Here is a 230,686-nt window from a genome sequence, read left to right on the forward strand (position 1 = left end):
CTGCGGTCGACGTAGCTGTTGGTGCTGATACGTCGGCTACTGTTTTAATAGCTGTTGCGAGCTCAACTTCGGCGGGTGGAAGGCACGTACCATCTTTGTCGGAACAGGCCATGTATTCAGCCGTGGCCCTGAATGAAGGATTCGGCTTCAGGATTTTGACTTTCTGGATGAAGACGGCTTTGTTCGCAAATTGACGAACTTTAGCGCCCCACACCTGCACAAATACCTCTTCGACTCCGATGGGCTTGGCGCTACCTATTGTCTGCCAGGCATCTGACGTAGTGAATTTGAAACTAGTCGGAATTGGCCCGATGTTTGGATCTAGGTCGTTGGAGTAAATATGCCAGCCATTGTCAATTGCGGCCTGAATACGTATTTCTACTATCTCACCGACTTTGGCCGTGTTTTTTGGAGGGATAACCGACCAGCTTGTTGGATCTTTCTGTAACTGCGCTATTGCCACCGCGCTAAAAAATAGGCAGGTGACAAGCGTAAGAAGTAACTTCATGCCGCTTGAAGGAAGTGATGATTTGTTTCTACAACAGAAATACAGCAAAAATATTTCCATAAAAAGTCGATAGTCGTTAGTCGATGGTCTTCAACGAGTTAATTCTACCCCTATTGACCCTTAACGAACGACTATCGACTGACAACTGATGGCTTTTTACCGACTAAATAAAATCGGATTCATCTCGTCCTGCGGTTGGCTACCTATAGGCAGGCTGTTGAGCCAGGTCTCATGATCAGCGATCTGATACTGATTGCGAGGCTGAATAATTGTCTGATCTTTATCCATGTAAATCATGGTCATGACCTTCCGTGGTTTGTCTGATACGTTCGGGCCAGCGCGGTGGAACGTCCAGCCTGCGTGATAGCTGACTTCGCCCAGTTCAAAAGGCGTATCGTGGACGTTAAAATTCTGTTTCTGAAGCGCTTCGGCCAGGATTTTTTCGCTATCGTCACTGATTTCAATATCGCGGCCAATCTCTACGTGTTGGCTGCCTTCGGCAAAAGCCAATGGCCCCATTTCCATCGGTGTATGCTGCAACGGAATCCAGACCGTAACCGTTTTTGGCGATGATAGAGGCCAATAAAACTGGTCGGCGTGCCAGGGAGTAATGCCGCCCGACGGCTCTTTATATAGTGCCTGATCGTGGTAAATTCGAACACCATCGACGCCCATCAAATCAGCGGCAATTTTGGCCAGTCGTTTCGAGAAAACGAATTCTCTGGCTTCAGCATCTTCACGCCAAAGGTTCATGATTTGTAGAAAAGCCCGCTCATACGTAGTACGTTCCGCCATTGGTTTTATCAACGTATTGAGTCGAAATACCAAATCCGTAATAATATCGCCATAATAGTCCAGAACGGCGGGACTCAATACGTGCTTTAACTTAACGTAGCCATTTGTCTGGTAGAACGTAACAGCTTCTGAACTGACCTGATACGGTGCGTCCAACTCAGCCAGCAGGGATTTTTTATCAAGCGTAGCATTCATGATCACTCTCTTTTTTAGATGAGCCAATGTAAACGTAACAAAGTCGCAGAAATTTAATCTTTAACTATATGCTACGTTGCTAATTAATGAATGAGATTTTATTTCTTTGATTGTCATGCTGAGGTACGAAGCATCTTAAGACACCCAAATTCTAGTGTAATGATACGTTAAGATGCTTCGTACCTCAGCATGACAAAAATGCATCCATAAGATTTACTCATCCAAAGAATCCTATTGATATAACGTAATGAAACAAATTCTAGTTATTCAGCCACTTGTTTACGTAGCAATTCTGTTCATATTGATTCAGTCTTGCCGGCCTACAAAACAGGAAGTTACCCCAACCGATGACGTAAAGCTTTTGGGCATTTCAATTCCGGGCTTTCCAGCGGAAAATATCGCGATTGATCAGGAGAAAAAACAGGTTGTGCTGACAGTTCCTGCCAACGTAACGACTGCCAATTTTGAAGCAAAATCGTACCAGACATCAGCCAATAGCGCTATATGGAATGAGCAACCTTCTCCAATTAGTCTTTGCCGAATGCCGTCGCCCGACCAGCAGTTAGGTATTTATGTACTTAACGACGCCAATAAACTTTCTATTTACAAATTCGCGATAAAGCCTGCTGGTAATCTCCAGATTGGCTTTATCGATAACCAGACAACGGCTATTGTTGCGCAGCCACTAGGATTTCAGATCGAAAATTTTCTGGATGGCATCGGTGAAGGGCAGATCATTTTATCGAGAACCGACGCTTCAGAACGGGATACGTTACGTGTTGGCTGTTGTTTAGGATTAGGAAATTGCAGCACCAGCAATCAATATGCTGCGAATATTCCGGAACGGGTTCGGCCAGGTGAGTATACCGTTGAAATCAGAAAAGCGAATGGACGACAGGCCATTGCGAATCAAAAACTCACATTTCGGAAAGGAACACCATTGCTGGAGAAATTCCAGTTTCAAAAGCCAATTATAGCAAAGACGCGTAATCTGGTCATTAACGGCGAAAATCTGTTTGCCGATGATAGCCCCGAATTGCTGGTTCAGCGTGTAACAGGTGAGCGTTTCCGATTGAAGCCAACAGTTGTTTCCGCTTTTGGCCGGTCCGTAAATCTGGACTTACCAGCAGAAATGACTCCCGGCTACTACTACGCTCAACTCGTGATACGTGGTCAGGTAGTTAGCACAACGTATCGTCTAACCGTGCTACGTCAATCTGACCAACCCAGCGTACTCTCCATTGATACGTTGCTGGCGTCGCGGTCGGCTAACCCCCTGGTTCTTCAGCGGTCGCGTTACTATTCGGCCCATATTTTGCCCGAATACGGTCCATATCCAGATAAACTGGATGTTAAATTAACAGACGCCAACAGCCCTGATCAAACCGTCGTTTTCAGGTATAGAACCGGAAGATATAATAGTGATTATCCCGGCGGATTAGCAATTCCGAATACAATCATTCCTGGAAAATATACGCTTCGGATCGTTGCTACGTATTCAGATGGAACGGTTGTGGAAAGCGAACCGCTGGAACGATACGTCATTGTACAGTAAAGCTCCTAAAATGCCCTGACTGCTACGTTCAGAGTATTTTAGGAGCTTTCTCTTAGCGCTAACGGCCTTCAACCCAAACCCGCCCACGTCGGGTTTGTTCCCAGTGACCTGGCGTTCTTGCCGTGTATCGAGACGGAGCAACGCGGTAGTAGCCGTTTACCCAAACGTAATTCCGTCCCCGGCGAACGTAGTGGCCCGGAACCCATACGTGGCGCGCCGATGGTGCTCTTGGAATTACTTCAACACGATCTCGAGGTGGGCCTTGTGTTGTGGCGGTAGTCGTACAGGCTGTAAACAAAGCGGGGAGCAATAAGCCCGCGAGTGCAAAAACTTTCAGTTGCGTTTTCATAACAGCTATTCATTGAGTTTACCGAAAACTGACTTAAGCACGTACTGAAGTTAGTTTCTGATAATTGTTGTTTTTACGTATGATGGCTCGCCGACTAAAAAGTTTAAAGCAGGTTATAAAACAATCTTTATGGAAGATGAAAAAGTTGAGATGGGGGTCAGTGTTTGCACAAAAAAATGGCCTGAGTTCATCGCTCAGGCCATTTTTAATAACTGTTTAATAGCTCCAATACCCTTGAACCCAAACGCGTCCACCGGGTGTCCGGCGCCAATAACCAGGATTCCATGTTTTATACCGGGCTGGTTTTGAATACGTAACATACTGAACAGGCGTATTTCGATAATAACCGTTCATCCAAATGTAATCTCGCCCCCGACGAACGTAGTGACCCGGAACCCAGGTTTGACGTACTACAACCTGCCTGGAAGGCACTTGTGCTATCGCGGTTTCCGAACTGGCAGTAAAAAAGGCAGGGAGCAATAAGCTCGCTACTGCCAAAACTTTCATTTTCGTTTTCATAGCGTTTGCGGATTAAGTTCGGCAGATAATCGGCACTTAATGACCGTTTTCTGCTCTAATTATCTATACTATGAGATGGTCTATAAACCCAGGGGTTTAAAACCTGACTTTATATCAACGTATCATGAAGGAATATTGTTAGATAGTTTTGTCAGGTAATCTGGCTTATGCTACTATTTTCCGACGTACCTTTGTATTCGTAAATAGCTGGTTGTTCGTTAGTTCGGTACGTTCCTGTCTACCAATCGAATAGCCAGATTATCAACATAAAAAAACTGTTTGTTCTGATGACAACTGCCACTTCCACCGCCCGCGATACGCAGGTTTTTGACCTGATTGCTAAAGAAAAACATCGCCAGGAGTCGGGTATTGAGCTAATTGCTTCCGAAAACTTTGTGTCGCCCGCCGTGATGGAAGCGGCTGGCAGCGTATTGACCAATAAATATGCAGAAGGTCTGCCCGGCAAACGGTATTACGGTGGTTGCGAAGTTGTTGACCAGATTGAACAAATTGCCATCGACCGGGCGAAAGAACTATTCGGCGCTAGCTGGGTAAACGTTCAGCCCCACTCCGGCGCACAAGCCAATACGGCCGTTTTTCTGGCTTGCCTGCAACCCGGCGATACCATTTTAGGCTTCAATCTGTCGCACGGAGGCCACCTTACGCACGGCTCTCCTGTAAATATTTCCGGTAAATATTTCCGCCCTACGTTCTACGGAGTAGAACAGGAAACCGGTGTTATCAACTACGACGTAGTGGAAGAAACGGCTAAACGCGAACGCCCAAAAATGCTCATCTGTGGCGCTTCGGCCTATAGCCGCGACTGGGACTACGTTCGTCTTCGTGCCATTGCCGATGAAATTGGCGCATTGTTGCTGGCCGACGTATCGCACCCAGCTGGCCTGATTGCCAAAGGTTTACTGAACGATCCACTCGCTCATGCACACATCGTGACCACCACTACGCATAAAACGCTACGTGGTACGCGGGGAGGTATCATCATGATGCGCAATGATTTTGAGAATCCGTTCGGTATCAAAACTCCGAAGGGCGAAACACGAACGATGTCGTCACTGCTTGATTCGGGCGTTTTCCCCGGTACGCAGGGTGGCCCGCTGGAACACATCATTGCAGCCAAAGCGATTGGATTTGGCGAGGCACTAAGCGACGATTTCTACGACTACGCTGTTCAGGTGAAGGCGAACGCTCAGGCCATGGCAAAAGCGTTTCTGGGACTTGGCTATCAGATCATTTCGGGCGGTACCGACAATCACCTGATGTTGATCGATCTACGTTCGAAAGGGTTGACGGGTAAATTGGCCGAAAATACGCTTATCAGGGCAGATATTACGATCAACAAAAACATGGTGCCGTTCGATGATAAATCGCCGATGGTTACGTCGGGTATGCGGATCGGCACGGCGGCCATGACCACTCGTGGGCTGAAAGAATCGGACATGGAACAAATTGTCGTATATATCGACAAGGTGCTGATGAACCACGACAACGAATCGGTACTGTTAACCGTTAAAGAAGAAATTAATGAGTGGATGAAAGCATTTCCGCTCTACAAAAGTTAATAATTAAAGAGCGAAAGAGTGAAAGAGTGAGACCGGGCCGCCGGAGCGGAGCGTTTAATAAGCCACGACTAATTTCATCACACTTTCGCTCTTTTACGCTTTCACTCGTTGAAAACAATGCCACTCGACCAACTCACTGACGAAGAAATCGATACTGAAGGCAAGGAAATGTCCTTTCTGGACCATCTGGAAGAACTCCGATGGCACATTATCCGGGCCGTAGGTTCCATTTTTGTATTTGCGATTATTGCCTTTATTTTCATCCAGGAAATTTGGCAGACAGTCGTAATGGGTCCTAAAGATCCTAATTTCTGGACGTACCGGATGATGTGTAAACTGTCAGATATGACGGGTTACGCAGATTTGTGTGTCAAAAAACTCAACTTCGAACTACAGGCGCTGGGCGTATCCGACCAGTTTACAATGGCCCTTACATCATCGCTGATTATCGGTCTTTGTTTTGCGTTTCCCTACGCCTTCTGGGAGTTGTGGCGTTTTATTAAACCTGGTCTTCGGATTGCCGAAAAACAAGCAGCTCGTGGGGCTGTGTTCTACGTATCGACGTTGTTTTTACTTGGCTTGCTGTTCGGCTATTTTATCGTGTCGCCACTGGCTATCAACTTTCTGGCGAACTATCAGATTACGCCGGAAATTAAGAACCAGTTCGACATTACGTCTTACATCGGCATTCTGGTAACGCTGTCGCTGGGTTGCGCCCTTATGTTCCAGATGCCCATTGTTGCGTTTGTGCTTTCGAAAGTGGGTGTGTTGACGCCCGCTTTCATGAAGGAATATCGCAAACATGCCTGGATTGTTATTCTGATTATAGCTGGTATCATTACGCCATCCCCTGATATTTATAGCCAGGTATTAGTTGCCTTACCACTGGCGGGGCTTTACGAAGTCAGTATTCTGGTGTCTCGTTCGGTTCAACGGGCGCGGCTGAAAGAAGAACAGGCACTGATGAAATCGTAAGTTAAATTGAGTCATTTTGAAGCCCTTTCCTGCATGAGAGGGCTTTTTGCTTTATACGTAGTGATGTATCTTTACTGAAAAGACGTGGGTATATGCAGGCTTTAGAGAAAATACGGTTAAGTGCTGAGCAAGAAGTAGAGCTGGAGGCCGGTGAACTCATCACTATACCTGCATCCTGGGAGGAGTTTGAAGAGTTTCTGTCCGAGACAGATTACCGAGTTGAGTATCATAACGGACAGATTATTGTAATGGGTTTAGCAAAAATTATTCACGAAGTTCTAGTTGCGCGTTTTGTCTATTTTTTAACAGGTTTTTATCTGGGAAAGCCCTTTTATGTGGCAGGCAGTAATGCAGGAATTCGGAAGGATAATAAAAAAGGACACTATAATGGCGATGTGCTGGTGATCAAAGAAAACCCAGTTTACCAAGGTAAATCTCGCTCAATTATTACTAACCCTTACTTAATCGTCGAAGTACTCTCAAAGTCGACATTGAATTACGACCTAGGAGCAAAACGCCGAAAATATGAGCAAATGGAAACGCTTCAGGAGCTCGTCTTTGTTGACCCTTTCGATAAGGAAGTAATCGTTTGTCGACGTACTGAACAAGCCAACGTCTGGACAGAAACGGCCTATACCTTGCCTGAACAAGTCGTTGATATTGACGGTTTCCATATTCCTGTAAGCGAAATTTTTGCCAACCTGCCTGAAGAATAATTAACCAATGCCACAATACGATTTTCGCAAATTCCATTATCGGTCCATAAATGCCGCGAACGATGCTGAACGCGCAGCCATCAATCAGGAGCTGAAAGACCTCTACGCTTCATTACCTGAAGATGAGAAAGAAGAGTTCAACCAGCAGTTGCAGACGTTTCTGGCTAAAGAAATGGGCCGCCTAAAGTCTGATTACGAATCTGTTAAAGGAAACCTGGGCGATAATTAAATGAAGTCAAAAGTCATTAGTCGTCAGAAATTGTCGAGCTTTTCTTAACCACTTCTGATAACTGACGACGACTCTAACTCAAATCATCCCACGCGCTTTCAATTCGAGGTACTTATTGACCGTATTCGCCGTCAGGTTTTGCGGAGCTGTCAGGATGGTTTGGATACCGTATTGGCCTAATTCCTTCACAATCTGCTTCTTTTCGTAGGAGAACTTTTCGCCGATAGTTTTCATATAAATCTGCTCAGTATCGGCGGCAGGCTGGTTAAGCAATGATCGGAGTTCGGTGTTTTCGAAGAAAATAACGAGCAAAAGATGGTCTTTGGCGAGCCGACGCAGATAAGGTAGCTGCCGCTGCATACCACTTACTGTTTCAAAATTCGTAAAAAGCAGCAATAGACTTCGCTGGCGAATGTGCGTGCGAACACTGGCATAGAGGCTTTCGAAATCGGTTTCCAGAAAGCGGGTTTTCTGGCGATAAAGCAGTTCCAGAATTTTGAGCATTTGCCCGCTACGTCGGTCCGCGGGAAGAAGCTGGCCCACGTGATCTGAAAACGTTAGAATACCAGCGCGGTCCTGCTTGTATAAAGCGATATTGCTCAGTACGAGACTCGCATTGATCGCATAATCGAGCAACGTCAATCCCTCAAACGGCGACCGCATCACACGCCCCTTATCAATCAGACAATAAACGGGTTGCGACCGTTCGTCCTGATACGCATTGATCATTAACGTAGTACTTCGTGTACCCTGGTCGGTCATAACGGTACGACGGGACGTAGCTTTCCAGTTGATGGTACGTACATCATCACCAATCGTATAGGGTCGAACCTGTTCGAATTCCATACTATGACCGATACGTCGAATACGCTTTACGCCAATTTCATTCAGTCGATTCGTGGCCGCCAGAAGTTCATATTGCCGCATTTGCAGATATGATGGATAAACCGCAACCATCCTTCCCTGCTCGAACTGATATCGACGTTTCAACAACCCCAGCGGTGTAAGTACAAATACGTTGACAGCACCAAAGCTGTATTCGCCCCGTTTTGTCGGGCGGAGTTCATAACGTATCGCCTGCGTTTCGCGGGGATTTAGATGCGCCTTAAACAGTACGTCGCGACGTTGAAACTGAAACGGAATTTCATCGATAACTTCTACGTCAGCCTGGAAACCGTAGCGATTTTCCAGATAAATGGTCAGTGGATTTTCGTCGCCATTCGACAGGCGGTCAGGTAATTCGCGCCGGGCAAAAAAGGCTTCCTTTTGCCGAAATAAAAGCCAACCGTCCAGCAAAATCATTAGTATGAAAACTGCAAACGCAATTTTCATCAATGGAAACAGAATAGGAAATGCGTAGGCTGCGACGAATAGCAAGACAATCGCAATTAGGGCAAACCACAGCCGAATGGCCACGAAAAGCGAACGAAATAGTCTCAAGGGCGTTGGTTTTTTAAATTGGCAAGAGCCTCATCAATTTCAGGTTCATAAACCGGATTGTAATCATCTTCCTGGTAATCAGCACTACGTTCGGCACGTAGCGCTTTGAAAAAAAACGACGCATCCTGAAATGCAGTTCGAGCTTCGGCAGTTTGTCCTAGCTGGAGCAATGCGCGACCTCGATGATAGTGTATAAGAGCCGAGCGATTGAAATTTTTAGCCGCTTTTTCCAGATCGATCAACGCTTTTTCGGCTTGCTGAGTGGCAATATAACTGACGGCCCGACTGACAAAATGCTTGTAATTAACCCATTCGGTACCATGTTTTTTGGTTAATGAGTCGATCCCAACCGAAAATTGCTCGATGGCTTTCTGATGATTCCCCGTTGCCCGGTGCACTAGCCCACGCATATAACTTACCGGATTGTAGCCAACGATGTCATCGAAATTAGGCGTCAGCGCGTCATAAGCGTCGAAGTGTGCAAGGGCTCTGGGGTAATCGCGTAGATGAAGGTACTGTTCGCCCACAAAACCGTGCTCTCTGGGGTATAATGTTGTCGTCTTCTCCAGCCATATTTCGGCCTGCTCGTACTGCTGATGCCACAAGTAATTCAAAGCTCGATACCGGTAATTTTCCCCCGAAGCCGACAACGTATCAAGCCGTTTCTGCTCACGGGTTTCAGCGTAATAAAATCGTTTTTGTATCGAACGATTATTGGCCAACATCGACGCTGAGGAGCGCAAATACTGCTCACCATCCTGACAAAATCCTAAAACAGGCATCAGCCACAAGAGAATAAACAGGCGCTTCATGGTAGTATGTCGGCTATGCGGCCATCTTTAAGCCGAAAAACTAATGAAACAGCGACATCCAGCATTCGTCCATCCGGACGATTCGATTGACGTAACGTAACGTCGGTGGCTATGTGATTGCGGCAAATGTCCTGTAGTTGACTGGTGATAGACTCAGTGAATGTTTTCGGGCAATAATCTTCTCCGAAACCCTTCAGTTCGAACGTACCGATTTTGCCTTCGCAGTTCATCCCAAAGCGGATACGTAGCAACCCCGATTCGCCCGCCTGACGTATCGGCTGGTAGTATTTCGCAAAAACCTGAAGAACATCGTATCGCCTGGGATTTTGCCCCGGTAAGGTTTCGTACCATTCCCGTCGGTAGCAGTTGCTACAGGTCTGAAAACCAGACGGGCGACACGTATCGGTAGGGTTAAGATTCCGAACAAATCGAAAGTTCTGTGTCACTGCGTTATGGCTACTACTTCCAATGACCTGAAGCTGTTTAGAAGAAATACTACGTAGCTGCCAAAGTGGTTTATAGCCGCCATACTGGTTATACGGATTGCCCCGAATGACCAGAAAAACCGATTGTCCAAATTGAGCCAATTGCCAGAAATGGGCTGTACGTTGTTTGGTGATGGGATTTTCTAAAGCCACCTGACCATTCGCATAAAGGTAAATCGTCAGGCTATCCGATTGCCACACACGACCAGCAAGCGCTTTACGAACAAGCGATGAATCAAACGGAATATCGGTAAACCGACGAAAAACCATCGGGTAGTTTTTGCCGATACGTAGCAAATTCTCCTGCACTGTGATTAGACCAGGAGCGTAGCGAATTGTATCCAGTCGAATAGAATCGTGCTGTACAGCCCACGTAGCAACTAATTCCTGCGCCGATCCATCTACCATGCCGAAATGATACGTACCATTAGCATCTAACGTAAGATAAGTGGGCAATGCACAGGAAAAATCTGTATCCCATTCCGTGTGTACACCTATCCAGACGCCGGAAAGCTGCTCTTGCGTTGGCGATTGGGCGAAGGTTAATGAATAATGGAGGATGAATAACGCACAATGGGATAGGAAGGATGTAACGTACCAGCCACTACGTTCCACATTATTCATTATGCATTTTCCATTATTCATTATCAACGGGGTACTTCAATTTTCTTGACTAATTGTGTTACTACGTCGTCGGCAGTACCGCCTTCCATTTCGCGTTCGGGCGTCAGTAGAATCCGGTGACGTAGCACAGGAGCGGCTAGTTCCTGTACGTCCTCCGGTGTAATGAAATCGCGGCCACGTAACGTAGCGAGTGCTTTCGCACTATTGAGCAGGGCTACCGAAGCACGTGGGGAAGCGCCCAGATAAAGCGATTTGTCTTTGCGTGTAGCCTGCACAACCTGAGCGATATAATCGAAGAGTTTGTCTTCTACGTGTACCTGCTGTACCTGCGCCCGCAACGTAGCGAGTTGCCCGGCAGTAAGTATGGCATCGATGGCCGCAAGTGCGTCGTTCAGATTCCGGCGTTGGTGATGACCGCGCAGAATATCCACTTCTTCCGTAGCGTTTGGATACCCCACCACGATTTTAAACAGAAAGCGGTCGAGTTGTGCTTCGGGGAGTCGATACGTTCCTTCCTGCTCAATCGGGTTTTGGGTAGCCAATACCATAAATGGTTCGGCTAGGTGATACGTAGTGCCGTCATTCGTCACCTGCCGTTCTTCCATCACTTCAAACAGAGCCGCCTGTGTTTTGGCGGGTGCCCGGTTGATTTCGTCGATCAAGACGAGATTTGAAAAAATAGGCCCTTGCCGGAACACGAAATCACCCGTTTTTGGCTGAAAAACGGACGTGCCCAGTACGTCAGACGGCATTAGGTCGGGTGTGAATTGTATACGGCTGAAGCCCACCGACATTGTTTTTGCCAGCAGCTTGGCTGTGAGCGTTTTCGCCACGCCGGGCACGCCTTCAATCAATACGTGGCCGTCGGCGAGCAGGGCTGTGAGCAGCAAATCAACAACCTGATGTTGCCCAATAATCACCTTACCTACTTCGGCCCGAATGGCATCGATGGTTGTTTTAAGCGGAGTCAGATCTAAGCGAGAATCAAATGTTTCCATAATTGTCTGAACCGGGATTTAGCTGATTGATGGATTTTCAGGATTTTGTAGATAACTGCTTCGAAGAAGCAAAAAACAAAATCTGTTTTTAATCCCTAAATCAGCTAAATCCCGGTTCTGAAAGTTTAAATTTTTCAATAGCTTTATTCAGCGTCAATAAATCAAATTCTGAAAGTGAAATACTCTTTTGGGCACTACGTAGCAGACGGACTAATTCCGATGCTTCGTCCAGCGAAACGCCACTTTTTTGGGCCAGCGTTTCGATAAATTCTTTGTCCAACAAATTTGTATTCAGGGCATATCGTTCGCGGAGGTCGGCCAGGAAAAACTGAATTTTCTTGCGAGCCATATTGTCGTGATCGCCCTGGTGAAAGTACATCCGACCCACCGTTTTTACAAAATCGAGCGACGTATTGGTTGGTGGTTCAACGACTGGAATGATACGTTGCGTACGTTTCCCGGCAAAAATGGCGTATAAAACCAGCCCGAAAATGACCAGATAATACGCCCAGTTCAGCGCGGGCTGCGAGCGAATATACCGGAAAATCGACTGCTGATCTTCATCGAAACGGCCCTGTTTCTGATACTCATCCCAATACGTCGGCAGGGCGGGCAAATAAGAAAGTGCCTTAAATGAGTAATCGGAGGTTTTTTTATCGAGAACGTAGTAATTGGTGAACGCTATTGGCAGATTATGAATGAAAAACTGACCCTTTCCATACTGAACTCGTATAAAAACTGGCTCCCTGCGGGCGTTTCGTCCAAGTATCGTGATACGTTCCGGCTTTTTGATAACCAGATAGTTACGTCCATCGTCGTGAACAAAATTGTACCCAGCCGCTTTTCGCAGACCAGGGTTTACAAAATTCTGACGTAACGTACTGTCGGCTTTGGTCGGGTCCTGCAAATCGGCCTTGAATCCCAGCACCTTACCCAACGTATCAGGCAGATCATAAGTCGAGATGAACACGTTATTTCCGCGTTGAACGTAAGGTAAAAGCTTTTTCAGGTCGGTTGCTCCAGCCTCGAAATCATGACAGATAAATACATAATTACTGGGAGTCGATAGTTGAGTTTCGGTCAGAAAATTGTAGATGGGCAGTCGGGTCGTTGGAATGGACGACTGCTTCATTATACCCGGCATTAACTCGTACAGCGCCTGCGTACCGAACGGAATTTTGTCGTCGTTCTGATACGTTGGTTTCCAGTCGATTGGCTTTGGACGGTAGTACTCAACCAGTACGTAGGCCGTAATCGTAGTAAGCAGAATCAGGATATATTTATTGGGCTTGGGCAACGTAGCAGGTCAGTTTACAGCGTGGATTTTACAAATTTCGATTTCGACGACAGATTAAACTGTCCGAATTGCGCCTGAATAGCGTTGAACCGGATTTCATCGACCGGAAAATCGCCATACCAGACAAATTCAAATTGCCGGGTAAGCTGTTCAAAATCAGCCTGTAATGGTACGTTAGCTAATTCCGCAACGTATTGCCGATTGGTTTTGTCAGGTTTGTAGATGATTGCGCCAGCGTCGGTCAATCGTTTGAGCGTTTGCAGATAAAGCAAACGTATCGCCAGACGAAAATTTTTGGCCGAAACGGCTTCTTCGATGGCCGTCTTGAAATCGATTTCGTGAATATTTTCGGACAGATTTTCGTAATCTAAATCGCCCGATTGCGCCTTTTTGGGGAATAAAAAACCTAGAACTTCTGCTTTCATCAGTAAGTAAATGGCCAGACCTGCAATAGCCGCCAGAAACACGTACTGCCAGAAATTCTGGTAAGCCTTACTATTCAGAAACTCATAGATTTTACGAACAATCCAGGTAAAGAAACGAGCCAGTGGGTTTTCGGGCGGTGGCGCGTCAGTTCCGTACTGATAGTCGCGATCAGTTTGCAGATCGCGGAGTTGTTCGGAATCGGGGTAGCGCACACGTAACAGCGCACGGTCGTCACGAGCGGAGTTGATTGAGGAAGACGTCGGCTTCTGCTGACCGACTGCTTCCGGAACTCCTGAAAGGGTGAGTGCAAGCCAGAACAGCCAGAAAAACAGGCATATACGCAACTGTTTAAACGGTCGAAATGGCATTCGTAACGTACTATGTATCAAAGTCGAAACATTCAATCGTAAATCAATATTCACCTTCATCCGTTGCGCGGGGTTGGGATGGCGTAGTGCCAATGCTATCAATGGACGAAATCAGGCCACGACCTTCCTGCCGCTCGACAAGGTTTGTGTACTGAAAACCAAGGGCAACATAAATCAGAACACGCAGTAACGTACTGCCTACCGTGCTGACTACGCTACCCAGTATCAGAAAAATACTCCCACCTGCGGGCAGCAGTTTCATTCCAATGAGGAAGCCAATGATGCCCGCGGGCATGGTAAACAGTAGACCAATAACGCCCGAAATAATGCCCATTACGAAGAGCAGCCCGAAAGTCGACCACCATTTATCCCGAATCAACGCAAAACAGCGATTCCAGGTTTGACCAAAATCGGTGCCTTCAAACGACGTAACAACCAATGCCAGCGATAGCACAATAGCGACATAAATTCCCGGAATGATCAAAAACAACGTAGCGACCCCCGCAATAATTGAACTCAGGATACCGATAACGATGGCCCGGCCAATAACCGGCTGCACTTCCTCCCATACTTCCGCCACCGAAATATCAACGGTTCCGCCAAGTGGCTGTGGGGCTTCAGGACTAGTTTTTCGCGCGTAGATTTTCATGTGCGCGTAAGTAACCAGGCTCACGGCCAGTATAGCCAGCGCACTGAATAGGATGGTTAAGCCAAAGGCAGGTGAGAAAATAGTCTGAAAAGCACGAAAAACGTTCGTCGGATCGTCAGAATCTCCATCCTGCGTCATTTTACCCAACGAGAAAATATTCGACTGCATCACGCCCGAGGCAATACCGGCGATGAGCGCTACAGGCCCAACAATGTAGAGCAGACAAAGGGCCAGACTCTTGAAATTCTGGGAGACGTACTGAAACGTTACGTTGATTTTGTCACCAAAATCACGCTGCTGAAATAATTGAATCATGAGGTTAGTTTACGGTTTAGTTGAATGGGGTAGAAAATAAAATACCAGCCAATAAAAGCGGCTGAAATCAGGATAATGCTGGCACTGACAACGGGCGGCAACGTCAGTCGGGTAATGAAACTTTCCAGAAAACCAGCTGTAATAAAAATTGGCACCAGCCCAATTGAAATCTTAAGACCTTGCTTGACACCCCGTTTGAACGATTCCAATCGTGAAAACGTCCCCGGAAACAGCAGACTATTGCCTACCGTAAGGCCCGCGCAGCCTGCAATCACAATGGCCGAAATCTCGAGCGTGCCGTGAATCCAGATTTTCAGGATGGATTCGAGCAGTAAGCCACGTTCGTAAAAAAAGTACTGAAAGGAGCCCAACATCACGCCATTGTAAAAGAGCATGGCGATGGTACCAATGGAAGCAAGCAGGCCAAAAACAAACGTTCGAAACGCCACAAAAATATTGTTGAGGGTTATCTGGACAAACATCGACGACTGATCACGGCTGTTGTAGACGCCCAGCGGATCACCTTTTTTGATGTTTTCGAGCGTCATATTTACGTATTCATCGCCCAGAATCAGGCGAACGAACGTAGCATCGTGTGCAGCCGATAAAGCCCCTAACAGGCAGGCAACCACGAAGATAATAAACGACAGGGCCAGTAACGGATGCGATTTTTTGAACAAAAGCGGCAGTTCGTATTTCCAGAACGTAACAAAACGACCCCGTTCTTCTCGTTGGTTCTGCATTAGGCCCCGGTGCGCCTGTGCGGTCAGGCCGTTGAGGTAGCGTGTTACGTTCGACTCCGGGTAGAATGTTCGGGCATAGGAAAGATCGTCGGTAAGGTCGACAAAACGGTCGGTCAGGTCGTCGGGATCGGGTTTGTCTCCCCGATTAGCCAGTACGTCCTCAATGGCTTTCCATTTATCGGTATTCCGTTTGACGAAAAGAGCTTCGCGCATAAGTAATTGGTAAATGTAGCGAAGTGTCAAATTAGCGAAGTTCAGCCATGCGACCAAGTTGCCCGACATTTTTACGAAAAGTTTTGCCAAAACAGCCATTTTTGTCATTCTGACGAAGAAGCTGTTTAAACTTTCGAGAAAACATCATAAATGAGTGCTTTTGTCATGCTGAGGAACGAAGCAACTTGAGGCATCCAGACTTGGAAGTGATGATACGTTAAGATGCCGCTTCGGCGGTCCGATTCGTGCCTCAGCATGACAAAAACGTTCATTGTTAGATTTTTCCGTGAGATAACCTGCTCCACCAGAAACAACGTAACACGTACTGAACACGCCAACTATTTTTTGACTTACGAATTTCATGGCTATTGCTATCCGCACATCGCAGAACGTACTACTCGAATACGAACCGGCCAGTATTGGCGAACGTATTCTGGCGATGATGATTGATTATCTGGTGTTTTTTGGCTGGTTTATATTGACCATTGCCTTACCGTCGGCGTTTAGTATCAATCCGGGTACGTTCTACATCGTTTTGATTTTTTTGCCCATTCTTTTCTACCACCTGCTTTGTGAGTGGATGCTCAACGGGCGAAGTTTAGGTAAACTGGCGATAGGCATTCGCGTCGTGATGCTCGATGGTTCTCCGCCTACACTAGGTGCTTATCTGATTCGATGGATGTTACGTCTTATTGAGTCTGTAAGTTTTGTGGGCGGCCTGGTTCCAATTATTACGGTAGCCATCAATGGAAAAGGCCAGCGGTTGGGTGATATTGCCGCTGGAACAACGGTTGTACGGCTCAAACCTGCCGTTTCGCTCAACGACGTACTGATGCCCGCAATGCCCGACAACTACGTAGTACAGTTTCCTGATGTCCGGCTATTGAGTGACCGCGACATTAGCATCATACGTAGCGTGCTACGTCAGGGTGACGAGAACGTACTGATGCGAACAACCACAAAAATTAAAGAAGTAACCGGCATCCACAGTACCCTGTCGAATCGCGCGTTTCTGGAAACGGTTATCAGTGATTATCAGTTTATATCGTTACAGTAAAGGCTGGACCAAGCTCTGTTTGGTCCATTTAATTGATTATTAAGTGCCAAACAGAGCTTGGCCCAGCCTTATCATGCTTGATTCCATTAAATCGCTTGCCCGCCAGTATGCAGCAGATCTCGTTCAGACGCGCCGACACCTGCACATGCATCCTGAATTGTCGTTTCAGGAACGTAACACGGCCCGCTACGTTGCCGACCAGCTCAAAGCCATCGGCATTACGCCCCAGGAAGGCGTGGCCGATACAGGACTGGTTGCCATCATCGAAGGACGTACTGGCAATGCTACGTCGACTCCTTCACGGGTCGTGGCTCTTCGGGCAGATATGGACGCGCTGCCCATCCACGAAGCTAACGACGTATCATACAAATCGACCGTCGATGGAGTCATGCATGCTTGTGGGCACGACGTACATACCGCCAGCCTGTTGGGCGTAGCGCGCATCCTGCACGTATTACGCGACCAATTCGATGGAACCGTGAAACTGGTGTTTCAGCCGGGCGAAGAGAAAGCGCCGGGCGGGGCTTCGCTCATGATTAAAGAAGGCGTTCTGGAGAATCCGGCTCCGGTGAGTATGATTGGTCAGCACGTAGCACCGAATATTCCAGTCGGTAAAATCGGTTTTCGCGAAGGGATGTACATGGCTAGTACTGATGAGTTGTACCTCACGGTACGTGGTAAAGGTGGTCATGCTGCCATGCCCGACAACCTGGTTGACCCGGTTCTGATTGCTTCGCACATCATCGTAGCGCTGCAACAGGTAATCAGCCGAAATCGCCCACCTGCTAGCCCGTCGGTGCTATCGTTTGGGCGGTTTATTGCCGATGGTGTTACGAACGTAATACCGAACGAAGTTACCATTCAGGGTACGTTCCGGTGTATGAATGAAGAGTGGCGGGCCGAAGGCAAACGACGTATGGTGAAACTGGCCGAAGGCATTGCCGAAGCGATGGGCGGCTCCTGCGAATTCGAGATTGTGCACGGCTACCCCTACCTCAAAAATCACCCCGAACTGACCCGCCGGGTACGTTCCCAAGCCGTGGAATATATGGGCGCTGAGAACGTAGTGGATCTCGATCTCTGGATGGCGGGCGAAGATTTTGCATTTTACTCGCAGGTAGTCGATTCCTGCTTTTACCGGCTTGGCACACGTAACGAAGAACGCGGTATCATTTCTGGCGTTCACACCCCTACTTTCGACATCGATGAATCGGCGCTGGAAACCGGTGCGGGTTTAATGAGCTGGCTGGCGGTGCAGGAGCTTAATGTATAGAGATTAGTCGCTAGTTGTCAGCCGTTAGTTATAGTCAGGAGTGGTCAGGAACCGTTTCTCAAATCTTGAACGCATCGGGTTCTACTCCTGATAACTAACGACTGACGCCTAGCGACTATACTTGACATAGTTCTAAATAGAGCCATTTCGCGAAACTGTATCCTCAAATAGCACAATCCATTCCTTGATTTTTATACATTTGTAATTACTTACATCGTTCTATTAGAAAGCTTATTTTCTCGAAAACCTATGAATAGAAGAGACGCCCTCATGCGGGTGGCTGCACTAGCTGGCGCAACCATTACGTTGCCCGCATTAGCCGATACGCTCGAGGCCTCGGCCACCCGACGCGCCCTCACCGGCAAACCGGTTTTTTTAACGCCCGACCAGGATGCAACCGTTGCTGAACTGGCCGAAACCATTATCCCGACAACCAAAACACCGGGAGCCAAAGCCGCCAAGGTGAATGAAATTATCGACGTTATTCTGAAAGACTGCTATAAACCCGACGATCAGCAACGGTTCGTTGAAGGACTGGCGCAAACCAATAAGTGGAGTCAGGATGCCTACGGGAAAGCGTTTGTCCAGCTCGATCCGACGCAACGTATCGAAATCGTGAAGAAGCTCGAAGCGGAGGATAAGGAGCTAAAAGCGAAGATGAAATCGGCCAAAGACGTAGCTAAAGTGTCGAATTCACAAGCTGACTTACAAATGCCCGACGCTAAAAAGGTCTACACGCCGTTTTATTCCATCCTGAAAGACCTGACGCTCACAGGCTACTTTACGTCTGAAATCGGAGCCACGCAGGCACTCGAATACGTAGCAGTTCCGGGCCGATACGATGGCTGTGTGCCGCTCAAACCCGGCCAGAAAGCGTGGGCAATTTAAAAAACAGTTGTTAGTTGCCAGTCAATAGCTGCCAGTGTATGGTATTAAGCTACTGACTATTGACTAACTACTATCGACTCTCTACTAACAGAATGAATCTCAATATAGACGCACAAAAAGAAATGACCTACGACGCGATTGTCGTCGGGTCAGGCATTTCGGGTGGCTGGGCCGCTAAAGAATTAACCCGGCTGGGCCTAAAAGTAATTATGCTGGAGCGTGGTCGTGATGTAAAACACATCGAAGGCTACCCAACAGCCACAAACAACCCCTGGGATTTCCCGCATCGGGGCCGGATTACGACCATGGCCGCCGAAGAATACTGGGCCAACATGCGTACCGGATACACGGCCAATGAAGAATGGCGGCACTTTTTCGAGAACGATAAAGAAAATCCTTACCTCGAAAAACCAAATCGTAAAGTAGACTGGATTCGGGGATACCACGTTGGTGGACGTTCGCTGATGTGGGGCCGTCAGAGCTACCGTTGGAATAAGGAAGATTTCATGGCCAATGGTAAAGAAGGTATTGGCGTCGACTGGCCGATACGTTACGAAGACCTGGCTCCGTGGTATACACACGTAGAGACGTTTGTGGGCGTTTCGGGAAACAAAGACGGTATCGACGTATTGCCCGATGGTAACTTCTTACCACCGATGCAGCTTAACTGCCTGGAGCGGGAAGCCAAGAAACGTATCGAAAAGGCATTTCCAAAACGGCTCGTCACCATCGGACGTACCGCACACCTGACGCAGCCGAAACAACTCCACTACGACCTCGGACGGGCGGCCTGTCAGTTCCGGAATCAGTGTATGCGGGGTTGCCCATACGGCGCTTATTTTAGTACGCAATCTGCTACGTTGCCTGCCGCCATGAAAACGGGCCGCCTGACGCTACGTCCTGACTCGATTGTGTCGGAAGTGATTTACGATGAGAAAAAAGGTAAAGCAACGGGCGTTCGGGTTATTGATCAGAATACGAAAGAAGTTCGCGAGTATTTTGCCCGGCTTATCTTCCTGAATGCGTCGGCTTTTGCCAGTACGTCGATTCTGATGAACTCGAAGTCGCACCGTTTCCCGAATGGAATGGGTAATGATTCGGACCAATTGGGACGTAACATCATGGACCACCATTTGGCGGCTGGTGCTGCCGGATCGTTCGAAGGCATGGAAGACCAGTATTACTACGGCCGTCGGGCCAATGGCGTTTACATTCCTCGCTACCGCAACTGGAATGGCGATAAGCGCGACTACGTTCGCGGCTTTGGGTATCAGGGGGGCGCTGGTCGTGGCGGCTGGAACCGAGGTAACGGTATGGCTGGTTTCGGTGCTGAGTTTAAAGAGAGTCTCACTACACCCGGCCCGTGGACGATGAGTCTGGGTGGTTTTGGTGAAATGATTGCCGACCCGAACAATCGCATGACGCTTTCGCCCGATCAGAAAGACAAATGGGGCTTACCCGTGATTGTATTCGACGCGGCTTACGGCGAAAACGAGAAGAAAATGCGTATGGATATGATGAACGATGCCGCTGAAATGCTCGAAGCCGCTGGTTTCAAGAACGTAACGGCCTATAACGATACGAGCAAGAATCCGGGTATCGGTATTCACGAAATGGGAACTGCCCGCATGGGCCGCGATCCTAAAACGTCGGTGCTGAACTCACATAACCAGCTTCATACAGTGAAGAACGTATTCAATACGGACGGCGCTTGTATGGCATCGGCTTCCTGCGTGAATCCGTCGCTGACGTACATGGCTCTCACGGCGCGCGCTGCCGATTTTGCTGTGAAAGAAATGAAAAAAGGAAATTTGTAATTGTTCCTGCTACGTCTTCAAAAAGCCCGTAAACGCGTGTTTACGGGCTTTTTGTTTATTTATTAGTCAATGTACGTTCAACAAAGTGCAGTATAAAAGATCAAAATTTTTAATTTCTTTTAAACAACTTTCAATTAGTCGAGTTCTACTATAGAATATCAAGCAATTGAAACATAATAATTTGCTCAACTAAAAATGAAAAAAGTAATAGTATTAGGTAGTATGCTAGTAGCTGGCATCGCCTTAAACGCAACTGCTCAAAACACGAACTCGACAAACCGAGGAACAACCGGTACGACTCAAACCCAGCCCACAAGCACGAATTCGAGTACGAACCAGACCTCTCCAACGACTTCGCCTACTACGGCACCCGTCAATACTGGTATCAATCAGCCACCAACGGGTGTAAACACGACGCAGCCGCCAACCACAAATTCTACTACGTACCCTACAACCGGTACGACGCAGCCGACGACTTCGCCGACCAATACAGGTACGACACAACCGACGACTTCGCCAACGACATCGTATCCAACTACGCCAACAACGGGTACTACACGGCCAACGACAACCGGCACGACGCAACCGCCTACGACAACAACCAGCGGTTCGACGTATAACACCGGGACAAATTCAATGTCGACGACCGGAAATAAAACATCAACAACCGGATCGACGACTGGTACGGCTACCCGCCCAGACCCAAATCCGCCAACGGACCGGTCAAACATGGGTACAACGACGAATACTGGTACTAAAACAACTAGTCCGACGACACCTCCAACAACGGCTAATCCACCGAGAGAGTAGGCAACAGTTTATACTGGATAAATTGAATGAGGGCTATACCTTTGCGAAGGTATGGCCCTCATTTTTATGCCCAATCCATTAATTGACGTACACGAATTGACGGTTCGACGTAGTGGCCGGATCGTCCTGAATACTATCACCTTCCAACTCAATTCTGGTGAATGCTGGGCGATTACTGGCCCGACCGGTAGCGGGAAAACCACCTTTTTACAGACGCTTGCCGGGCAGTTTCATGCTCCTCCAACGGCATTGATACGTAGTGGAAGTACAGAATTTGTTTCATTTAAGGAAGAGTCAACGCAGTTCTCGTACGGGAGCTATTTTTATCAGCAACGGTATCAGGCTACCATGAGTGATAACCCAGACAAGGGCGATGCTGGCTACAAATCCATTCCAAAACTCCGCGATTTCCTGGGATTCAATGAGACGTCAGAAGCAAAAGCGCTCGTCGATAGGTTGGGACTAACCCCTATTTTAGATCGCTCTTTTCTCAAGCTGTCGAACGGACAGACACGCAAGGCACGTATCGGTAAAGCGCTGCTACGTCATCCATCGATTTTATTACTGGATAATCCATTTGTGGGGTTAGATGCTGGTTTTCGGGCAGAGCTGACTCAATGGCTGGCCGAACTGGTCGATCATGGGCTCACACTTGTATTCGTTACGGAGGCCGTTCATATTCCCGATTTCGTAACCAATGTTGCTACGTTGGAGGAAGGCCAGATTCAATGGGCTGGTCTCCGTCAGGAATACATAGCATCCGACGTAGTAGAAACCGCAAACGAGTTGCCCATTCTGGAAACCAAACCCGTTAGGCCAGATTTTGACGAAGCGTTTTGTTTACGGAACGTAACGGTACGTTATGGAGACGTTGTTATTTTGAATCAAATCAACTGGACGGTTCGGACCGGGGAGCGATGGGCATTGATTGGCCCTAACGGAGCCGGTAAATCGGTGTTGCTCAGTTTACTTTACGGCGACCATCCGCAAGCTTATGCCAATGACGTAAACGTGTTTGGCTACCGACGGGGTAAATCGGGTGAGAGTATCTGGGACGTAAAACGACGTATTGGCTTCGTTTCTCCGGAGTTACATCTTTATTTTCCACAGGGGTTATCCGCTCGGCAGGTAGCCTTAACCGGTCTGACTGATACGTTAACGCCACCCAGACGAGTTTCAGAAGAAACTGAAACCGATCTGCTGAATTTGCTGACTTACTTCGACATCGTTCCTATACTTGACCGTATGTTTGGTACGTTGTCGTCGGGCGAGCAGCGGCTCGTTTTGTTGATACGAGCTTTTTTGAAAAACGCTCCAGTGTTACTGCTGGACGAACCATTTCAGGTAATAGATGCACAACGTATCGAATTGGCGCGTCGGCTGATCGACAGTTTTCGTGATAAAACGATTCTATTCATCACGCACGACCGACGCGAACTTCCGGGTAGCATTACACAAATTTTTTCGCTTTAAGCGACGTAGTATTTTTCGTAGTCTGGACGTCCACCTCCGGGTGTAAATAGCGTTATCTCGCCCGGAGGTAAACGTCCAGGCTGCGAAAACCATACGCACTACCCACGCTCATACGCTCGAATAATCAACTTGTCCTGGAACATTGGCATAATTTGTGAGGCTGGTAACGTACTTTTTATTCCGGATAATCAGCCGACCGTTTAGTTACTATATATCCTTTTTTTAGAGTTACATACCTCCAGAGAATCATAATAAAACGCTTGGCACGAAATTCGTCTTATGGGTAGTGATCAACTTTCCGTATGACGAAACGACTACTAAATAAATTTATTTGGGGTTTTGGATCGGTATTGCTGTGGCTGCTGGTTAGTCCGGAAGTCATTGCGGGTATCTATCCGTTGGCCGATACGTGCCAGAACCCGGAACCGCCTGTAATCACGGGTTCGGCGAAGGCTATATGCCGGAGCGAATCGGTGCAACTGGTGGCGACGGGCTGTGCCGGAACGGTGGTTTGGTCGAATGGGGAGATTGGAGATAATATTACGGTCAAGCCCCAACAGACTACAAAATACACGGCAATCTGCCGGGCTCGTCCGGGATGCATCAGCTGCTTTGCCGAAGTCTGGAAAGTGACAGTCAATACGCCTGACGCGCCCATTGTCAAACCAGCGTCGGCACTGATTTGTGCAAATGACATTGTTACGTTAACAGCTTCAAATTGTGCGGGCACGGTCCATTGGCAAAATCAAAATGGAGATTTGTCTACTTCCGGTACGTCCTGGACAGGCAACGTAGCGAAAACGACCGTTTTTCAGGCTACCTGTGAACAGAATAACTGTGTCAGCAATCCTTCGAAACCTGTATCCATCCAGGCTGCTTTACCAACAATACCTACAATTATCGCCAGCCAGCGTGAGATTTGCGCCGGACAAAACGTAACACTTACTGCTTCGGGCTGTTCAGGTTCAGTACGTTGGTCAGATGGCGCAACAGGTCTGGTCCGCAACGTAACACCTTATCAGGCTACTACGTATCGCACTGTTTGTCAGTTAGGTTCCTGTCAGAGCGACAGTTCATCAATAACCACTATAACTGTACGTTCGGCAGCACAGAAATTGGACGTAGTACCAACCCTTTCCAATGCCTGTCCATACCAGACGGCCGATTTATCGAAAGCCATTCTGGCCACAAATGCAGTAAACGGCATAACAACGTATCGATTCTTAACCAGCCCAAACCTCAGTGCAACGCAGGTTCAATCGCCGGGGGCCGTGCTGGCTGGTACGTATTATCTGGCTGGACGTAACGCTCAGGGCTGTTTTACAGAGCCGACAGCAGTAAAGGTTGCTATCGGAAACTGTCTGCAAGCTATTGCGCCTTGTCTGAGTAATCCGCCAACAGTTGCCATTCGGCTTGATTCAGTTAACTGGGAAAAAGGTGTTATTCAGTTGCAGGCTCAATTGGGTGGTTCCGCCACAACGGTTAGCTGGCAAAGTGACGGCGGTGGCTTATTTACCAATTCCGACGCAACGGCTCGGTATTTACTTTCAGAAACTGATCGGCAGCGGGGCACTACATTGTTCACCGTCGCTACGTCCGATCCCGATGGCAATGGTCCCTGTGTGGCGGCTGTGGCGAAACAGGTTGTAGCCGCTCCGTTACGTAATTTGATTGGCCTCAGCAAAAAAATAAGTGAGCCTGTCTGGGTTACGGAAAGCGGAACTCGTTTTGTCGAATTAACGTATCAGTTTACCACCCACAATTTTGGGAATAACACCCAAACGAACGTACAGATTTCGGATGATCTGGAATCCGCTTTTACAAGTGTGGGGGCACAGATTCACTCGGTGAACGTCCGAACTGATGACAATCTGACTGCTAATGCTACGTATTCCGGCCGCGGAAACGATACGTTGCTGGTGCAGAATGGTACTTTAGAGGCTGGCGCACAGGCTCATGCGTGGCTGACGATACGTCTGGATGTGAGTCAGGCCAGTACGTTGACATTTGCCAATACGGGAATAGTTAAGGCGCTGGACGCGAATGGTGCTACGTATCAGGATTACTCGACTAACGGAACCGAAGCCGATCCTGACCGGAACGGTAATCCCGCCGATAACGCAGAACCCACGCTGGTAACGCTTCATTCGATACGTTCGGAGGAAACCGAAACCGTATTCATTCCCGAAGGGTTTTCACCAAACGACGATGGTATTAACGATCGATTTGTGATTCAACGGCTCCCGCAGGGTAGTACAGTTCAACTGGAAGTGTACAATCGCTGGGGGCAACTTGTTTACCAGAGCAATGATTATAAGAATGACTGGGATGGGACGGCGAATCGGGGCTTAAAAACTTCTGATGCAAAACAAGCCCTTCCCGACGGTACTTATTACTACCAAATACGTCTAAATGATGGACGCGAATATGTCCGGTTCCTGACGTTGGTACGATAAGTTTTAGAAACTGTTTGAGTTAGCGTTTGTGACCGTCCTTACGGGCCAGAGCGATTACTCAAATAATTTCTCAGCAATGAATTCAGGGCAAATTCGTTTGCCGAATGAGCGTAGATGAGTTGCCGCAAGCAAGGTAAGCCACATACCGATGAGTAAGATTTTGACAAGGTTGTTTTTACTGGGATTCCTATGGCTAAGCTGCACGTCGGCTTGGGCACAGGCCGATTCGTTGTTGCAGCAGGCTGAACGTATGCTTAACTACAAAGCATATGGCCGCGCCATTGAAGCCTATTCGCAACTGCTGACTGAACAGGCCGATCAACTGACGAAAGCCCAGAAAGCAGCCGCTCAGGTTAAACTCTCGTATGCGTTCCAGCAGGTTGGTGACGGAACAAAAGCTGAGCGCTATTACCGCGAAGCCCTTGCCAGCGACCTGAGCGAAACAACCCAACAAGTGCTTCAGTTTGCTCAGATTTTAGCTACAAACGGTAAGTTTCAGGAAGCGCAGAAACAGTATGACCGATACAGCCAGCTAAAGGAAAAAGAACCTGGACCACGGCTGCCATTAGCTCCGCTCAACAACGTAGGAGGCAGGAAAGAACCCGTGCGGTATCGACTGGAATATCTTGGCCTAAATACGTCTAATGAAGAATTTAGTCCGGCTTATTATCGGGATGGCCTGGTCTACGTAGCAGGTAAAAAAGGTGGTTCGGCCATTGAAACAACGGGCGGTGGGGGTGGCTCCGGCTACCTGGATTTGTTCTACATTCCAAACCGGAACGAGCTAAAAGTCAAGAATATCATCAATGCCGATGGCAGTGTAATTCCTGGCCCGGATAACAATGCTCGCTCCGGACGGCGCATGGGCAGCGACGCCTACAGCCGGCCGACAGCCAACGATTCGCGAACGGTTCCCAACTTTGCCGTGGGTATCAACGTATCGGAGGGATTAGGGTATGAAGATCGGCCGATAAATCCGGTAGCTAGGTTCAGTAAAACACTCAATACTAAATATCACGAAGGTCCTGCTACGTTCACGGAAGACGGTTCGCAGATTATTTTCACCCGGAATAACTATAACGGCGGGAAGGCCGGTTCCAGCAGCGAAGGTATCAATAAACTTAAACTCTACACGGCTCGCCAGCAGAATGGCTCCTGGACTGATATTGTTGAATTACCCTTTAACAGCGACGAATATTCGGTAGGACACCCAACGTTAAGCCGGGATGAGCAGCTTCTTTATTTTGCCTCTGATATGCCCGGCGGATTTGGTGGAACCGACCTGTACGTAACCCGTTTCCAGAACGGAAAATGGAGTCGGCCAACTAATTTGGGTGATGGTATTAACACAAAAGGTAACGAACTGTTTCCCTATATTGACGATAATGGCAATCTATACTTCTCGTCGGATGGCCGGAAGGGTTTGGGTGCTTTGGATGTCTATTTCGCTACGTTGCAGAATGGCGTAACGGTCGGTACAGTCGATCATTTGGATGCGCCAATCAACTCTCCGCAGGACGATTTTGGGTTTATCACCGATGCTAATCGGGGGGGCGGTTATTTCAGTAGCAACCGGAAAGATGGCAACGATGATATTTACCGATTCGTACGAGAAAGCTCGCTTTTTGGCTGTCGGGATTTAACCGTCCGGCTTTACGATACCAATACCGATATGGCTCTCGATAGTGTTACGGTTGTGATAAAATCGAAGGAGGAAGGGCGAGCTGACCGAACATTGACCAGCGATGCCAATGGATATCTGCGACTCTGCCTACAGGGCGACAATTCCTTTACGTTCCAGGCTAGCCGGGATGGCTATATTAACAGCACCGTCGGGTTTACGACGCGAGCTGTAACGGATGATCAACCCAGCCGACTTGAGATTGGTCTTCTCAAACCTACCGTTGTGATGGATACGATTTCGGCTGATAGTCTGCCAGATCGGTCCGCAGCCGCGTCAGAACTCACGCGCTCACGTATCAGTGGCGTTGTTGTCAGCGAACGTGACCGTAAGCCGATTGAAGGTGTAACGGTACGTCTACGCAACGAATGCGACCGTACCCAACGCGAATTCGTGACGGGTGCCGATGGCCGGTATAGTTTCGACATTATAGAAGGCTGCGATTATACGCTCGTTGCGTCGAAGCCGACTTTCGGAACGAACACGAACAAGATAAAACGTATTGCCAAAAAGGCGAAACCGAAAGAAGTTGCTGCTGATTTGCGGATGCTCAGTGTGGGCGACGTAGTAACTATCGATAATATTTACTACGACCTCGACCGCTCCAGCCTCCGACCCGATGCCGCCCGTGAACTGGATAGAGTGGTGGCAACGATGCAGAAATATCCATCGCTGGTAGTCGAAGTCAGATCGCATACGGATAGCCGGGGCGAGGCAGAGCACAATCGGATTTTATCGACCCAGCGAGCTAAAGCCGTGGCAAATTACCTGGTTTCGAAAGGAATTAGCCGTCGGCGAGTGACAGCTAAAGGCATGGGCGAATCTCAACTGGTGAATAACTGCACAGACGGCGTCATTTGCACCGAAGCCGAACACCAACGCAACCGACGTACTGAATTTAGAGTTGTGGAGATAAAGTGATGATGAATGATGAATGATATTGCCTTTCATCGCGTTTACCCGTAAGAGTTGACGTAGTGCTGCACAGGGCAGAGCTACGTCATCATTCATCATTCATCATTCATCATTCATCATTCTTTGCTCTCCTTCCCTACCTGCAAAATCAACCTCGGACTACGTATCACCGAAAAGCGTACCGATGGTTTTCACAATCTGCAATCTTGCTTTTATCCCGTTGGCTGGGGCGACGTACTGGACATAGTGCCGAGTGATACGTTTGACTTTAGTAATAGTGGCTTGCCGATTCCGGGTAATGCCACTGACAATCTTTGTGCTAGGGCTTACGAACTGCTTCGGCGTGATTTCGACGTACCGCCCGTACAGATTCATCTCCACAAAATTATTCCGATTGGTGCGGGGTTAGGCGGTGGCTCGGCGGACGCAGCGTTTACACTTAAAGCGCTGAACGAACGCTTTTCGCTCGGATTGAGTATTGCGCAACTGGAAGATTACGCGCGTCTATTAGGTAGCGACTGCGCCTTCTTTATTCAAAATCGGCCCCTTTATTGTACTGAAAAGGGCGATGTGTTTTCAGAAATTGCGGTTGATCTGACTGGCTATTATATCCTGCTGGTGTACCCAAATCTGGCTATTTCAACGGCTGAAGCATATGCGGGCGTAAAGCCACATCAACCAGAGCAAGCACTGCTTGACCAATTGCAAGCTCCCATTACGTCCTGGCGTAATACCATCCATAATGATTTTGAAGATAGTCTGTTTCCTAAATATCCGATCTTGCGGCAGATAAAGGATCAACTGTATAAAATTGGGGCCGTCTATACCAGCATGAGCGGTTCCGGCTCGACAGTATATGGCATTTTTAACGCGCCAATTGTCACGCCAAACCAATTTCAGAACTACAACGTTTGGCAGGGAAAGTTAATGTGAGTCGAAAGGCCCCGACAGGCTCCGGCTGTCGGAGTCGCAACAGCGACTAATTAAATAGCTACAACTGACAGTCGGAGCCTGTCGGGGCCTTTCGACTTACCATGAGTAACTTCATCACGAAACGACGGGAACCGTTCCGGTTTATGGTCTGGCTGGGTATTGCCAGCAGCGTGATGCTGTTTACTATGTTACTGGTGGCCTATGTAATTCGTCGGGCCGGTTCGGGGTGGGCCGATATAAAACTACCGAACGTTTTTCTGGCCAGTACCTTCGTTATTCTCTTAAGCAGTTTTACGTTGCACACGGCTCATCAGGCGTTTCGTCACGAGCGGTTTGGCTCATATCGTACCAACATGGTCACTACGTTTGTGCTTGGTACGTTGTTTATCCTGCTACAGGGGTGGGGTTGGTATCAGATGATTCAGGCGGGTATAGGCCTGGAGGGTAATCCGGCGGGTGGATTCGTTTATATTATTTCCGGAATCCATCTGTTACATATTCTGATCGGTCTGATTTTTCTGGCGATTGTCCTGGCCGAAGCACTACGTCGCCGACCTTATATCGACTCGTTTGTATATAGTGTAAATCCGCCGAATCGGTTGAAAATAAAGATGATTGTACTCTATTGGCACTTTGTCGATGTGCTCTGGATTGGCTTGTTTGCCTTTTTGGTTGTTCATCATGGTGTCGATTGGCAATTGCATCTGTAAGTATTATCCAGTTTCGCTCCTTTCTAGCGTTATTTGTAATAGTTTAATTAGTACGTATCATTCTGCCTTTTACGAGGTTATATAGCCATCGTAACGTATCACCTGTTTATTTTTCATGAAAAAACACATCCTCTGGCCGGGCTTATTTCTGCTTTGTTTTACGGCCTTTGCACAAACTAATTCAGTTCCTGCCAATTCTAAATACGACCCACTCGCGTTATTTCACCCGTTGTTTAACATGCAACCGGGCAATGATTATCGGACGGGTAGTGGAGCACCGGGCCCTCGCTACTGGCAAAACCGTTCTGATTACCAAATTGCCGTTACGTTAGATGAGCAGCAGAAAACGGTTGCCGGTGAGGTGACCATTACGTATAAAAATAACTCACCCGAAACACTGCCTTACTTATGGCTCCAGCTCGACCAGAATGCCTTTAGTGATACGTCGCGGGCCGCCAAAACGACGCCTACAACGGGCGGACGGTTTGGTAATCTGGGTTTCGCAGGTGGTTTGACCATCTCGAACGTCCAGGTTGATCAGGGGAAGGGTGGTTTTGCGAAAACCAGCTATGAAATCACCGACACCCGTATGCAGGTGCGTCTGAGCACGCCCGTGAAGGCTAATGGCGACGTAGTGAAAGTGAAAATGGAATTCTCCTTTAAAATTCCAGAATACGGCTCCGACCGGATGGGCCAGCTTCGACGCAAAGACGGTATTATTTACGAAATCGCCCAATGGTATCCGCGTATGTGTGTATACGATGATATTGAAGGCTGGAACGTATTACCGTATCTGGGCGCCGGCGAGTTTTACCTGGATTATGGCGATTATGAATACAGCATCACCGCTCCCTGGGATCACATTGTGGTTGGCTCCGGCGAGTTACTAAATCCAAACGACGTACTGACGGCTGAGCAGGTAAAACGATTGGCACAGGCCCGTCAGAGCAATAGTACCGTTATTATTCGTGGGAAAGATGAAGTGACGAATCCAGATTCGCGCCCGAAAAAATCGGGTACGTTGACCTGGAAATTCCGGTGCCAGAACAGCCGCGACGTAGCGTGGGCGTCGTCGCGCAGTTTTGTCTGGGATGCCGCCAAAATTAATTTGCCAAGTGGTCAAACGTCGCTCGCCCAATCCGTTTACCCGGTAGAAAGTGCCACCAACGATTCATGGGGCCGTTCGACGGAGTATGTTAAAGGCTGTATCGAATTCTATTCGAAATACCTGTACGAGTACAGCTACCCAGTTGCTACGAACGTAGCGGGCATTGTGGGGGGCATGGAATATCCGGGTATTATTTTTTGCGATCACCGTGATAAAAAAGATGCACTTTGGGGCGTAACCGACCACGAATTCGGGCACAACTGGTTCCCAATGATTGTGGGGAATAACGAACGAAAATTCCCCTGGATGGACGAGGGATTCAATACGTTCATCAACGGCTTATCGACGGCAAATTTCAATAAAGGTGAGTACAATCGGGAAAAAGGCACCATGCACGATCTGGCTCCAGCTCTGTTTGCACCAGCCGAACCCATCATGACCATTCCTGATGTGCAACAGGCACGGGTGCTGGGAATACTTGCTTATTTCAAACCGGGTATCGGGTTGAAACTGCTACGTGACGTAGTACTCGGTCCCGATCGGTTTGATTTTGCGTTTAAGAATTACGTACAACGCTGGGCATTCAAGCATCCAACCCCTTACGACTTTTTCCGCAGCATGGAAGATGGTGCCGGTGAAGATTTAGGCTGGTTCTGGCGCGGCTACTTCTACGAAACCTGGAAACTGGATCAGAGCGTACAAGGCGTGAAATACGTGGATGGTTCACCAGCCAACGGTTCGCTGATTTCCATTGATAATCTGGAGAAAATGGCGATGCCAGTCACAATCGAAGTGACTGAATCAAACGGCAAAAAAGGACGTATCAATCTGCCAATCGAAGTATGGCAGCGCGGTGCCGGCTGGACGTTCAAGTACAACTCAACGTCTTCTTTGAAGTCAGTTGTAATAGACCCCGACCAGAAACTCCCCGACATTAACAGCAAAAACAATATCTGGCGCGCGGATGCGCAGTAGCAATCGTAGAGACAAGGCATGCCTTGTCTCTACACTTTTAAACTTCCACCAGCATGGCTCCGTATGAGTAGCCGCCACCGAATACGGTAATGACAATACGTTGGCCTTTCTGGAACGTATCCCATTGTTCGGAGAGGGCAATCGCGCAACCGGCGCAACCTGTGTTACCGTATCGCTGTATGTTGGAAATCAGCTTTTCTTCGGGCAGACCGAGCGTGTTCATTACGTTACGTGAGATACGTAAGTTAGCCTGGTGCGGTAAGATGTAATCGACATCGGCCAACGTGAGGCCGCAACGTTCGATGGCCTGTAAGCTCGCCTTGGGCATGTACTGGCAGGCATTAATGAAAACATCGCGTCCATGCGGCATCGTTACGCCACCATCTGCGGGTTTCATCATCACGCCCGTTGTGGCCTTGGGCGTGTGAGCTGCTCCACCCGTCAGGAGAGACTTTATCGCGAAATCAGCGTCGCTTTGTCGTTCTTTGGTGATGAGTAGCGCAGCCGCTCCATCGCCCCAGAGGTGGCCCGAAACCGTGTCCTGTTCATTATAATACAACGTATTGTGTTCGGCTACAATGACCAGCGCCCGACTGGCTTTGTTGAGCGCAAAATACCCTTCTACCAATTCAATTGCGTTAAGGAGGGACGAACAGGCCGTAGAGACTGAAATAACCGGTATGTCAGGAATACCTAGATAATGTTGCGCTTCGTGGGCCAGAGAAACAATTGTATCGTAGGGTGTATACGTAGCGCCAACAATCAGATCAATTGTAGATAAGTCGACTTTTTCCTGAAGTTTCCGGACAACTTCAAGCGTCATTGTATTAGTATTCTCGCCGGGAGCGGCTTTGCGTCGCTCCACAATTCCCGTACGCTCAATAATCCAGTCACTTGAAAGTCCGTTGAGCTGGGTAAAATGTTCGTTGCCAACTATCTGTTCGGGCAAATAATGGCTTACCGCGTGTATATACATCAGACCAAATAAATTGGGACTAACACGAGTATAACCCGTAATTAGTGCCTAAAGTTAAATCCTTCCGGGAAAACGTAGTATTAAACATTAGAACAATACCATAATGTATTGGATATGTCTAATTTGATACGTTATTCTAATTCCGATAGAGTATTCGTTTATAAAAAAGAAGCAATTTTTCGGCTTCTGTACGCCAATTATAGTGTTCCTCAACAGCTCGTTGCCCTCGTTCACCCATGTTTTGAGCTTCGTCAGGATGCTCAATCAGATACGTAAGGGCGTCGGCCAATTGCTGAGGTTCATACGGCGATATACAAAAACCACAGCGATGCCGTTCCACTACGTCCTGATAAAGCGGAAAATCGGACGTAACGACGGGCAGTCCCAATGCCATATATTCAAACAGTTTGGTTGGATAGGATTCGGGATAATCGCCAACGGGTTTAAGCAAAGCCAGTCCTGCCGTAGCGCCAGCCGACTTTGGAAAAGCCAGTCGCTGATCAGTATACCCGTAAAAATGTATCGAATCGCGCACAGCAGCGTAGTCTGGAATAGCCTCCAGGAGTTCGGCCGTAAAGATACATTGTCCAAACAAATGAACCGCTACGTTCGGATGACTGACTTTTAGGAGAGCCGCCCCTTTTATTAACGTATCAATCGCTCTTTCGAAACTAAGCCAGCCAATGTAAAAGAACGAAGGATGTGTCGGATTCGGGCCATATGGCCGACGAAACGGCTCCAGAAACGACAATAGCGGGAAATTATAAATCACTACGTGCGGTTTCGCCAGTTGCGAATACGTACTGAGATAGCCGTGTTCGGTGAAAATAAGGTAGAAATTTTGCCGGGCCAGATGATCGAACCACAAAAATGCTTTCTGAAGAAAACGGCCTTTGTTAATAGTTTTCAGGTGCATTTTTTTATGCAGATTTTCCTGAACCTCATAAATGATCTGAGCGCCTAACAGCCTAAACGCATACGCAAAAGGGACAAACTCCGGTACGTATATATGTACCAGTTTCGGACGTAGCGGCAGGCAACGTAGCAGAATCAGCGGACAGGTAATCAGGATGCGCCAGATGACGCGTCGGTAGTAGGGGAGACGGATAAAGTGAATGTCGGGAGCTACGGATGGGTCCGCGTTTGGCAGGGCGCAAAAGACCTCATATTCATCGGCAAGCGTCTGGCATTGCTTAAAAACGATACGTGGGTCTTGCGGCTGGTGGGCCGTACTGATATGCAGAACGCGGATTTTTTTCATTTTATCACGCCAAAGCTACGTAGCTCGGCGTCAATTTTTTGATTCCAGCGTTCCTGTGCGGCCTGATTCAGGCTGTGATTTGTTTCGTTGTCGTATTGCGTCTGCATCCGATTTAGTTCGCGATATGCTTCAATGAACTGATACTGAGCAATACTGTTGTAATCTTCCAGCGTCAGGCTATCGGGATTGAGTTTCTTTTTGAAACGCTCCAGAATAATTTTAGTGATGTCGAAATGGCGCTGCTCATGGTTGAGGGCATAAGCGTTTTTGGCATCCGCCCGGCCCCACGACGAGTTTTTGAGCATATACGCCTTCGCGTTGAGGTTCAAAACTATAACCCCATTTTTGACCGTGCTTTTACCCTCATACGAAAAGCTGGTAAAAACTTCAGCAGCATAGTGGCTACTCTTGCGGGCTTCGCCCTTGAAGTCGGCCCAGGTTAGTTTACGGTCGGGGTTATATTGTACCGTATCATCGTCGGTAATGCGCGTATCGTCTATAAAGTTAACCTGAAGTTTTTTTGCCAGTTTCTCATTTCGTCCACTCTCACGGTTCATGTATTCGTTGAATCTACGTAGCGAAGCACTCAGTGTTTGTCGAATACTAGACTCAATGACTCCTGTCTGATCTAACGGGCGCGTATACTTAGTGCCGCCCTGATAGTCCATCAGGTGCGTGCTGGTTTCAGATCCGGTATCATCTTTACTCAACAACTCGAAAGCAAGAACCAGCTTAAACTCACCTGTTACGCGATTTCCGGCTGCATTTTCGCTGACGCGGCACTGCTTCACCCGCATAGCAACAGGACGTAGTGATTTTGTTTGGCGCAGACTTTGATTGACAAATTGCTGAAAACTACCCGCCAGGCCTTTCTCCAGATCGACCGCTTGAACAGGCTTATTCACTTCTAATGCCAGGTGGGCGATAGGGCCGCGTTCAGTACGTTGGTCGGTAACCGTAGCGATGTAAAATTCTTTGGGCGTAAACGGTAAGTTTTCGGAGCGAAGTCGGATGGGGTCAATCTGGGGCGTAACCGATATCAGACCGAAGAAAAGTAGCGAAAAAAAGACTTTGTTCATGCTACGTTGATAACGTATTGCCTGCCTAAAAAGTGTCTATTTATTAAGCTGACTACGTGTGTTTTATACCAAAAACGCCCGCTAATTTTTCGGTCAGCGGGCGTTTGGTAAACTAGGATTAACGTACTAATCAATAAGCATGGCTTTGCCGCTTATTACGTCGTTTTCAACCGTTTTGAACTTGACATCGCGTTTTACCGATCCATCAACGTATTGAACGTTAACGCGGGCGTTACGATCGAGTTTAGCGACACGTACCGGAGCCTGACGCTGTGCCGGCATTGGTGGCGAACCAGCGCCCATGGCGTTGTTTTCGGCCATGCGACGAGCATACTCTTCGGGCCCACTAGCCAGATGATCGTCGTTGAAATCTTCTGCGTTGGTCTGGAGTTTCGGCTGTGGTTCCGGGCGTCGTTGGGCAGGTGCCTGACGAATCTCCTGCTGCACTTCCTCCTGTTCCTGGGCCGGAATATCGGCTTTGGTCAGGAAGCTGATGGTGTCGAAATTCACCTTGTTCAAAAACCGCTTGAACAACTCTACCGACTCAAATTTGTAGATAAGCAGTGGATCTTTTTGCTCAAAAACAGCATTTTGTACCGATTGCTTCAAATCATCCATTTCGCGGAGGTGTTCCTTCCACTCCTGGTCGATGACCGACAACGTAACGGCTTTCTCCATTTCCATCACGATTTCGCGGGCACCTGAATCGACGGCTTTTTGCAAGTCCGAAACTACCGTCAATTCGTGAAGACCATCGGAAAATGGCACCACAATGTTTTTAATCTGGTGACCCTGCTCACGTAGCACTTGCGTCAGAACGGGCAAGGCTTTTTCGGCAATAGCGTTGTTTTTCTCCTGATAATGCGCTTCGGCCTCATCGTACAAACGACGAATCAGGTCGGGTTTTTTTAGGCGATTGAAGTCACTGTCAGACAATTCGGGCGAGAGACCGAGCGTGGTCAGCAGCTGAAGTTTTATTTCCTCGATATTGCCTTCGGCGTTGTTGACGGTTTCTTCCACTACGTCGTACATCGTATTGGCGATGTCGAGCGGAAGCCGATCACCAAACAGGGCGTTACGTCGACGTTTGTAAATGGCTTCACGTTGGTAATTCATTACGTCGTCGTATTCGAGCAGACGTTTCCGAATGCCAAAGTTATTTTCCTCGACTTTCTTCTGGGCACGTTCGATGGATTTGGTAATCATCGAGTGCTGAATTACCTCGCCTTCTTCTAGACCCATCCGGTCCATGACCTTCGCGATACGTTCTGAACCGAACAACCGCATCAGGCTGTCTTCGAGCGACACGAAGAACTGCGACGTGCCGGGGTCTCCCTGACGGCCGGAACGACCACGCAACTGGCGGTCGACCCGACGCGATTCGTGACGCTCAGTACCAATAATAGCCAGACCACCGGCGGCACGCGATTCAGGCGTCAGCTTAATGTCAGTACCACGACCCGCCATGTTGGTAGCAATGGTAACATTACCCGGTAAACCCGCCGTTGCCACAATTTCAGCTTCACGCTGGTGGTATTTGGCGTTCAGAACCTGGTGCGGAATTTTACGTAGCGTCAGGAACCGGCTCAGTAACTCGGAGTTTTCAACTGATGTTGTACCGACCAGCACCGGACGTCCTTTTTCGACCAGACTCGTGATTTCTTCCACAACGGCGTTATACTTCTCCCGAACCGACCGATATACTTTATCTTCTTCGTCTTTGCGGCTAATGGCACGATTGGTTGGAACGACTACTACGTCCATTTTGTAAATCTGCCAGAACTCAGACGCTTCCGTTTCGGCCGTACCCGTCATACCCGCCCGTTTGTGATACATCCGGAAGTAGTTCTGGAGCGTAACGGTGGCGTACGTCTGGGTAGCGTCTTCGACCTTTACGTTCTCTTTGGCTTCAACGGCCTGATGTAACCCGTCCGACCACCGACGCCCTTCCATGATACGTCCCGTTTGCTCATCGACAATTTTCACCTTACCGTCCATGATAACGTATTCGGTCTCTTTCTCGAACAGCGTGTAAGCTTTCAGCAACTGGTTTACCGTATTGATACGTTGCGTTTTAACGGCGTAGTCGCGAATAACGGCTTCCTTGTGAAGTATTCTTTCCTGCTCCGACAAATTGCCATCTTTCTCGATCGCGTTCAGATCGATAGAGAGGTCAGGAAGGATGAAGAAGTTTGGATCTTCGCCAGAACCGGTGATGTAGTCGATTCCTTTTTCGGTTAGGTCGATGCTGTTGTGGCGCTCGTCAATCGTGAAATAGAGAGGAGCATCCGCTTCGGGCATCAGTTTCTGGTTTTCGGCCAGATAAATCGCTTCGGTACGTTGAAGAAGCGCCTTGTTCCCGGTTTCGCTCAAGAACTTGATGAGCGGCTTATGTTTTGGCAGACCTCGGTGTGCCCGGAACAGCGACAAACCACCCTCTTTTTCATCGCCAGCGGCAATTTTCCGTTTGGCGTCGTTCAGGTAATCGTAAACCAGTTTCCGCTGCGCTTCAACGACTCGCGACACACGAGGTTTTAGCTCAATATAATCCTGCTCATCGCCACGCGGTATCGGACCGCTGATAATAAGCGGTGTTCGGGCATCGTCAATCAACACGGAGTCGACCTCATCGACCATGGCGTAGTGGTGCTTGCGCTGAACCAGTTCACCGGTTTCGCGGGCCATGTTATCGCGCAGGTAATCGAAGCCAAATTCGTTGTTGGTGCCATACGTAATGTCGGCCAGGTAGGCTTGTTTCCGTTGCTCAGAATTAGGCTGGTGTTTGTCGATACAATCGACGCGCATGCCGTGAAACTCAAATAGTGGGGCCATCCATTCGGAGTCACGTTTAGCCAAATAATCGTTGACCGTTACGATGTGCACACCCTGCCCCGCGAGCCCATTCAGGAAAGCCGGGAACGTAGCAACCAGTGTTTTACCTTCACCGGTGGCCATCTCAGCAATTTTACCCTGGTGCAGCACAACCCCGCCAATGATCTGAACATCGTAGTGTACCATGTCCCACTTGATGAGCGTGCCAGCCGCGTCCCAGCTATTGGCCCAATGCGCCTGATCGCCATCAATCACTACGTTCTTTTTACGGGCGGCTATAGCCCGGTCCAGGTCATTGGCTGTAACGGTTAGTTGTTCATTTTCCGTGAACCGACGCGCCGTTTCCTTCACGACCGCAAAGGCCTGTGGGAGAATGTCGAGCAGAACGCGCTCCAGTTCAGTATTACGGTCGGCTTCAAGTTTATCGACCTGATTGAAGAGACGTTCCTTTTCGTTGACGTCTACATCGGGATGACCAGCCTGCTCCCGGAGGTCGATAAGCTGGTTATCAATGTCGGCCAATTCATCAGCAATCTGCGCCTTCAGTTGAGCTGAAATTTGCCGTAATTCATCGTTCGAAAGATCTTTCAAGCGAACGAACTCGGCATTTACCTTCTCAACATAGGGAAGCAGTTCTTTAATATCCCGCTGTGATTTGGTTCCGAAAAATTTGGCTATGAGATTAATCATAAGATCTTTTAGTGATAATCTTCAGTCAGTAAGTCATGAACCGGTAAGGATCATGATGGGTTGATCATAAAGACTGTTTTTCTCACAAATTTAGTGCTTTACAACGGGACTACAAGGCAAAACCCCTCTCACAGACGGTCCCTAGAATCATAAAGGGATGATGTTTTAACGAGAATGCGTTACTTTTGTGTCTCAACATTTTATTTTTGCAGTTCAAATTTTGGCCCAAGAGCCATTATTCATGCGCACTAAAGACAAATTGTCACGTTTTTTCCACCATATCAGTCATTATCAAGCCGTTTTTTTGCTATTCGTAATGCTACTCGGATCGTATCAGGTTTCGGCCCAGGTACCCCGTTCCCGAGTAGATCAGTTAAGCGATGAAGAGGTGGAAAACTTTTACAAGCGGGCACAATCCAGTGGCCTTAGTGAAGCGCAGATTGAACAAGCCGCTATGTCTCAGGGTTATACGTTGGACGACATCGCTAAAATGCGCCGACGTATTCGTGATTTACGTACAAAGTCGTCCCGGCCCCAAAATCTGACTTCAGTTGACCCTAAAACAACTGGTCGAACGTTACCCGATGATTTATCCAGCCGTCAGGATTCACTAAATACCGCACGGCGCGACACAAGCCGAAAATTGCGTGTGTTTGGGGCTTCATTGTTCGAAAATGCCAATTTGTCATTTGAGCCGAACTTACGGATTGCTACCCCACGCAACTACGTAGTAGGACCCGATGACGAAATTCGAATTGATATTTCTGGAGCATCGACCGGCGAATATCAGCTAAAAGTTAGCCCCGACGGTACGGTAAAGGTTCCAGACATACCGGCGATTTTTGTGAGTGGCCTCACGATTGAACAGGCCGAACGACGTATCATCGAACGATTGCGCCAGGGAGGCTATGAGGGTTTAGGGCGTGCCGGTAGTGGTACCAGTGCCAATGTGACATTAACCAATATTCGCAGTATCCGTGTTACGTTGGTTGGTGAAGTTGTTCGGCCTGGTACGTATACCATCTCATCGCTCGGCTCAGCCTTCAACGCGCTTTATCTAGCGGGTGGTCCAAATCCGGAAACAGGTTCGTTTCGTAAAATAAATATCATTCGGGGGAATCGGATTATACGTACCATTGATCTGTACGATTACATTTTACGGGCTGACCAACGCGATAATATCCGCTTGCAGGATCAGGATGTCATTCGCGTAGCCGACTATGATACACGTGTGGAATTAACCGGGCAAGTACGTCGACCGGCTATTTTTGAATTGCTGCCTGGCGAAACCCTAAAAACCTTGTTGGCCTTTGCCGGTGGTTTTGGTGATGATGCGTACCGCGCTTCCATTACGTTGCGACGTAACACCAACCGTGAGCGACGTATCATTAACATCACTGAAGAGCAGGTTGCTACGTTCGCACCCCAACGTGGCGATAAATATTTCGTAGGAAAGATTCTGGATCGGTATGAGAACCGGATTCAGGTGAGCGGGGCCGTTATGCGCCCCGGCGACTATGCGCTCGAGCCAGGATTAGAAACGGTACGTCAACTCATCAACCGGGCCGAGGGTTTGCGGAAGGATGCGTTCATGAACAGGGCTACAATCACCCGCGAACGACCTGATATGGATCGGGAGAATCTTTCCTTTGATCTGGGCAAATTAATGGCGGGCCAGATTGCCGATATTCCGCTGATGCGTCAGGATAGTTTGTCTATTCTGTCTATTCGAAACCTGCGCGAAGATTACTACGTAACGATTCAGGGCGCCGTGAATAAGCCCGATACGGTTGAATTTGTGGCCAACATGAGTGTAGCCGATCTGATCGCTAAGGCAGGTGGTTTTGAGGAAGGGGCCAAACCAAATTTGATTGAAGTCGCCCGGCGTATCCGACAGGATTCGGCGGGTGTTCGGTCGACGATCCTTGAAATGTATCGATTTGCCGTCAGTCGTAACCTTGAAATCAGCCCATTAGAATCTCCATCGACAAATTCGTTAGAAAACGCAACTGGTTTTCGATTACAGCCTTTTGATATCGTTTATGTACGAACATCTCCGAACTACGAGCTACAGCGACAGGTATATGTTAGTGGAGAAGTGATGCAACCGGGGAATTATGCCATTTCCAATCGACAGGAACGTATCAACGACCTTATCCAGCGGGCGGGAGGTCTGAAACCGGGTGCCTACATGCCGGGTGCTCAATATCGTCGTCAGGGACAGGTAATCGGGAGTGACTTACGCTACGTTCTGGATAACCCAAATGTGGAAGAAAATTTGTTGGTAAATGACGGCGATACCCTTTTTATTCCCCGTCGTTCCGAAATAATATCAGTGCAGGGGGGGGTCTTAAACCCATCATCTGTCAGTTACAAAGCGGATTATGATTTTGAGGATTATATTTCTGAAGCAGGCGGTTTCACCGATAATGCGCGGAAATCGAAAGCTTACATTATTTACCCGAACGGCCGGAAAGACCGTACCCATAATTTTCTTTTCTTTAAATCAAGACCTAAAGTCGAACCCGGTTCGACTGTTGTTGTCCCTTTCAAGCCGCTTGATACCAACCGATTAACATCGGCTGAACGTATCGGTATCTTATCGCTTTTGGCAACCGTATCTATTGCGCTTATCAATGTAATCATTCGTTAAGCATACGTAATTAGTTTTAACATGTCAGTTACTGAAAGTCACCAAAAGGAAAAAAGTAACGGAGACGAATTGGAAATTCGACTGGGTGACATCCTAAATTTTTTGAAAAGTAACCGCCTGAAGATAATATTATGGGCGGGGATTGGTTTAGTTATTGGAATAGTATATGCTTTCTCCAAGCAGAACGTATATACTTCCCAAACAACCGTATTGCCTGAAATTCAGACTAAAGCAGGAAATTTAGGGAACTTAAGTTCACTTGCCGGTTTGGCTGGAATTGACATAGGTTCCGGGGCGTCGGCTGGTACAGACGCCATTCGACCAGATGTTTATCCGGACGTACTACAAAGTGTTCCTTTCGCGCTTCACCTTCTGAAGCAGCCTGTTTATTCAAAACTTTTTGGAAAAGAGACCTCACTGGAGCAGTTTATCAATGAGGTGAACAAACCTTCCTGGCTGGGAAGCTTATTTAATTCTGAAGATCCGGGTAAAGCAGAGGCAGCTTTGCCAGTTACTAAAAGTAAACCGTTAGTGATTACTAAAAAACAGGAGAACCTTGTATTGGTAGTACACGAATCTGTGGCTGGAACCTATGACAAAAAAACGGGTAAGATCCAGGTAACCACTACGTGGACAGACCCAATCGTTGCGGCTACAGTAGCTAAACTGTCGTTGGATTACCTAACGGAATACATTTCGGGTTACAGGACGGAAAAGGCCAGGAGTCAGGTTCTTTTTTTAGAAAGTAGATTGAGTGAAGCAAAAAGCAGGTATCAATTGGCTGAGTATGCCCTTTCTAAGTTTCGTGATCAGAATCGAAGCTTGTATTTAAATACGGCTAAGATTGAAGAGCAGCGATTACAAGCCGATTACATACTGGCTCAGGGTGTCTTTGGTGATCTTTCCAAACAGCTGGAGCAGGCCAAAATTAAGGTTGCTGAAGATGCTCCTGTATTTAAGTTGTTAGAACCTGCCAGAGTACCCTTAAAAAAGAGTGGCCCTAAACGGAGTGTACTAATTTTAGTCTTTGGGTTTGTAGGGCTATTTTTATCAATCCTGTACTATGGAGGAAGACAGGTGATAGTATATCTAGATAAATGACTCTGTGAAGAAAGCATTAATATGTGGTGTATCTGGTCAGGATGGCGCTTATCTGGCTAAACTTCTCCTTAATAAAGGGTACACTGTGTTTGGAGCATCCCGCGATGCACAGATGTCATCCTTTGGCAATCTGAAGCGGCTTGGTATTTATGATGATGTAAAACGGGTTTCCATTAGTATAAACGACTTTCGCTCTGTACTTCAAACCTTACAACGTGCTAAACCCGATGAAATTTATAATCTGGCCGGTCAGAGTTCAGTAGGTTTATCCTTTGAACAACCTGTAGAGACGCTCGAAAGTATCAGTGTTGGTACGTTAAATTTGCTGGAAGCTATACGTTTTACAGGACTACCCATTCGTTTTTATAACGCAGGATCAAGCGAATGTTTTGGCGATACTGGTAACGTACCGGCCGATGAGCAAACACCTTTTCGCCCGCGCAGCCCCTATGGTGTAGCTAAAGCGGCTGCTTTCTGGCAGGTAGCTAATTACAGGGAGGCTTATCAAATTTATGCTAGCACAGGCATTTTATTCAATCATGAATCGCCTTTACGACCCGAAAGATTTGTTACGCAAAAGATTGTGGCAGCTGCCTGCCGTATAGCCAAAGGGAGCCGTGAAACGCTTACACTAGGAAATATCGACATCGCTCGCGACTGGGGGTGGGCTCCCGAATATGTGGAAGCTATGTGGCTCATGTTACAACAGCAAAATGCCGATGATTACGTCATTGCTACTGGTAAAACGCATAAACTAAGCAGGTTTATACAGGTCGTTTTTGAAGCAGTTGAACTTGACTGGCGGCAGCATGTGCAAACTGATCCATCTTTTTTTCGCCCAACAGATATCGCTGAGGGATATGCTAATCCGGCTAAAGCTAAAAAGCAGTTGAATTGGGAAGCCCGGTGCAGTATGGAAGATGTGGGACGAATGATGGTAGAAGAGAAAATGCTTGCAGAAATATAATAAATAAATCTAGTCTGTGGATAATACTTCATCTATGTATTTGCAAAAGCATAATCGATAGCAACATGAAATTGAAGTTGATTGAACTAAGTTTTTGCCTGTTGAATTAGTTAAGCCATTATTAATGTTTAAAAGTAGTTTCTTTAATCTCCTTGGAGGTGTTGTAAGGCTAATAGTAGCTACGATCTCTATCCCTCTGCTAGTGAAAGCTTTAGGGGTAAGTTTATTTGGTTTATATTCAATAGTCAATGCTATAACAATTGTTATCTCGTTAGCTGAGTGGAGTATTAGTATATCCACAACGGTTCACGTGGCCGACAACCCCAATAAAAAGGTACTAGGTGCATGTTTCTGGGTCACAATGATGTTAGGTTTAGTGCTAGGCTGCTTAATCTATCTGTCCTCATATTTCGTGCAGGTGTTTTTAATTTCGTTTTCTCCAGAGCAGCAGGAACAAGTCAGTTTTTTACTTAAGATAACCTCTCTCACAACCATCTTCAGAATTCCGCATCAATTCTTTATAGGCCTGGAGCAGGCGTATAACCGATATGATGCTCAAAATCTGATTACAACAGTTTACAATCTATTATTTTATATTGGCTCTATATTTATTGCTGGATATACTCATTCACTCACCGGAATATTTATATGGCAATTTTTTATTATGGTATTAGGGTTAATTATGCATATTGCTTATACATCAAAAAGTAAATTTTATACCAGTTTCAGTAGTCTATTTTCGTGGTCTGGGGCTGAAATCAAAAAAGTGCTATCGTATTGTAGCTCAATATGGCCAAGCTCATTAGGTGCAGCCTTATTTACACAGGGAGATCGTCTATTAATTGGCCGATTACTCGGCTCTGAACTGACAGGTATATATGCTGCTGCGACCTCAATAACTACTCAGATAAATAATATATCTGCATTACCTGCTCAACCCTTATCTTCCTATATAAAATCAAAAGATGTTGTAGACGATACGCACTTACTAAATCAGACGATATCCAATACAGTCTATCTTAACGTATTTATATCTGTTGCCTCAGCAATTACCATAATTTGCTTTTCAGTAGAGATTAATTTACTAATTCTTGGAAACATATCCAACTACGAAAATGCTTCATTAATACTACCTACTTTGGCCGGTATTTATGCCGTGTATTCCTTCAACGCTGTTGGTTATTACATTTTATTTGGCGTATTTAAACAAGCACTAAATACAATTATAATTCTGATTTCTGGTATAGTAACATTAATTCTGATTTACCTATTAACCATGCAAATAGGAATTTTAGGCGCAGCCATTGGGAATATAGGATTCTGGTTGACTCTATTTTGTCTTGTATACGGCTATCGCGCAGTGTCATTTTCGCTTATTTATGTCATAAGGATATACATTTTTGGGTTTCTATCCTTAATTTTGTCCTTTGGGTCACTATATTACAATGAATTATATATTAGAATGTTCATATTCTTATTATGTATGTTCTTGTTGATAAGGGCTCTTCCAACTAAAATAGTTGAACAAACTCAACAGAAGTTGAAAGCGAAATATTACAAATGGAAAAATATATAGACAAGATTGAGAGGTTAATATTTTTTTTAAATAACCCTAGTCTGAGCCGTTGGCGAAAGTATGAGTTTGATTATAAAAAATATTTACAGTTTAAACAAAAATGGTTCGCAGATTTTAGATTCGATACTATACTTGATATCGGTGCAAATACCGGCCAATCCGCTATTGTTTTCGCACTGGCATTTCCCGAGGCTAAAATTCACTCGTTTGAGCCACTTCCTGATTGCTATGTTCAATTAGAAAAGGTAACAGAATTATTTCCAACTATTACGGCTCATAATTATGCATTAGGTGATGATGTTGGCGAGATTTCGTTTGAACGTAATGAGTATTCCCCATCATCTTCATTGTTGAAAATTGCTGAAAATCACGTTAAGCATTTTTCGAATACAAAATCTGTTCAAACAACTCAGGTTCCCGTTGTGAAGTTGGATGAATACGCAAAAAATTTAGATATAAAAGATAATTTTTTAGTAAAACTTGATGTGCAAGGTTATGAAAGTAAAGTTATAGCTGGTGCTGAAAAAACCTTAAAAAAAGCTAAGGTTATAATTCTAGAAACTTCATTTGAAATATTGTATGAAGATCAGCCCCTTTTTGGAGATATATACAACAAAATGGTAAAACTAGGCTTCCAATATTCAGGCTCATTTGATCAATTAATTAGCCCAATCAATGATAAAATTGTTCAACAGGATGCTATTTTTATAAACACATCACTTTAGGGTTAATTAAGTTCTATACAATTACCAATTCTATTTAATCAACAAAACATAGCTATTTGTATACCAAAGGTCAAAAGTAGCTTTTAAATAATTGTGATTAACTGATTTATGTCGATATTTATGGTGAAAATTTAGGAAATTAAACAAGTAATCATGAAAAAAGCACTTGTCTGTGGAGCTGGCGGTTTCATTGGTGGGCATCTCGTTAACCGATTAAAAGCTGAAGGGTATTGGGTGCGAGGAGTTGATATAAAAGAGAATGAATACGATAATAACAACGCTGATGAATTCATTCTTGGGGATTTGAGAGACCCTAATGTCGCTAATGCTGTTGTTACTGCAGACCTTGACGAAATATATCAATTAGCAGCTGATATGGGCGGGGCAGGGTTTGTTTTTACAGGAACTAACGATGCCGCTATCATGCATAACTCGGTCCTATGCAATCTTAATATCCTCGAAGCTGCTAAGAATGAGGGAGTTCGACGAGTATTTTACTCTTCATCAGCCTGTATGTACCCTGAATATAATCAGCTTGATCCTGACAATCCAAAATGTTCCGAAGATTCGGCATATCCAGCTGCACCTGATAGTGAATATGGATGGGAGAAGTTATTTTCGGAGCGACTGTTTCTTGCATACCAGAAAAATCATGGTATTGAAGCCCGCATTGCCCGGTTTCATAACATATTTGGGCCGCAAGGTACCTGGGATGGCGGCCGTGAGAAAGCGCCTGCTGCAGTTTGTCGAAAGGTGGCTTTGGCTAACGATGGGGAGTCAATCGAAATTTGGGGCGACGGTCTTCAAACCCGTTCATTCCTGATTGTCGATGAATGCGTTGAGGGAATTCGTCGGTTAATGAATTCTGAATTCTCAGAGCCGGTTAATCTTGGGTCAGAAGAAATGATATCACTCAATGACTTTGCTAAAATGGTGATTGATATTTCTGGTAAGAACTTGACTATCAATAATATTCCAGGCCCGCTGGGCGTCCGAGGACGTAATTCGGATAATCGCTTGATTCAGGAAAAACTGGGTTGGGCGCCATCTACACCGTTACGAGCAGGTGTTGAAAAAACGTATGACTGGATTTCGGAACAGATTCAGCAAAAGCAGCTGAAGTCAAGTTTAGTAGAAATGTAATGGAGCGAATTACGGCCTCTCTTGCAACCCTTGAGCGTGAGCTTACAGCCCATGCTCAAGGGTATAAACAGGTCTTTCTAAGGAACAATGACACGCCAACTAAAGTAACTCAATTAGCTTTTGGCGAGTTTTCTCATTCCGATTACTGTGAATTACATAAACATGCCACAATGGAAGAATTCTTTTTCTTTTTAGAAGGAAAAGGTATTTACACGGTGGGTGAAGAATTAATCGATTTACAACCTGGAGTCTTTGTACGTATTGCCGCTGGTATTTTACACCGCCTTGAGGCTACCAGTGTTGAACCACTGAAATATGTATATTTTGGTGTGGCTACAGATTGTGAATGAAGTTTATAAGTATGAAACGTCCACTAATATCAATTATCACTGTTGTTTATAATGCTCGTAAGACATTTGAAGCAACGATCAAGAGTGTATTAAGCCAAGACCAAGAATTATTTGAGTATGTAATTATTGATGGAGGTAGTAAAGACGGAACGCTTGATATTATTCGTAAATACGAAAATCAATTGGGCAGCTGGGTAAGTGAACCCGACAAAGGTATTTTCGACGCTATGAATAAGGGAGTCGACCGTGCCAAAGGGGAATGGTTATTCTTTTTAGGGGCTGATGATTTATTATGTGAAGATATTTTAGCTAAAGTAAGCTCACATTTACAACCAAATTTAGCAGTTGTCTATGGAAATGTGATGTTGGATGGTGGTCGTATTATGCGTTCGCATATTGGTTTAAGATGTTTGTTTGAAAATAGATTACACCATCAAAGTGCCTTCTATCACCGACGGTTATTCACTGATTTTCGTTATGAACAAAAGTTCAATATTTGTGCGGATTATGAATTAACATTACGAATATATTTACAGAAACAGCCTTTTCTGTATGTACCTTATACAATCGCTGTTTTTGCTTCGGGAGGAAATAGTAATGATCTTACAAGTAAAGATATTAATGAAATTCGTGGAATTTACTTACAGAAGCCTTGGTTAAATTCGATTTTAAGCTTTATGATCGATACCTATTATTCGTATTTCAGAACAAAGGTATTTATCAAAAGAAAAGTACTCAAACTCGCATAAATGCGTAGAAAGTTTTTTATAAATAATTCCCCAAAAGATTAATCAATCAGGTATTGCTGGGATTGTTTTCTTTATAATAACTTTATTTAATAAGTTGCTCTGTCTTGTACAATAGGATTACTACGTATCAACTTAGCGCTAAAGATCAATTTTAATACGTAATGCAACGACCGTAGTTATTTAAAAAACGGCGTCATGCGTAATTTCGACCGTTACGTTAGACCAGCGATTTTTTTCGATACGTATCGGAAAAATATTATTCTGCGAGTCATATAAATTAGCATACAACCCCTTCGGTTCACGTACCAGAAGAGAGTATTGACCTGTAGATAAAGTCAGACAGAATTTCCCGGCAGTATCAGATTTAACGGTTTTAATAGGCTTAGCGCTACGTACTGACCTAATAAAGCCATTTTCTCCCGCATCCACCATATTCATATTCAGCAGAGGGAAAATTAAGACTTCGCGCTGAACAGGTTGCGCTTCTGGAGTTTTCGCGTCGGGGCTAGGCATCTGATTACCTCGTTTGACAACTACCACACCACAAATGCCCTGCGTTGGCGCTTTCGAATGAAGTGGTTTTTGAGAACATGCCAACGTAGCACTGAAAATGAGCGAAAATCCCAAAGTTACATAGTTCATGTAATTTCAGAAGAAATAGTATTATTTCTTGAAAAACGAATCCACAAACTCCATCTTATTGAATGTTTGTAAATCGTCGATTTTTTCGCCGACACCGATATATTTTACTGGGATTTTAAACTGATCTGAAATACCAATGACTACACCACCTTTGGCAGTACCATCCAATTTAGTGATAGCCAGCGCCGACACTTCGGTGGCTTTTGTGAACTCTGTTGCCTGAATAAACGCGTTCTGCCCTGTTGAGCCATCAAGCACCAAAAGCACTTCATGTGGAGCATCTGGGGTAATTTTCTGCATGACGCGTTTGATCTTCGTCAACTCGTTCATGAGATTCACTTTTGTGTGCAACCGACCGGCTGTATCAATTATCACTACGTCGGCACCCATATCCGTTGCTTTTTTGACGGCGTCGAAGGCAACGGCCGAAGGGTCGGTGTTCATGCCATGGGAGATGACCGGCACACCTACACGGTCGCCCCAGAGCTTTAGCTGGTCGACAGCGGCTGCTCGGAACGTATCACCCGCACCCAAAACAACCTGCTTCCCTCGTTTGTGAAATTGGGCGGCTAATTTGCCAATGGTTGTCGTTTTTCCTACTCCGTTTACACCAACCACCATAATAACGTAAGGTTTTTTATTGGCTGGTAGAGCAAAATCGTCCGTTTCCAACTTGCCATTTATATCTGATTTATCAGAAAGCAGTGCGGCAATTTCTTCGCGTAGAATACGATCTAATTCATCTGTACCCATGTATTTGTCACGAGCAACGCGCTCTTCGATACGTCGGATAATTTTAACCGTTGTCTCTACTCCTACATCCGACGAAATAAGGACGTTTTCAACTTCGTCGAGTACCTCTTCATCAACGGTTGATTTACCTACAACTGCCCGCCCAAGCTTAGAGAAAAAACTGTCTTTTGTTTTCTCCAGACCCTTGTCGAGCGTTTCTTTCTTTTCTTTTGAGAAAAAACCAAATAAAGCCATAATGCTGATAGTGAATTGTCAGAGTCATTAGTCGATAGTTGTTAGCATCAAACACTGACGACTATCGACTCCTGACTGTCGACTAATTTCAACAAAGCTATAACAAAAAAAGTCCCACAAAGCCAACAAAGGCTGTGGGACACTTTTTATGATTGTACGGATACAATGAATCAGAAAAACTTACGATTTCAGCGCGTTCTGAACTTCATCAATCGGAACCATTTCTTCTTTGAAGGTGTACGCGCCCGTTTTAGGCGACTTTACGGCTTTGATAATCTTGGCAAATGCCTTACCGTTATCCTTCGTTTTCAGGGTTGCAACTACCTTTTTTGCCATGGTCTATATAGTCGTTAGTAGTCAGTCGTTAGTCGACAGTCATTAAAGACCAGCGACCAGCGACTATTAACTGATTACTTAATTTCTTTATGCAAGGTAACTTTTTTCAGGAACGGATTATACTTTTTCCGTTCGATACGAGCCGGGGTATTTTTCCGGTTTTTCGTCGTAATATACCGGGACATGCCGGGTACACCGCTGTCTTTCTGCTCGGTGCATTCCAGAATAACCTGTATTCTATTGGCGCCTTTCTTTGCCATCGCTAAAGTCTGTTTTCTCGATAAGGAGCGCAAAGGTACGAAATACCTTTGATTTCGTCAATAGATGATTTAGAAAAACAATGATTTCTACTACGTTAGCCCGAAAAAAAGGAAAGTTTTTGGCTTTCGGGCGTTCCCTTTCGACCTTTGGGCCTAATCATGATCATGCAGAAAATTCAATACGAGTATGCTCCCGGCCATTTTCGGGCGTCTGAACCGAATTTGCGTCGGCCCGAAACGCTGGCTGAAGGTGAAATGATTCTGAATATGGGGCCGCAACACCCGTCTACACACGGCGTGCTACGTCTCGAAGTGGTTACCGATGGCGAAATCATTGTCGACGTAGTACCGCACGTGGGTTATCTCCACCGTTGTTTTGAAAAACACGCCCAGTCACTTCCATTCAACCAAACCATTCCGTTTGTCGACCGACTTGATTATCTGGCCGCTATGAATTGCGAACACGCGTTTGTGATGGGCGTTGAAAAAATGTTGGGCATTCAGAACGACATTCCGAAGCGTACTGAATACATCCGGGTGTTAGTAGCTGAGCTAAATCGAATTGCCGCCCACTTTGTAGGCATCGGTACGTATGCGCTCGATATTGGCGCTTATACGCCGTTCCTATGGCTCATGCGTGATCGTGAGCATATCCAGCGGATGCTTGAATGGCTAAGTGGCGCCCGAATGCTTTACAACTACATCTGGGTAGGCGGACTTTTCTACGACCTTCCGGTTGGTTTTGAGGAGCGTTGTCGAGAGTTTGTTACGTATCTGAGACCCAAACTACTTGAATTACAGCAACTGGTCATCGAGAATGTAATATTTGTGAAACGTACCGCCAACGTGGGCGTGCTGCCGCTGAACGTAGCGATTAACTACGGCTGCACTGGTCCTATGCTACGTGGCTCGGGGCTACGTTACGATTTGCGCCGGGTTGATGGTTACTCGGTTTATCCTGAACTGGATTTTGACGTACCGATCGGTGAAGGAAAAATGGGGGCCGTCGGTGATTGCTGGGACCGTAACTACGTCCGGGTGCAGGAATGTCATGAATCCATACGTATCATCGAACAATGCCTCGATAAACTAATAGGCCCCCACAAACGGACGCGCGACTATGATCCTCAGGCAGTAGTGCCCAAGAAAATTCGGCCGAAAGCGATGGATTTTTATGCTCGTGCCGAAAGTGCCAAAGGCGAACTGGGCTTTTTCTTCCGAACCGATGGCCGTTCCGACGTACCGGTACGATGCAAAGCGCGTTCATGTTGCTTTCACAATTTATCAGTTATCAGCGAAATTACTCGGGGTGCCATGCTGGCCGATTTGGTCGCCGTAATTGGCTCCATCGACGTAGTGATGGGGGAAGTTGATAGATAATTTCAAAGAGTGAAAAACCTACCGGATGGTTTCGCTCTTTCACTCATTCGCACTTTCGCTCTTTTTTAACTCTCCAGAACCAGAATATTCGGCGTATTTCGGCCTAATCCGTCGTAATCCAGGCCATATCCGAGTACAAATCGGTTTTCAATCGAGAAACCAACGTAGTGTAAGTCGAGCGGTTTTTGCAGGGCTTCGGGTTTGAACAGCAACGTAGCAATGGTAAGTGAGGCTGGTCCCTGCTGCTGCAACTGATCACAGAGGTCAAAAAGTGTTCGACCCGTGTCTACAATATCTTCTACAACAATTAAATCACGACCTTCGACGGATTGGCTAAGTCCCAGAATCTGCTTGAGTTGACCTGTCGATTCGGTGCCCTGATACGATGAAACACGAAGAAACGTGATTTCGCAGGGGATAGTCAGGTGCTTCATTAAATCGGCGGCAAACAAAAAGGCTCCGTTGAGCACTACAACCAATAAAGGCTTCTTGTCGGCGTATTCCTGATTGATTTGTTCGGCCAATTCCTGAATCCGTGTCTGAATGGCTTCAGCTTCAATAAACGGAACAAACGTTTTATTGTTGACAGTTATCATAGCAATGTTTGCGGGGCCGCAAAGATACGTTGCCAGGTAGGTGTGGACAAAAAAACAATCGAAAAATACAGAACTGCAAACGTAGTGACCCTCAAATACGTTGATATACCAATAAAACTATTAGACGGAATGAAAACAATATTGTTGACGGTATGGCTAGTGGGACTGGCAGCAATAGCACAGGCCCAGCTCTATGACCCGTCGGCGTTTGATAAAAAATACGACGGATTGCTCAAACACCCCGGCGTTCAGATTGAGTCGGCGGAAGCCATTAATCTGATGTACAACTATAAGTTTTACGATGCCGACAAGGAATTCCGGTGGCTACGACTGAGGTATCCGAAACACCCCATGCCTTATTTTTTGATGGGCCTGGCCGAATGGTGGAAAATTGTGCCAAACACCGACGTAACAGATTATGACGACCGCTGTCTGGCGCTTATGGATACGACCATTACGTTGGCCGAAAAAATGTACGACGATAGCGATAATAAGCTGGAACCTGCCTTTTTTCTGGCTGGAGCCTACGCTTTTAAAAGTCGATTATATTCGGAACGTAAGAAGTGGACTAAAGCGACTTTCGCAGGAAAAAATGCGCTGAAATATTTTGAAAAATGTAAAGGCAATGCCGATTTCAGTCCAGAGCTACTTTTTGGCGATGGCATGTATGATTACTACGCCCAATGGATTCCCGAAAATTATCCGTTGCTGAAACCGATCCTGATGTTTTTCCCGAAAGGAAATAAAGCATCTGGCATCAAAGAATTAGAAAAAACGGCCAATACGGCGTTCTATACCCGCGTAGAAGCCCGCTACTTTCTGATTCAGATTTACAGCATGGAGAACCAGTACGACAAAGCCTTCGAGATGTCGAAATACATGCACGAGCAGTATCCCGATAATCCATTTTTCGAGCGTTACTATGCTCGGTCGGCGTTTGTGATAGGGAAATTAAACGAAGCCGAACGTATTTGTAAAGATATGATGGCCAAGATTGAACGTAGTCAATCTGGGTATGAGGGCGTGAGTGGACGTACAGCTGCCTATATTCTGGCCTACATTAATCATTTTTTCTATAAGCAGAACTCGGAAGCGAAAATCTATTACCAGAAGGCTATTGATTACGCCAAACAGACGAATTCAACCAACGCAGGTTATTATTGGTCGTCAGTGCTGGGGCTGGCAAAAATCGCTACTGATGAGAAAAATTACGATTTAGCCCAGACGTATTTTAAGGAGGTAATGGACAAAGCCGAGAAGAAATCCAGCCAATATAAAGAAGCTAAAAAAGCCCTGGACGACGCCAAGAAACAACGTAGAGAAGAACGCCGGAAGCGGAGATAGAAGAGGAATGTATGAGGTAGGATATATGATGTAATGGTTAAAATTCATCATGTATCCTACCTCATACATTATCAAGGAATAGGCAACACTTTGCTTTCTTTGAAAGTCGACATAATTACCATCGTTTGAGTATTGGCTACCTCGTCGATTTCGTTGATGACATCGAGCATAAGTCCCTGATACGAGGCAATGTCTTTGGCAATTACTTTCAGTAGAAAATCACCTGAACCCGTGATGTGGTGGCATTCGATGATTTCAGGAATTTCATTAACCCGCTTCACAAACGACATGGTCGTGTCTTTTTTGTGACCAACCAGCGTAACCATAACAAAGGTTGTGACACCAAGACCAATTTTCTCCCGGTTTAGCTGTGCGTGATAGCTCTGGATGATGCCAGATGTTTCTAATTTTTTTACGCGCTCCAGCGTAGGTGCCGGTGAAAGACCAATTTCTTTCGATAGCTGAGCGTTGGTAATTTTTGCGTTGGCTTGCAGAATTTCTAAAACATTACGATCTATCTGATCTAACTTCTGACTGGACATAGATAGGATTGCCTGTTGAAATAAATGTGTTTACAGAGCGATGCAAAACTACTATCTTTTGCAATAGAAAATTCTTAAAAACTAATGAATTTTAAAAAAAATCGAAACAAATATTGCCTATATCCCTATTAAGCGGCACAATATTAAGGTAATTGCTACGTATGCAAAATGTGTTTTTTTACACGTAATAGCGTTAAGATTGCTACTAACTCCCTTAAAATTTACCTGTAACCCGAAAATAGACTTTCGAAATATTTCCTATAGAGACGTAACATATCAGAAAAAGCAACCAATGACCAACAGATTTATTAATCACTGTCGTTACTTTTGTTAGTTAACCCGTTCTAGCTGATGCGCCCAATTGCGTACATCCTACTAGTTTTCTACGTAGTTATTAGTTGCCGCCCTGCCAAACCCGTTGTTACCCAGAGAACGCCCGCCCGGCCAGCAAGGCCCGTGGCTGCGAAGCCTGCTCCGGCAAAACCCGCACCAACCAAATCGCCGACGCCGAAATCAACTCAACCGGCCGTAGTAGCTATTGATACGCTCGGACCAGAAGAACCACCGATGTACATAACACCAGCCCCTCCAAAACGTGAGTTTCGGGCGGTTTGGATTGCAACTATCGACAATCTTGATTGGCCGAGCAAAAAGGGCCTCCCAGTTGCTCAGCAACAAAAGGAGATTGTTGATATGTTCGATAAATACCAACAGATGGGTATCAACGCTGTAGTTGTACAGATTCGGGCGGCAGCCGATGCCTTTTATGCGAAAAGCTCAGAACCGTGGTCGGAATGGCTGACGGGTCGGCAAGGACTGGCGCCTGAACCGTTTTATGACCCCATGGAATTTATGATTGACGAGGCTCACCAGCGCGGCATAGAATTCCATGCCTGGTTCAACCTCGACCGCGCTACGTTTAGCAAATACTCCAGCGTAGCACCTACCAATATTTCGAATCTCAAACCGCAATGGATGTTGAAATACGGCGGCAAAAAGCTCTTTAATCTGGGATTGCCCGACGTTCGCTCATACATCGCGGGTTTAGTAGCCAACGTAGTGCGTGAGTATGACGTAGATGGTATTCATTTCGACGACTATTTTTATCCGTATGCTGAGCCAGGACAGGTTTTGAATGACGATAGTACGTATAAAGCCAATTTCAACGGCATGAAAAAGGGCGACTGGCGACGCGATAACGTCAACAAGCTTGTTGTTGAGTTACGTGATTCTATTCGGGAAAATAAGCCCTGGGTGAAGTTCGGAATCAGTCCGTTTGGCATCTGGAAAAATCAGGCAAATGATCCTGATGGTTCGGCAACAAACGGCGGACAATCGTACTACGAAAACTACGCCGATTCGCGGAAGTGGGTGCGTGAGGGACTCATTGATTACATCGTGCCGCAGGTATATTTTAGTTCAGGATTTAGTCGGGTGCGTTACAAAACCCTGGTTGATTGGTGGGTACGTAATTGTAGTATCGGAAATTGTCAGTTGTATATCGGCCATGCTGTCTATCGGGTAGGGAAGGGCTCTGAACGTGACCCTTCCTGGTGGCGACCTTCCGAATTTCCTGACCAGATGCGTTATAATCGGCAACAGCCAAAAGTCCAGGGAAGCGTGTTTTTCAGTGCGAGAAATTTGCGCATGAATCCAATGGCTATCTGCGACTCGCTGCAAAACAATTTTTACCGCCATACCGCTTTAGTGCCCACCATGCCCTGGCTGGACAGCATTCCGCCACTTCCTCCACACAACCTGAAAGCAGCTATTACGGCGGAGGGAATCGAAGTATTCTGGGAGAAATCAAAAGAAGCATCTGATGGCGATGAAGCCAATAATTACTTGGTATATCGCTTTGAAGGACGACGCCCAGCGATACGTATCAATGATCCACGCTACATTGTTGCTCGCTGTATTGGTGAATCGACTACGCGGTTTGTGGATAAAACAGCCGATCCCAAAAAGAAATACACCTACGTAGTAACTGCCCTCGACCGCCTTCAGAATGAAAGCAGCGAAGTCCGTGTGAGAGTCCAGTAGGGAACGTATCGTTACGCATTCACTACGTTACGCATGGCTTCCTCAACGGTCAGCGAATTCGGGAAAAAACTAACAAGTTTGAGTAAAATCCCTTCCACAACAGCATCCGGGCACGAAGCCCCACAGGTAAGTAGCACAGTTACGGGCCGATGTTCTGGTAGGAAGTTTTCAGTTACTACTTCCTGTTTGTTACGTTCGTCAAAGTGACGTATCAATTTGTCAGAAAGTATTTTTTGCTCTGATTCGATAAAATACGTCGGGAGTTTTTCGTCACACAATTCAACGATGTGCGCCGTATTAGACGAATTATAACCGCCCGCCACAATTGCGAAATCGGCCCGGCCTGGATCGGCTCCGTCTGGATGGACCGGGTAATTCAGCAGCGCATACGTAGCATCCTGATTGTCGTTGGTAGCGTAGCAGAGCGTATCGCGCGTGTTGGCGAAACGGCTATCTGCTTCATCAACGGTCAGGCCGTAGTGCAGCATCATTACCTGCTTCAAATAATCGGCAATGCCTTGTGTATCAGAGGCCAGCATAGTAGTCTGGTTCACCACGCCGATACGTTGTAAATCGCGTATAGGGTCGAAATTGGTTGAATACTGCCCTGCAAATTCCTCGTAAAATTTTTCTGAAGGCAACTCGCCCGTTATGTATTTGGCGAGTCGCTTGGCCTGCGCCATATCTTTAACCACCACCGTTGGCGCGGCCTCTTTGCTGTGCGAGAACGTAGCACGCGTTTCTTCGTGGCTAGGTTTTCCATGTACAACCACTGTATAATTTTTCTGCCCAATCTGACCCGCTTTATTCCACACTTTTTCCACAAAAGGGCAGGTCGTGTCGTACTTTTCAACGTCTAGTCCAAGTGAGGCCAATTGTCGTTGAGTTTCCAACGTAGTACCGAAAGCTGGAATAATAATAACGTCATTGGGATGGAGATCTGCCCAGGGAATCAATTGCTTCCCTTTAGTATCCAGCACAAATCGTACTCCCCGTTCCTGCAAATCGTTGTTCACGTCGGGATTGTGAATCATTTCGCTAAGCAGAAAAATTCGCTTGCCCGGATTCTCGGCTATCGCTTTGTAAGCGATCTCGACAGCATTTTCGACGCCATAGCAAAAACCGAAGTGACGTGCTATATACACACGTATCGGTCCAAAATCGAGTAAGGTTGGCGTGAAATCTCGCTTGAGTTTATCGCGTTGCCGCCGAAACTCCTTCAATGGCGTAATAATATGACTACGATAGTAATCGGGAATATCAAACGATTTCATGAACAGAACTCAGTAATACGTGTCAACAGGGGGATGATACCCCTCATTGTGAGAACAGATGCGAGAATAGCTTCGTTCGCTTACCGGAGCCAGGCTGCAACCTACCGGTTAAACGTCAGAAGCCCCAGAATTTCATCCAGATATTCACGAGAGTTGGCCAAACGCGGTACTTTGTGCTGACCTCCCAGCTTGCCCCGGTGTTTCATCCACGAGTAGAACGTACCGGGCGGTACCGGATGAATGCGGGGTCGCTTTAGTACCATATCATTATACCGCTTGGCGTCATAATCGGAGTTAATCTGCCGGAGCGTTACGTCCAGTACACGCGTAAATAGGTCCAGGCTGTCGGGTTCATGCGCAAATTCAATGATCCACTCATGGCAGCCTGTTGTGCCGCTGTTCATGTAAACCGGGCCAGCCGTATAATCGGCTATTGTGGCGCCTGTTGCTTCACAAGCCTTCGTGATGGCGGCTTCTGCATTTTCGACGATGACTTCTTCGCCAAATGCATTAATGAAATGCTTGGTCCGCCCACTCACTTTCAACCGGTGTGGGTACAAAGACGTAAAGCGAACCGTATCGCCTACCTTATAACGCCACAACCCTCCGTTTGTCGAGACAACCAGCGCGTAATTTTTATCCAGCTCAACTTCGTCGATGGTTAATGCTTTAGGAAAAGGCTGGTCGGCCTCCTGAACCGGAACGAATTCATAAAAAATGCCGTAATCGAGCATCAGCAGCATCTCACCAGGTCGGGTTAAGTCGTCCTGAAGGGCAAAAAAACCCTCTGATGCATTATAAATTTCCAGGTAACGTACTGTTTTGGACGGAAAAACCTGTTGCTGAAACAGCTCCCGGTATGGCTGAAAATTGACCGCCCCGTGTATCAATACCTCAAAATTTGGCCACACCTCCAGAATATTAGACTTTCCGGTTCGGGCCAGAATTTTATCAATTAATACAAGTCCCCAGGTAGGCGTTCCTAACAAACTTGTTACGTTCTCCTGCGACGTAATCTCGGCCATCCGTTCGAGTTTGGTCTCCCACTCATCCATCAGCGCTACGTCAAGAGAAGGTGTCCGAATGTATTGTGCCCAACTAGGTAGATTTTTCATCACAACAGCCGATACGTCGCCCGCTGCACTGTTGCTGCTGTATGGATTCGGGTGCAGGCTACCGCCAATAGAAAGCCCTTTCCCTTCGAAAGCCCGGCTGTCTGGATTGTTGGCCAGATACAGGGCCATCATGTCTTTTCCGCCTTTGAAATGGCTTTCGTCCAGCGATTCGGTTGTGACTGGAATAAATTTGCTACGTGCGTTTGTAGTACCTGACGATTTAGAAAACCAGCGAACCGGCGATGGCCAAAGCACTTTGGCTTCTCCTTTTAAAACTCGTTCTATATACGGAAACAAGTCTTCGTAGCTCGAAACGGGTACTCGCTGCTGAAAATCATGAACGTTCTTAATGGATGCGTATTCATATTGTCGACCCCATTTGGTTCGGCGGCCCGCCTTGATAAGCTGATTGAAAACTTTCTGTTGCACAACGCCGGGCTGTTGCATCATAGCCTCAATACGCGGTAAGCGTCGTTGAAGAAGCCATTTGAGCGTAGTGTTTAGGAAAGTCATGGGGCTAAAATACGACAATATCACTAGACTGAGTTTGTCAGTCTGCAACTTAGGAAAGTTCTGGTTTGTTCACAATACCCAATTAAGATGAGAAACTGGTCATTTGTCTACACTATTCTGACGAAAACCTCTTATACGTCGAACCGGCAAGTTTTGTGAAAAACTTGCCGGTTCGACGTATAAACAAAGCTACTCATTAAGCGTAAAGCCAATAAATTACTTTCTGGATCTAGGCTGGATTTTGTTTAAGCGTTTTTCCAACTGATCACTTTTCTTCTTTAACGTATCGTTTTCTTTTTTCAGACTGATTACGTAAAGCGTAAGCTCTTCCACTTTTTCCAGCAATTTAGCCTGCATCGTACCTACATCGACGCCTTCCTTAACCACTTCATTGGCCGAAGGCACGCCTGGTAAGTGTTTTTCCTGGTTGATATATTTTTCTACTTCACCCAGGCTACGTAGTTGGTAGTTGCTTTCAAATACGCGGTCGGCCCAATCGCTGGTGCTCTTGACGGCCACTTTTACTTTCTCCGTCAGAACGCCATCCGCTACGTACAAACGATATCCGGCTGGCGTTTTGCTCACACCGGTACCAATAACAACACCGCCCGAATTGGCATTGATAATATTATCGCCCTTGGTTTGCCATAGTGCATCGATTTCAGTGCCTTCCCGGGCAGAACCGTTGATGCTCCCCATCACGACGTCTCCATTTTCATTGACGGTCAGGAACTTCGTCCGGCTTAATAAAGTTGCTGGCGAGGCACTAGTCAGATTTGTAAAACGCAGACCTGACTGGTGTGCAACTCCCTTGGTAATTTCCAGCGTATTGCTCGGCGCGGTGTTACCAATACCCACTTGCACACCTACTCCAACTTGTCCCAAAATAATTGAGTTACTCTGACTGACAAAGGCATTCACACCAATGGCCGTCGAATTGTTGACTACCACGGAAGCTGATGTTACCGCGGCATTTTGGCCAATGAAGGTGTTGCTCTGGCCAGCACCATTGCCGATGAAGCCAGCTCCATTGCCGATATAGGTATTATTCTGGCCAGTGGTATTACTATAGCCCGAGCCATTGCCAATAAAGGTGTTACCTGCACCTGTCGACGTTCCCTGACCTGAGGAGTTACCAATAAACAGGTTGTAAGAACCAGTTGTATTATTCTGTCCGGCATAGGAGCCCATAAACAGGTTACTGCCCCCAGTTGTATTAAAGGAACCAGCCTGCTGGCCAATAAATACGTTGTAGCCGCCCGACGTATTATTCAGGCCCGATTGAAAACCGAGAAAAACGTTATTACTTCCCGACTGGTTACTTCGGCCTGCAGAATAGCCAAGAAACGTGTTGAACTGGCCAGTGTTGGTACTTCCAGAATAAACGCCTACAAACGTATTCTGAGACCCATTGCTGTTTGAAGATCCTGACAACGAGCCAATAAACGTATTTTCGAAACCTGTGCTGTTACTACTGCCCGCATCTGCGCCAAAGAACGTATTATTACTACCCTGCGTGTTTGCGTAGCCAGCTCCCACACCATAGAAGGAATTGCTATTTCCTATAGTATTAAAAAAACCGGATCGGTTGCCTGTAAATACGTTATTGAAGCCAGATGTGTTCGTATAACCACTTTGTGAACCTAAGAACGTATTGTTATTGCCATCTGTATTACTGAAGCCTGCCCCAAATCCCAAAAAAGCATTTTGTTGCCCAGTCATATTCTGATTACCAGACGATGACCCCACAAACACATTTTGTGTACCGGCCATATTTTTGAAGCCAGCCCCAGAACCGATAAACAGGTTATTGGCTCCACTCATATTCAGGTTTCCGGCCCCTATCCCCACAAGTGTGTTGTCAGAACCTGGAGAGGGTGTAGCCGGAGTCGTTGCCACGTAATTGGTTTGTGCCAGAATAACTTTACTTACAAGTAGCGCTACAACTGTCAGAGAGATATGTCTCATATATGCCTATTTTCCGGTAAAAATATCTAAATTCTTAATTTTTCTGATCACGTACAAAAATTGAGCCTTAAAGTTATATTAATAAATGAAATATGTAGTGTACAGAATGTTTAAAAATTTATTTATTTGTAAACATATGTTGAGAGCAATTTACCCGTGACTGTCTGATAATTAGTAGTATAGCTCTGCTACGTTCGGCGATGAACTTACCCGTTGAAAAACAAAAAATTATCAACTGAATCAGATGATCCAGTACCTTACCAACACGTAAATAAAGTTGACAAATCGTTTTTACTCATAACCATACGCTCTATCGGAACAAATTAACAAAGCCAACTTATTTTTGACGACTCAAAATTCTGACGGCATAACGTAGCAGAAATGTTCACATTAGTCGCACCAACGTATCAGTTGAAGCCGCTCATCCGGCGATTCAGGCTTGTTACTCATTATCCATTTTTTACGTAGAAAACTTTGATACACTACACGGTTGATCAACAGATTGCGGTGATTTCCTGGGAGATGACCTCCGCGCCGATGAACGTACTGAACGACGATTCAATCCCGGCATTTGAAGCGGCCCTGCTACGTGCCTATGCCGACGATGAGGTTAAGGGAATCATCATTACGTCGAATAAACCCGAATTTGTGGCGGGGGCCGATCTTAAAATGATTCTCCGCAACAACGACAAAGAACCCGCCGAAATGCTGAAAGTTTCGTCGGAATTGAATCGTGTATTCCGCAGCATCGAAACATCGGGAAAACCTACTGTAGCGGCCATTAACGGCACCGCCCTTGGTGGCGGGTACGAAATTTGTCTGGCCTGCCATCATCGTATCGCACTGAATAACCCTAAAACCCTGATTGGCCTGGTCGAAGTAACGATTGGCCTGTTGCCCGGAGCGGGTGGTACGCAGCGATTGCCCCGCATGATTGGGATTCAGGCCGCCTTACCGTTGTTGCTCGAAGGTAAAAAAGTAGGTGTGCAGGAAGCCTTGAAACTGGGTATGGTCGATGCGATTGCCGACCGCCCTGAAGCCCTGATAGCCGACGCCCGCGCCTGGATTGAGGCCAACCCGAATCCCTTGAAACCCTGGGACGAAATTGATCGGAAAACCGGCAAAATCGTTGGTAAAGAGAATTATAAGGTGCCGGGTGGTAATGTTCAGAGCGTAGTGGGTGCCCAGGCATTCGGAGCTGGAACAGCGATAGTGATGGACAAAACAAAAGGCAATTATCCCGCACCGATTGAAATTCTTTCCTGTGTTTACGAAGGCTTACAAGTCAACATCGACCGTGGATTGGTGATTGAAGCGCGGCATTTTGTAAAAGTCGCTACGTCGAAAGTGGCGAAGAGCCTTATCCAAACCATGTTTCTGGGCCTGAATGAAGCTAATAAAGGAGTCAGTCGCCCGAAGGACGTACCAAAAACCGACGTAGCAAAATTGGGAATTCTGGGCGCAGGTATGATGGGCTCCGGTATTGCATACGTATCGGCGCTGGCCGGTATCGACGTAGTGTTAAAGGACGTATCACTGGAATCGGCTGAGCGGGGCAAAAGCTATTCGCGCAACGTACTCACTAAACGTATTGAAGGTGGTCAATCAACACCCGCCAAAGCCGACGAGATTCTGAATCAAATTATTCCAGCCGACTCAATGGAGGCTTTGCAGGGGTGCGATCTGATTATCGAAGCTGTCTTTGAAAATCGAGAGTTAAAAGCCGACGTAACACGGCAAACCGAGCCGATGCTGGCTCCGAACGGTGTATTCGCGTCGAATACCTCTACGTTGCCCATTAGTGGTCTGGCGCAGGCATCGGCAAAGCCGGAGAATTTCATCGGTATTCATTTCTTCTCGCCTGTCGATAAGATGATGCTCGTGGAAATTATTGTCGGCAGACAAACGTCCGATTATGCCTTGGCGGTGGCGATGGATTATGCACGAAAAATTCGCAAAACGCCGATTGTGGTCAACGATTCGCGCGGCTTTTATACGTCACGCTGTTTCAGTGCGTACTCATCCGAGGGTATGGAACTCCTGAAAGATGGTGTGAATCCGATTCTGATTGAAAACGCAGGTAAAAATGCAGGTATGCCGGTTGGTCCGTTGGCGGTAACTGACGAAGTTTCGCTCGATTTAGTCTACAAAATTTCCGGGCAGGGTATCGCCGATGGCGCTGTTAGTAAAACTGATACGAGTTACGAGGTTTCCGAAAAGTTTGTAAAACTGGGGCGATCAGGAAAGAAGGTCAAAGCCGGTTTCTACGATTATCCGGAAGGAAACCCCAAGCAACTTTGGGCTGGCTTGGGCGATTTGTTCCCGCTCGCTGATGCGCAACCCACACTCGACGAAGTAAAAGCGAGGCTGCTTTACCGACAGGCAATTGAAGCGGTACGTTGTTTCGAAGAGAACGTAGTACGTACCAAACTAGACGCTGACATCGGCTCGATTCTGGGCTGGGGATTTCCGGCGTACACGGGTGGCGCGTTGTCGTTCGTCGATTTTGTAGGCGTCACTACGTTCGTCGAAACGTGCGATAGACTGGCTGATACGTATGGCGAGCGATTTCGACCGACAAGAGCGTTACGTGAACGAGCAAAAGTGTAAGAGATAGTTTTAACTAACCGCATTGGCGGCCCGGCGCAAAGAACGCTAGGGTTACGCCGATGCGGTTAGTTAAAACTATAATAGCCGAAAGCTCATTCGATGGTATTTCGTTGGGCCAAACTGGCGAATGGCTTCCCGGTGAATAGGTGTTGGGTAGCCTACATTTTGCGCCCAGCCATAAGCCGGAAATTCCAAACCAAGTTGCTCCATTAATTCATCGCGGTACGTTTTAGCGAGTACGGAGGCTGCTGCGATCGACAGAAAGTGAGCATCGCCCTTCACAATACAGGTGTGTAGGAGCATGGGGTAGGGGACGAACCGATTTCCATCAACTAACAAATGTTCGGGCCTGACGGTCAGCGCATCAACGGCGCGGTGCATGGCCAGAAAACTGGCTTTCAGAATATTAATCCGATCAATGTCTTCGTGTGAAACCTCCGCAATTGCCCAGGCAAGCGCATTCTGTTTAATGACCACCTGGAGTCGTTCGCGCTGAGAACGGGTCAGTTGTTTCGAATCCGTAAGTTCGCGATGCGTAAAATCTTTAGGCAAAATAACCGCAGCCGCTACCACTGGTCCCGCCAGACACCCTCGCCCGACTTCATCCAGCCCAGCTTCCAGTACGTTGGCGTTATAAAACGATTTAAGCATAACAGGATAATGTAGAATGGATAATGAAATGGTTGATAATCAATAGTTAATCATTATTCATTATCCATTCACTTAGTCTTCCAGTACGTTCCCGAAGATGGTGTTTTTCAAAAAAAGCGATAGCAACAAAAAGCAAATAGCCCAGTACAGATAAACCCGGTAATAGTCCTGAATATCTTCGTAAACCCGCACTCGTACCGGCGATTTTTCCAGTCGGTTAATTTGAGAAAATACTCTATGTAGACTCCGGGCGTCGGTCGCGCGAAAGAAATTTCCGTTGCCAATATTGGCTATCGTCTTCAAAATACCTTCATCAACCGTAACAGCGGCCGACGATGTAGACGTTGGCCTTCCAACGGCGATCGTATAAAGCCGAATGCTGAATGCTTTCGCGAGTTTGGCTGCGGTGGTCGGGTCCAGATTGCCAGCGGTGTTATCGCCGTCGCTTAGCAAAATCACAATTTTACTACGTATTTGATTCAAAGAATCCGCTTCCGGCTCGTTTTGAACCGACGTAGCATCACGCATTCGGTTAATGCATCGGGCCAGCGCATCCCCAATAGCGGTTCCCGAGGTACGTATCATTTGGTGATTCAAATCGCTCAGGTATTGCTTCACCAGATCATAATCAGTAGTTAAGGGGCAAACCGAAAAAGCTTCACCCGCGAACACAACCAGCCCAATCCGGTCGTTTTTGCGACCGTTCACAAATGCCTGCGCTACGCGTCGGGCTGCGGCTAATCGGGTCGGTGACAGGTCGGTTTCGTTCATCGACTCCGATACGTCGACAGCCAGCATGATGTCGATACCTTCCGATTGTTCGTCGCGCTGTTCCCGCACAATCTGCGGACGCGCCAGCGCAACCAGCACCAAACTTATACCAATGAAAAAACTAATTGGTAACAGATACCGAAACCAACTCAGTAAGGAATACGCCTGTTGAATACGTGATAGGCTTCCTTTGGTTACGGGCCGATTTAATTGACTAACCGAAATATTTAACCGTTGCTGGGCTTTTCGGTGCAGGTAATATCGAAGAAAAAATAACAACAGAACCAGTGGAATACCTGCCAGCGCCAACGGATGGGCGAAGTGAAATTGTTCCCACTGCGCCGGGCTAAACCAATGAAGTGAATACCAGGGTGCCATGCTTCAGGAGAGAGGAGATGAATCGACGGAATCTGTTGGCACCGACGTATCGACAGACAGCAACTGCGGACGTAGCAGTCGCTCTCGGGTTCGATGATACGTCTGCGTGGCTACGTCGCTTAACGTCTGAAGCGCCAAAAATGACTGAGTAGAAAAAGCACCCCCATAAATCATTCGGTCAGCTTCGCGAAGGGCATTGGCGATACGTTCATCATTGAGCCGTTCGGCCAATTCTGGCGTCGTCAATGCTGTATAGGGCTGACCATCAATTAATTGTAAGTAGAATTTCCACATAACCACAGCCTGATTAGCCGTTTCGGCAGCTGTGAATGAGGTTAATCGACTAATGAGCCGGTTGTAGTTTCGTAGGAAATTAATGTGCTGCCGACGTAATAGATACAAACGCCATTGCCGACGTATTGTGTTGCCGAACATTGCATAAAGTAAACCAATCACTACGCTTATGGCCAGAAAACCCGTTGCCAGTAAGGTGTAGTTAAACTCCTGTTGCAACGGGGCCAATTTCGTCGACGTAGCGAGTTTCAGCAGTTGGCGACGGGACGAATCTGTTAGCGTTATTGGCAATTTCGAGTGAAGGTAAACCGTGTCAGTTTGCGTCCAATACGCAGTACAGTCGAGTTCATGGAGAATTCGGACGGGAACACGTAGCAACTGTGCAGAATCTGTTTCGAACGATACCAACGTATAAACGGCACTGTCGCGGCTTAGGGATAAAGCACCCGTTCCAATCGTTTTCGTCGTAAAGGTTGCTACGTTCTTTACGCGATAAGGCGCGAAATGCCTGGCTGTATCGGGGAATAGTACGTCCGAAATGGTTGGATGCCAATACGTTAACGAATACTGAAAGGGTTGTCCAATTTCAATACTATCCGTCAGGAAATAGCCTCGTAAAGGAATTTTCTGAACAGGCTGTTTCTGTTGGGCCGATGATATTTCCACAGCCGCAGCAAGCCCCGGCGATTGCGCCAAACTGGTTTCGCTGATCAACCAGCTAACTATCAACAAACAGAAGCGACTAACGTTCATCGTTGCTTTCGGACTCTGAATAATTCGACAAGTTTCGGTACAAAGTCTTCCTGCGAATCAAGGGCCAGGTAATTGGCGTCGTACTGCCGACACAGCCGTTCCAATCGAATCTGATTCTGTCGGAACGTATCGTGCAGTTCTTTCCGAAACGAAGCCGACGACGTATTGGCCCAAACGGTACGTCCGGTTTCGGTGTCATGTACCGGAATAATTCCCAACTTGGGCAGATTCACCTCGCGCTGGTCATACAGGTGGATAACGACCAGATCGTGCTTTTTCGCCAGTGCTTTCAGGTTATGTTCGTAACTGACATCGATGAAATCAGAAAGCAGCATCACGATGCTACGTCGTTTCAGTACGTTCAGTGTGAATAGAATGGCGTCTCCAAGGCGGGTCCGGGTTGATTCGGGCTGGAGTTTATACAGGTTCATAATGAGCTGATAACCTGTTTTTAAGCCGTTTGCTGGTTTGAGGTAGCGTTCTTTCTGATCCGAAAAGCAGTACAAACCCACGTGACTGGCTTCACGAATGGCCGACAGCGCCAGTACACCGCAAATTTCTTTGGTGGCATCCAGCTTGTCGCGGTGGCGCGGGCCTACCTGCTGCGAGGCACTCACATCGACCATGAAAAAAACAGTCTGGTCTTTCTCTTCCCGGAATACTTTCACGAACGTACCATGCCCTTTCGACGATACGTTCCAGTCGATGGCCCGCACGTCGTCGCCGTATTGATACGTTCGTAAATCGCTAAACTCCAGCCCCGTTCCTTTAAAAACCGACCGAAAGCTGCCACGCATCTGCGAATTCACTGCCTTGCGGATGCGAATGTCGAAGTTGTGCAGTCGGGCCAGGAAATCATCCATGCGAAACGGGCGTTATGCTATTTTAACAACCAATCCCGAACTTTGCCGGGTGAGTTTAACTTACAAAGCTATCATTTAAACGTATGCGTTGGAATCGCTGTATATCTGATTTACGGAATCTGCTAATTCTGGTTTTTTGGCTGACTGGTTGCACGGCCACAGAAGATGAACGCCCCGAAAACCTGATTCCTGACGATCGTATGGTCGCTATTCTGACCGAAGTTCACATGAACGAAGCGCGGGTGAGTCGGCTGGGGCTGTCGTCCATCGATTCATCCAATATTGTTTACAAACGGCTGGAAACTCAGCTTTTCAAGAAAATGAAAGTGGATACGGCTGTGTATCGTAAAAGCTACATCTATTATTCATCGCACCCCGCTGAAATGGAGGCTATTTATAAGCAGGTAACAAAAAAGCTGGAACAACGTATCACCTTGGGAAAACCGATGCCCGTACAAAAAACGACGGTCGTAAAAAAACTGACAAAGCCATGACAGTAGGTATCATTGGCGCGGGGATTTCGGGGTTAACGCTGGCCTATGAACTGCAAAAGCGTGGTATCGATTACCACATATGGGAAGCTGCTGATCAGCCGGGCGGTTACATGCAGTCGCGCTGGGAAACGGGGGAAACAGGCAACCGTTATTTGCGGGAACTAGGCCCAAATTCGTTGCTTGGCGATGGAAATATGCTGCTTTGGCTTGATGAACTGGGCCTGACACCCAAGCTGGTATTCAGTAATCCGGTCAGTAAGGCGCGTTATATTTTTCGGAACGGTACGTATCGAAAACTTCCGTCGGGACCGTTGTCGCTGTTGTTTGGCAACTTCTTTAGCTGGTCTACTAAACTGGCCATCTTCCGCGAACGTAACAACCGCACTACGTCGCCCCCCGGCGAAACATTGGCTCAGTTCTTCCGCCGTCGTTTTTCCGCCGAACTGGTTGATTATGCGGTAGGGCCGTTTGTGGCGGGAATTTATGCTGGAAATCCAGAGAATTTATTGGTTTCGGAAACGTTTCCATCGCTGCTTCAATACGAAAAAGAATTTGGGTCGGTGCTACGTGGGTTTATCAAAAATCAATCGGCTGCGGGGCGTCGGCAATCGTTTAGTTTTCAGGATGGGATGCAATCGCTTCCTAATACATTGGCTTCCAGGCTGAAAAACATTTCACTTGCTACGTCGGTTGCGGAAATACGTAAAACAGCCGGGGGCTGGGAAGTTGATACGTTGTCTGGAACACAAACTGTTGATACGTTGGTATTGACGGTTAGTACGGATACCGCTGCAAAACTGGTCGATACGTCGTACCCGGCTTTTGCGCAGGCGTTACGTCAGGTGAGTTACCCACCGATGACGGCGGTTCATTCGGCTTTTAAGAAGGCTGATGTACAGCATCCCCTCGACGGATTCGGTGGGCTTAATCCACAGGCAGAAGGGCAGTTTGCGAGTGGACATATCTGGAGCAGTTCTGTTTTCAATGGACGCTGCCCGACCGATGAGGTGCTTTTCACTACGTTCGTCGGTGGGGCAGGAAGTTCCAGCAACACTCAGTTGCCGGATAGCGTATTGATAAAAAACGTTCAGCAGGAATTGGCGACAAATTTTGGTATTAAGACCGATACGCCAACGTTTCAGGCTGTTCAACGCTGGGAACGAGCGATTCCGCAGTATGATGCAGCCATTGTTGCGGTGAAAGAACCAGTTAGGATGGCCGAAAAAGACAATCTGTTTGTATGTGCCAACTGGTATGGGGGCGTGTCTTTATCCGACTGTATTGGCAAGGGTCGAAAACTAGCTGGACTATTGGCTCAGAATTCCTCGGATTAACAATTTTTAATGATTATTTTGTACAAAAATTAAGGCGTTTACTGTTGTATTGATAACGTCTACTAACCTACTCGACAGCCCGTGAAAGAGCGATTAGTCGTCATTCCGACCTACAACGAAATTGAGAATATCGAAGCTATAGTTCGGAAGGTATTTAGCCTGCCTGAACCGTTCGATATTCTCATTGTCGATGATGGTTCGCCCGACGGCACCGCTCAGCGCGTGCGTGATTTACAGGTTGAATTTCCGCCAAACGGTGCGTTCTGTCGGCTTCACCTTCTTGAACGACGCGGCAAGCTAGGATTAGGCACGGCTTACATTGATGGTTTCAAATGGGCGCTGTCGCGTGGGTATCAGTATCTGTTCGAGATGGACGCCGATTTTTCGCACAATCCCGAAGACCTTATCAAACTCTACAACGCCTGTGCTACCTCCGGTCCCGACCGCGCTGATGTATCGGTGGGTTCGCGCTACATCCGGGGGGTCAACGTAGTGAACTGGCCCATGGGGCGGGTATTGATGTCTTATTTTGCGGGTGTTTATGTGCGGTTTGTAACTGGTATGCCGGTTATGGACCCCACGGCAGGTTTCGTTTGCTACCGGGCCGAAGTACTGGAGGTTATTCTGCACAATCCCATCCGATTTGTGGGCTATGCGTTTCAGATCGAAATGAAATTCACGTGCTGGAAATACGGTTTCCGTATTCGCGAAGTGCCCATCATTTTTACCGACCGCACCAAAGGCGTGTCGAAAATGTCTTCAAAAATTTTCAAGGAGGCCGTATTTGGCGTTCTCCAGATGAAAATCAGTAGTTTCTTCCGCCACTACATTCCCCGCAGGGAAGCCGCCAACGTAGAAGAACCGGTTGATGCGGTTTAGCGCGTTTAGAAAAAATGACGAGGGGAGGAATTCATAACTCGTTCCACGAGACTGTGAAGTAGTAGAGATGTCGTAGGACAGATTTTCACCCCCGTTACGTCATCCCTACTGTTCCCTGCTACACTGACAACTTTCCTTCAATAGAGTCATCGAGTGTTTTGCCAATGACGGCGCCGACGGCCATTTTTGCAAAAGCAACTGCATTGCCGTGTTTATTATCCCAATAGTAGCCCTCCTGTGCATCGACCCGAATGGCGGTGATACGTGGATCATCTTCACCTTCGGTAAACCAGGTTTTTAACAATGGCTCCCAGAGTTCCTTAATTAACGCTCGGTCGGTCGAGATGGTCGCATCGCCGTATAGACTCAGGAAGTCGGAGTGCTGCGAACCCTGAAACAGCAAATGTACGCGGTTGTCAACGGCAATATCGGCGTTTTTGTGGCTATCGTTGGCACTCAAAAACCATAGACTGCCCGACTCATCTACTTTCTGTACAGACATAGGCCGCGTTTTAATGGGTTGACCCGTAGTGATTTTAGTGCAGAAGTAGCAGGTGCTGCCGTTCTCGACTAATTCTTTGATTTTCTTGCCTGCTTCGGTACCTGTCAGATCTTCGTGATTCTGTTCAGGTTGTTGTTGATTAATGCTATCCATGGCATTTGATAAAATTCGATTATGGGTCTACAACTGCTTGTTTCACCAAAGGTTCTTTATTGTTTGCCACTGGAAACCGGAACGACTAATAAATATTATACGTATTCAGCATCAGTTGGGAAAAGAAAACTTTTTATTTGCAGGATACAATGCTGAATTTGTACTGATACGTATCAGCATTCATCTGCATCCATGCGTTATTTCAAAGCTATTTTACTATCGGTACTTACCATAACGCTCGTCTGGGCGTTGAACCGTCCCTGGGGAAGTGTTCCTGCTTTTGGCCCGTTGCTTAGTCCGTTTGCTGGGTTCTGGCAAAACGCCGAGTCTGACCAAACCAAAGATGAAGAAGTGAATGTAACAGGCACCCGAGCTCCTGTTACGGTCGTTTTCGACGATCTGGCCATTCCACACGTCTTCGCCCAAAACGACTACGACCTTTACTTCGCCCAAGGCTACCTGACTGCCCGCGATCGGCTGTGGCAAATGGAATTTCAGACGCATGCGGCCGCTGGTCGTGTTTCGGAAATTGTTGGCGAACGAGCGCTCGAACTGGACCGCTTCAACCGTCACCTGGGTATGGGTTACGGAGCCGAGCAGACGCTGAAAGGCATGGAGTCTGACCCAACCACCCGCGAGGTGCTGGCTGCTTACACAGCTGGTATCAATGCCTGGATTGATCAACTTACGCCAGCGCAGTATCCAATTGAATATAAATTACTCGGGTACGCACCTGAGCCGTGGACGCCCCTAAAATGTGCGCTTTTACTGAAACAGATGAGCAGCACACTCGCCGGTGGAGCCGATGATTTATTGATGACCAACGTATTACGTAAATACGGAGCCGCCGTTACGTTCGATCTTTTCCCCGATTATCCCACACGCGAAGACCCAATAATTCCGCCTGGTACAAAGTGGGATTTCAAGGCATTGCCGGTACCGGCCCCTCCAAAGGATAGTTTACTCACGAATTTAATTGCTCTATCGGCACCTGGTTTTGGCGTATCACCCAGCCGCGCCAATCCAGAAATTGGCTCGAATAACTGGGCTGTTGGCGCACAAAAATCAGCTACTGGCCATCCCATTCTGGCAAATGACCCGCACCTGACGTTGAGTTTACCATCGATCTGGTATCAGATTCAGTTGGTTTCGCCGACGGTCAATACGTATGGAGCGTCGTTACCCGGAGCGCCTAATGTGATTATTGGTTTCAATAAAAGTGTTGCCTGGGGCGTAACCAACGTAGGGGCCGATGTGCTTGATTTCTATGCCATCCGCTTCAAGGATGCATCTAAACAGCAATACTGGCACGATAATCAGTGGAAATCGGTTCGGCGTCGGCTCGAAACCATTAGGGTTAAGGGCAAACCCGACGTAGTGGATACGGTCTATTATACCCACCACGGACCACTGGTTTACGAAACGGGAGCCAAACCGTTCCGGCCCAGTATTCCGGTGGGGTATGCCGCCCGCTGGATTGCACATGAGCAGTCGAATGATATGCTTTGTTTTTATAAGCTTAACCGGGCTGAGAATTTTGCGGATTACCGGGAAGCGCTGGCTTACTACGTAGCACCCGCCCAAAACTTTGTGTATGCTGATAAGAACAATGATATAGCGATTTCGCCCAATGGCCGTTTTCCGCTGAAGTGGAAAAATCAGGGTAAATTCCTCATGGATGGTACGAATCCCGCCAACGACTGGCATGGATACATACCCGCCGACCAGAATCCGCTGGTAAAAAATCCACCGCGCGGATTTGTCAGCTCGGCCAATCAGTTTTCTACCGACCCGTCGTATCCGTATTATATCAACTGGCAGTTTGCACCCTCGGAGCGTGGCCGACGTATCAATCAGCGATTAACGGTCATGAAAGGGGCCACTATCGATAGCTTGCGCATGCTTCAGAACGATAATTATAATCTGCGAGCATCTGATGCGCTTCCTACATTATTGCCCAGATTGTCGGAGAAAGGCATGAGCGAACAGCAACGTAACGCCTTGCAGGCACTGCGTCAGTGGCAACGTAGCAACGATGCTGGTGAAATTGGCCCAACTATTTTCACAGAATGGACTGCTCAACTGACAAAAGCCATCTGGGCTGACGAATTTGATACGGGTGATACGTTGCCCATGCGTTTCCCCGCGTTCGACCGTACGCTGACGATGATGCAGCGCGATACGGGTGCTCGCTGGTTCGATAATACGAAGACACCCGCCCGCGAACGCTTTTCGGACGTACTGAACGAGAGTTTCCGCGCTACGTGTGATACGTTGGTGAAAAAACACGGCCCGGTTGGTACATCCTGGAATTGGGGGCAGCATAAAGGAACCGACATTCGCCATTTGCTGCCGGGCGTCGATGCGTTCAGCGCACTCGATTTAGATGTAGGTGGGGGAGCTGTAGTGGTTAATGCTACCAACGAACGTACTGGTCCTTCTTGGCGTATGGTGGTAGCTCTGGGCGATCAGCCCAAAGCGTACGGACTATATCCGGGGGGGCAATCGGGTAATCCGGGAAGTCCGCACTATCAGAATATGATTGAAACCTGGCGACTCGGAAAACTGAACGAACTGCTTTATCTGCAATCAGCGCAGGATAAAAACCCGAGGCTGAAACGGACTATGACCTTGAAATGAACCTCTTTAAACGTAGTGATTTTGTCATGCTGACGCAGGAAGCATCTTAATGTATCATTACTTCCAAGCCAGGTTATCTTAAGATGCTTCCTGCGTCAGCATGACAAAAATGCTCATCTGAATTCTAAAAAGCTTAATAATCGACTCATACAAGCACCATGATTCACATTATTTTGATTGCTGTTCTAAGTTTCCTTGCTCAACTGATACTTCCGTGGTGGAGTTTGGCGATTGTGGCTGCTCTAGTCTGCTTTTGGCGCAGTCCGGGCGCGTTGGCTGCCTTTTTTTATGGGTTTATCGGCGTGGCTATCGTCTGGCTCGTCTACGCTATACTCATACACCTACGTACTGACGGAATTTTTACGGCACGTATGGGCCAACTTCTTTTCAAGATGAATAATGCGGCCATGCCGATGCTAGCAACAACAATTCTAAGTGGTTTAGTGGGTGGACTGGCCGGGCTCAGCGGATATTTTATTCGACGTAGTACTGGAAATCAAACGGCGTAGGTCGTAAATCAGAAATCGCTAATTCAAACAACTTCAATACCTTTGTAAGATAAACTGTCACTAATCAATACGTTTCCTGTGAAGAATGCTTCTTTAATTCTAAATGTCGTCCTGGCAATTGCCGTAGCTGTACTGTACTACCTGCACTTTAAAGACCGCCAACCCGAAGTCGCTACCACAGCGCCTGTCGAAGCTAAAGGTAAATCCATTGTATATGTGAATGTTGATTCGCTGCTCACCAGATACGAATACTTTAAAGACACCCAAAAGGTGCTCGAAAGCAAGCGTTTCCAACTGGAAAATGATTTAGCAGCTAAAGGGCGTAATCTGCAAAATAAAGTCGCTTTTTTCCAGCAACGTGCCCCAACAATGACTCAGGAACAGGGCCGTGCTACCGAAGCCTCGCTTCAGAAAGAACAGCAGGATATTCTGGCGTATCGTGAGCGGGCTGCGCAAAATCTGGCTTTGGAAGAGCAGACCAAAAACAAAGAGCTATACGACCAGATTTACGATTACCTGAAAAAAATCAACGCTCAGAATAAATATGAGTTTGTATTAGGCTACACCAAAGGCGGAGGTATCCTGTTTGCCGATCAGTCGGCCGACCGAACCAAGACCGTTTTGGATGGTCTCAATAAAGAGTACCAGTCGAAGCAGACAAAAAAATAAAATAGAATACAACGAAAAATCCGCCCGAATTTAAGTTTGGGCGGATTTTTCGTTTAAATACGATTTGGCACACTTATTGACAATAAGCGTCAATTCTGTAAATTATAAACCGTTTTAAGATTAGTGATAATTAATCCGTGAATTAATGTATACGGTTTATGAAACTTCAGCTAGTTAGATGGACTAGGCACCATTTTTGCCTAATAGTAAGCAATCCTATCGTGTGGAGTCAAAGCCTCAGAGGAGAATAGCCAAATATCGCTTGGGTTTGGGCCGGTGCCGTACCGGATCTTGAGGCTGTGATTTCGGTACCACTCGTGAGAGTGTAAACACCGGCCCCCCAGGCGTCCTAATTTCTTATTAGGAATGCTATTTCCTGTTCGCGTCACAAACCTCTACGTAATTTCCGGTGTTTTTGGTCGTACTCAGCTACCTTTGTAGCCCTTTGACCTATTTGTATGGCCTCTGCTTCAATTGTAAAACAGGTTGATGTTCGAAATCGCCGGGCATCATTTGAATACGTTTTTCTGGAAACGTATACGGCTGGTATTGTCCTGACCGGTACCGAAATTAAATCGATTCGCCAGGGGAAAGTCAACTTGCAGGATGCTTACTGCCTGATTTTGAACGACGAAATGTTTATTCGCCAGATGAGTATTTCTGTATATACAGAAGGGACGCACTACAACCACGAACCCCTCCGCGAACGTAAACTCCTATTGACCAAACGCGAAATCAAGCGCCTTACCGAAAAGCTGAAAGACCAAGGGCTTACAATTGTTCCAATCCGACTTTTTACCAATGAGCGCGGTTTTGCTAAAATCGAAATTGCACTGGCGAAAGGTAAAAAGCTCTATGACAAGCGCGAAAGCATAAAAGAACGCGACGTAGAGCGCGATATGCAGCGCGAGAGATACTGATAGAAGGCTCTGACAGGCTCCGGCTGTCGGAGACGTGATGGCGGCTAATTCTGTAGCTTAAACTGACAGCGGGAGCCTGTCAGAGCCTTCGCTAAACTAAATTTCCCCGAATTATTGTCCATATGTGGATAACTCTGTAACTTGCTACCGTACAGAGGCATCTAAACGTGTATGGGTAGGAAAGTATTAGTCTTAAATCAAGATTACAGTGCCCTGAGCATTTGCTCCGTTCCCAAAGCATTCTTGCTGGTTTATCTGGATAAAGCCGAACTTGTTGCCGAATCCGAGCAATTTATGCTCCGAACCGTGTCTGCCGAATATCCCATGCCAGCCGTCATTCGGCTACACCGCTACGTTAATCTGCCTTACAAAGGTGTTATGCTAACCCGGCAAAATATCTTTAAGCGCGATGGTCATCACTGCCAATATTGCGGAACCACCGAAGATTTAACGTTAGATCACGTACTGCCAAAATCGCGGGGCGGGAAAACAAGCTGGGATAATCTAGCGACGGCCTGCAAACGATGCAACTCACGCAAAGGCGATTTTACTCCGGAGGAAGCCAACTTGAAACTACGTCAGAAACCATTCAAGCCAACTTTTCTGGTTTTTCTGCGTGAATTTTCAGGTTCGATCGAGCAAAGCTGGATGCCATTCCTGGCGAAGAAAGAACGGGCGTTTCAATAAGCGCGCTTACTAATAAAAAGGAGACGAAAAGTTGAGAGTGAAATGCCCATACATTCACTCTCAACTTTTCGTCTCCTTTTTATTTTCTTCGCCCTCAAACTCAAACACTTTTGCTGGTTCCGAAACTTTTTTCCGAAAGCAATTGCTATCTTTGCAGTCCTTTTTCGAAAGAAACAATTTTACAACCAAAAGTCAGTCCGCCATTGACCTACGGGCTGATGTACTGAGTGGGTCAGGAAACTTTTTTTTATGAGCAAAACGCAGCAACGCGAACTGCCGGCATTTGATTGGGACCGCGCAGACAACAAAGGTTTTGGGAGTGGCTATTCGGATGCAGACCGCAACCGGATGTTGGAGATGTACGACAATACATTGTCGGAAGTAAAAGAGAAAGAAGTAGTAATGGGAACCGTCGTTGGGATAACGGACCGGGAAATATTACTCAACATTGGATTTAAGTCGGATGGCTTGGTTCCTGCTTCGGAATTCCGGGATTTGCCGGACCTGAAGATGGGCGACGAAATTGAAGTTTACGTAGAAAATCAGGAAGACCCGAACGGTCAGCTGGTTCTTTCGCGTAAGAAAGCGAAAGTAATTACGGCGTGGCAGAAAATTCAGAAAGCGCTTGACGATGACCTCGTTATCGATGGTTTCGTGAAACGCCGGACGAAAGGTGGTCTGATTGTCGATATTTATAGTGTTGAAGCGTTCTTGCCAGGTTCGCAGATCGACGTGAAGCCAATTCGCGATTTCGATATCTTCGTTGGTAAGAAAATGGAGGTTAAAGTCGTCAAGATCAATTATGCAAACGACAACGTAGTAGTTTCGCATAAAGTCCTGATTGAGAAAGACCTCGAAGCACAACGTGCTCAAATCCTGAACAACCTGGAAAAAGGCCAGGTACTGGAAGGCGTTATCAAAAACATGACCAACTTCGGTGTGTTCATCGATCTTGGTGGTGTCGATGGTCTGTTGCACATCACGGATATTTCGTGGGGACGTATCAGCCACCCATCGGAAGTTCTGCATCTCGACCAGAAAGTCAACGTAGTAGTTCTCGACTTCGACGAAGACAAAAAACGTATCTCGCTGGGCATGAAGCAACTTCAGGCTCACCCATGGGATGCGCTGGCCGAAGACATCCAGGTTGGCTCGAAAGTAAAAGGCAAAATCGTGAACGTAGCAGATTACGGTGCGTTCCTTGAAATCCAGCCAGGTGTAGAAGGTTTGATCCACGTATCAGAAATGTCGTGGTCGCAGCATCTTCGTAACCCACAGGAATTCCTGAAAGTGGGTGACGAAGTTGAAGCCGTTGTGCTGACGCTGGACCGTAACGACCGGAAAATGTCGCTCGGCATCAAACAACTGACGGAAGATCCCTGGACTCGTCCAGAACTACGCACTAAATACGCTGTTGGTACGAAACATAAAGGTGTAGTACGTAACCTGACCAACTTCGGCCTGTTCCTTGAACTGGAAGAAGGTATCGACGGACTGGTACACGTATCAGATTTGTCTTGGACGAAGAAAATCAAGCATCCTTCTGATTTCATCAAAGTGGGTGACGACCTCGATGTTGTAGTACTGGAACTGGACGTAGACAACCGTCGTCTGGCCCTGGGTCATAAACAACTCGAAGAAAACCCATGGGATACGTTCGAAACGGTCTTTGCCGTTGGCACGATTCACCGTTGCACCATCCTGAGCAAAAATGACAAGATGGCAACCCTCGAGTTACCTTACGGAATTGAGGGCTTCTCGTCGCTGAAGAACCTGTCGAAAGAAGACGGCACGTTTGCTGAGGTAGGCGAAACGCTTGATTTCAAAGTAACTGAGTTCTCGAAAGAAGAGAAACGTATCATGCTTTCGCACACCAAGACATGGCAGGAGAAGAACGAACCAGCTAAAGAGGCCAAAGCCGCTAAAGCTACTTCTACTAAAGCCGCCCCTGCACAGGCAGAGCGTGGTGCTACGTTAGGTGATCTTGATGCACTGGCTGCTTTGAAAGAGCAGATGGAAAGCAAGAACTAAGCGTTACGTTATATAAAGATTATACCCCCAAGCTCACGAGCTTGGGGGTATTTTTTAAATCTACCTATTACTTTAATTGATAAAGTCGTATGTTTGCACTCCCAAATACGTGATACATCATGTATGAGGAAAAATAGGGTTCCGTGGCCGAGTGGCTAGGCAGTGGTCTGCAAAACCTCGTACAGCGGTTCGAATCCGCTCGGAACCTCCACCTATAGTATCAAGGCTAATCAGTTATACAGCAAAAACGCTGTTTTTCAACTGATTAGCTTTTTTTGTTGTCTATACCTGATGGAAAATAATCAACTATAATAAACTAAATCCGTCCCTTGGCGTAAGCTTTACCGATTCGAAGGTAAACCGCAACAAATGCGACCGTAAAACAACAAAACTATTAACGCCCACCTCGAGCGTTACCGCTTTCGAAGCAGCTTTATATTGAATGTATCGAGAAAGGCCCTATCTATAGAGTATGCGGAGGATAATCCCTCTTTGTTTTATATAGGAGTATTGGCTGAGAATCTAAGTTGCTGGTTGTCAATCGCTTATGTTTGGAATTGAGTGGCTGGGAAATTTGGCGACTATTTCCCAGTTAAACTGCTGTCTGCTGAATGTGGTGACTCAGTCAATCCTAGATTAGACCTGTAGCTGGCGCAACGTCTGTTTTACCTGGCGGATGCGCCGACGGGGAACCACTACTTCCTGTGGGCTCCCACAGCCCGCCAACTTCACCACCAACTGCTTGGTCTCAGTCCGGTGCCAGCCCGAAATCAGACCAGGATCAACCGCCATTTGTTTACTCAGCCGTATCAGGTATGGATAACGTTGGCAAAGTTTACAAAGGGTAATGGCTGACAGGTAATAACCACCCTTGTGAAAATACACATGAGTATAGTTGCCTTCGGCCAGCAGCCAGCTCACCGGGGGCGGACCATCCGTTAGGTGGGGTTTTAAATGGGGTGTTGGTTTAGTCATTAACGGAGATGTAGTTGTTAGCAGTGGATGTAGCCAGCCCTACGGCCAATCTACAGGTAGGCAGGTTGCGTAGCTCTAGAAGGTAAGCTCTCCAAGACCACACAACCTGCTATCTGAAGAGCTAGTTAGTGCCCAGTCGCAGTCGGCTGTTGGTGCTCAGTAACAGCCGCCCAGCGGGCGAGTACACCACCCGCTGGGCCTGTCCCTGGTAACTGGCTGGCAAGCTCACCGCATGGTTGAGTGTCACGACATCGGTGATGAACGGCACCCGTCCACACGACCACACACTCGCATCACTCCAATCTCCCGCCTTCACACTGTACATGCTGGCACAGTTGCTCCCTGGATTCACTACACTCAGAGGTAGGATAGTGGAAATGGAGCCTCCAGCGGGGTCACTGGCTACCACCGTCACACTGTAGAACGAGCTGGTACTAGCTAATACTGTGCCACTGATCGTGTTCGGCGCCACGAAGCTCAATCCTGCCGGTAAACCCACCACCGACAGGCTCAGACTATTCGGCGTTTCAGCATCGGTGAAGGTGTTGGCCGGAATGCTGTAACTGAAGGCCTGGCCGACCGTCACCGACTGGGGTGGGATGGCATTCTCCACCCTTGGATTGCCGTTGGCGCAATAAGCCAACCAGTTGTAAGCAAACGTGGCCTCTCCCGGTGTGCCCTGCTGGCGGGCCTTGAAGACAATTACCGGGTTGTCGGTGTAGACTGTCAGCTGATAGGGTTCAACGATAGTCTGGGTGGTTAGCTCATTGACCACCGACACACTGATGGGCTGGCCGTTGGTATCCCTGTAGTTGATCAGGAAGTTGATGCGTCGCTCGTAATAGCCCACCAGGTTGCAGTCCAGCATGGTAACCCCGGTGATGGCAAAGCCAGTGGGTTGCACGCTCAGGCTAAAGCTGGTGCTGGCCGATAAGCCACCTGGATCCGTGGCTACCACCGTCACCGAGAAGGGGGAGCCCAGGGTGGTGGAAGGGGGGCCGGTGATGGTGTTGGGAGCCACGAAGCTCAGGCCAGCGGGCAAGCCACTAACCGAAAGGCTGAGGCTGGTCGGTGTTTCGGCATCGGTGAAGGTGTTGGCCGGGATGCTGAAGGTGAATGAAGCGCCCAGGGTAGCCGTCTGGGAGGGGATGGGGTTGGCCAGGGTGGGGGCGCAGTTCTGATAGCTCACGCTCACACTGGCGGTGCTGGAGCAGCCGTTAGCCCCCGTTAGGGTCACCGAGTAGGTGCCTGCGGTAGCGGTGGTGAAGCTTTGAGATGTGCTGCTAAAGCCACCCGGTCCTTGCCAGCGGTAGCTTAGGCCGCTACCCGTCGCGCTGACCGAGACGGTAACACTCGTGACCGTACAGCTCAACGGACCACTGCTGGCTGCCACTACGTTCTGAGGGGGAGTGTTGTTCTGCTCCACCTGGGTAGTGGCCGTGGCCGTACACCCGTTAGCACCGGTAACGGTTACCGAGTAGAGGCCTCCTACACTGACGGTTACGGTTGGGTTGGTACCCGTCTGATCCAGGTTTGGCCCTTGGAAACGGTAGGTGCTTGCTCCCGCTGGCGCACTCAGTTGCACACTGGTTTGGGAACAGGCCAACGTACCCGAACTCGTCAGGCTAGCGGTCGGGCTAGCCGTGTCGCTGGTCACGGTGGTGGTCGCAGCGGCCGAACAGCCATTGGCACTGGTGACGATAACTGTATACGTACCTGGGCTATCAACGGTGGCGGTATTGCCCGTGCTACCTCCTAGCTGATTGGCTCCCGAGCTGAACACGTAACTTGCACCTCCGGAACTGGCCGTCAGGGTTACGCTGGTAGCGGCACAGCTCAACGGACCATTGTTGCCCAACGTAGCCGTTGGCGCGGTGGGAGCCATTAAGGTTACCGGCCCTGGGGCTGTGCCTGAGCAGCCATTATTGCTGATGGAGAAGTTCGAGTAGGTGCCTGCACTCAGACCCGTCAGGCTGAACGCACCGCTGCTTACCGTCACTGCTCTGGGGCTACCTGCTCCGGTATAGATCAGGCTGTAAGACCCATCCGCCAGGTTGGTCGTGAAGCTGATACTACCCGTATTGCCCGAGCACGAACTAGGGTTAGTTGGGTTGCTCACTGCTAAAGTTGGCGCCGTGGTGCTGCCCGTGACAGTCACCTGAGCTATCGCTGAGCAGCCTGCTCCGTTGGTGATGGTGACCGAGTAGGTACCTGCTTGCGAGACAGTGGCCTGATTAGACGTACCGATCCGAGTAGCCCCACCGCTGAAGACGTAGCTGGCCTGATTAGCCGGGCTGGCCGTCAGCGTCACACTCATGTTGGCGCAGGTCAACGTGCCCGACACTACCAGACTGGCGTTGATGCTCGCCGTGCTGCTCTGGATGGTGGTGCTGGCTGAAGCCGTACAACCGTTGGCCCCAGTAACCACCACCGAGTAGCTGCCACCTGCCGTTACCACCGCCTGGTTAGACGTACCAATCTGACTGGCTCCTGTACTGAAGACATAAGTGCCTTGGCCCGCTGGTGAAGCGGTGAGCGTCACACTGGTGTTGGCACAGGTAATCGTACCGTTGCTGGCCAGGCTCACTGTGGGTGCTGTGGTGCTGCCCGTGACAGTCACCTGAGCCACCGCCGAGCAGCCTGCTCCGTTAGTGACGGTGACCGAGTAGGGGCCCGCCTGGGCGACGGTGGCCTGGTTAGACGTACCGATCCGAGTAGCCCCTGCACTGAAGGAGTAGCTGGCTTGCCCGGTTGGGGTGGCGGTGAGTGTCACGCTGGTGTTGGCGCAGGTGATAGTACCCGAAGACGCCAGCCCCACCGTGGGTGCCGTGTTGACGGTCAGGCTGAAGTCCGTTGAGGTCACGCTGCCACAGGCCCCCGTCACCACCACCGAGTAACTGCCCGCATCCCCTGTCTGAACATTGCTCAGCGAGAGGGTGGTTGTAGTCTGGCTTTGCACGGGGCTGCTGAGGCTGTTTTTGTACCACTGATAGGTGTAGGGACCCGTGCCGCTTACGCTCACCGCTACGTTTACTTGGCTGCCTCCGCACACCGCCGAGCCACTGGGAGGTTGAGCACTGATGCTGGGTGCCGGGTTGACCGTTAGGGTGGCCGCTGTGGAGCTGACCGAGTTAGAGCCGCTCACCACCACCCGGTACTGGTAACCGCTAAGGGCTGTTGTGGCGCCTGTCAGCGTCAGGGTGGCACTGGTGACCCCGCTGTAGGGGGACGTATTGCTCAGGTTGGTAAAGCCCGAGCCGGCATTGACCTGCCACTGGTAGGCCGTAGCGTTACTGGCCACCACGCTGAAGCTGGTGTTGGCTCCAGCACAGACGGTAGCCGATGCCGGAGAGCCTGTAATGGCCACCGGGGGAAGCTGATTCAGCCGGACACTCACATTGTTACCGAAAGGATTTGCAGTTAAGAAGTCCAGATCGCCGTCTCCATCCACATCTCCCAATGCTATACTTTGAGAGCCACTGTCCACTGATACATTGGTGGTGCTGCTGAAATTACCACTGCCATCATTGAGCCGCACACTCACCGTGGCACTGCCAGCAACGGCGGTTATGAAATCCAGATCACCATCTCCGTCCACATCTCCTACTGCTACACTCGTAGGAGTATTGCCCACCGCTACGTCAGAGCCGCCACTGAAATTGCCACTGCCGTCATTCAAGCGCACACTCACCACGGTACTGTTTAAATTAGCGGCTAAGAAGTCTAAATCGCCATCGCCATCCACATCCCCCAACGCTACACTAATAGGCTGAGTGCCCACCGCTGCGTTGTTGTTGCCACTAAAATTACCGTTGCCATCATTGAGCCGAACACTTACCGAGTTACTGCCATAATTAGCGGCTAAGAAGTCTAAATCGCCATCCCCATCCACATCCCCCAACGCCACACTTCGAGGGGAATTGCCTACCCCTACGTTGGTAGTGCCACTAAAATTACCACTACCGTCATTCAAGTGTACACTCACATTGCTACTGCTGAAATTAGCAGTTAAGAAGTCCAGATCGCCATCCCCATCCACATCTCCCACCGCCACACTAGCAGGCCCACTGCCCACCGCTACATTGGAGCTGCCACTGAAATTACCACTACCGTCATTCAAGCGTACACTCACATTGCTACTGCTGAAGTTAGCAGTTAAGAAGTCCAGGTCGCCATCCCCATCCACATCCCCCAACACGACACTTTGAGGAGCATCGCCCACCGCTACGTTGGAGCCACCACCAAAAGAACCACTACCGTTATTCAACCGCACACTCACATTGCTACTGCTGAAATTAGCAGTTAAGAAGTCCAGGTCGCCATCCCCATCCACATCCCCTACCGCTACACTTCGAGGAGAATTGCCTACCCCTACGTCGGAACCACCAGGGAAGGTGGCGGGGGCCGTGGCAACTGCCGTAGTGAATTGATACACTTGAGCTTTGGCCAGGCCACTGGCTGTGGTGGTGGTGACATAGACCACCTCTCCCGGCTTGAAGTCCACCGAGGGATTGAAGGTTAATGAGTTGCCATTGATGGTGGCCGTACCCGCTTTTTTGCCCCCGGCCTGCTGGCTCCATACCGTCAGGGCGCTGGCGCTGATGGGGGGGCTACTCAGGGTAACGCTGACGTTGGTGTTTCTGGTTACTGACTTGGCATTGCGGGCTGGTGATAAGGCAGAAAGGGAAAGGGGCTGAGCGCCCACCGTCAGGCTGTAGGCCGTGCTGGCCACACCTACGCAGCCGTTGGTATCCCGAGCCTGCACCAGCAGGCTGTAGCTGCCTGCCTGTGTGGGCGTACCCGACAACACGCCCGCACTCGACAGGCTGAACGTAGCGGGTAGGTTGGAGCTGGCTACGCTGAAGCTGTAGGGGGTAGTACCACCTCCAGCCGTGAAGGTCTGACTAAAAGCCACCCCCACCGTAGCGGTGCTCACGGCCGGGTTACTCACCGATATGGCGGTGGGTGTACCCTGATACTCGACGGCACCCATGTCGACTCGCCCCCCAACGATGCGGGGGTTGCCCACCAGATCGGTGGGGGGCAGGGCGGTGGCTGAGTAGGGCGGGCTGGTTATGGTAACACTGGCGGGGTTACCGGCGTTGATGGCCGGGGCGCAGGCGTTGAGCGCTACGCTGGTATTGCTCACAAAGGGGCTGGTGGTGGTAGTAAGGTTGTTGGAACCCGTATAGTCCGTCTCGCCCGTCTCAAAGAGCGAATAGGAGGCCGCTACGCTGCCCACAATCGTGTTCTGCCCTCCGTTGCCGAAGAATACACAGCTTGTCAGGGTCGGACTGCTGCCACTATTATTTAGTGCCCCGCCATTGGCCGCGGTATTGTTACTAAAGCTACAGTTAACTAGGCTGGCATTGCTGCTAGACAAGTTGACCATCCCTCCGCCATTGTTAGTAGCCGTATTGCTCTGAACGCTACAGTTAGTCAGGGACGGACTGCTGTTGAAGTTGAACATCGCCCCGCCAAACGTTGCCCGGTTGCCGATAAAGCTACAGTTGATCAGGCTGGGACTGCCACTGTTTTCATTGTACATACCGCCGCCCCGATCCGTGTTTCCGCCGGTGCCAGTGGAATTGCCGCCAGTAATGACAAAGCCGTCCAGCACGGCTGTATTGTTTAGCACCGAGAGGTTATTGATGACGTGGTAGCTGTTGTCGGTGTTGTCAACTGGTGTACCGATATCGCCCGAAAGGATGGTGGGGTTAGTGGCCGGGTTACGCTGGGTTAACGTGGGATTGCCCGTAGCCGGGAAGCCCCCCAGGATGGCCAGCCCATTGCGCAGGGCGAAGCTGGCGCTGCGGTTAGTGGTACTGGTGGGCTTGTAGGTACCAGCGGCTACCCAGACCTCGGTCACATTCTGCGAACAGGAGTAGGAAAGGGCGGCCTGCAGATCGGGCAGGGCATCGGCCCAGCTCAGGCCCGTGGCGGCCCCTGTGGCACCGACCCGCACGTAAAGCCGCGTGGGGGCGTTGATCGTTAGGGTGGCCGCCGTCGAGGTGACCGAGTTGGAGCCGCTCACCACCACCCGGTACTGGTAGCCGTTGAGGGCTGTGGTGGCTCCGGTCAGGGTCAGGGTGGCACTGGTGACCCCGCTGTAGAGGGCCGAGTTGCTCAGGTTGGTAAAGCCTGGGCCGGAATTGACCTGCCACTGATAGGACGTAGCGTTGCTGGCCACTACAGAGAAGCTAGTGTTGGCCCCGGCACACACTGTAGCCGATGCCGGAGAGCCGGTAATGGCCACTGCGGGAAGCCCATTCAAGCGCACACTCACATTGGCATTGCCATTATTAGCGGCTAAGAAATCCAAGTCCCCATCCCCATCTATATCCCCCAACGCTACACTAAGAGGACCACTACCCACCCCTACGTTGGTAGTGCCACTGTAATTGCCAATACCGTCATTGAGCCGCACACTGACGTTACTACTGTTATTAGCGGTTACTAGGTCCAGATCCCCATCCCCATCCACATCCCCCAATACTACACTTTGAGGGCTACTGCCCACCGCTACGCTGGTGCTGCCACTAAAAGTACCAGTGCCATCATTCAACCGCACACTCACATTGTTATTGCCCTGATTGGCGGCTAAGAGGTCCAGATCGCCATCCCCATCCACATCCCCCAACGCCACACTTCGAGGAGCACTACCCACCCCTACGTTGGTAGTGACACTAAAGTTACCACTACCGTTATTCAAGCCCACACTCACATTGGCACTGTTAAAATTAGCAACTAGCTGGTCCAGATCGCCATCCCCATCCACATCCCCCACCGCCACACTCCAAGGATTTATACCTACATCTATACCGAAACCACCACCAAAATTACCACTACCGTCATTGAATCGCACACTCACATTGTTACTGTTACTATTGGCGGCTAATAGGTCCAGATCCCCATCCCCATCTATATCCCCCAATGCGACACTTTGAGGGCTGCTTCCCACTCCAACGTTGGTGGTGCCACTGAAATTACCACTGCCATCATTGACTCGTACACTCACATTGTTACTGTTATAATTAGCGGTTACAAAATCCAGATCGCCATCCCCATCTACATCCCCTACCGCCACACTAGCAGGATCATTGCCCACTCCTACATTGGTGCTGCCACTGTAATTGCCACTTCCGTCATTTACCCGTACACTCACATTGTTATTGCTATAATTTGCGGTTAATAAGTCCAGATCGCCATCCCCATCCACATCTCCCAATGCGACACTATAAGGATTAGCGCCCACCGCTACGTTGGTAGTGCCACTGAAAATGCCTGAGGCTGTAGCGGCTGCGGTGGTGAACTGATAGACCTGGGCCTTGGCCAGACCGCTGGACGTGGTGGTGGTGGCATAGACCACCTCCCCCGGCTTGAAGTCCGCCGAGGGATCAAAGGTTAATGAGTTGCCATTGATGCTAGCCGTACCCGCTTTTTTGCCGCCGGCCTGCTGGCTCCACACCGTCAGGACGCTGGCACTGGCGGGTCCAGTGGGGGGGCAGCTCAGGGTAACGGTGACACTGGTGTTGCTGACCACCGACTTAGCATTGCGAACAGGCGATAAGGCTGTTACAGTGAGGGGAGAGTTCACCAAGATAGAAATGGTTTTATCATCTTCACTACAGGTTACAAGATCGGGTTTGCCATCGCCATTCAGGTCACCAAGAGCCGATGAATTCGGCCTGTTACCAGCCGCATAAGCGAACATGGGTGAAAAGGTGCCATCACCTTTCCCTAACAGCACTGATACAGTTTTGCTAGACCTATTGGCTGTTAGTATATCCGGGATTTGATCCAGATTCACATCGCCCAGTATCAGCGTGCGTGGAAAATCGCCAGCTGCATACGTTGTGGATGTCGGGAAAGTACCATCGCCCACTCCCAAAAAGACTGATACGTTATCCGAACTGTTGTTAGCCGTGACTAAATCTGCCTTCCCATCACCATTCAGGTCGCCGATCTGCACTGAGAAGGGAGAGGAGGCATTAGAAGGCATAGTGTAAGACACCTTAGGCAGAAAAGTGCCATCCCCATTCCCTAATAGCACAGATATAGTATTGCCAAAGGAGTCGGCGGTAACTATATCTATGTTACCATCGTTATTTAAGTCACCTGAATCTATACCGCGCGGATCAGTCCCTGTAGGGTAGCTAACGGCGTTTTGAAATGTGCCATCGCCCATGCCCAGAAACACCTCAATCGCTGAGTTCGTGCCGGACGGAAAGTTTACGCTTGACTCAATCAGATCGATCCGACCGTCCTTATTGACATCAGCCGCCGTTAGCCAAAGGCCTGCACCCGTATTGTTCCCTTTGGTAACGGGTGGCTGAAACGACCCGTCGCCGTTACCCAATAGTATCGATAGTCCCTGAGTCAACCCCGAAGAAAAATTTGCCGTTGCCACATCAGGCTTTCCGTCGGCATTCAGATCGGCCACCACTACTGCAACAGGGTCAGTTCTCTGATTTTCATTTGGTCCTGTAGGGTAGTTAACCGAGGGTTGAAAGGTCGCGTCTCCGTTGCCCAGACTCACCGTCACGTAATTATACCATAATAACCGTTTACCATATCTAACTTACCATCGGCATTTAAATCGGCCATGACGATGTGTACTGGCGAAGAACCTACTGCGATGGTTGACGAGACCGTAAAACATTGTGACCAGGTAGTGCCCGCTGAGCAAAGCAGACAAAATAGCATCCAGAGTAATGGATGATTACGTAGTAGCCGTCCAAAGCGGGAAACCTGCCCGATGGGAAGTTGGCGCTGTATGTGTAAGCCCGGATTGGTTGTTCTCAGATACGTAAAGGATAAAGTCATGGTACTCGGGCTGTGGGGTTTAATCACATTGAAACAGCCACGCAATAGTACCGGTATTGGTGCCAAAACAGGTGGAGAAATCACCTTAAAAGGTGGACTTTTTGCCACAATGGCCACCATTCGCGCAAAAAAGTGAGTTTAGGGGTGGCTTTTGCTGGACAACCGAAAGCTGCCGGGCGACTGGCCGACGTCTTCGGAGAAAATGCGGCTAAAGTATTTGGGGTCGTCCAAGCCTACCGCATAGGCTACTTCGGCGATGGTCAACTCTGTGGTGACTAACAATTCCTGGGCTTTGCGCAAGCGAAGCGAACGAAGGTACTTACTCATGGGCATCCCCGTTAGTGAAATTAGCTTCTTATTGAGGGGAGTACGGCTCATGCCCATCCATTGGCAAATCTCATCGACCGAAAGCTGGGTATTATCTAAGTTAGCTTCTAGGGCGGTACGTAGCTTACTTAAAAACGTATCCTCCAAAGGCTCGTCTGGCTGGTCAGTGGAAGTCGTAGCCGGAACGGTCTCTAGCTGTGTACTGCCCAATGCCAGCTGGCGGTAATGGCGTTGCAGCAGCCGCCGGGACTGAATCAGGTTCGTTAGCACAACCAGCAACTCTTCGCGCAGGAACGGTTTTACTAAATAGGCATCAGCGCCCCGTCGTAAACCGGAAAGTCGGTCGCTTACGGCGGCCCGGGCGGTCAGTAGCAGGATGGGAATATGACTGGTTCGCTCATCGTTTTTCAACGTATCGCACAGCTCAAATCCATCTTTGACGGGCATCATTACGTCGCTCAGAATTACGTCGGGGCTCTTCTCGAAAGCCAGGTCAATACCGATCTGCCCGTTTTCAGCCCGGATCACCTGGTAATCGGCCCGGAGGCAGGTTTGAATGTAGGTCGCTACGTCGTCATTATCTTCCACCAGCAAGAGCAGTGGCTGGTTGGCGGCAGAGGGGGACATTTCCGGCTCGATCCACTCCGAACGATCAGGGATGGTCAGAACCGGAGCCACTGACAGCTCCTGAGTAGGCCCGGCCTGGATTGGCTCGGCCTGACGGGTCAGTGGTAAGCTAACCACAAACTCAGCACCCAGGCCGGACCCATTCGGGCCCGAACGATTTCGAACGGCTAGTCCGCCATTCATGAGCAACACTAACTCCCGTACCAGTGACAGCCCAATGCCGGTGCCATTAACCGGTGAAGCGGACGGTGTGCTACCCTGACGTGTTCCCGCCATGTCTGGCCCGGCTTGAAAGAAGCGGTCAAACACCTTAGACAGAATCGATGGCTCAATACCGGGTCCGGTATCGCTGACGCTGAACCGAATCCAGGGCTTATCCAGATGATCCGTTGGCGTAAGTTCTTCATAGTATCCCTCCGGACGTAGTGGTTGCCAGCTCTCCAGCCGCTTCAACTGGTAGTCGATTTGTCCGCCCTCAGGGGTAAACTTCAGAGCATTAGTCAGCAGATTAGACAGGATATCCTGCAACTTGTCTTTATCAAAATCAGCTTCGCATTCCTCCGTGAGAACATGCACTTGTATGTTCTTAACCTTGGCCATCGACTGGAACGATTCGATAACGTAGCGGGAAAAAGTTGCCATATCAGCCCGCACCAGGCGCAGATGCATCTCACCAGACTCAATTTTGGAGAGGTCCAGTAGCTGATTGATCAACCGAAGTAGATTGGTGCCGTTTCGTTTGATTAAATCAGCCGCCTGCCGCAGTTGCTGGGGTTTGTCGTCCGGTTTATACGCTTCCAGTCCGGCGGCCATACCCAGGATTACCGTGAGCGGGGTACGAAACTCATGCGAAATATTGGCGAAAAAGTGAGAACGGGTCTGGTTGAGCCGAAGCAGGTCCTGCGCCTGTTGCTCAATAATCTCTTTATCGTGCTCAATGCGAGCGGTTGCCTGCCTAACCTGGGCTTCCAGCCGAAGCTGTTCGGCCCGATGTCGCCAGATTCGCCAACGTAACCAGACCCAGATGCCTGCCCCGACCAGGATCACCATCAATATTAAAAACCAAGCCTGCAAATAAAAGGGACGTACCACCACCAGTTTTATAGTCAACGTATTGGTTGACCACTGGCCATCGAAAGCCTGCGCCTTGATCAGCAACGGGTGTTCGCCATAGGGCAGATTGCTCAAACGTAGCGTTGGCTCCGACTGGTACGTCCAGTCTTTATCCAGGTCGCTGAACCGATACGCATACAGGTTCTTTTCGGCGTTGGCATAGTTGAGTAGGGCAAAATCCAGCACACTGGAGCGGTCATCGGGCTGAATAGTAATGATATTACTGGTTACTACGTCCTGAGTTTTGTCGACGACCTTGTCGACCGAATTGTCGTATTGCCGGAACGAGGTGATACGTACCAGTAGCTCAATTGGTTTCTGGGTTTGAAAATCCTGTGGGTCAAAGGCCGTAATGCCGTTCAGTCCCCCAAAGTAGATACGGCCGTTCTTTTCCTGAAAATGGGAAATCCGGTTGAACTCATTATGGGTAATGCCATCTTCGACCAGATACGTCCGGGTCGTCAGTCGGACGGGGTCAAACTGCATGATGCCAAAATCGCTGCTCATCCAGAGGTGGCCCTGGTTGTCGGGATAAACGGCATAAATATTATCGTTGGATAAGCCTTCACTACGTCGAAACGGCTGATACGTTCCCTTTCGGCGGTCCCACCGGATCAGTCCCGCATTGGCGGTAGCCAGCCAGTAAATACCCGCCTTATCCTGATAGACATGATGGAAGCTTTCAGCGGGCAGATAAAACCCTTGTTTGCCCCCACTTCCGTAACGGGCCGTGATCCCTTGTTGCGGATGGAGCGTGTATAAGCCCGTATTGGCGCAAATCCAGATGACGCCCTGTCGGTCGGGAGCGATGTGCATGACCTGTGCCTGGGCCAGTTCGGTAAATTGATTGTACTGGGCATAGGGCGTTACCTTCCCCTGTGTTGTCTCGAACAGGTAAAGCCCTCTTCGTCCACCCAGCAGCCATTGTTGAGCGTTCAGGGGGTGCAGCGCCCAGGCATCCCAGATTTCAGGAAACTCGGCCACGCTGGAACTGCCGGTAGCCGGCTGGTAACGAACAAGCCGATTTCCAATACCGCTATAGAGCGTGCCCTGCCCATCCTGCATTAACCCATACCCCAACGCAAATGCATCGCTGTTTGTCTTGAATATATTGGGGGTATACTGCTTCCTGGATGTTCCGCCCAATCGCGGGGTGCTATACAAACCAAACTTTTCCAGATTGGCAAAGACCTGATTGCCCAGGACGGTAATTCCCCGAACCGTCGCGGCCTGTTTGGCCTTTGTATCCTGCTCATAAAATAAGCGTTGAAAGTGGTTCTGGGCCAGTTCAACCTGATACACGCCAAAACTGGTACCTAACCACAACAGGCCGTTCCGGTCGCGGAAAAAGCTTCGGTTCACAATTGGCTCGGCCGACAGTTGAGGAGTAATTGTCAGGGCAACGCCTTTGGTCACATTCCTTAGGCTCGTTCCATCCCAAATTAACCCGCTACGGTCAACGGCATAGCAAACCGGGAAAAGTAATTGGTTTGATGATGTAATCAACGAAGCCGGCCACTCTTGCTGGTGCCCCGACTCATCTACGCTATACAGTACACCGAACCCTGGCTTTGTCGGGGTTAGGGCAGCATAGAAAAACTCGATACCGGCGTTTCGCTGACCATAAAAGATAATAATTGACCCCAGCACATGCGAAAACTGATGCACGATACGTCCATCGAGGGTTAGCTCTAGCACAAACGTATCATCAGCAATGGCCCAAACTGTGTGGTGATTAGTAGCCCGAACGGCAACCAGTTTTTTAAACGGCGGAACGGCCACGTATCGCAGCCCGGATTTTGGATGGTACGTTACCAACCGGGCGGATTGAAAGTCGGTGAAAACGATCGTACCATCCTCGGTGCTGAACAGGCGATACTGATGATCGGGTGTCGTTAAGGAAGGTTGTTTGCCAAACTTTTCGTCAAACGAAATAGCCCGGCCGGTTAACGGGTTAAACAGCGAGATCTGCACCTGACCGTTGGAGCCCATCAGCCACAGATAGCCTTCGGCATCCTGAGCGATGGATTGTATATCGTCGAAACCGAGTCCGTTCCGATCCTTCGTATAGGTGGTAAATTTTAAGCCATCGAAGCGGTTAAGCCCGAACTTGGTGCCAAACCACATAAAGCCCTGCTTATCCTGGAAAATGGCATTCACCTCCCGGTGCGACAAGCCCTGCTCGGGTCCATACTGTGTCACCGAGGCCGTATAGGATTGAGCGTGGACACCCCAACTTCCCCAAAGCCACAGCACCATGACCAAAGCGGAAAGGACTACGCTCCATTTTTCGGTTCCAACGACAATATACTTGCTCATTTTAGTTACTAGGCATCACAGGCAATGGGTCTATTATACTATATCCTCCCAGTAACAAGATACCACTACTATGAAAATACGTATTAATATATACGGATAAAATAAGTTTTCTAGTTTCCTTAATTTCTTGTCGATTTAAACGCTCGTGGCTGTTGCACAACTCATCTGGGCCATCATAGTCGTTCAAATAAGCTGCATTCTCGTTGTTGTTCTATCGCTATCGTCTTTAGGGCTTAAATTGTGCTCAATAGAAGCGGATTCTAGTGGATACCTTGCCGACTGGGAGTTGTGCAACAGCCACGCTCATTTTGAGCGACACCGATTATATGGACAGATATTTATGCAGAACTAATTGAGGCAGTCATAAATTGTTATCTCACAAATTCAGCTAAATCTGAGTGTGTGATACACTTAGAAAATAAAATAGGTCGGGGGAACCACCCACCCGACCCGATGAGCCGAGGGAACCACCTGCCCGGCTCTGACCAAACCAAGAATCACAGAAGATTCGAGATCACAGCAAAGGTAACGATGACTAACCGGCCTGTCGTCCCCTAGCCTCAATAATTATCTGTTTCGTCCCCTAATTCGTCCCCTGGGTTTTTATTGATTAATAAACGGTTTGATAATCAACTGATTGATTATCATGGTTCAGGTTGCTCGGAACCTCTTTCCTAAATTAATAATCTTACCATTTTGCCGATACTCCTGTGTGAGTTTGGCAAAATGGCATTTTTTGTGACTAAAGTACTAAACAAAGGATAAGGTTTGCGTAAACAATATGACTATTAACTACGGCTTAATTAGAAAGGGTATAAATAAAAAACACTGAAACCACAACTTTTGCCTATACAGTAATCGTGTCGTACTTTTGGACGCTAATAAATAAGTAGTAGTGATTATGTTGATTCACTCGAATAATAAAGTTCATAAAATGAGTCGTTTATACAAGCTTTGCGGGGCTATTGTTCTTTTGCTAATGCTATTGGCCTCCAATAGTCAGGTGAAAGCACAAGATGCAGCCCCAGCAGGTGGTGCGGACGCTGAAAAAGGAAAGACCTTATTTACTAACAATTGCGCCCAGTGCCACTCTGTAACGGACGAAAAGGTTGTAGGTCCTGGCCTAAAGGGAATCCGGGATAGAGCTCCGGGTGGTGATTGGCTGCACAAGTGGATTAAAAACTCGTCGGCGCTTATCGCTTCGGGAGATCAGTACGCAAACCAGGTTTTCAATGCCAATGGTAAGATTCAGATGTCAAGCTTCCCAAGTCTGTCGGATGCTGACATTGATGGAATTCTAGCTTACGTTGACCAAGCAAGCGCCCCTGCAAAACCTGCTGCAGGAGGAGAGCAAGGCAACAATACTGCTCCAGCCGGAGCGACAGCATCTTCAGGCCCATCTGAGATGTTTACAGTTGTACTGGTTGCCCTGCTGGTTGTAATGTTGTTAGTACTCGGCGTTCTGCTGGTAATCGTAACAATCCTGTCAAAAGCTGTTTCGCCCGTTACAACTACAGATGGTACGCAGGTTCCTTCTGCTTTTGGTCAAAAACTGAGAACAGGTCTATCTAATGCATTTAATAATCCAACGCTACGTTCAATTGTTATCTGGTTGTTCTTACTAGTAGCTGCTAAAGAAACGATTGATGGCGCTTATGGGGTAGGTATCCAGCAGGGATACGCTCCGAAACAGCCTATCGCTTACTCGCACAAACTTCACGCGGGACAATATAAAATCGATTGTAATTATTGTCATACAGGTGCTCAGAAAGGTAAGAATGCAACCATTCCAGCCGCTAACATTTGTATGAACTGCCACGGCGTTATTAAGAAAGAATCGCCGGAGATTCAGAAGATTTACGCAGCCATCGAAAATAATCGGCCTATCGAATGGATTCGGGTTCACAATCTTCCTGATTTAGCGTACTTCAACCACTCGCAACACGTAAACGTAGGAAACGTAGCGTGCCAGACTTGCCATGGCGAAATCGAAAAGATGGAAGTAGTGGAAGCACGTACTTCGCTGACGATGGGCTGGTGTATCGATTGCCACCGCCGTACGGATGTCAATACGAAAGACAATGCGTATTATGACAAACTTGTTGCTCTCCACCGGAAAGAAAGCAAAGATCCACTGAAAGTGGCCAATATTGGTGGTTTAGAATGTTCTAAATGTCACTATTAATCCACAGGGCCATATAGGCCATTCAACCAATAGGATACTTACCGCATACAACACGCATGGAAAATACATCTAAACGGTATTGGAAAGGGGTTGAAGAATTACGTAACGACGCTACGTTCGTAAAGAACGCAAACAGCGAATTTGCGAATCCAGACCTAAGCGAATCGTCGAGTGACCTGGACGGTCTGCTCGGTGGATCGAATACCCAACGCCGTGACTTTCTTAAAGTAATGGGTTTTGGTATGGCCGCCGTTTCGCTGGCCGCCTGTGAAACGCCGGTTCATAAAGCCATTCCTTATATTAATAAGCCGGAGTTTACGTTCCCTTCCATCTCTGACTACTACGCGTCTACATTTAGTGAAGGGGGAGATTATGCTGCCATTCTAGTTGAAACCCGTGAAGGGCGGCCCATTAAAATTGAAGGAAACCCTTCGTCAAGCGTATCGAAAGGAGGGACAACGCCCCGTTCGCAGGCTTCAGTTCTATCTCTCTACGATATTGACAAACTGAAAGGCCCAAAACGTGGTGAAGCAGATATCGACTGGGCCACAGCGGACCGGGAAATTATTAGTCAACTAAATTCAGTTGCCGCGAAGGGTGGCGCTATCCGAATCGTTACGTCGACGATTCTAAGCCCAACTACTAAAGCCGTAGTCGCTGATTTTATCGCCAAATTCCCGACCGCCAGCCACATTACGTACGATGCCAATTCTGTTTTTGGACTCATGCAGGCTAACCAGGCTTCGTTTGGTAAAGCAGTCATTCCATCTTACGATTTTGGTAAAGCACAAACCATTGTCGGCATTGGAGCCGATTTCTTGGGTACGTGGGTTGCTCCAATCGAATATATGGGTGGGTACGTAAAAGGACGTCAGGTGGGTGCGATAGGTGGTGGCAAGAAAACCATGTCGCGGCACTACCAATTTGAGACAGGCCTTTCGCTAACAGGCGCCAATGCTGACTACCGCACGGCTATTAAACCATCGCAGGAAGGGCTTGTTGTAGCTGCTCTATATAATAAGGTAGCTGCTAAAGTTGGTGGAGCCGCTATTAGTACTTCTAGTATTGATGTTCCTAATCTGGATAAAGCCGCTACTGACTTAGCTAGCTCGCGTGGCAAAGCGTTGGTCGTTTCTGGCTCGAATGATCCCAACATACAGATTGTTGTTAACGCACTAAATAACCTGCTGGGAAGTTACGGCGTAACCATTGATCTGAATTCACCAGTTAATTATCGGCAAGGTAATGATCAGCAGATGAATGCCTTCATCGATGAAGCGAAAGCTGGACGTGTTGGTGCTGCTCTGTTTTTTGCGTCGAACCCAGTTTATGACCACCCACGTGGCGCCGAACTGGCTGAGGCATTACCAAAGCTTCAATTATCTGTTTCCTTCGCCGATCGGGCCGATGAAACGGCTTCGCTGGCTAAATATATCACCCCGGCTCCTCATTTTCTGGAGTGCTGGGGCGATGCTGAGCCCAAACCAGGATTTTACAGCCTTACGCAACCGGCCATTACCCATATTTTCAAAACTCGTCAGTTCCAATCGAGTTTATTGACTTGGGTAGGCAAATCAAATGATTACCAGGCTTATCTGAAAAACTACTGGCGTACAACGCAGTATCCAAAAGCATCTGGCTTTAGTTCGTTCGATGCATTCTGGGTGAAATGCCTGAATGATGGAGTGTTCGAGCCAACTACGGGTGCTACGTCTGGTGGAGCTTCCTTCACAGGCAATGTTGCTCAGGCTGCTGCTGGTATCGCGCAACGTTACAAACCAACTACAGGTATGGAAGTATGTCTGTACGAAAAGGTTGGTGTAGGTACGGGGGCAATGGCCAATAATCCGTGGTTACAGGAATTACCTGATCCAGTTACGAAAGCCTGCTGGGATAACTATGCTGCTCTTTCACAGAAGACCGCCAAAGAACTAAACGTCGTACAGAATGATCTGGTGACAGTTACAGTCAATGGTAAATCGGTTGAATTGCCTGTAATAATTCAACCTGGTCAGGCTGATAACACGGTTTCGATTGCCATCGGTTATGGACGTGAGAAAGGAGGTAAATCAGCAAATGGCGTAGGTGAAAATGTGTATCCATTTGTAAGCCTTGTTGGTGGATACGCTACGTATGCAGCGTTTAGCGCGAAAGTTGAGAAAGCAAGCGGCTCCCATGAAATTGCTCAGACCCAGACACACGATACGGTAATGGGTCGGAAAGCAGTGTTGCAGGAAACACGTTTAGCTGAGTACGTAAAAAATCCAAAAGCTGGCCGGTATGAACCGCACGTTCAAACCTCAAAAGGCCCTGTTGATCCGAACGACATTACACTCTGGAATGGCTACGGAAAACCCGTTCACTCTTGGGGAATGGTCATTGACCTTAATTCCTGCCTGGGTTGTGGTACGTGTATCGTAGCTTGTAATGCGGAGAACAACATTCAGGTGGTTGGTCGGAAAGAAGTAATTCGACGTCGTGAAATGCACTGGCTACGTATCGACCGATACTACAGTAGTGATGCCGACGTAGAGGATTATTCGGCTATGGAGGTTGCTTCTGCAAATCCGGAAGTTACGTTCCAGCCGATGCTTTGCCAGCACTGCAGTAACGCTCCTTGTGAAACGGTTTGCCCGGTTCTGGCAACGACACACAGCACGGAAGGACTGAACCAAATGACGTATAACCGTTGCATTGGAACGCGCTACTGTGCCAACAACTGTCCCTATAAAGTACGTCGTTTCAACTGGTTCAAATACTTCGATAATGATAATTTCGATTATCATTTTAACAATGACCTTGGTAAAATGGTCATTAACCCAGACGTAACGGTACGTTCACGGGGGGTTATCGAAAAGTGTTCATTCTGCGTACAACGTATTCAGGAGAGCAAACTGACCGCGAAGAAAGAGCGTCGTACCTTGGCTCCTGATGAAGTACAGACAGCATGTTCGCAAGCATGTTCGACAGGTGCCATCATTTTTGGAGATATGAACAACCCTGAGAGCACTATTTCGAAAGTCTTAATGGCTGAACAGAATGAACGTGCTTTTCACGTACTGGAAGAAATTAACGTGAGACCGCAAATCTCGTACCTGACCAAAATTCGGAATAAGGACGAAGAGCCTAAAAACAATAAAAACGCTCAGCAGGAATCTCACGCATAAAACCAAAATACGACTTACGATATAAGGATTACGTAGTAAAGCTGTCGTAATTTTATAGTTCGTAAATCGTGCATCGCAAATCGTAAATACAGTAAGTATATGTCGCATGTTACATCAGCTGTAAGAACTCCTCTCGTTACCGGTGGTAAAACCTATGCCGACGTAACGGAGGATATCAGCAAACAGGTTGAAGGTGCCCCTACTCGTGAGTGGACCATTGCCTTTATTATTGCTGTAGTTGTACTCATTTACGGTACTGCCTGTTTGTTCTGGACATGGTGGGAAGGTCTGGGTGTTTGGGGACTTAACAAAACCGTTGGTTGGGCCTGGGATATTACCAACTTCGTATGGTGGGTCGGTATCGGGCACGCTGGTACGCTGATTTCGGCGATTCTCCTTTTGTTCCGGCAGAAATGGCGGACAGCCGTTAACCGTGCTGCTGAGGCTATGACAATTTTTGCCGTTATCTGTGCCGCCAGCTTTATCATGATGCACGCTGGACGTCCGTGGGTAGCTTACTGGTGTCTGCCACTACCTAATACGTTAGGCTCCCTCTGGGTAAACTTCAAATCTCCACTGGTTTGGGACGTATTTGCCATCAGTACGTATTTTACCGTATCGCTGGTGTTCTGGTATATGGGTCTTATTCCTGATTTAGCCACAATCCGCGATCGGGCACGTAGCAAAGTATCTCGTTACATGTACGGAGCTTTCTCACTCGGCTGGAACGGTTCCGCAAAAACATGGGCTCGTTATGAATACATGAGTTTGATTCTGGCTGGTCTGTCTACACCGCTGGTACTTTCTGTACACACGATTGTAAGTATGGACTTTGCTACATCGGTTATTCCTGGCTGGCACACCACTATCTTCCCCCCCTACTTCGTGGCTGGTGCTATCTTCTCCGGTTTCGCGATGGTACAAAACCTGGTGTTGATTATCCGGGTTGTGTTCAAACTAGAAGATTACATCACTGTTGAACACATCGAATCGATGAACAAAGTCATTACGTTGACAGGTTCGATCGTGGGTGTAGCCTATTTAACGGAGTTCTTTATTGCCTGGTATTCAGGAGTTGAATTTGAAAGTTATGCCTTTATCAACCGAGCTACTGGGCCATACTGGTGGGCATACTGGGCCATGATGACCTGTAACGTAATTACGCCACAGCTTTTCTGGTCGCGGGCTATCCGTCGGAGCATTGTCTGGACATTTGTGCTATCCGTTGTTGTAAACATCGGTATGTGGTTCGAGCGTTTCGTAATTATTGTTACGTCGCTACACCGCGATTACCTGCCATCGAGCTGGGCTATGTTCCACCCAACATTGTTTGACATCAGCGATTACATTTTCTCATTTGGCTTATTCTTCACTTTGTTCCTGCTGTTCTCGAAATTCCTGCCGGTAGTGAACATGGCCGAAGTGAAAACCATTATCAAATCATCGTCCGAAAAACTACCTGCTTCTGTATCAGGTGTAGCTAAAGGCGAACGGGTTGCTAATCCGACGTTTAACAAAGACGTAGAATAAAAAATGTTTCGGTGGAACAGCTTGGCGGTTCGACCGAACCTGAAAATTTGAACCAGTAAAAAGTATGTCAGACGCACATAGCAACGGTAAATTCTTAGTCGGCATTTATGATGATGACGACGTAGTATTGCAAGCCGTTAAGGATGTAAAAAAAGCAGGAGTTCGGATTCACGAAGTCTATTCACCATTCCCGATTCACGGACTAGATGTAGCACTTGGACATCCGCGTTCGAGACTGGGTATTGCGGCTTTTATGTTCGCTTTGTCGGGAACGATTACGGCATTATCACTAACGTTCTACACAGAAGGTTTTGATTGGCCAATGATCGTGGGTGGTAAAGATTCCTATTCGCCTATTATTTACGTGCCGATTTTTTTCGAATTAACGGTACTATTCTGTGCTTTAGGTATGGTGGGCACCTTTCTGGTTTCGAATGGCTTGGGACCAACCGTTAAGCCATTGATGTACGACTTACGAACTACCGACAATAAGTTTGCAATGGCCATCGACCTGAGCAAAAATAATATTGGTGAGGTTGATATTGAGCAGATTCTGAAAAGTTCAGGCGCTGCTGAAGTAAATGTTAAGCAGTTCTAATAGTAAGAATGAGAATGATTACTAAACATACGAGCATAACCACACTGGCTTTCATCGGACTACTGTTTGCGGGTACATCCTGTAAAAAAGGCCATGAAAACACCGGTGTCGAATATGCACCACAGATGTATGATGCCGTGGGGTATGAGCCATATCGCCAGATTAGGCCTAATACCATCAATCCACAGGGATTAAACATGCGCTTACCAGCTCGCGGTACGGTAGCTCGTCCAAATTATCACACCAAGTTTGGTGAAGGTGCTTCGGCTACTACCGACCTGATGATCTATAATATTCCGGCTGATAGTATCGGAATCGCTGAACGGGTATTAACCAATCCTATTCCACAGACGGAGAAATCAATGGCTGAAGGCCAACTACTTTACACTCGTTATTGCAGCCATTGCCATGGTGCAGATGGTAAAGGTGATGGACCTGTTGGCAAGGAGTATAAAGGGGTACCTAACTATTCATCCGATGCCTTAAAAACATTGAATGATGGGCATATTTTCCACGTGATTACTCATGGTAAAGGGCGTATGTGGCCACATGGTTCGCAAATCACACCTGAAGACCGATGGAAGATTGTACAGTATGTGCATAAATTACAACAAGGGTAATCTTGAGTTCTCAGAATTGAGGAGTATGGACTTCGTTCGCGAATCATCCAACTCCCTGACTGATAACTAAAAACTGAAAACTGAAAACCATTAAGAATGGCATCGGCTCACGCAATACCGTCCTTAGACGAACAATTTGAATTTACTGCGGAATCCAAACGTCGAATTTTCATCGGCCTTGGAGTCGGAGTCGCGCTGGTAGCAATTGGCGCGTATTTACTAGCATCAGGTGCAGGTTCGCACGGACATGATGCGCATGCAACTGCCCATGGGGCTGGTGCTCATGAGGCCCACGAAGGTGGACATCATGCTTACAAATGGACTAACCGACTTTGGGCTAATGTTTGGCTGAATGCTATCTATTTTACAGGCGCTGCGGTTACAGGCATGTTCGTCATGTCTTATAATTACCTGGCCCAGGCAGGCTGGTCTGTTTCGTTTAAGCGTGTGTCAGAAGCGATGCCGGCTTATTTGCCATTTATGGGTGCGGTTGTGTTAGCCGTTTTTTTTATTGCTGGCCATGATCTTTTCCACTGGACCCACCCTGAACTATATGACAAGGCAAGTCCTGAGTTTGATCCTATCATTAATGGCAAAAAAGGATTTTTAAATATGCCTTTCTATGTAGGACGTATCATTGCCTATTTTGGCCTCTGGTATTTCCTATGGTTAAAGCTGCGTAATTTTTCATTGCAGGAAGATTTATACGGTGGTACCGATTACTATGAGAAAAGTATCAAGTTCGGAACGGCTTTTCTATTGGTCTTTGGTGTTACGTCGTCGACATCTGCCTGGGATTTTGTTATGTCTATTGATACGCACTGGTTTAGTACCATGTTTGGTTGGTATACATTGGCAAGCTGGCACGTAACAGGACTGGCCATTATTACGTTAACGGTCGTTATGTTGAAGGAGCGTGGCTATATGCAATGGGTAAATGAAAGCCATCTGCATGATCTTGGCAAATTTATGTTTGCGTTCACGATTTTCTGGACTTATGTATGGTTTGCCCAGTTCATGCTTATTTACTACGCTAACTTACCTGAAGAAACCATTTACTATCGGGAGCGTTTTAGTGGGTATGGTGGGATATATAGGACTCCGTTTTTGGTAAACATCCTACTTTGCTTTGTATTCCCTTTCCTGATTCTGATGACACGGGATGCGAAACGGACGCATATTATTTTGAAACTAGCAGCTTGGTGTATCATTGTAGGTCACTACTTTGATTTCTACAATAACATTATGCCCGGTACGGTAGGTGAACATGGTGGTTTCGGACCTATGGAATTTGGCATGATACTGATTTTTGCTTCTGGATTTGTCTGGTCTCTCTACTCGCAGTTGGCAAAAGCAAACCTGATTCCGAAAAATCACCCAATGCTTGAAGAGACTCTGCATCACGACATTTAATTTATAATCCGCTAGCACGATGATTTATATAGTTATTCTATTATCGGTAATTTTTCTAGGACTAGCTGCAGTGGTAGTTTCCCGGATGGCTACCGTTGTGAAGAACGCTAATGGACCAGTGGAAGAAGGCCACATTGGAATGAGTAACCGGATTAATGGAGCCTTATTCATGATTTTCTTAGTATTGTCCATAATCGGTTTTGTCTGGTCGTTTTTATATGCTAAGCAGTTTTTTCTACCAGAAGCATCAACTCCGCACGGGCGTCGGACCGATTTTCTATTCTGGCTTTCTATGGGCATCATCACGGTTGCATTCGTTATTACAAATGCACTGTTGTTTATCTTCGCTTGGCTTTACCAGTACAAGGAAGGACGTAAAGCTGCTTATTACCCTGAAAACCACAAATTGGAATTGATCTGGACGGTTATTCCAGCCGTGGTCATGGCTGTAATGGTATTCACAGGCTGGCGGGCATGGCGTGATATTATGTCAGAAGCGCCAGCCGATGCGCAGGTTTTCGAAATTGTAGGTAAACAATTTAACTGGATTGTTCGATATCCAGGTGTAGATAACAATAAGTTGGGAGCGTTTAATTACAAACTCATTGACAGTAATAACGAAACCGGAATTGACTACACCGATGAGGCTTCGTTCGATGATTATGTATCTACGTCAGAACTCCATATTCCTGTAGGACGGCCTGTTTTATTGAAAATCCGTGCGCGTGACGTATTGCATAGCGTTTTCATTCCGCACCTACGAGTTAAAATGGACGCTGTGCCTGGCATGCCAACTCGTTTCTGGTTCACTGCCGATAAAACAACCGATGAAATGCGTAACATAACCGGTAACCCAAATTTCGGTTATGAGATTGCATGTACAGAAGTATGTGGACAAGGACATTTCTCAATGCGTATACGCTTGATTATTGAAGATGAAGCATCTTATCAGGCATGGTGTAAAGAACAAAAACCGCTTCTTTCAGCTGTTCCTGAACTTGCTTCTCGCATCCCAGCTAATTTAAAATCCAAAGCAGCTAAGTACCTGCCAGCAGAAGAAACGGCGGCACCGGCTGATAGCGTAACCGCATCAGTAATTACAAAAGGAGTAAAAGTAGCCAGCGCTACGCTCCGTTAATTTTAAACTTATAGAAACCAAATACTATGGCGACTGAATCAGCTAATCCGGCGACTGTGGCACATGCAGCTGAGCATGACCATCATGAGCCGCAAAGTTTTTGGCGCAAATACATATTTTCGGAAGACCATAAGACCATTGCTAAACAATACCTTATTTCTGGTATTATCTGGTCAATAATTGGTATCAGCTTGTCTGTAATGTTCCGGCTTCAATTAGGATTCCCTGCTATGAAGCTTGATTTCCTGCGCCCGATTCTTGGTGGCTGGATTGACGAAACTGGTAAACTAGATCCCGATTTCTATCTGGCGCTCGTAACTATGCACGGTACCATCATGGTATTCTTCGTGTTGACAGCCGGATTAAGCGGTACGTTCTCTAACTTCCTGATCCCGCTTCAGGTCGGTGCACGGGATATGGCGTCTGGTTTTCTGAATATGCTTTCTTACTGGTTCTTCTTCATCGCCAGTATGCTGATGCTGTGGTCATTATTTATTGAAACAGGTCCTGCTTCGGGTGGGTGGGTTATTTATCCTCCACTAAGCGCACTTCCACAAGCGCACAAAGGGTCTGAATTTGGTATGACCCTCTGGCTAATCAGTATGGCATTATTTATTGTATCGCAGTTGCTGGGTGGTATAAACTATATCACTACAGTTATTAACCTGCGGACACGCGGTATGTCATTCAGTAAGTTGCCATTGACAATCTGGGCTTTCTTCCTAACAGCTGTACTTGGATTGATTTCTTTCCCTGTACTTCTGTCGGCAGCCTTACTGTTAATTTTTGATCGCAGCTTCGGTACCAGCTTTTATTTATCGGAAATCTATATTAAAGGAGAAGCCCTGCCAAACGTAGGTGGTAGCCCTATTTTGTTCCAGCACTTATTCTGGTTCTTAGGACACCCTGAAGTGTATATCGTATTGCTGCCAGCATTGGGCATGACTTCAGAAATCATCGCGACTAACTCCCGTAAGCCTATCTTCGGTTATCGTGCCATGATTGCATCCATGATGGGTATTGCGTTCCTTGCTTTCATTGTATGGGCACATCACATGTTCGTAACAGGGATGAATCCATTTCTGGGGTCAATATTCATGTTCCTAACGTTGATTATTGCTGTTCCATCAGCTGTAAAAGCGTTTAACTACATCACGACACTGTGGCGCGGTAATATTCGATTTACTCCTGCGATGTTATTCTCGATAGGATTGGTATCATTCTTTATCTCAGGCGGATTAACCGGTCTTATCTTAGGAAACTCGGCCCTAGATATTCAGTTGCACGATACGTATTTTGTGGTAGCTCACTTCCACCTTGTAATGGGAGCTGCATCGGCATTCGGGCTATTAGCAGGTGTTTATCACTGGTTCCCTAAAATGTTCGGGCGGATGTTGAATGAGAAATTGGGATACGTTCACTTCTGGATGACATTTATTGGTATCTATCTGGTGTTCTTCCCGATGCATTACATTGGTATTGCCGGATTCCCACGTCGCTACTACGCCTTTACTAGCTACGATTTCACGAAGAATATCTTCGCTGATATGAATGCTTTTATTAGCCTTGCCGCCATTTTTACATTTGCAGCGCAATGGATATTCATTTACAACTTTGTTTATAGCTTAATCAAAGGACGTAAAGCACCTCAAAATCCGTGGAAATCCAATACGTTGGAATGGACAGCCCCAATCAATCCTGGACATGGTAACTGGGTTGGTGAAATTCCGCCTGTTTATCGTTGGGCATATGACTACAGCAAGCCAGGTGCAAAGGATGATTTCATTCCACAAAATGTGCCTTTCTCGCAAACTCCAGAATCGAATCTGCCACATGAAAATGAGCTGATCGGTATGGAGAAAGAAATTGAGGCACAGTATCTGAATGACCAATTCAACCAGCCCCATTAATCGACAGGAACGACGGTTCCAAAAGCTGGCATTTCTGACTATACTTACTGTTTATCTATTAATTCTTGCAGGGGGTATAGTCAGAAGTACGGGTTCTGGAATGGGGTGTCCTGACTGGCCTACATGTTTTGGTCGCTGGGTTCCACCAACCGAAATCTCACAATTACCAACGGACTATCGGGAGATTTACGGGTCAAAATTGAAAGGAGAAATAGAGTTCAATGCCGTAAAAACCTGGATAGAATACGTTAACCGACTGTTAGGCGTTTTATCCGGTTTTTTCGTTTTTGGTACGTTGCTGGCATCCACTACGTATCTCCGCAAAGATCGGACTGTATTTTGGGGCAGTTTCACCGCATTCGTCCTTATTGGCCTAAACGGCTGGCTCGGTTCAAAGGTAGTAGCTACTGAACTGGCTCAATACATGATAACGCTACATATGTTATTAGCCATAGCAGTTGTATTCGCCCTAATTTTTGCATTAGTACGTTCAAGGGGCTCGCGTTTACAATCGGGGATTGAAGTAGAAAAAACGGCGACGTTACGTTGGTTACTGGTTTTTATAATGGTGATAACTATTATCCAGATAGTCCTCGGTACGCAGGTACGTAGTACACTCGACGACGTAGTGAAACGGTTGGGTTACGAACAGCGGAATAACTGGATTGCCAATTTACAAGGAAGCTTTTACGTACACCGATCATTTTCGCTGATCATATTAGCTTTTCATGGAGTAGTTATTTATCAACTGCGGAAGCTACGTAACAGTGAATGGTTGACAGGGCTGGCTAATGGATTGATTGCAATTGTAGCTATTGAAATAGGTGTCGGTGTGATTATGGCTTATCTGGCAGTGCCTGCCATAACACAACCTATTCACTTATTATTGGCTATTTTATTGATAGGAGGGCAGTTTGCAGGTTGGTTGGTACTCAATCCAGCGCTCATTGTTCCAAGAACAACATCAACAAAATCTCGACTTGTCGAAATTTAGTATGGAAAAAGTAACTGCAATAGCTATTCGAGCCGAAAAAGCTAAAGCATATATTGAATTATTGAAACTGAAACTGACGCTGGCGGTTGTCTTTTCCGGCGTGTTCGGTTATTGCCTGGCGGTCGATCAAATCAGTTGGTGGAAAATAGCTGTACTTACAATTGCTTCAATTTTCATTACGGGTGCCGCCAACATTATCAACCAAATTATTGAAAAAGAGTCGGACAAAGTTATGAAACGTACTGCGGTACGTCCTTTACCAACTGGCCGCCTGAGCGTTCGGGAAGCAACCATTTTCGCTTTTCTCTTATTCAGTATTGCCTGCTACCTCTACGTTCAATTTTTTAACATTCGGACGGCTGCGCTTGCGGTACTTTCCTTACTATTATACGGGTTTGTTTATACACCCTTAAAGCGTAAGGGGCAAATTGCTGTATTTGTTGGGGCATTGCCCGGAGCTTTTCCTCCAATGATTGGCTGGGTTGCGGCTACGAACCACTTTGGCTGGGCTCCAGGTATTTTATTCGCTATTCAGTTTTTCTGGCAGTTTCCGCACTTTTGGGCAATAGGTTGGCTGGCATTTGATGAGTACAAAAAAGCGGGTATTCAGATGATGCCTGGAAATGGAAAGACAACTGAAACGGCCTTCCGTATCATGATTTATACGTTGTTTTTGATTCCCGTTGGTTGGCTACCTTACCTGTTGGGAATGACAGGTATTAATTCAGCCCTGGTAGCTATGATTGGGGGAATCTTGTTTCTGGCGCAAACGTTCCATTTGATGAGAACCTGCACAGACAAGGCGGCCCTGCAAATGATGTTTGGATCATTGCTCTATTTACCAATTGTGCAGATCGTTTACCTGCTCGATAAAGTATAACAACAAAACATGAACGAATTAGTAAACAATATTTCAATTGTAGAAGAGCCAGAGGAAACTCTCTCGATGAACCCCCGTAAATTCATTTTATGGTTATTCATTGTGAGTATTATTATGCTCTTTGCGGCAATGACCAGTGCCTATTTGGTACGTAGAGCCGAAGGTAACTGGCTGGAATATGACATTCCGACAATCTTTAGTTACAGCTCAGTTGTTCTGGTAATTAGTAGTGTGACTATGCATTGGGCGTACCTGGCTGCAAAAAAAGACAATTTTGGCAGCCTGAAGATTGCGATAACTATTACTTTTGTACTCGGAGTCATCTTCCTGTATATGCAGTTTCAGGGCTGGGTCGATTTAGTCAATGAAAATGTGTTTTTCGTTGGCAATCCCGCCGGTTCGTTCATGTATATTTTTACAGGATTACACGGCTTCCATTTGATTTCGGGATTAATCGTGCTGATAGTAGCGTTGATCGCAGCTTTCCGTTTAAAAATCCACGCAAAAAGCCTGAATCAGATAGAAATTGCCGCTACTTACTGGCATTTTTTAGACATTTTATGGTTGTATTTGTTTTTCTTTTTAGTCTATTTTCATTGATAATCTTTTAGACGCATGGCGGCTAGTGTAACCCACGATACCCTGACGACCGATTCAGACGCAGTTTTTGATAAAAAGATCTGGATGGGCGGTGTCGAACCCATGAAAGTGAGCTACGGCAAGCTGATGATGTGGTTCTTCCTGATTTCGGATACATTCACTTTCTCAGCGTTGCTGGTCACGTATGGCTTAATTCGCTATAGCTACCCAGCCTGGGACCCCGCTATTTATGGTGAAGTATTTAAGTTTTCGAACTTGTACTGGCCAACCCCCGAAATGGTGTATGCAGCGTTGCCATTTCTGCATGGCGTACATGCCCCACTGATTTTCGTGGGTATCATGACCTTTATTCTGATTTTTAGTAGCGTCACCATGGTATTGGCCGTAGAAGCTGGACACCGGATGGATCAGGCAGATGTAGAAAAATATATGCTCTGGACAATTCTGGGCGGTTTTACCTTCCTGGGAAGCCAGGCTTGGGAGTGGAGCCACTTTATTCATGGTACAGAAACTGGTACTACGATCAGCGAAATTATAAATGGGCAAACGATCCAACGTACCATTTTTGGCGCTAATCTCGTCGAAAATCAGTACGGACCACCAGCTTTTGCCGACCTGTTTTTTTTCATCACGGGTTTCCACGGAACACACGTTTTTAGTGGCGTTGTTTTAAATATCCTGATTTTCTACAGAGCTGCCACCGGCCTGTACGCTCGTCGTGGGCATTACGAAATGGTTGAGAAAGTTGGTCTTTACTGGCACTTTGTTGATCTGGTTTGGGTATTCGTCTTTACGTTCTTCTATCTAGTTTAATAACCGATTTTTACCATGTCTGATCACACACACGGTACACACGAAGTAGGTGAAATCCCACCTGCCAATACAGGTATTATTTGGCGGACCTTTTGGATACTATTAGGTATTACGATGATCGAATTTACACTTGCTTATCTTATGAAAGCGGGTGGAATGCGGACTTCAATTTTCGTCATAATGACGTTAGTGAAAGCCTTCTATATTGTTGGCGAATTCATGCACTTAAAACATGAAGTAAAAAGCCTAATCTGGGCAATTGTTATCCCAATTGTCTTTATTGTTTGGTTACTGGTTGCATTACTGGCCGAAGGTGGTTCAATTGGTACTTCGGTTTTTGGTTAATACATGACGACATCTGGAAAGGCCGGGATTCTGCTCGCTACGTTGCTGATCCCGGCTTTACTGTATCTATTTCTTCGCTTTGGTACGCAAAATCACTACGTACTACCACGCTACTTGCCCAAAATTGACTCAGCCAAAGGTGAACCATTACTGGGTAAAGTTAAATTGGCCAACGGAAACGTAGTAATAGATACAATTTATAACCGTATACCACCTTTTAGCCTTATTGATCAGGACGCTAAATCGGTCAATGAATCGATTGTAAAAGGGAAAATATACGTAGCAGACTTCTTCTTCACTCGCTGCGGGACTATTTGCCCCCGTATGTCATCCCAACTGACACGCGTACAGGACATTTTTCGAAATAACCCTGATGTAATTTTCCTATCGCATACCGTTGATCCTGAACACGACCGGCCTGAAAAGCTTAAAGCCTACGCGAGGAAATACGAAGCGATACCTGGTAAATGGTATTTTCTAACGGGTAGCAAAGACGCTATTTATGAACTTGCCATGCATGGATATTATTTACCAACTGTCGATGCGGGCGTGAAGGAAGGCAAACCCGACGAAACTTTTATTCACAGTGAAAAGTTGGTTTTAGTAGATAAAGAAGGGATTGTCAGAGGGTTCTATGATGGGACTGACAAAGAAAATGTTGATCGTTTAGTACTTGAGATTCGTGTCTTGCTAGATATTTACAAAAAAGAATAAGCAAATGGACGTAGTAGAAGCCGCTCAGGAGCAGAAAGCGAATCGGGTCATTAATGGGCTGGCTTTAGCCATTCCGATTGCCGTAGCTGTGCTGCTGGGTATCCGTCGGAAGGTGGACTTGGGGGAATGGACAACGTACCTGCCGCACATAAACGGTGTGATTAATTCAATTACCTCTATTTTGCTTCTATTAGGCTTTTACTTCATCAAACAAAAGAACGTAGTGGCCCATAAGCGAACAATGTTAGCCGCTTTTGCATTAGGTTCTGTTTTTTTAGTGTGTTACGTTCTTTACCATTTAACAAACGAATCGACTCCGTTTGGAGGAGAGGGCTGGATACGTCCGGTTTACTATTTCCTCCTGATATCGCATATTGTGTTATCGGTCGTTGTGGTTTGGTTCGTGCTACGAGCCGTGTATTTTGCGTTGAGTGGACAAATTTTAAAACATAAACAGACCGTAAAATACGCGTTTCCAATCTGGCTTTACGTTAGCATTACAGGCGTAATCGTGTACCTGATGATAAAACCGTATTATATTCATTAACTTATAAGAAAATGAAACGTTGGCAAGTGTGGTTGATGATTGTTCTGTTGATGGCTGTTACGCCTGACGTAATGGCGCAGTGTGCCATGTGCCGGAGTACTGTCGAGAGTACGATAAGTAACGGACGTAGCGTTGTGGCGTCGGATTTAAATTTTGGTATTCTGTATCTGCTACTAATCCCTTATCTGATCGTTGCATCAATTGGCTATTTGTGGTATCGTCATAGCAAACAAGAATATGGGCGACGTATCGAGATTGCAGGCCGCGTTAAACGGGCTATGTCCCAGGTGTAGGAAAGGGAAAATTTTTAAAAGGCCCTTTTACACACCCAAAGGATTCGACGAAATGTATGAACATTGTCCGCATTGCGGACTACGTTACGAAGTCGAACCCGGTTATTTTATTGGTGCCATGTATGTTAGCTATGCAATTTCTGGTGGCGTTGCTTTGGTAGTTGGTTTCCTGCTATTTTATTGGGCGGGCGATCCCGAAGGATGGGTTTATGCCGCTGTTGTTGCACCACTCATGATCTTAATTGCCCCTGTTAACTTTCGAATTTCGCGCGTAATCTGGTTGCATTACGTAGCAGGTATTAAATATGTGAAAGGGCTGTAACAAGCCCTTTTTTATTGGGCAAGAAAATTGCCGGACAAAAAATTACACCAGATGCAACCTGCTACGTTCTAACTTGCATCTTAGTAGTGAACCTGAACGAAATAAATGAATAATGTAAAATGAATAATGATCAATGTTCTATGAGCAGGCAATTATTCATTAATCAGTATACATTACTCATTTAAGTATACCTATGCTCCGACTTATACCGTTTTTTACAACCGAAGCGCAGTTGATTACTGCCTTGAAGCGTGGCGAAAGTCGCGCCCATAAGGTTGTTTATGAACGATTTGCGGGAAAAATGCTGGCGGTATGTACGCGTTATTGCGCCAATCGTGCCGATGCCGAAGAAGTGATGCTGGATGGGTTCATGCGGGTGTTCGAAAAAATTGAGCAGTTTCGGGAGCAGGGGAGTTTTGAGGGCTGGATTCGCCGGATCATGGTAACAGAATCATTAATGTTTCTACGCCGGAATAGACAATGGCGTCAGGAAATTCCGATTGATGAAACGACACCCGAACCCGATTATGAATGGGCCGATGCCGCACTAAATGAAAACGATTTGCTACGTATGGTGAATCAATTGCCCGACGGTTATCGTACCATATTTAACCTATACGCTATTGAAGGATACGCCCATGCTGAGATTGCCGAAATGCTGGGTATTTCGGAAGGGACATCCAAATCGCAGTTAAGCCGGGCACGGACACTGTTGCAGACGAACTTAAAGAAATTAGAACAGGAGCCGGAATACCGGTCTGACTACTATGAAAAAACATACCGAAAAACAGCCCATTGACGACTTGTTTGCCCGAAAACTGGGTGATATGTCGCTGAGACCTAGCGCTGATGGTTTCGAGCGTTTACAGGCGCGTATGGGCCAGCAGACGGCAGAAACCAGGCTTGTTTTCTGGAGAAATCCGGCAATGCAACGCTACGTATCGGCAGCCGCTTGTTTGGTACTGGTTTGTACTCTGGGCTGGCGTTACTGGCCAAATAGCGATAAAGCAATTTCTGGCGGCCCCAACGTAGCAGTCAATAAATCGCAAACAACGCGTCCCAAAAATCCCGTAAATCCAGCGACCGAAGTTCTGACAAAGCAATCGTCATCTGACGATGCTACGTCTGCCCAACCTGCTACGTTAGCCAATGAACAAACGCAGTTGGTAGCCAAAACGCCAAGTAAACGTAGCAAACTAACAACGCAGCCTATACATGAACAGAAATCGGTGGGGGCTCCCGAACGTAGCGAACCTGTTTTAGCGAAGATAGAATCAACGCAGTCACATCCAACTATAGAAAACGCACGTCCGAACGTAGCACAAATTGATCCGATGAATTCTGGTCAGATTGCGTCTCCTGAAAGAACTGTAAAACCAATAGCTGCTTCTGAGCGGGTTCTGGTTGTAACGATTGCTGAACCGGAAGCATTGGCCGCTGCCCGTCAGGATGTAAAAGAAGTCAACGCAGAAAAATCGATAGCCGACACGGATCAGAATCCAGAGAAATCAGCGAAAACGGGTGGTTTATGGAATCAGGTAAAACGCTTCAAAGAGGGCGAAATATTTGCCCGACGTGATAACCAGCCTAGTGAAGACCGAGGTTTGTTAAGTCGGGCTTATACGGGCCTGAAACATAGTTTAGAGAAAGATAAATCCACCAAACAATGAATACGTTACTGCGTGTGGTAATTGCCACACTTATCAGTACTGCGACATGGAACGCTCACGCGAAATCACTGGGACCTACTGATTCATTAGTGATTCGATTTGCCAATCGGACGAGACTGGTTATTTATGCGCCCGACAAAGCTGGTATTCAGGCGCTATCGAACTACGATCTCAACAAGATTGTGCGCGAAATGGGCATGAAACTGGATTCAGTTCCGGGTGGACAGACAGCTATTTCGCAGGGAGGAGACCGATTTTTGAAAGATACGGTGCTGGTCGTTAAAACCGATAATAACACTACCACAGTCACAACTGAAAAAGTTACAGTCGAACGTAGTGAATCCGATAAGCAGCGAGATCGTGACAGGGAGGAAGAAGAACGTAGAAGGCGCAGGCGGCACGAAAACCGAGGGCCTGATATAGGCGGTAGCTTTGGTCTTAATAGTTTCATTCAGCAGAGCCCAACTCCAGCTTTCCCCGAAACGGACTATGATTTATTGCCCTTGGGATCTCGGTACGTTGCACTATCAATAGGGGCTACACCTACACTCATTCCAGGTCGTTATGCTGCGTTGAAACTGTATTATGGTGTTGAGGTAGCCTGGAATAATTTCATGTTCGATGGAAACAATATGGTTGTAAAAGGTAATACAACCGTCGAATTTCCAGATGCGGGCCGTGAATTACAGAAAAGCAAACTGACAGTCTGCACAATTGGTCTTCCAGTGGTGCCACGGCTAACATTTTACAATAGCAGTGGTCGCAAGGTTGGTCATTTTGGGGTAGGAGGTTACATTAATTATAGGCTTGATAGCTATCGGAAAATAAAAGAAGCAGATGGCAGCACTGACCGGCGTCACTTCGATTTTTACCTCAACAATTATCGTTATGGGGTAATGGCTCAAGTGGGTATTCGAAGCTTCGACTTTTTTGTGAAGTATGATATTAGTCCGCTTTTCCAACCTGGAAAAGGGCCGGACGTTCGGGCGCTCAGCTTCGGCATTGGCCTGTAATTATGCCTAATCAAACCATTTCGATTATTGGCCTGGGCTGGATTGGTTTGCCACTCGCCGAAAATTTAGTAGCCGAAGAATTTCGTGTAAAAGGCAGCGTTACGTCCGCTGAAAAAAAGGCAACGTTACGTGAAAAAGGTATTGATACATATCAGCTTCAATTAAATCCTGAGCCAATTGGCGATCTGGACACGCTACTTCAAACCGATACGTTGGTCATTAACGTACCTCCAAAAGCCGGAAAGTTCGGTGATACGTATCATCCGCAGCAAATTCAGTTTTTGACTGATGCCATACAAAATTCGCCTGTCAGGAACGTTCTCTACGTTAGTTCAACGTCCGTCTATCCTGACATAAGCGCCGACGTAGCGAACCACGTAGTGCGCGAAACTGACGTAACATTACTTGATCACTCAGCAGCCCCTGCCTTGTTTCAGGCGGAAGATTTGATACGTGGCCTTTCGCCAGATCGGTTGGTGACCATTGTCCGTTGCGCTGGGTTAATGGGTTACGACCGCATTCCCGGTAAATACGTAGCAGGACGTAGCGTAGACAGTGGCAGGCTGCCCGTTAATTACCTGCACCAGGACGATGCTGTTGGTATTTTAACAGCCCTGATTCAACAGCCCATTTCTGGCACGTTCAACGCCGTCGCTCCAGAACATCCTGCCCGTGAAGCCATCTATCGGAAAAGCTGCGCGCAATTTGGCTACGGATTACCCACCTTCGTTGAACCTAAGGGATTGTTACCTTATAAAATCGTGTCAGGCCAAAAACTTGACGAAGCCACTCGCTACATCTTTAAATATTCGGATCCTTTGCAATTTTTCTACAAGCGATAGGTGTTACAATAGATAATCACGTTCTCATAACGTAGCTAATACGTATCAACTTAATGAAAAATCCAGTGCTTATTTTCGGAGCAGGTAGCCTTGGCGTAACGGCTCTGGACCTGTTTCAACGTAATAACGTAGTAGTTTATGGTCTGCTCGACGATACTAAAGAACTGCATGGAAAGGAATTCGGCGACGTATCAGTTTTGGGCGATACCGACGATGATGGCTTTCTAAAATTAATCGGTCATAAATGTGAAGCGTTTGTGGCTATCGGCGATGCGCGGGTCCGTAAACGGCTTGTGAAGATGCTGAACGAACGACGCAAAGTGCAGCCCGTCAACGCCATCCATGATACATCCATCGTTTCGACTTTGGCCAGTATAGGCCACGGAAATTTAATTGCAGCCAGAGCGGTCGTTAATCCATATGCTGAAATCGGGCATCACTGCATCATCCAGTCGGGAGTTGTTATCGAAAGTCAGGCCAAACTAGGTGATTACGTTCAAATTGGAACGGGTAGCCTGGTTAGCAGTGGAGCTGTGATAGAAGAAGGAGTGTTTGTTGGGGCAGGAGCTGTTATTGTCGCGGGAATTACGATTGGTAAAAATGCCCGCGTTGGTGCAGGTTCGGTCGTGATTGAGAACGTAGCAGCAGGCGCAACAGTCTTCGGGAATCCAGCGAAAGGGGTTTAGGTAAGCGTAGCGCGGACGGTCTGCCATTGCAGTGGACCGTCTGCGCTACGACACCTAATTATTCGTTTCGTCGTCCTCTACGACTTTCTCTTTGGCGCGTTCGAACGTTACTTTTCCTTTTTCATCCCATTCCGTAAGAACGAACGATTCGAACTCGCTGTCCCAACGATCTGCCGCGTGCTGTATGAGTTTTCGGCGCATCCGTCGGCCACTTGGATTGATAGGATAATATTCAGTCCAGCGACCAATTTTAACGCCATTGTCGTATTTGCCTTCTTCGGCCAGCAACCCATTTTCGTGGAAGGCCATATAGCTTCCTTTCACCTTGCCATATTCGACCGGAATAATTTCTTTGATTTTATGATGCGATGAATCATAGAACACCAACCTTGATTCGGCCGGAACACCCCGAAGCCAGCGCATTTTGTCGGTAAGCATGAAATGGGTATCGTATTTTTCCCAGCGACCATCTTTCATACCCGCATAGTAAAAACCTTCTTCAACGAGGTCACCGTTCTGATACCGTTTGTAAGGGCCATGCAACAATAAACCATTGCCTTCGTCGCGGACAATTGAACTCGTTACGCGTCCTGATTTCTGGTAATACCGATAAATTTCGCGAACGTAAGGAAGGGGCTTAGCTGCGTCATTATCGCGCAAAATATGAAATTCTTCCACAATGGTCCGGTCGCCACTACCCAGTTTGGTATAGGCTTTCACCATCGACAAGCCTTCATACTCGCTTTTTGACTGCTTATTTTTGGCTTTTTTGTCAGCTTTTAACTTTTTAAGCTGTTTCACTTTCAGCCCCAAATCTTTAACCTCAGCCAAATACGAATCTTTTTGCTCTTTCAGCGAAGACATACTCGGCAGACCAAGCGTGGTTAACGATGAAGGCACTGATGAGAACGGAGAAGCTGGTGCGCCGGACGATTCTAATACTGGTTTCGACGCCGTAGTCAACGACGACGGGGCCGTTGGTGGCTGGGCATGAGCAAGTGTCAACGATCCGTTGAATAACAAAAGAAGAATTGGGAGTTTTAAATCAGAAGCAAACATGGCGTCTGGAAACGGTTGTGGCCTTAAGTTTGTTACTTTTGCAACGTTAAAGAAAGCTTTATTATTTTATCATTCAACCGTCTGCTTGTCTGCGGTTTGTTTCTTAGTCATCTGTGGAAAAACAGGCTCGTATTTATATTGCCGGACATCGTGGTATGGTGGGTTCGGCCATTACTCGTAAACTTCAATCGGAAGGTTATACTAACCTGATCACCCGTACTTCATCCGAACTGGATTTACGCAACCAGGCTGCTGTCGCCGATTTTTTCGCGGAGGAGCAACCTGAATATGTATTTCTGGCGGCCGCTAAAGTTGGCGGTATCATGGCCAACAACACCTATCGTGCCGAATTTCTGTATGATAACCTCATGATTGAATCAAATATCATTCATCAGGCTTATGTAACAGGCGTTAAGAAATTGTTGTTCCTGGGTTCGTCGTGTATTTATCCGAAACTGGCTCCGCAGCCCCTAAAGGAAGAATATTTGCTGAGCGGTTTTCTGGAAGCAACAAACGAGCCATACGCTATTGCTAAAATCACGGGTATAAAACTTTGTGAGTCATACCGGAGTCAGTACGGTTGTAATTTCATTTCGGCCATGCCAACCAATCTGTATGGGCCAAATGATAACTACGATTTGCAGGGTTCGCATGTATTACCAGCACTGATTCGTAAGTTTCACGAAGCGAAAATCAACGACCAACCCTCTGTTGAAGTTTGGGGAACCGGGTCGCCACGGCGTGAGTTTCTCCATGCCGATGATTTGGCCGATGCCTGTTTCTATCTGATGCAGCACTACAGCGATGAGTCATTTGTGAACATCGGTACTGGTGAGGACGTAACGATACGAGAACTGGCCGAATTGGTGAAAGAAACAATTGGATTTGAGGGCGAACTACGCTGGAACACTGAAAAGCCGGATGGTACGCCCCGCAAATTGATGGACGTATCACGCTTGCATTCGATGGGCTGGAAGCATACAACCGAGCTTAAAGAAGGTATCGAACAAACGTATCAGGATTTTCTGGCGAACGAGGTATTGTACGTCGAATAGCCAACATATTCGCTCATAAAAAAGCCATCGTATTCACCGATGGCCTTTTTATTGGATTATATCCGACGACTTAAGACTGACGACTATTTACTTAAATACTCCTTTGGGGTCAGGTTGTTTAGCCAATAATTCATTAAGGTATGTTAAATCGAGTGACGACAGATCGATGCTACGTGCCTGGTGAAAATATTCCCAGGCTTTGGGATAGTCGGCTTTCAGAAATTGAACGACGGACAGCTTCTGAAAGGATAACGCGTTCGGGTTTAACGTAACGGCACGATGTAAATGCGCTTCTGCTTCTGCCAGCATATCGGCATCGGGTTTATCCTGGTAACATTTAATTTCGACCGTTGCCAAATCAGTTAATAAAACGGTGTTACTGTCGGCTATTGCTGTTCCTTTTCTCAGTATCTTGATGGCGTCTGTCAGGTGGTTTTTCTGGTAACAAATTACGCCTAGCCCCCAGTACGCATCGACATTGTCGTGGTTGAGCAACCAGGATAAATTAAAGCGATGGGCTGCCGTATCAAGTTGTCCTTTATCGACATAATCCCAACCACGGGCGGCAAAAAAATCGCTGGCATCTGAGCGGCTGGCGAAATTACGATCACAATCGTTCAGAAAACGGATTTCCTGGTCAATCTGATCGCTCGTTTTCGCGCTCTCATTCAGCAAAGGCAAAGTATTGACTTCGCCCCCGCTTGTTTCAATTGAGGTAGACTCTGTAGATTGATTTGACTCCTGATGGGTGGTTGGCGTTTGAACAGCCGTACCCGAACGCGCTGATATAATAAGCTGCTTAGGCTGGGCTACCGACAAAATTGGCAAGCCAACGAAAGAATACACTATCAGTTTTATCCAAGTACGCATAGGGGGCACTAAACCACAGGTTTGGTTTCGATAAAACGAAAAAGGAACCGAAGTTAGTACATTCTCAGTGAATTACCGACGTCCGCGCCGTAAACTTGTACGCTTTGCTGGCCCCGATTTAGGTGCTGTATTTACACCCGGTCGCCGACTGACCAAACCAGACTTTGCTGGCTGATTACCAGCCGATTTCGATTTAGGCTTTTTTGACCCTTTGGGTAGGTTTTTTGCCTTTTTTTCGTGGAAAGCTCCCTTAAAATCAGGGTCTTCTTTTCTACGTTGCAGGTCAATTTCACGTAGCATATCCTGCTGCTCATCGAACGGCGTTTCGACAACTTCTACTTGGGGAGGTAATGGTTGCCGGGGAATAGTCATTCTGATGATTTTCTCAATTTTCTGTACGTGATATTCTTCGGCCATTGTCAGGAACGTAATGGCTTCACCCGTATGTTTAGCGCGCCCAGTTCGACCAATCCGGTGTACGTAATCTTCGTAAATCAGCGGCAAATCGAAATTGATAACGTGACTCACTTCCGCTACGTCGATACCACGGGCTGCTACGTCGGTAGCTACCAGAACCTGAAGAGTCCCGTCTTTAAAAGCCTCCATAGCGTTGATACGTGTATTTTGGCCTTTGTTGGCATGGATTACCCGAATTTTATCAGATTCAACCACTTTGCGGGCCAGAAACTTATAAATATTTTCGGCCGTGGTCTTCGTCCGTGCAAAAATAATGACGCGCTGGAATTGGTCTTTGCTGATCAGGTAATCAAGAAAATTGATTTTGGTGCGAAAATTTGGCACTTCATACAAAACTTGATTAACCATTTCGGCCGTCGATGCCTGTGGAGAGACTTCCACTTTAATAGGAGCTTCCAGAAATTCACCCGAAAGCCGTTCAACTCGCCCGCCAAACGTAGCAGAGAAAAGCAGATTCTGCCGTTTGGTGGGAATAACCTCTAAAATCGACCGAATCTGGGGCATAAAACCCATGTCCATCATTTTATCGGCTTCATCCAGCACCATCGTGCGGATTTCTTTCGTCACAATTTCGCCCATCCGATACAGGTCCATGAAGCGGCCGGGAGTTGCCACCAGTAAATCGACGCCTTTACGTAACGTTTCAATTTGTGTTTTTGGACCAAGTCCGCCGTAAAGTGCTACGTGCCGCAGATCGGTGTACTTGCCTATTTGCCCAACGGCTTCGTTGATTTGGAGAACCAGCTCGCGGGTGGGAGCCAGAATCAATGCACGAGGGTTCATGCCCTGCGCGTATTTTATTTTCATCAGCAGCGGAAGCAGATAGGCCGCTGTTTTGCCAGTACCGGTCTGTGCGATGCCCAGTACGTCATGATTACCCAGACTCAGCGGAATGGTTTTCTGCTGTATTGGGGTAGGTTCGGTATACCCCAGATCGGCTACAGCATTCAGCAACTGCCGGTTCAACTCAAATTGTTCGAAAGAAGTAAAATCCATAGGTGTTAGTCAACAGTCGATAGTCAACGGTCTTTTAAAACTACCGCCTATTAACTACCAACTCTAAAACTGTTTCAAAACTCGTTCTACACCGCTAACGTAGCCAGAGCCAAACAGATTCACATGAACCAGCAGAGGATACAGATTGTAGATGGGGATACGTTCGCGAAAACCGCTTTGCAAGGGGAGCGCTTCGTCGTAAGCTTCATAGAATCGCTCGTCGAAACCACCGAATAGGCGCGTAAAAGCAAGTTCGGCTTCGCGAAAGCCATAATAAATGGCTGGATCGATGAGTACCGGTGCGCCAGCTTCGTTGATCAATACGTTACCAGACCATAAATCGCCGTGGAGGAGGGCTGGACGCTCGGCTGGCAGCAATTCAGGAAGCTGGGCCTGAAGTCGGAAAAGGGCGTCATAAGTCGTTTTTGGCAGGAGACCTTTGTAAAGCGCCAGACCAGCCTGAGGCAGTAAGCGATGTTCAAAAAAGAAATCGTAGCCATTGCTCGTCAGGGTGTTTGCCTGAGCCAGTGAGCCGATATAATTATTGAAAAACAGCCCAAACTGAGCCTGAGTATGTGAATGCAGCGCTGCCAGCGATTGCCCCAATTTCTCCCAATATGTATCGCTGGGTGAACCAGCGTCAATATATTCCAGAACCAGATACGTTTTGTCGCCATGCCGACCGTGACCAATTACGTGCGGAATCGTAAAAGTCTTCGTTTTTCGAAGCACATGGAGCCCTTTTACTTCTGCCTCAAACATATCAGGAAGCCCTGCTTCATCCTGGTCATCGATATAATTCCATTTGACGAAAAAAGTACCCTCTGATGAAATTACCTGAGCGGCTGTATTGATGTCGCCCCCGGACAAAAACCGGGCTTCGAAAATGTCGACCTGGCGGCCCAATACCGCAAAGAGCGTTCTTTCAAAGAAGGTAAATTGTTCATCACCCCAAAAACTCATTCGTTTCGTAGTATATAGTGGACAGGTTTAGGTAGATTAACAGCCAAATTCATCGAATTTAGCCTGCAAAGTACTTATAAACAGGGATAATTAACTGAAAATGAACGCGCAGATTCAGCATTTATATAATATCGCCAGCAAAGCGGAACGACGTATTGTCGGATTAATGTCGGGAACGTCGCTCGATGGGCTTGACGTAGCACTATGCCGTATTTCGGGTAGCGGGCCCGCTACAAACGTAACGATTGAACAGTTTGAGACATTGCCTTATGACGATGAACTGAAGGCAGCTATTCGACGCGTTTTTGCCAGGAAAGAAATTGATTTTGAGCATCTCTGCTTACTGAATGCGTACATCGGTCGGTTACATGGTCAACTCATTCTTGATTGTCTGCATGATTGGAAAATAGAACCTGCTGACGTAGATATTATTGCCAGCCACGGCCAGACGGTTTACCATGCACCACGGACGCAACACCGTCAGGAAGAGTTTCCGAATGCTACGTTACAGATTGGCGACGGAGACCATATTGCCGCCGTAACGAGCATCATTACGTTCAGCGATTTTCGGCAGAAACACGTAGCACATGGAGGAGAAGGCGCTCCTTTAGCCGTTTACGGCGATTATTTTGTCTTCTCAAATTCAGGTGAAAATAGAATACTGCTCAACATGGGCGGCATAGCCAATTTTACGTACTTACCCGCTGATGCCGACGCCCGGAATGTATTTACAACCGATACTGGCCCTGGTAATACGTTGCTGGATGCTTACGCCCGGAAACTGCTGGGTAAAGCTTATGACGAAGATGGCAAGCTGGCTCGTCAGGGAAAACCCAACGACCAGTTGCTACAGGCGTTAAAAAAGAATCCATTTTTTGACGCTCCATTCCCCAAAACTACTGGCCCGGAGGTTTTCAATGTAGACTACGTAGCGAAAGCACAGGAGCAAAGTCAGACCGGTAATCTCTCAGCGGCCGATTTAATGACAACCCTTGTACAGTTCAGTGCCGATACCATCGTCGATAGTATTCGGCGCGTGATGCAGCCCCATGAAACGTATCGTATTTACATGAGTGGTGGTGGAATGCACAATCCAGCCTTAACCGACGCTATTATGCAGCAACTTCCAAACAGTACGTTCGGACGTACCGACGAGCTGGGTATCAATGGAGACGCTAAAGAAGCGGTGCTGTTTGCCGTGCTGGCCAACGAAAGCCTGGCGGGTGGTGTTACGTCGTTTGGTAATCGTCAGGGCGTGCCCAGCATAACGATGGGAAAAGTGAGTTTTCCAGGGTAGACTTGTCATTTTTTGTCATTCTGACGAAGGAAGAATCTTAATGCATCCAGATTCAGGAGTGAGGAAAGTTTAAGATTCTTCGTCAGAATGACAGAAGCCAACTCTAATTCTTTGGCCTGAACACACTCATCTTGGCTTCGTCGGTTGTCAAAAACGGGCCACCGATGAGGTCGATGCAGTAAGGGATAGCCGGGAACACGACCGACAGACATTGACCAATTGCTTTGGGACGTCCGGGGAGATTGAGAATCAGGGTTTTGTTACGTATACCCGCCGTCTGGCGTGATAGAATGGCAGTTGGTACGTATTTCAGGCTTTCCTGTCGCATTAACTCGCCAAAACCGGGCAGCATTTTCTGGCAAACAGCTTCAGTGGCTTCCGGTGTTACGTCACGTAGCGCTGGACCAGTACCTCCCGTTGTGACGACCAGACAGCAACTTTCTGAATCGGCCAGTTCAATCATCGTGGCTTCGAGCTGATCCTGTTCGTCGGGAATGATTCGGTAAACAGGTTCCCAGGGGCTCGTGAGCCACTCAGTAAGCAGACTTACTACGGCTTTACCGGGAATGTCTTCGTATACACCCGCGCTGGCCCGGTCGGAAACGTTAATAATGCCGATACGTATCATTGGATGTAGGATGTAGGATGGATGAACTCTGATGTATGATATAGGCTGCCTAACCAACCTAACATACATCAGAGTTCATCCATCCTACATCAGATTAAGGTTTTTTCCGCTTCAGGGCTAAATCATGCGCCGTGTCGTAGTAGGAGCGGAGGCTACCCCAGTCAAACACATCGGCAATGCTTTCGACCAGATTGCGTTGCTTGATGCGGTCGCGCTGGGCCATCCGGACGAAGCGATATAGTACGTCGGCCAGTTGGTCGGCGGCTTCATTGAAGGATTGAGTTCGGCGATTGATGACGTATATACCCCGGTTTTCGTAATCACGCATAATTTGCATGATGAAATCGCCGAAACCCGACTGATCGCTGGTCACCGTCGGAATGCCCCGAACAACGCACTCCAAAGGTGTATAACCCCAGGGCTCGTAATAACTTGGGAACACGCCAAGGTGGCAACCCCGCACAAACTGGCTGTAATCCAGACCAAATAGTGGATTTGTAGATGCAATAAAATCAGGGTGATAAACGATTTTGACCCGGTCCTGCTCATTATTCACCAAATTGGCCTGCCGGATAAATCGCGTCATGTCATCTTCCTGAACGAGGTTATGCGTAACGAACGGCGGTAACTGCCGGGTTTTCCAGCTCTGAACGGTACGTCGGAGTCGGAGACGCCAGTATTCATCCACAAAACTGTTCAGATCGGGTAATGTCGTAGTCTGGGTGTTTGAAGCTGCCGCGTGGAAAAGTCGCTCACCAACTTGCTTTTCAATAGCCTGCGTAGTTTCCTGAATTTCGTCGAGTAAAGCACGAGAGTGGAGTACATCAGGATTAATGGACGTATACGGCTGTTTTGTTACCATAAACATAACCACCGTCGTGTCCATAGCGGCCTGCCGCATCTTATAATTAAGTCGTGCCAGTGCTTCGAGTGTTAGATCGTAGCCTTTGTTCGTGAACTCAAAACGGCCCGACGTAAAGAAATACAGCGTTTTTTCCAGGTCGAAGGAATACGTCTGGAAAAAGTGACCCATCACAAACTCATGAATTTTCTGCTTGTAACGGACATGCAGATTCTGGAATTCATGGACGGCAGCAAAGCGCGTTACGTTGAGGCCGTTGGGTAGAATCAAATCGGGATTTCGGCCCAGAAACACCTCGCATTCGCGCGCTGTTACGTCGCTGACCGTTGTAAAAACATGGGACTGTAATGCCGCCAGCCGTTCAATAGTAGCTTGCGTTTCGATGCCGTAATGCTGTGCTTCACGTTTCCAGTCGAAAAAAGGCAGTTTTCCATAAAAACCAGGCTCGTTCTGAGCCAGATACCGCCCGAGCATGGTAGCGTGGGTGGTGAAGACTGTAGCTACTTTGACGTTATCGCGACGGAGATCGGGTAGACCTGTGCTGGCCATCCACTCGTGGAAATGCGCCACAAAATCAACCCGTTTGGCATGACCTTCGGCCAGAATCGTGATAAAAACACGAACCATTTCTCCGAAAACAATTGTCTGATTGACCAGATCTTCAACATTGAGTGTGGATAACTGATGATTTAACCACAACTGCGTTTTTATTTCGTTGAGTTTGTTGCTATTGACGCTGTTGATATCGAACAAGACCACCCGAGGGCGACCGGTAACAAGCCAATATCCGTATTCGACACCGTAGCCCATCTGCCGCATCTTTCGGACAGTTTGCCCGATTTCGGTTTCGTCAGAGTCTGTAATGGGTTCAAATTCAGGGGCTGCCCGTTGTGGGAAATAAGGGCCGAGTGCTACGTAGTTATCGTCCCACTTTTCGACCATTGCTGGCACTTTCGACCGGATAACCGTATAAATTCCGCCTACCTGATTACATACCTCCCAGGCGATTTCGAGTAGGAGTTTCCGCTTCGATGTTGAGAATACCGATTCCAATGTAGTTAATGATTTTGGGCTATTATTTACCAGGACTGATTGCCCAGTCTTTACGGGGCAATTAAACACTATAAACAATAAAAGAAAAACTTGTTTATTTTAAATACGATTTTGCATCGGTCACCTCCGTCTTTTTGTTTTTTGTTAAGGTATAATTGAAACCTGACTGTATACTATAAGCACCAAACTCGCCCTTTTTGTTTACGGCCAGAAATCCAACCTGAATATCTTTATAGTCCTGCTTCTTAATGATACGTAACGCAGCTTCTTCGCAGGCCTGTTGTGGAGTGCGCCCCTGACGCATTAGTTCAACCACCAGAAACGATCCACAGGTACGCATTACCAGTTCGCCCAGGCCGGTCGCACAGGCTCCGCCAATGTCATTATCGACGAACAAACCGGCTCCAATAATCGGCGAGTCACCAACGCGGCCACGCATTTTAAAAGCCAGCCCGCTGGTTGTGCAGGCACCCGAAATATTGCCTTTATTATCAATCGCCAGCATACCGATGGTATCGTGGCGTTCGATGTTGACAACGGGTTTGTATTTGGCCGTTTTGAGCCATTTTTTCCAGGCTGCTTCAGATTCTTTCGTCAGTAGATTTTCTTTCTTAAAGCCCTGAGAAAGAGCGAAATTCAGCGCGCCTTCTCCGCTGAGCATTACGTGGGGTGTTTTTTCCATCACAGCGCGGGCCACCGAAATTGGGTGCTTAATGTGCTCCAGGAACGTAACGGAACCCGCATTGCCTTTTTCGTCCATGATACAGGCGTCAAGTGTTACGTGTCCGTCGCGATCAGGGCGGCCGCCGTAGCCAACGCTGGTATCTTTGGGGTCTGATTCGGGTATACGAACACCGGCTTCAACGGCATCTAACGCACTACCTCCTTTGTCGAGGGCAGCCTGCGCAGCAGCGTTTGCTTTAGGTTGTTTCCAGGTCGAAATAACCATTGGTGTTGCTGTTGCTGTTTCTATAACAGGCTTATTATCAATTGGTGAAGCAACAGATGGCTTGGCGCCAAATGATAGTGTGGGAAACAGGCCCGCTAACGAGCCAAGGGCCAAAAAACGTCGTCGATTTACCATAGGGAGAAGGGCTTGTGGGCCAAAGTAAAGGAATAAATGGCTCCGATTCGCTACTTTTGGCCAATTTCTTCAAAACCACGAATGACGGTTTCTGACAAACACGTATTGTTGATGGATGGTCCTGACAGCAAGGGGTTGATTTACCACGTAACAGGCGTTCTGTTTCGGCACGGACTGAACATTATTCATAACGATGAATACGTAAGTCCATCGGGGCAATTTTTCATGCGGACGGAATTTGAATCAGGAAATGCTACGTTCGACAGCGAAGCCTTGCTGCATGAGTTACGTACTACGTTGCCGGAAGGAGCAAATCAGGAGGCCATTACGTTCCGACTGAATCCAAAGCGGAAGAAAAACATCGTGGTGCTGGTCACTAAGGAACACCATTGCCTGGGTGAGTTATTGATACGTTACGCATTCGATGAATTGGATGCGACGATTCTGGCAGTGGTTAGTAATTACAATCTGCTGCAACCATTGGTCGGAAAGTTCGGAATTCCATTTCACTACGTATCACACGAAGGCAAAACCCGCGAAGAACACGAGCAGGCCATTTTGCGCACGCTTGCGATTTATGAGCCTGAATATCTGGTACTTGCCAAGTACATGCGTGTGCTGACACCTGGCTTTGTGAATCAATTTCCCAATCGAATTATCAATATTCACCACTCATTCCTACCGGCATTTATAGGTGCTAATCCATACCGGCAGGCGTATGAACGTGGTGTGAAAATCATCGGCGCAACTGCGCATTTTGTCAATAATGATCTGGATGAAGGGCCAATTATTGCGCAGGACGTAAAGGAAGTGAACCACCGCCAAACAGCCGCCGACATGGCGACGGAGGGCAAAGACGTCGAAAAAATCGTGCTTTCGCAGGCGCTGAAACTAGTGTTTAACGACCGCGTTTTTATTTCCGGAAATAGGGCGATTGTACTGTAGCGCACGTTTCAGCTTGCTTCCGAAACCACTGCTCGAATCTTCTCTTCATTAGCTTCAACGTATTCGTATTCACTTGGTACTGAAGAAGCCATTGACACCGCTGGTTGGCGATACGTCATGCGGCTATCTTCTTTACGGCTGCCGCTCAAGTGTAATGCATGAACACCCGCGTCTATGAGCGCTTTCGCGTTACGTTCGTTCACACCTGCACCAGCCATAATTTCGATACGTTTGTTCGCTTGATGCGCTATTTGACGTAGTGTAGCTAATCCAGCGTCGACCGTTTGTTGCTGCCCAGATGTTAGAATTCGGACTGCTCCCGTACGAATGACGGCTTCCAACGCTTCCAGCGGATCTCGGGTCATATCGAAGGCGCGGTGGAACGTAACAGGTAAGGGCTGAGCTAGTTCAATCAGGGCTTTGCTACGTTCTTCATCGATTGTACCATCGGGACGTAGTAAACCCAAAACTATTCCGCCAGCACCTAAAGATTTCGCGTGTTTTATATCAGCCTCCATGACGGCCAATTCAGTTTCGTTGTACAGAAAATCGCCCCCGCGAGGACGTATCATGACGTAGAACGGAATTTTCAGGTGTTTTCGAGCTAGTTCAATTAGACCAGCGCTGGGCGTAATACCACCTTCGGCCATACCACCACACAATTCAATACGTCCTGCCCCAGCTCGCTGGGCTGTCAGGGATGAGTCAAGAGAATAAGCACAAACTTCGATAAGCATATGGAAAAGAGTGAAAGAGCGAATGAGTGAAACCGGGCCGCCGGAGCGGTGCGAATAGCCGGCGCACGACTTTCTGCCGAACGGTATTCGCTCCGCTCCGACGCCCCGGTTTCGCTCAATCACTCTTTCACCATTGAAATTTGGAACATGAAACAATTTTTTTTATTTCGCGTTAAAGGCCTAAATCACAGTATAATTGCAGAAACGAACATTTTTGCTAAAAATAGCTTGGATATTAATGGTTTTTTTACTTTTGCACCCTCATTAAAAAAATAGACACAAACTACGACACACTATGTACTGGACTCTCGAATTAGCATCGTATCTGGAAGATGCTCCGTGGCCTGCCACCAAAGATGAGTTGATTGATTATTCCATTCGCTCTGGCGCCCCGCTCGAAGTGGTAGAAAATCTACAGGAACTCGAAGACGATGGGCAGCCCTACGAAAGCATTGAAGAAATCTGGCCGGACTATCCGACGAAAGATGATTTCTTCTTCAACGAAGACGAATACTGAGTCGCTTCAGCGGTTTCACGTAAAAAAAGGCGTAATCTGGTCAGTCAGGATTACGCCTTTTTTGTGTATTACGTTCCGACTGCTACGTTGTTTTGGATTTTGCAGCGGTACTTTTTACGGGTTTGTCGTATTTCTTGGGAGCGTAAAGAAATCCAAAGGCTTCGGCACCTTCTTTTGTATGTACCTTATGATGAATATAGTGCGCCCGCATGATACGTTGCATGTAGCGCCCGCTGGTGTCAATTTTGAATTTTACGCGCCGATGCACGATAATGTCATGGAACATGAAGTAAAAGAAGCCGTACAACGTAACACCCGCGCCAATCCAGGTTAAAAAATCAAGGCCAGGAACGTAGACGCCCAGGGCAATCAGGCCAATAGCGGTCACGGCGAACACAACCGCGAACAAGTCGTTTACCTCAAAAAAGCCTTTGTGATGATTGTGATGGTCATGGTGCCAGCTCCACAAAAAACCGTGCATGACGTACTTGTGTGTGAACCAGGCAACACCTTCCATAAACAGGAAAGTCCCTAAAACCAAAGCAACGTTTACCCACATATTTACGTTTGTATTATAGAGAAGGTTAGCAGGCCAAAAGCTGCAAAACTTTAGGCAAGTTACCTCATTTAACGGTTAATAATCCAGAAAAGTTGACTCAGTTGAGTCGGGTTTTCTCTCTTAAATAACGATACGCGCTGTTGTACTTGCATGTTTGAGGAAAAGCCGTATATTTATCCCAATTCGGTGCTCAACCAGATGAACCCATCGGTTATGGACTATCAAGCGCTCAAGAACCTGGTTAAACGGGGAGAGAGCAGCCACTTAGAGTTCAAGCTGAAAACAAATCATCCCGAGAAAATTATCCGGGGCGTGGTAGCCTTCGCTAATACAAACGGCGGTATCATGCTCATCGGCGTCGGCGACGACAAGAAAATTGCGGGATTGAAATACGCCGATGAAGACGAATACCTCCTCGTCCGGGCTATTAACAAATTTTGTTTTCCGCGCATTTCTTACACCATCGAGCGAGTACAGCTTTTGGATGAACGGGAGGTTCTTGTCATCCGCGTGCCCCGCAGCGTCACTCGCCCCCACTATGTTATTCCCGATCCCGACAATCCCGACGACAAAAAGGCATACGTGCGAGTCGGTGATAAATCGGTGCAGGCGAGTCGCGAAGTGCGCGAAATTCTGAAAGGCGAACAGGCCGAACGGAATATCCGGTTTACCTACGGTGACAAAGAGCATCTGCTCATGCAGCACCTCGGCGAGCATCCTAGTATCACCGTCGATCTGTTTGCGTCAATTGCGGGTATTTCGCGCCGGATTGCCTCCCGAACGCTCGTGCTGCTCGTATTGGCGCACGTACTGGAAATCCATCCCAGCGACGTAGTAGACCGGTATACAACGCGGGCCATGCAGTGAAATCGGCAACGTAGTGCGGTATGTTGACAGAAAGCCTTACTTTGTGATACGTTATGCCTGACGCATCACAACTCGTTTGACTATGTCTAAATCGACCGCCGACCATAAACCGTTTGTTCCCGCAACGGAATCTCCTGCTGAATTTACCCTGAAAGCCATTATTACGGGCGCTGTTTTCGGCGTGCTGTTTGGCGCTGCTACCGTGTATTTATCGCTGAAAGCCGGGCTTTCGGTATCGGCTTCCATTCCGATTGCGGTACTGGCCATTTCGCTTGGGCGGAAATTCCTCAATACTACCATCCTCGAAAATAACATCATCCAGACCACCGGCTCGGCGGGGGAAAGTATTGCGTCGGGAGTTGTGTTCACCATGCCGGGGTTTCTGTTTCTGACCAACGGCAGTGGCGCCGATTTCTTCAACTACTGGACGATTCTGACACTGGCGATTCTGGGCGGTCTGATTGGCACGTTGATGATGATTCCGCTACGTCGGTCGCTGATTGTGCAGGAACATGGTACGTTGCCTTATCCTGAGGGAACGGCCTGTGCGTCAGTACTGATCGCTGGTGAAAAAGGCGGTGATTTCGCCAAAACAGCGTATCAGGGCCTGGGCGTAGCGCTGCTGTATGCTTTCCTGCAAAAAGTTTTACATCTGGTTGCTGAGGTCCCCGTCTGGGCGACGAAACAAACCAATCGCTATTTTCCGTCGGCGCAGGTTGCGGGCGAAATTACTCCGGAATATCTGGGAGTTGGCTACATCATCGGTTTTCGGATTTCGGCTGTATTGGTCGGTGGAGGGATTCTGGCTTGGCTTGGTCTGATTCCGTTACTGGCGACGTTAGTACCGGGCGATACCATTGCGCTGCAACTTCAAAAACTTGGCTATCTCGCCAATCTGCAAACGGCGGGCGGTCCCGGTGGCTGGGATCCAACGACGCATACGTTCAACGATACGGCAGCGGCTGTTTACCGAGCCTACATCCGGCAAATTGGTGCGGGAGCTGTAACTGCGGGCGGATTCATGACGCTGATCAAGACCATTCCGACCATTGTTTCGTCGTTTAAGCAAAGTTTCAGTAAGGCGTCGATGAGTGCTATCGAAAAAGAAGAAAAGCTGAGCAATGGTAACCGTACACCTCGTACGGAGCAGGATTTGAGCGTTCGGATTGTGGTTATCGGTAGCATTGCGCTGGCAGGATTGATGGTTGTGCTACCGCAAATTCCGGGCGATTCCGTTCTGACCAAGCTGCTGATTGCGTTACTGGTCATCATATTTGGATTTTTCTTCGTCACGGTTTCCAGCCGAATCGTTGGTCTGATTGGGTCGAGTTCGTCACCAGTATCAGGGATGACCATTGCTACGATTATGGGTACCTCACTGGTTTTCATCGGCTTCGGCCTGACGGGAAAACTATATGAACCGGCGGTACTGGTAGTGGGTAGCATGATTTGCGTGGCGGCTGCCAACGCGGGCGGTACGTCGCAGGATTTAAAAACCGGCTATCTGGTCGGTGCTACGCCTAAATACCAGCAGATGGCGTTGTTTATCGGTGTGATTGTGTCGTCATTGGTTGTGGGAGCTACGGTGAAAGTTCTGGATACGCCCACGCCTGATTTGCTGGCGCAGGGCATCACCCACGCCATTGGTTCCGATAAATTTCCGGCTCCGCAGGGAACGTTGATGGCTACGTTAATCAAAGGGCTTTTGTCGTTTAATCTCGACTGGCAGTTTGTGTTGGTTGGCGCTTTCATCGCCTTTGTATTTGAACTAGTTGGTGTGAGTGCGCTGGCTTTTGCCGTCGGGCTTTACCTGCCTCTTTCCACTACGTTACCTATTTTCACAGGTGGACTCGTGAAAGCAATTGCCGATTGGAATGCCAAACGGAAAGGCATCGTAGAGGAAGATGCCGATTTAGGAAAAGGTAGTCTCTTTGCTACTGGACTGGTGGCTGGTGGGGCGCTGGCAGGTGTGCTTGTGGCGTTGCTATCAGTCAATGAGTCAATTTATAATGGTCTGGCTGTCCTAACGCTGGAACCTGCTTTGGCCGATACGTTGGGCGAGGGCGGTTATATGACTTTGGGTGCATTAGCCTTTATAGGATTAGCGACAATTTTATGGCGTGTGGCGGAAAACAGGAGATAAGGGCGGAGTAAGCCGTTTGATAGATATATGAAGGTGAATACGTATAGAACAGAGTGGCCAATCCTTTGTCAGGATAATTCCTCTTCTCTAAACCATGCTCACTACGTTGTCTGCGTTTTTCAACCGAATTTCCTCCTGGAAAACGCTGCTTTTGGCCATTGCGCTCTACGTGCCTTTCCCGATCTACTTCTTTAAAAATCTTCAGTTGCAGATGAAGGACCTGGCGCTCAAGGCCGTTGATCCAATTGATCTGCTGTTTGGATACGATCCGGCTCGTATTATCGAGATGATTGGCTGTTATGGGCCTGAAGGCCGGGCGGTGTATGCGCAGGGCGAAATGACAATTGATCTTGCTTATCCGATTATTTATACCGCGCTGTGCTGCATTATTCTTACGTTGCTATTCCGGAATCGAACGTATGCCCCATTTCCGCTGGTGAACGTATTTCCGGTTGCCGTGCTCGTGATGGATTATCTGGAAAATGCCTGTATCGTTTACCTGATCAAAAGTTATCCCGATTTATCGAGCCTGATTGCCTCACTTTGTTCCATATTTACCAATCTGAAATGGGGGCTTTTTTTTGTCGTTGTTGCGCTGGCAGTTTATGGACTGATACGACTCGCCATCGGCGGGCGACAAAAACAGGTTGCCTGAATTATCGGGCTTGTCCTGCATTCTTCAGGATCTCCACTACCTTTTCAACAGGCAACCGTTCGATTCGATGCCCCTGATGTCCGGTAAGTGTTTTGGCAGCAAAGAGCGAATTGATGATGGCTTCTTCGGTAGCTTCAATGGCTGCCATAAACAGCGGTGATACGTTGTCGTTACGTAGCAGCTTGACCTCATCAAAAGCATTTTTGCTCGCGTGAGGAATCTGGTAAGCGGTTGAAACCGCAATGACGTAATCGCCACTACCATTAGACGCAATTCCTCCTGTGTGTCCCAATCCCAGGAAAGCGCGTTTGGCTAAACGTTTGAGATTGCGGGCATCCAGTGGCGCGTCGGTCAAAACGACCATCATGCATGAACCGTCGAGGTTATCTTTGAATTCGTAACGTCCCAGCGCCACGCCAACAGGTACGCCGGCAATCTGCAACGTACCGCCAAAATTCGTTTGCACCAGTACCCCAACCGTATAGCCGCCCAGCGAAGCAGGTAACTTCCGCGAGGACGTACCAATGCCGCCTTTAAACCCAAAACAGATCGTGCCGGTGCCAGCTCCCACGTTTCCTTCCTCAACCGGCCCCGTTTTCGCCTGCTGAATAGCATCTATTACGTTCTGTTTCGTTACGTGTCTGCCACGAATGTCATTCAGAAAACCATCGTTGGTTTCGCCCACCACCGGATTCACGGAACGTATCTGTTCATTTCCCGACTGAGATAGGGTATAATCGATAATGGCGTCGGCAGCGGTTGGTACGTTCAACGTATTGGTCAGCACAATAGGCGTTTCTAACGTACCAAGCTCCTCTACCTGACTGTAGCCCGCCAGTTTCCCGAACCCGTTGCCAATGTAAATAGCCGCCGGACTTTTCTGTTGAAACTGATTTCCAACATGAGGTAAAATAGCCGTAACGCCCGTTCGCACATTTTCTCCATGATTCAGCGTTACCTGCCCAACTCGAACGCCCGGTACGTCGGTAATGGCATTTAACTGACCAGTAGGCATTACCCCAAAACGGATTCCGTACTCGCGGGGGCGTTTAGATGCCTGCGCCATGCTGGTGTAGGAGGATAGTGCGAATACAATCGCGAGAGTGAGCGAGTAATGTAGCGAATGGGCCATCTGATGAAGCATTTAAGCTTCAAGATACGTTAGCGGCAATCTATTTTCATCAAAACGTACTCGTAAGATTGCTCTGGATTTTTCAACACCCATTTACCTTGTTTCTCGATACGTTCGCCTTCGCGCCAGGTGATGCCGTCACCTTTCAACGTGAAAATTACCTCATACGGTTGCGTGACACCCTCACCAGACCGCTGCCAATCGGCTTCTATCCGATTGCTGGTCAGTAGTTTTCCCCGAATGGCGCCACGAGCCCGATCTTTCTCAAACGGCAATACGTTCAAGTCGCCCGTTACGTTGGTGCCATTTACGTAAAGACGTAACGTAGTAGAATCGCGACCCACGATCTGCCGAAAACAGAGCGTATCAGGTGGTGGGCTCACTGAATTGACCAGCGAGTCGGTAGGAGCCGATACAGATTTGGCGTTACGTTCACCACAGGAGTTCAGTAAGGCCAACGCAATAATAGAACTCAGGAAAAGGCGCATAATTTTGGCGATTGGGTGCTAACGGGGCTCATAAAAAAACAGACGATTCTGTAAGTGCAATACCTGTTCTTGCAGGCTCTCAACACGATCTAACAGATCGCTCACTACGTCGAGGTCATCGACGTGAATGGACAAATCCTGATGCAGCCGGACAAATTTTTCCAGGCGCGTCAATTGCTCTGGCTCGACGTAGCGAATCTGCTCGACAATCGTGGTTTCGATCAGCCCGTTGTCGGCCAGACTTTCGACAAAAGTGATTTCTATATGGTGATGCCGACAAAACTCGCGGACGGAAATTAAATGGGTCGTTTGCATAAGGTCAGTACGTTATAGGGCAGCCAGTTGGCGGAATAGTTCTTTCTGTTGCTCAGTCAGGTTGGTTGGTAGTTTTATTTGCCACTGGACGTAGAGATCCCCGAATTTGCCGTCCTGTTTGTAAATCGGAAATCCTTTGCCCTTCAATCTGACTTTGGTACCATTCTGCGTTTCGGGCGGAACGGTCAGTTTCACTTTACTGTCGAGCGTTTCAATGATTTTTTCGCCACCCAGCAACGCCGTATATAGATCAATTTCTTCGTCGACGTATAAATCATTGCCTTTCCGTTTGTAGCGATTATCGTCGGCAATGACGAACGTAATGTACAAGTCGCCGTTGGGTCCGTTATTTACGCCCGGTGCACCATAACCTGCCAGCTTAATTTTCTGCCCGTTTTCGATACCGGCTGGAACCGTGATGCGTATATTTTTTCCATTCACGGTCATGGTTTGTTTGTGCGTTGTGTAAGCATCGCGCAGATTCAGATTGAGTTCGGCCTGGTAATCCTGCCCTCTGAACGTAGCCTGCTGCCGACCTCGCGCCCCGCCTTCCTGACCAAATAACGAGGATAGAAAATCGGAGAAATCTGCGCCACCGAAACCGCTCGAAAAATCATAATCTCCAGCGTCGCCCTGCGCGTATTGCTGACGGGATTGCTGTTGCCGCCGGGCTTGCTCAAACTGTTCGGCATGTTGCCAGTCTTTTCCGTACTGATCGTATTTCTTCCGTTTTTCCGGATCGCTCAGTACTTCGTTGGCCTCGTTAATCTGCTGAAACTTCTTGTTCGCTTCAGCATCGTTCGGATTTAAATCGGGATGATGTTTCCGCGCCAGTTTCCGATACGCTTTCTTAATATCGTCGTCTGAGGCCGTTTTCGGGAGACCCAGTACGTTATAATAATCGACAAAATCCATGTTGGGTGGGAGGGATAAAAGTGTCTGCTACGTTATAAACAAGGAACAGTATGAGAAGGTTGTTTAAGACTATTGTTCAGGGCTCTGCAAGGCGGAACGAACTAAAGATTCACGTATCTTGCCGACGAAAATTTAATTCAATACGTTTATGCAATCTATTCGAACAACCCTCCTTTACGCTCTGGTATTTTTTGCTACGTTCACTTCTTACGCCCAGACTAAAAACGCTACGTTGGCTGATGTCAGTTTTATGGAAGGACGTTGGCGCGGTATGTTCAATGGTGGTCCTATTGATGCTGCATGGGTAGCTCCCGAAGGCGATAACCTGACGGGTTTCATGCGGATGATGAAAGACAACAAAGTGACCATGTACGAAATGCTCATTTTCGAGCAAACCGAACAGGGGCCAATTGTGCTGGTGAAGCACTTCAAACCCGGTCTGATCGGGCAGGAAGAGAAGGACGTATCAGACCGTTATTCTTTCGTTGAAGCCAAAAAAGATTACGCGCTTTTTGAGAAAATCGACCATTCGATACGTATCATTTACGAAAAACGCGGACCGAACCAATTAGCGATTCAACGTGGTCAGCAGAAAGATGGCAAGTGGGATTTTAAAGACCTATTCGTCTTTAATCGAGTCAAGTAAAGCCAGAAACATTACGTTACTCGCGTTCAAACGAATACGATTTGCCGGGTTCTAAAAGCGGATGCAGTCCTTCAAGGCCATCGTCTGAAAGAGTATATGCTTGATTCTCAAAGAAAACGTCCATAATCCAGGGCTCAAACCGGAATTCGTAATAATTATGCGCTTTATTCGTGATCGGAAATACGGAATAACGCTCTGGCGCAAACTCGAAACGTAGCGAAATCGCTTCGTTTTGTGGCTGTTTGAGAAAAGATACTTCGCCCTTTTCGTTGGTTATCTGGCGTTGAACGTCCGTGCCATTTTTGACCGCACTCTCCACGTGGCGAAGTAGATTGGTATTTGGGTCAACTATGCGGATAGTCAGCTTATTCCCTGGAACCGTTTTGCTGGTAACTAAAGCGAAATCTTTGGGTGGGCGCTGGCTACTGGTTAATATAACTTGTTTACCCTGTAGTTTCCAGGTACCCTTACCGAATCGATCGAGCGCTCCGTAGACGAAGAAAAACTCAAACGTAAAGTCGTCATTGAGTTTGATACCTGAACCTACTTCCTGAACTCCTCTCAGATAGTATTCGCCGGCCAGAGATTTTGGCGTTGGTTGGGCATTGGATGTAGTCATGAATAGGCTTGCTACGGATATAGCGGTTAACAAATGAAATAAGCGCATAAGTAATTTGTTTATCAAAACTATGCAGTAGCAACACGTAGCATCCACTGACAACTAATACCAGGAGCGAACGAGTTAATAAGCGGAGGTATTACCTGGTTAATGGGCTGGCTGGCGCAGTCGTTATGACGAAGGATTTATTCCCGGCTTGTTCATGTTAGGACTCTAGATTTTCGCGTTCAACTGATTACATCATGACTCCTGATTCATACACAATACCCGACCAAACTCGTATTGGTCATGTGCATCTGAAAGTAGCTGATATAGACCGCGCATTGGCGTTTTACCGGGATTTGCTGGGTTTCTCGCTCGTGACGATGTACGGGAAGGATGCTGCTTTTATTTCAGCGGGTGGTTATCACCATCATATTGGATTGAATACGTGGTACAGTAAAAACATGCCGCCAGCGCCGATACGTAGTGCCGGTTTATTTCATACAGCCATATTGTACCCGACTCGCCGGGATTTGGCCGTAGCTTTAAAACGGCTTATCGACGCAAAATATCCACTTACGGGTGCTTCTGACCACGGCGTATCGGAAGCATTATATCTAAATGATCCCGATCAGAATGGAGTAGAATTATACTGGGATCGACCTAAAGAAGAGTGGCCGCTTACGCCAGATGGTTCAATCGAGATGTACACGCGTTCGCTTGATCTGGAGGGATTGCTACGTGAAATAAAGAACTAGCTACGTAGCATAAAAAAGAGAGAGCCATAATAATATGGCTCTCTCTTTTTTATGCTACGTTATAAAACTCTATAAAGGAGTCAGTTCCAAATTTTTCCAGCGGACTTTGATTCCGCCACCGTCATGAATCTGTAAGGCGATACCTCCTTCGCCTTTGCCAATTTTTTCATCGTTGAAATCAACCATTGACGTACCATTCAGAAACGTTTGTACGTGATCGCCCTCAACACGGATGCGGAGTTTGTTCCATTCGCCGGGTTTTAGGATGTTTTCTTTTTCATCGGGAATTTGGACGAGCCAGTTCCGGCCGTACGATTCGTAAATGCCACCTGTATCGTGATTCGGTGGAGCTACTTCTACCTGCCAGCCGCTCACTTTCGTTCCTTCAACCGTAGAACGGAAAAAGACACCACTGTTGCCGTTGGCTTCCTGTTTGAACTCCAGCGTGAGATCGAAGTTTTTGTAAAATTTCTCGGTAGCCAGGTAGCCGTATTTTTTGTCAGGACCGCTTTCACAAATCAGTTCGCCATTCTCTACGTACCATTTTTCGGTGCCGTAGATTTTCCAACCAGTCAGGTCCTTGCCGTTAAACAGATTAATTTTTTTCAGGGGAGCCGTAAAGGCTAAAACGGTCAGTAAACCAAGGATGAAACAATATTTCATTAGCTAAAAAATTAAAAGTGAATGAATGATACGTAGCAATCAGGGCGATTATTACTTAGCCATGATAACGCAAACCGGAGCAGGTACTTTTACCGACTGACCGGTATACGTCAGTTTGCCGGTTTGCTGATCGCGTTTGAAAATGGTGATGTTATCGGTATCCTGATGCGCCACAAAAATAAATTCTCCTTTGGGATCAATCAGGAAATTTCGTGGAGTTTTGCCTTCGGTGAGCTGTTCGCCGACTTTCGTCAGTTTGCCATCATTTCCGATGGCGAAGATAGCCAGACCATTATAACCCCGATTGGACTGATACAGAAACTTGCCCGACGGGTCGATATGAATATCGGCGCTGGTATTCGATTCGGTAAAATTAGCAGGCAACGTTACTACGTTGTCCTGAATCAAAGTTAACTCGCCTGTTTTCGCGTTACGTGAGAACGTAGCAACGGTTGATGTCAATTCTTCGACCAGATAAGCGTATTTGCCATTTGGGTGGAACGTAAAATGACGCGGTCCTGAACCCGCCTTCACCGTAGCGAAAGGAGGCTGAGCTGGCTTTACCTTGCTATTCGTTACGTCGATATTGAAAATATTTACCTTATCTGTCCCCAGATCGGCAACGTAGAGAAAACGATTATCGGGAGCTAACGTAGCAGAATGGACATGCGCTTTTTCCTGACGTTTGGCGTTCGGCCCCGTTCCTTCATCCTGAACCTTATCTGTAGGTTCTCCCAACGTACCGTCCGACTTGATGGGTAACACAGCCAGACTTCCGCCCCCATAGTTCGATACAAAAGCCGTTTTGCCTGTTTGATCGACGCTGATGTGACAGGGACCAGCCCCCATCGATGACTGGCTATTCAGGTATTGCAGCTTTCCAGTTGTTTTATCGACGGAATAAGCACTGACGCCCCCATTTTTATCAGCTCCTTCATTCACTGAATACAAGTACTGCCCAGATGGGTGAAGCGCTAAAAATGACGGACTCTTTACGTTCGATACTGATTGGAGCGGCTGCATGGTGCCAGCTTTTCGGTCAAATTCGAACACGTAAATGCCCTCGCTCCCCCGGAGGGAATACGTACCGACATACATAATTTCTTTCCCAGATTGTGCCTGTGCTGCCATGCTAAATCCGAGTAAACCTGTAAGGACTATCTTGTTCATAAATGGAATAGTGAGCTCGTTTAATAAGCACAATAGCTAGCTAAACTACCGATAACCAGCTACAAATGGAACAGGGCGAGTACTTGTAAACATTAACGTAGCGTTAAAGCACTACTTGAATTTTATAAGGCTTATTACCTTAAATAGAGAAAAAATACAACAGAAGTTGTTTTAAATGAAAAAGTTATGAAATCAGTTCATAAGAATCCATTATTTTTGTAGAACGATTTGCTCACGTATAAGCTCATATCGTCACTCTAATTTTTTGTTAACATTTCCGGTACCATGAAAAGAGTATTGATTATTGTTTCGGCAGTGGTAATGCTGGCCTCCTGCAACAGTAAAAAACGCCTTGCTGAAATTAAAGCCCTCCAGGAGGCTCGTGACAAAGCGGTTGCATCGCTGAATGATTGTGATCAGCGCACAGCCGATTTGCGGTCACAATTATCTGCCAAGGACACCGACCTACAAGGTAAAGACAAGCAAGTATCTGACCTCCAGGGACAGATTGACTATCTGAAAAAAACCAATACGAACCTGTTGGATCGGATGTCGGATCTGTCGATTGTGAGTAAATCAGGCGCTGAGAGCATCAAAAAATCGCTCGAAACGCTGAACGAACAGACCAAATACACCAATAACCTGAATTCTTCCATCCAACGTAAAGATTCGCTGAATCTGGCCCTTGTGATGAACCTGAAGCGGTCGCTGGATGATATCAACGATCAGGACGTACAGGTTGAGGTTAAGAAGGGAGTGGTATACGTATCACTTTCGGATAAGCTGCTGTTTAAATCGGGTAGCTATGATATTCTGCCAGCAGCTGAAACTGTACTGGGTAAAGTGGCGAAGGTTGTTAACGACCACAAAGAGCTTGATATTCTGGTAGAAGGCCATACAGATGTTGTGCCCATTTCTACGTCGGCTATCAAAGACAACTGGGATTTAAGCGCACTGCGAGCTACGTCGGTTGTACGTACGCTGCAAGCTAAATTTGGCGTCGCGCCCGAGCGCATGACCGCCGGTGGTCGTTCGGAGTTTGCGCCTAAAGATGATAACTCAACCAACACCGGTCGTCAGCAGAACCGCCGGACGGAAATCATCATTACGCCGAAAATGGACCAGTTCTTCAACCTGCTTTCGAGCGGTCAGGCTGGCGGAAGCAAGTAAGCGGATTTGTTCTTACATATAAAAATGGCGCTAGAATCAATCTAGCGCCATTTTTATTGTTTGTCATGCTGAGGTACGAATCGGACCGCCGAAGCGGCATCTTAATGTTTCATAATTCTCAGGTTGGAAGCTTTAAGATGCCGCTTCGGCGGTCCGATTCGTACCTCAGCATGACAAATTAGACGTATCAGTTTGAACAGCTTTACATTCAATCAACTTCTTTGCGTTCCTCAGGAAGTACAGATTCTGGAGTCGCTGATTGTTCAGCTTCAGGTTTATCGTCGTCTGTTGAAGCAGAAGTAGTACGCTCTTCTTCGGTTTTAGATTCCGTTTCCTCGTCCAGTAATTCAGCAGTTGGTAGAACCGAGGCTTCGATTGGGTCAGGGCCTGAAGTGGGAAGCATGGTATCCTCAACATGCTGTTCGCCAAAAAAGCGACGTTGGAAAAACAGAATCATACAGACACCGATGAAAATACAGGAATCTGCTACGTTAAAAATGGGTGTCGAATAATATTGTCCTCCCCAGAGTGGTACCCAATCGGGAATGAAACCTTCCCAGACATCCACAAAAATCATATCGATCACCTGCCCATGAAACCAGGGAGTTGGTGAGCCATAAGGAGCATTATCGAGAAAAACACCATAGAACGTACTGTCTATTACGTTGCCAACAGCCCCGGCCAGAATCATCGCCATCGCCCACAGAAGTCCATTAGGCGCCCCCCGATGAGCCAGATTTACCAGATAGTAGCCAATTCCAACCATAGCAAACAGCCGGAACACACTCAACAAAAGTTTGCCATACTCGTGACCTAACTGCATCCCGAAAGCCATTCCCGGATTCAGAACGTAGTGAAGCTTGAGCCAGTCGCCAACGAGGTGAATCTGACCTGCAAACCCGGGAGCCATGTAAAAATGCACCGCTAGTTTTACAGCCTGATCCAAAGCGATTAGGACCAACGTGAGTACGAAAAACTTAAAAGGACTTTTCTGAATCATACTAAAAATACGGCACAGCAACCATCCAGACGGAGATTGCTGTGCCAGCTATTATTTTTTAAATACCGGCAGACCAACTGCTTGAGCCGAAACTCCAAGCCATTTACTGCCGACAACCTTTTCGGCGTTTCAGCTCATCACTGACCAGCGTAAATTCTCTGCTACTCTGACCAGCAATTGATTTATTCTCATCGGCCCGACGGAAAAGGTAAGGCATTACTGATTCAACGGGGCCGTAAGGAACGTATTTGGCAACATTATAACCCGAGTTGGCCAGGTTGTATGAAATGTTGTCGCTCATGCCCAGCAATTGCGCAAAATAAATGTGCGGGTCGTCGTTAGCGATGCTTAACTGCTTCATTTGCTGAATACAATACTGGCAACTGTACTCGTTGTGCGTGCCCAGACAAATGGAAATAACGTCACGATTTTCCAGACAGAAATCAATGGCTGTATTGAAATCGCGGTCGGTATCCTCTTTCGTCGCCTGAATTGGGTCCTGATACTCCTCTTCGTGAGCTCGTAGACGCTCTTTTTCCAGATACGCACCACGTACCAGTTTTACGCCCAGAAAATAGCCTTTGGCGCGTGCTTCGGCTGTATCGCGACGAAGGTGATCGAGGCTTTCCCAGCGATACATTTGATACGTATTATAAACGATCGGATGCTCATGGTTGTAGCGGTCCATCATTTCATAGGCTAACGTATCAATCGTGTCCTGAATCCAACTCTCTTCGGCATCGACAAAAATGCGGACGTTACGTTCGTGAGCGCGTCGGCAGAGCATATCCACCCGTTGCAACACACGATCGAATTGCGCTTTCTGTTCTTTATTGAGTGAATCGCCAATCTGAACCGCTTCGAGCAATTCAGTGGAGGCAACTCCCGTCATTTTAAATACAGAAAACGGAATATCGGCTGATTCGCTGGCTCGTTCGATGGTGCGGATGATTTCAAGACCCGTATCATCGAAACTTTTTTCGGTGTCTTCGCCTTCTACCGAATAATCGAGGATGGTACCGACGTGCGCTTTGTGAAGGTGATGGATTGTTGTTTCGCAGTCACGAATACTTTCCCCACCGCAGAATTGCTCGAAAATAGTGTTCTTAATCAGGAATTTAATGGGAAGACGTAAGCGTAGGGCGATCTTTATAAAAAAAGTTCCTAAATTTACCAGCCATCCCTGATTCATCAACGCAAATAACCAGTAGGTCTTTCGGAGTTTGAAATCCGACTGGGAAGAAAAAGCAATCGAAGTGTCCTCAAATGAAACGGGTCCGTCTACGTCTGACTTTACGTCGGCGAGCCCCTGGACAGTCTCCGGCATTAGATTACTTCGGTTCGACATATCAGTGCTCTGTTTGAGCGATGCTACTTGCATAGCGGTAAGTGCGCGTCGGTTAACACGACCGAAATATAAAACGAAATTTCGTTTAATCGGCTAATCACTGACGCGGCTTGGTTCGACAAACTAAAAACGGTTATAGACAAATGAAGGAACCGGCTTGAGATACAGCTGATTCCTTATGCAAATATACCATAAATTTAGATTCAAAGTTCCCGATAGAGTACTGGTATTACTCTTAGATTACCTGAATAGTATGAAAGTAGAATTAGCCGTAGAGCCGCTTGGGTCGTGGATTGAGACCAACGGCAAACCACTGATCATTGCGGGGCCCTGTAGCGCCGAAACTGAAGATCAGCTTGTTGAAACTGCCCGTCAGCTAAAAGAACTGGACGCAGTGCATGTAATACGTGCTGGGGTTTGGAAACCTCGCACCCGGCCCGGTAGTTTTGAAGGGATGGGCGAAGTTGCATTGCCTTGGCTTCAGCGGGCAAAAGCGGAAACGGGTTTGCCGTTTGCCGTTGAAGTTGCTACGCCTGAGCATATCGAACTGGCCCTGAAATATGGCGTCGATATTTTGTGGATCGGTGCTCGTACAACTGTTAACCCATTCAATGTACAGGAAATTGCCGACGCGCTACGTGGTGTCGACGTACCAGTACTGATCAAAAACCCGGTCAACCCTGATCTGGCTCTTTGGGTGGGAGCTTTCGAACGTATCGCCGGAGCAGGTATCAACAAACTGGGTGCCATTCACCGGGGTTTTGCCACGGGCGAAGCCAGCAAATACCGCAACGTACCAATGTGGCAGATGGCGATCGAGCTGAAGTCGATCTTCCCGCAGTTGCCGATGATTGGCGACCCAAGCCACATGGCCGGTAAACGCGCTTACCTGAACGAACTGGCTCAGATGGCGATGGATCTGAACTACGACGGTCTGATCGTTGAATCGCACATTGACCCCGACAAAGCGTGGAGTGATGCTGCTCAACAGTTGACGCCCAAAGCATTCGGTGAAATGCTCGATCATCTGGAAATCCGTCAGGTAGAATCTCAGAATCTGGAATTCCAGAGCTTTACGGAGCAATCGCGACGTAGCATCGATAACGTAGACCGTCAGATTGTCGAGATGCTAGCCGCTCGTATGGCGCTGGTTGAACGCCTGGCCGAATACAAACGCGACAACAACGTAACGCTGTTCCAGCCTGAGCGTTGGAAAGAAATCCTGAAAACACGTACTGACCTGGGTCAGAAACTGGGTTTGTACCCTGAACTGGTCGAAGAAATCTACAAGATTATCCACATGGAATCGATTCGGAAGCAAACCGAAATCATTCATAGCCCGGCCCAGAACGCCTAAGTTTGTCAAGGTATTATAAATGGAGACGCCCGATTTTTGCTGAAAATCGGGCGTCTCCTATTTCAAACGCATCATAAGCGTAGAGCGATTATAGGCTCCAAAGCAGCCAAAGCCTCCTTGAATGTTGCTAGAAATCAGTACCGGCTCGGCAAATGGATTGTCACGGACCTGATTCTGCCGTTCAATAGCATCATGATACCGGTAATAATTTTCATCGACATTAAGCAGATAGGCTTCCAGTTTACCCGACGGTGCAGTATAGGTCCATACACCATTATTAAATGTAGAAGTAGAAGCCAGGCGTGCGCGTTCAGATATCATTTCCTGCCCATCGCGCCCCAAATCCGTTAGGAGATACCCGTTATCGAAATACCAGCTGCTTGTGTATAAAACAAGTGTATCGCGAGGGGGTGCATTGGGTGATGGCCTGAATGTAAAACGCTGTGGGTACTCATTATTGCCAGCAATTCGGTAGAAATTAGCTTGCCCAGCGGCATCCCGCCAACGTAATCTGACGGAGTAATTCTTTCGCCCATCGCTGAAATCGGTGTTTAAAGCCGAATCTATCAAAACCTGTTCCAGAGCTACCGGAACAGGAACGGTGCAGGTAGCCGTAACTTCCGATACGCCAAACGCACTAGCCTTTAAGGTGTATGTTTTTCCTGCAACAATAGGTAGTTCACTGGCTCTGATACGATAAAAAAGTTTAGAACCCCCAAAACCAATCTTAGGAGTTGAATCACGAAGCGTTACCGTTTTAACGCCGTCCGACAACGTAACAGTAGCTCCATATACATAAGCAAACTCATTGCTTGGCCCCAGTACGGGTGAAGAGCGAGATAAGAGTACAGTTAATACAGTATCCTGTGGAGAAATAAAGCAGGATACGACCAGTTTTTCACTCTGCTGTGTTAACCCTTTTGGCTCTACTTCCTGCCGCAAACTGTCGCAACTGGCTATCAAACCAATCAATGCTATGTAAATTAATACGTTGAGTTTCATAATCAGAATTTGAAATTATAGCTGATGGATGGAACAATCGGGAAAACCGAGTAGCGAAATAGCGCTGTACGGCTTGGTTGCCTGTCCTCCCGCACTGTTTGAAGTTGGTAGAAGAATGGGTTTCGGCGATTATACGCATTGTAGAAGCTAATTTCCCAGGTACGTTCGTGGTGTTTTTTCTGTTTGTGGAACTGAATCGCTACGTCGAAACGGTGGTAAGCTTCGGCGCGAAAACTGTTCTTTTGCTGGCTATAATCACTAACCTTTGTTCCATAATCAAATAATTCCGCAATGACATAAGGAACACCGTTATAAATACTGTTCTGAGAATTAAGCGAATGTCTATGAGCCTGGTAGTTGGCCACAGGTACAGTAAGCGCGTTACCCGTGCCATACACCCACGTACCCGACAACGTAATACGTTTGCTTAGTTCATAAATGCCCACCACCGAAATATCATGTCGGCGGTCGTAGCGGGGGAAGAAGGGCTTCCCCTGATTTAGTTCTGGAAACTGCCATTGCGTCCAGGAGAGCGTATAGCCTACCCAGCCGGATAATCGCCCAGTTTTCCGTTGGAAAAGCACTTCGGCACCATAACTCCAGCCTTTGCCCGCCGTTACGTTGTCTTCCCAGCGGACACGCTCAGCCGAAGTTGGGTCTTCGATGAGCAAAAAGCTGGCACCTTCCTTATAATTAATAATGTTGTTCATGGTTTTGTAGTAGCCTTCCACCGTAAGCGCATATCCTTTCCCAAGCGGGAAATTGTCGGAAAAGTCCTTGGCAATCCCTGCTGCTACTTGTTGCGATTGCTGGGGCGATATTCGATCGGTAGTAGGTACCCATAAGTCAGTTGGCAAACCAATGCCTGTATTACTAAGCATATGGATGTACTGGTTCATCGTGGCATAGGAAGCTTTCACCGACAGACTTGAACGTATCTGATACGAAGCTGATAGTCGGGGTTCAGGCCGTAGATAATTGGCAGTTCCCTGTGTGAAGAGGCTTAACCGCAGCCCTCCGTTAAAACGCCAGCGTTCGTTTGGCCGCCAGGTGTCCTCCACGTAAACGCCTGCTTCGACGGCGTCGATAGCGTCAACATCACGTCTGAATTCATTAAGAAATCTGTTTTGTACGACGACCGCACTGGGCGTGAATCGGTGGAAAATTGCCTGCGTGCCGAAACGTAGCGAATGCTGGGGTGTAACGTAGTAATCGAAGTCAAGCTTAGCCGAAAGGTCACGAATGCCCGACGAATAACGTAGCGACGTAGTGAGCGTATCAGAACTACGATCATCGGAGGAAATTTTGAACTCGTAGTTACTATAAATCAGCGATAGGTTCGAGAAGAGTTTCTGACTAAATAAGTGGTTCCAACGTAGCGTACCGGTAGCATTGCCCCAACCAATACCAATGTCGGAACCAGCCTCTTTCTCAGTGGCATAGAATCTGTCCCGACCAAAATAACCACTTAGATAAACCTTATTTTTGGGTCCAAAATCGTAATTGGCTTTGGCGTTGAAATCATAGAAATAATAACCGGCCTTTGTGTCGCCATCACTCTGAGCGGCAATCAGCGGAGCCGCTACAATATCCAGATATGTTCGGCGGCCGGATAACAAAAAACTTCCCTTCTTATTTTTTGTAAATGGTCCTTCCAATGTCAGACGGCTGGCAATCAGGCCGATGCCTCCTTCGCTATGAAGTTTCTCGCGGTTGCCGTCTTTCATGTTCAGTTCAATTACCGATGAAAGACGCCCGCCGTAGCGTGCTGGGAAACCGCCTTTGGTCAACTCAACACTTTTCAGCGCGTCGCCATTAAAGACCGAAAAGAAGCCAAACAGGTGGCTGGCATTGTAAACTACGGCTTCATCCAGAATAATCAGATTTTGATCGGGGCCGCCCCCGCGTACGTATATTCCCGTTTGCCCCTCCGAACCTTTCTGTACGCCAGGCATCAACTGGAGTACTTTCAATACGTCCTTTTCGCCCAGAAACGCCGGAATTTTCTTAATCTGCGCCACTGGTACGTCGATACGGCTCATCTGTGGGCTTTCGCTCACTTTCTCTTCGGTACGACTGGCTTTTACGTCTACTTCTGCCAGAATCCGGCCCGGTGTAAGCAGAACGTTCAGGTTGTTATTTTGACGCAGGCCAACAGTGTGAAGAATCGTTTCATAACCGACAAATGAGAATGCCAGTTGTAGGCTGTCCTGAGCGGGTAATGTTATCGAGTAAAAACCATACGTATTGGTTGTGGAGCCAGTAGACGTACCAGGCAGGTAAACGTTGACGCCTATAAGGGCTTCCAGACTACCTTTTTCGCGAACATAACCGCTGACCGTGAATCGATTGGATGAATTTTGTGCGGTTACGTAGTAGCTGTTGAGCAAGCTACTGATAACTAATAGGAAAAGTATACGCATAAAGCTTGAGCAAGTAAACAATGAATTTCATAACGGTTAACTATCGGCTGTATTTCCAATTCAATCTGTACTGCTTCTCAGATTCAATTCTACTACATAACGTTGCAATGAGACTACGTAATAGGAATTAGGTAACAGTTTGATTTCTATAGTACTGATAATCAGTAACTAATGCGCAAGAAAAGAACATGAAAGGATTGTTATCTATTCGTTATAGAAAGAAATAACGGCAAGTCTTATGCATACAGTACGATTCTCGTTTTTAAATTTTGTTAATAATTTCCCGGCGTCTACAGGTATTGAGGCAGCCTTTAACGCAACTTTGTGGATTCGTACTACGTGTTTTCAATTGATTTCCCTGAAAAATGAACGAGATAGTGAGTGTTTGCATGGCGACGTATAACGGCGAAAAATATATACTACGTCAGTTGCAATCGATTCTAAGCCAATTGAATCCGGAGGATGAGGTAATTATCTCGGACGACAATTCAACAGACACTACGTTAGCGATTATTGTTCAGATAGGAGATAAGCGTATCAAAGTATATAAGAATCAGGGACTTCGCGGGCCGCTGCATAATTTTGAACAGGCGATACGTCATGCTTCGGGTAATTATATAATTCTCTCCGATCAGGATGATGTATGGATGCCGGATAAGGCGCAAACGATACGTTCGCTCTTGAAAAATCATGATCTGGTACTGACAAATTGTGAAGTTGTCGATCAAAACGGCACTATAATACATGCTTCCTATTTCAAACATAGGGGTACTAAGTCTGGGTTCTGGCATAATCTGTACAAAAACTCATATATGGGGTGTTGTATGGCGTTTCGGCGGGAGATACTGACTTATGTAATGCCTTTTCCTACGCACATACACATGCACGATTGGTGGATTGGCTTATTAGTAGAGCTAAAAGGGAGCGTGTGTTTTTATCCGCAGCCGCTTCTCCAATATTTTCGTCATGGAGAGAATGCGTCAACGACTGGCGAACCAGGGTATGGCTTACTGAAGCGACTCAAGCATCGTGTATTTATGCTGTGGCACGTAGCAGCAAGAATTTTGTCAAGATAAACGTCTTATATCCGCAGATCGTGAAGCATTGAGTCAAGATGCTGTCTGAGACAAACTCACAGGCTACGTTAGCTGAGACGGTTCATGAGTAACGCTATCATCACTCACTTTTAGTTAGCTGTAAAACAACACTTGCCCGGCGGGCATTCACGTTCGGATTGATTCCGACGTTCATCAGGAACGTACCGCTGTACACTTTTCCGTCTTCCAGCGTTGATTTTGTGCCCGGAAACAGGTTGATTTCGCTGACCCGATATTTCGCAGCGGGGTCTAGTCCTGCCAGTTTAACCGGTCGGTTTGAACCGGATTCTACTACTTGATTAGAGTGAAAATAGGAGAACTAGAGTGAAAATAGGAGAACATGACGGCATTGGCCTTGTTTGCGCTCACATACATAAGCGATGCAAACGGATTTTCGTATGGGCTGGCTAAACGGTATTGTTCGCCATGCCAGACCGTCGTTTTGAATTCGCTGTAGTTTTTGAGGGCTTGCTGGCAAAACTCTAACTCAGTCGGTTTTAGGTGATTTACTACGATATCGAAGCCAAGTTTTCCCATACTTGCTACGTCGACCCGGAATTTGATCGGTTGCTTACCCCAATCCGTTACGTGACAATCGGTTGTGATGGACGGGAAAAAATACGAGTAATTCCACTGCTGAAAAATACGCTCGATTGGCTCGGTGTCGTCGCTGGGCCAGAATTCGGTAAAGTATTTCAGCAACTCATAATCGCCACGTCCGCCCCCGCCTGAGCAGAGCATCATGGGCACTTTCGGGTGTTTAGCCCGTATACGCTCCAGCACAGCATATAAACCACGTACATACTCGACGTAGAGGTGTGTTTGCGGCAATTTGTTCTTGCTGAGCCAGACCGAATACGCATTGTAAATCACCGCATTACAATCCCATTTGATAAAAGCCAGTTCAGGGTTTTTAGTAAATAAGCCATCTACTACGCCAAACACGAAATCCTGAACCTGCGGATTGGCGAGATCGAGTACCAATTGATTTCGGTAGTATTTCTCGGGGCGTTCGGGCTGGCGGATGACCCAATCCGGGTGTTTTTCGTATAGCTCACTTTTAGGATTCACCATTTCCGGCTCGATCCAGATACCGAATTTTACGCCCGTTTCTTTGGCCGCTTTTACCAGATAACCAATGCCGTGCGGCAGTTTTTTAACGTTCTCCTGCCAGTCGCCCAGACCCGCATCATCGTTGTTTCGGGGGTATTTATTGCCAAACCAGCCATCGTCGAGCAGAAACATATCGGCACCTAATTTCTTGGTATCCGTAATCAGGCCCGACAGTTTCGTTTCGTCAAAATCAAAGTAAGTCGCTTCCCAGTTGTTCAGCAGCGTAAGTCGGTCACCCTTCCCGTCGAGAACCCGGTAATTCCGAGCCCAGCGTTGCAACTGCCGACTGGCCTGCCCGGTACCATTGCCCGAAATCGTGTAGATGAGCGACGGCGTTCTAAACGATTTACCAGCAGGCAACGTATAGGCCGACGCATACGGATTGATACCTGCAATCAGACGTAGCGTTTTGTAGGAATCGATCTCAAAATCAAGTTTGTAGTTCCCGCTCCAGGCTAGTTGACCCAGCAAAACCGTTCCGCTATTTTCCTGGGCAGGCTGGTCGAACGAGACGATAAAATTGGGTGTACCTAACAACATCGCCCGCGTACCCAGCTTGGAGTCGATAGTCCGAATTCCCTGCTGAAGTTTCTCCTCCGTTGGCTGCATTTCTTTCAGGTATTGCCCCTGAAAACTGGTCAGGTAAAACGTATTGTTCGGGAAAAAGAGATTGGCCGATGCATATTTCTGTAAAACGACCGGCCCCTTTTCCTGATTGGTTATTTCCGACCATTGCTCGATTACGTTCTCCAACTGCCATGTTTTGTAAAACAGACTAACGTTCAGCTTATAAACCGGATCAGCCAACTGAACTGTCGTTAACGTACTGTTGGCATCGGGTTTGACGGTTTGATGAGATACGTACTTTAAATCCAGCGAGGGATTGCCATCGGAGTGTGTGACTTGTATGGCGGGTTCGGCCAGATTCCACGTACCGGCGGGCGTATAGGCGTTGCTATAGACTCCGCTGTTGCCGCTCGGAAAACGATACGTACTGATAATGTCTTTATAGTCAACTGATTGATTCAGTTTTTTGCCGCAATACACCATGTGCAGATAATTGTCCTTATCGCTTTGAAGCACTACGGCGAAATCAGTGGTTTCAACCGGAATGGTGATCTGAGCAACGCAACGTATCGATAATAAGACGAAAGGAGCAACGGCTCGGTAGAACGTATTCATCAGTTAGTTAGGGTTAACGTAACGGCGAAGACAGCCTTCGCAGCTTGCATATAGGAATGGCTATCAGGCGGCCGAAAGTAAACAGATTTTCGCATAAGCTTGGATAGGTGCCGTATTTCGTTGTATACCAACCATCTATAAAGCCAATTCAACCCAATATGGAATGATGCAATTAGTCCGAATAGCTGACGCTACTTTTGCTACGTTGCCACCAATTGATACGTCCAATGAGAGTTTTCAGTTTACAAATCGCCTTCAGTCTGTTTACTACGTTGCTGATTTTCCATACGGCAAAAGCGCAGTCAGCCAAAGAAGTTTCGTTGATTGCTCACCTTGCCCAAGAGGCCAGACAGCCCGATGCACACGTAGCAGGTGATACGTATCTGATGGTCAGAATCGGGCAGATTGAATACGTAGCAGAGCTCGAATCAGGCAAGAGTATTGGCCAGCAAAAGACCGAAGTTACTGGCGGAGGCATTTGTGGTGATTATGCTGAAGTCAGTATAAATCTGCTGGATAAAAATAAACAGCAAACAACACAGGGCTCGGGGCAGGTGCTGAAATATAGTAGTGGCAAATGGACGATGGTGGCCTTGTCGGAAGGAGATTATTCCTGCGAAAAAATAAAACGTTTACCAAAAGCCGTGATACGTTGCTTACAAATTGAATGTAATTGATTTTCGATGAGTCCTAACCTAAATTTTGTCATGCTGAGGCACGAAGCATCTTAAGGGTTTCAAATACTCAGGTTAGGGAACTTTAAGATGCTTCGTGCCTCAGCATGACAAAATCTCTTATTGAATTATAGTTGAGAACAAAAGCGGAGTTTTACTAGGCTGCTTAACTTTTAAATAACCGTAGCCACGCTGTTGAGGTTATCCACAGGTAAAACCTCATTATGGCTACTTATCAATCCCTTCACGACTGGAACGTAACGCCCGCCGAGGCTGTCGCACTTCAGCAACAGTTCCGTTCGCAGATACGTATCGAACCACTTGGCAACTCTCCCAAAACCATTGCCGGCTGCGATATTTCGTTTAACAAGTTTGAGGAAACTGTATACGCCGGAATTGTGGTGCTTGACCTGGAAACGCTGGAAACAATTGAAGAATCGGGCGTGATTGGTACAGCGCCGTTTCCCTATATTCCTGGTTTACTGTCGTTTCGTGAAATTCCATCGCTGCTGCAAGCCTGGCAAAAACTCAAGATTGAACCCGACGTAGTGATGTTTGATGGACACGGCACAGCTCATCCAAGACGTATCGGTATTGCTTCGCACGCGGGTCTATTTCTGAACCGACCTACATTCGGCTGCGGAAAATCAGTGCTGGTCGGTAAATATGACGAACCGGCACCGGAAAGAGGGTTCTGGTCACCCATGAAGCATTATGGCGACGTAATTGGTGCTGCGCTACGTACCAAAAACAAGGTAAATCCAGTCTACGTATCGCCTGGTCATTTAATTGATCTGGACACGGCCATTTCGCTGACCCTTCAATGTAACGGCGGATACCGAATTCCGGAGCCGACGCGTCGGGCACATAATCTGGTGAATGTATTACGTAGAGAAGCAGTTAATAATTAGTTTACCTAAAATTTTATTTTGGTTTATTACGTGTAATGAATATTGTATATGCCATTTACTAGTTATAGAGCAAATTGACTTGTTAGTAATCCATTAGATAGTAATCGGAGAATTAATTAGATAATAAGAATAAGATAATATCAAAAGCATTTATTATGGGTTGATTTTCAATAGATTTGTAAACTCTCAATTTACACTTCTATGCTACTACGTCTACGCGCAGCAAACCTGTTGTGGCTCCTGTGTGCCACATTTTTTTTCGCCCTTACAGGACGGGCGCAAACTCCTCTGCTAACCGAGGATTTTACCTCAGCGCCCCTTCCCTATACACTAACCACGTCGCCGTCAGTATGGATACCCCACAGTGGAACGGGTACCAATTCCATTCAGGCCAGTTCGCCGGGACTTACATACGCTGGGCTGACTACTGCTGGGGGCTCTGCTGCAATGACAACAGGGGAGGACGTTAACCGAACCTTCACGACCCAATCGAGCGGTCCTGTTTATGCTTCCTTCCTGGTTAACGTATCAAGCGCAACAAGTACTGGCGATTACTTTTTTCACCTAAGTACATCGCCTGCAAACGGCACTTACTTTGTAGGGCGCGTGTATGTGAGGAGCGCAAGTGGAGGCTTTCAGTTTGGTCTGGGAAAAAATAGTGAATCTTCTTCTGTTTATAACTCTACCGTACTCTCAACCGGCACTACCTATTTTGTGGTTCTGAAGTACACGTTGAATGGAGGCTTGATAAATGACCAGGCCGATCTGTTTGTTTCTCCTGTGTTAGGACAGGCAGAACCCGTTGCAACGATTACTACATCATTTACATCTACAGATGCTCCTACTATTGGGTCAGTTGCTCTACGCCAGGCCGCAGGGAATGCACCTAATTTACGAGTTGATTATATCCGTGTTGGCACAACCTGGGGTAGTGTTACGACCAATGCTCCTACACTGACAACTACTCCAACTTCTTTAACTGGATTTACTACCTTTGAGGGAACGACATCTGCTACAAAAAGTTACACGCTTACAGGCAATAATCTAACTGATCCCGTATCGGTATCTTCTACAACCGATATTGAATTTAGTCCGGATGGGGTTATTTTCTATACAACGCCCTTATCCTTTACGCCGTCGTCGGGAGCACTCTCGCAGGTGATTTATGTACGTCTGGCGGATACCGCACCCCTAGGGTCTTTTAGTGGAACAATCACAAATACGGCCTCCAGTACGTTAGCAGCGTCCGTGCCCGTCAGTGGTCAGGTCAATGATCCCAATGCCGTTATCGTATCAATTGCCGCTACCGATGCTACGGGGGCAGAAGAAGGTTCAGATCCTGTTGTCTTCACAGTTAGCCGTACAGGGGATCTAACGAATCCGCTGACTGTAACCTATACAGTTGGAGGCAATGCAACAAACGGAACGGATTACACACCAACGCTATCGGGAACGGTGACGGTACCTGCCTTTCAGTCGTCCGTTGATATAACATTGACGCCAGTCGACGATGCACTTTTCGAAGCCACTGAAACAATAAACCTCATGCTGGCTGAGGTGGTGGCATACGAAGTGGGTACATCGTCGGCTACGGCGACGATTGCCGATAATGATACACGCATCCGCCATATTCAGGGAAATGGACACATCTCGCCACTGGCAGGAACAACGGTTACGAATGTTCCGGGAATCGTGACAGCGTTACGTAGTAGCGGTTTCTGGATGCAGGACTCAAGTCCTGATAACGATGACAACACATCGGAAGGGATTTTTGTCTTTACCAGTACAAACCCCACGGTCCTGGTTGGTCAGGAGGTAAGGGTGAGTGGAACGGCACAGGAGTATCGGGCGGGCAATGATCAGAACTTGAGTGTTACGCAGATTGCCAGCACCATGGTTACAGTCTGGTCGCTTGATAACCCTTTACCGGCTCCAATCGTTATCAGTTCGCAAATTGGCGCAGGGCGACGGATTCCGACCGACGTGATCAGTAATGACTTCCCGGCGAGTGGCGACGTAGAACTGTCGATATTCGATCCGACGGAGGACGGTCTGGATTTCTTCGAAACCCTCGAAGGGATGCGTGTTCAGATTAACAATCCGGTTACGACTGGATTTCGCAATACGTTTGGGGAGTTATATGTAATTGCCGACCAGGGTGCTGGCGCTACCGGCGTGAATGCCCGACGTAGCATCACAATCAGTGGCGCAAACTCGACAAGTATTGGCAGTGCCATTACAAACAGCGACTTCAATCCGGAACGTATTCAGATCGACGACGTACTGTATGGCAATGGCAATACGCCGAATGAAAACGTAGGAACATTGCTGAACACAATCATTGGGGTGGTTAATTACGACTTTCTGAACTATGAAATTCTGCCCAGCGTAGCACCGACAGTTTCTGCCTCGAACGTACCACTGACTAAGGAAACATCTGGCTTGATACCTACAACTAACCAACTACTGGTTGCTTCTTTCAACGTAGAAAATCTGGCAGGTAACGAACCTCAGGCGAAATTTGATGGATTGGCTGCGGCTATACGTACTAATTTAGCCTCACCAGACATCATCGCACTTGAAGAAATTCAGGATAACGACGGTTCTGCCAATAGCGGAACGGTCGATGCGTCAACAACCCTCAGCCGGTTAATTTCAGCTATTACGGCCGCCGGAGGGCCAACCTATCAGTACCGGCAGATTAACCCTGTCGACGGTGCGGACGGGGGGCAGTCGGGAGGTAACATCCGGGTCGGTATACTGTTTAATCCAGCCCGCGTGCAGTTTGTGGATCGGCCAGGTGGAGGATCAACAGTAAATACTACCGTGAGTAATGTGGGTGGACTGCCTCGTATTTCGTCCAGCCCCGGTCGGATATTAGACCCTAATCCCGGTGAAGTTGACAGCTACGTTGGTGATGACTTCACCGCTACCCGGAAGCCTCTGGTTGGTGAGCTTATGTTTAATGGGCAGCCTATCTATTTAATTGTCAATCATTTCTCTTCACGAGGTGGTAGTGGTGCACTAACCCAGCGGTTCCAGCCGCCTACCCAGGAAGAACAGGGTCGACGGGAAGAGCAGGCTAAAGTAGTCAATGACTTTGTGGATCAACTGTTGGCTGTTAACCCGAATACGAATATCATTGTAGCGGGTGATTTTAACGAGTTTCAGTTTTTACCCGCCCTACAGTACCTGAAAGGTAATGTGAATGGTGGTACGGCTGTCCTGACTAATCTTATCGAAACACTGCCAGTTGAAGAGCGTTATACGTATAATTTCGATGGTAACGCTCAGGCTCTTGATTACATCCTAGCAAGTAATTTTATGAGCGTTAATGGTTATGATGCCATACACATGAACGCCGAGTTTCTGGACCAGCTCAGTGACCACGACCCGAGTGTAGCCCGGTTTAATTTCCCACCGGTGCCTGCGCCACTTGCGCTGACGCTAACTGCCAACCCCACTACGTTACTGACCACAGGCAGCACAAGCCTGTCGGCAATCGTATCGGGCGGTACTGGCCCTTATAGTTATACCTTCTCTGGCCCAGGCATGATTACCCCAACCAGTCACTCAGCTACTGTATCCGGTATACCGGCTGGCGTACAGACGTTTACGGTAACGATAGCTGATTCAACAACGCCTACCAGCCAGACTATTTCGGCTACGGTGAGTGTAACCGTAACTCAGGCTAACACGGCTCCTACCGTGGCGAATCCAATCCTCTCTCAAACCGCTACGGTTGGTGTAGCTTATAGCTTTTCGGTGTCGAATACAGTACCGGCTCCTACGTTCACCGATGCTGAAACGCCCAACAGCCTCACTCTGAGTGTGAGTGGATTACCGGCGGGGTTGAGCTTTGCAGCGCCCAATGTGATTTCGGGTACACCTTCGACAACCGTTGGGTCACCCTTTACCGTGACGGTAACGGCTACGGATCCTGGTAATTTGTCGGTGAGTACTACGTTTACGCTCACGATTGCTCCTCCGCCTAATACGGCTCCTACGTTGGTAACTCCAATTGGTAATCAGACGGCTACTGTTGGCCTGGCTTACAGCTTCACAGTGCCAGCCGGTACGTTCACCGATGCCCAAACGCCAAATAGTCTTGTATTAAGTGTTAGTGGATTGCCCGCAGGACTGAGTTTTACGGCCCCATCAACCATCAGTGGTACGCCGTCTACTACTGTAGGCTCGCCCTTCACCGTTACTGTAAAAGCGACGGATCCGGATGGATTATCGGCGAGTACTACGTTCACCTTGACGGTACTTCCTCCGCCGAACACACCGCCCACTGTGGCGAATCTGATTGGCTCACAAACCGCTACGGTAGGTCAGGCTTATAGCTTTAACATTCCATCGAACACGTTCACCGATGCACAAACACCAGGCAGCCTTACCTTGAGCGTGAGTGGTTTACCTGCTGGACTCAATTTCACGGCGCCGAATGTGATCTCGGGTACTCCCTCCACTACGGTGGGTTCACCTTTCACTGTGACGGTGAAGGCGACTGATCCGGGCAGTTTGTCAGTTTCCACTACGTTCCAGCTAACTGTACTGCCAGTACCCAATACGGCCCCGACTGTCGTAGGTTCTATTGGTAATCGGACCGCCCCTGTCAACCAAGCCTTTACGATGAACATTCCAGCAGGAATATTCACAGATGCCCAAACGCCAAATGGCCTGGTTTTAAGTGTAAGCGGACTTCCTGCCGGACTGAGCTTTACGGCTCCTTCAACGATCAGCGGCACGCCTTCGACAACGGTAGGCTCGCCCTTCACAGTAACAGTCGTGGCTACTGACCCGGGTGGATTATCGGTTGCTACTACGTTCCAGATTACCGTGAGCAACACTGCGTCGTGCGTGAATATGTTCACGGTGAAGACAGGCAACTGGAATGATCCGACTGTGTGGTCGTGTGGACGATTGCCGGTGAGCACTGATCCTGTGACGGTAAACCACGTAGTGACACTACCAGCTGGCTATACAGGCAACGCCCTTCGGGTAACATTTGGTCCGGGAGGTCGAATAACACATAGTTCGGGAAGTAGATTAAAGTTGGTTGTTAATTAACGTAGCTACCACCTTTAGGGATAAAAAACCAAGCCACTCATCCTTTTGAATGAGTGGCTTGGTTTTTTATTGAAGCCTAGTAACTATGCTCTTCCAGTTTTACTTTGCCACGGAACGTCCAGAACATAAACACGGTATATGTTCCTACCAGCGGCATTCCGATAAACGCAAACAAAAGCATGGTACGTAGTGAAGCATCGGATGACGCAGCTTCGTAGATGCTGATATGGCCTCGCGGGTCAACAGTCGACAGCACAAGATTGGGATATAAACCCATTGCAAACAGAATCAGGAGCAGCGCCGTGGTGATGGAGGAGGAAATAAATCCGCGTCGGTACTGCCGTTTCTCGATGCTACGTCGAATGTTCAGCACAATGAGCACCGCTGCCATTGGTAGTACAAACAGTGCGGGGTTATTTTTGAAAATGGCGGTCATGTGGGGTACGTAGATTAACGTAGCATTCGATGCAGCCAGAAAACATAAAATGAAAAACTTGCTCGTATTGTCGGCAATGATTGTCAATTTAGTATAGAGCCGATCTTCGGTTTTCATGAGGAGATACATCGCGCCGTGCATCATAAATAGCGATAGCACCGTGACCGAAATTAGTCCGGCATACGGATTGAAAAAGTCCCTTAATCGTCCGACAAATTCATGGTTGGCGTTCAGCGGAATTCCCTGAATCAGATTACCAAGTACAAGTCCCAGCAACAAAGCGATAACGATGCTGGAAACACAATAGCTAACATCCCAAAGCTGGTGCCACCACGGCATCGGTTCTTTCCCTCGGAATTCAATCGAAATCGCCCGGAAAATAATGGCGACCAGGAACAAAATAAACGGTAGGTAGAACACCGACAGAATGGTGCCGTAGACCAGCGGGAAAGCCGCGAACAATGCTCCCGCGCCGATTACCAGCCAGACTTCATTTCCATCCCAAACCGGCCCAATCGCATTAAGCGCGATACGTCGGCTTTGCTCTTTCCGAAAAAAAAGATGCAGTGCACCAGCCCCTAAATCAAAGCCATCTAATATGCCATATCCAGTGATAAGCGCTCCAATCAGCAGGAACCACCAGGTGGGTAAGTCTATTCCGAGGAAAGTATCCATAATGTTTAATGAGTGAACATGCGAAAGATTGAAAGAGCGAAAGCACCTGCCGGATGGTTTTCGCTCTTTCAATCTTTCGCATGTTCACTCTTTGAGGTTGCTCTTTCACTCATTAAAGGTATCAGCGACGGGTTCATGCGCGAGGACGATGTTTCGCTGTCTGATGCTACGTCGGGGCCGTGCTGTATTTTCTTGTTTAGTAGATAAAGGAACAGGCCGAACAGCATTACGTAAATGAATGTGAATAGAATTAGTGAGATTAATACGTGCTCGGCTTTAACGGCCTGCGAAAGGGCGTCGGAGGTACGTAGCAGGCCATACACTACCCACGGCTGCCGACCGACTTCGGCCGTGTACCAGCCCACCTGATTCGCGATTTGTGGAAGCAGGACAGCGTACACGAAAACGACCATCAGCCAGCGCGTCTCAAAAAGTTTTTTCCGGTAAAGCAGAAATAAGCTGAACAAGGTCAGGCCAATCAGCGTCATACCGATGGCTACCATCAGGTGATACGTCTGAAATACAAAATTGATGGCCTTTGGACGGTTTTCGGGTTTAATACTGTTTAGTCCCGGAATGGGCGCCTTCATATCCTGATGCACCAGTAGCGAAAGTCCGCCTGGAATTTTCAGACCGGTCGTCTTTTGGTTTTTAGCATCCACCCATCCCATCAGGTACATATCAGCCGGGGCCAGTTTCTCGAAATGACCCTCCATGGCAGCCAGTTTTGCCGGTTGGTATTTCGTTACCACTTCCGCCGATTTATGTCCTGTAAATAACTGTCCCAGCGCAGAAACAGCTGCTACCCAGAGCGCAATTCGGAAGGCGGTTTGCGCGTGTACTACGTGTTTCTTTTTGAGAATATACCAGGCGCTGACACTCAACACCAGAAATGAACCCGACAGAAATGCGCCAATTAATACGTGCGAATACCGCTCTACCGACGACGGGTTAAAAACCATTTCCCAAAAATCAGTCACAATGGCGCGTGCCTGCATTCCCTGCCCTTCAATACGATAGCCAGCGGGCGTTTGCTGCCAGGAATTAGCGACCACAATCCAGAGTGCTGAGAATATAGAACCCAGCGCGACCAGTATTGTAGCCAAAAAATGCACACGAGGGCTAACTCGATTCCAGCCAAACAGCAGTATCCCCAGAAAGGCCGATTCCAGGGCAAAGGCAAAAATACCTTCGGCCGCCAGCGCCGATCCGAAAATATCGCCAACGTAGCGCGAGTACGTTGCCCAGTTCGTACCGAACTCAAACTCCATGACGATACCTGTGGCGACCCCAATGCCAAAAATGAGCGCGAAAATCTTAACCCAGAACCGGGTCAGTTCTTCGTAAATTTTGTTTTTGGTTTTGAGGTAAAGACCCTCCATCACCACCAGGCAAACGCCTAAACCGATGCTCAGGGGCGGGTAGATGTAATGAAAGGCAATGGTGAAAGCAAACTGAATGCGGGAAAGTAATTCGACGTTGTCCATATACCGTTACGATAGCGGGAACGGTCGCCGAGTGGCACATACAGGCAGGAGGAAAACAGGCGCACAAGGCGAGAAAACTATCGGGTGCAAGGTACGACCGGAAGCCGAAACAAGCGAATAATACGTCAGGAGATTACTGCACGGTATTGGCAACGATTTGATTCGCCACGTACCTTAGTCATCTTATCCGAAATTTACCTGTCGATGAACATCACCTCATGCCCTTAACCCTACGTCCTCTGCTATGAATACACTACGTATCAATGGCCGAATCTGGCTCGAAACTACAGCTGACGACGCAACTGAACGATTCATGGGTATTGGTCGGCTTGAATTGCTGGGCCATATTCAACGTACCGGCTCCATCAATCAGGCCGCAAAAGCTATGCAGATGTCTTACAAACGAGCTTGGGATTTGGTACAATCGATGAATACGCAAGCCAATACACCGTTGGTATCGACGCAAACCGGTGGGGAAAAAGGGGGAGGGGCAATCGTTACGGAAGAAGGGGAGAAATACCTGAATCACTTTCGCGGACTACAGGAACGATTTCAGCAATTTCTGGCAAATGAAATGGCCGCACTTCCAAGGTGATTTTCTGTCATGCTGACGCAGGAAGCATCTTAAAGACTCCTTACTCTCAGGATAGGACAATTTAAGATGCTTCCTGCGTCAGCATGACAAAAAATCGCTACAACAATCCTTGAGTAGATTCTACTTCTTCGCCGAATACGTTATCCGCCAGACTTTGCCTTTTACTGAATCCGTTACGTAGAGCGAACCATCCGGACCTTCTGCCAAACCCATCGGACGCGCTTTGGCATCGCCGGGACTGGCAAGATCGAGTTTGCCTGCATTTACGTTTGTTCCGGGCTTACCCAACTCGGCAACACCGGCGAAGTTTTCGGCAAATACCTCGTAATTACCCGACGGCCGACCATCTTTCCCAAATGGTACAAACGCGATAAAATAGCCACCCTGCTGCAGTGGAGCGCGATTCCAGGAGCCGTGGAAACAGATAAATGCGCCGTTTTTATACTTCGCCGGAAAGGCCGAGCCCTTGTAAAACAGCAAATCATTAGGGGCCCAGTGTCCGGGAAAGGCCATGATTGGTTTTTCTTTTCCGGCGCAGCGATCTTCGGTTTTACCATCGCCACCGTATTCGGGAGCGAGAAATTTCTTGTTTTTGCTATGGTCGTTGTAGCAGTAAGGCCAGCCAAAATCCGATCCCTGTTTCACCATCAGGAATTCTTCCGATGGAAATTCGGCGCTCACTTCATCCGTGAAAATACCGCCCCAATTGTTCAGGTTGTCGCGACCGTGCTGCATGGCGTAAAGCGTGTTGTTAGCCGTATTCCAGTCGAGAGCGACGGCGTTGCGGATACCAGTTGCATAGCGTTTCCCGTCTGACTGCTTCTGGTTGGGTTTGTTTGCGTCGAATTGCCAGATACCCGCGTAATTTTCGAGCAGTGGACAGGGGTCCATTCCCTTCGAACCTTTTTGTCGATCTTTTTCCTGACAGGCATTCGATGGCGCTCCAAAATTGACATACAACTTGCCATCGGGCGAAACCGCCAGCGACTTACTGGCATGTTGTCTTTCGAGCTTGAGGCCGGTAACGATGGTTTCGGCAGGTGTCGTTTCCATGACTTTACCATTGGTCAGTTTATACCGATAAACCGACGTATCAGACGAGGCATAGAGATAGCCGTTGGCAATACCCATTCCGGTTCCGCCGTAATTCCCGAACGTAACGGTCTGGTCGGATTGACCGTCGCCGTTATTGTCGCTGAGTGCCACAATCCCTTTGCCGTCGTTCAGCTTCTCCAGTTTCACAAAAACCGTTCCTGTGTTGCTGACGGCAACGTGACGTGCTTTGCCCAGATTGTCGGCAAAAACCACCGCGCGGAAACCATTGGTTAATTTAAGTCCGTCGTTATCAGCCGGAATAACTGAACGAACCGACGTAGCATGCGTTTGTCGTTTGGCTTTAGCGGGAGGAGTCACGGCGTTTGCTGGTTGAGCCGTTTCGGACCCAATGAGCGATAGCATCAGGATGGATGTAGAAATCGTTACGTTCATGGTGAGAGTAAAGTAGGGGTATGAGTTTGCTGGGATAAACAGTACGTTACTGGCAAAAGTTTTTGGGCGTAAACAGGAAACAGGAGACTTTGCTTACTTTTGATAGATACAAAAGCATCAACGTCTGCTTTGTTCCTTATATGCCCCAAACTAAACTCCTATTCAGCCAACGTAGCACCGTTTTCTTAATCGCCTGGCTGCTCACCACTACGTTGTACGCTCAAAGTGATCTGCCCGCCGTGCCACTTACCCAATTAACCCGTCCAACTGGTTGGGAATTAGCGGGTTCAATAAGTCCTACTGCTGATGCTAAATCGCTACGTCCCAAGGCCGGTAACACGATACTCGTCGGTACAAATGAGCCGCTTACATTAGCAAAGCCAACAGATGATTTTCGAATGCGTTTCGACCTGATGATGACCTCCAATGCGGGTGTTATGCTGTCGTTGCCAGGTGGTCAGCCGATTAGCTTAGATCATTCACTAGATTTGCCCCGGTTACTAAAAGCGCCTGGTTTGTGGCAAACGGTGGAAATGTGGTACAAAACCGGTGGACCTAAGGGCGCTCCAATGTTGGAGAAACTGATTCTTAACGGTATCACAGTCCGTGAAGCACAGATACTGACTGGTAAAAATAACGGGCTTGTTACGTTGATGGCTACGAATGGTAGCATTGCGATTCGCAACCTTGGTTACCGAATTATGTCACCCCGTAATGTAGCGAAGTGGAGCAGCCCACTCAACTATACAATCGTGGAAGGCGGCTATATTCTGGACCCTCAGGAAGCCGCCCGGAAGAAAGTACTCAAACAGGATACAACGAGCATGCTCAATTACGAGGTTTCGTATGGTCAGCCTCGTCAATATTCCATCTTTTTTACGGGTAAACTGAACGTACTGGAAGCTGGAACGTATCAACTTGAATTAGATCATGGGGGCGCGGCTGCGTTATGGGTGGATGGAAAAGAATTGATTCCAGTGAACCACCTCGAACTAGGTATGACCGCCAGAGGAACCACTACGATATCAGCCGGTACGCACGATATTCGCGTTTATTTCTCCCGGTCGTGGTTCCGGCCGGGGCTTGGCTTGTTTATCTCGCTGGCCGATACACGCCCGCAACCGCTGCATGCACCCGCTTCATTGCCCGAACCTGACGCTGTAGCCTTAGTAAGTGTGAACCCGGATTACAGTAGTTTACAGGATAAAATCCAGCGTATTCGCTCGTTTGTGCAATTGCCCGGCGAAAAAATGAAACGTACGCACAGCTTGTCGGTCGGTTCCCCAACAGGTATTCACTACACGCTGGACCTGAATCAGATGGCATTAGTACAGGTCTGGAAAGGCGATTTCGCCAACGTAACGGAAATGTGGTACGAGCGCGGTGAACCTCAATTGCTTAGTCCGTTAGGAACCGTTGTTCGTCCGCCTGCGCAAACACCGTTGATGCTGCTTCAGGATGAGGCCGCTGCCTGGCCTGATAGTGTCGATGATAAACTAGTGCAGTACAAAGGGCAAACGGTCGATAAACAGGGGCTGCCTACGATCCAGTATCAGCTTGGGGGCTTGACAGTTAACGATGCCATTCAAACCAGTAAGGATGACCCTGCCGGAAGTACGCTTACACGAACGCTGATCTTCTCGGGTTCAGCAACCGGAACGCCTTATTGCCGTATAGCCGCCGGTACGTCGGTGGAGGAAGTAGCCAAAGGACTTTATGCCATCAACGACCGGAGTTACTACGTTCGAATCGATCCGAAAGCCAAAGTAAAAATGCGTCAGAGTAACGGTAAACAGGAAGTGCTGCTTCCGATTGACATGAAAAATGGGCCTGGTTCGGTGCAATACTCGATTATTTTCTAAGCCATTTGCTACTACGTTACTAGCAGAACGTAACGTTCTTTTAGTAACGTAGTACAGCCAACGTATCATGACAACCGATTACTTAACCTGGACCGACTTTGAAAAAGTGGAAATTCGAACGGCGACCGTTATTGCTGTCGAAGCGTTTCCACAGGCGCGAAAACCGGCCTTCAAGCTGACGCTTGATTTTGGCGATTTAGGCGTGAAACGGACGTCGGCCCAACTAACCAAACTGTATCAGGCCGATGAGCTGGTTGGAAAACAGGTGGTTGCTGTCGTGAATTTTCCGCCCAAACAGATTGCTACGTTCATGAGCGAATGTCTGGTACTTGGCGCCATTGCCGACGATGGTACTGTTACGTTGCTACAAACCGAACGACCTACAAAAAACGGCTTACGAATAGCCTAAAATTTTAATGAACAATGAATAATGTAAAACGCAGAATGAGACAGCTAGTACGTATCGTTACGTTCCTATTCGCTCTTTCGCTCTTTCACGCTTTCACTCAGAATACATACGCCCAACGCCCAGCCGTTGAAGATGACTATTACCGCATTTTAACCCTTCCGATTCCTGAAGACATTAAGCTGGAAGTAGGTGGTCTGGCACCTCTGCCCGATGGCCGATTAGCAGCCTGTACGCGTCGGGGGGAAGTCTGGATTATTAGCAACCCGTACATGCAGGGAAGCCGGATGCCGACTTACAAGAAATTCGCTTCGGGCCTGCACGAACCACTGGGATTGATGTGGCATCCCAAAGGCTATTTTCTCTGTACGCAGCGGGGTGAAGTGACTAAACTCGTTGATAACGATGGTGACGATCAGGCCGACGAATACCAGTCGTTCTACAAGTGGCCTTTGTCGGGTAATTATCATGAATACAGCTACGGCCCGGTGCTACTACCTGACGGCGACATGGTTATTACGTTAAACCTCGACTGGATTGGCTACGGAGCCAGTCTGGCAAAGTGGCGTGGCTGGATGCTTAAACTGACCGAAAAGGGTGAAATGACTCCCTGGGCAACGGGTATGCGGTCGCCCGCTGGTTTCGGTGTGTTACGTGACGGCAGCATTTTCTACACCGAAAACCAGGGTGACTGGGTTGGTTCGGGACGTATGACGCATCTCGCGAAAGGTGATTTCGCGGGTAACCCAGCCGGTCTGCGCTGGACGAGTGAACCCGGTTCACCGCTGAGTCTCAAGCCTGAGGACGTACCAAGTACCGGAAAGCCTATGTTTGAGGTAGCGAAAACAGTTAAAAACCTGAAAGTACCCGCCATCTGGTTTCCCCACACGCTGATGGGAATCTCTACGTCCGATTTTAAGCAAGACACGACCAACGGAGCCTTTGGCCCCTTTTCCGATCAATTGTTTGTGGGCGATCAGGGGCACAGCAAAATCATGCGGGTAGCGCTGGAAAAAGTGAATGGTGAGTGGCAGGGAGCCTGTTTCCCGTTCCGCGAAGGTTTCCAATCGGGGATTATACGTACCGTTTGGGGGCAGGATGGCTCTATGTTCGTGGGGATGACGAGCCGGGGCTGGGCCGCTACGGGTAAAGATTCATATGGTATTCAGCGACTGGTCTGGACGGGGAAAATGCCGTTTGAAATGAAAACCATTACGTCGAAACCCGACGGTTTTGAGGTTAGCTTTACGTCTCCCGTTGATCGCAAAACCGCCGAAAATCCCGAAAGCTACAGTCTGAATAGCTTTACGTATCGGTATCACAAAACCTACGGCAGCCCCATCGAAAATGCACGTACCATTCCAATTCGGGGTATCGTGGTTTCGCCTGATGGCATGAGCGCCCGAATCGTAGCTGACACAGTGCTACGTGAAGGATACATTCATGAAGTAAAAGCCGAAGGCGTTCGGTCGGCTACGAATATGCCGTTACTGCATTCGGTGGGTTATTATACGCTCAACGCCATCGCTCCCGGCGAAAAACTGAACTTGCCCGCACGCGTGGTCGCAGCCGCCAAACACGACCATGCTGAGATGATGGCTGCGGAGAAAAAAGACGTAGCAACAACCGCGAAAAACGTAAAATCGGTAAATGCCAAACGTACCGTCACCATGCCCGCCGACTGGGCAAACGGCCCCGATCAGACCATCACCATTGGCACCAAACCCGGTCTGAAATTCGACGTAGAGCGATTGGAAGTGAAGGCCGGAAGCCGCATTAAACTCGTTTTCAATAACAACGACGACATGCTGCATAACTGCGTTATCACGAAACCGGCTACAGCATTGGCCGTTGGCGATGCGGCTTTGAAGCTAAACCTGAATGGCCCCAAAATGAACTATGTACCGGCCTCGGCGAATGTGCTCTATCACACGAACATCCTCCAGCCCGAAACTTCCGAAACCATTTATTTCCTCGCTCCCACTGCCCCCGGCGATTATCAGTTTGTCTGTACATTCCCCGGCCATTCCTCGCTCATGCAGGGTACGTTGAAAGTGGTGAAGTAGATTTTTTGTCATGCTGAGGGACGAATCGGACCGCCGAAGCGGCAGCTTAACGTATTCTGGCGGAGGGGTTATGATACGTTAAGCTGCCGCTTCGGCGGTCCGATTCGTCCCTCAGCATGACAAAAACTGCTTACAAAAAAATTTACATGGCTCAATATATACGATGTCGTTTGCTGAAGAAGCGTCATTGTTTTTTACCTTACCATCTGCTAAATCGCGTTGTTTTTCGTTCTGTCCGTATGCGATACGTTTTATGGTCAATTTCATTGTTTTTTATTTCACTGACGGCACACGCCCAGCGTCAGGATGATACGTCGCATTACCGAACGGTGCCGGTTCCGGCGCACTTGATGCCGATTGAGCGGGCCTATGGCTCGTCATTGGGGAGTGTTTATTTCTACGGAGGTAAAAAACTATCGTCGCCCTATTCTTTGGAAGTTCCTTTTTTTGAACTGAATGACGCTGAAGTTAATCACCGTTTCCAGACATTCCGCACGATGACGACGCTGAGTCGGCTGTCGGCGCTGGTTCCGTTGGCGTATATTGTCTTGACCAGCAACAAAAACAATGGTACGTACTGGACCGTGTATGGAGGTGCGATTGCCGCTTCGCTTACGTTTACCATCATTGGAAACAGCCAGGTTAATAAGGCCGTTACGCGATATAACCAGATGCTACGTCAGCCAAGAGTCGGTCTGTCGATGGCGCCAATTTCATTGACTGGACAAGTGGCTCCGGGTGCGGGACTTGCCTGGTCGTTCTGAAATTTCTGCGATTTCAGGGACGTGTTACGTATGTTATTAGCCCAAGTAATGACATACGTAACACGTCCCTGAAATCGCTTTTTTTGCGGAATAACGTAGCGTAGGTCCCCGGCTTGCGCTTTTTTGTTAGTTTCGTTTTTTAATCATCCAGCAAACTTATGCGAACCCAATCGTTACGTTCTCTACTTGTTTTATCCTTATTTTTTCCTCTGTTCGCACACGCCCAGACCGTTATCCTGAATCGTGATACGCAAATTGCCGATCTCGTAACACAGATTTCGGCCGATAGTCTGCGGGCACACATCAATGGGCTTGTCAGTTTTGGTACGCGGCATACGCTGAGTGTACCCGCCGATGCTACTACGTCGCCAGCCAAAAAAGGGTTGGGTGCGGCCCGTCAATGGATTTTAGGGAAATTCAATCAATACGCTAAACAATCGAACGGGCGACTTACGGCCACCCTCGATACGTGGACACTCCAACCCGACGGCCGACGTATCGATAAGCCCGCCAACATGGGCAACGTAATGGCTACACTCAAAGGCACCGATCCGACCGATAACCGCATATTTATTGTGCAGGGGCACATGGATAGCCGCGTTACGAACGTAATGAATCGGGAATCGGACGCACCCGGCGCTAACGACGACGGTTCCGGGACGGCGGCTGTGATTGAACTTTGCCGGGTTATGAGTAAATCGTCGTTTCCGGCCACGGTTGTCTTCGTTACGTTAACCGGCGAAGAGCAAGGTTTGCTGGGCGCCGAACATCTTTCCGAACGGGCAGTCAAGGAGAAATGGAACGTAGAGGCCGTACTCAACAATGATATTATGGGCAGCAACAATTCGAGTGATACACGTATCATCGACAATACCCGTCTCCGCGTTTTCAGTGAAGGACTTCCTTCTAGTCTGCTGAAAGATACAACAGGACGTATCGGACAGATTCAACGATTTGGTAATGAGAACGATGGAAAAGCGCGAACGCTTGCCCGGTATCTGAAGGAAGTCGGTGAGCGCTACGTTGAAAATCTGGAAGTTGTGATGGTTTACCGCAACGACCGCTACCTGCGCGGTGGCGATCATACACCCTATGTGCAGCGCGGTTTTGCCGCCGTTCGTATCACCGAAATGAACGAAAATTATGAGCATCAACACCAGGATTTACGTACCGAAAACGGAATCGAATACGGCGACTATCCGAAGCATATGGATTTCGAATACCTCCGCAAAAACACGGCTGTGAATCTTGCTACGTTAGCCAATCTGGCAAAATCACCAACGGTGCCACAGAACGTAACGGTCGATGTGCGGAACCTGACCAACTCAACGGTTTTGTACTGGCAAGCGCCCAAAACGGGTACTGTGAAAGGCTACTACGTGCTGATGCGCGAAACGCACTGGCCATTCTGGCAGAAGAAATTCTACACGACTAAACTAGGAATGACGCTGCCCTTCTCGAAAGACAATTACTATTTCGCGGTGCAGTCGGTCAGTAACGATGGGAACGAAAGTTTACCCGTATTACCCGTGCCGAATCTGCGCTGAGAATCAATTTTTCAAAAAATGCCGCCGTTTGCATCAACTAGCCTTCCATCGACGTAATAAAAGTAGTGGACTATCTGTTTTTTTTGTAGTTTACGCTCCTAGTACTTTTTCAAACCCCGAATAGACTAAATTCAACTGCTTATGAAGCGTTATGTGTATGTACTTTGCCTGATGGCCTCGCTATGGGGTCTCACGTCCTGTAATAAAACAGATACTGTAACACCAGTGTCGCCCATTGTAGGTCGATGGGAATTAAGCAGGGGGTTGTTAAGTGGCTTTCCAGCAGCAACTAATTTTAATGGAGCGGCTATTGACCTTTATTATTTTGAGTCGGTTGGATCAACCATTGATATTTATTCAGACAACACGTTCAACTCGACGTTCAAAAATGTTACGGTCGATGATGCCGCGGGAACCTGGACATTCGATAACAACAACCTGACGCTAAAGTACGATTCGGGTGATGAGGAAAAGTACACGTATGCAAAAAATAAAAACATCGAAGAACTTGCCCTGACCGGCCCAATCAGCTACACGTTGCCAGTCTCTGCAACCGCAACTGCCGTTGGTAACGTTCAGTTGATTTATAGAAAATAATACGTTTCAGCGTCATTTGGCGAAGTCAAAAAGGTCGGTGGGGAGCATCGACCTTTTTGCTTTTAATAAGGTTTGGATGAACCACTCAATAAATCAATACGAATAATTTATCTTATTAGAGAACGGTATAATTCATTTGGGCTATGCCCTATTTTTTCGCCAATAAATTTGGTGTATACAGCTTGTAGCCAAATATTTCATAAGTTTTTTGATGACAGAAATGCCTTTTTGTTGACGTAAATTCGTACTTTCACAACACTCTATCTACTAAGTACTTATATTTTGTTTTACTTTTATTTTATCCAAGATAAATACAAAAACTTTATACCATGTCATCACAACTAACACGTCGGGACTGGCTGCGCGCCAGTGGCTTTCTGACAGCAGGATTAGGGCTTAGCCGCTTCACGCCCGCCGAAGCCGCCCGGCCTTCTGCTCCCTTCGTTTCGTCGTTCACGAATGAATTTGCCTTTGCCGATGACCCGTTCGCCAATATGCCTAAACTGCGGGCGCGTCTGTTTGCCAATGAAAATCCGCTGGGTATTTCTAAAAACGCTAAGGAAGCTCTGATTAAAGCGACTGAGATCGGAAACCGGTATGCCTGGATGGAGTTTGCTGAGCTTAAAAAACTGATTGCTACGGATGACGGCGTAAAGGCCGAGCAAATTATGATGTCGCCGGGTTCGTCGGACGTACTGATGGCGGCAGCCGATTATTTTGCGAAAGGTGGCGGCACGATTCTAACCAGTGTGATGACGTATGATGATTTACTGCAACGGGCTGAAAAGTTCGGGGCAAAAATCAAAGCCATCCCAATGACGAAAGACTTCAAATTTGACCTCCCGGCAATTAAAGCGGCCATTACGCCCGATGTCAAAATGGTATACATCGTCAATCCAAATAACCCGACCGGCACCATCGTGCCAACGGCTGAACTGGAAGCCTTTTGCCGAGAAGTTGCTCCGAAAGTGCCGGTGTTTATCGACGAAGCATATATTGATTTCTTCGAACCCGCCGATCGTCCAAAATTTGGAAAACTGGTTAGCGAAGGTTTGAACGTGATTTTGGCACGTACGTTCTCAAAAATTCACGGTTTTGCAGGTTTACGACTAGGATATGCTATTGCCCAGCCCAACATGCTCAAAACCTTACGCGACTATACGAACGGTGATTTTGCGGTTAGCATCACTACGTTGATGGCGGGTATTGCCAGCTATCAGGACAAAGAGTGGCAGAATCATTGTCGGGCCGAAAATGCCAAAGCTCGCGCCTACACAACGAAAGCGCTTACCGATTTAGGGTACGAGGTAATTCCTTCGTCTACCAATTTTATCCTATTCCCCATTCGCATGAAAACCGCTGCCTTCAGCAATCAAATGTTTGGGCAGGGTATTGGCATCCAGACCCGAGATTTTGGTGGACAACCGTTCTGCCGGGTCAGCGTCGGTACCATGGACGAGATGGCCATTTTCGTGGAAGGTTTCAAAAAGGTAGTAGGGTAAAACGAGTCGTTAGTCAATAGTCATTAGTCGATAGATACTGCTTACGTAGCATTCTGTCGCTATTGACTATTGACTATTGACTAATGACTAATGACTATTGACTTCTTGTATGACAAGACGCGACTTCATCAACGCGACGAGTGCCAGTTATGCCAGTCTTTTGGCGTGGGGAATGCTTCATCCTGCCCCTGCTTCGGCGTTCAATTTGCCCGCCAACGGGCAACGTACCGACGGGAAAGGGCGAAAAGTAATTATTTTAGGCGCAGGTCTGGCTGGTATGACAGCCGCGTATGAACTCGGCAAACTTGGGTATGAGTGCACCATTCTGGAAGCGCGTTCACGCTCAGGCGGGCGCGTCTGGACGATTCGGGGTGGCACTAAAGAAACCGAAATTGGTGGTGGATCACCGCAAACCTGCTCGTTCGACAACGGCCATTATTTCAACGGCGGTGCCGCCCGTATTCCGCATCATCATCAACTCACCCTCCAGTATTGCAAGGAACTGAACGTACCGCTCCAGATTTTCAACGGGGCGAATGAATCAGCTTATCTGTATAATGACGGTGGTACGGGCGACCTGGCCAACCGGCGGATGCGTATCAGTGATTATCACAATGATATGCGTGGCTACACAGCCGAATTGCTTTCCAAAGCACTCGACCAGTCGACCCTGGACCAGCAGTTGACGAAGGAGGACGTAGAGAAGTTGATCGACTTTCTGAAAAACGAAGGCGATTTAAACACGGCCCATTTATATAAAGGCACAAATCGGCGCGGCTATAAAATAAAAAATGACCCAGGGGCCGGCAATTTACCCGGAACCCTAACCGACCCCTACGGGCTTACCGATTTGCTACGTTCGGGCTTCATGCAGCCGGTTTTCTACAACGTCGGCGATTACGCTTACGAGCAACAAGCTACGTTGCTGCAACCCATCGGCGGAATGGATGCGATTCCGAAAGCGTTTGAGAAAAAGCTGACGGGCAAAATTGTGTTCAACGCGCCGGTAAAGGAGTTACGCAAAACTGAAAATGGGGTTCGGGTTATCTACCAGAAAGATGGCAAAACCGTTGAAATCACCGGCGAATTTTGTGTTTGTACGTTGCCCTTGCCTATGTTGAAAAACCTGGAGTCGGATTTATCAGGAACTGTCAAGCGGGCCGCCGACTTTATTCCCTACATGAAAACGGGCAAAATCGGTCTGCAATTCAAGCGCCGATTCTGGGAAGAAGATGACGGTATTTACGGTGGAATTACACGTACCAATATGGATATCAACCAGATATGGTATCCGTCGTTTGGGTTGCAGGAAGCAAAAGGGGTTCTGATTGGCTATTACAATTTTTACAGCCGGGCCGAAGCCGTTGGCGCACTCTCTATTACCGAACGTGAGAAAATGGCTTTGGCATTGGGTGCCAAAATCCATCCGCAGTATCCCAACGAATTTGAGAATTCGTTCTCGTTAGCGTGGCATCGTACACCCTACAGCGAAGGTGGCTGGGCCAATTACGACGATGCCACGCGAAAAAAATACTACCCCGCCCTGCTTGAGCCTGATGGTAACATCTACTTTGCGGGTGAGCATACTACTTATCTGACTGCATGGATGGCGGGCGCTTTTACGTCAGCACGTAGAGCCGTTGAAGCCATTCACGCACGGGTAGGGGAGTACACAAAGAAATAAAGGCGGCAATAGGCTCCGGCTGTTGTCATAACTGCTTTCCAATTACAGACCTAGAAGTAACAGCCAGAGCCTGTTACCGCCAAATACCATGAAAAACAACCTGCTATCGATCCTAATTTTTCTTTGCTGTGCCGTAACGACTCAGTTATTAAGCCAGCGCGTATGGGCGCAAACGGCATCAGCCAGTATGACTTTGGAGCAATTAAATGCGATCAAAGCCATCAAAATCGCCAACCTCGATAAAGATACGTACTTCAAATCAGGCGGCTTCATACTAGATCGTTATGAAGAGCGTCCCGCCTACGTATTCACCTACAGCGATGGCATCACCCGGAAAATCTACCTTTACAAAGTCTTTTCTGCCGAAGACACCAAAGAACTCGGCCTGCTGGCTATCTATCAGAATGGCAAAACCAACGAGGTAAAACCATTCGTCATTCCGGGCGCTTCAGCTGACCGCAAAGCGTGGGATGCTTACATCGACGATCTCAAATACGTCGGCGAAAAAGAGCCGGGACTGATGTCGACACTGACGTTCGTGCTTTCGCGCGAGATGGCAGGTCTATTGTCTGGGAACAATGGTAAATCAGATGGAGGTGGGACGAAGAAAAAAGAAGAGTATAACTTCTGCTTTGCGCCAACTGCTCCTGTTACGTTATCAGACGGTTCGTCAAAACCCATCAGTACTGTTCAGGTGGGCGACGTAGTGATGGGATACAACGCAGCAACTAAGACCTTCGCCCCAACGAACGTAACACGTTTCAACACGCACCAGGGCAATTTTGCATTGGCTGCGGTTTGGCTCACACCCACCCAGGAACTTACCGCTGACACACGTAACACGCCCGCTACGTTGACGCTACTCGAAGCAACGGCCAACCATCCCGTTCTGACGGCGGCTGGCCAAAAACCATTGGGCAACGTAACGACTGGCGATATCCTATTCCGCATGGAAAATGGCAAATTGGTAACGTATCGCGTAGTGCGTACTGAAAAATCGGTACGTTCGGTAAACACCGTTTACAACCTTTCGACGGAATCGGGTGCCTATCTGGTGCACGAAACGGTCGTAATGGATAAATAATTTCGCTTTTGCTACGTAACGCGGCCATCTTATCCACATGGTTATATCTACTATGTGGACAAGATGGCCGCGTTACGTATTTTTGCCGAAAATGACCAATCAACGTTAGATATGGCACTGATTAAATCTGTTCATGGCATCTCCCCACAATTCGGTGATAACTGTTGGTTTGCCGATAATGCTACGTTAGTTGGACAAATAACAATGGGCCGGGATTGTACCGTCTGGTTTAACGCCGTCGTGCGGGGCGATGTAAACACCATTACCATTGGTGACCGGACCAACATTCAGGATGGGGCCGTTATTCACTGCACGTATCAGCGGTTTAAAACCACCATCGGTAGCAACGTATCAATTGCGCACAATGCTGTTGTGCATGGTTGTACGCTCGAAGACAACGTATTAGTTGGTATGGGCGCGATTGTGATGGATGGAGCTGTAGTGGGATCGGGAAGTATTATTGCAGCAGGTGCCATTGTAACACAACATGCCGTTGTACCACCGGGGTCGATTTATGCTGGAAATCCAGCCCGTTTTCTAAAAGCCGTTTCGCCCGAACAGGCCGAAATTTTTAGTCGCACGGCTAACAACTACGTCATGTACGCAGAATGGTTTAAATGAATCTGTCCGTCTAGATAGCCGAGCAATCTGCTACGTTGATACTCCCAAACTTTCCTTTTGTTAATGGATGATTTTCTGATTTACCTACGGCTCGGGTTCGACCATATCACCGATCCCAGCGGCTATGATCATATCCTATTTGTTGTGGCTCTCTGTGCAGTTTATACCCTTCAGCAATGGCGACAGGTATTGATTTTGGTAACGGCATTTACTATTGGGCATTCCATTACGTTAGCGATGGCAACATTGCGACTAATTCAATACAAAACCGAAGTAATAGAACTTCTGATTCCGATTACCATTCTGATAACGGCCTTTGCTAACTTCTTTTTTCAGGAGACAAAATCAAAATCGGCTTCCAGCAATCAACGTAGCAGAAACCGCCTTCGCTATGGGTTGGCGATGGCATTCGGACTTATTCATGGGATGGGATTTTCGAACTACCTGCGCAGTTTGCTGGGCCGGGAAGCTGAAATTGTGAAGCCATTACTAGCTTTTAACATCGGTCTGGAAATTGGTCAGCTTCTGATTGTCAGCCTGATGCTATTGCTGGCGTTTGTGGTACTGGATATTCTCAATAAATCCCGATTGCGCTGGGTGCTGATTGTATCAGGAATTGTGGCCGGTATGGCACTCTCGCTTGTAATTAACAATGAGTATCTGAAAGAGGTGATGCAGTAGCGTTACGTTACCGATTAGGCGTAGAAGTTGGCTGCGAAATGGTTTGCGATTGGCTTAGTTGCTCGTATAGATAACGCGTGTATCGGATACATTCATTACGTGGCAAGTGAATACCGTCAGTTGTTTGATATGTATCGGTTGGGTATGGAATGTGTTGGTAGGCCGAATTTGAGAACGTAGCATCCACCAATTCCCTCAGCCGACGACTAACGTTGGTATTGCGGATTCGAGGGTCGGTTGGCATCTCAAAAAAGATCAGCTTTGTTCCCCGCTTCTGTAATTCCTGAATATACGTATCGGCTTTGTCGATTGTCTGCTGTAGGGCCTTATCGTCAGGTCTATCATTGGTTTGGCTGAGTCGCTTTTGCACCAGCCGAGTTACAAAAGCCGTATCGACGGTTTCGACAATATCGTCTGATGCTCCTCCACGCCAGTCACGTAACAACGCTTTCATGACGCCAATCGGCTGATATTTAAGCCGCATGAATGGTACGTATTCCCGAATCTGTGACCAGCCCGTCTCTGTAAATTTGCCGAAAAACGTAGTGTCAGGCATTCGATCTAACGTATTGATTTCAACCAACACCAGCTTTGGTTTGTATCCAGCATGCGCAATCAGATGCAGCCCATCTACCGACGCCATTCCCTCCAGCGCTAAATTGTAGTAACGGTCATTATGTCCGGGCAGACTATCGAACAGCAGCCGGTTACTCATAGACGACCCTACAATGACTGTATCGGCCTGCGTTCCGTTTTCGTAGAGAAACTCTTCGGCTTTAACCGTGTTACGTTGCTCAACGGTTTGTGCTGTTCGGCGGATGCTGCTCCGAAAAACAGTAATGAACAAGCTGTAAGTCAGCAGTAACAATAGGGTTGTGAATAGCGCTTTCCGAATCATTAGAATTGAAAATAGATAAACGCTCCTCCCGAGCCGCTATTCGTAATCACTAAAAAAATCATAATAGCATAGGCCGCAAACTCCCAGGCAGGGTGTTTTTCAGTTTTGCTTCTACGTTCACCTAGTAAATAATTGACATGATACAGAATCACAGCCAGCGCATACACCGCAATTAAACTGAGAACACGCCCATCGTTGGGTTTATCGATATTATTCACCAATGCCCGACAATACGCAATGACGTGGCTGAAATCGGGTAGTTTGAATAATAACCATAAAACCGTTACGTAGGCAAAAACAATAATACCCCGAATGAACTCACTTACACGAGTCGGTTTTGTTGGAAACAGATTATCGATAAACCGCTCCACCGCTAGCGCCAGTCCATGCGCGAATCCCCAAATGGCGTAACTCCAGGCCGCTCCGTGCCATAAACCGCCCAAAACCATCGTCAACATCAGGTTCAGGTACGTTCGAAATGCACCGTGCCGGTTTCCGCCCAAAGGAATGTATAAGTATTCCCGCAGAAAGCTCGAAAGCGAAATATGCCAGCGTCGCCAGAAATCGGAGAACGAAACCGATACGTAGGGGAAGTTGAAATTTATAGGAAAGTCGTATCCAAACAGCCCGGCCAGCCCGAGTGCAATGAGTGAATAACCAGCAAAATCGGCGAAAATCTGCATGGAATAGCCGAATAATAGCCCCAGCAACGTAAGCGATGAATAGGCTTCAAAGTACGGATATGTAATAAGAGCCGTGTGGTCTTTTAGGTTATCGGCAATGACCATTTTCAAAAAATATCCAACCACCAACGCACGGAAGCACTTGTCCCACTGAATATCCTGCCAGAATTTTGGCTTGATCTGGGGGAGGAAAAAATACGCTTTCACGATAGGACCGGCCACCAGCTGCGGAAAAAATGCCTTGAAGAAAAAGACAGTCTGCGCGTGTTTCGCCAGATTTCGGGCAATCATTGATCGAAATTGGGGTACGTCGCGATTCCGATACGTATCGACCACCAGACTGATTCCCTGAAACGTAAAGAAAGAAATACCAATAGGCAACGGCAAGGCAATCAACGTCTCGGCGAGCGAACTATCGGCAGGCAAAAACGTGCGGCTTAATAGGGGCCCGTATTTGAAGAAACAAAGAATGCTCAGATTAGCTACAACACCCCAAACCGCGTGAAAATGCCTTCGGTCGCTACGTCCATAAATTACGAAGTAACTGGAAACGATATTAATCGATACCGAGAGCAACAGCAACCACAGCAAATCGGCCTGGTTAGCGGCATAAAACACCAGACTCGCCAGAATGAGTACTGGTACCTGCCACCGTCGTAAGGGTGGTAAGTAATAGAGAATCAGGGTTATGATTACCAGAACGACGAATTCAAAACTGGTAAAAAGCATTTTTAAAGAGGACTAACATAATGGTATAAGAGGCAATATTAAGGATGAACTAGTATTGGAAACAAAAAATACTTTTTCACCGGTCGTCTAAGATGAATGTCATGCCTCATTCAAATGTGGCATAAACAACGTAGTAACATAAAGTCTTGCTACGTTTCTGGAACACTTTCACTACGTTACGATTCGGCTATTTGCTAATATATTTTATACTTTTTCTTTACTTTTACGTGCATTTCATGACAACTACAACCTAACTATGCAAAAGATAATTTTGCTGTCGGCCGCTCTGGCCGTTTCAGTTTGGTCGGTACAGGCGCAGGCACCGGCACCAGCTACTCAAAACGCGAACACACGCTTCGAGCAGTTAGGCCCCATGCTACCGACTCCCAATACGTTCCGGACAGCCGCCGGAGCGCCCGGTAAAGATTATTTCCAGAATCGTGCTGACTACGATATTAAGGTAGAACTGGACGATGCCAATCAGAAAATAACTGGCTCGGAAACCGTTACGTATCACAACAATTCGACCGACGAACTGCCTTTCATCTGGCTTCAGCTCGACCAGAATCTGTTTGCCAAAGGCTCAATCGGTAGCGTTACCCGTACGGGCGGTGTGAGCGAGAGCGGCATGAGTTTCTCGCAGTTGCAGAATCTGACTTCGGTGCGCGAACGCAGCCAGCAGCAGGCAACTGATAAATACGGCTATAAAATCACGGCGGTGAAAGATGCCAAATCGGGCAATCCGTTGAAATACGCCATCAATCAGACTATGATGCGAATCGACTTGCCTACGGCATTAAAGCCTGGAGCCAGTTATTCGTTCAATGTCGACTGGAATTATTTCATTACCGAATACTACGGACGTAGCGGAATGGAGTTTTTCCCGAAAGATGGAAACTACAATTATTTCATTGCCCACTGGTTCCCCCGCCTTTGCGCTTATAACGACGTAAATGGCTGGCAGAATAAACAGTTCCTGGGTCAAGGCGAGTTTACGCTGATTTTTGGTAACTATAAAGTAGCGATCACGGTACCGAACGACCACGTAGTTGGCTCTACGGGCGAATGCCAGAATTATAAGCAAGTCTTGACGGCCACTCAACAGAAACGTCTGGCTCAGGCCGCTACGTCGAAAACGCCGGTTGTGATCGTGACACAGGCCGAAGCCGAAGCTGCCGAAAAAGCAAAGCCTGGCGACGCTAAGGGCAAAAAAACCTGGATTTACACCGCGCAGAACGTTCGTGACTTTGCTTTTACCAGCAGCCGCAAATTCATCTGGGATGCCATGCAAACGGATGTTTACGGAGACGGTCGCAAAATCTGGAGTATGTCGTTCTATTCGAAAGAAGGAAATCCACTCTGGGGACAATATTCGACTCGTGTAGTAGAGCATACGCTGAAATCGTATGGTAACCGCACCATTAAATACCCATATCCGGTGGCTATTTCATGCCACGCTACGGCGGGTGGGGGTATGGAGTATCCGATGATTTCGTTCAACGGCGGTCGGCCCGAACCCGATGGTACGTATTCGGCTCAGACCAAAGCCGGCATGATTGGGGTTATCATCCACGAAGTTGGTCATAACTTCTTCCCGATGATCGTTAACTCCGATGAACGTCAGTGGACCTGGATGGACGAAGGTCTCAATACGTTCTGCCAGTATCTGGCTGAGAAAGAGTGGGATTATGAATTCCCATCGCGCCGGGGTGAGCCGCAGTATATTGTCGATTACATGAAATCGGATAAATCGGTGTTGTCACCAATCATGACTTCATCCGATAACGTCATCAGTCTTGGGCCTAATGCGTATGCCAAACCTGCTACGGCGCTCAACATTCTGCGCGAAACCGTCATGGGTCGCGAATTATTCGATTATGCATTCAAAGAATACGCGCGTCGTTGGGCGTTTAAAAGCCCTGAACCTGCCGATTTCTTCCGCACGCTGGAAGATGCATCCGGTGTTGACCTCGACTGGTTCTGGAAAGGCTGGTTCTACGGCGTTGAACCCGTTGATCAGGATTTGACAGAAGTAGAATGGTATCAGGTCGATTCGGGCGACCCGGTTGCTTCGAAAGCTGCTGCAAAGGCCGAAGCGCAACGTCGGGCTGGTACGGTCAGCAAACAGCGCGATGCTGCTACCAAGGCTGAAACTGTTGTAGCCAAAGACTCGACCATGAACGACTTCTACAACAGCTATGATCCTTACGCGGTAACGGAAAACGATAAAAAGAAATATCAGGAGTATCTGGCAACGTTGAGTGAGTCGGAACGTAACACGCTTACTGCTACGGCCGGTACAAACTTCTATACCCTTTCGTTAAAAAATAAAGGCGGTGTTCCCATGCCCGTTATTATTCGGATGCAGTTTGAAGACGGCACAGACTCAGTAGCTCGCTTCCCAGCTGAAATCTGGCGTTTCAATGACGTATCGCTTAAAAAAGTCATTGCCACGAGCAAGAAAGTAACGCAGTGGACGCTCGACCCGTATCAGGAAATCGCTGACATTGACGCTGAAAACAACTCATTCCCTCGGGTATCGCAGCCAACGCGGTTCCAGTTGTTCAAGCAACGGCAGAGTCCTTTTGCTCCTCAGGGGCAAAATCCGATGCAACAACAGCGGGGCGGTACTACCCCGCCAGCAAGACAAGGTAGTGGTAGAAATTAATGATTAATGGATAATGTACAATGAATAATAGTAGCCCAGAATTTATCCATTATTCATTGTACATTATCCATTATCCATTAGTTTTGCAGTCCCTTTCGGGATGTAGCGCAGTCCGGTAGCGTGCTTGCATGGGGTGCAAGAGGTCGTGGGTTCGAATCCCGCCTTCCCGACAATTCTTAGAGAGACGTAGTGTTTGCTACGTCTCTTTTTTGTTGCCCTGCTACGTTTAATGGAATATGAACGTATAGAACGTAGTATGCTTTTCACTTGTCGTTGCGCTCTCTCAACAACTCTTTTTACATTTTTCTGAAGTTGTTTGTGGAATTTGGCACTACGTAGCATCTATCCAGAAACAAGCTGTTAATCATTCTATGAGAGCTATTAAAAACAATCTTAACAATTATTTCATGAGCCATGCCCCGCCCTAACTACGTATCGGGTAGCGCTTTATCAGAGAGGGTTTTGAGTCGGGAATTGATAAACAAGAATTTAGCATTCTGGTTATCCGAAAAAAAATAATTCAGCAAAGTCAGATATATCCAAGTATTTATTGCTGGATTACAATATAAGTGAAACATTTGCCAAAAGGAATTGTGTGGTTTTTAACGGAAATCACATATTTTTGTGGAGGTTCGACGGTATTTCTATTAAATTTTTAACCGGACAAACCGAAAGAGTCTAAATTTTTCACTTTTTTTACCGGGTAAACCAACTTTTAATTTTAACCCTACAGTCCAGTTCCAATGAAAACACAAACACCCTCTCCAGCGCCCGCTAAAGCACCAGCACCAAAAAAGAAATCATCGGGCGGTCTGAATCCAGCGTTCGTAATCCCGGTTCTGTTACTCATCGGTATCCTGACGTATATGTTCGTCTTCGGTGATGGCAGCCACTTCCAGGAAGGCGACAATACCAAAGAACCCCTCCCAGGCGATTACTTCGGTACCGTGTATAAAGGGGGATTCATCGTACCAATTCTTTTTACCTGTTTTCTAACGGTACTGGTATTCTCGATCGAGCGCTTTATCACGATTGGTCGTGCAAATGGTTCGGGTTCTATCGACGATTTCGTTCGGAAGATCAAATCTCAACTTGACCGTAATGAAGTAGCTGCTGCTATCCAGGAGTGCGATCGTCAGAAAGGTTCGATTGGTAACGTAGTAAAAACCGCGCTGCTGAAGTATCAGCAACTGGCTACCGATCCTGAATTGAACAAAGAGCAGAAACTGGTTGCCCTTCAGAAAGAAGTAGAAGAAGCTACCACGCTCGAACTGCCGATGCTGGAAAAGAACCTGACCATTATCGCTACGCTGGCTTCGGTATCTACGCTGATTGCTCTGCTCGGAACGGTACTTGGTATGATTCGCGCTTTCGCAGCTATGGGTGCTACAGGTCAGCCTGACACGGCCGCTCTGTCGACGGGTATCTCTGAAGCTCTTGTAAACACGGCGCTTGGTATCGGTACAGCTGCTATCGCTACGATCATGTATAGCTACTTCACCAGCCGCATCGACGTACTGACGTACAACATCGACGAAATCGGTCTGAGCATCCAGCAGAATTTTGCTGCTCACTACTAATCGTTGACAAGTTGATGTAATTAACCCACCTGTCGAATTCGACAGGTCGAAACAGAACAACCTATGCCAGCAGTTAAAATAAAACGTGCCAGTTCGACGGTAGATATGACCGCGATGTGCGACGTAGCGTTTCTGTTGCTGACGTTCTTTATCCTGACGGCTCAGTTCCGGGCGCAGGATGCCGCAGCAATTGAAACCCCATCGTCTATCTCTGGCATCAAAGTCCCTGATAAGGACATTATGACCATTGGTCTTGGCAGAGATGGTAAAGTCTATTTCGGTATCGATAACCAGCAGAATCGCATCGCGATGCTGGACAATATCGCAACCGCCAAAGGCATTACGTTCTCCGATAAGGAAAAGAAAGAGTTTGCCCTGATGTCGAACTTCGGTTTGCCAATAGCTCAGCTTAAATCATTCCTGAGTATGTCTAAAGAGCAGCAGGCAAAAATCAAGCAGCCTGGTATTCCAACGGACTCAACAGGAGCAGCTGCTACAAACGAGTTGAAAGACTGGGTGTTTAACTCCCGGAAAGCGAACAACGGGCTGCGAATTGCGTTGAAGGGCGATAACCTCGCTAAATTCCCCGAATTCAAGAACGTTCTTGCTACGTTGCAGGCGCAGAATATTAATAAGTTCAACCTGATCACGGGTACGGAAGCTCCGCCCGCCGGTTGGACAGCCGACTAACACAGTTTTTAGTTCAGAGTTTTCGGTTTACAGTTCTCGGTTGGTAGTCTTCGGCAACTAACTGAAAACCCTGGAACTGAAAACTGTAAACCTAATCAAGCCATGGCAGAAATTAACACTGGCGGTGGTGGTGGTAAACATGATGGTGGTAAGGTACGGTCCAAGAAAGCGTCGACCCGGGTGGATATGACCCCCATGGTTGACCTGGGCTTCCTGCTAATTACCTTCTTCATTTTGGCCACCACCCTGAGCAAACCATCTTCGATGACGCTCAACGTGCCAGACAAAACAAAACAGGAAGAAACGGAGCCTATAAAGGCTTCCAACGTAATGACCGTCTTTCTTGGGAAAGACAACAAAGCACATTACATCTTTGGCAAAGCCGCTAACGAAGACCCGGAAGTGAAAACAATCGGGTATGGTTATGAATTTCGTCAGGCGCTCTCCGAGAATGTTAAAAAAGTAGGTGGCGAAAAATTCGTTGTTGTTATCAAACCGACGAAGCAATCGACCTATAAAAACATGGTTGATGTGCTGGACGAGATGGCGATCACCAAGCTGAAACGCTACGCGTTAGTGGATCAGTTGACGGCGGATGAGAAGAAACTGTTAAAGGACAAAGTTAAATTAGACGCATAACACCATGGCAGAAGTAGACGCTAAGGCAACGCTCGATGATATCGTGTTTGCCCACCGGAATAAAGCATATGGTGCTTATGATCTGCGGAAAACGTACCCCAAAAATATAACGCGTGCCCTTATTATTGGTGGCATTCTGTTTACACTAGGTGTACTTTCTCCTTCGATTATCAGTGCCCTGACTCCGGAGAAAAAAGAAGAAGCGATGGTAGAAGTAGATTTAATGAAACTTCCTCCTCCGCCTATTGATCCGAATGAACCGCCACCACCGCCACCACCACCGGTAGAAGTACCGAAGGTGAATACGGTGAAGTTTCTTCCGCCTGAAGTAAAACCAGATGAGGAGGTACCTGAAGAAACACCTCCACCAGCTGTTGAAGAACTGAAAGAGGCTGTTGCTGCTGAAAAAACGCAGGAAGGTGACCCTAACGCTGAAGAAGTAATTGCGGCTCCTGAAGCAACGGCTGCTCCAACGAAAGTTGAGGTAGCTGTAGAAGCGGCTCCGAAAGAAGAAGAAATCTTTACGGTAGTAGAGCAACAACCTGAATTTCCGGGCGGTATGGCTGCATTGGGTCAGTACTTAGGCAAAAACCTACGTTACCCAGCTGCCGCGCAGCGAGCCAACATTTCGGGGCGTGTATTCGTTAGCTTTGTTGTAAATACTGATGGTAGTATTCAGGACGTATCAGTACTGAAAGGTCTTGGTTTCGGTACGGATGAAGAAGCACAACGCGTTGTAAAAAGTATGCCGAAATGGCGGCCAGGTAAACAATCAGGCCGTCCGGTACGGGTGAAATATAATCTGCCGATTAATTTCACGCTGGAATAAGCTATTTATGCGCGGACAAAATCGAGGTCCGGCACAGCTAACGTTGTACATCGCAGCACTGGCTTCGCTGGCATATTTGGGAGGAGGCATCGCGTTGATTGCCTCCTCTCAGTCTTTTGGAGTGTTCCCTGAGCCGGGCCCTTTCCGGTATGGAATGGGAACTTTGCTGATTATCTATGGCGCTTTTCGAGCCTATCGGGCCTATCAACGTTTTCAGGAAAATGACTAGTCGATTTTGGGTTATCGCCAGTCTTATATTTATCATAATAGGCTGTACCAGCAAACCAGCATTAGACAATCCGTCGCAGGGCGAAATTGTTATTGCTGCCGACGAGTCTTTCCAGCCATTGGTGTTTCAACTGACGCAAGCGTATTCGGGGATTTATCCGAATGCCCACTTTAAAGTTGTTTATAAGCCTGAACAAGAAGCTATTAATATGCTGCTTCAGGACAGCGCCCGACTGGCTTTCGTTACCCGTAAATTAAAGCCCACTGAACAGGGCGTACTGAATCAGCGTAAAATTAAAGGTGGGGCAGAGAAGATTGCTACGGATGGCGTCGCACTCATTGTGAATAAGGCAAATACGGATAGTTTAATCACAATGAGCGAACTACAACGTATTTTTACGGGTCAAGTGAAGGGGTGGAGCCAATTGAAAGATGGCAACCAAGCCGGGCCCATTACGTTAGTGTTCGACAATAACAATTCCAGTAATTTGGCGTTTGTTTTAAACATATTCAAGGTAACAGAGGTTAAAAACCTACGCATTTTCACAACGCGGTCTAATCGGGAAGTAATCGAATTTGTCCGTAAAAATCCGTCGGCACTGGGCTTTATCGGTGTGAACTGGATCAGTGACAGTGATGAACCCCTATCGGTCGAGTTAGCCCGCGAATTACGCGTAATGGGTGTGTCCGAAAAACAGAATCCAACGAAGCGAGACGATTATTTTCAGCCGTTTCAGGAGGATTTAGGAATGCAGCGGTATCCGCTACGTCGCCCGGTTTACGTACTGAGTCGCGAAACTCACCCTGGTTTAGGGGGAGGACTGGTTAATTATGTTGCTAGAGATGCCGGTTCGCTGATTATTCGTAAATTGGGTCTTTGGCCTACTGTACCATATAATCGGGAAGTGAATCTTGTAAAATGAGTATGTTTGTTGGTTTAGCCGCAATTTTTTAGTTTTGTCGATTGTTTTGTGAGCACTAATCTATTTTATCCTAATTACCAACTTAAACTACATGATGACTAATCAAAAGCGATCGCTGCTGAGCATCCTGTTCTTTGGGGCAACGATGACGACTCCTATTCTGGCTCAGGATGTCGTTCAGGCAGCCATGAAAGATGTCGAGGCCGAGCGATATACAAAGGCAGAACAAGCGCTTACCCAATTAGCTAATAGCTCGCCAACTGCCGATAATCAGTTTTATCTGGGTTATTATTTTCTCCGAAGTGGCCAGATAGATAAAGCAAAAGCTGCCTTCGATAAGGGTAATGCTGCTGACGCCAAAAACCAACTCAACAATGTTGGTTTGGCAGGTGTGGCATTGGCCAAAAAAGATAGAGCTGGTGCTAAAGCACTGATCGACGGTGCTCTTGCCGCTACGAAGAATAAAAACCAAGCTGTTCTGGTGAAAGCTGGGGAAATGTATACATTGTCGGAACAGACTAATGACCCAGCCGAAGCGCTACGTATCCTTCAACTTGCTGACGAAAAAGACAAGAAGAATGAGGATGCCGAAATCGAAATGCTGATGGGCGATGCTTACTTCCTGAAAAATGACGGAGGTAACGCTATTACCAAGTATGAGAACGCAATGCAAATCCGCCCCAATTTAGCCGAGGCTAACTATAAAATTGGTCGATTGTATCTGCGGGGTAAAAACTACGCTAAAGCACAGGAATTTTTCAAAACGGCCATTCAGAATGATGCTGAATTCTCGCCAACGTATCGCGCTTATGCAGATGCATTGGCTAATTCACGGGCATACAAGAGTGCCGCTCAGAACTACGAACTGTTTATCCAGAAAAGCGGTACCACTGATCCTGAATTACTGCTGGACGTAGCACGGTACAAGTTCCTGGCTGAAGATTATCAGGGCGCTATTGCGTATCTGGATCAGTTAAAAGGGAAAATTAACAACCCAATTATCGACCGGATGTATGGCTGGGCTTACGCTGCACTGGGTAAAAATCAGGAATCTGTAGAGTCGCTGAATAAGTTTATTACGTCGTCTCCCCAGAAAGTGATGTATGACGATTACAAGTATCTGGGTCGGGCTCAAATGCAATTAAATACGCCAGAAGGCGACTCGTTGGGTATTCTTAACTTAGAGAAAGCAGCTACGCAGGATACTACAGAAAACCTGTATCGCGAAATTGCGAAAACCCTCTATGATAATAAGAAGTACGACAAAGCGGCTGCGTACTACGCTAAAACAATTGCTAACGACAAAAAGCCACAAAACAATGATTACCTGTGGTTAGGACTTGCCAACTATCAGTACGCTCCACGTATTGGTCGGGATAGTACAGCCGCTCCTATGGATACGGCACAAATTCGCCAACTGAAGGAGACGTACTATTTACGTGCCGATTCAGCTTTTGCTATGATGGCTTCGAAAATTGAAGCCGACGGTAAGAAATATCCTTTAGCTTATTATTACCGTGCCGGTGCTAATTATTACGCTTATCCGAATGATCGGATGAAGGGTGCAGCTGCTGCTGAGCCTCTTTATCTGAAATTCATTGAGCAATCTATGGCACCTGATTCATCAGATAAAACCGATTATAAGCGCTACCTGATTACTTCTTACAAAGCGTTAGCTGGTTTTAGCATATTGAAGAAGGATGACGAAAAGGCAAAAGAATACTTTAATAAGGTGCTGGAACTCGATCCTAATGACGAAAGTGTGAAAAAAGCACTGGAAGGTCCTAAAGCACCGCCGACACCGACGCCGACTACTAAACCCGCTTCTAAAGCAGCTCCAGCTAAGAAGAAGGTTGCTAGTAAGTAGCGATTTTTAAGTCATATTAGAAAAGCGCAGGTATAAATCCTGCGCTTTTTTTGTGGATTCGAGTTAATAACATATGCACTATTAAGGGAATACCACTATTATTTGCCTGTGAATTGTAACTTTGCGGTCGCAATTTTTTTGACTTAACGACACTACCGCCAAAACTCTATGCTTAACCTTGTACTATTTGGCCCTCCTGGAGCCGGAAAAGGTACCCAAAGCGAAAAGCTAATTCATAAATACAATCTAGTCCATTTATCGACCGGCGATTTATTACGCTCCCAAATTGCGGCCGGAACCGAGCTGGGTTTACGTGCTAAGCAGTTAATGGATCAGGGCTTATTAGTGCCTGACGAAGTAGTGATTGGTATGATTGAAAGTAAATTACGTGAAAATCAATCAGCCCCAGGCTTTATATTTGATGGATTTCCTCGAACTGTTTTGCAGGCCGAAGCACTTGACAGTCTGTTAAGTCATTATCAAACTCCAATTACAATCATGATTGCTTTGATTGTAGATGATGAAGAATTGATTCGGCGTTTGCTAAAACGGGGCGAAACTTCGGGCCGACCCGATGATAAAGATGAGACGACGGCACGCCGGAGAGTAAGTGTTTATAATAAGGATACTATGCCTGTTGCTGATTATTACAGTCAACAAGGTAAATTTGTAGGGATTGATGGTATTGGTACGATTGACGATATATTTCTAGCTATCTGTGAAAAAATTGATAGTCAGAAATAAGGTGACATTTATATGGCTTCATCTAATTTTATTGATTACGTAAAAATAAATTGTCGTTCAGGCGCGGGTGGTGCTGGTTCACTTCATTTCCGGCGGGAAAAACATACGCCTAAGGGCGGTCCCGATGGAGGTGATGGAGGACGGGGAGGACATATTATTTTACGTGGCAATGCTCAACTCTGGACACTTCTGCATTTAAAATACCGCAAGCACGTAAAAGCCGAAAACGGAGTTCCCGGCGAAGGCGGACGACGTAGTGGAGCCCAGGGTGAAGACGTAATTCTGGACGTACCGCTGGGCACCATTGCCCGGAATCCAGATTCGGGAGAGCAATTGGCTGAAATTACTGAACACGAGCAGGAAGTTATTTTATTGCCCGGAGGCCGGGGAGGATTAGGTAACGATCATTTTAAAACATCGACTCAGCAAGCGCCCCATTACGCGCAACCAGGTGAACCAGGTCTGGAAGAATGGATTATATTAGAGCTAAAATTATTGGCTGATGTCGGACTGGTTGGTTTTCCGAATGCAGGAAAATCGACACTTCTATCGGTTATGTCAGCGGCTCGTCCTGAAATTGCTGATTACCCGTTTACAACCCTTGTACCTAATTTAGGAGTCGTTGCTTATAGAGACTTCAAATCGTTCGTGGTGGCCGACATTCCGGGTATCATCGAAGGGGCTTCGCAAGGGAAAGGACTTGGCCTACGGTTTTTGAGGCATATTGAGCGAAATTCTGTTCTGTTATTTCTGATTCCTGCTACGTCTGAAAATATCCGGCAGGAGTATAATACGTTGTTGAGCGAGCTACGGGCTTTTAATCCTGAATTGATGGACAAAGGCAGGTTGCTGGCCATTACCAAAACAGATTTGGTTGATGATGATACGTTAACTCAACTTAAAAAAGAATTACCACAGAAAGTACCTGTTGTCTTTATTTCATCAGTTAGTCAGCGGGGTTTGAATGAATTAAAAGATAGTATCTGGCAACTGCTCACCGCAACCGAGCCAGTCTAACTTTGCCCAAACTTGTTTGTCAATGATCGAAGGGATCGGTTGGTTGCGCATTAAACTATTATGAACTATTTTTCTGTAGCTGCTCGTACTGCATTTTTTCTATTGCTACCTGTTTTTGCCATGGCTCAGCTTCAAGTCTCCTTTCCGACGACACGAGCCGTTTTTCAGCGTGATAAGGCGAATCAGGCAACATTTCGAATCACTGGCTATTACACAACGGCAGGTATTACACGTATCGAAGCCCGATTAATTGCGCGGGAGACTATGGGTGTAACGACCGAATGGCGCACTATCCAAAATGCACCCACTGGTGGCGTGTTCGCTGGCGATATTGCCGGTTTTGGTGGTTGGTATAATCTGGAAGTGAGAGCCATGATTGGCGAACAACAGACAGGCAACGTAGTGACTGTTGAGCGGGTCGGCATTGGCGAAGTGTTTATTATTGCCGGTCAATCGAATGCACAGGGCGTTCACCAGCAAGCCCCCAATCCGAAAAACGATCTGGTAAACTGCGTAAACTATGCATATCCGAAAATTAGTTATCCTAATGAGCCTCCTACACCAGTTTTTACCCTCTTAGATAATACTGAAAATTTTGCTATTGCTCCCAGAGGAATTGGCAGTTGGTGCTGGGGTCAGTTAGGGGACTTACTAGTCAAGCGGTTGAAAGTACCAATTATGTTCTTTAATGCCGCTTATGAGGGTACCCCAGTCAGAAACTGGCGTGAAAGTGCGCCAGAGGGTGGTACGGCTTTCAGTGTCTACAATGGCGACCCTTATCCACCCCGTCAACCCTATATCAATCTTAAGCTTGCACTGCAATTTTATGCTAATATGCTTGGGCTTCGTGCTGTTCTCTGGCACCAGGGCGAGGCCGACAACCTAATTGATACCGAAACAATTTCGTATGTCAATGACTTGCAGACACTTATTTCTATTTCACGACGGGATTACAACCAAAATATGTCTTGGGTCGTGGCACGGGCTAGCTACGGGGATGATATAGGTAAATCGGACGCTAATATTCTTCAGGCACAAAACCTGGTCATTAATAACACAGCCAATGTATTTCCAGGACCTAATACCGATGGCATACAGGTGCCCCGTGCTCGGCCACCTATGGGCGCAGCAACAGAAGGATTACACTTCGATAATGAAGGTCTCATTGAAGTAGCTGGTGCCTGGAATGCGAGTTTAACCGATAATTTTTTCCAACAATCAACGACTATAGCCCCTGCTCCAACTCCTACAATAGGAGTAACCTGTGGTGCCAACAATACGCTGACACTGACTGTCAATGGTAATTACCCCAATGTTCAGTGGGAATCAGGTGAAACGGGCAGTAGCATCACGAAAGGGGCAGGCACGTACCGAGCTAAAATTAAGGATGCACTGGGCAATACGTTCTTCAGCGGGCATGTTAAGATCAGCGATGCTCCCACAGCCGGTGTTGTTAATAATGGAATCCCATCGGTTTGTGTAGGCAGCAGCCTGGCACTGACCAGCAATTATGAAAACGTAACGTGGTTGGATCAACAACAAAATAACGCAACCGTAGCCAATACCCGAACCTTCTCTACAACGACGGCGGGTGCGTACTACGTTCGGTACCGCGATATAAGTGGTTGTGATTTCAATTCGAACGTAGTGAATGTTCGGGTAAATCCGTTGCCAGCTACGCCTACCGTTACGAATGAAAAAACCGCTACATTATGCCAGGGTGAAACCACTACGTTACGTGCCAGCAGTGATAACGTAACATATAACTGGAACGATGGGCAAAAAGCTAAAACCATCAGCGTAGGGGCGAATGGTTCTTATTTTCTGACCGTAACCGACCAGAACGGCTGTACATCGGCCCAGTCGAATACAGTTGCCATTACCGTAAACCCTATTCCGGTAAAACCAACCGTTACGGCCAACGGACCTACTACGTTCTGCGCCGACCGAAACGTTACGTTGACCGCTCCGCAAAACACGGCCTATCTGTGGAGCAGTGGTCAGACGACCCAAAGCCTGACGATCAACCAATCGGGTGATTATACAGTTCGTACCCGAAACCAGTTCAATTGTTCGTCTGTGCCATCCGACATTGTTACGGTAAAAGTTAATCCCCTACCAGCTATACCAACTGTTTCGGCGGGGGGAGCTACTACGTTCTGCGAAGGGGGGCGTGTAACGCTTACGGCTACTAGTTCGTTTAGCGTACTTTGGTCAAGTGGGCAACAGGATAAATCCATTACGGTTAGTGCGTCAGGAAATTATGCCGTTCAGTCGCAGGACCAGAATGGCTGTTTGTCGCCTTATTCTACAGTTATTGCCGTCAAAGCGAATCCATTACCGCCTGCACCATCGATCATTGCCAACCCATCACCGATCATTTGTGAAGGTGATAAGGTAACGTTACGTGTAGATGGACCTTATACTGTTTTCTGGAATACCGGCGATTCGACCAAAAGTATTATCAGGAGCGCTGCCGGTACGTATTCGGCAAGAGTTCGGGATGTGAACGGTTGTATTTCGGCACAGCCTGGCTCAACCACGGTGGTTTTAATGCCACTACCGCCAGCGCCGACCGTTAGAGCGATTGGTACGTATACACTAGAAGCAGTTAGTTCGGCCAACGGAACCCAGTTTCGCTGGTTCCGGGGCGCGGATTCGTTAGCATTAAACGCCCCCATCATCAAAGCGAACGAGCCTGGAACGTACACGGCGAAGTCATCTATTGTATATTCGCAGAGTTTGACCTGTTTTTCGGTTGCGTCAAATCCACTTTCATTTACTATTGATGTAAACAATAAAGGATTGAGCATTTATCCGAATCCAAATCCGGATAAAATTGTGTTCGTAGAAACCCAGGCTAATCTGACCAATGCAATCCTGACAATCTATTCGTTAGCTGGTCAACCCATTCTAACAACTACAGTTGGCGTATTTGACGAGCGTAAGCAATTAGTCCTTACGGGCTGGCCTGCGGGTCCCTACATACTACGTGTACAAGCGGGGAGTTTCGACGTTTCGAAGCGAATTATACTCGGATTGTAATATTAACCCCGTATTGACCGTTTACTCAAGAGAATAATCAGCAGAGTTGCATTTTACCGGGAAATCGGCTGAAATTCAGAAACCCCATCGAAAGAAAGGCCCGATTTTTGCAATTACCTGCTCGTTAATTCGGCACCGAAGGGCAAACGTGGGATTAATTATAACCGATGAACAACCATTATCTTCTGTTACGTCTTGTCGTGATTGGATTGGTAATTACCAGTCTGCCGCCTGCCGTAGCCCAAACCAGTAGTCAGGTACTTAAAATCACGTTTCCCGAAAGCAGGGCTATTTTTCAGCGTGAAAATGATAATACTGGTACGTTCTATCTGTCCGGTACGATCTACCAGCCTGTCGATAGTGTTCAGGCTCGTGTACAGGCAGAAGTGGACGGTCAGGGGACAAACACCAACTGGGTAACGATTCAGCGAAATCCACAAGGCGGTATTTTTCAGGGCTCGCTACGGGTAAAAGGTGGTTGGTATCGGGTTGAAGTTCAGGGTTTTGTGAGCGGAAAGGTTGTTAGTAGTGACGTTGTCCGTAAAATAGGAGTCGGTGAAGTTTTTATCATTACTGGCCAGTCTAATGCGCAGGGTTTTCAGGATTTTGGGGCAGTGGGCGCGGCAGACGACCGAGTCAACTGTGTTACGTATAACAACATTACGGCCAATTCAACCGCCGATCCTCCTGCGCCTACGTTCGAGCAATTAAGCGCCAATTCGTTTATTGGCCCACGTGGGCAGAGTGCATGGTGCTGGGGCGTTCTGGGTGATAAGATCGCTCAACAATTCAACGTGCCAGTTCTTTTCATTAACACCGCCTGGCAGGGAACTGTCATTAAAAACTGGCGGGAAAGTGCCGATGGAAAACTTGCTAAAAACATTTTCGCAATAGGCACGCCTAATGAGAATTTTCCGGCTGGTATGCCCTATGCCAACCTGGTTATTTCACTACGTTACTACTGCTCCATTCTGGGTTTGCGCGCTGTTTTATGGCAGCAGGGCGAAAATGATAACGTTCCGTTGCATTCAAGCCGCGAAGCCTACCGGGAGGACATGCAATATTTAGTTAATAAAACCCGCGCCGATACGGAGCGGTATCCGGCCTGGGTACTGGCCAGATCTTCTTACAATTCAGGTCAGGTAAGTCAGGAGATTCTTCAGGCTCAGAACGACGTTATCAGCACGTATAATAACAACGTATTTGCCGGCCCATTGACGGATAATATTCAGGTACCCCGTTTCGAAGGACAAGTCCATTTTGGGGGCGACGGTCTGAAACAACTGGGTCAGGCGTGGTTTGAAAGTCTGAATAGTATTTTCTTCACAAGTTCGCGCCCGTTGCCGCCATTGCCTCAGCCTACCATTACCGTTACGTGTGCCGCCAATGGAAATCTGACATTGAGTTTGCCTAATCTTTATCGATCATATGCCTGGAACTCAGGGGCGGCTACCCAATCGATTACGGTAACACAGCCGGGCCTTTATCGGGCGGTGCTCAAAGACCGGATTGGTAATACGTACCTTTCGCCAGCTATCGACATACAAACCAATACGTTGCCTTCGACCCCAACTATTTCGTTGGCTAGTCAGCCGGGTCAGGTTGCCAGTAACCAGCAACAGGTTTGCTCAGATTCATCAGTAGCGCTTACAATCAATACGTTAGCCAACAGTACGGGCATATGGAGTGCAAGCGGAGTTACAACAACTGCTAAAACGTTCACTCTTAGTAAAGCAGGTACGTATACATTACAGGCTGTCAACGTATATGGTTGTAAATCAGCTCAAACGGCTACTATCAACCTGACTGTGCAGCCTAAAGTGCCAACACCGAGTGTTGAACAGGTAGGTGTATACACCATCAAAGCGATATTGCCTACCCCTAGCGGAGGGATATCTGATGCCTTTGATTGGCGTCGGATAAGCGAGCGGAATACGGAATTGCTTCCGACTTCCAGCTCAGAGATAAAGGTGGTCGTAGCGGCCAGTTATTCGGCTCGAGCCAAGACAACTTTTGCCATCGTCAACGGAGCCAACATCACCTGTTATTCGCCCTATAGCACACCTAAACCGTTCGCATTCGATAAATCGAATGGTGGATTGAGCGTTTATCCAAATCCATCTACAGATGGAACAGTTATCGTTGAAACGGTCGAAAACCTTAGAAATGCGGATATTGACGTTTTCTCGCTTACCGGTCAGCGGATGTTCTCCAGTCAGGTTCCTTTACTCGATGAACGTAAAGCACTTGATCTGACAAGCGTAGCACCAGGAATTTATCTGGTTAGAGTTCGCTCGGCCGGCTTCGACGTATCAAAACGGGTAATTATTAACAAATAGTCATTCTCTTCAAAGGAATATCTATATTATAGAGGGCTACAGTCTATTTTGGGCTGTAGCCTTCACTTTTTATACACGAACTGCCATAAATTGTAGCATGGAAAAGCGAACGTTTCTGAGTGCAGAATGGCGTAATCTGATCATGCTCAATTATGAGGTGCCGAGCGACGTATTGATACCTCATTTGCCACCCGGCATAGAGCTCGACTTGTGGGAGGGGAAAGCGTTGGTTAGCATGGTTGGGTTTCGGTTTCTTAATACGAAAGTGCTGGGCGTTCGATGGCCGTGGCATGTCAATTTTGAAGAAGTCAACCTACGCTTCTACGTTCGTCGTTTCGATGGGCAGCAATGGAAACGGGGCGTTGTTTTCATCAGCGAGATTGTTCCCCGACCGATTATTGCCACCGTTGCCAACGTATTATACCACGAACGCTATAGCTCAATGCCGATGCGTCATACGATTAAAGATACTGACTCTGATAGTAAGCTGATACGTTACGAATGGAAGCACAAAGGCCGCTGGAATGCGTTAGGCGGTACCGTTCGCACTACGTTGCAGGCCATGCCATCAGATGGCGCTGAGGCATTCATTTTTGAACACTATTGGGGATATAATAAACTAAGCGAAACGGCTACGCATGAGTATCAGGTTGAGCATATTAGCTGGCAAATTGCTGAGGTTCGTGATGCGTTTATGGATGCCGACGTAGCGGAATTGTATGGTGATGCTTTTGTTCCCTTTTTGACAAAACCGCCTGTCTCTGTTTTTTATGCCGACGGTTCGCCCGTATCGGTTCGGATTGCCGGGAAAATTTACCAGTAACCGTTTTGCTGCTGACATACCGCTGTCACTACGTTGGTTGACCTTTGTGTTGGTTATTCATTAATCCCCAACCAACATGACAACGCAACTGTCGATTCCAGAAAATGCTTTATCCATCCAGGAAACCGTTCTCTTCACGGCGCTCACATTTACGACACGTGCTACGTTACGTACGCTAGCGCAATACGCACCCAGTGTTGCAGAAAACCTTTATCGCGAAGCCAATCGGCTCAATTTGAACGTAGCAGGCCCGGTTCAGTGGATTTATACGGGCGTGAATGGCGACGAAACCAACGAATTTCAGTTAGAGATTGCTTTACCTATCGCCCAGGCTGGTGAGCCATCTGCCAAATTTCCCTACAAAACGTTTCCCTCCTTTCGTTGCGCGACCTACTCGTACACTGGCCCGTGGGGCGACTTGCTTGGTGTGTACGACGTACTATTTTCTCAATTTTATCGGAATGGTTATCAGAACAATGGCTACGTTCGTGAGGTGTACACTACGGTTGATCTTGAGGATCAGGAGAATTGCGTAACGGAGATTCAGATTGGTCTGGTTTAATATGGCACTACTCATTCAGGTTACGCTGATGTCAGCCAACCAACCTGGAATTAGGCGACAGCTCTTTTGAGGCTTCCAACGGCTAACCCAATCGCGATGATTGCACCGGCAAAAGCGGTCCACAGAATTGGCTTATTAAGCTGTTGCTCCAAAGCAATCGCGACATAGGCCCACGTGAAGACCAGCATAAAAGCAATCGACCGAAACCGATTAAAAATTACCGCACCGACAACTAATCCGACGATTAGTATGGCTAGTGCCCAGGTCGGTTCACTCAATCCCATCAGTGTAAAATCAGAGGCTTTCAGATAAACTGCTACGTTCAGAATAGTAGCTACCGTCAGCCAGCCGAAGTAGATAGAAAAGGGTATTCGTGCTAATAAGGTTTCGCTGGAGGATGCGGTTGTTTCGGGCAACGTAGCGTCGGGGTCGACAGGAACGAGTGGTACGTCTTGACTGGCCAGCAGGTATTGCTCAATAATGGCTGCTGAAAACAGCATCACCAAAATAACGATCAATGCCAGACCGATACGTTCGTTGTTGAAAAGTGGGCTCCAGATGGCATTGCAGGTGGTATTTAACACAACCCACCAGCCAACTAATCGGAAATGCGGATTGGTTCGCTGGGATGGTAGAGCCTGGTATACAGCAAACGCCAGCAGACCCAGAAAGATAAGTCCCCAGATAGAAAATGCGTAACCGGCCGGTGTAATTAGTGTGTGATACTTATCCGAAATATCACCGTTCGTTTTGCTGCCAAATACACCTGCATTCGACAGATAATTCATCGTAATCATTGCTATGACGCTGATTACGACCAGAAACTGTCTGAGCTTATCCTGTTGCATACAACAAACCCCATTGATTGATAAGCCTATCAACCAATGGGGTTTAAGAATGTTTTAAGCGCTTGTTACAGTTCCAGAATTTTAAATTCAGTACGTCGATTGCGCTGGTGTTCTTCTTCGGTTTTGGCGCTTTTTACAATCAATACCGATTCTCCATAACCTTTGTACGTCATTCGTTCGGCGGCAATTCCCTTCGAAACGATATATTCAACGGCTGATTTAGCCCGATTCTGTGATAATTTCTGGTTATACGCATCGCTGGCCCGCGTATCCGTGTGCGAACCAAGTTCGATTTTCAACGTCGGATTGTCCTGTAGAATCGCAACTAGTTTGTCGAGTTCAAGAGCCGCATCCGGGCGGATATTGTATTTATCCAGGTCGTAATAAATATTCTCGAGCACGAACGTTTTGTTGAGCGTCGCCTTGTCAAGAAGAATGTCTACGGTGAAGGTCGTATCTGTTTGTGGTTTGGTCAGGAAAATCTGCGGAATACTTTTTCCCTGCATCGTAAACGCTTCCCGGCGAGTTAAATAGCCTTTCCGTATGGCCAGAATCGTATAATCTTTACCCTCCACAAGCGGATATTTACCAAACGTACCGGGCTGGCCGGTTACGACTTCGGCAATTGGCTGACCCGTGGCATCGTCCAGGATACGTACCTGGGCCGAATCGAGTGGAGTTACGGGCGTTTCATTGGCCGAAACCGTTCCAGCAAGAAAGTAACGTACCGTTTTCGGTGCGTCGGGGGTGTTCTGAGCAACTGTTGGGGTTTCGGGGGTTAAACCTTCCTGAAAATAATAGATATCATCGTCGCCTTTGCCACCGGGACGGTTCGATGCCAAAAAGCCCTTGTTTGGGTCAGTATAAACCAGGCCGAAATCATCAGAAGCGGAGTTAATGGGCTGGCCCATGTTTTCAATCCGCGTAACACCGCCCGAACGTGTCGCCACAAAAACATCTAGTTTCCCCAAGCCAGGATGCCCATCCGAAGCAAAGTACAGCTTTGCGTTTGGTGCTACGTACGGAAACATTTCATCACCCGGCGTATTGATATCGCGACCCATATTAACCGGACGGCTAAACCGGCCCGAAGCGTCGATACTCGTGCGGTACAGATCAATTCCACCAGCACCACCAGCGCGGTTTGAGGCAAAATACAGCGTTTTGCCATCACCCGAAAAGGCCGGAGAGCCATCCCAGGCGGTCGAGTCGCTGATAGGCAGACGTAGCGGCTGGCTCCAGGCGTTTCCATCGCCCAATCGGCTGATGTATAGGTCTACATCGAGGCCGCCTTTCCGTTTACCGTTGTTTCCCCGCGCAAAAACCATCGTTTTGCCATCTTTCGAGAAAGCCGGTGTTCCTTCGTTCACATCACCCTGAAATACGTTATTGCTGAATGGCTCAGGAGCAGGGGTTGTGCCTGTTTCGTCGGGATTCTGGTTCAGCTTGGTTCTGTATAGCCCCAACATCGGCAGGCCGTTATTCTTATACATCTGCTCCTTCCGCGAAGCCGTGAATACCAGCTCTTCCCCACGTACTACCGGGGCAAATTCGGCACCAGTCGAGTTCAGATTGCCCATGTTTTTTAACGTAATGAGCAACTTATTTTTCGAGATAATGTCGATAGCTTTCAACGTTTCTACCTCGCGTTTGGCTTTATCGAGCGTAGGTTTCGCGGTGGTTTTTGGCGCATTGGCAACGTATAGCTGCAATTGTTCCAGCGCAGCCCCGTAATTGCCCGTCGACTTCAACGCATAGGCATAGTTCAGATGGGCGTCTGATTCGGTGGTCTTAGCCTCGATGGCTTTTTGATAGAATGGAGCAGCTTCACCAAACCGATTCGAAAGACGGTAGGATTCTGCTACATAGTAATTAAGTCGGGCCTGGTCGATGGTACCAGTATTCGCTTTCTGGAATTGAGTAAGGGCAAGATTATATTCACCAGCGTCGAAATGACGGACGCCTTTTTTATACGCCTGCATGGCCGAATTACAGCCTCCTAGTCCGAAGGCCAGACTCAACGCCACCAGTAGCACCGACAACGTATTGATTTTCATAGAGATAATTGAGCAGAGAGTAATTCCACGCTCAAGATAATGCAAATTTGAGCGGCTATTACTTTTAACGAATAGAATCCCCTAAATATTGAGCGGTTTATAACGTAACGTGGCCCGATTAGCGAACTAGTCGGGCCACGTTACGTTAAGCTATTTTATTGTGCTACTTCGCTGGCTTCTTCGGCGTAAGCTTCTACGGGAACGCAGGCACAAACCAGATTTCGGTCGCCGTAAGCCGAATCGACGCGGCTCACACTTGGCCAGAATTTACGGGCGCGAACCTGCGGTAGCGGATAAGCAGCTTTTTCGCGGCTGTATGGGCGATTCCACTCATCGTTGATAACAACCGTCGCCGTGTGCGGAGCGTGTTTCAGTACGTTGCTGGCACGATCAGCTGCACCATTTTCGATTTCGCGAATTTCGTTACGTATCGAAATCATAGCCTCGCAGAAACGGTCGAGTTCGGCTTTGGATTCGGACTCCGTTGGCTCGATCATTAACGTACCAGCTACCGGAAACGAAACCGTTGGCGCATGGAAACCGTAGTCCATTAGCCGTTTGGCGATGTCCTCAACTTCAACACCCGTCGACAGCTTGAAAGGGCGACAATCGACAATCATTTCATGCGCACAACGACCGTTGGTGCCGGTGTACAACGTATCGAAATGACCTTCGAGCCGCGCTTTGATGTAGTTCGCATTTAGAATAGCGCGTTTCGTGGCGTTCGTCAGACCTTCTCCGCCCATCATCGCGATGTAGGCATACGAAATGGTCAGAATGCTGGCCGAACCATATGGAGCCGCTGAAATAAGCAAACTTGTACCTTCGGCCGATGAAGTCGGATTCGCTTTCTGAATGGCGGGAACCTGCGTCGGTAAAAACGGAACCAGTTGAGAAGCCACGCCAATCGGGCCCATACCCGGACCACCGCCACCGTGAGGAATACAGAACGTTTTGTGAAGATTCAGGTGACACACATCGGCGCCAATCGAAGCGGGTGACGTTAGGCCAACCTGCGCGTTCATGTTAGCACCGTCCATATACACCTGACCGCCATGTTCGTGAATGGTCGCGCAGATTTCCTTGATACTTTCTTCATACACGCCGTGGGTAGATGGGTAAGTGACCATCAGGCACGACAGATCGTTGCTGTATTGTTCAGCTTTGGCTTTCAGGTCTGCTACGTCGATATTGCCCCGCTCGTCACACTTCACAATCACGACTTTCATGCCCGCCATTACAGCACTGGCCGGGTTGGTCCCGTGCGCCGATTGCGGAATTAGTGATACGTTCCGGTGGGTGTCGCCCCGGCTTTCGTGATACGCCCGAATCACCATTAGCCCAGCGTATTCGCCCTGAGCGCCCGAATTGGGTTGCAGCGACATAGCCGCGAAGCCCGTAATTTCGCAAAGCCAGTTGTTCAAATCACTGAATAACTGTTGATAGCCAAGCGTCTGATCTTTAGGTGCAAACGGATGCAGTTTGCCAAACTCCGGCCACGTAACGGGAATCATTTCGGCCGTGGCGTTGAGCTTCATGGTACAACTACCCAGCGAAATCATCGAATGTACCAGCGAGAGGTCTTTTTCTTCGAGCGATTTAAGATAACGTAGCATTTCATGCTCCGTATGGTGCGTATTAAAGACTGGATGTGTCAGGTAGTCAGATTGCCGAACGAGAACTTCCGGCCAGTCGATTTCGAGGCTATTCAGCACGGCATCCATATCAGCTTTCACGCCAAAGACCGTCAATAATTCGGTTACATCGTGAAGCGTCTTTGCTTCATCGAACGATATGCTGACGTGTTCGTCGTCAGGCAAATAACGCAGGTTTATCTGAGCTGCCTTCGCCGATTTTTTCAACGATTCTATATCATTAATCCGAACCGTAATGGTATCGAAATACTGTTCCGTGCTCACTTCATAGGCACTCCAACGTAGTGCGGTGGCGAATGCTTTGGTAAGCGCGTGGACCTGTTCGGCGATAGCGCGGAGTCGTTTTGGGCCATGATAAACGGCATAACTACTCGCCATAACGGCTAATAAAACCTGCGCCGTGCAAATGTTCGACGTGGCCTTCTCCCGACGAATGTGCTGTTCGCGAGTTTGGAGCGCCATACGTAGCGCAGGTTTGCCTTCGGCATCCTGCGATACACCAATAATTCGGCCGGGAATCTGCCGTTTGAACGCGTCGCGGGTAGCAAAAAAACCAGCATGTGGACCGCCATAGCCCATCGGAACGCCAAAACGCTGCGACGAACCCACCACTACGTCGGCACCCATCTCACCGGGCGATGTCAGCAGTGTCAGCGCCAACAAATCAGCGGCTACTGCTACGTTGATGTTCAGGTCATGAGCCGCAGCAATCAGGTCGGTATAATCAAATACAGCCCCATCCGATGCCGGGTATTGCAACAGCAAACCAAAAATGCCCTCGTTCGTCAGGTCGGCGCTCTGGTGATCGCCAACCACTACGTTGATATCCAGTGGAATCGCTCGCGTAATTACTACGTCGATGGTTTGCGGATGGCAGCGTTCCGATACAAAGAACGTAGCCGCATTTTTCTTCGCGGCCGGACGTAGCGCGTAGAGCATGTGCATGGCTTCGGCGGCTGCGGTCGCTTCGTCAAGCAGCGACGCATTGGCCAGATCCATTCCTGTCAGGTCAGATACAACCGTCTGAAAATTCAGCAGCGCTTCGAGACGTCCCTGCGCAATTTCTGCCTGATAGGGCGTATAAGCCGTGTACCAGGCCGGATTTTCCAGAATGTTACGTAGGATAACGTTCGGCGTAATTGTGTCGTAGTAACCGGCGCCGATGTAAGATTTAAACACTTTATTCTGGCCCGCCAGTTTTTTAAAATCCGTCAGAAACTGCATTTCTGATTTGGGAGCCGGTAAATCAAGCGATTTTTCGAGTCGAATGGCTTGTGGAATGGTTTGCTCGATAAGCTGGTCGATGGACTCGACCCCTACTGTTTTGAGCATGTCGGCCTGAGCCGCGTCGGTTTGACCGTGGTGACGGTCTTCAAAAAGATCTGTCTGCTGAAGCGTTAATTTCATGCCTGGGAAACCCGCGTGTTCGTTTGGATGGAAACCCAAATTTACGGGAGAAGGTGCAAACTTCCGTATTATTGTGGCCCGATAATTGCCAGCCCTACTTTGATGCATCAAAATAATGTACCTTTAGTGTCGGTGGTTATGCCGGTTTATAACGGTGAACGGTACCTTACCGAAGCCATAGAGAGTATTTTGACGCAACAGTATTCGAATTTCGAGTTACTGATTCTTGACAATGGATCAACTGATAGCACACCTGATCTGTTAGCCAGATTTGCCCGGGTCGATAGCCGGATTCGGCTACTTCATGAACCAAAACCGTTTGGATATGGGGGCGAAGTAGCCAGTAACGTAGCAGCCCGTCAGGCAAAAGGAGCGTTTATTGCTAAACTAGATGCGGATGACGTAGCAATGCCAGATCGACTGATTAAACAAGTTAATTATCTGATTTCCAATCCAGATGTATTTCTGGTGGGTAGTCAGCTTATACTTATCGACGAGACCGGGCAAGTTACTGGTAAGCGCGACTATCCGGTTACACATGAGGAGATTTATAGCCAGTTTTACCTTAAGTTTCCGATTGCGAACCCGGCCGTCATGTTCCGTAATATCCTGAAAGAGGATATGTATCAAATTAAGTTTCCTCATTTCAATGATTATTACAGTTTGTTTCGGCTCATACATACGGGCTATCGGATGCACAACCTACCCGAAGCCCTGACCGCCTACCGTATCCATACGACCAATACTGTATTTACGAATCTGAGGGCCAAATGGAGCAGTAACGTAATGATAAAACAAGCTTTTGTTCGGGAATTTGGTTACTCGGCTCCCTGGATTCACCGACTGAAAATAGCAGCTATCACACAGGTAATTAACTTGTTCCCGGAACGTATGCTGCTCAAAATAATGAACAAAGCCCGTCAGCTAATCAATGCATAATCGACCATGATTGGACGCATTCTTAAACTCGGCTCTCAAATGGTTTGGGGGGGGATGAAAGCAACTCCCGCTTACATTAGTGACTATTTTACGCTTAAAAAACAGTTAAACGGGCATTCTGACTTTCCGATTCGAAGTTATTACCCGGCCATTTTTGACCGATACGCAGAAAGTGGAGAATTGGTAAAGCATTATTTTTTGCAGGATCTATACGTAGCACAGCGCATCTTCAAAAATAATCCCGTCAGGCACATGGATATTGGCTCGCGTATCGACGGCTTTGTTGGGCACGTGGCTTCATATCGATCCGTGGAAATTATTGATATTCGCCCGTTGTCCCGTTCCATTCCAAACGTAAGTTTTCGGCAGGCTGATTTAATGAATTTGCCACCGGATCTGATCCATTCAACGGACTCTATCTCAGCCCTGCACGCCATTGAGCACTTTGGGCTGGGCCGCTACGGCGATCCAATTGACGTTGATGGGCATATTAAAGCGTTAGACAATATTCGCCAGATTATTAAACCGGGTGGTACGTTCTATTTTTCGTCGCCCATCGGCCCTCAGGGTATTGTGTATAATGCCCACCGCGTGTTCTCTGTCAATTACCTCATTCGCTTGTTTGAGCCTCATTATACGATTGACCGGTTTTCGTACATTGATGACAATGAGCAATTTAGAGAAGATGTTGATGTACATTCCGCCGATGCGCTGACCAATTTTGGATGCGAATATGGCTGTGGTATTTTTGAAATGACCCGACGAACCGATTAAGCGATGAAGCGATTCTTACAGTGGCTGCTGGCTCCTATCCGAATGACATGGCTTCAGCCCTTCTATGAAAAACTGTATTTGTTTACAATTTATGCCATGAATTATGGCGGAGGGTCGTTTACGGATGATAGCGGGGAGAAAAACGTAATTCAATACGTTGCCCGGAAAACCGCTGACCAGCCCGAACCGGTTGTCGTTTTCGATGTGGGCGCCAATGTGGGTAGTTATGCGCGTATGGTGCTGAACGGATTGGGCAATCGGGCAATGATTCATTGTTTTGAGCCTTCGCAAGCAACGTATCAGACCCTGAAAACGAACGTACCCGAACCCAACGTTAAGAAACATAATCTTGGTTTAAGTGATCAGGCAGGCGAGCTGGCTCTGTATACCGATGCCGCGCAATCAGGCATGACCTCTGTATATCAGCGGGATTTACAGCACATCAACGTATCATTTGCCCAGAACGAAGTGGCAGTTTTCAGCACTGTAGATGAGTTTTCTGCTGCCCAAAATATTCGACAAATCGATTTATTGAAAATCGACGTAGAAGGCCACGAATTAGCCGTTTTAAAAGGCGCTCGTCAAATGATCGATGAGCAACGTATTCGGTTTATCCAGTTTGAATTTGGTGGAACCAGTATCGATTCGCGAACGTATTTCCGCGATTTCTGGCGGCTGCTCTCACCGAATTATACGTTATATCGGATCGTTGGAAATGGTCTGCGACGTATCGATGCTTATTCTGAATTCCTCGAAATATTCGTTACGGTCAATTTCCTGGCCGAACGTAAATAAGCCGACCGTTCACCCACAGCTACTACGTTATGGTCATTTCTGTGCTTGCGGGCGGATTAGGGAATCAGCTATTTCAGTACGCTTTTGGCTTTCGCATGGCCCGGCAACTCCAAACCGAACTCCGGCTGGAGCGGCACATGCTGGAAAGTCAAACTTTGGCCCGTCTCCGAAATTATACACCCCGTCAGTATGAACTTGATGTGTTTGGCATAACCAATGCTGAAGCATCGTGGAGTGATACGTTACTGTCCCTGAGCCGAACGTTGCTATCTGGTCACCAGGTGGTTCTGCTACGTGAGTCGGAGCCTGCTACGTTAGCCAAAGTAAGCGCACGAACGAAGGATGTGTTATGCGTTGGCTATTGGCAATCAGAAGATTATTTCAAATCTGAGTCCGAAGCGTTGCGGACGCAATTACGCTTTCAGAAGCGTCCTTCTGATGCTACGTTAGCCGTTGCCGACTCGATTCGGACACACCCAAATGCTACGTTCGTTCATATTCGCCGGGGTGATTACGTAACGAATGCCATCACAAATCAGCATCATGGTGTTTGCGGAGAAGCGTACTACCAACAGGCGGTTAGGTACGTTCGCGAGAGAGCTGCAGATACTCATTTTTTCGTTTTTTCCGACGATCAGACGTGGGTCAAACGGGAGCTAGGCGCATTACTCAGCCCTGCTACGTTTATTGAGCACAATAAAGGCGCTGACAGCTGGCAGGATATGTATTTAATGAGCTTATGCCGAAACGCCATTGTTGCTAACAGTTCGTTTAGCTGGTGGGGCGCGTGGCTAAATGGGCAGTCCGAGCGGATTGTTGTAGCTCCTCAACGCTGGTTTGCCGCTGATAAGTCAAGTTATCCTTCGGTTGTTCCTCCACACTGGATTACAGTATAAATAAACCCTTTTACAAGCATGATTCGGCAATTATTAGCTCCTTACTGGCATAAATTCTATGATCGAATGATGGCCAGCCGTCGTAAAAATTTTTATAAAACATTGATTAAACCCGGCGATTTATGTTTCGACGTAGGGGCTAATATTGGTAATCGAACGGCTATTTTTCTGGGGCTTAAAGCCCGCGTTGTTGCTATAGAACCGCAGCCCAGTTGTGTTGAGGCCCTAAAAAAGCGGTTTGGCAATCAAATTGAACTGGTAGCCAAAGGATTAGGAGCAACGGAAGGAGAATTGCCCATCCACATCAGTACAAACAGTACGTTGTCGAGTTTTTCGGAAGAGTGGATTGATGCCGTTCAGGACCGATTCGCTGACTATAGCTGGAATGAAACCATTATGGTACCAGTTACGACACTCGATGATTTGATAGCCAGCTATGGAGTGCCGACTTTTTGTAAAATAGATGTAGAAGGATTTGAATTACAGGTGTTGCGGGGGCTAACGCAGCCAATTCCAATGCTTTCACTCGAATATGCCGTGCCGGAAGCCAAGAGTAACCTCGTTGCCGTTATTGACCTGCTTAATTCACTCGCGGCTGATGTACGATTCAATTATTCGCCCGGCGAAAGTATGCAATTGGCACTACCTGAGTTCATTTCATACGCTGAGTTTACGAATCTCATTAACTCTCCGAAATTTGAGCAAACGCTCTTTGGCGATGTATACGTCAAAAGTCGGCTGTAGGTGATTTCAGTGCCTAAACCTCTGTTTTTTTGACTGTGCCTGGTGAGCGATGATGCTTGATAGCGTTTTGCCGGATTATTTGCGTCAACATGGTATCATGCTGAAGTAACCGACGGTATAAGACGGCGATGAGCAGGAGAAAACCAGTAAACAGCAGGTAAAACACCAGGTCAACTCCTCGGCCTACCCCCAGTTTTGTTGCCAGATAAACGGGCAGAATAGGTACGGCCACGAACAGAATACCCGTGAACACAATTCCGATAAAGAATAGGCGATACAGCAACCGGTTGCGAAACAGACGTAGTGAAGCAACCGCTACTACCAGCAATAAAGCGGATAATAATAGCTGAATGGGTGTTAGTGTAAATTGAATATCAGCCGTCATTAGCGGAAATATTTATTAATAAATACGTCAATCAGGATATCAATAGCTCCCTGCCACCGTTGGCCTTTTACCTGCGAATATTCGGAGTAAATAATGTGGGTTGGGTGCTCGATGAAATGCAATTTTTTGCGCCGGATGTGCATCAGTATTTCAGTCGCGTGGGCCATCCGATTTTCTTTCAACTGAATAGCCCGGAGTGCCTGACGGTTCATAACCCGAAAGCCATTGTGGGCATCCGATAGCCATAAGCCCGTCAGCAGGCCGTTCACAAGTCTGGCTACCCGGAGTAACAATCGGCGTAGTCGTGGTATAGCCTGCAAGTCGTCCTCCCGCATGAAACGAGAGCCCAGTACTACGTCGACTTTTTGCGTCTTCAGTACGTGGATAAACTGATCGATATCAGCCGGATTGTGCTGCCCGTCGGCATCAAAATGAACGACAATATCGGCTCCCTGCTGAAGCGCGAAATCCATACCCGTCTGGAGAGCAGCTCCCTGGCCCAGATTGATATCGTGACGCAGGTAATAAACGGGCAGATCCCGCACAGCATTAGCCGTTTCGTCGGTCGATGCGTCATCAATGAGTACAATGTGGTACTGATCGCCTAGCGACCGGATAGTCTGGCGAATGACCTTTCCTTCATTAAAGGAGGGAATCAGAATGAATACCTTGTCAGTCATTGGTTCGGTAAATTTCAAGATTACCTAATTTGGCCACTTGTTTCATACAACGAATTTCAACCGGTTGCGGTGTTCGGTCGAACAGAATATAGCGCACGTTGAGCTTCCGAAGTTTTGGAGAGCAGGGATCAAGTGCCACCTGATAACCATCTTCAAATCCGCTGTAAATAACCACCGAGTCAGGGTGGGCCGGATCGATATAGCTATTGTAAATGGCGTGAGCGTATCGGTTATAGGCCGAGTCACGTTTGGCGGTTGGGTCCAGCACATGCATGGTTTTAAAATCGGGCTGATTTTTTACGCCACTCAATTGGTTCACTCCCGTAGCCGTCACTAGGTAAGTGATGTACTGATTCCCCAACACCACCCAGCGAGCTTTCGGCTCCTGAAGATGTAGTTCCCGCACTTTTTGATATAACGCATTTTCAGTAATGGGTGCCATGCCTTTCCCAACCGGATTGATTTTCAAATTGGGTAGCGTAAAAAAGACAACAGCCCCCACAACGGCTAGTTCTTTATGACGGAAATTGACAACGGGAAGTAACAGGAAATTGAGCGCCATGAAGAACAGCGTCGGCAGAAATAGCTGATACGCTTTATAAATCCCCTCTGCATCGTTCAGATTCAACCAGGCCGCGTAGATCATAAAGCCCACTACGCCAACCGACAACAGAGCCGCCACAGACCCGCTCACCTTGAGTTTCTTATCCTGGATATAGCCCATAAATAACACAGCCAGCACTACGTTGCCAATGCCAAACGGTATCTGCGTACGGCGGGTTGGGCTAACATCGAGCAGGGTTGCTTTGGCCAGAAACGCCGGGAAACCTACTTCCATCCAGACCAGCAGAATCAGTACGTATGCCAGAATGATGGCCAACAGCGGATCGACTTTCCGGGTGCGGGTGAAGTAGATAAGCGTACAAACAGTGATGACGGGCGTAAAGGTGATAAAGTGCGATAACTCGCAGATATTGAGCCAGCTTTTCGGGAATTTCTGGTCGTTAAGTAGCCAGCCAGCGTAGTACTCAGAGAACCAGTTGGCAATAAAACCTGTGCCCCCAACTTCACTACGTTTGCCAGGATAAACCGTATTCGACATAACGTCGATGGTCGATTTCGCGTCTAAATAATACTGGTAAAAAATTACGCCCATCACGGCGAAAGCCACCGCAAATACGCCCAGCTTAATCCATATCTTGTCGAAGATTAATTGTTTATCGTAATACCGCCAGGTATAACCGACCAGTAGGAACAGAAGCAAATAGCCTAGCGGTACCTGATAGGGCGGATAAAGGGTCAGGGCGAACGTAGCAAAGCACCAGAAAAATACAACTCCTGCAATGAGTAGGGTACGGGTTCGGTTTGAAAAGAACATGTACGCCGATGCTACCAGCATACCGAATCCTGAGAGGATACTGGTCAGTAGGAAAAAAGACCACCACGCCAAACCCGGCGAAAAAACCAACCAGACGGCCCCCAGCACCGATAGCCAGAACTGATTCCGGGTAAGGAGCATGAACGCTAACATTACCGAAATCAGCCCAAAGCACAGAATGAAATTCCAGCGCCAGGCAAACCCATGTTCAACGTCGAATAGATAGAATCCCCAGTAATCGGGGCGGAAAAACGAAACAAAGTGATTGATAGGGAAATAACCGACCAGGGCCACCTTCTCTCCCCCAATGGCAGGATTTTCCAGCGGGAAACCCTGATGCGCCTGCGAAAGCATGAACGGAGCCAGAATAGCCCATTCATCCATACGTATCGGTTTAGGTGTGCCTGAAATAATGCCCCGTCGTGCATCGGAACCGTCGGGAATAACGGTATTCCACATGCCTATCGACGAGTAATTAATCTTTGCCAGCGTCAGTAAGATAAATAGCCCAATACAAATGCCCAGAAACCATTTTACCCGCTTGTCGAACCGAATTAGCTCAAAAGGCCGCTCAGTCGACTCAACTTCTGAAACAACAGGTTTGGGTGGCTTAACAGGCTGATGATGCTCAACGTTGGGTTGCGATTTAGTTTGTTTAACAACTGGGGTAGAGGCAACAGGAGCAGGCGGACCTTTTCTTTTTTTAGACATGAATTCGACTATTGAAATCGATCTTTGGGTTGGACTGGTATTTGCTAATACTCAATCAAACTTACTAATACCGTGCCAAATTTTCATAAGATTCTGTGCTCTCTTCCTCAAAATAGCTAATTTGCCCGTATGAATAAACCGTTTGTGCGGCAGGTATTACCCATTTTACTGGCTATTGGCTTGTTATGGTACGTACTGAAAGATGTTCCTCTGGCTGAACTGGCTTTTCAATTTAAGCAAGCTAATTATCGGTGGCTGAGTGTTGTTCTGCTGTTCACCGGATTCTATTATCTTACCCGTGCGGCCCGCTGGAATCTTACCCTACAGGCTCTCGGTTACCAGCCGTCATTGTTCCGTAGTACTATTGCTATACTAGCTGGTTCCCTTGCCAGTATGCTCATTCCCGGCGCAGGCGAACTAACGCGCTGCGGCACGCTTCAGCGAACCGATGGAGTTCCACTAGCCAAAGGGATTGGGTCGGTAGTAGCCGAACGGGTCATCGATCTATTAATGCTTGTCGTCCTGATATGCCTGACTGCACTGCTCGAGTCGGCGCGTATGGTTAATTACCTGACGGGTTTGCTCACACCCATTACGTCCCGATTACCACATACAAAATCGAGCGGTATTTTAATGGTTGGTTTGTTGGTAGGACTTGCGGGTTGTAGCGGCTTGCTTTACTGGCTCTGGAAACGTGAGTACCTTCAGCGATATGCGTTCGTTGGGCGCATAATCCGAATCGGGCGCGACGTACAGGTAGGCTTTCTCAGTATTCGGCAGTTGCAGCAGCCTCTATTGTTTGTTGTGCTGACAGTGATGGGAAATACACTATCATTTATCATTGCGTATGTCTTGTTTTTTACTTCCGTCCAGACACTTTCGCTACCTCCTTCGGCGGCCTTGACCGTGGTAACGGTTAGTTCGCTGGGTGGACTGGCCGTACCGACGCAGGGTGGCTTAGGAACGTATCACTTTTTGGTGAGCCGGGTGCTCATGCTGTATGGAATGCCCGAGACAAAAGCCGTAGTGGCTGCTACGTTCATGCACGCCGTGCAAACCGCTTTCTCGTTATTATTCAGCAGTGTTGGGGTTCTGATTCTACCAATGATAATTCGTAGGCAAATCAGCGCAAATCAAACAATACGTTAAGTGTATTTTTATGAATTTTTATAGAATTTATGCAAAAAATGCTTTTTGTAGTAGGTTGCAATTAACTATTTTCATTCAAATTAATTTTTACCAATCATAGCTCCGGTATGAAAAAACCTTTAGCCTACATCATTTTTAGTACCCTTTTATTCCTTTCGCCTGGTCTTACAACTTACGCAGGTAGTTTACCCACTATATCATCGCCACTTGCTGCTACGTGTCCTTCAGCTATATTTAGTTATACAGCTTCGAGCAGCACTACAGCCGTCATCTCAAACTCGTTGTCCGCACCAGCTCTCATAACTATTTGCAACGGCAGCTCTCTGGTGGTGGGTATGTTGACGGCTGACGTACCGACGGCTAACATTCGCTTTATTGAACAATTAAATTCAAATGGAAATATAGTGTTTCAAGGTGTACCACTTGAGACCCAGCGGCAAGCTATACAGGTAGGCATTGAGTACTTCAGCCGCTCTTATGGTCCTTATACGTTGTCCAACCCAACTATTACCGGAACTATCAGTGAAACGTTTACACCTTACATTGATCTCAATAACGACCGCCAATTCAATCCTGCAACCGAATGTCTGGGACAGCCTGCTATACTCAACTACGTCATTAACCCAATAACCACTCCGACCCTATCGGCCAGCCCCCTGGTAGCCAGTCAACCTATCTCCGTCACCGCCACAGGATGCTCAGGTACCCTTAACTGGACTCCTGTCGGAGGAGTAGGACAGGCTAATGGTAACATCTATACGTTCTCTCAGCCCGGATCGTATTCTATCTCAGCTACCTGCACACAAGGAAGTTGTACTGGCTCATCATCCAATGTTGTTGCTCTGCAAGTTCTGCCTGGCAGCTTTGCTATCAGTTCCATTACTACAGCCCAGTGTCAGACAATTGATGTCAGCCGAGGGAGCTATCAGGTTCAGTTTACCCCTGTTTATTCTGGCACCAACGGTAATCCTGTCAGCTTGTCGGTAACTAAGGAAATGTTACCCACAACCTTATCCGGACCTTATAGCCTGACACTTTATAGTGACAACCCCAGTGTCTCTGTAGTCGCCAATCAGGCTGGCAACCCTGAAGCCCGTTACGTCTACAACTGGCTCGCTGCCTGCCAGCCAGCTAGTTTTGCCTTTGTTGGAGTGAGTACGGTAAGCTGTGAGGTGCTGAGTCCAGTTCAGCGTCGGATCACGTTTACTCCTCAATACAGCGGCTCTAATGGTAGCCTCATCAGTTTCTCGGTGGTTAATGAAATGTTGCCTACTATGACTCCGGGGCCATATCAATTAAACCTCTATATCGACAATCCGGTAATCTCGCTACGGGCGCAGCAGGGCGGTACGTCGACGACTTATGCCTATAACTGGCTGGCGTTCTGCAATGTGCCTGCACGAGTGGGCGTAGGAGAAGCTGGAACGGGCTTGCAGGTTCGGGTGCTGGGTAATCCGGTCGAAAACCAGAAGCTGAAGGTGGAAATCAATGGTGTAGAAGGCCAACGGGTCGGCATTGAGTTGGTGGATCAAAAAGGGCGTCGTTTACAACAGAAGCACCTGGAGCGAGCCGCTGGAATGGAACAGGTGATGCTGGAGCTAGGCTCACAGCCCGGGGTGTTGCTGTTACAGGTGAGTACTGCTAACCAGCGGCAGGTGATTCGAGTCGTGAAACCGTAGGAATAAGATATAGTTAAAGGAACGCATAAACAAAGCCGGGCTTAGACTCGGCTTTGTGTTTTTAAGCAGGTGAGGTTGTTACTATTTCTGAACGTCGTCAAGTAAAACTATCCCTCACATGTATCAAGGATACTCAGCTGGAGCCAACTAGTTAGGTGAAGTGATGCGGTCAGTACGTTAATGTTAGTTCTTGCCACCGCCTACTTTTCCAGCTTTGGTTGGCATACCGGGCTGCGTAATCTCGAAGTTTTCTTTAGTTTTTGCATCGGCTACTAACTTCCGAACGTCGGCCAGCAGTTTTTTTGCGTCGTAAACCACGCCATCTTTCACCGTATACGTAACGCCACCCACACGCTCGACTTCGTTTTTGTCGTTGAGGTGAATGGCCCCTGTTCCATACAGCACTTTCAGATTCGCCAGTGGATTTTGGTCAACAATCACGAAATCAGCGAGTTTGCCGACTTCTACAGAGCCAATCTGATCGGCCATGCCGAGAGCTTCAGCACCTTTCAACGTAGCAGCACGTATCACTTCAAGCGGATGGAAGCCCGCTTCACGTAGCAACTCCAGTTCGCGGATGTAGGCGAAACCGTAGAGCTGGTAAATAAAGCCGGAGTCCGAACCCGTCGTAACGCGACCACCCCGGTTTTTGTATTCGTTGATAAACTCCATCCAGAGTAGATAATTTTTCTTCCACGCCACTTCCTGCTCCGTGCCCCAGTTGTGCCAGTACGAACCGTGCGAAATCCGGCTAGGGCCGTAAAAACGCCATAGACTCGGCATCGTATATTCGTCGTGCCATTCGGCTCGGCGGGCCAGCATCAACTCGCGATTGGCTTCGTAAATATTGAATGTCGGGTCGAGGGTGAAATCGAGCGCGATAAGTTCATCCAACACCTTATTCCAGCGTTCGGAGCCGGGTTTGGCGGCTTGTTGCCAGAGGTTTCCGGCTTCTTCGAACCGATTCTGCTCGTTGTTGTAATTATACGTAGCAGGATAGTTCTGAACGGTTTTATCATCAAAAAGAGCTTCGGGCAGGCCGTACCAATGCTCCAGCGAAGTCAGACCAGCTTTAGCTGTTGCCAGCGCGTTCATTCGGGCCACTTCCAACTGAGCGTGGTGGCAGGCCGACCGCAAACCAAGTTTTTTATTTTCTTCCAGTGCGGCCCGAAAAATGGCAGGTTCAGCACCGAAAAATTTAATGCCATCGGCACCTCGTTTAGCGTTCAGTTGAACCCACGCCCGTGCCTGTTCGGGCGTACTGATGGGTTCTTTAGCGCCTTGTCCAAAAACCGTATACGCTTTGATACGTGGTGCGGTAATTTCGTTACGTTCACTTTTGGCGCGATGTTCCAGTACCCAGTCAAGTCCGTTTCCGCACGATGGGTCGCGGATGGTCGTGATGCCGTGGCCAAGCCAGAGTTTGAATACGTATTCGGCATTCGCACCCTGCGCCTGCCCACCAATGTGCCCATGCATGTCGATAAAACCGGGCATCAGATACATGCCTTCGCAGTTCAGTTCTTTGTCACCGGGATCGGCTTTCGGACGATTTTTGGCATCAATCGGAACACCCGGAAAACCGACTTGTCTGATTTGCGCAATGCGGTTTTTCTCGACCACAATATCGACGGGCCCAACCGGCGGAGCACCTGTGCTGTTTACCAACGTAACACCCCTAATAATGAGATTACCGAAAGGCCCATCACCTTCGTGCCGGGCTGGTGCTTTCTCAACCTGTGCTGAAACAGAACGAACGATGAATAAGGCAAAATAAAGAAGAAGTAGAAGCCGCGTAGAAGGTTGTATCATGATTGGCAAATCGTTTTCGATAAACAGTTGTAAGATAAGCGAATCTGCCGGAATTTTGCGTACGAACAGCCTTTGGACTAACCTCCATGAAACAATTTGTAACCAGATACTTCCTGCTTTTTGTACTGTTGCTGGCCGTAGTTATTGCTTTTGCGATGAAGGCTACCATTTTTCAAAATCCCAAGCCACCACCAAGCCAGCCGGCAACGCTACAACTGGATTTCGGCTGGAATGCGGAAGAAGGCGCGTATTGGGCAGGTAATCTTTTGGAAGTCAATACGTATCGTCTCGAGCAAGCCTATAAAGGCGTACTGAATGCCGGTGAAGCTACGTTGGTTTTCACAGTAGAAAGCATTCTGCCCAATACACTTTCTCCCGCTGATAACGACGAAAACGCGATACTAACGCTGAAGTCAAATCTGACCCGGCGATTTGGAAGGGGTACATCGGATGGGTCATTTGTTACGTCCGTTTTGACGCCAGTTCATAATCCAATTTTTCCTAATACGTTGGTTGTCAATACGTCGAAACAACTTTGGGAAGGGTATGGTCATCAGCAACTAACGTACCGCGACAACGCCTATCAGGTGCAAACTCAGCCATCAGATACGAAAGAAGCTGACCAACCCCAATCCTTAGTCAAAACCCGGCTTGAAGATGAACTCTGGAACCGGATCCGGCTGGAGCCCGACAAATTACCGACTGGTGAAATCCAGCTTATTCCGGGAACGGCCATCACACAGCTACGTAACATTCCTTTAAAAACGTTGCCTGCAAAAGCCACGTTGGCTGATTATGAAGGCGTTCTTTATCCGGGTAAGTTTTTGAAATCGTACATTCTCGAATACCCGACGGATGACCGCACGATGGTCTTTGTTTTTGAGGGCAAATTTCCGCACAAAATTGTCGGTTGGGAAGAAGAGTATCGAACGCAAGATAACCTTCTGACCTCTCGAGCCGTTTTAGTAAATACAGTTCAGACGGATAAACAGAATCGTAAAGTCCGTTCGGACAGTACGTTGCATAACTAATCATTCACAAAAAAGAACGGCGGTGCTGCTACGTTGTGAAAAGAACTCCGGTAGTACTCGTTACAAATACGTAATGAATCGACTAATCATCATTTGCATACTTACTTTTTGGGCAGTTGCCTGTTCGTCGGAAAAAGATAAACCGGTACGTTCGGAAGAACCGGTTTACACGTTGATTTTTCTGGATAAAACACGTAGCGTGAACGTGAATAAGTCGTTTGTAGCTCAGAAATATCAGCAGGCTATAACTGATATCATCGAGCAGAACATCCGGCAGAAAGGCGATAAATTGGACGTTTATTTCATCCATGAAAATACGTCCAAAGCGCGCGCCCTGAACCTGACGGTACGTTCCGAAATGGAGGACGTATCAGCAGCCAGCCCTACCGACCGCGAAGCCGCCGAAACTGAATTTAACCTCTCGCTGACGCGTGAAAAAGGGCAAATCCGGCAGCGAGTGTTACAACAATTGATGACGCAGAATGACGGCGCATCGAATCAGGAAACCGACATCTGGGCTAGCCTGCCAGTGATTGCGCGAGCGAACGAAACGGGTGCGACTGTAAAAGTGTATTACCTCAGCGACATGATTGAGAGCGTAAAAGGCGCCACTCGGCGCGATTTTCAGGTAACTCCCCCTAAAGACAACGCCCAAGCCGATGAATGGGCTAAGGCCGATGCCAGGCAACTCAAACGATACACCATCGGCAGCCCCGAAATCACGATGATTTTGCCCTTCGAGCCGAACGCAGCCGTTAAAGAAAATAATCCGGCTGTCACGCAGTACTGGCAAACGCTGCTTGCCGAATTAGGTGCTGGGAACGTAGCGGAGGAGTGATGTTAATGTGAAGTATGGGTAGTCAATTTTTGTCATCCTGACGAAGGAAGGATCTTAACGTTTCCTTATCCGTGTGTTAGGATACTTTAAGATCCTTCCTTCGTCAGGATGACAAAAACAGTAATACTACGTCCTCATGAAGGCTCTGGAACCTCTTCAATCTCAGCGGGAATCTCGAAATGATAACCTTCCGAAAACCCTGAGAAATCGTTTTTCAGGCAAAAAGAAGTTAAGTCAAGGCCATTGCCTTTTCGCTGGACGGACAGATAGTGAAACAGCGGTTTGTAGTCGGCGGCTAAATCAGGAAGTCGGTTGGCTGACGTATTGAGCGGCTGCCGTAAGCCACCCCCGCCCCCGATAATCAGAAACGTTTTGCCGTCGAATTCGTAGCGCTCGAACGCGTGCGAATGACCTGTAATGAATAGTTTTGCCTTCTGCGACTTCAGGTAAGGCGGAACGAACCGTTGCTGTACCAGTTTCGACGAACCGACCAGCTTGCTATTTGAGTAAGGGGCGTGGTGACACGTAACAATCACTACGTCTACGGCCGAATCGTTATCGAGTTCTTCCAGCGTTTGTTCATACCAGGTTTGCTGTTTCACCAGATCGGCAGCCGAAAGAATGCCAAAATTTGAGTTGAGCATAACCACTGCAATCCGATCGGTAGTTTTGACGTAGCCTGTCGGAATGTGATCTGGAAAGCGTTTCTGGAAGTTGCGTGCTCCTTTCTTCGGACGGCCCATTACGTCGTGATTACCCATAAGCGCATACACGGCGGTACGTACCTCGGTGCATTTCAGCAAAAACTGGTCGATGATACGCCACTTATTGTTGCGGTATCCTAGCGAAACGATGTCGCCCAGCCAGTACAGTACGGCAGGACGAATACGCAGGATTTCGGCAAAAATGATTTGGGTTGCCTTTTTGTTCTGATGGGCACGTAGCACCAGACGCTCGACAAACATAGGCGCCTGGGTATCGCTCAAAAATAAAATCGATCTGTGTTCTTCTGTGTTTTCCATAATACGTCTTCAATCAGAACGACGCTTTACCACGAAAAAGCGCGCCATACCAGGTGAACTTCGGCAACAAAAGCGGCATTTTCGCTGGCAACAGCATCATACCATTTTAATTCAACCGCTGCCCGAAAACGCCGACCAACGGGTTGCGCATACGAAGCACCGGCCATCCAGCCCGTGCTGTACGTACTGGCATTAACGATATTTCCATAGTTCAATCGCGAACGTACTATATAAACGCCGGTTCCGCCCATAATCGACATTCGGCGGGCAAAGCTACGTTCGGTACCCGTCAGCCAGCCCAGCGGCATGGCAAACATGAGCAAAATGGGTGTGGTCGATACGTAAACCTGCGAACGCTCGCCTGCTATAAAACCCCGGTAGCTATATAGTGTTGTCCAGCCTGTTTCCAATCCTACCCGCAGCCGATGGTCAGGATACCACATAACCCGAATCGTTCCCGGAAAGCCGAATCGACTAACCCGGGCCGCTTCCAGCGTAGGAGGTACGCCAAGATGCGTTGAATAGTAAGACAAGCCCGTTCCGGCCGTAACGACAATGGCATATGGCCCCCGCTGACTTAATAGTGAGTCAATTTCTGATTGCTGTGCCCGCGCTCCCAAAGAGCCGAAGAGCCAGGCAATCAACCAATATAGTATACGAATGCGAGGTTGCATCGGTTTTATTGCTTGGTGTAATGGTGATACGCAACCAGTGTTGAATAATTCGATAAAATACCATCGAATCGGCTTTCGTTGATGAACTCCCGAATAAATTGGGGTTCATCGAGCGTCCAGACGAAAACAGTTCTACCCTCTTTTTGCATCGCTCGAACTTCGTCGATTTGCGGGCCGAGTGTCCAGCGGGGTGCCCAGATTGGCGAATTCAACGTAGTACGGGTTATGGCAGTGTCAAGTTCCGAAAGAATAGGCGTATTAGTTTTGTCGGCTAGGGCCTCATACGAAGCCAGCGCTTCGGTGCTGGGTATACCAATGACAATCTGCACATTACGACCAAGTTGCGCGGCTCGTTCCCGATACTTCCGCTGAATGGCCTGAATAGGCGCCATTGGACCAATATACTTTGTATCGAGCCAGACGAACGATAGGGGCGTATTGACAACAACCGCTTCCAGCGCTTCTTCCAGCGTTGGTATTTTTTCACCGTTTATCAGGCGAACCAGATTTGTCAATTGTTTGTACGTATAATCCTCAATAGGGCCGTTCAATCCATTTTTTTGGATCAATCGCAAATTCAGATTATTGTCGTGATATAAGATAGGAACGCCGTCTTTTGTATAACGTACGTCTATTTCAATACCCGTTGCGCCCAGTCGTGATGCCAGTTTGATAATCTCAACCGAATTTTCCGACGAAGGCAATAAGTCAGACGTTCGTCCACCGCTGCGGTGCGCCAGAATGGCGAAGGGCTCAGGATTAAGAGGCCGATTATAGGTTAACGTCAGTCGACGGGTGGGCTTCGCTTTATCATCGTTATACAGACCTGAAATCACCAACGTATCACCAGTGGCTAATCGTCCTGCATAATTCTGAAGTTGCCCATTATGCTTCATCTGCACAGCAAACTCCGCCAGTCCGGTCTCCGTATTGGACAATTTTCGCCAATAACCCGCCAGCGCTAAACTATCGACTTGTGGCTGACCTGCCAGCGAAAAATACGTAGCATCGGTACCGGCGAACATGGAGAGGTAATACGTAGTGTCGTTTCCTTCGCGCAGATACGTCCACTTCACAACCATCTGATCGCCAAATCGGTCGGAGCCATCGGTAACACTATAAACGCCTTCCATTGATTGCCGAATCGACGTAGTGAATTTTCCGGCTCCTGGAATATCCGGCCCAGTGTAAGGTACGGGAGCTTCATAAATCTGTCGGCATCCTACGACCAGTAGCCACGCCAGACTAATCAGCCAAATAGGATAGAGTTTCATAAAATAAAGCCGAAAAAAAGTTGCGGGTAAAATAATGGGCGGTCGAAGGTCTCGTACAACGACCAGAATTGCCAGTTGAATCGGGAATAAGCTGCTCGTATGCCTAATGTTACGTGCTGTTTTTTATAGAAAGGCTGTTCGAGGGCAAACGCAAAAGCTACTCCGCTCAGTTGGGGGCGGTGGTAATCGACAGACAGGCTACCTACCTGTGAATGGTAATAAAAATCAAAAATGGCTTCGGTACGTGCCATTAACTGAAGGGTGCGGGTGAGTCGGTAACCTACCGATACGTTCGGATAGTTCGATACGCCATACGCCTGAGCATCAAATACATCCCTTATTTTCAGAACGCCCATCCAGCCGTTTATATCGTAGCCAGCCGATACGAACCATTTCTCAGAAAGCGGCATGGCATAGCGTAGTCCCAGATTCAGGCTATTCTGTATAAACTGCGTTTGCAGACGGCCCACTACGTAAAGGTTTTTCGTCAGGCCGCGCTGAAGATTCAAGTCAATAGCCGGTACTGAAACGCGAACTTCTTCGGTTATTTCGGGTGGAGTAGCCGTAAAAACTAACCCTACCGATCTACGCCATTCGCCGGGTTGAGGTGCCTGCGGGAAATAAATACAGGGCTGTTCAGGTTTTTCCCGTTTTTCGCGTCGCTGCATAACCTCTTCGCGGCTACGTCCAAGCCCCAAAAATCGTCGACGTTGGGTAGGGCGGGTTTGGGCCATCGCTGCCTCGGTGGTTATCAGTAACCCGATTGATAGTAAACTAATCGAAATAAACGTAGTGTTCACCTGGTGGAAGACAGTTATGTCAGATGAAATAAACTACGTAGCGAAAATTATGTTGTGTATGCCCCTTGAATCGACGTCAAAAATAAACAGCCGGGATACTTTCGGGGTAAAAAGAGTGGTGTTACGTAGTCGGCAAGTAACACCGCTGTAGGACATAAATACGATGTTGAGATATATCGGAAAGGCCGTAAAAATAAAAACCCCCGACACCGAACAGGCATGAACAGTGCTACGGGGGTCACCTCAACTTTGAAGGCTGTGCGGCTGAGGTGAGCTGCCACGACGCAATATGCAAAGCCTGCACTAAAGTCAGGCGTTAATTGATTAAACGGTAGTTTAATGCAAATTGTTAGGGATAATGCAAAATGTTTTTGCTAATCAGACAAAAAATGGTAGGTCTGGTTAGGCAATTGGCAAAGCTGCTAACGCTCGGTTATGGCTGGCCAGCTGAGGACGCAGACGGCGGGTCTGACGGCGGGAAATGGAAAGCTGCCTCGATTCAGAAAGTTCAACAAAGGGACTTTCCACGTAGCGGTATCGATACGCTATAATGTGTGCCGGATTCACCAGTGTGCCTTTATGAATTCGCAGAAAGTTGGGTAATCGTTCTTCCAGCCGTTTGAGCGTAATGGCGACCAGCAACGGCTTTTGGCCCACTACGTATAAAGTAGTGTAGTTGCCCATAGCCTCAAGGTATTCGATGGCGGCAATCGGAATCGAGCGTTTCGTGGTAAAGTGGGGTAATTGAATCGTGTCCATTGAGCGTATTTGGTTGTTTCGTTTGTCAGTTGACGGACGAAACTAGGCGCTCGGCGACTCAAGCCCATTAGTAAGCTGGATGAAGTGTCAGAAAAAGAGGCTGAACTGTCATTTAAATGCCCCTGCGGGTCAATATTTTGTATTGCCTATGTATCGATAAAAGGCCTGCTCCTGTTTGGTAATGACTAAAAGGCGCCCCGCCATTTCATCGCTCAATCTGAGTTGTACGAAATTGTCTTCTGAGGGAATCTGACAAACGTGTCCTACTCGCATAAGTTCCCAGATGGCCTTAATGACCTCGCCGGTGGGGCCACTTATGTTTTCCATCAATACGGCTGGCGTCGTTACGTAGTTGGGCTGTGTAAGGAGATATTGTAAAACTTGCTGTTGGCGGGTGGGAAATTCGTTGATGCTTGTAATCATGCCCGGTGAGGTGGTGTGCCTATATAACTTCATGAAATCACATCAGGTTTAGTGGACGAAGAATTATGCAATAAATCAGGATAATCATCCCGCCCATACTTATGCGATAACGGCCTGATTTTTAGGTGTGTTCTGGCAAATAAAACTCCCTCATTGAACCTAAAAATCAGCCCATTAAAGATGCCCCGCACAGCCAAGCGGCCAGAGCGGGGACACTAACCCATAAATGATAAGAGTATGAAGATAGTAATTATTTGCTAGAGATACACACTAAATGGTAATTATTTTTTATTAATAGTAACATAAAGTTTATGGTAAATAGTATCAACAGCTCTGTGTGACATATCAATTTCGTCTGTCCCGAACAGTTTAAATGGGGTCCACAAGCGAGAAAAACACTCGTTCAAAAACAAAATAGATTGATAGACTATTAGTATTCAGTACATACAGACTTGAAAGAAACATTATGATCAATCAGGAAAACATAAAAAAAGCTGCCCGGATTTTATTGGGCGGGTCGCTGATTTTAGCGGGGATCGGACACCTGACATTTGCCCGCAGAGAGTTTCAGGCGCAGGTCCCAGACCCGATTCCATTGAAGAAAGATGATACCGTAGTTTATTCCGGTATCGTCGAAATCGCATTGGGCAGTACGTTGATTTTAACCGATGAGGAGCACCAAAAAACGATTGGAAAAGTAGCGGCTGCATTTTTCACGGCTGTTTTTCCGGGTAATATTTCTCAGTACGTTAAGAGACGTAGTATGCCTGGTTTAGATACCGACCTAAAACGGTTTGTTCGATTGTTTTTCCAACCCGTGCTGGTCTTCTGGGCACTGAAAAGCACAGATAATGTTTAAGGCTTCCCTATAGCTAATCTGTTGGATACGAATGCGTTTTTTTAATACCTTGCTTAGGCCGGGCGGAGACGCTGTAGCGCAAATAAGGTTGGCGCACTCGATGCAAACTCCGGTTGCTGAACTATGATTAAACTTATTCTCGCTGATGATCACCAGTTGGTCCGACGTGGATTTCGGTCGCTGCTGGAAAGCCTGGATTTTGTCGAGGTGGTTGGTGAAGCGAGCAATGGGCAGGAGGTGATCGACTTATTGCGAAGTGGCAAACACGCTCAGGTGGTTCTGATGGATGTGGAGATGCCCATGCTGGACGGTATTTCGGCAACGGAGCAAATCAGTCGGGATTTCCTAGGCGTGAGTATTATTATGCTCACCATGCTCAACGTCAGAGAAGTTATTCAGGCTGCCGTTGGGAAGGGAGCCAAAGGTTTTTTGTTCAAGAATGCCTCGCAAACAGAACTTAGCGAGGCCATTCGACGAGTGGCGGAAGGCGGTACGTATTTTACCAGTGAAGTGGCTTCAATTCTACTCAATACGTCCCAGCAACCAACCAACTCCCTCCTAACTCAGCTTTCGGAGCGGGAAGTTGAAATCCTGAAACTCGTGGCCGAAGGATATTCCAGCACCGAAATCGGCGAAAAGTTATTCATCTCTCCCCGAACGGTCGATACGCACCGCAATAACCTCATCCAGAAACTCAACGTCAACGGAATTGTTGGGCTCGTGCGGTTTGCCATCCAGCAGAAATTGGTGGGCTAACTTGCTGAATTGCTGGCGCCAGCAAAACGTTAATTGATGTATTCGTTAATCAACCGGTATACGTACCGTTGCAACTGTTCCTGTAGGTTCGCCCTTTTCGGAGGTGTACGTACCGCTTAACGTACTAACTCTACTCAAAATATTCAGTAATCCCATGCTGCCTCTGCGCTTTGCTTCGTCGAAGTCAAAGCTCTTGCCATTGTCTTCGATCCGCATAATCAGGTTGTTCCCCGCCTGATACAATTGCAGAATTACTTTATCCGCCTGGGCGTGTTTCAGTACGTTGTTGAGCAATTCCTGAGCAATGCGGTATAAACCCAGTTCCGTTTTTTCATTTAGGCGCGTTGGCAAATTAAAATGGTCGAATTCAGTTTGTAAGCCCACCGGCTCAAGGCTGTTACGTAGCAGCATTTCCAGACTGGGCACTAAGCCATGCTGTTCTAAGGTGGGCGGCATCATTACGTGCGCGATGTTGCGGACTTCCGTACACGAGTCATTTAATTGCGACGATAAGTCCTCCAGTCGCTGAGCTTCGGCGGGTGCTACGTTGCCGAGTCTGTTCTGTAATACGTTAAACCCCAGTTTGAGCGCAACCAGTTCCTGGGCAATTCCGTCGTGAAGATCTTTGGCGATACGTCGGCGCTCGGCTTCCTGCGCTTCAATAACTGCATTCAAGCCCAACTGCTGCTCCCGAATAACGGCCGCGTCCAATAGCGCTTTCTGTTTGAGCCGTGAACGGCTGTAGTATAAATAACCCAATAGGAGTAAAGCCAATAGGCTGAGAGCTAATGTAATAAGCCACGTACGCTGGCGAAAATTCTGTTCACGTTGCTCAAGTAATTCCTTTTCTTTCTTTGCCGTCTCGTATTTTACCTGCGTTTCTGAGATTTTCTCAGCAATGGTTTCGTTGTTCACCGAATCCCGATACGTTCGGGCTAGTTCTTCATAGAGGTTCAGGTTTTTATACTCCCGCTTGGCCGATACCAATTGTACTTGCAGTTGGTAAATCTCAGCTAAATAATTTTTGTCGTTGAACTTCTTGGCGACAGCCAGGGCCTGATCGATATACTTCGTGGCAGAATCCAACTGGTTTTTTACCTGAAAAATACTGCCCGCACCCGCACTCGGCACAATGAGCGCGGACTCATCACCCACCTCACGGGCGGCCCGACAAGCTTTTAGAAATGCGGCTAAAGCCTCATCGGGCCGGTCAGATTTCTGATAGGCATTTCCCTGTTCGGCATAGGAACGCGCCAATAGGTGACCGTTTTGCTGCTGCTGGCCGATACGTACGGCTTTATTGGCATAATCCAGGGCTTCTTTGTAGCGATTAGATATATAACAGATCGTAGCCAGGTTAGTGTACACATAGCCCAGACTCACAATATCGCTCGGTTTGGGAAGTTTATGGGTAGAGAAGTAGTTGGCTACCTGCAAAAAACTCTTTTCTGCTTCCGACCTGCGCCCCAATCTCATGTTGACGGTTCCTACGTTGTTTTGTAAACTATAAGCTTGAAAAAGGTCATTAGCTTTCTCGGCAGGCGGAATCCCCTGTAAATAATAGCCGAGTGCGCTCTCAAAATTTCCTTTGTAAAACTCCGCATTTCCTAATCCCATGTAGGCCCGTGACGTAGAGGAGTCGTTTTTGAGTTTAATAGCTAATGGCAGCGCTTTTTGAGAAAAATACTTTATGCTATCACTATTGCCGTAAAACACATATGCCCGATTTAGCGCCAGATTACAACGCATGATAGCCTCTTCGTCGGCCAGTTTTTCGGCCTCGGTTAATGCTTTTCGCCCATAGAAAATTCCTTTTCGTATGTCGGTTGACAAATACGCATTACACAGTTCCCGCAGGGTTTTGGGACGCTGCGATGCGGGCGTTGTCAACAGCACTTTTTCCAGACTATCGGTTTTGGTTTGGGCGAACAAACTGCTCGATAGGAACAGGCAGATAAGCAGCTTTTTCATAGGAGTTTACGGAAGGAATCGACACGTAAAGTTGGCAGAAAATCAGCAAAATACGCAGATCTGCGTAGTCAGATTACGAACATCTGCTGATGATTGAGGAGGTCGGTTGAGCCGAACTTTGTTTCATCAAATCAATCAATTTTTAATCAACTCAATTCACGAAAAATCAATAACCATTCTCATGAAAAAGTCAGTTATCTACTTCATAAGCATTATGACCGCTACGTTGGTTAATTCAGCCAACCTTCAGGCGCAAACCAAGCCAGCCGCCCGTAAATCGGTTGCGCCCGCTGCCCGAACAACCACGAGTCCGGCAAAAAAAGTGGCTTCATCTGTCACCTATACTCAACGTCCGGCGGCAACACCAGCGCCAGCAATGGCGATCGTTCAGCCAGCGGCAACGCCCGTCTCTAAAGTTTCGCACCCGCAACAAATACCCCCTAGAGTCGTTCATGCACCCGCTGCAGAGAGCCGATTCCGGATTGGATTTCGCGCCGGTGTTAACTCATCAAAAATAACCGGTATGGATGTTTCAGCGTTGGGATCTGGCGTTCAGTTTGCTCGCGTTACGGGTTTTCATACGGGTGTCATGTTCAATATTGGTGGACCATCTTTTTCCATACAGCCCGAAATTCTGTACAGTCAATACGGCACTCGGCTGAATTTGGGCAGTGATTACATCCAACTGAAATACAGTCTTCTGGAGGTTCCCCTGCTGCTGAAAGCCTCTTTCGGTCAGCCAAACCTTCGGTTCTTCGTCAATGCGGGACCGATGGCAACTTATACAATGAACGGTACGGCTTCGTTTATGGAATCTGGGCAATCGGGTTCGCAGGAGATCGATTTGACGGGTACGGGCCGTTTTTCGTTCGGAGCCACCGGCGGGGCAGGGGTTTCAATGCAAGCGGGTCCGGGAGCGGTTCAACTGGAAGCCCGGTACAACTATCTATTTTCCACCAATGAGAATGGCGATAAACTGAATCCCCAAAACCTGATGGTATCCGTTGGCTACCTGATTCCGCTGGGAGGGCGCTAACCGATGGCTTCACCAAAGTCTACCATTCCCTGGAAATCCTTCCTTCCAAATCCCTGGGTCATCTTTCTTTTACTTTTGTTCTCGGTATTGCTGGTGACCTCAAAATGGCTTTGGATGAAATTAGACTGAAACTGATACAGACACGTAGTACTTTTGCTACGTAGCACCAATTCTAACAGATGATACGTTGGCAATTATGCACTAACGTATCATCTGTTACGTTTTTCTTTCATGTCATCTTTATTTTTCTGGAACGACTGGCGCCAGCCTTACCGGTTCGCCTATTTAGTCAGTTTTAGTGTACTCATTATCAGTTTAGTAGGATTCGTTATTGCCTGGGTACGTGGCCTCGGAAATGTTGTCCGTTGGGACGTATTGAGCGAACTGAACGAAGTTCCTGTCATTTTTCATTCTTTCACCGATGGTCTGCTCGATTACGCTGTCGATGGAAAAGCTTACGCAGTTTCCGAGCAGTTTCTAGCCGGTAGTATGCAGGTACGTCCCGAAGTGGCCACGGCGCTGCTGACCGGAGTTGGAGTAGCGTTTGTGTTGATTATCAGTGCTGTTACCCGTTTCGACCGGATACGCTACCTAGTGAGCATGGGCATACTGATTCTCGGACTGGCTTTTTTTCGTTGGGAAATGCTCGAAATTCCGGGCCTGGAGAGCAATTATATTTTTATGTTGCTCACGTTCCTGTTTGGGTCGGTGAGTTATTACTTTCACGCCTTTCGTTCCGATTATCCTATCCTGATTCGACTGGCTGTTTTTGGTCTGCTAACGGGCCTGATAGCGATCGGCCTTGCTACGTTGTCGACCATTGCGTTTCCGGCGATGGCGCTGGTGAGCTACGGAATGCCGGTTTTACTGGTATACAGTGCCGGATTCATTTTCTTTATTTCCATCGAAATTATTGCCGGATTGGTCTGGCTCACATCGGTTGGCCGAACGGAAGAGTCACCAACGCAGCTAGGACCACGGCGAGTGCTGGGTGTAAATAATCTGCTGTTTATCAGTGTTTTGTATTTTGTAAACCTGATACTTATCTGGCTGAAAAATACGAAATCGATTGACTGGGATATTCTGTCCATCAGCCCATTTCTTATCTATCTGATTTCGATAACACTGGGTATCTGGGGTTTCCGGCGATTGATTCAGCAACAGGATACCGTTTCATTTCGAGATTCAGGTGCCTTTCTGTATGTCGGACTGGCGCTGATCACTACGTTGACTATTGCGTACACCTTCGCCACTGCCAACGACCCATTAGTGGAGTTATTTGAAGATCTTATTGTCGATACACATTTGGTAATGGGCGTGTTTTTTCTGGCGTACGTCCTGATTAATTTCTGGCCTATTTATCAGCAGAATTTGCCTGTATATCGCGTGCTTTACAAACCCAGGCGCCTGGAATTGAGTTTGTTTCGCGTAGTGGCTGTGTTTGGCGTCGTGGTTATGCTGGTGTTCGGCAGCGACATTACGTTCCGGCAAAGTATGGCGGGCTATTACAACGGACTCGCCGATTACTACTTTGCCGCTGGAGAAGGTACCTCGGCTAATGCGTTTTATCAGCGGGCACTCGAAAGCGAGTTTCAGAATCACAAATCCAACTACGCGCTGGCCTCGATGGCGATGGCGCAGAATAATCAGCCAGTGGCGGCTTTTTTCTACAACCAGTCGTTGCTGAAACAGCCAAATCCGCAGGATTATATAGGACTGAGTCAGGCATATCTTCAGTCAAATCTTTTTTTTGAAGCGGTCAAAGCGCTGCAAAAAGGCATTCGCGCCTTTCCCGGCAGTGGCGAATTGCAAAACAATTTGGGGTACCTTTACTCCCGCACCAGCGTAGCCGATTCAGCGTACTATTATTTTACAAATGCCGCGAGCAACGCAAATCGCGATGAAGTGCCCGAGTCGAATCTGCTGGCCTTGTATGCACGTAACCCGAAAGTACTGCTTGCCGATTCAACCTTAGCTCGCAACGTAGCACAATCGTCGTATGAGTCGTACCAGGCCAATGCGCTGGCTTTACGGCTGGTCGCTCAAGCCGATACGTCCCAACCCAACCAACCCGACTGGCTCAGTGGCGACGTAATAAAAGAAGGATTAAGCGTTGGTCGATTTGCCAGTTTGTATAATTATGCGCTGGCCGATAATCGCCCGAATGCTACGTTGGCTGCTACGTTACAGAAGGTTTCAACCATGCCTGTTAACCAGGATTTTTCGGACGATTTGCTATTGGCTCGCGCCGTAACCGAATATAAGAGGTACAACCACCCCACAGCTTTCGGTTTACTGGAACAGCTTGCAGAAGTGAACCAGCAAAACGGGGCCGCTTTTCGATCGATTGCGGGTTTGTGGCAACTGGAACAAGGTTTATTCGGAAAAGCCGCCGAAACCTTTGGTTACAATAGCGATACTACGTCGATCTACTACCGCGCTGTTGCTTATACCAAAGCCAACAACCCGGTACTAGCGCAATCGCTCTGGGAAACAGCTTCCAAAAACGATCCGGCTGTAACGGCTATTAAACAGGTGTATTATCAGGAACGCAAACCCCAGACCGATCTGGAGAAAGCCTTCTACGCAACGTATCGAATTGATGATCCGAACCGGGGGGCGTATTGGGAAACCATTCAGAGTCCCAATCTGAAAACGGCAGCTGGTGTGGCACTGACAAACGATTTTCTCGATCAGTTGCAGTGGCGTAACGCGCAACTGGTTCTGGCGGGTTTGCCCGATTCTACCCTTGTTAATCCTGTTTCTTTGTCGTTACGGAACGTAGCGGCCATACGTCTGTCAGCCTTCCGACGTAGCGTTGGCTCGGCGGAAACGATGGCGAAGAAAACCATTCTACCTCAATACCAGGCTGAGCGGGATTATTGGCTGGCACAGACCTACGAACGTACCCGGAACGTAGCAAAGGCAAGGCAAGCCTACAAAAATGCATTGAAGCTCGCCCCGCTGAATGGACGTATTACCGCATCGGCCGCTCAGTTTGAACAGCAACAGAAGCAAACCAAACGAGCGTATGAACTGGTGCTGACGGCCTTGCCTTTCAATGAAGACAATGCCGAACTGCTTAAAACCTACGTTACGTTGTGTCTGGATCTAAGCCTGTTCGACTACGCGCAAAACGGCATGGACAAATACCGGGCCGCAGCCAAACCTGCCGACTATCAGGCGTTTCAGGCGATTTATCAGGAAAAATTGGCGTCGGTCGAAAACAGTCGTCAAAAATTCCTGCAATAAGGTAGCTTTGCTTGTTAACTTAAATGAATCTGTTGATGAGCCGGAAATTGAATTGGGTGAAAGAAGCCTTCAGCCGCGAAATTAGCCTTATGCAAGATGGTCAGGTGGTGGGTGGAATGCACCGAAACGGATTTAGCCGTGACGTAGACGCTTTCCTAAACAATGTTCAGTTAAGGTTCGACGTAATGGGTTTTCTTGTTCAGTCGGTCAATATTCACGATATCAACGCCAACAACCAGATTATAGGTACCATTGAGTTCAGTTTCGGAAAACGTGCCGAACTGAAACTGAATAATGGGTCTAACTATCTCTGGAAGCGGCACAACGTACTGATGCGGGAATGGGATATGATTCGCGAAAACGCCGATGGATCACCCGAAAAAGAGATTGTCAATTATGACCTGACTCGCCGGTTTTTTGAAGAACAAGGTGATATTACTGTAGACGAAAACGGAGAAACAAAGTCGGTTGAGGTTATTATCCTGACAGGTTTGTTCATTCGAAATTACTTTCAACGTCGTCGGCGGATGGCTGCGGTGGCAGCTGCAGGCGTAGCATCCAGATAACTCAAGTCAGTATGAACATCATTGAAACACGCACTATTGCCAAGCGCTACGTTATGGGAACCGAAGTGGTCGATGCATTAAAATCCATCACTATCGATATTCAGAAAGGCGAATACGTAGCGTTTATGGGACCTTCGGGGTCGGGCAAATCTACGCTGATGAATATTGTGGGCTGCCTGGACTCACCGACTTCAGGGCAATACGTTCTGAATAATCAGGACGTGAGCCGCATGGGCGAAAACGAACTGGCGGAGGTACGTAATAAAGAAATCGGTTTTGTATTCCAGACGTTCAACCTGCTGCCTCGTCAAACCTCGCTCGAGAACGTAGCGTTACCGCTAATTTATGCGGGTTATAATAAAGCCGACCGTACCGAAAAAGCCATGATGGCACTTCGAAATGTTGGTCTGGAAAACCGGGCCGGTCACCGTCCGAACGAACTGTCCGGGGGGCAACGGCAACGGGTGGCGGTAGCACGCGCCCTGGTCAACGATCCAAGTATCCTGCTTGCCGATGAACCAACCGGGAACCTTGATTCCAAAACATCGTACGAAATCATGGATCTGTTCGACCAGATTCATAGCAAAGGCAATACGGTGATTATGGTGACGCACGAAGAAGACATTGCCGAATACGCTCACCGCATCATCCGCCTGCGCGATGGTCTGATTGAAAGTGACCGGGTTAATAATAACATTCGTAAAGCTCAAACCTTGATACAGGCGCTGGAGTAATTTGGGAATGAGATTTTCAGAGCGTTATATTTAGACCAGATTCACATAATCTGATCTAATCTATGCTCCGTAAAATCTTGCTTGGCCTTTTAGCTGTTTTTGTTGTCATTCAATTCTTTCGCCCCGAAAAGAATCAGTCAACAGCCCCATCGCCCAACGATATTGCCACAAAGTATGCCGTGCCAGCCGATGTGCAGACGGTACTAAAACGTTCCTGTTACGACTGCCATTCTAACAATACTACGTATCCGTGGTATGACAATATCCAGCCTGTTGCGTGGTGGCTAAGTCATCACATCGACGAAGGAAAAGACGAACTTAATTTCTCGGAATTCACGACTTATACGCCAAAAAGAGCCCGACATAAGCTCGAAGAAGTTGGCGAAGCTGTCACCGATGGCTGGATGCCGCTGGGTTCTTATCTCTGGATTCACCATGATGCCAAGCTAAAGCCCGAAGAAGCCAAACTCATTGCCGACTGGGCCAGCAACCTACGTAGTCAAATCCCTGCCCCGGCTGACGAGGAAGAAGAACATCATCATTGAGGTTTTTTGTCATGCTGACGAAGGAAGCATCTTAAATTTTCCTGATATTCAAATAAGGATACGTTAAGATGCTTCCTTCGTCAGCATGACAAAATCAGCATGACAAAAAAGCAACGTATCAACCTTTCAAAGTAATCTTCCTACCCGTTTCGGCGGCCTGGTAAATGGCTTGCAGGAGCGTTACGTCCTTCAACCCCTCTTCGCCTGTTACGTGGTTGGGAAGTGTTTTGCCGTCGAGTAAGTCCTTGCAGATGCCGTCCATGTGTACTGCCTGGTGGTTCACATGGGGCAGCTCGATGGGGCCTTTGCTGGTCATTCCTTTTAAAGGGCCATAGCCAAACGCGGGCGATAATTCAAACCAGCCTTTCTCGCAGGACGCCCGAAGCCGCTCAATGCCAGCCGTGTAGCTTGTTGTGGAATTAGACACCGCACCGCTCGGGAACTGGAATTGCCAGAACATCGTCTCTTCCACTTCCGTAAATTTCTGCGGCTCAGTTTTGGGCGAAAATTGCGCCGTTACTGAAATCGGTTCTTCACCCGTTACGTAGCGCGAGCCCTGCACGGCGTAAATGCCAACGTCCATTAGCGGGCCACCACCAGCCATTGCTTTTTTCATCCGCCACTGCTTCGGATCGCCGACGCGGAAGCCGTCGCTGCTTTCGATGAATTTGACCGGGCCAAACACTTTTTCCTGCCCGAGACGTATCACTTCTTTTGTAAATGGTTCGTAATGAAGTCGATAACCAACGGCTAGTTGTTTATTCGCTTTTTTGCAGGCGTCGATCATATTCTGGCACGCTTTCGGAAAAATCGCCATCGGCTTTTCACAGATGACGTGCTTCCCGGCCTGAGCCGCCCGTATGACGAACTCCTCGTGCATGGAGTTAGGCAGCACTACGTAGACAACGTCAATATCTTTATTGTCGGCAATCCGGTCGAAGGTTTTGTAATCGTACACATTCTCTTTTGGAATGTTGTATTTCTTCATCCATTCGTCGGCTTTGGCAGGCGTACCGGTCACGATACCAGCCAGTCGACAATATTGTGTTTCTTGCAGAGCTGGTGCCAATCGGCCGCTGCTGTAGTAGCCCAATCCAACTAAAGCAATCCCCAGCTTGCGGCCGGGCTGACCTAATTCTGTACCGTACGGATTGGTGACTAACGAATGCACGCGATTGTACTCGCGCTGATACGTTAGATTATCGGCATAACTCAGAAGCGGCAGGGAGAGCGCTGATGCACTTGCTCCCAGATGGCGTAGAAAATCTCGTCGTGTATTCGCTGATTTATTGTGCATACGTAGTTTGGCTGCTAAATGATGATAGGCTGGAAAACAAAAAAGTATCATAACTGATTTTTCTACCAACTTTCGTTAGTACAGAAAGCGGGGTAGTAGCTGTTGAGAACATTTGGCTAACTTGCCCTAAAAAAACACTGGTCATTAATGATACAACCTGTGCTTCGCCTGGCCGCACTGTCGGCTACGCTATTTGTTACTCAACAGAATCTGGTGCTGGCTCAATCGATACCTGCCAACACAGCCTCGATACGTACTGATTCCTCTCAGGGTGGCCCGCTCGATTTGGGCAAGATGTGGACATTTGATAATCCACCCAAAGAGTTTTTCAGTAAAACGTATGGATTCACCCCGGACGAAAAATGGTTCGAGGAAGCTCGATTGGCGTCGCTACGTTTCGCTGATTATTGCTCGGCTTCGTTCGTGTCGGCGAATGGCCTTGTCATGACCAACCACCACTGCGCCCGCGAGTCGGGAACGGGTGTTACGCGGAAAGGCGAAGACCTGAACGCGACCGGTTTCTTTGCCAAAACAGCCGCCGAAGAACGGAAAGTTGAAGGTTTGTTCGTAGACCAGCTGGTGAAAATCGAAGACATCACGAAGCGGGTGCAGGATGCCATGAATAGCGCTACGTCGGAGCAGGCAAAGTTGCAGGCGCGTGAAGAAGCATTTTCGGCAATCAAGCAGGAATACGGCCAGAAGGATGGCTGGAAAGGGCTGGAGTTGCAGACGATTGTGTTTTACAACGGCGGCCGTTATTCCATTTATGGCTTTAAACGCTA

The 230,686-nt window shown here is 47.6% G+C and carries 194 protein-coding genes and 2 tRNA genes (2 of these 196 cut by a window edge); 119 read left to right on the plus strand and 77 right to left on the minus strand.

What is annotated here, in order from left to right:
- On the minus strand, window positions 1-508 hold the start of the coding sequence (locus tag IC229_RS03045) for a cytochrome c biogenesis protein CcdA (protein ID WP_190885453.1). 1,604 nt of this gene lie to the left of the window's left edge; 508 of the gene's 2,112 nt are visible here — the first part of the coding sequence; it begins with the start codon at window positions 506-508; its stop codon lies beyond the left edge, outside the window.
- 156 nt (window positions 509-664) lie between these two features.
- The gene (locus tag IC229_RS03050; protein ID WP_190885454.1) at window positions 665-1,498 is read right to left on the minus strand and encodes a phytanoyl-CoA dioxygenase family protein; all 834 of its coding nucleotides are present in this window, start codon (window positions 1,496-1,498) and stop codon (window positions 665-667) included.
- A 247-nt stretch (window positions 1,499-1,745) separates the two neighbouring features.
- Here IC229_RS03050 and IC229_RS03055 point away from each other — a divergent pair, with 247 nt between their 5' ends.
- Complete coding sequence (locus IC229_RS03055; protein ID WP_190885455.1) at window positions 1,746-3,053, plus strand: hypothetical protein; 1,308 nt, start codon at window positions 1,746-1,748, stop codon at window positions 3,051-3,053.
- Between the two features lie 58 nt (window positions 3,054-3,111).
- Here IC229_RS03055 and IC229_RS03060 read toward each other — a convergent pair whose 3' ends face one another.
- Together IC229_RS03060 and IC229_RS03065 are read right to left on the minus strand one after the other, a co-directional pair.
- Complete coding sequence (locus IC229_RS03060; RefSeq protein ID WP_190885456.1) at window positions 3,112-3,402, minus strand: YXWGXW repeat-containing protein; 291 nt, start codon at window positions 3,400-3,402, stop codon at window positions 3,112-3,114.
- 216 nt (window positions 3,403-3,618) lie between these two features.
- Entirely contained in the window at window positions 3,619-3,921 is a 303-nt protein-coding gene (locus tag IC229_RS03065) for a YXWGXW repeat-containing protein (RefSeq protein WP_190885457.1), read from the minus strand.
- Between the two features lie 287 nt (window positions 3,922-4,208).
- On the opposite strand from IC229_RS03065, the gene IC229_RS03070 reads away from it, so the two are divergent.
- The 4 genes from IC229_RS03070 (at window position 4,209) to IC229_RS03085 (ending at window position 7,421) form a co-directional block, all read left to right on the plus strand.
- Window positions 4,209-5,501: a serine hydroxymethyltransferase gene (locus tag IC229_RS03070; protein ID WP_190885458.1), complete on the plus strand. Its 1,293-nt coding sequence runs from the start codon at window positions 4,209-4,211 to the stop codon at window positions 5,499-5,501.
- A gap of 117 nt (window positions 5,502-5,618) precedes the next feature.
- Window positions 5,619-6,476 carry a twin-arginine translocase subunit TatC gene (gene tatC, locus IC229_RS03075; protein ID WP_190885459.1) on the plus strand — a complete coding sequence of 286 codons (858 nt, stop codon included), beginning with the start codon at window positions 5,619-5,621 and terminating at the stop codon, window positions 6,474-6,476.
- A 92-nt stretch (window positions 6,477-6,568) separates the two neighbouring features.
- A complete protein-coding gene (locus tag IC229_RS03080; protein WP_190885460.1) occupies window positions 6,569-7,192 on the plus strand; it encodes a Uma2 family endonuclease in 624 nt (207 codons plus the stop codon).
- A 7-nt stretch (window positions 7,193-7,199) separates the two neighbouring features.
- Window positions 7,200-7,421 (plus strand): hypothetical protein, encoded by a 222-nt coding sequence (locus IC229_RS03085; protein ID WP_190885461.1) that lies wholly within the window; start codon window positions 7,200-7,202, stop codon window positions 7,419-7,421.
- 78 nt (window positions 7,422-7,499) lie between these two features.
- Here IC229_RS03085 and IC229_RS03090 read toward each other — a convergent pair whose 3' ends face one another.
- The 8 genes from IC229_RS03090 to IC229_RS03125 form a co-directional block, all read right to left on the minus strand.
- The gene (locus IC229_RS03090) at window positions 7,500-8,861 is read right to left on the minus strand and encodes a DUF58 domain-containing protein (protein ID WP_190885462.1); all 1,362 of its coding nucleotides are present in this window, start codon (window positions 8,859-8,861) and stop codon (window positions 7,500-7,502) included.
- Complete coding sequence (locus IC229_RS03095; protein ID WP_190885463.1) at window positions 8,858-9,673, minus strand: tetratricopeptide repeat protein; 816 nt, start codon at window positions 9,671-9,673, stop codon at window positions 8,858-8,860. The genes IC229_RS03090 and IC229_RS03095 overlap by 4 nt, the downstream gene beginning before the upstream one ends.
- A complete protein-coding gene (locus tag IC229_RS03100) occupies window positions 9,670-10,782 on the minus strand; it encodes a hypothetical protein (RefSeq protein WP_190885464.1) in 1,113 nt (370 codons plus the stop codon). The genes IC229_RS03095 and IC229_RS03100 overlap by 4 nt, the downstream gene beginning before the upstream one ends.
- A 23-nt stretch (window positions 10,783-10,805) precedes the next feature.
- The gene (locus IC229_RS03105) at window positions 10,806-11,780 is read right to left on the minus strand and encodes an AAA family ATPase (protein WP_190885465.1); all 975 of its coding nucleotides are present in this window, start codon (window positions 11,778-11,780) and stop codon (window positions 10,806-10,808) included.
- Between the two features lie 100 nt (window positions 11,781-11,880).
- The gene (locus IC229_RS03110) at window positions 11,881-13,077 is read right to left on the minus strand and encodes a DUF4350 domain-containing protein (RefSeq protein ID WP_190885466.1); all 1,197 of its coding nucleotides are present in this window, start codon (window positions 13,075-13,077) and stop codon (window positions 11,881-11,883) included.
- 14 nt (window positions 13,078-13,091) lie between these two features.
- On the minus strand, window positions 13,092-13,871 hold the full coding sequence (locus IC229_RS03115; protein WP_190885467.1) for a DUF4129 domain-containing protein: 780 nt from the start codon (window positions 13,869-13,871) through the stop codon (window positions 13,092-13,094).
- 43 nt (window positions 13,872-13,914) lie between these two features.
- Entirely contained in the window at window positions 13,915-14,835 is a 921-nt protein-coding gene (locus IC229_RS03120; RefSeq protein ID WP_190885468.1) for a hypothetical protein, read from the minus strand.
- A complete protein-coding gene (locus IC229_RS03125; protein WP_190885469.1) occupies window positions 14,832-15,791 on the minus strand; it encodes a stage II sporulation protein M in 960 nt (319 codons plus the stop codon). The genes IC229_RS03120 and IC229_RS03125 overlap by 4 nt, the downstream gene beginning before the upstream one ends.
- A 361-nt stretch (window positions 15,792-16,152) precedes the next feature.
- On the opposite strand from IC229_RS03125, the gene IC229_RS03130 reads away from it, so the two are divergent.
- From IC229_RS03130 to IC229_RS03180, 11 genes are all read left to right on the plus strand, one after another.
- The gene (locus IC229_RS03130; protein WP_190885470.1) at window positions 16,153-16,848 is read left to right on the plus strand and encodes an RDD family protein; all 696 of its coding nucleotides are present in this window, start codon (window positions 16,153-16,155) and stop codon (window positions 16,846-16,848) included.
- Between the two features lie 73 nt (window positions 16,849-16,921).
- Window positions 16,922-18,121 carry a M20 metallopeptidase family protein gene (locus IC229_RS03135; protein ID WP_190885471.1) on the plus strand — a complete coding sequence of 400 codons (1,200 nt, stop codon included), beginning with the start codon at window positions 16,922-16,924 and terminating at the stop codon, window positions 18,119-18,121.
- A gap of 249 nt (window positions 18,122-18,370) precedes the next feature.
- Window positions 18,371-19,009: a gluconate 2-dehydrogenase subunit 3 family protein gene (locus IC229_RS03140; protein ID WP_223833834.1), complete on the plus strand. Its 639-nt coding sequence runs from the start codon at window positions 18,371-18,373 to the stop codon at window positions 19,007-19,009.
- Window positions 19,010-19,101: 92 nt separating this feature from the next.
- The gene (locus IC229_RS03145) at window positions 19,102-20,826 is read left to right on the plus strand and encodes a GMC oxidoreductase (protein WP_190885472.1); all 1,725 of its coding nucleotides are present in this window, start codon (window positions 19,102-19,104) and stop codon (window positions 20,824-20,826) included.
- A gap of 195 nt (window positions 20,827-21,021) precedes the next feature.
- Window positions 21,022-21,636 (plus strand): hypothetical protein, encoded by a 615-nt coding sequence (locus IC229_RS03150; RefSeq protein WP_190885473.1) that lies wholly within the window; start codon window positions 21,022-21,024, stop codon window positions 21,634-21,636.
- A gap of 51 nt (window positions 21,637-21,687) precedes the next feature.
- The gene (locus IC229_RS03155; protein WP_190885474.1) at window positions 21,688-23,109 is read left to right on the plus strand and encodes an ATP-binding cassette domain-containing protein; all 1,422 of its coding nucleotides are present in this window, start codon (window positions 21,688-21,690) and stop codon (window positions 23,107-23,109) included.
- A gap of 302 nt (window positions 23,110-23,411) precedes the next feature.
- Window positions 23,412-25,565, plus strand: a complete 2,154-nt coding sequence (locus tag IC229_RS03160; protein WP_190885475.1) for a gliding motility-associated C-terminal domain-containing protein — start codon at window positions 23,412-23,414, stop codon at window positions 25,563-25,565.
- Between the two features lie 148 nt (window positions 25,566-25,713).
- Entirely contained in the window at window positions 25,714-28,167 is a 2,454-nt protein-coding gene (locus tag IC229_RS03165; RefSeq protein WP_190885476.1) for a carboxypeptidase regulatory-like domain-containing protein, read from the plus strand.
- Window positions 28,168-28,284: 117 nt separating this feature from the next.
- Complete coding sequence (gene ispE / locus IC229_RS03170; protein ID WP_190885477.1) at window positions 28,285-29,094, plus strand: 4-(cytidine 5'-diphospho)-2-C-methyl-D-erythritol kinase; 810 nt, start codon at window positions 28,285-28,287, stop codon at window positions 29,092-29,094.
- A 101-nt stretch (window positions 29,095-29,195) separates the two neighbouring features.
- Window positions 29,196-29,804, plus strand: coding sequence for a cytochrome c oxidase subunit 3 (locus IC229_RS03175; protein WP_190885478.1), 609 nt, complete (start codon window positions 29,196-29,198; stop codon window positions 29,802-29,804).
- 238 nt (window positions 29,805-30,042) lie between these two features.
- On the plus strand, window positions 30,043-31,887 hold the full coding sequence (locus tag IC229_RS03180) for a M1 family metallopeptidase (protein ID WP_394355923.1): 1,845 nt from the start codon (window positions 30,043-30,045) through the stop codon (window positions 31,885-31,887).
- A gap of 37 nt (window positions 31,888-31,924) precedes the next feature.
- On the opposite strand, the gene IC229_RS03185 is transcribed toward IC229_RS03180, so the two are convergent.
- From IC229_RS03185 to secA, 4 genes are all read right to left on the minus strand, one after another.
- Window positions 31,925-32,863, minus strand: coding sequence for a 3-oxoacyl-ACP synthase III family protein (locus IC229_RS03185; RefSeq protein ID WP_190885480.1), 939 nt, complete (start codon window positions 32,861-32,863; stop codon window positions 31,925-31,927).
- 136 nt (window positions 32,864-32,999) lie between these two features.
- Window positions 33,000-34,124 (minus strand): glycosyltransferase, encoded by a 1,125-nt coding sequence (locus IC229_RS03190; RefSeq protein WP_190885481.1) that lies wholly within the window; start codon window positions 34,122-34,124, stop codon window positions 33,000-33,002.
- A complete protein-coding gene (locus IC229_RS03195; RefSeq protein WP_190885482.1) occupies window positions 34,121-35,203 on the minus strand; it encodes a hypothetical protein in 1,083 nt (360 codons plus the stop codon). Before IC229_RS03195 ends, IC229_RS03190 begins: the two co-directional genes overlap by 4 nt.
- Before the next feature lie 126 nt (window positions 35,204-35,329).
- The gene (gene secA / locus IC229_RS03200) at window positions 35,330-38,725 is read right to left on the minus strand and encodes a preprotein translocase subunit SecA (protein WP_190885483.1); all 3,396 of its coding nucleotides are present in this window, start codon (window positions 38,723-38,725) and stop codon (window positions 35,330-35,332) included.
- A 241-nt stretch (window positions 38,726-38,966) separates the two neighbouring features.
- Between secA and IC229_RS03205 the strand changes: the two genes are divergently transcribed.
- The 8 genes from IC229_RS03205 (at window position 38,967) to IC229_RS03240 (ending at window position 47,989) form a co-directional block, all read left to right on the plus strand.
- On the plus strand, window positions 38,967-41,378 hold the full coding sequence (locus IC229_RS03205; RefSeq protein WP_190885484.1) for an SLBB domain-containing protein: 2,412 nt from the start codon (window positions 38,967-38,969) through the stop codon (window positions 41,376-41,378).
- A gap of 21 nt (window positions 41,379-41,399) precedes the next feature.
- Entirely contained in the window at window positions 41,400-42,479 is a 1,080-nt protein-coding gene (locus IC229_RS03210; protein WP_190885485.1) for a Wzz/FepE/Etk N-terminal domain-containing protein, read from the plus strand.
- Window positions 42,480-42,483: 4 nt separating this feature from the next.
- Window positions 42,484-43,446, plus strand: a complete 963-nt coding sequence (locus tag IC229_RS03215; RefSeq protein WP_190885486.1) for a GDP-mannose 4,6-dehydratase — start codon at window positions 42,484-42,486, stop codon at window positions 43,444-43,446.
- 94 nt (window positions 43,447-43,540) lie between these two features.
- Window positions 43,541-45,022 (plus strand): oligosaccharide flippase family protein, encoded by a 1,482-nt coding sequence (locus IC229_RS03220; RefSeq protein WP_190885487.1) that lies wholly within the window; start codon window positions 43,541-43,543, stop codon window positions 45,020-45,022.
- Window positions 45,007-45,747 carry an FkbM family methyltransferase gene (locus IC229_RS03225; RefSeq protein ID WP_190885488.1) on the plus strand — a complete coding sequence of 247 codons (741 nt, stop codon included), beginning with the start codon at window positions 45,007-45,009 and terminating at the stop codon, window positions 45,745-45,747. Before IC229_RS03220 ends, IC229_RS03225 begins: the two co-directional genes overlap by 16 nt.
- A 153-nt stretch (window positions 45,748-45,900) precedes the next feature.
- Window positions 45,901-46,890 carry an NAD-dependent epimerase/dehydratase family protein gene (locus tag IC229_RS03230; RefSeq protein WP_190885489.1) on the plus strand — a complete coding sequence of 330 codons (990 nt, stop codon included), beginning with the start codon at window positions 45,901-45,903 and terminating at the stop codon, window positions 46,888-46,890.
- Complete coding sequence (locus IC229_RS03235) at window positions 46,890-47,240, plus strand: cupin domain-containing protein (RefSeq protein ID WP_190885490.1); 351 nt, start codon at window positions 46,890-46,892, stop codon at window positions 47,238-47,240. The genes IC229_RS03230 and IC229_RS03235 overlap by 1 nt, the downstream gene beginning before the upstream one ends.
- Before the next feature lie 11 nt (window positions 47,241-47,251).
- A complete protein-coding gene (locus IC229_RS03240) occupies window positions 47,252-47,989 on the plus strand; it encodes a glycosyltransferase family 2 protein (protein WP_190885491.1) in 738 nt (245 codons plus the stop codon).
- A gap of 180 nt (window positions 47,990-48,169) precedes the next feature.
- On the opposite strand, the gene IC229_RS03245 is transcribed toward IC229_RS03240, so the two are convergent.
- The 4 genes from IC229_RS03245 to rpmG form a co-directional block, all read right to left on the minus strand.
- Window positions 48,170-48,631, minus strand: a complete 462-nt coding sequence (locus tag IC229_RS03245; RefSeq protein ID WP_190885492.1) for a hypothetical protein — start codon at window positions 48,629-48,631, stop codon at window positions 48,170-48,172.
- 21 nt (window positions 48,632-48,652) lie between these two features.
- Window positions 48,653-49,618: a signal recognition particle-docking protein FtsY gene (gene ftsY, locus IC229_RS03250; protein ID WP_190885493.1), complete on the minus strand. Its 966-nt coding sequence runs from the start codon at window positions 49,616-49,618 to the stop codon at window positions 48,653-48,655.
- 180 nt (window positions 49,619-49,798) lie between these two features.
- Entirely contained in the window at window positions 49,799-49,954 is a 156-nt protein-coding gene (locus tag IC229_RS03255; protein WP_190885494.1) for a DUF4295 domain-containing protein, read from the minus strand.
- Between the two features lie 74 nt (window positions 49,955-50,028).
- Window positions 50,029-50,214, minus strand: coding sequence for a 50S ribosomal protein L33 (gene rpmG / locus IC229_RS03260; RefSeq protein WP_012929817.1), 186 nt, complete (start codon window positions 50,212-50,214; stop codon window positions 50,029-50,031).
- Window positions 50,215-50,373: 159 nt separating this feature from the next.
- Between rpmG and IC229_RS03265 the strand changes: the two genes are divergently transcribed.
- Window positions 50,374-51,594: an NADH-quinone oxidoreductase subunit D gene (locus IC229_RS03265; protein ID WP_190885495.1), complete on the plus strand. Its 1,221-nt coding sequence runs from the start codon at window positions 50,374-50,376 to the stop codon at window positions 51,592-51,594.
- A 65-nt stretch (window positions 51,595-51,659) separates the two neighbouring features.
- Here the strand turns inward: IC229_RS03265 and hpt are convergent, their stop codons facing one another.
- Window positions 51,660-52,190, minus strand: a complete 531-nt coding sequence (gene hpt / locus IC229_RS03270; protein WP_190885496.1) for a hypoxanthine phosphoribosyltransferase — start codon at window positions 52,188-52,190, stop codon at window positions 51,660-51,662.
- Between the two features lie 129 nt (window positions 52,191-52,319).
- Here hpt and IC229_RS03275 point away from each other — a divergent pair, with 129 nt between their 5' ends.
- On the plus strand, window positions 52,320-53,534 hold the full coding sequence (locus tag IC229_RS03275) for a tetratricopeptide repeat protein (protein ID WP_190885497.1): 1,215 nt from the start codon (window positions 52,320-52,322) through the stop codon (window positions 53,532-53,534).
- A gap of 71 nt (window positions 53,535-53,605) precedes the next feature.
- Here IC229_RS03275 and IC229_RS03280 read toward each other — a convergent pair whose 3' ends face one another.
- The gene (locus IC229_RS03280; protein ID WP_190885498.1) at window positions 53,606-54,076 is read right to left on the minus strand and encodes an Lrp/AsnC family transcriptional regulator; all 471 of its coding nucleotides are present in this window, start codon (window positions 54,074-54,076) and stop codon (window positions 53,606-53,608) included.
- A 351-nt stretch (window positions 54,077-54,427) separates the two neighbouring features.
- On the opposite strand from IC229_RS03280, the gene IC229_RS03285 reads away from it, so the two are divergent.
- Entirely contained in the window at window positions 54,428-56,119 is a 1,692-nt protein-coding gene (locus IC229_RS03285) for a glycoside hydrolase family 10 protein (protein ID WP_190885499.1), read from the plus strand.
- 11 nt (window positions 56,120-56,130) lie between these two features.
- Here IC229_RS03285 and IC229_RS03290 read toward each other — a convergent pair whose 3' ends face one another.
- The 3 genes from IC229_RS03290 to IC229_RS03300 form a co-directional block, all read right to left on the minus strand.
- Window positions 56,131-57,393, minus strand: coding sequence for a 4-hydroxy-3-methylbut-2-enyl diphosphate reductase (locus IC229_RS03290; protein ID WP_190885500.1), 1,263 nt, complete (start codon window positions 57,391-57,393; stop codon window positions 56,131-56,133).
- 101 nt (window positions 57,394-57,494) lie between these two features.
- Entirely contained in the window at window positions 57,495-59,021 is a 1,527-nt protein-coding gene (locus IC229_RS03295; protein WP_190885501.1) for a GH3 auxin-responsive promoter family protein, read from the minus strand.
- A gap of 216 nt (window positions 59,022-59,237) precedes the next feature.
- Window positions 59,238-60,989, minus strand: a complete 1,752-nt coding sequence (locus tag IC229_RS03300; protein WP_223833835.1) for a serine-rich family protein — start codon at window positions 60,987-60,989, stop codon at window positions 59,238-59,240.
- 474 nt (window positions 60,990-61,463) lie between these two features.
- Between IC229_RS03300 and IC229_RS03305 the strand changes: the two genes are divergently transcribed.
- A complete protein-coding gene (locus IC229_RS03305) occupies window positions 61,464-63,599 on the plus strand; it encodes a 3-hydroxyacyl-CoA dehydrogenase NAD-binding domain-containing protein (protein ID WP_190885502.1) in 2,136 nt (711 codons plus the stop codon).
- Between the two features lie 75 nt (window positions 63,600-63,674).
- Here the strand turns inward: IC229_RS03305 and IC229_RS03310 are convergent, their stop codons facing one another.
- The 4 genes from IC229_RS03310 to IC229_RS03325 all read right to left on the minus strand — a co-directional run bounded on the left by IC229_RS03310 (window position 63,675) and on the right by IC229_RS03325 (window position 67,309).
- A complete protein-coding gene (locus IC229_RS03310; RefSeq protein WP_190885503.1) occupies window positions 63,675-64,250 on the minus strand; it encodes a ribonuclease HII in 576 nt (191 codons plus the stop codon).
- Between the two features lie 72 nt (window positions 64,251-64,322).
- Window positions 64,323-65,399: a VWA domain-containing protein gene (locus tag IC229_RS03315; RefSeq protein ID WP_190885504.1), complete on the minus strand. Its 1,077-nt coding sequence runs from the start codon at window positions 65,397-65,399 to the stop codon at window positions 64,323-64,325.
- 3 nt (window positions 65,400-65,402) lie between these two features.
- Window positions 65,403-66,446 (minus strand): hypothetical protein, encoded by a 1,044-nt coding sequence (locus IC229_RS03320; RefSeq protein ID WP_190885505.1) that lies wholly within the window; start codon window positions 66,444-66,446, stop codon window positions 65,403-65,405.
- A complete protein-coding gene (locus IC229_RS03325) occupies window positions 66,443-67,309 on the minus strand; it encodes a DUF58 domain-containing protein (protein WP_190885506.1) in 867 nt (288 codons plus the stop codon). Before IC229_RS03325 ends, IC229_RS03320 begins: the two co-directional genes overlap by 4 nt.
- A gap of 83 nt (window positions 67,310-67,392) precedes the next feature.
- Here IC229_RS03325 and IC229_RS03330 point away from each other — a divergent pair, with 83 nt between their 5' ends.
- The 3 genes from IC229_RS03330 to IC229_RS03340 all read left to right on the plus strand — a co-directional run bounded on the left by IC229_RS03330 (window position 67,393) and on the right by IC229_RS03340 (window position 70,016).
- Complete coding sequence (locus IC229_RS03330; RefSeq protein WP_190885507.1) at window positions 67,393-67,803, plus strand: DUF4296 domain-containing protein; 411 nt, start codon at window positions 67,393-67,395, stop codon at window positions 67,801-67,803.
- Window positions 67,800-69,137 carry a protoporphyrinogen oxidase gene (gene hemG / locus IC229_RS03335; RefSeq protein ID WP_190885508.1) on the plus strand — a complete coding sequence of 446 codons (1,338 nt, stop codon included), beginning with the start codon at window positions 67,800-67,802 and terminating at the stop codon, window positions 69,135-69,137. Before IC229_RS03330 ends, hemG begins: the two co-directional genes overlap by 4 nt.
- A gap of 81 nt (window positions 69,138-69,218) precedes the next feature.
- Window positions 69,219-70,016 carry a polyprenol monophosphomannose synthase gene (locus tag IC229_RS03340; RefSeq protein WP_190885509.1) on the plus strand — a complete coding sequence of 266 codons (798 nt, stop codon included), beginning with the start codon at window positions 69,219-69,221 and terminating at the stop codon, window positions 70,014-70,016.
- A gap of 118 nt (window positions 70,017-70,134) precedes the next feature.
- Here the strand turns inward: IC229_RS03340 and IC229_RS03345 are convergent, their stop codons facing one another.
- Window positions 70,135-70,671, minus strand: coding sequence for a pyridoxamine 5'-phosphate oxidase family protein (locus tag IC229_RS03345; protein WP_190885510.1), 537 nt, complete (start codon window positions 70,669-70,671; stop codon window positions 70,135-70,137).
- Between the two features lie 192 nt (window positions 70,672-70,863).
- Here IC229_RS03345 and IC229_RS03350 point away from each other — a divergent pair, with 192 nt between their 5' ends.
- From IC229_RS03350 to IC229_RS03380, 7 genes are all read left to right on the plus strand, one after another.
- A complete protein-coding gene (locus IC229_RS03350; RefSeq protein WP_190885511.1) occupies window positions 70,864-73,311 on the plus strand; it encodes a penicillin acylase family protein in 2,448 nt (815 codons plus the stop codon).
- A 158-nt stretch (window positions 73,312-73,469) separates the two neighbouring features.
- Window positions 73,470-73,820, plus strand: a complete 351-nt coding sequence (locus IC229_RS03355) for a hypothetical protein (protein WP_190885512.1) — start codon at window positions 73,470-73,472, stop codon at window positions 73,818-73,820.
- A 78-nt stretch (window positions 73,821-73,898) separates the two neighbouring features.
- The gene (locus tag IC229_RS03360) at window positions 73,899-74,489 is read left to right on the plus strand and encodes an OmpH family outer membrane protein (RefSeq protein WP_190885513.1); all 591 of its coding nucleotides are present in this window, start codon (window positions 73,899-73,901) and stop codon (window positions 74,487-74,489) included.
- A 458-nt stretch (window positions 74,490-74,947) separates the two neighbouring features.
- Window positions 74,948-75,409, plus strand: coding sequence for an SsrA-binding protein SmpB (gene smpB, locus IC229_RS03365; RefSeq protein WP_190885514.1), 462 nt, complete (start codon window positions 74,948-74,950; stop codon window positions 75,407-75,409).
- 171 nt (window positions 75,410-75,580) lie between these two features.
- Entirely contained in the window at window positions 75,581-76,096 is a 516-nt protein-coding gene (locus IC229_RS03370) for an HNH endonuclease (RefSeq protein WP_190885515.1), read from the plus strand.
- Between the two features lie 249 nt (window positions 76,097-76,345).
- Complete coding sequence (gene rpsA, locus IC229_RS03375) at window positions 76,346-78,127, plus strand: 30S ribosomal protein S1 (protein ID WP_190885516.1); 1,782 nt, start codon at window positions 76,346-76,348, stop codon at window positions 78,125-78,127.
- A gap of 137 nt (window positions 78,128-78,264) precedes the next feature.
- Window positions 78,265-78,338, plus strand: a tRNA-Cys gene (locus IC229_RS03380).
- Window positions 78,339-78,763: 425 nt separating this feature from the next.
- On the opposite strand, the gene IC229_RS03385 is transcribed toward IC229_RS03380, so the two are convergent.
- From IC229_RS03385 to IC229_RS03400, 4 genes are all read right to left on the minus strand, one after another.
- A complete protein-coding gene (locus tag IC229_RS03385; RefSeq protein WP_190885517.1) occupies window positions 78,764-79,102 on the minus strand; it encodes a LytTR family transcriptional regulator DNA-binding domain-containing protein in 339 nt (112 codons plus the stop codon).
- Between the two features lie 121 nt (window positions 79,103-79,223).
- The gene (locus tag IC229_RS03390; RefSeq protein WP_190885518.1) at window positions 79,224-87,647 is read right to left on the minus strand and encodes an FG-GAP-like repeat-containing protein; all 8,424 of its coding nucleotides are present in this window, start codon (window positions 87,645-87,647) and stop codon (window positions 79,224-79,226) included.
- On the minus strand, window positions 87,644-87,928 hold the full coding sequence (locus IC229_RS03395) for an FG-GAP repeat domain-containing protein (RefSeq protein WP_190885519.1): 285 nt from the start codon (window positions 87,926-87,928) through the stop codon (window positions 87,644-87,646). Before IC229_RS03395 ends, IC229_RS03390 begins: the two co-directional genes overlap by 4 nt.
- Before the next feature lie 138 nt (window positions 87,929-88,066).
- Window positions 88,067-92,314 (minus strand): hybrid sensor histidine kinase/response regulator transcription factor, encoded by a 4,248-nt coding sequence (locus tag IC229_RS03400; protein ID WP_223833836.1) that lies wholly within the window; start codon window positions 92,312-92,314, stop codon window positions 88,067-88,069.
- Window positions 92,315-93,248: 934 nt separating this feature from the next.
- On the opposite strand from IC229_RS03400, the gene IC229_RS03405 reads away from it, so the two are divergent.
- The 22 genes from IC229_RS03405 (at window position 93,249) to IC229_RS03510 (ending at window position 114,594) form a co-directional block, all read left to right on the plus strand.
- Window positions 93,249-94,499 (plus strand): c-type cytochrome, encoded by a 1,251-nt coding sequence (locus tag IC229_RS03405; RefSeq protein WP_394355918.1) that lies wholly within the window; start codon window positions 93,249-93,251, stop codon window positions 94,497-94,499.
- A gap of 56 nt (window positions 94,500-94,555) precedes the next feature.
- A complete protein-coding gene (locus tag IC229_RS03410; RefSeq protein WP_190885521.1) occupies window positions 94,556-97,666 on the plus strand; it encodes a TAT-variant-translocated molybdopterin oxidoreductase in 3,111 nt (1,036 codons plus the stop codon).
- A 99-nt stretch (window positions 97,667-97,765) separates the two neighbouring features.
- Window positions 97,766-99,196, plus strand: a complete 1,431-nt coding sequence (gene nrfD / locus IC229_RS03415) for an NrfD/PsrC family molybdoenzyme membrane anchor subunit (RefSeq protein WP_190885522.1) — start codon at window positions 97,766-97,768, stop codon at window positions 99,194-99,196.
- A gap of 64 nt (window positions 99,197-99,260) precedes the next feature.
- On the plus strand, window positions 99,261-99,794 hold the full coding sequence (locus tag IC229_RS03420; RefSeq protein ID WP_190885523.1) for a DUF3341 domain-containing protein: 534 nt from the start codon (window positions 99,261-99,263) through the stop codon (window positions 99,792-99,794).
- A gap of 14 nt (window positions 99,795-99,808) precedes the next feature.
- Window positions 99,809-100,414, plus strand: coding sequence for a c-type cytochrome (locus tag IC229_RS03425; RefSeq protein WP_190885524.1), 606 nt, complete (start codon window positions 99,809-99,811; stop codon window positions 100,412-100,414).
- 96 nt (window positions 100,415-100,510) lie between these two features.
- The gene (locus tag IC229_RS03430) at window positions 100,511-101,827 is read left to right on the plus strand and encodes a quinol:cytochrome C oxidoreductase (RefSeq protein WP_190885525.1); all 1,317 of its coding nucleotides are present in this window, start codon (window positions 100,511-100,513) and stop codon (window positions 101,825-101,827) included.
- A gap of 19 nt (window positions 101,828-101,846) precedes the next feature.
- Window positions 101,847-102,965 (plus strand): cytochrome c oxidase subunit II, encoded by a 1,119-nt coding sequence (locus tag IC229_RS03435; protein WP_190885526.1) that lies wholly within the window; start codon window positions 101,847-101,849, stop codon window positions 102,963-102,965.
- A gap of 26 nt (window positions 102,966-102,991) precedes the next feature.
- Window positions 102,992-104,875 (plus strand): cytochrome c oxidase subunit I, encoded by a 1,884-nt coding sequence (locus IC229_RS03440; RefSeq protein WP_190885527.1) that lies wholly within the window; start codon window positions 102,992-102,994, stop codon window positions 104,873-104,875.
- A complete protein-coding gene (locus IC229_RS03445) occupies window positions 104,850-105,869 on the plus strand; it encodes a COX15/CtaA family protein (protein ID WP_190885528.1) in 1,020 nt (339 codons plus the stop codon). The genes IC229_RS03440 and IC229_RS03445 overlap by 26 nt, the downstream gene beginning before the upstream one ends.
- A 1-nt stretch (window position 105,870) precedes the next feature.
- Window positions 105,871-106,749 (plus strand): heme o synthase, encoded by an 879-nt coding sequence (cyoE, locus tag IC229_RS03450; RefSeq protein ID WP_190885529.1) that lies wholly within the window; start codon window positions 105,871-105,873, stop codon window positions 106,747-106,749.
- Window positions 106,750-106,758: 9 nt separating this feature from the next.
- The gene (locus IC229_RS03455) at window positions 106,759-107,349 is read left to right on the plus strand and encodes a cytochrome c oxidase subunit 3 (protein ID WP_190885530.1); all 591 of its coding nucleotides are present in this window, start codon (window positions 106,759-106,761) and stop codon (window positions 107,347-107,349) included.
- 15 nt (window positions 107,350-107,364) lie between these two features.
- Window positions 107,365-108,162 carry a cytochrome c oxidase subunit 3 gene (locus tag IC229_RS03460; RefSeq protein ID WP_190885531.1) on the plus strand — a complete coding sequence of 266 codons (798 nt, stop codon included), beginning with the start codon at window positions 107,365-107,367 and terminating at the stop codon, window positions 108,160-108,162.
- 15 nt (window positions 108,163-108,177) lie between these two features.
- Window positions 108,178-108,507 carry a cytochrome C oxidase subunit IV family protein gene (locus IC229_RS03465; protein ID WP_190885532.1) on the plus strand — a complete coding sequence of 110 codons (330 nt, stop codon included), beginning with the start codon at window positions 108,178-108,180 and terminating at the stop codon, window positions 108,505-108,507.
- A gap of 3 nt (window positions 108,508-108,510) precedes the next feature.
- Window positions 108,511-109,221 (plus strand): SCO family protein, encoded by a 711-nt coding sequence (locus IC229_RS03470; protein ID WP_190885533.1) that lies wholly within the window; start codon window positions 108,511-108,513, stop codon window positions 109,219-109,221.
- Window positions 109,222-109,225: 4 nt separating this feature from the next.
- Window positions 109,226-109,768, plus strand: a complete 543-nt coding sequence (locus tag IC229_RS03475) for a DUF420 domain-containing protein (RefSeq protein WP_190885534.1) — start codon at window positions 109,226-109,228, stop codon at window positions 109,766-109,768.
- A gap of 11 nt (window positions 109,769-109,779) precedes the next feature.
- The gene (locus IC229_RS03480) at window positions 109,780-110,061 is read left to right on the plus strand and encodes a hypothetical protein (RefSeq protein WP_190885535.1); all 282 of its coding nucleotides are present in this window, start codon (window positions 109,780-109,782) and stop codon (window positions 110,059-110,061) included.
- Between the two features lie 52 nt (window positions 110,062-110,113).
- Window positions 110,114-110,383 carry a DUF983 domain-containing protein gene (locus IC229_RS03485; protein ID WP_223833837.1) on the plus strand — a complete coding sequence of 90 codons (270 nt, stop codon included), beginning with the start codon at window positions 110,114-110,116 and terminating at the stop codon, window positions 110,381-110,383.
- Window positions 110,384-110,576: 193 nt separating this feature from the next.
- Window positions 110,577-111,182: an RNA polymerase sigma factor gene (locus IC229_RS03490; protein ID WP_190885537.1), complete on the plus strand. Its 606-nt coding sequence runs from the start codon at window positions 110,577-110,579 to the stop codon at window positions 111,180-111,182.
- A complete protein-coding gene (locus IC229_RS03495; RefSeq protein ID WP_190885538.1) occupies window positions 111,151-112,053 on the plus strand; it encodes a hypothetical protein in 903 nt (300 codons plus the stop codon). The genes IC229_RS03490 and IC229_RS03495 overlap by 32 nt, the downstream gene beginning before the upstream one ends.
- Entirely contained in the window at window positions 112,050-113,066 is a 1,017-nt protein-coding gene (locus IC229_RS03500; RefSeq protein WP_190885539.1) for a hypothetical protein, read from the plus strand. The genes IC229_RS03495 and IC229_RS03500 overlap by 4 nt, the downstream gene beginning before the upstream one ends.
- A 2-nt stretch (window positions 113,067-113,068) precedes the next feature.
- Window positions 113,069-113,908 carry a Rossmann-fold NAD(P)-binding domain-containing protein gene (locus tag IC229_RS03505; RefSeq protein ID WP_190885540.1) on the plus strand — a complete coding sequence of 280 codons (840 nt, stop codon included), beginning with the start codon at window positions 113,069-113,071 and terminating at the stop codon, window positions 113,906-113,908.
- Between the two features lie 53 nt (window positions 113,909-113,961).
- On the plus strand, window positions 113,962-114,594 hold the full coding sequence (locus tag IC229_RS03510; RefSeq protein WP_190885541.1) for an acetyltransferase: 633 nt from the start codon (window positions 113,962-113,964) through the stop codon (window positions 114,592-114,594).
- A 54-nt stretch (window positions 114,595-114,648) separates the two neighbouring features.
- On the opposite strand, the gene IC229_RS03515 is transcribed toward IC229_RS03510, so the two are convergent.
- Window positions 114,649-115,653 carry a toxin-antitoxin system YwqK family antitoxin gene (locus IC229_RS03515; RefSeq protein ID WP_223833838.1) on the minus strand — a complete coding sequence of 335 codons (1,005 nt, stop codon included), beginning with the start codon at window positions 115,651-115,653 and terminating at the stop codon, window positions 114,649-114,651.
- A 113-nt stretch (window positions 115,654-115,766) separates the two neighbouring features.
- On the opposite strand from IC229_RS03515, the gene fcl reads away from it, so the two are divergent.
- Window positions 115,767-116,708 (plus strand): GDP-L-fucose synthase, encoded by a 942-nt coding sequence (fcl, locus tag IC229_RS03520; RefSeq protein ID WP_190885542.1) that lies wholly within the window; start codon window positions 115,767-115,769, stop codon window positions 116,706-116,708.
- A gap of 87 nt (window positions 116,709-116,795) precedes the next feature.
- Here the strand turns inward: fcl and IC229_RS03525 are convergent, their stop codons facing one another.
- The 3 genes from IC229_RS03525 to IC229_RS03535 form a co-directional block, all read right to left on the minus strand.
- Complete coding sequence (locus IC229_RS03525) at window positions 116,796-117,554, minus strand: tetratricopeptide repeat protein (RefSeq protein ID WP_317171518.1); 759 nt, start codon at window positions 117,552-117,554, stop codon at window positions 116,796-116,798.
- 96 nt (window positions 117,555-117,650) lie between these two features.
- Window positions 117,651-119,051 carry a DEAD/DEAH box helicase gene (locus tag IC229_RS03530; protein ID WP_190885544.1) on the minus strand — a complete coding sequence of 467 codons (1,401 nt, stop codon included), beginning with the start codon at window positions 119,049-119,051 and terminating at the stop codon, window positions 117,651-117,653.
- Between the two features lie 63 nt (window positions 119,052-119,114).
- Window positions 119,115-120,014, minus strand: a complete 900-nt coding sequence (locus IC229_RS03535) for a fructosamine kinase family protein (protein ID WP_190885545.1) — start codon at window positions 120,012-120,014, stop codon at window positions 119,115-119,117.
- 100 nt (window positions 120,015-120,114) lie between these two features.
- Between IC229_RS03535 and IC229_RS03540 the strand changes: the two genes are divergently transcribed.
- Window positions 120,115-121,311 (plus strand): anhydro-N-acetylmuramic acid kinase, encoded by a 1,197-nt coding sequence (locus IC229_RS03540; protein ID WP_190885546.1) that lies wholly within the window; start codon window positions 120,115-120,117, stop codon window positions 121,309-121,311.
- Between the two features lie 103 nt (window positions 121,312-121,414).
- On the opposite strand, the gene mog is transcribed toward IC229_RS03540, so the two are convergent.
- From mog to IC229_RS03555, 3 genes are all read right to left on the minus strand, one after another.
- On the minus strand, window positions 121,415-121,939 hold the full coding sequence (gene mog / locus IC229_RS03545; protein WP_190885547.1) for a molybdopterin adenylyltransferase: 525 nt from the start codon (window positions 121,937-121,939) through the stop codon (window positions 121,415-121,417).
- A 94-nt stretch (window positions 121,940-122,033) separates the two neighbouring features.
- Window positions 122,034-123,854: a glycosyltransferase gene (locus IC229_RS03550; protein ID WP_190885548.1), complete on the minus strand. Its 1,821-nt coding sequence runs from the start codon at window positions 123,852-123,854 to the stop codon at window positions 122,034-122,036.
- Between the two features lie 94 nt (window positions 123,855-123,948).
- Window positions 123,949-124,938 carry a N(4)-(beta-N-acetylglucosaminyl)-L-asparaginase gene (locus IC229_RS03555; RefSeq protein WP_190885549.1) on the minus strand — a complete coding sequence of 330 codons (990 nt, stop codon included), beginning with the start codon at window positions 124,936-124,938 and terminating at the stop codon, window positions 123,949-123,951.
- 81 nt (window positions 124,939-125,019) lie between these two features.
- Between IC229_RS03555 and purU the strand changes: the two genes are divergently transcribed.
- Window positions 125,020-125,883 carry a formyltetrahydrofolate deformylase gene (purU, locus tag IC229_RS03560; RefSeq protein WP_190885550.1) on the plus strand — a complete coding sequence of 288 codons (864 nt, stop codon included), beginning with the start codon at window positions 125,020-125,022 and terminating at the stop codon, window positions 125,881-125,883.
- An 8-nt stretch (window positions 125,884-125,891) separates the two neighbouring features.
- On the opposite strand, the gene IC229_RS03565 is transcribed toward purU, so the two are convergent.
- Entirely contained in the window at window positions 125,892-126,620 is a 729-nt protein-coding gene (locus IC229_RS03565) for a copper homeostasis protein CutC (RefSeq protein WP_190885771.1), read from the minus strand.
- A 295-nt stretch (window positions 126,621-126,915) separates the two neighbouring features.
- On the opposite strand from IC229_RS03565, the gene IC229_RS03570 reads away from it, so the two are divergent.
- Complete coding sequence (locus IC229_RS03570) at window positions 126,916-127,137, plus strand: DUF2795 domain-containing protein (protein ID WP_009284883.1); 222 nt, start codon at window positions 126,916-126,918, stop codon at window positions 127,135-127,137.
- Window positions 127,138-127,219: 82 nt separating this feature from the next.
- Here the strand turns inward: IC229_RS03570 and IC229_RS03575 are convergent, their stop codons facing one another.
- The gene (locus tag IC229_RS03575; protein ID WP_190885551.1) at window positions 127,220-127,696 is read right to left on the minus strand and encodes a sterol desaturase family protein; all 477 of its coding nucleotides are present in this window, start codon (window positions 127,694-127,696) and stop codon (window positions 127,220-127,222) included.
- Window positions 127,697-127,894: 198 nt separating this feature from the next.
- Here IC229_RS03575 and IC229_RS03580 point away from each other — a divergent pair, with 198 nt between their 5' ends.
- The 3 genes from IC229_RS03580 to IC229_RS03590 all read left to right on the plus strand — a co-directional run bounded on the left by IC229_RS03580 (window position 127,895) and on the right by IC229_RS03590 (window position 131,361).
- Complete coding sequence (locus IC229_RS03580) at window positions 127,895-128,563, plus strand: AlbA family DNA-binding domain-containing protein (protein ID WP_190885772.1); 669 nt, start codon at window positions 127,895-127,897, stop codon at window positions 128,561-128,563.
- Between the two features lie 82 nt (window positions 128,564-128,645).
- The gene (locus tag IC229_RS03585; protein WP_190885552.1) at window positions 128,646-130,706 is read left to right on the plus strand and encodes an OPT family oligopeptide transporter; all 2,061 of its coding nucleotides are present in this window, start codon (window positions 128,646-128,648) and stop codon (window positions 130,704-130,706) included.
- A gap of 94 nt (window positions 130,707-130,800) precedes the next feature.
- Entirely contained in the window at window positions 130,801-131,361 is a 561-nt protein-coding gene (locus IC229_RS03590; protein ID WP_190885553.1) for a hypothetical protein, read from the plus strand.
- Window position 131,362: 1 nt separating this feature from the next.
- On the opposite strand, the gene IC229_RS03595 is transcribed toward IC229_RS03590, so the two are convergent.
- The 4 genes from IC229_RS03595 to IC229_RS03610 all read right to left on the minus strand — a co-directional run bounded on the left by IC229_RS03595 (window position 131,363) and on the right by IC229_RS03610 (window position 134,211).
- On the minus strand, window positions 131,363-132,427 hold the full coding sequence (locus IC229_RS03595) for a DmpA family aminopeptidase (protein WP_223833856.1): 1,065 nt from the start codon (window positions 132,425-132,427) through the stop codon (window positions 131,363-131,365).
- Window positions 132,428-132,522: 95 nt separating this feature from the next.
- Window positions 132,523-132,981 carry a hypothetical protein gene (locus IC229_RS03600; protein ID WP_190885555.1) on the minus strand — a complete coding sequence of 153 codons (459 nt, stop codon included), beginning with the start codon at window positions 132,979-132,981 and terminating at the stop codon, window positions 132,523-132,525.
- A gap of 18 nt (window positions 132,982-132,999) precedes the next feature.
- Entirely contained in the window at window positions 133,000-133,296 is a 297-nt protein-coding gene (locus tag IC229_RS03605; protein ID WP_190885556.1) for a chaperone modulator CbpM, read from the minus strand.
- A gap of 12 nt (window positions 133,297-133,308) precedes the next feature.
- On the minus strand, window positions 133,309-134,211 hold the full coding sequence (locus IC229_RS03610) for a DnaJ C-terminal domain-containing protein (RefSeq protein ID WP_190885557.1): 903 nt from the start codon (window positions 134,209-134,211) through the stop codon (window positions 133,309-133,311).
- 148 nt (window positions 134,212-134,359) lie between these two features.
- Here IC229_RS03610 and IC229_RS03615 point away from each other — a divergent pair, with 148 nt between their 5' ends.
- Complete coding sequence (locus tag IC229_RS03615) at window positions 134,360-134,857, plus strand: DUF6265 family protein (protein ID WP_190885558.1); 498 nt, start codon at window positions 134,360-134,362, stop codon at window positions 134,855-134,857.
- Window positions 134,858-134,873: 16 nt separating this feature from the next.
- Here the strand turns inward: IC229_RS03615 and IC229_RS03620 are convergent, their stop codons facing one another.
- The gene (locus tag IC229_RS03620; RefSeq protein ID WP_190885559.1) at window positions 134,874-135,524 is read right to left on the minus strand and encodes a hypothetical protein; all 651 of its coding nucleotides are present in this window, start codon (window positions 135,522-135,524) and stop codon (window positions 134,874-134,876) included.
- Window positions 135,525-135,718: 194 nt separating this feature from the next.
- Between IC229_RS03620 and IC229_RS03625 the strand changes: the two genes are divergently transcribed.
- On the plus strand, window positions 135,719-136,216 hold the full coding sequence (locus IC229_RS03625; protein WP_190885560.1) for a VOC family protein: 498 nt from the start codon (window positions 135,719-135,721) through the stop codon (window positions 136,214-136,216).
- A gap of 69 nt (window positions 136,217-136,285) precedes the next feature.
- Here IC229_RS03625 and IC229_RS03630 read toward each other — a convergent pair whose 3' ends face one another.
- Both IC229_RS03630 and IC229_RS03635 read right to left on the minus strand, forming a co-directional pair.
- Entirely contained in the window at window positions 136,286-136,879 is a 594-nt protein-coding gene (locus tag IC229_RS03630) for a 3-keto-disaccharide hydrolase (protein WP_190885561.1), read from the minus strand.
- 51 nt (window positions 136,880-136,930) lie between these two features.
- Entirely contained in the window at window positions 136,931-138,049 is a 1,119-nt protein-coding gene (locus IC229_RS03635) for a lactonase family protein (protein WP_190885562.1), read from the minus strand.
- A 285-nt stretch (window positions 138,050-138,334) separates the two neighbouring features.
- On the opposite strand from IC229_RS03635, the gene IC229_RS03640 reads away from it, so the two are divergent.
- On the plus strand, window positions 138,335-139,219 hold the full coding sequence (locus IC229_RS03640; RefSeq protein ID WP_190885563.1) for an OmpA/MotB family protein: 885 nt from the start codon (window positions 138,335-138,337) through the stop codon (window positions 139,217-139,219).
- A gap of 208 nt (window positions 139,220-139,427) precedes the next feature.
- On the opposite strand, the gene IC229_RS03645 is transcribed toward IC229_RS03640, so the two are convergent.
- Window positions 139,428-140,219, minus strand: a complete 792-nt coding sequence (locus IC229_RS03645; protein ID WP_190885564.1) for a lipoprotein signal peptidase — start codon at window positions 140,217-140,219, stop codon at window positions 139,428-139,430.
- Between the two features lie 103 nt (window positions 140,220-140,322).
- Complete coding sequence (locus IC229_RS03650) at window positions 140,323-141,546, minus strand: proline dehydrogenase family protein (protein WP_190885773.1); 1,224 nt, start codon at window positions 141,544-141,546, stop codon at window positions 140,323-140,325.
- Between the two features lie 274 nt (window positions 141,547-141,820).
- Between IC229_RS03650 and IC229_RS03655 the strand changes: the two genes are divergently transcribed.
- The gene (locus tag IC229_RS03655) at window positions 141,821-142,924 is read left to right on the plus strand and encodes a chorismate mutase (RefSeq protein ID WP_190885565.1); all 1,104 of its coding nucleotides are present in this window, start codon (window positions 141,821-141,823) and stop codon (window positions 142,922-142,924) included.
- A gap of 57 nt (window positions 142,925-142,981) precedes the next feature.
- On the opposite strand, the gene IC229_RS03660 is transcribed toward IC229_RS03655, so the two are convergent.
- Window positions 142,982-143,926: a DUF4249 domain-containing protein gene (locus IC229_RS03660; protein ID WP_190885566.1), complete on the minus strand. Its 945-nt coding sequence runs from the start codon at window positions 143,924-143,926 to the stop codon at window positions 142,982-142,984.
- A 2-nt stretch (window positions 143,927-143,928) separates the two neighbouring features.
- On the minus strand, window positions 143,929-146,349 hold the full coding sequence (locus IC229_RS03665; RefSeq protein WP_190885567.1) for a TonB-dependent receptor: 2,421 nt from the start codon (window positions 146,347-146,349) through the stop codon (window positions 143,929-143,931).
- 365 nt (window positions 146,350-146,714) lie between these two features.
- On the opposite strand from IC229_RS03665, the gene IC229_RS03670 reads away from it, so the two are divergent.
- On the plus strand, window positions 146,715-147,425 hold the full coding sequence (locus IC229_RS03670) for a glycosyltransferase family 2 protein (RefSeq protein ID WP_223833839.1): 711 nt from the start codon (window positions 146,715-146,717) through the stop codon (window positions 147,423-147,425).
- Between the two features lie 100 nt (window positions 147,426-147,525).
- Here the strand turns inward: IC229_RS03670 and IC229_RS35245 are convergent, their stop codons facing one another.
- Window positions 147,526-147,708 carry a GH36 C-terminal domain-containing protein gene (locus IC229_RS35245; protein WP_223833857.1) on the minus strand — a complete coding sequence of 61 codons (183 nt, stop codon included), beginning with the start codon at window positions 147,706-147,708 and terminating at the stop codon, window positions 147,526-147,528.
- A gap of 29 nt (window positions 147,709-147,737) precedes the next feature.
- Window positions 147,738-149,741 carry an alpha-galactosidase gene (locus IC229_RS03675; protein WP_223833840.1) on the minus strand — a complete coding sequence of 668 codons (2,004 nt, stop codon included), beginning with the start codon at window positions 149,739-149,741 and terminating at the stop codon, window positions 147,738-147,740.
- Window positions 149,742-149,968: 227 nt separating this feature from the next.
- On the opposite strand from IC229_RS03675, the gene IC229_RS03680 reads away from it, so the two are divergent.
- The 3 genes from IC229_RS03680 to IC229_RS03690 all read left to right on the plus strand — a co-directional run bounded on the left by IC229_RS03680 (window position 149,969) and on the right by IC229_RS03690 (window position 156,399).
- Window positions 149,969-150,418, plus strand: a complete 450-nt coding sequence (locus IC229_RS03680; RefSeq protein WP_190885568.1) for a hypothetical protein — start codon at window positions 149,969-149,971, stop codon at window positions 150,416-150,418.
- Between the two features lie 221 nt (window positions 150,419-150,639).
- Window positions 150,640-151,326 carry a deoxyribonuclease V gene (gene nfi, locus IC229_RS03685; RefSeq protein ID WP_190885569.1) on the plus strand — a complete coding sequence of 229 codons (687 nt, stop codon included), beginning with the start codon at window positions 150,640-150,642 and terminating at the stop codon, window positions 151,324-151,326.
- A 201-nt stretch (window positions 151,327-151,527) separates the two neighbouring features.
- Window positions 151,528-156,399: a putative Ig domain-containing protein gene (locus IC229_RS03690; RefSeq protein WP_190885570.1), complete on the plus strand. Its 4,872-nt coding sequence runs from the start codon at window positions 151,528-151,530 to the stop codon at window positions 156,397-156,399.
- 76 nt (window positions 156,400-156,475) lie between these two features.
- Here the strand turns inward: IC229_RS03690 and cydB are convergent, their stop codons facing one another.
- Both cydB and IC229_RS03700 read right to left on the minus strand, forming a co-directional pair.
- Window positions 156,476-157,510, minus strand: a complete 1,035-nt coding sequence (gene cydB / locus IC229_RS03695; RefSeq protein ID WP_190885571.1) for a cytochrome d ubiquinol oxidase subunit II — start codon at window positions 157,508-157,510, stop codon at window positions 156,476-156,478.
- A 68-nt stretch (window positions 157,511-157,578) separates the two neighbouring features.
- Window positions 157,579-158,997, minus strand: coding sequence for a cytochrome ubiquinol oxidase subunit I (locus IC229_RS03700; RefSeq protein ID WP_190885572.1), 1,419 nt, complete (start codon window positions 158,995-158,997; stop codon window positions 157,579-157,581).
- A gap of 244 nt (window positions 158,998-159,241) precedes the next feature.
- Here IC229_RS03700 and IC229_RS03705 point away from each other — a divergent pair, with 244 nt between their 5' ends.
- The gene (locus tag IC229_RS03705; protein ID WP_190885573.1) at window positions 159,242-159,592 is read left to right on the plus strand and encodes a winged helix-turn-helix domain-containing protein; all 351 of its coding nucleotides are present in this window, start codon (window positions 159,242-159,244) and stop codon (window positions 159,590-159,592) included.
- 120 nt (window positions 159,593-159,712) lie between these two features.
- Here the strand turns inward: IC229_RS03705 and IC229_RS03710 are convergent, their stop codons facing one another.
- Window positions 159,713-161,080: a PQQ-dependent sugar dehydrogenase gene (locus tag IC229_RS03710; protein ID WP_190885574.1), complete on the minus strand. Its 1,368-nt coding sequence runs from the start codon at window positions 161,078-161,080 to the stop codon at window positions 159,713-159,715.
- Window positions 161,081-161,220: 140 nt separating this feature from the next.
- Between IC229_RS03710 and IC229_RS03715 the strand changes: the two genes are divergently transcribed.
- From IC229_RS03715 to IC229_RS03765, 11 genes are all read left to right on the plus strand, one after another.
- Window positions 161,221-162,942 carry a PA14 domain-containing protein gene (locus IC229_RS03715; RefSeq protein ID WP_190885575.1) on the plus strand — a complete coding sequence of 574 codons (1,722 nt, stop codon included), beginning with the start codon at window positions 161,221-161,223 and terminating at the stop codon, window positions 162,940-162,942.
- A 67-nt stretch (window positions 162,943-163,009) separates the two neighbouring features.
- The gene (locus IC229_RS03720; RefSeq protein WP_190885576.1) at window positions 163,010-163,351 is read left to right on the plus strand and encodes a tRNA-binding protein; all 342 of its coding nucleotides are present in this window, start codon (window positions 163,010-163,012) and stop codon (window positions 163,349-163,351) included.
- A 35-nt stretch (window positions 163,352-163,386) separates the two neighbouring features.
- The gene (locus tag IC229_RS03725) at window positions 163,387-165,414 is read left to right on the plus strand and encodes a plastocyanin/azurin family copper-binding protein (RefSeq protein WP_190885577.1); all 2,028 of its coding nucleotides are present in this window, start codon (window positions 163,387-163,389) and stop codon (window positions 165,412-165,414) included.
- Window positions 165,415-165,653: 239 nt separating this feature from the next.
- Window positions 165,654-166,178, plus strand: coding sequence for a hypothetical protein (locus IC229_RS03730; RefSeq protein WP_190885578.1), 525 nt, complete (start codon window positions 165,654-165,656; stop codon window positions 166,176-166,178).
- Between the two features lie 158 nt (window positions 166,179-166,336).
- On the plus strand, window positions 166,337-167,725 hold the full coding sequence (locus tag IC229_RS03735) for a M20/M25/M40 family metallo-hydrolase (RefSeq protein WP_190885579.1): 1,389 nt from the start codon (window positions 166,337-166,339) through the stop codon (window positions 167,723-167,725).
- Between the two features lie 141 nt (window positions 167,726-167,866).
- Window positions 167,867-168,322: a lipocalin family protein gene (locus IC229_RS03740; RefSeq protein WP_190885580.1), complete on the plus strand. Its 456-nt coding sequence runs from the start codon at window positions 167,867-167,869 to the stop codon at window positions 168,320-168,322.
- 329 nt (window positions 168,323-168,651) lie between these two features.
- The gene (locus IC229_RS03745) at window positions 168,652-169,824 is read left to right on the plus strand and encodes a pyridoxal phosphate-dependent aminotransferase (RefSeq protein WP_190885581.1); all 1,173 of its coding nucleotides are present in this window, start codon (window positions 168,652-168,654) and stop codon (window positions 169,822-169,824) included.
- 109 nt (window positions 169,825-169,933) lie between these two features.
- The gene (locus IC229_RS03750; protein ID WP_190885582.1) at window positions 169,934-171,508 is read left to right on the plus strand and encodes a flavin monoamine oxidase family protein; all 1,575 of its coding nucleotides are present in this window, start codon (window positions 169,934-169,936) and stop codon (window positions 171,506-171,508) included.
- A gap of 88 nt (window positions 171,509-171,596) precedes the next feature.
- Window positions 171,597-172,592, plus strand: a complete 996-nt coding sequence (locus IC229_RS03755) for a Hint domain-containing protein (protein ID WP_190885583.1) — start codon at window positions 171,597-171,599, stop codon at window positions 172,590-172,592.
- Window positions 172,593-172,703: 111 nt separating this feature from the next.
- Window positions 172,704-173,213: a gamma carbonic anhydrase family protein gene (locus IC229_RS03760; protein WP_190885584.1), complete on the plus strand. Its 510-nt coding sequence runs from the start codon at window positions 172,704-172,706 to the stop codon at window positions 173,211-173,213.
- Between the two features lie 63 nt (window positions 173,214-173,276).
- On the plus strand, window positions 173,277-173,894 hold the full coding sequence (locus IC229_RS03765) for a HupE/UreJ family protein (RefSeq protein ID WP_190885585.1): 618 nt from the start codon (window positions 173,277-173,279) through the stop codon (window positions 173,892-173,894).
- 7 nt (window positions 173,895-173,901) lie between these two features.
- On the opposite strand, the gene IC229_RS03770 is transcribed toward IC229_RS03765, so the two are convergent.
- Both IC229_RS03770 and IC229_RS03775 read right to left on the minus strand, forming a co-directional pair.
- Window positions 173,902-174,792, minus strand: a complete 891-nt coding sequence (locus IC229_RS03770) for a hypothetical protein (protein ID WP_190885586.1) — start codon at window positions 174,790-174,792, stop codon at window positions 173,902-173,904.
- A complete protein-coding gene (locus IC229_RS03775; protein WP_190885587.1) occupies window positions 174,792-176,204 on the minus strand; it encodes an MBOAT family O-acyltransferase in 1,413 nt (470 codons plus the stop codon). Before IC229_RS03775 ends, IC229_RS03770 begins: the two co-directional genes overlap by 1 nt.
- Before the next feature lie 256 nt (window positions 176,205-176,460).
- Here IC229_RS03775 and IC229_RS03780 point away from each other — a divergent pair, with 256 nt between their 5' ends.
- The 15 genes from IC229_RS03780 (at window position 176,461) to IC229_RS03850 (ending at window position 194,158) form a co-directional block, all read left to right on the plus strand.
- The gene (locus IC229_RS03780; protein WP_190885588.1) at window positions 176,461-178,872 is read left to right on the plus strand and encodes a M1 family metallopeptidase; all 2,412 of its coding nucleotides are present in this window, start codon (window positions 176,461-176,463) and stop codon (window positions 178,870-178,872) included.
- A 96-nt stretch (window positions 178,873-178,968) separates the two neighbouring features.
- A tRNA-Pro gene (locus IC229_RS03785) sits at window positions 178,969-179,042 on the plus strand.
- Between the two features lie 573 nt (window positions 179,043-179,615).
- Window positions 179,616-180,452 carry a MotA/TolQ/ExbB proton channel family protein gene (locus IC229_RS03790; protein ID WP_190885589.1) on the plus strand — a complete coding sequence of 279 codons (837 nt, stop codon included), beginning with the start codon at window positions 179,616-179,618 and terminating at the stop codon, window positions 180,450-180,452.
- Window positions 180,453-180,515: 63 nt separating this feature from the next.
- Window positions 180,516-181,142: an ExbD/TolR family protein gene (locus tag IC229_RS03795; RefSeq protein WP_190885590.1), complete on the plus strand. Its 627-nt coding sequence runs from the start codon at window positions 180,516-180,518 to the stop codon at window positions 181,140-181,142.
- A 102-nt stretch (window positions 181,143-181,244) separates the two neighbouring features.
- A complete protein-coding gene (locus tag IC229_RS03800) occupies window positions 181,245-181,781 on the plus strand; it encodes an ExbD/TolR family protein (RefSeq protein WP_190885591.1) in 537 nt (178 codons plus the stop codon).
- A gap of 4 nt (window positions 181,782-181,785) precedes the next feature.
- A complete protein-coding gene (locus IC229_RS03805) occupies window positions 181,786-182,610 on the plus strand; it encodes an energy transducer TonB (RefSeq protein WP_190885592.1) in 825 nt (274 codons plus the stop codon).
- A 7-nt stretch (window positions 182,611-182,617) separates the two neighbouring features.
- Entirely contained in the window at window positions 182,618-182,839 is a 222-nt protein-coding gene (locus IC229_RS03810) for a hypothetical protein (protein WP_190885593.1), read from the plus strand.
- Complete coding sequence (locus tag IC229_RS03815) at window positions 182,832-183,761, plus strand: PstS family phosphate ABC transporter substrate-binding protein (RefSeq protein WP_190885594.1); 930 nt, start codon at window positions 182,832-182,834, stop codon at window positions 183,759-183,761. The genes IC229_RS03810 and IC229_RS03815 overlap by 8 nt, the downstream gene beginning before the upstream one ends.
- Window positions 183,762-183,852: 91 nt before the next feature.
- Window positions 183,853-185,628, plus strand: coding sequence for a tetratricopeptide repeat protein (locus tag IC229_RS03820; RefSeq protein ID WP_190885595.1), 1,776 nt, complete (start codon window positions 183,853-183,855; stop codon window positions 185,626-185,628).
- 168 nt (window positions 185,629-185,796) lie between these two features.
- Window positions 185,797-186,372: an adenylate kinase gene (locus IC229_RS03825; protein WP_190885596.1), complete on the plus strand. Its 576-nt coding sequence runs from the start codon at window positions 185,797-185,799 to the stop codon at window positions 186,370-186,372.
- Between the two features lie 12 nt (window positions 186,373-186,384).
- Window positions 186,385-187,389: a GTPase ObgE gene (gene obgE, locus IC229_RS03830; RefSeq protein WP_190885597.1), complete on the plus strand. Its 1,005-nt coding sequence runs from the start codon at window positions 186,385-186,387 to the stop codon at window positions 187,387-187,389.
- Window positions 187,390-187,449: 60 nt separating this feature from the next.
- Window positions 187,450-190,434 (plus strand): Ig-like domain-containing protein, encoded by a 2,985-nt coding sequence (locus tag IC229_RS03835; RefSeq protein WP_190885598.1) that lies wholly within the window; start codon window positions 187,450-187,452, stop codon window positions 190,432-190,434.
- 167 nt (window positions 190,435-190,601) lie between these two features.
- On the plus strand, window positions 190,602-192,773 hold the full coding sequence (locus IC229_RS03840; RefSeq protein WP_190885599.1) for a T9SS type A sorting domain-containing protein: 2,172 nt from the start codon (window positions 190,602-190,604) through the stop codon (window positions 192,771-192,773).
- A 97-nt stretch (window positions 192,774-192,870) separates the two neighbouring features.
- Entirely contained in the window at window positions 192,871-193,596 is a 726-nt protein-coding gene (locus IC229_RS03845; protein WP_190885600.1) for a YqjF family protein, read from the plus strand.
- Between the two features lie 76 nt (window positions 193,597-193,672).
- On the plus strand, window positions 193,673-194,158 hold the full coding sequence (locus IC229_RS03850) for a GyrI-like domain-containing protein (protein WP_190885601.1): 486 nt from the start codon (window positions 193,673-193,675) through the stop codon (window positions 194,156-194,158).
- 50 nt (window positions 194,159-194,208) lie between these two features.
- Here the strand turns inward: IC229_RS03850 and IC229_RS03855 are convergent, their stop codons facing one another.
- From IC229_RS03855 to gcvP, 3 genes are all read right to left on the minus strand, one after another.
- On the minus strand, window positions 194,209-195,006 hold the full coding sequence (locus IC229_RS03855; protein ID WP_190885602.1) for a TspO/MBR family protein: 798 nt from the start codon (window positions 195,004-195,006) through the stop codon (window positions 194,209-194,211).
- Between the two features lie 65 nt (window positions 195,007-195,071).
- Complete coding sequence (locus IC229_RS03860; protein ID WP_190885603.1) at window positions 195,072-197,063, minus strand: OmpA family protein; 1,992 nt, start codon at window positions 197,061-197,063, stop codon at window positions 195,072-195,074.
- 155 nt (window positions 197,064-197,218) lie between these two features.
- Entirely contained in the window at window positions 197,219-200,125 is a 2,907-nt protein-coding gene (gene gcvP / locus IC229_RS03865) for an aminomethyl-transferring glycine dehydrogenase (protein ID WP_190885604.1), read from the minus strand.
- A gap of 102 nt (window positions 200,126-200,227) precedes the next feature.
- Here gcvP and IC229_RS03870 point away from each other — a divergent pair, with 102 nt between their 5' ends.
- Genes IC229_RS03870 through IC229_RS03890 form a run of 5 tightly spaced genes read left to right on the plus strand, consistent with a single transcriptional unit; the run spans window position 200,228 to window position 204,273 of the window.
- Entirely contained in the window at window positions 200,228-201,064 is an 837-nt protein-coding gene (locus IC229_RS03870) for a glycosyltransferase family 2 protein (RefSeq protein WP_190885605.1), read from the plus strand.
- Between the two features lie 6 nt (window positions 201,065-201,070).
- Window positions 201,071-201,838, plus strand: coding sequence for a DUF268 domain-containing protein (locus IC229_RS03875; RefSeq protein ID WP_190885606.1), 768 nt, complete (start codon window positions 201,071-201,073; stop codon window positions 201,836-201,838).
- Between the two features lie 3 nt (window positions 201,839-201,841).
- Window positions 201,842-202,633, plus strand: a complete 792-nt coding sequence (locus tag IC229_RS03880; protein ID WP_190885607.1) for an FkbM family methyltransferase — start codon at window positions 201,842-201,844, stop codon at window positions 202,631-202,633.
- Between the two features lie 29 nt (window positions 202,634-202,662).
- On the plus strand, window positions 202,663-203,529 hold the full coding sequence (locus IC229_RS03885) for an alpha-1,2-fucosyltransferase (protein ID WP_190885608.1): 867 nt from the start codon (window positions 202,663-202,665) through the stop codon (window positions 203,527-203,529).
- An 18-nt stretch (window positions 203,530-203,547) separates the two neighbouring features.
- On the plus strand, window positions 203,548-204,273 hold the full coding sequence (locus tag IC229_RS03890; protein ID WP_190885609.1) for an FkbM family methyltransferase: 726 nt from the start codon (window positions 203,548-203,550) through the stop codon (window positions 204,271-204,273).
- A 13-nt stretch (window positions 204,274-204,286) separates the two neighbouring features.
- Here the strand turns inward: IC229_RS03890 and IC229_RS03895 are convergent, their stop codons facing one another.
- The 3 genes from IC229_RS03895 to IC229_RS03905 are packed head-to-tail and all read right to left on the minus strand — an operon-like array spanning window position 204,287 to window position 207,427.
- Window positions 204,287-204,658, minus strand: coding sequence for a DUF2304 domain-containing protein (locus IC229_RS03895; protein WP_190885610.1), 372 nt, complete (start codon window positions 204,656-204,658; stop codon window positions 204,287-204,289).
- Window positions 204,658-205,338: a glycosyltransferase family 2 protein gene (locus IC229_RS03900; RefSeq protein ID WP_190885611.1), complete on the minus strand. Its 681-nt coding sequence runs from the start codon at window positions 205,336-205,338 to the stop codon at window positions 204,658-204,660. The genes IC229_RS03895 and IC229_RS03900 overlap by 1 nt, the downstream gene beginning before the upstream one ends.
- Window positions 205,331-207,427, minus strand: a complete 2,097-nt coding sequence (locus tag IC229_RS03905) for a DUF7657 domain-containing protein (RefSeq protein ID WP_190885612.1) — start codon at window positions 207,425-207,427, stop codon at window positions 205,331-205,333. The genes IC229_RS03900 and IC229_RS03905 overlap by 8 nt, the downstream gene beginning before the upstream one ends.
- Window positions 207,428-207,556: 129 nt before the next feature.
- On the opposite strand from IC229_RS03905, the gene IC229_RS03910 reads away from it, so the two are divergent.
- Both IC229_RS03910 and IC229_RS03915 read left to right on the plus strand, forming a co-directional pair.
- On the plus strand, window positions 207,557-208,576 hold the full coding sequence (locus IC229_RS03910; RefSeq protein WP_190885613.1) for a lysylphosphatidylglycerol synthase transmembrane domain-containing protein: 1,020 nt from the start codon (window positions 207,557-207,559) through the stop codon (window positions 208,574-208,576).
- A gap of 107 nt (window positions 208,577-208,683) precedes the next feature.
- Window positions 208,684-210,255: a hypothetical protein gene (locus IC229_RS03915; protein ID WP_190885614.1), complete on the plus strand. Its 1,572-nt coding sequence runs from the start codon at window positions 208,684-208,686 to the stop codon at window positions 210,253-210,255.
- A gap of 183 nt (window positions 210,256-210,438) precedes the next feature.
- On the opposite strand, the gene IC229_RS03920 is transcribed toward IC229_RS03915, so the two are convergent.
- The gene (locus IC229_RS03920; RefSeq protein WP_190885615.1) at window positions 210,439-212,067 is read right to left on the minus strand and encodes an amidohydrolase family protein; all 1,629 of its coding nucleotides are present in this window, start codon (window positions 212,065-212,067) and stop codon (window positions 210,439-210,441) included.
- 86 nt (window positions 212,068-212,153) lie between these two features.
- On the opposite strand from IC229_RS03920, the gene IC229_RS03925 reads away from it, so the two are divergent.
- Window positions 212,154-213,098: a hypothetical protein gene (locus IC229_RS03925; protein ID WP_190885616.1), complete on the plus strand. Its 945-nt coding sequence runs from the start codon at window positions 212,154-212,156 to the stop codon at window positions 213,096-213,098.
- Between the two features lie 73 nt (window positions 213,099-213,171).
- Window positions 213,172-213,936, plus strand: coding sequence for a hypothetical protein (locus IC229_RS03930; protein ID WP_190885617.1), 765 nt, complete (start codon window positions 213,172-213,174; stop codon window positions 213,934-213,936).
- A gap of 134 nt (window positions 213,937-214,070) precedes the next feature.
- Here IC229_RS03930 and IC229_RS03935 read toward each other — a convergent pair whose 3' ends face one another.
- From IC229_RS03935 to IC229_RS03960, 6 genes are all read right to left on the minus strand, one after another.
- A complete protein-coding gene (locus IC229_RS03935; RefSeq protein ID WP_190885618.1) occupies window positions 214,071-214,958 on the minus strand; it encodes a metallophosphoesterase family protein in 888 nt (295 codons plus the stop codon).
- Window positions 214,959-214,984: 26 nt separating this feature from the next.
- Window positions 214,985-215,632, minus strand: a complete 648-nt coding sequence (locus IC229_RS03940; RefSeq protein ID WP_190885619.1) for a hypothetical protein — start codon at window positions 215,630-215,632, stop codon at window positions 214,985-214,987.
- 5 nt (window positions 215,633-215,637) lie between these two features.
- Window positions 215,638-216,906 (minus strand): glycerophosphodiester phosphodiesterase, encoded by a 1,269-nt coding sequence (locus tag IC229_RS03945; protein WP_190885620.1) that lies wholly within the window; start codon window positions 216,904-216,906, stop codon window positions 215,638-215,640.
- Window positions 216,903-217,706, minus strand: a complete 804-nt coding sequence (locus tag IC229_RS03950) for a hypothetical protein (RefSeq protein WP_317171520.1) — start codon at window positions 217,704-217,706, stop codon at window positions 216,903-216,905. Before IC229_RS03950 ends, IC229_RS03945 begins: the two co-directional genes overlap by 4 nt.
- A 402-nt stretch (window positions 217,707-218,108) precedes the next feature.
- Window positions 218,109-218,465: a LytR/AlgR family response regulator transcription factor gene (locus IC229_RS03955; RefSeq protein ID WP_190885621.1), complete on the minus strand. Its 357-nt coding sequence runs from the start codon at window positions 218,463-218,465 to the stop codon at window positions 218,109-218,111.
- 129 nt (window positions 218,466-218,594) lie between these two features.
- Window positions 218,595-218,921 carry a hypothetical protein gene (locus IC229_RS03960; RefSeq protein WP_190885622.1) on the minus strand — a complete coding sequence of 109 codons (327 nt, stop codon included), beginning with the start codon at window positions 218,919-218,921 and terminating at the stop codon, window positions 218,595-218,597.
- Window positions 218,922-219,354: 433 nt separating this feature from the next.
- Here IC229_RS03960 and IC229_RS03965 point away from each other — a divergent pair, with 433 nt between their 5' ends.
- Both IC229_RS03965 and IC229_RS03970 read left to right on the plus strand, forming a co-directional pair.
- The gene (locus IC229_RS03965; protein WP_190885623.1) at window positions 219,355-219,747 is read left to right on the plus strand and encodes a DoxX family protein; all 393 of its coding nucleotides are present in this window, start codon (window positions 219,355-219,357) and stop codon (window positions 219,745-219,747) included.
- 123 nt (window positions 219,748-219,870) lie between these two features.
- Complete coding sequence (locus IC229_RS03970) at window positions 219,871-220,503, plus strand: response regulator (protein WP_190885624.1); 633 nt, start codon at window positions 219,871-219,873, stop codon at window positions 220,501-220,503.
- Window positions 220,504-220,548: 45 nt separating this feature from the next.
- Here IC229_RS03970 and IC229_RS03975 read toward each other — a convergent pair whose 3' ends face one another.
- Window positions 220,549-222,474 carry a tetratricopeptide repeat-containing sensor histidine kinase gene (locus tag IC229_RS03975; RefSeq protein ID WP_190885625.1) on the minus strand — a complete coding sequence of 642 codons (1,926 nt, stop codon included), beginning with the start codon at window positions 222,472-222,474 and terminating at the stop codon, window positions 220,549-220,551.
- Window positions 222,475-222,655: 181 nt separating this feature from the next.
- Between IC229_RS03975 and IC229_RS03980 the strand changes: the two genes are divergently transcribed.
- Window positions 222,656-223,510, plus strand: a complete 855-nt coding sequence (locus tag IC229_RS03980) for a porin family protein (protein WP_190885626.1) — start codon at window positions 222,656-222,658, stop codon at window positions 223,508-223,510.
- Here the strand turns inward: IC229_RS03980 and IC229_RS03985 are convergent.
- Window positions 223,507-223,704 carry a hypothetical protein gene (locus tag IC229_RS03985; RefSeq protein ID WP_190885627.1) on the minus strand — a complete coding sequence of 66 codons (198 nt, stop codon included), beginning with the start codon at window positions 223,702-223,704 and terminating at the stop codon, window positions 223,507-223,509. The two genes, IC229_RS03980 and IC229_RS03985, sit on opposite strands and share 4 nt — an antisense overlap.
- 37 nt (window positions 223,705-223,741) lie before the next feature.
- Here IC229_RS03985 and IC229_RS03990 point away from each other — a divergent pair, with 37 nt between their 5' ends.
- The 4 genes from IC229_RS03990 (at window position 223,742) to IC229_RS04005 (ending at window position 228,607) form a co-directional block, all read left to right on the plus strand.
- Window positions 223,742-226,762, plus strand: a complete 3,021-nt coding sequence (locus IC229_RS03990; RefSeq protein WP_190885628.1) for a tetratricopeptide repeat protein — start codon at window positions 223,742-223,744, stop codon at window positions 226,760-226,762.
- A 35-nt stretch (window positions 226,763-226,797) separates the two neighbouring features.
- Window positions 226,798-227,328: a hypothetical protein gene (locus IC229_RS03995; protein ID WP_190885629.1), complete on the plus strand. Its 531-nt coding sequence runs from the start codon at window positions 226,798-226,800 to the stop codon at window positions 227,326-227,328.
- 11 nt (window positions 227,329-227,339) lie between these two features.
- Complete coding sequence (locus IC229_RS04000) at window positions 227,340-228,062, plus strand: ABC transporter ATP-binding protein (protein ID WP_190885630.1); 723 nt, start codon at window positions 227,340-227,342, stop codon at window positions 228,060-228,062.
- Window positions 228,063-228,124: 62 nt separating this feature from the next.
- Window positions 228,125-228,607, plus strand: coding sequence for a heme-binding domain-containing protein (locus IC229_RS04005; RefSeq protein ID WP_190885631.1), 483 nt, complete (start codon window positions 228,125-228,127; stop codon window positions 228,605-228,607).
- A 118-nt stretch (window positions 228,608-228,725) separates the two neighbouring features.
- On the opposite strand, the gene IC229_RS04010 is transcribed toward IC229_RS04005, so the two are convergent.
- Window positions 228,726-229,904 (minus strand): Gfo/Idh/MocA family protein, encoded by a 1,179-nt coding sequence (locus tag IC229_RS04010; RefSeq protein WP_190885632.1) that lies wholly within the window; start codon window positions 229,902-229,904, stop codon window positions 228,726-228,728.
- Between the two features lie 147 nt (window positions 229,905-230,051).
- Here IC229_RS04010 and IC229_RS04015 point away from each other — a divergent pair, with 147 nt between their 5' ends.
- Window positions 230,052-230,686, plus strand: partial view of a S46 family peptidase gene (locus IC229_RS04015; RefSeq protein WP_190885633.1) — the start only. The gene runs 1,525 nt beyond the window's last position; the window shows 635 of its 2,160 coding nt (coding positions 1-635); the start codon lies at window positions 230,052-230,054; the stop codon falls past the right edge of the window.

The sequence above is a fragment of the Spirosoma profusum genome (genome assembly GCF_014699005.1).
GTDB classification, from domain to species: Bacteria; Bacteroidota; Bacteroidia; order Cytophagales; family Spirosomataceae; genus Spirosoma; species Spirosoma profusum.

What these genes read in the sequence shown, in the direction of transcription:
- secA (WP_190885483.1), bottom strand. Translation starts at nt 38,725, where the DNA reads ATGATTAATCTCATAGCCAAATTTTTCGGAACCAAATCACAGCGGGAT.
- IC229_RS03280 (WP_190885498.1), bottom strand. Translation starts at nt 54,076, where the DNA reads ATGTCCAGTCAGAAGTTAGATCAGATAGATCGTAATGTTTTAGAAATT.
- IC229_RS03105 (WP_190885465.1), bottom strand. Translation starts at nt 11,780, where the DNA reads ATGGAAACATTTGATTCTCGCTTAGATCTGACTCCGCTTAAAACAACC.
- IC229_RS03930 (WP_190885617.1), top strand. Translation starts at nt 213,172, where the DNA reads ATGAATCGACTAATCATCATTTGCATACTTACTTTTTGGGCAGTTGCC.
- IC229_RS03900 (WP_190885611.1), bottom strand. Translation starts at nt 205,338, where the DNA reads ATGACTGACAAGGTATTCATTCTGATTCCCTCCTTTAATGAAGGAAAG.
- IC229_RS03970 (WP_190885624.1), top strand. Translation starts at nt 219,871, where the DNA reads ATGATTAAACTTATTCTCGCTGATGATCACCAGTTGGTCCGACGTGGA.
- IC229_RS03300 (WP_223833835.1), bottom strand. Translation starts at nt 60,989, where the DNA reads ATGAGACATATCTCTCTGACAGTTGTAGCGCTACTTGTAAGTAAAGTT.
- IC229_RS03730 (WP_190885578.1), top strand. Translation starts at nt 165,654, where the DNA reads ATGCGATACGTTTTATGGTCAATTTCATTGTTTTTTATTTCACTGACG.
- IC229_RS03210 (WP_190885485.1), top strand. Translation starts at nt 41,400, where the DNA reads ATGTCAGTTACTGAAAGTCACCAAAAGGAAAAAAGTAACGGAGACGAA.
- IC229_RS03355 (WP_190885512.1), top strand. Translation starts at nt 73,470, where the DNA reads ATGATTCACATTATTTTGATTGCTGTTCTAAGTTTCCTTGCTCAACTG.
- IC229_RS03175 (WP_190885478.1), top strand. Translation starts at nt 29,196, where the DNA reads ATGAGTAACTTCATCACGAAACGACGGGAACCGTTCCGGTTTATGGTC.
- smpB (WP_190885514.1), top strand. Translation starts at nt 74,948, where the DNA reads ATGGCCTCTGCTTCAATTGTAAAACAGGTTGATGTTCGAAATCGCCGG.
- IC229_RS03710 (WP_190885574.1), bottom strand. Translation starts at nt 161,080, where the DNA reads ATGAACGTAACGATTTCTACATCCATCCTGATGCTATCGCTCATTGGG.
- IC229_RS03255 (WP_190885494.1), bottom strand. Translation starts at nt 49,954, where the DNA reads ATGGCAAAAAAGGTAGTTGCAACCCTGAAAACGAAGGATAACGGTAAG.
- IC229_RS03955 (WP_190885621.1), bottom strand. Translation starts at nt 218,465, where the DNA reads ATGGACACGATTCAATTACCCCACTTTACCACGAAACGCTCGATTCCG.
- IC229_RS03395 (WP_190885519.1), bottom strand. Translation starts at nt 87,928, where the DNA reads ATGACTTTATCCTTTACGTATCTGAGAACAACCAATCCGGGCTTACAC.
- IC229_RS03770 (WP_190885586.1), bottom strand. Translation starts at nt 174,792, where the DNA reads ATGATTCGGAAAGCGCTATTCACAACCCTATTGTTACTGCTGACTTAC.
- IC229_RS03120 (WP_190885468.1), bottom strand. Translation starts at nt 14,835, where the DNA reads ATGATTCAATTATTTCAGCAGCGTGATTTTGGTGACAAAATCAACGTA.
- IC229_RS03775 (WP_190885587.1), bottom strand. Translation starts at nt 176,204, where the DNA reads ATGCTTTTTACCAGTTTTGAATTCGTCGTTCTGGTAATCATAACCCTG.
- IC229_RS03745 (WP_190885581.1), top strand. Translation starts at nt 168,652, where the DNA reads ATGTCATCACAACTAACACGTCGGGACTGGCTGCGCGCCAGTGGCTTT.
- IC229_RS03130 (WP_190885470.1), top strand. Translation starts at nt 16,153, where the DNA reads ATGGCTATTGCTATCCGCACATCGCAGAACGTACTACTCGAATACGAA.
- IC229_RS03585 (WP_190885552.1), top strand. Translation starts at nt 128,646, where the DNA reads ATGTCTAAATCGACCGCCGACCATAAACCGTTTGTTCCCGCAACGGAA.
- IC229_RS03125 (WP_190885469.1), bottom strand. Translation starts at nt 15,791, where the DNA reads ATGCGCGAAGCTCTTTTCGTCAAACGGAATACCGATAAATGGAAAGCC.
- IC229_RS03705 (WP_190885573.1), top strand. Translation starts at nt 159,242, where the DNA reads ATGAATACACTACGTATCAATGGCCGAATCTGGCTCGAAACTACAGCT.
- IC229_RS03680 (WP_190885568.1), top strand. Translation starts at nt 149,969, where the DNA reads ATGAGAGTTTTCAGTTTACAAATCGCCTTCAGTCTGTTTACTACGTTG.
- IC229_RS03725 (WP_190885577.1), top strand. Translation starts at nt 163,387, where the DNA reads ATGAGACAGCTAGTACGTATCGTTACGTTCCTATTCGCTCTTTCGCTC.
- IC229_RS03555 (WP_190885549.1), bottom strand. Translation starts at nt 124,938, where the DNA reads ATGGTAAATCGACGACGTTTTTTGGCCCTTGGCTCGTTAGCGGGCCTG.
- IC229_RS03690 (WP_190885570.1), top strand. Translation starts at nt 151,528, where the DNA reads ATGCTACTACGTCTACGCGCAGCAAACCTGTTGTGGCTCCTGTGTGCC.
- IC229_RS03410 (WP_190885521.1), top strand. Translation starts at nt 94,556, where the DNA reads ATGGAAAATACATCTAAACGGTATTGGAAAGGGGTTGAAGAATTACGT.
- IC229_RS03150 (WP_190885473.1), top strand. Translation starts at nt 21,022, where the DNA reads ATGAAAAAAGTAATAGTATTAGGTAGTATGCTAGTAGCTGGCATCGCC.
- IC229_RS03325 (WP_190885506.1), bottom strand. Translation starts at nt 67,309, where the DNA reads ATGGATGATTTCCTGGCCCGACTGCACAACTTCGACATTCGCATCCGC.
- IC229_RS03445 (WP_190885528.1), top strand. Translation starts at nt 104,850, where the DNA reads ATGACCAATTCAACCAGCCCCATTAATCGACAGGAACGACGGTTCCAA.
- IC229_RS03935 (WP_190885618.1), bottom strand. Translation starts at nt 214,958, where the DNA reads ATGGAAAACACAGAAGAACACAGATCGATTTTATTTTTGAGCGATACC.
- IC229_RS03845 (WP_190885600.1), top strand. Translation starts at nt 192,871, where the DNA reads ATGGAAAAGCGAACGTTTCTGAGTGCAGAATGGCGTAATCTGATCATG.
- IC229_RS03080 (WP_190885460.1), top strand. Translation starts at nt 6,569, where the DNA reads ATGCAGGCTTTAGAGAAAATACGGTTAAGTGCTGAGCAAGAAGTAGAG.
- IC229_RS03370 (WP_190885515.1), top strand. Translation starts at nt 75,581, where the DNA reads ATGGGTAGGAAAGTATTAGTCTTAAATCAAGATTACAGTGCCCTGAGC.
- IC229_RS03050 (WP_190885454.1), bottom strand. Translation starts at nt 1,498, where the DNA reads ATGAATGCTACGCTTGATAAAAAATCCCTGCTGGCTGAGTTGGACGCA.
- IC229_RS03055 (WP_190885455.1), top strand. Translation starts at nt 1,746, where the DNA reads ATGAAACAAATTCTAGTTATTCAGCCACTTGTTTACGTAGCAATTCTG.
- IC229_RS03765 (WP_190885585.1), top strand. Translation starts at nt 173,277, where the DNA reads ATGGATGATTTTCTGATTTACCTACGGCTCGGGTTCGACCATATCACC.
- IC229_RS03480 (WP_190885535.1), top strand. Translation starts at nt 109,780, where the DNA reads ATGAAACGTTGGCAAGTGTGGTTGATGATTGTTCTGTTGATGGCTGTT.
- hemG (WP_190885508.1), top strand. Translation starts at nt 67,800, where the DNA reads ATGACAGTAGGTATCATTGGCGCGGGGATTTCGGGGTTAACGCTGGCC.
- cydB (WP_190885571.1), bottom strand. Translation starts at nt 157,510, where the DNA reads ATGGATACTTTCCTCGGAATAGACTTACCCACCTGGTGGTTCCTGCTG.
- IC229_RS03320 (WP_190885505.1), bottom strand. Translation starts at nt 66,446, where the DNA reads ATGAACGTTAGTCGCTTCTGTTTGTTGATAGTTAGCTGGTTGATCAGC.
- IC229_RS03490 (WP_190885537.1), top strand. Translation starts at nt 110,577, where the DNA reads ATGCTCCGACTTATACCGTTTTTTACAACCGAAGCGCAGTTGATTACT.
- IC229_RS03460 (WP_190885531.1), top strand. Translation starts at nt 107,365, where the DNA reads ATGGCGGCTAGTGTAACCCACGATACCCTGACGACCGATTCAGACGCA.
- IC229_RS04005 (WP_190885631.1), top strand. Translation starts at nt 228,125, where the DNA reads ATGCTCCGTAAAATCTTGCTTGGCCTTTTAGCTGTTTTTGTTGTCATT.
- rpmG (WP_012929817.1), bottom strand. Translation starts at nt 50,214, where the DNA reads ATGGCAAAGAAAGGCGCCAATAGAATACAGGTTATTCTGGAATGCACC.
- IC229_RS03475 (WP_190885534.1), top strand. Translation starts at nt 109,226, where the DNA reads ATGGACGTAGTAGAAGCCGCTCAGGAGCAGAAAGCGAATCGGGTCATT.
- IC229_RS03505 (WP_190885540.1), top strand. Translation starts at nt 113,069, where the DNA reads ATGCCTAATCAAACCATTTCGATTATTGGCCTGGGCTGGATTGGTTTG.
- IC229_RS03600 (WP_190885555.1), bottom strand. Translation starts at nt 132,981, where the DNA reads ATGCGCCTTTTCCTGAGTTCTATTATTGCGTTGGCCTTACTGAACTCC.
- IC229_RS03670 (WP_223833839.1), top strand. Translation starts at nt 146,715, where the DNA reads ATGAACGAGATAGTGAGTGTTTGCATGGCGACGTATAACGGCGAAAAA.
- IC229_RS03205 (WP_190885484.1), top strand. Translation starts at nt 38,967, where the DNA reads ATGCGCACTAAAGACAAATTGTCACGTTTTTTCCACCATATCAGTCAT.
- IC229_RS03510 (WP_190885541.1), top strand. Translation starts at nt 113,962, where the DNA reads ATGAAAAATCCAGTGCTTATTTTCGGAGCAGGTAGCCTTGGCGTAACG.
- IC229_RS03755 (WP_190885583.1), top strand. Translation starts at nt 171,597, where the DNA reads ATGAAAAACAACCTGCTATCGATCCTAATTTTTCTTTGCTGTGCCGTA.
- IC229_RS03195 (WP_190885482.1), bottom strand. Translation starts at nt 35,203, where the DNA reads ATGAACAAAGTCTTTTTTTCGCTACTTTTCTTCGGTCTGATATCGGTT.
- IC229_RS03880 (WP_190885607.1), top strand. Translation starts at nt 201,842, where the DNA reads ATGAAGCGATTCTTACAGTGGCTGCTGGCTCCTATCCGAATGACATGG.
- IC229_RS03425 (WP_190885524.1), top strand. Translation starts at nt 99,809, where the DNA reads ATGATTACTAAACATACGAGCATAACCACACTGGCTTTCATCGGACTA.
- IC229_RS03575 (WP_190885551.1), bottom strand. Translation starts at nt 127,696, where the DNA reads ATGTGGGTAAACGTTGCTTTGGTTTTAGGGACTTTCCTGTTTATGGAA.
- IC229_RS03715 (WP_190885575.1), top strand. Translation starts at nt 161,221, where the DNA reads ATGCCCCAAACTAAACTCCTATTCAGCCAACGTAGCACCGTTTTCTTA.
- IC229_RS03890 (WP_190885609.1), top strand. Translation starts at nt 203,548, where the DNA reads ATGATTCGGCAATTATTAGCTCCTTACTGGCATAAATTCTATGATCGA.
- IC229_RS03515 (WP_223833838.1), bottom strand. Translation starts at nt 115,653, where the DNA reads ATGTTTGCTTCTGATTTAAAACTCCCAATTCTTCTTTTGTTATTCAAC.
- IC229_RS03855 (WP_190885602.1), bottom strand. Translation starts at nt 195,006, where the DNA reads ATGCAACAGGATAAGCTCAGACAGTTTCTGGTCGTAATCAGCGTCATA.
- ftsY (WP_190885493.1), bottom strand. Translation starts at nt 49,618, where the DNA reads ATGGCTTTATTTGGTTTTTTCTCAAAAGAAAAGAAAGAAACGCTCGAC.
- IC229_RS03820 (WP_190885595.1), top strand. Translation starts at nt 183,853, where the DNA reads ATGATGACTAATCAAAAGCGATCGCTGCTGAGCATCCTGTTCTTTGGG.
- IC229_RS03495 (WP_190885538.1), top strand. Translation starts at nt 111,151, where the DNA reads ATGAAAAAACATACCGAAAAACAGCCCATTGACGACTTGTTTGCCCGA.
- IC229_RS03945 (WP_190885620.1), bottom strand. Translation starts at nt 216,906, where the DNA reads ATGAAACTCTATCCTATTTGGCTGATTAGTCTGGCGTGGCTACTGGTC.
- IC229_RS03615 (WP_190885558.1), top strand. Translation starts at nt 134,360, where the DNA reads ATGCAATCTATTCGAACAACCCTCCTTTACGCTCTGGTATTTTTTGCT.
- IC229_RS03285 (WP_190885499.1), top strand. Translation starts at nt 54,428, where the DNA reads ATGCGCCCAATTGCGTACATCCTACTAGTTTTCTACGTAGTTATTAGT.
- IC229_RS03315 (WP_190885504.1), bottom strand. Translation starts at nt 65,399, where the DNA reads ATGGCACCCTGGTATTCACTTCATTGGTTTAGCCCGGCGCAGTGGGAA.
- IC229_RS03635 (WP_190885562.1), bottom strand. Translation starts at nt 138,049, where the DNA reads ATGAACAAGATAGTCCTTACAGGTTTACTCGGATTTAGCATGGCAGCA.
- IC229_RS03455 (WP_190885530.1), top strand. Translation starts at nt 106,759, where the DNA reads ATGAACGAATTAGTAAACAATATTTCAATTGTAGAAGAGCCAGAGGAA.
- rpsA (WP_190885516.1), top strand. Translation starts at nt 76,346, where the DNA reads ATGAGCAAAACGCAGCAACGCGAACTGCCGGCATTTGATTGGGACCGC.
- IC229_RS03920 (WP_190885615.1), bottom strand. Translation starts at nt 212,067, where the DNA reads ATGATACAACCTTCTACGCGGCTTCTACTTCTTCTTTATTTTGCCTTA.
- IC229_RS03140 (WP_223833834.1), top strand. Translation starts at nt 18,371, where the DNA reads ATGAATAGAAGAGACGCCCTCATGCGGGTGGCTGCACTAGCTGGCGCA.
- IC229_RS03430 (WP_190885525.1), top strand. Translation starts at nt 100,511, where the DNA reads ATGGCATCGGCTCACGCAATACCGTCCTTAGACGAACAATTTGAATTT.
- IC229_RS03385 (WP_190885517.1), bottom strand. Translation starts at nt 79,102, where the DNA reads ATGACTAAACCAACACCCCATTTAAAACCCCACCTAACGGATGGTCCG.
- IC229_RS03190 (WP_190885481.1), bottom strand. Translation starts at nt 34,124, where the DNA reads ATGAAAAAAATCCGCGTTCTGCATATCAGTACGGCCCACCAGCCGCAA.
- IC229_RS03420 (WP_190885523.1), top strand. Translation starts at nt 99,261, where the DNA reads ATGTCAGACGCACATAGCAACGGTAAATTCTTAGTCGGCATTTATGAT.
- IC229_RS03735 (WP_190885579.1), top strand. Translation starts at nt 166,337, where the DNA reads ATGCGAACCCAATCGTTACGTTCTCTACTTGTTTTATCCTTATTTTTT.
- IC229_RS03645 (WP_190885564.1), bottom strand. Translation starts at nt 140,219, where the DNA reads ATGATTCAGAAAAGTCCTTTTAAGTTTTTCGTACTCACGTTGGTCCTA.
- IC229_RS03160 (WP_190885475.1), top strand. Translation starts at nt 23,412, where the DNA reads ATGACGAAACGACTACTAAATAAATTTATTTGGGGTTTTGGATCGGTA.
- IC229_RS03885 (WP_190885608.1), top strand. Translation starts at nt 202,663, where the DNA reads ATGGTCATTTCTGTGCTTGCGGGCGGATTAGGGAATCAGCTATTTCAG.
- IC229_RS03135 (WP_190885471.1), top strand. Translation starts at nt 16,922, where the DNA reads ATGCTTGATTCCATTAAATCGCTTGCCCGCCAGTATGCAGCAGATCTC.
- IC229_RS03620 (WP_190885559.1), bottom strand. Translation starts at nt 135,524, where the DNA reads ATGCGCTTATTTCATTTGTTAACCGCTATATCCGTAGCAAGCCTATTC.
- IC229_RS03910 (WP_190885613.1), top strand. Translation starts at nt 207,557, where the DNA reads ATGAATAAACCGTTTGTGCGGCAGGTATTACCCATTTTACTGGCTATT.
- IC229_RS03810 (WP_190885593.1), top strand. Translation starts at nt 182,618, where the DNA reads ATGCGCGGACAAAATCGAGGTCCGGCACAGCTAACGTTGTACATCGCA.
- IC229_RS03860 (WP_190885603.1), bottom strand. Translation starts at nt 197,063, where the DNA reads ATGAAAATCAATACGTTGTCGGTGCTACTGGTGGCGTTGAGTCTGGCC.
- IC229_RS03590 (WP_190885553.1), top strand. Translation starts at nt 130,801, where the DNA reads ATGCTCACTACGTTGTCTGCGTTTTTCAACCGAATTTCCTCCTGGAAA.
- IC229_RS03440 (WP_190885527.1), top strand. Translation starts at nt 102,992, where the DNA reads ATGGCGACTGAATCAGCTAATCCGGCGACTGTGGCACATGCAGCTGAG.
- IC229_RS03295 (WP_190885501.1), bottom strand. Translation starts at nt 59,021, where the DNA reads ATGACTTTCCTAAACACTACGCTCAAATGGCTTCTTCAACGACGCTTA.
- IC229_RS03095 (WP_190885463.1), bottom strand. Translation starts at nt 9,673, where the DNA reads ATGAAGCGCCTGTTTATTCTCTTGTGGCTGATGCCTGTTTTAGGATTT.
- IC229_RS03700 (WP_190885572.1), bottom strand. Translation starts at nt 158,997, where the DNA reads ATGGACAACGTCGAATTACTTTCCCGCATTCAGTTTGCTTTCACCATT.
- IC229_RS03290 (WP_190885500.1), bottom strand. Translation starts at nt 57,393, where the DNA reads ATGAAATCGTTTGATATTCCCGATTACTATCGTAGTCATATTATTACG.
- nrfD (WP_190885522.1), top strand. Translation starts at nt 97,766, where the DNA reads ATGTCGCATGTTACATCAGCTGTAAGAACTCCTCTCGTTACCGGTGGT.
- mog (WP_190885547.1), bottom strand. Translation starts at nt 121,939, where the DNA reads ATGATACGTATCGGCATTATTAACGTTTCCGACCGGGCCAGCGCGGGT.
- IC229_RS03310 (WP_190885503.1), bottom strand. Translation starts at nt 64,250, where the DNA reads ATGCTTAAATCGTTTTATAACGCCAACGTACTGGAAGCTGGGCTGGAT.
- IC229_RS03990 (WP_190885628.1), top strand. Translation starts at nt 223,742, where the DNA reads ATGTCATCTTTATTTTTCTGGAACGACTGGCGCCAGCCTTACCGGTTC.
- IC229_RS03540 (WP_190885546.1), top strand. Translation starts at nt 120,115, where the DNA reads ATGAACGCGCAGATTCAGCATTTATATAATATCGCCAGCAAAGCGGAA.
- IC229_RS03850 (WP_190885601.1), top strand. Translation starts at nt 193,673, where the DNA reads ATGACAACGCAACTGTCGATTCCAGAAAATGCTTTATCCATCCAGGAA.
- IC229_RS03435 (WP_190885526.1), top strand. Translation starts at nt 101,847, where the DNA reads ATGATTTATATAGTTATTCTATTATCGGTAATTTTTCTAGGACTAGCT.
- cyoE (WP_190885529.1), top strand. Translation starts at nt 105,871, where the DNA reads ATGGAAAAAGTAACTGCAATAGCTATTCGAGCCGAAAAAGCTAAAGCA.
- IC229_RS03245 (WP_190885492.1), bottom strand. Translation starts at nt 48,631, where the DNA reads ATGAACTATGTAACTTTGGGATTTTCGCTCATTTTCAGTGCTACGTTG.
- IC229_RS03640 (WP_190885563.1), top strand. Translation starts at nt 138,335, where the DNA reads ATGAAAAGAGTATTGATTATTGTTTCGGCAGTGGTAATGCTGGCCTCC.
- IC229_RS03840 (WP_190885599.1), top strand. Translation starts at nt 190,602, where the DNA reads ATGAACAACCATTATCTTCTGTTACGTCTTGTCGTGATTGGATTGGTA.
- IC229_RS03070 (WP_190885458.1), top strand. Translation starts at nt 4,209, where the DNA reads ATGACAACTGCCACTTCCACCGCCCGCGATACGCAGGTTTTTGACCTG.
- IC229_RS03535 (WP_190885545.1), bottom strand. Translation starts at nt 120,014, where the DNA reads ATGAGTTTTTGGGGTGATGAACAATTTACCTTCTTTGAAAGAACGCTC.
- obgE (WP_190885597.1), top strand. Translation starts at nt 186,385, where the DNA reads ATGGCTTCATCTAATTTTATTGATTACGTAAAAATAAATTGTCGTTCA.
- purU (WP_190885550.1), top strand. Translation starts at nt 125,020, where the DNA reads ATGACGGTTTCTGACAAACACGTATTGTTGATGGATGGTCCTGACAGC.
- IC229_RS03665 (WP_190885567.1), bottom strand. Translation starts at nt 146,349, where the DNA reads ATGCGTATACTTTTCCTATTAGTTATCAGTAGCTTGCTCAACAGCTAC.
- IC229_RS03940 (WP_190885619.1), bottom strand. Translation starts at nt 215,632, where the DNA reads ATGCAACCTCGCATTCGTATACTATATTGGTTGATTGCCTGGCTCTTC.
- IC229_RS03895 (WP_190885610.1), bottom strand. Translation starts at nt 204,658, where the DNA reads ATGACGGCTGATATTCAATTTACACTAACACCCATTCAGCTATTATTA.
- IC229_RS03675 (WP_223833840.1), bottom strand. Translation starts at nt 149,741, where the DNA reads ATGAATACGTTCTACCGAGCCGTTGCTCCTTTCGTCTTATTATCGATA.
- IC229_RS03720 (WP_190885576.1), top strand. Translation starts at nt 163,010, where the DNA reads ATGACAACCGATTACTTAACCTGGACCGACTTTGAAAAAGTGGAAATT.
- gcvP (WP_190885604.1), bottom strand. Translation starts at nt 200,125, where the DNA reads ATGAAATTAACGCTTCAGCAGACAGATCTTTTTGAAGACCGTCACCAC.
- IC229_RS03085 (WP_190885461.1), top strand. Translation starts at nt 7,200, where the DNA reads ATGCCACAATACGATTTTCGCAAATTCCATTATCGGTCCATAAATGCC.
- IC229_RS03185 (WP_190885480.1), bottom strand. Translation starts at nt 32,863, where the DNA reads ATGTATATACACGCGGTAAGCCATTATTTGCCCGAACAGATAGTTGGC.
- IC229_RS03790 (WP_190885589.1), top strand. Translation starts at nt 179,616, where the DNA reads ATGAAAACACAAACACCCTCTCCAGCGCCCGCTAAAGCACCAGCACCA.
- IC229_RS03915 (WP_190885614.1), top strand. Translation starts at nt 208,684, where the DNA reads ATGAAAAAACCTTTAGCCTACATCATTTTTAGTACCCTTTTATTCCTT.
- tatC (WP_190885459.1), top strand. Translation starts at nt 5,619, where the DNA reads ATGCCACTCGACCAACTCACTGACGAAGAAATCGATACTGAAGGCAAG.
- IC229_RS03760 (WP_190885584.1), top strand. Translation starts at nt 172,704, where the DNA reads ATGGCACTGATTAAATCTGTTCATGGCATCTCCCCACAATTCGGTGAT.
- IC229_RS03610 (WP_190885557.1), bottom strand. Translation starts at nt 134,211, where the DNA reads ATGGATTTTGTCGATTATTATAACGTACTGGGTCTCCCGAAAACGGCC.
- IC229_RS03465 (WP_190885532.1), top strand. Translation starts at nt 108,178, where the DNA reads ATGTCTGATCACACACACGGTACACACGAAGTAGGTGAAATCCCACCT.
- IC229_RS03875 (WP_190885606.1), top strand. Translation starts at nt 201,071, where the DNA reads ATGATTGGACGCATTCTTAAACTCGGCTCTCAAATGGTTTGGGGGGGG.
- IC229_RS03870 (WP_190885605.1), top strand. Translation starts at nt 200,228, where the DNA reads ATGCATCAAAATAATGTACCTTTAGTGTCGGTGGTTATGCCGGTTTAT.
- IC229_RS03275 (WP_190885497.1), top strand. Translation starts at nt 52,320, where the DNA reads ATGAAAACAATATTGTTGACGGTATGGCTAGTGGGACTGGCAGCAATA.
- IC229_RS03805 (WP_190885592.1), top strand. Translation starts at nt 181,786, where the DNA reads ATGGCAGAAGTAGACGCTAAGGCAACGCTCGATGATATCGTGTTTGCC.
- IC229_RS03400 (WP_223833836.1), bottom strand. Translation starts at nt 92,314, where the DNA reads ATGAGCAAGTATATTGTCGTTGGAACCGAAAAATGGAGCGTAGTCCTT.
- IC229_RS03470 (WP_190885533.1), top strand. Translation starts at nt 108,511, where the DNA reads ATGACGACATCTGGAAAGGCCGGGATTCTGCTCGCTACGTTGCTGATC.
- nfi (WP_190885569.1), top strand. Translation starts at nt 150,640, where the DNA reads ATGGCTACTTATCAATCCCTTCACGACTGGAACGTAACGCCCGCCGAG.
- IC229_RS03630 (WP_190885561.1), bottom strand. Translation starts at nt 136,879, where the DNA reads ATGAAATATTGTTTCATCCTTGGTTTACTGACCGTTTTAGCCTTTACG.
- IC229_RS03565 (WP_190885771.1), bottom strand. Translation starts at nt 126,620, where the DNA reads ATGCTTATCGAAGTTTGTGCTTATTCTCTTGACTCATCCCTGACAGCC.
- IC229_RS04000 (WP_190885630.1), top strand. Translation starts at nt 227,340, where the DNA reads ATGAACATCATTGAAACACGCACTATTGCCAAGCGCTACGTTATGGGA.
- IC229_RS03115 (WP_190885467.1), bottom strand. Translation starts at nt 13,871, where the DNA reads ATGCCATTTCGACCGTTTAAACAGTTGCGTATATGCCTGTTTTTCTGG.
- IC229_RS03650 (WP_190885773.1), bottom strand. Translation starts at nt 141,546, where the DNA reads ATGCCGGAGACTGTCCAGGGGCTCGCCGACGTAAAGTCAGACGTAGAC.
- IC229_RS03225 (WP_190885488.1), top strand. Translation starts at nt 45,007, where the DNA reads ATGGAAAAATATATAGACAAGATTGAGAGGTTAATATTTTTTTTAAAT.
- IC229_RS03155 (WP_190885474.1), top strand. Translation starts at nt 21,688, where the DNA reads ATGGCCCTCATTTTTATGCCCAATCCATTAATTGACGTACACGAATTG.
- IC229_RS03905 (WP_190885612.1), bottom strand. Translation starts at nt 207,427, where the DNA reads ATGTCTAAAAAAAGAAAAGGTCCGCCTGCTCCTGTTGCCTCTACCCCA.
- IC229_RS03800 (WP_190885591.1), top strand. Translation starts at nt 181,245, where the DNA reads ATGGCAGAAATTAACACTGGCGGTGGTGGTGGTAAACATGATGGTGGT.
- IC229_RS03570 (WP_009284883.1), top strand. Translation starts at nt 126,916, where the DNA reads ATGTACTGGACTCTCGAATTAGCATCGTATCTGGAAGATGCTCCGTGG.
- IC229_RS03265 (WP_190885495.1), top strand. Translation starts at nt 50,374, where the DNA reads ATGATCATGCAGAAAATTCAATACGAGTATGCTCCCGGCCATTTTCGG.
- IC229_RS03815 (WP_190885594.1), top strand. Translation starts at nt 182,832, where the DNA reads ATGACTAGTCGATTTTGGGTTATCGCCAGTCTTATATTTATCATAATA.
- IC229_RS03965 (WP_190885623.1), top strand. Translation starts at nt 219,355, where the DNA reads ATGATCAATCAGGAAAACATAAAAAAAGCTGCCCGGATTTTATTGGGC.
- IC229_RS03580 (WP_190885772.1), top strand. Translation starts at nt 127,895, where the DNA reads ATGAACCCATCGGTTATGGACTATCAAGCGCTCAAGAACCTGGTTAAA.
- IC229_RS03925 (WP_190885616.1), top strand. Translation starts at nt 212,154, where the DNA reads ATGAAACAATTTGTAACCAGATACTTCCTGCTTTTTGTACTGTTGCTG.
- IC229_RS03180 (WP_394355923.1), top strand. Translation starts at nt 30,043, where the DNA reads ATGCAACCGGGCAATGATTATCGGACGGGTAGTGGAGCACCGGGCCCT.
- IC229_RS03485 (WP_223833837.1), top strand. Translation starts at nt 110,114, where the DNA reads ATGTATGAACATTGTCCGCATTGCGGACTACGTTACGAAGTCGAACCC.
- IC229_RS03235 (WP_190885490.1), top strand. Translation starts at nt 46,890, where the DNA reads ATGGAGCGAATTACGGCCTCTCTTGCAACCCTTGAGCGTGAGCTTACA.
- IC229_RS03835 (WP_190885598.1), top strand. Translation starts at nt 187,450, where the DNA reads ATGAACTATTTTTCTGTAGCTGCTCGTACTGCATTTTTTCTATTGCTA.
- IC229_RS03145 (WP_190885472.1), top strand. Translation starts at nt 19,102, where the DNA reads ATGAATCTCAATATAGACGCACAAAAAGAAATGACCTACGACGCGATT.
- IC229_RS03960 (WP_190885622.1), bottom strand. Translation starts at nt 218,921, where the DNA reads ATGAAGTTATATAGGCACACCACCTCACCGGGCATGATTACAAGCATC.
- IC229_RS03350 (WP_190885511.1), top strand. Translation starts at nt 70,864, where the DNA reads ATGCGTTATTTCAAAGCTATTTTACTATCGGTACTTACCATAACGCTC.
- IC229_RS03500 (WP_190885539.1), top strand. Translation starts at nt 112,050, where the DNA reads ATGAATACGTTACTGCGTGTGGTAATTGCCACACTTATCAGTACTGCG.
- IC229_RS03165 (WP_190885476.1), top strand. Translation starts at nt 25,714, where the DNA reads ATGAGTAAGATTTTGACAAGGTTGTTTTTACTGGGATTCCTATGGCTA.
- IC229_RS03345 (WP_190885510.1), bottom strand. Translation starts at nt 70,671, where the DNA reads ATGGATAGCATTAATCAACAACAACCTGAACAGAATCACGAAGATCTG.
- IC229_RS03660 (WP_190885566.1), bottom strand. Translation starts at nt 143,926, where the DNA reads ATGAAACTCAACGTATTAATTTACATAGCATTGATTGGTTTGATAGCC.
- IC229_RS03065 (WP_190885457.1), bottom strand. Translation starts at nt 3,921, where the DNA reads ATGAAAACGAAAATGAAAGTTTTGGCAGTAGCGAGCTTATTGCTCCCT.
- IC229_RS03780 (WP_190885588.1), top strand. Translation starts at nt 176,461, where the DNA reads ATGCAAAAGATAATTTTGCTGTCGGCCGCTCTGGCCGTTTCAGTTTGG.
- IC229_RS03625 (WP_190885560.1), top strand. Translation starts at nt 135,719, where the DNA reads ATGACTCCTGATTCATACACAATACCCGACCAAACTCGTATTGGTCAT.
- IC229_RS03530 (WP_190885544.1), bottom strand. Translation starts at nt 119,051, where the DNA reads ATGGATTTTACTTCTTTCGAACAATTTGAGTTGAACCGGCAGTTGCTG.
- IC229_RS03995 (WP_190885629.1), top strand. Translation starts at nt 226,798, where the DNA reads ATGAGCCGGAAATTGAATTGGGTGAAAGAAGCCTTCAGCCGCGAAATT.
- IC229_RS03230 (WP_190885489.1), top strand. Translation starts at nt 45,901, where the DNA reads ATGAAAAAAGCACTTGTCTGTGGAGCTGGCGGTTTCATTGGTGGGCAT.
- IC229_RS03100 (WP_190885464.1), bottom strand. Translation starts at nt 10,782, where the DNA reads ATGAATAATGTGGAACGTAGTGGCTGGTACGTTACATCCTTCCTATCC.
- IC229_RS03795 (WP_190885590.1), top strand. Translation starts at nt 180,516, where the DNA reads ATGCCAGCAGTTAAAATAAAACGTGCCAGTTCGACGGTAGATATGACC.
- IC229_RS03825 (WP_190885596.1), top strand. Translation starts at nt 185,797, where the DNA reads ATGCTTAACCTTGTACTATTTGGCCCTCCTGGAGCCGGAAAAGGTACC.
- IC229_RS03980 (WP_190885626.1), top strand. Translation starts at nt 222,656, where the DNA reads ATGAAAAAGTCAGTTATCTACTTCATAAGCATTATGACCGCTACGTTG.
- hpt (WP_190885496.1), bottom strand. Translation starts at nt 52,190, where the DNA reads ATGATAACTGTCAACAATAAAACGTTTGTTCCGTTTATTGAAGCTGAA.
- IC229_RS03975 (WP_190885625.1), bottom strand. Translation starts at nt 222,474, where the DNA reads ATGAAAAAGCTGCTTATCTGCCTGTTCCTATCGAGCAGTTTGTTCGCC.
- IC229_RS03330 (WP_190885507.1), top strand. Translation starts at nt 67,393, where the DNA reads ATGCGTTGGAATCGCTGTATATCTGATTTACGGAATCTGCTAATTCTG.
- IC229_RS04010 (WP_190885632.1), bottom strand. Translation starts at nt 229,904, where the DNA reads ATGCACAATAAATCAGCGAATACACGACGAGATTTTCTACGCCATCTG.
- IC229_RS03750 (WP_190885582.1), top strand. Translation starts at nt 169,934, where the DNA reads ATGACAAGACGCGACTTCATCAACGCGACGAGTGCCAGTTATGCCAGT.
- IC229_RS03060 (WP_190885456.1), bottom strand. Translation starts at nt 3,402, where the DNA reads ATGAAAACGCAACTGAAAGTTTTTGCACTCGCGGGCTTATTGCTCCCC.
- IC229_RS03405 (WP_394355918.1), top strand. Translation starts at nt 93,249, where the DNA reads ATGAGTCGTTTATACAAGCTTTGCGGGGCTATTGTTCTTTTGCTAATG.
- IC229_RS03655 (WP_190885565.1), top strand. Translation starts at nt 141,821, where the DNA reads ATGAAAGTAGAATTAGCCGTAGAGCCGCTTGGGTCGTGGATTGAGACC.
- IC229_RS03595 (WP_223833856.1), bottom strand. Translation starts at nt 132,427, where the DNA reads ATGGCGCAGGCATCTAAACGCCCCCGCGAGTACGGAATCCGTTTTGGG.
- IC229_RS03605 (WP_190885556.1), bottom strand. Translation starts at nt 133,296, where the DNA reads ATGCAAACGACCCATTTAATTTCCGTCCGCGAGTTTTGTCGGCATCAC.
- IC229_RS03740 (WP_190885580.1), top strand. Translation starts at nt 167,867, where the DNA reads ATGAAGCGTTATGTGTATGTACTTTGCCTGATGGCCTCGCTATGGGGT.
- IC229_RS03240 (WP_190885491.1), top strand. Translation starts at nt 47,252, where the DNA reads ATGAAACGTCCACTAATATCAATTATCACTGTTGTTTATAATGCTCGT.